The organism is Robertmurraya kyonggiensis (genome assembly GCF_005116465.1).
Lineage (GTDB): Bacteria > Bacillota > Bacilli > Bacillales > Cytobacillaceae > Robertmurraya > Robertmurraya kyonggiensis.
The window spans coordinates 115,343-346,028 of the sequence record NZ_SWBM01000002.1; the positions used below are offsets into that span (position 1 = coordinate 115,343).

At 40.2% G+C, this 230,686-nt stretch carries 233 protein-coding genes, 2 pseudogenes and 1 riboswitch (1 of these 236 only partly in view); of the genes and pseudogenes, 175 read left to right on the forward strand and 60 right to left on the reverse strand.

Going from position 1 to position 230,686, the window contains the following annotated elements; translation table 11 throughout:
• The 6 genes from FA727_RS11765 to FA727_RS11790 form a co-directional block, all read left to right on the forward strand.
• Positions 1-653, forward strand: the 3' portion of a protein-coding gene (locus FA727_RS11765) for a tyrosine-type recombinase/integrase (RefSeq protein ID WP_136831149.1). It extends 166 nt beyond the left edge of the window; 653 of the gene's 819 nt are visible here — the last part of the coding sequence; the start codon falls outside the window, past its left edge; it ends in the stop codon at positions 651-653.
• A gap of 94 nt (positions 654-747) precedes the next feature.
• Positions 748-1,635, forward strand: coding sequence for a glycine betaine ABC transporter substrate-binding protein (locus FA727_RS11770; protein ID WP_194138532.1), 888 nt, complete (start codon positions 748-750; stop codon positions 1,633-1,635).
• 84 nt (positions 1,636-1,719) lie between these two features.
• A complete protein-coding gene (locus FA727_RS11775; protein ID WP_136831151.1) occupies positions 1,720-2,853 on the forward strand; it encodes an ABC transporter ATP-binding protein in 1,134 nt (377 codons plus the stop codon).
• 1 nt (position 2,854) lies between these two features.
• Positions 2,855-3,490, forward strand: coding sequence for an ABC transporter permease (locus FA727_RS11780; protein WP_136831152.1), 636 nt, complete (start codon positions 2,855-2,857; stop codon positions 3,488-3,490).
• Between the two features lie 552 nt (positions 3,491-4,042).
• On the forward strand, positions 4,043-4,489 hold the full coding sequence (locus tag FA727_RS11785; RefSeq protein ID WP_136831153.1) for a hypothetical protein: 447 nt from the start codon (positions 4,043-4,045) through the stop codon (positions 4,487-4,489).
• Between the two features lie 18 nt (positions 4,490-4,507).
• Complete coding sequence (locus tag FA727_RS11790; RefSeq protein ID WP_136831718.1) at positions 4,508-4,996, forward strand: PTS sugar transporter subunit IIA; 489 nt, start codon at positions 4,508-4,510, stop codon at positions 4,994-4,996.
• 51 nt (positions 4,997-5,047) lie between these two features.
• On the opposite strand, the gene FA727_RS11795 is transcribed toward FA727_RS11790, so the two are convergent.
• The gene (locus FA727_RS11795) at positions 5,048-6,574 is read right to left on the reverse strand and encodes a glycine betaine uptake BCCT transporter (RefSeq protein WP_136831154.1); all 1,527 of its coding nucleotides are present in this window, start codon (positions 6,572-6,574) and stop codon (positions 5,048-5,050) included.
• Positions 6,575-6,607: 33 nt separating this feature from the next.
• On the reverse strand, positions 6,608-7,273 hold the full coding sequence (locus FA727_RS11800) for a hypothetical protein (protein ID WP_136831155.1): 666 nt from the start codon (positions 7,271-7,273) through the stop codon (positions 6,608-6,610).
• Positions 7,274-7,493: 220 nt separating this feature from the next.
• On the opposite strand from FA727_RS11800, the gene FA727_RS11805 reads away from it, so the two are divergent.
• The 4 genes from FA727_RS11805 to FA727_RS11820 all read left to right on the forward strand — a co-directional run bounded on the left by FA727_RS11805 (position 7,494) and on the right by FA727_RS11820 (position 11,732).
• Positions 7,494-9,218, forward strand: a complete 1,725-nt coding sequence (locus FA727_RS11805) for an L-lactate permease (RefSeq protein WP_136831156.1) — start codon at positions 7,494-7,496, stop codon at positions 9,216-9,218.
• 120 nt (positions 9,219-9,338) lie between these two features.
• The gene (locus FA727_RS11810) at positions 9,339-10,106 is read left to right on the forward strand and encodes a nucleotidyltransferase domain-containing protein (protein WP_136831157.1); all 768 of its coding nucleotides are present in this window, start codon (positions 9,339-9,341) and stop codon (positions 10,104-10,106) included.
• Between the two features lie 257 nt (positions 10,107-10,363).
• On the forward strand, positions 10,364-10,711 hold the full coding sequence (locus FA727_RS11815; protein WP_136831158.1) for a PadR family transcriptional regulator: 348 nt from the start codon (positions 10,364-10,366) through the stop codon (positions 10,709-10,711).
• Position 10,712: 1 nt separating this feature from the next.
• Positions 10,713-11,732 (forward strand): HAAS signaling domain-containing protein, encoded by a 1,020-nt coding sequence (locus FA727_RS11820; protein ID WP_136831159.1) that lies wholly within the window; start codon positions 10,713-10,715, stop codon positions 11,730-11,732.
• Between the two features lie 7 nt (positions 11,733-11,739).
• Here FA727_RS11820 and FA727_RS11825 read toward each other — a convergent pair whose 3' ends face one another.
• Entirely contained in the window at positions 11,740-12,600 is an 861-nt protein-coding gene (locus FA727_RS11825; protein WP_136831160.1) for a hypothetical protein, read from the reverse strand.
• Positions 12,601-12,869: 269 nt separating this feature from the next.
• Positions 12,870-13,913, reverse strand: a complete 1,044-nt coding sequence (locus FA727_RS11830; RefSeq protein ID WP_136831161.1) for a F0F1 ATP synthase subunit beta — start codon at positions 13,911-13,913, stop codon at positions 12,870-12,872.
• Positions 13,914-14,145: 232 nt separating this feature from the next.
• On the opposite strand from FA727_RS11830, the gene FA727_RS11835 reads away from it, so the two are divergent.
• The gene (locus tag FA727_RS11835) at positions 14,146-15,435 is read left to right on the forward strand and encodes an NCS2 family permease (RefSeq protein ID WP_136831162.1); all 1,290 of its coding nucleotides are present in this window, start codon (positions 14,146-14,148) and stop codon (positions 15,433-15,435) included.
• Positions 15,436-15,493: 58 nt separating this feature from the next.
• On the opposite strand, the gene gnd is transcribed toward FA727_RS11835, so the two are convergent.
• The 4 genes from gnd to FA727_RS11855 all read right to left on the reverse strand — a co-directional run bounded on the left by gnd (position 15,494) and on the right by FA727_RS11855 (position 20,842).
• Positions 15,494-16,897: a decarboxylating NADP(+)-dependent phosphogluconate dehydrogenase gene (gene gnd, locus FA727_RS11840; RefSeq protein WP_136831163.1), complete on the reverse strand. Its 1,404-nt coding sequence runs from the start codon at positions 16,895-16,897 to the stop codon at positions 15,494-15,496.
• A 317-nt stretch (positions 16,898-17,214) separates the two neighbouring features.
• Positions 17,215-18,561: a GntP family permease gene (locus tag FA727_RS11845; RefSeq protein WP_136831164.1), complete on the reverse strand. Its 1,347-nt coding sequence runs from the start codon at positions 18,559-18,561 to the stop codon at positions 17,215-17,217.
• 12 nt (positions 18,562-18,573) lie between these two features.
• Positions 18,574-20,118: a gluconokinase gene (gene gntK / locus FA727_RS11850; RefSeq protein ID WP_136831165.1), complete on the reverse strand. Its 1,545-nt coding sequence runs from the start codon at positions 20,116-20,118 to the stop codon at positions 18,574-18,576.
• On the reverse strand, positions 20,111-20,842 hold the full coding sequence (locus FA727_RS11855; protein ID WP_136831166.1) for a GntR family transcriptional regulator: 732 nt from the start codon (positions 20,840-20,842) through the stop codon (positions 20,111-20,113). The genes gntK and FA727_RS11855 overlap by 8 nt, the downstream gene beginning before the upstream one ends.
• 200 nt (positions 20,843-21,042) lie before the next feature.
• On the opposite strand from FA727_RS11855, the gene nagZ reads away from it, so the two are divergent.
• The 14 genes from nagZ to FA727_RS11925 all read left to right on the forward strand — a co-directional run bounded on the left by nagZ (position 21,043) and on the right by FA727_RS11925 (position 33,073).
• A complete protein-coding gene (nagZ, locus tag FA727_RS11860; RefSeq protein ID WP_136831167.1) occupies positions 21,043-22,707 on the forward strand; it encodes a beta-N-acetylhexosaminidase in 1,665 nt (554 codons plus the stop codon).
• A 180-nt stretch (positions 22,708-22,887) separates the two neighbouring features.
• Positions 22,888-23,217, forward strand: a complete 330-nt coding sequence (locus tag FA727_RS11865) for a PadR family transcriptional regulator (RefSeq protein WP_136831168.1) — start codon at positions 22,888-22,890, stop codon at positions 23,215-23,217.
• The gene (locus FA727_RS11870; RefSeq protein WP_136831169.1) at positions 23,214-23,615 is read left to right on the forward strand and encodes a permease prefix domain 1-containing protein; all 402 of its coding nucleotides are present in this window, start codon (positions 23,214-23,216) and stop codon (positions 23,613-23,615) included. The genes FA727_RS11865 and FA727_RS11870 overlap by 4 nt, the downstream gene beginning before the upstream one ends.
• 11 nt (positions 23,616-23,626) lie before the next feature.
• Positions 23,627-24,265, forward strand: a complete 639-nt coding sequence (locus tag FA727_RS11875) for a hypothetical protein (RefSeq protein ID WP_246041846.1) — start codon at positions 23,627-23,629, stop codon at positions 24,263-24,265.
• 87 nt (positions 24,266-24,352) lie between these two features.
• The gene (locus tag FA727_RS11880; RefSeq protein WP_246041847.1) at positions 24,353-24,934 is read left to right on the forward strand and encodes a hypothetical protein; all 582 of its coding nucleotides are present in this window, start codon (positions 24,353-24,355) and stop codon (positions 24,932-24,934) included.
• A gap of 372 nt (positions 24,935-25,306) precedes the next feature.
• Positions 25,307-25,642: an aminotransferase yhxA gene (locus FA727_RS11885; RefSeq protein WP_170209264.1), complete on the forward strand. Its 336-nt coding sequence runs from the start codon at positions 25,307-25,309 to the stop codon at positions 25,640-25,642.
• A gap of 32 nt (positions 25,643-25,674) precedes the next feature.
• Positions 25,675-26,073, forward strand: a complete 399-nt coding sequence (locus FA727_RS11890) for a DUF350 domain-containing protein (protein ID WP_136831171.1) — start codon at positions 25,675-25,677, stop codon at positions 26,071-26,073.
• Between the two features lie 16 nt (positions 26,074-26,089).
• On the forward strand, positions 26,090-26,551 hold the full coding sequence (locus FA727_RS11895; protein WP_136831172.1) for an RNA helicase: 462 nt from the start codon (positions 26,090-26,092) through the stop codon (positions 26,549-26,551).
• Positions 26,548-27,777 (forward strand): glutathionylspermidine synthase family protein, encoded by a 1,230-nt coding sequence (locus FA727_RS11900; RefSeq protein WP_136831173.1) that lies wholly within the window; start codon positions 26,548-26,550, stop codon positions 27,775-27,777. The genes FA727_RS11895 and FA727_RS11900 overlap by 4 nt, the downstream gene beginning before the upstream one ends.
• Positions 27,778-27,781: 4 nt before the next feature.
• Positions 27,782-28,810, forward strand: a complete 1,029-nt coding sequence (locus FA727_RS11905; RefSeq protein ID WP_136831174.1) for an ion channel — start codon at positions 27,782-27,784, stop codon at positions 28,808-28,810.
• Between the two features lie 594 nt (positions 28,811-29,404).
• Positions 29,405-29,971 (forward strand): bifunctional transcriptional activator/DNA repair enzyme AdaA, encoded by a 567-nt coding sequence (locus FA727_RS11910; protein ID WP_136831175.1) that lies wholly within the window; start codon positions 29,405-29,407, stop codon positions 29,969-29,971.
• 5 nt (positions 29,972-29,976) lie between these two features.
• On the forward strand, positions 29,977-30,894 hold the full coding sequence (locus FA727_RS11915) for a DNA-3-methyladenine glycosylase family protein (RefSeq protein ID WP_246041848.1): 918 nt from the start codon (positions 29,977-29,979) through the stop codon (positions 30,892-30,894).
• On the forward strand, positions 30,878-31,357 hold the full coding sequence (locus tag FA727_RS11920; protein WP_136831176.1) for a methylated-DNA--[protein]-cysteine S-methyltransferase: 480 nt from the start codon (positions 30,878-30,880) through the stop codon (positions 31,355-31,357). The genes FA727_RS11915 and FA727_RS11920 overlap by 17 nt, the downstream gene beginning before the upstream one ends.
• A 141-nt stretch (positions 31,358-31,498) precedes the next feature.
• Positions 31,499-33,073: a histidine kinase N-terminal 7TM domain-containing diguanylate cyclase gene (locus FA727_RS11925; RefSeq protein WP_136831177.1), complete on the forward strand. Its 1,575-nt coding sequence runs from the start codon at positions 31,499-31,501 to the stop codon at positions 33,071-33,073.
• Between the two features lie 72 nt (positions 33,074-33,145).
• Here the strand turns inward: FA727_RS11925 and FA727_RS11930 are convergent, their stop codons facing one another.
• From FA727_RS11930 to FA727_RS11940, 3 genes are all read right to left on the reverse strand, one after another.
• On the reverse strand, positions 33,146-34,096 hold the full coding sequence (locus FA727_RS11930) for a glycerophosphodiester phosphodiesterase family protein (protein ID WP_158318844.1): 951 nt from the start codon (positions 34,094-34,096) through the stop codon (positions 33,146-33,148).
• Positions 34,097-34,234: 138 nt separating this feature from the next.
• Complete coding sequence (locus tag FA727_RS11935; RefSeq protein WP_136831179.1) at positions 34,235-35,260, reverse strand: FecCD family ABC transporter permease; 1,026 nt, start codon at positions 35,258-35,260, stop codon at positions 34,235-34,237.
• Positions 35,260-36,294, reverse strand: a complete 1,035-nt coding sequence (locus FA727_RS11940) for a FecCD family ABC transporter permease (RefSeq protein ID WP_136831180.1) — start codon at positions 36,292-36,294, stop codon at positions 35,260-35,262. Before FA727_RS11940 ends, FA727_RS11935 begins: the two co-directional genes overlap by 1 nt.
• Positions 36,295-36,627: 333 nt before the next feature.
• Here FA727_RS11940 and FA727_RS11945 point away from each other — a divergent pair, with 333 nt between their 5' ends.
• Together FA727_RS11945 and FA727_RS11950 are read left to right on the forward strand one after the other, a co-directional pair.
• Complete coding sequence (locus FA727_RS11945; RefSeq protein WP_136831181.1) at positions 36,628-37,572, forward strand: iron-hydroxamate ABC transporter substrate-binding protein; 945 nt, start codon at positions 36,628-36,630, stop codon at positions 37,570-37,572.
• Between the two features lie 25 nt (positions 37,573-37,597).
• Positions 37,598-38,590 (forward strand): NAD(P)/FAD-dependent oxidoreductase, encoded by a 993-nt coding sequence (locus FA727_RS11950; RefSeq protein ID WP_158318845.1) that lies wholly within the window; start codon positions 37,598-37,600, stop codon positions 38,588-38,590.
• Between the two features lie 34 nt (positions 38,591-38,624).
• Here the strand turns inward: FA727_RS11950 and FA727_RS11955 are convergent, their stop codons facing one another.
• From FA727_RS11955 to FA727_RS11975, 5 genes are all read right to left on the reverse strand, one after another.
• Entirely contained in the window at positions 38,625-39,440 is an 816-nt protein-coding gene (locus tag FA727_RS11955; protein WP_136831183.1) for an alpha/beta hydrolase, read from the reverse strand.
• Between the two features lie 224 nt (positions 39,441-39,664).
• A complete protein-coding gene (locus tag FA727_RS11960; protein ID WP_136831184.1) occupies positions 39,665-40,348 on the reverse strand; it encodes a DUF4956 domain-containing protein in 684 nt (227 codons plus the stop codon).
• Positions 40,349-40,384: 36 nt separating this feature from the next.
• The gene (locus tag FA727_RS11965) at positions 40,385-41,083 is read right to left on the reverse strand and encodes a polyphosphate polymerase domain-containing protein (protein ID WP_136831185.1); all 699 of its coding nucleotides are present in this window, start codon (positions 41,081-41,083) and stop codon (positions 40,385-40,387) included.
• A gap of 113 nt (positions 41,084-41,196) precedes the next feature.
• On the reverse strand, positions 41,197-42,480 hold the full coding sequence (locus FA727_RS11970) for a sensor histidine kinase (protein ID WP_136831186.1): 1,284 nt from the start codon (positions 42,478-42,480) through the stop codon (positions 41,197-41,199).
• Positions 42,480-43,160 (reverse strand): response regulator transcription factor, encoded by a 681-nt coding sequence (locus FA727_RS11975; protein WP_136831187.1) that lies wholly within the window; start codon positions 43,158-43,160, stop codon positions 42,480-42,482. Before FA727_RS11975 ends, FA727_RS11970 begins: the two co-directional genes overlap by 1 nt.
• Positions 43,161-43,360: 200 nt before the next feature.
• Between FA727_RS11975 and FA727_RS11980 the strand changes: the two genes are divergently transcribed.
• Complete coding sequence (locus tag FA727_RS11980) at positions 43,361-45,511, forward strand: carbohydrate-binding domain-containing protein (protein WP_136831188.1); 2,151 nt, start codon at positions 43,361-43,363, stop codon at positions 45,509-45,511.
• Positions 45,512-45,994: 483 nt separating this feature from the next.
• On the opposite strand, the gene FA727_RS11985 is transcribed toward FA727_RS11980, so the two are convergent.
• Positions 45,995-47,134: a hypothetical protein gene (locus FA727_RS11985; RefSeq protein ID WP_136831189.1), complete on the reverse strand. Its 1,140-nt coding sequence runs from the start codon at positions 47,132-47,134 to the stop codon at positions 45,995-45,997.
• Between the two features lie 147 nt (positions 47,135-47,281).
• Here FA727_RS11985 and FA727_RS11990 point away from each other — a divergent pair, with 147 nt between their 5' ends.
• On the forward strand, positions 47,282-49,291 hold the full coding sequence (locus FA727_RS11990; RefSeq protein ID WP_136831190.1) for an outer membrane protein assembly factor BamB family protein: 2,010 nt from the start codon (positions 47,282-47,284) through the stop codon (positions 49,289-49,291).
• Positions 49,292-49,343: 52 nt separating this feature from the next.
• Here FA727_RS11990 and FA727_RS11995 read toward each other — a convergent pair whose 3' ends face one another.
• From FA727_RS11995 to FA727_RS12005, 3 genes are all read right to left on the reverse strand, one after another.
• Positions 49,344-49,763 (reverse strand): hypothetical protein, encoded by a 420-nt coding sequence (locus tag FA727_RS11995; protein WP_136831191.1) that lies wholly within the window; start codon positions 49,761-49,763, stop codon positions 49,344-49,346.
• 18 nt (positions 49,764-49,781) lie between these two features.
• Entirely contained in the window at positions 49,782-50,570 is a 789-nt protein-coding gene (locus FA727_RS12000) for a hypothetical protein (protein WP_246041849.1), read from the reverse strand.
• A 108-nt stretch (positions 50,571-50,678) separates the two neighbouring features.
• Positions 50,679-51,395 (reverse strand): 3-ketoacyl-ACP reductase, encoded by a 717-nt coding sequence (locus tag FA727_RS12005; protein ID WP_136831192.1) that lies wholly within the window; start codon positions 51,393-51,395, stop codon positions 50,679-50,681.
• 171 nt (positions 51,396-51,566) lie between these two features.
• Between FA727_RS12005 and FA727_RS12010 the strand changes: the two genes are divergently transcribed.
• From FA727_RS12010 to FA727_RS12025, 4 genes are all read left to right on the forward strand, one after another.
• Positions 51,567-52,568 carry an ATP-binding cassette domain-containing protein gene (locus tag FA727_RS12010; protein WP_136831193.1) on the forward strand — a complete coding sequence of 334 codons (1,002 nt, stop codon included), beginning with the start codon at positions 51,567-51,569 and terminating at the stop codon, positions 52,566-52,568.
• Positions 52,565-53,380 carry an ABC transporter permease gene (locus tag FA727_RS12015; protein ID WP_136831194.1) on the forward strand — a complete coding sequence of 272 codons (816 nt, stop codon included), beginning with the start codon at positions 52,565-52,567 and terminating at the stop codon, positions 53,378-53,380. The genes FA727_RS12010 and FA727_RS12015 overlap by 4 nt, the downstream gene beginning before the upstream one ends.
• Before the next feature lie 78 nt (positions 53,381-53,458).
• Positions 53,459-54,139: a response regulator transcription factor gene (locus tag FA727_RS12020; protein WP_136831195.1), complete on the forward strand. Its 681-nt coding sequence runs from the start codon at positions 53,459-53,461 to the stop codon at positions 54,137-54,139.
• A complete protein-coding gene (locus tag FA727_RS12025) occupies positions 54,136-55,218 on the forward strand; it encodes a sensor histidine kinase (RefSeq protein ID WP_136831196.1) in 1,083 nt (360 codons plus the stop codon). The genes FA727_RS12020 and FA727_RS12025 overlap by 4 nt, the downstream gene beginning before the upstream one ends.
• A gap of 26 nt (positions 55,219-55,244) precedes the next feature.
• On the opposite strand, the gene modB is transcribed toward FA727_RS12025, so the two are convergent.
• Both modB and modA read right to left on the reverse strand, forming a co-directional pair.
• Positions 55,245-55,901, reverse strand: coding sequence for a molybdate ABC transporter permease subunit (gene modB, locus FA727_RS12030; RefSeq protein ID WP_136831197.1), 657 nt, complete (start codon positions 55,899-55,901; stop codon positions 55,245-55,247).
• 4 nt (positions 55,902-55,905) lie between these two features.
• Positions 55,906-56,691 carry a molybdate ABC transporter substrate-binding protein gene (gene modA / locus FA727_RS12035; RefSeq protein ID WP_136831198.1) on the reverse strand — a complete coding sequence of 262 codons (786 nt, stop codon included), beginning with the start codon at positions 56,689-56,691 and terminating at the stop codon, positions 55,906-55,908.
• Between the two features lie 150 nt (positions 56,692-56,841).
• Here modA and FA727_RS12040 point away from each other — a divergent pair, with 150 nt between their 5' ends.
• Positions 56,842-57,771, forward strand: coding sequence for a helix-turn-helix transcriptional regulator (locus FA727_RS12040; protein WP_136831199.1), 930 nt, complete (start codon positions 56,842-56,844; stop codon positions 57,769-57,771).
• Positions 57,772-57,835: 64 nt separating this feature from the next.
• On the opposite strand, the gene FA727_RS12045 is transcribed toward FA727_RS12040, so the two are convergent.
• Positions 57,836-58,825 carry a S8 family peptidase gene (locus FA727_RS12045; protein ID WP_136831200.1) on the reverse strand — a complete coding sequence of 330 codons (990 nt, stop codon included), beginning with the start codon at positions 58,823-58,825 and terminating at the stop codon, positions 57,836-57,838.
• Between the two features lie 589 nt (positions 58,826-59,414).
• Here FA727_RS12045 and FA727_RS12050 point away from each other — a divergent pair.
• Positions 59,415-59,867, forward strand: a complete 453-nt coding sequence (locus FA727_RS12050) for a helix-turn-helix domain-containing protein (RefSeq protein WP_136831201.1) — start codon at positions 59,415-59,417, stop codon at positions 59,865-59,867.
• 39 nt (positions 59,868-59,906) lie between these two features.
• Here the strand turns inward: FA727_RS12050 and FA727_RS12055 are convergent, their stop codons facing one another.
• The 4 genes from FA727_RS12055 to FA727_RS12070 form a co-directional block, all read right to left on the reverse strand.
• Positions 59,907-61,115: an MFS transporter gene (locus FA727_RS12055; RefSeq protein WP_136831202.1), complete on the reverse strand. Its 1,209-nt coding sequence runs from the start codon at positions 61,113-61,115 to the stop codon at positions 59,907-59,909.
• Between the two features lie 16 nt (positions 61,116-61,131).
• Positions 61,132-61,560: a MarR family winged helix-turn-helix transcriptional regulator gene (locus tag FA727_RS12060; RefSeq protein ID WP_136831203.1), complete on the reverse strand. Its 429-nt coding sequence runs from the start codon at positions 61,558-61,560 to the stop codon at positions 61,132-61,134.
• A 100-nt stretch (positions 61,561-61,660) separates the two neighbouring features.
• A complete protein-coding gene (locus FA727_RS12065) occupies positions 61,661-62,059 on the reverse strand; it encodes a hypothetical protein (RefSeq protein WP_158318846.1) in 399 nt (132 codons plus the stop codon).
• 100 nt (positions 62,060-62,159) lie between these two features.
• Entirely contained in the window at positions 62,160-62,615 is a 456-nt protein-coding gene (locus FA727_RS12070; protein WP_136831205.1) for a hypothetical protein, read from the reverse strand.
• A 289-nt stretch (positions 62,616-62,904) separates the two neighbouring features.
• Between FA727_RS12070 and FA727_RS12075 the strand changes: the two genes are divergently transcribed.
• From FA727_RS12075 to FA727_RS12115, 9 genes are all read left to right on the forward strand, one after another.
• The gene (locus FA727_RS12075) at positions 62,905-64,272 is read left to right on the forward strand and encodes an acyclic terpene utilization AtuA family protein (protein WP_136831206.1); all 1,368 of its coding nucleotides are present in this window, start codon (positions 62,905-62,907) and stop codon (positions 64,270-64,272) included.
• Complete coding sequence (locus tag FA727_RS12080; RefSeq protein ID WP_136831207.1) at positions 64,265-64,582, forward strand: DUF4387 domain-containing protein; 318 nt, start codon at positions 64,265-64,267, stop codon at positions 64,580-64,582. The genes FA727_RS12075 and FA727_RS12080 overlap by 8 nt, the downstream gene beginning before the upstream one ends.
• Before the next feature lie 5 nt (positions 64,583-64,587).
• Positions 64,588-65,478: a ribokinase gene (gene rbsK / locus FA727_RS12085; RefSeq protein ID WP_136831208.1), complete on the forward strand. Its 891-nt coding sequence runs from the start codon at positions 64,588-64,590 to the stop codon at positions 65,476-65,478.
• 27 nt (positions 65,479-65,505) lie between these two features.
• Positions 65,506-66,378 (forward strand): ABC transporter permease, encoded by an 873-nt coding sequence (locus FA727_RS12090; protein WP_136831726.1) that lies wholly within the window; start codon positions 65,506-65,508, stop codon positions 66,376-66,378.
• Positions 66,379-66,390: 12 nt separating this feature from the next.
• On the forward strand, positions 66,391-67,266 hold the full coding sequence (locus tag FA727_RS12095) for a carbohydrate ABC transporter permease (RefSeq protein WP_136831209.1): 876 nt from the start codon (positions 66,391-66,393) through the stop codon (positions 67,264-67,266).
• 148 nt (positions 67,267-67,414) lie between these two features.
• The gene (locus FA727_RS12100) at positions 67,415-68,875 is read left to right on the forward strand and encodes an extracellular solute-binding protein (RefSeq protein ID WP_136831210.1); all 1,461 of its coding nucleotides are present in this window, start codon (positions 67,415-67,417) and stop codon (positions 68,873-68,875) included.
• Between the two features lie 11 nt (positions 68,876-68,886).
• Entirely contained in the window at positions 68,887-70,038 is a 1,152-nt protein-coding gene (locus FA727_RS12105; RefSeq protein WP_136831211.1) for an ADP-ribosylglycohydrolase family protein, read from the forward strand.
• 55 nt (positions 70,039-70,093) lie between these two features.
• Positions 70,094-72,202, forward strand: coding sequence for an ADP-ribosylglycohydrolase family protein (locus FA727_RS12110; RefSeq protein ID WP_136831212.1), 2,109 nt, complete (start codon positions 70,094-70,096; stop codon positions 72,200-72,202).
• A 54-nt stretch (positions 72,203-72,256) separates the two neighbouring features.
• On the forward strand, positions 72,257-73,258 hold the full coding sequence (locus FA727_RS12115) for a LacI family DNA-binding transcriptional regulator (RefSeq protein ID WP_136831213.1): 1,002 nt from the start codon (positions 72,257-72,259) through the stop codon (positions 73,256-73,258).
• A gap of 46 nt (positions 73,259-73,304) precedes the next feature.
• On the opposite strand, the pseudogene trxA reads toward FA727_RS12115, so the two are convergent.
• Positions 73,305-73,688 (reverse strand): annotated as a pseudogene (gene trxA, locus FA727_RS12120) (thioredoxin); the annotation flags it as partial.
• Positions 73,689-73,765: 77 nt separating this feature from the next.
• On the opposite strand from trxA, the gene FA727_RS12125 reads away from it, so the two are divergent.
• The 4 genes from FA727_RS12125 (at position 73,766) to FA727_RS12140 (ending at position 77,498) form a co-directional block, all read left to right on the forward strand.
• Positions 73,766-74,683, forward strand: coding sequence for a LysR family transcriptional regulator (locus FA727_RS12125; RefSeq protein ID WP_158318847.1), 918 nt, complete (start codon positions 73,766-73,768; stop codon positions 74,681-74,683).
• A 97-nt stretch (positions 74,684-74,780) separates the two neighbouring features.
• Positions 74,781-74,966: riboswitch (Lysine riboswitch) on the forward strand.
• Positions 74,967-75,076: 110 nt separating this feature from the next.
• Complete coding sequence (locus tag FA727_RS12130) at positions 75,077-75,916, forward strand: transporter substrate-binding domain-containing protein (RefSeq protein ID WP_136831216.1); 840 nt, start codon at positions 75,077-75,079, stop codon at positions 75,914-75,916.
• Between the two features lie 90 nt (positions 75,917-76,006).
• Entirely contained in the window at positions 76,007-76,747 is a 741-nt protein-coding gene (locus FA727_RS12135; protein ID WP_136831217.1) for an amino acid ABC transporter permease, read from the forward strand.
• Between the two features lie 16 nt (positions 76,748-76,763).
• Positions 76,764-77,498, forward strand: coding sequence for an amino acid ABC transporter ATP-binding protein (locus FA727_RS12140; RefSeq protein WP_136831218.1), 735 nt, complete (start codon positions 76,764-76,766; stop codon positions 77,496-77,498).
• A gap of 279 nt (positions 77,499-77,777) precedes the next feature.
• On the opposite strand, the gene FA727_RS12145 is transcribed toward FA727_RS12140, so the two are convergent.
• The 3 genes from FA727_RS12145 to FA727_RS12155 all read right to left on the reverse strand — a co-directional run bounded on the left by FA727_RS12145 (position 77,778) and on the right by FA727_RS12155 (position 80,622).
• Entirely contained in the window at positions 77,778-78,260 is a 483-nt protein-coding gene (locus FA727_RS12145) for a DUF2975 domain-containing protein (RefSeq protein ID WP_136831219.1), read from the reverse strand.
• Positions 78,261-78,598: 338 nt separating this feature from the next.
• The gene (gene pgoN, locus FA727_RS12150; protein ID WP_136831220.1) at positions 78,599-79,435 is read right to left on the reverse strand and encodes a glyoxal/methylglyoxal reductase; all 837 of its coding nucleotides are present in this window, start codon (positions 79,433-79,435) and stop codon (positions 78,599-78,601) included.
• Positions 79,432-80,622 (reverse strand): MFS transporter, encoded by a 1,191-nt coding sequence (locus FA727_RS12155; RefSeq protein ID WP_136831221.1) that lies wholly within the window; start codon positions 80,620-80,622, stop codon positions 79,432-79,434. The genes pgoN and FA727_RS12155 overlap by 4 nt, the downstream gene beginning before the upstream one ends.
• Positions 80,623-80,772: 150 nt before the next feature.
• Here FA727_RS12155 and FA727_RS12160 point away from each other — a divergent pair, with 150 nt between their 5' ends.
• Positions 80,773-81,141 carry a winged helix-turn-helix transcriptional regulator gene (locus FA727_RS12160; RefSeq protein ID WP_126408280.1) on the forward strand — a complete coding sequence of 123 codons (369 nt, stop codon included), beginning with the start codon at positions 80,773-80,775 and terminating at the stop codon, positions 81,139-81,141.
• 39 nt (positions 81,142-81,180) lie between these two features.
• Here FA727_RS12160 and FA727_RS12165 read toward each other — a convergent pair whose 3' ends face one another.
• The 8 genes from FA727_RS12165 to FA727_RS12200 form a co-directional block, all read right to left on the reverse strand.
• Entirely contained in the window at positions 81,181-82,287 is a 1,107-nt protein-coding gene (locus tag FA727_RS12165) for an ABC transporter ATP-binding protein (RefSeq protein ID WP_136831222.1), read from the reverse strand.
• Between the two features lie 113 nt (positions 82,288-82,400).
• Entirely contained in the window at positions 82,401-83,276 is an 876-nt protein-coding gene (locus FA727_RS12170) for a PucR family transcriptional regulator (RefSeq protein ID WP_136831223.1), read from the reverse strand.
• Between the two features lie 106 nt (positions 83,277-83,382).
• A complete protein-coding gene (gene lepB, locus FA727_RS12175; protein WP_136831224.1) occupies positions 83,383-83,925 on the reverse strand; it encodes a signal peptidase I in 543 nt (180 codons plus the stop codon).
• A 16-nt stretch (positions 83,926-83,941) separates the two neighbouring features.
• The gene (locus FA727_RS12180; protein WP_136831225.1) at positions 83,942-84,466 is read right to left on the reverse strand and encodes a hypothetical protein; all 525 of its coding nucleotides are present in this window, start codon (positions 84,464-84,466) and stop codon (positions 83,942-83,944) included.
• A 76-nt stretch (positions 84,467-84,542) separates the two neighbouring features.
• Positions 84,543-85,322, reverse strand: coding sequence for a hypothetical protein (locus FA727_RS12185; RefSeq protein ID WP_136831226.1), 780 nt, complete (start codon positions 85,320-85,322; stop codon positions 84,543-84,545).
• A 64-nt stretch (positions 85,323-85,386) separates the two neighbouring features.
• Entirely contained in the window at positions 85,387-85,812 is a 426-nt protein-coding gene (locus tag FA727_RS12190; protein ID WP_136831227.1) for a hypothetical protein, read from the reverse strand.
• Positions 85,813-86,076: 264 nt separating this feature from the next.
• Positions 86,077-86,811 (reverse strand): LytR/AlgR family response regulator transcription factor, encoded by a 735-nt coding sequence (locus FA727_RS12195; RefSeq protein ID WP_136831228.1) that lies wholly within the window; start codon positions 86,809-86,811, stop codon positions 86,077-86,079.
• The gene (locus FA727_RS12200) at positions 86,808-88,550 is read right to left on the reverse strand and encodes a LytS/YhcK type 5TM receptor domain-containing protein (protein ID WP_136831229.1); all 1,743 of its coding nucleotides are present in this window, start codon (positions 88,548-88,550) and stop codon (positions 86,808-86,810) included. Before FA727_RS12200 ends, FA727_RS12195 begins: the two co-directional genes overlap by 4 nt.
• A 199-nt stretch (positions 88,551-88,749) precedes the next feature.
• On the opposite strand from FA727_RS12200, the gene FA727_RS12205 reads away from it, so the two are divergent.
• Positions 88,750-90,465 (forward strand): methyl-accepting chemotaxis protein, encoded by a 1,716-nt coding sequence (locus tag FA727_RS12205; RefSeq protein ID WP_246041852.1) that lies wholly within the window; start codon positions 88,750-88,752, stop codon positions 90,463-90,465.
• A 383-nt stretch (positions 90,466-90,848) separates the two neighbouring features.
• On the opposite strand, the gene FA727_RS12210 is transcribed toward FA727_RS12205, so the two are convergent.
• Complete coding sequence (locus tag FA727_RS12210) at positions 90,849-91,769, reverse strand: proline dehydrogenase family protein (RefSeq protein ID WP_136831231.1); 921 nt, start codon at positions 91,767-91,769, stop codon at positions 90,849-90,851.
• A gap of 259 nt (positions 91,770-92,028) precedes the next feature.
• On the opposite strand from FA727_RS12210, the gene FA727_RS12215 reads away from it, so the two are divergent.
• Genes FA727_RS12215 through FA727_RS12230 form a run of 4 tightly spaced genes read left to right on the forward strand, consistent with a single transcriptional unit; the run spans position 92,029 to position 96,288 of the window.
• Positions 92,029-93,402, forward strand: a complete 1,374-nt coding sequence (locus FA727_RS12215) for a sigma-54 interaction domain-containing protein (protein ID WP_136831232.1) — start codon at positions 92,029-92,031, stop codon at positions 93,400-93,402.
• 5 nt (positions 93,403-93,407) lie between these two features.
• Positions 93,408-94,310: an aminoglycoside phosphotransferase family protein gene (locus tag FA727_RS12220; protein WP_136831233.1), complete on the forward strand. Its 903-nt coding sequence runs from the start codon at positions 93,408-93,410 to the stop codon at positions 94,308-94,310.
• Complete coding sequence (msrA, locus tag FA727_RS12225) at positions 94,307-95,254, forward strand: peptide-methionine (S)-S-oxide reductase MsrA (RefSeq protein WP_136831234.1); 948 nt, start codon at positions 94,307-94,309, stop codon at positions 95,252-95,254. The genes FA727_RS12220 and msrA overlap by 4 nt, the downstream gene beginning before the upstream one ends.
• 14 nt (positions 95,255-95,268) lie before the next feature.
• Positions 95,269-96,288, forward strand: a complete 1,020-nt coding sequence (locus FA727_RS12230) for a DUF2804 domain-containing protein (protein WP_136831235.1) — start codon at positions 95,269-95,271, stop codon at positions 96,286-96,288.
• Positions 96,289-96,308: 20 nt separating this feature from the next.
• On the opposite strand, the gene FA727_RS12235 is transcribed toward FA727_RS12230, so the two are convergent.
• From FA727_RS12235 to fbpA, 3 genes are all read right to left on the reverse strand, one after another.
• Positions 96,309-97,478, reverse strand: a complete 1,170-nt coding sequence (locus FA727_RS12235) for an MFS transporter (protein WP_136831236.1) — start codon at positions 97,476-97,478, stop codon at positions 96,309-96,311.
• Positions 97,479-97,581: 103 nt separating this feature from the next.
• Positions 97,582-97,731: a protein YkzB gene (ykzB, locus tag FA727_RS24410; RefSeq protein WP_170209265.1), complete on the reverse strand. Its 150-nt coding sequence runs from the start codon at positions 97,729-97,731 to the stop codon at positions 97,582-97,584.
• Positions 97,721-97,903 carry a Fur-regulated basic protein FbpA gene (gene fbpA / locus FA727_RS12240; protein ID WP_136831237.1) on the reverse strand — a complete coding sequence of 61 codons (183 nt, stop codon included), beginning with the start codon at positions 97,901-97,903 and terminating at the stop codon, positions 97,721-97,723. Before fbpA ends, ykzB begins: the two co-directional genes overlap by 11 nt.
• Before the next feature lie 180 nt (positions 97,904-98,083).
• Here fbpA and FA727_RS12245 point away from each other — a divergent pair, with 180 nt between their 5' ends.
• From FA727_RS12245 to FA727_RS12275, 7 genes are all read left to right on the forward strand, one after another.
• Entirely contained in the window at positions 98,084-98,416 is a 333-nt protein-coding gene (locus FA727_RS12245) for a MerR family transcriptional regulator (protein ID WP_136831238.1), read from the forward strand.
• 425 nt (positions 98,417-98,841) lie between these two features.
• Positions 98,842-100,425, forward strand: coding sequence for a TNT domain-containing protein (locus FA727_RS24765; RefSeq protein ID WP_136831239.1), 1,584 nt, complete (start codon positions 98,842-98,844; stop codon positions 100,423-100,425).
• Positions 100,426-100,428: 3 nt separating this feature from the next.
• Positions 100,429-100,671, forward strand: a complete 243-nt coding sequence (locus FA727_RS12255; RefSeq protein ID WP_136831240.1) for a hypothetical protein — start codon at positions 100,429-100,431, stop codon at positions 100,669-100,671.
• 14 nt (positions 100,672-100,685) lie between these two features.
• A complete protein-coding gene (locus FA727_RS12260; RefSeq protein WP_136831241.1) occupies positions 100,686-101,453 on the forward strand; it encodes a hypothetical protein in 768 nt (255 codons plus the stop codon).
• 28 nt (positions 101,454-101,481) lie between these two features.
• Positions 101,482-101,688 (forward strand): hypothetical protein, encoded by a 207-nt coding sequence (locus FA727_RS12265; protein WP_136831242.1) that lies wholly within the window; start codon positions 101,482-101,484, stop codon positions 101,686-101,688.
• Between the two features lie 160 nt (positions 101,689-101,848).
• Positions 101,849-103,642 carry an ABC transporter ATP-binding protein gene (locus FA727_RS12270; protein ID WP_306461671.1) on the forward strand — a complete coding sequence of 598 codons (1,794 nt, stop codon included), beginning with the start codon at positions 101,849-101,851 and terminating at the stop codon, positions 103,640-103,642.
• The gene (locus tag FA727_RS12275) at positions 103,596-105,389 is read left to right on the forward strand and encodes an ABC transporter ATP-binding protein (protein ID WP_136831244.1); all 1,794 of its coding nucleotides are present in this window, start codon (positions 103,596-103,598) and stop codon (positions 105,387-105,389) included. The genes FA727_RS12270 and FA727_RS12275 overlap by 47 nt, the downstream gene beginning before the upstream one ends.
• Before the next feature lie 239 nt (positions 105,390-105,628).
• Here the strand turns inward: FA727_RS12275 and FA727_RS12280 are convergent, their stop codons facing one another.
• Positions 105,629-105,985 (reverse strand): YrdB family protein, encoded by a 357-nt coding sequence (locus FA727_RS12280; protein WP_136831245.1) that lies wholly within the window; start codon positions 105,983-105,985, stop codon positions 105,629-105,631.
• 319 nt (positions 105,986-106,304) lie between these two features.
• Between FA727_RS12280 and FA727_RS12285 the strand changes: the two genes are divergently transcribed.
• The 12 genes from FA727_RS12285 to FA727_RS12340 all read left to right on the forward strand — a co-directional run bounded on the left by FA727_RS12285 (position 106,305) and on the right by FA727_RS12340 (position 115,971).
• Positions 106,305-107,201: an NAD(P)/FAD-dependent oxidoreductase gene (locus FA727_RS12285; RefSeq protein WP_136831246.1), complete on the forward strand. Its 897-nt coding sequence runs from the start codon at positions 106,305-106,307 to the stop codon at positions 107,199-107,201.
• 59 nt (positions 107,202-107,260) lie between these two features.
• Positions 107,261-107,737, forward strand: coding sequence for a Cys-tRNA(Pro) deacylase (gene ybaK, locus FA727_RS12290; RefSeq protein ID WP_136831247.1), 477 nt, complete (start codon positions 107,261-107,263; stop codon positions 107,735-107,737).
• A gap of 106 nt (positions 107,738-107,843) precedes the next feature.
• Positions 107,844-108,932: a PRK06851 family protein gene (locus tag FA727_RS12295; protein ID WP_136831248.1), complete on the forward strand. Its 1,089-nt coding sequence runs from the start codon at positions 107,844-107,846 to the stop codon at positions 108,930-108,932.
• A gap of 99 nt (positions 108,933-109,031) precedes the next feature.
• Entirely contained in the window at positions 109,032-109,835 is an 804-nt protein-coding gene (locus FA727_RS12300; protein ID WP_136831249.1) for an ABC transporter permease, read from the forward strand.
• A gap of 3 nt (positions 109,836-109,838) precedes the next feature.
• A complete protein-coding gene (locus FA727_RS12305; RefSeq protein ID WP_136831250.1) occupies positions 109,839-110,645 on the forward strand; it encodes an ABC transporter permease in 807 nt (268 codons plus the stop codon).
• A gap of 14 nt (positions 110,646-110,659) precedes the next feature.
• Complete coding sequence (locus tag FA727_RS12310) at positions 110,660-111,667, forward strand: ABC transporter ATP-binding protein (protein ID WP_136831251.1); 1,008 nt, start codon at positions 110,660-110,662, stop codon at positions 111,665-111,667.
• Between the two features lie 22 nt (positions 111,668-111,689).
• Entirely contained in the window at positions 111,690-112,346 is a 657-nt protein-coding gene (locus FA727_RS12315) for a DNA alkylation repair protein (RefSeq protein WP_136831252.1), read from the forward strand.
• Positions 112,347-112,365: 19 nt separating this feature from the next.
• Positions 112,366-113,217: a Cof-type HAD-IIB family hydrolase gene (locus tag FA727_RS12320; protein ID WP_136831253.1), complete on the forward strand. Its 852-nt coding sequence runs from the start codon at positions 112,366-112,368 to the stop codon at positions 113,215-113,217.
• Positions 113,218-113,228: 11 nt separating this feature from the next.
• Entirely contained in the window at positions 113,229-114,296 is a 1,068-nt protein-coding gene (locus FA727_RS12325) for a PQQ-dependent sugar dehydrogenase (RefSeq protein WP_136831254.1), read from the forward strand.
• Between the two features lie 188 nt (positions 114,297-114,484).
• A complete protein-coding gene (locus FA727_RS12330; RefSeq protein WP_136831255.1) occupies positions 114,485-114,748 on the forward strand; it encodes a CD3324 family protein in 264 nt (87 codons plus the stop codon).
• A 134-nt stretch (positions 114,749-114,882) separates the two neighbouring features.
• Positions 114,883-115,533 (forward strand): FusB/FusC family EF-G-binding protein, encoded by a 651-nt coding sequence (locus tag FA727_RS12335; RefSeq protein ID WP_136831728.1) that lies wholly within the window; start codon positions 114,883-114,885, stop codon positions 115,531-115,533.
• Positions 115,534-115,752: 219 nt separating this feature from the next.
• Positions 115,753-115,971: a hypothetical protein gene (locus FA727_RS12340; protein ID WP_136831256.1), complete on the forward strand. Its 219-nt coding sequence runs from the start codon at positions 115,753-115,755 to the stop codon at positions 115,969-115,971.
• A 106-nt stretch (positions 115,972-116,077) separates the two neighbouring features.
• Here the strand turns inward: FA727_RS12340 and FA727_RS12345 are convergent, their stop codons facing one another.
• The 3 genes from FA727_RS12345 to FA727_RS12355 are packed head-to-tail and all read right to left on the reverse strand — an operon-like array spanning position 116,078 to position 118,536.
• Complete coding sequence (locus FA727_RS12345; RefSeq protein ID WP_136831257.1) at positions 116,078-116,722, reverse strand: TetR/AcrR family transcriptional regulator; 645 nt, start codon at positions 116,720-116,722, stop codon at positions 116,078-116,080.
• A gap of 57 nt (positions 116,723-116,779) precedes the next feature.
• A complete protein-coding gene (locus FA727_RS12350) occupies positions 116,780-117,808 on the reverse strand; it encodes an ABC transporter permease (RefSeq protein WP_136831258.1) in 1,029 nt (342 codons plus the stop codon).
• Positions 117,805-118,536, reverse strand: a complete 732-nt coding sequence (locus FA727_RS12355; protein ID WP_136831259.1) for an ABC transporter ATP-binding protein — start codon at positions 118,534-118,536, stop codon at positions 117,805-117,807. Before FA727_RS12355 ends, FA727_RS12350 begins: the two co-directional genes overlap by 4 nt.
• Before the next feature lie 164 nt (positions 118,537-118,700).
• On the opposite strand from FA727_RS12355, the gene FA727_RS12360 reads away from it, so the two are divergent.
• Positions 118,701-119,408, forward strand: a complete 708-nt coding sequence (locus FA727_RS12360) for a Crp/Fnr family transcriptional regulator (RefSeq protein ID WP_136831260.1) — start codon at positions 118,701-118,703, stop codon at positions 119,406-119,408.
• Positions 119,409-119,492: 84 nt separating this feature from the next.
• The gene (locus tag FA727_RS12365; RefSeq protein WP_136831261.1) at positions 119,493-119,948 is read left to right on the forward strand and encodes an SRPBCC family protein; all 456 of its coding nucleotides are present in this window, start codon (positions 119,493-119,495) and stop codon (positions 119,946-119,948) included.
• Between the two features lie 160 nt (positions 119,949-120,108).
• Here FA727_RS12365 and bshB2 read toward each other — a convergent pair whose 3' ends face one another.
• The 3 genes from bshB2 to pdxK form a co-directional block, all read right to left on the reverse strand.
• Positions 120,109-120,780, reverse strand: a complete 672-nt coding sequence (gene bshB2, locus FA727_RS12370; protein ID WP_136831262.1) for a bacillithiol biosynthesis deacetylase BshB2 — start codon at positions 120,778-120,780, stop codon at positions 120,109-120,111.
• A gap of 22 nt (positions 120,781-120,802) precedes the next feature.
• Complete coding sequence (locus FA727_RS12375; protein WP_136831263.1) at positions 120,803-121,150, reverse strand: YojF family protein; 348 nt, start codon at positions 121,148-121,150, stop codon at positions 120,803-120,805.
• Between the two features lie 124 nt (positions 121,151-121,274).
• On the reverse strand, positions 121,275-122,093 hold the full coding sequence (pdxK, locus tag FA727_RS12380; protein WP_136831264.1) for a pyridoxine/pyridoxal/pyridoxamine kinase: 819 nt from the start codon (positions 122,091-122,093) through the stop codon (positions 121,275-121,277).
• A 345-nt stretch (positions 122,094-122,438) separates the two neighbouring features.
• Between pdxK and fdhD the strand changes: the two genes are divergently transcribed.
• From fdhD to FA727_RS12460, 17 genes and pseudogenes are all read left to right on the forward strand, one after another.
• Positions 122,439-123,203, forward strand: a complete 765-nt coding sequence (fdhD, locus tag FA727_RS12385; RefSeq protein ID WP_136831265.1) for a formate dehydrogenase accessory sulfurtransferase FdhD — start codon at positions 122,439-122,441, stop codon at positions 123,201-123,203.
• 77 nt (positions 123,204-123,280) lie between these two features.
• Positions 123,281-123,853, forward strand: a complete 573-nt coding sequence (locus tag FA727_RS25480; protein ID WP_206663838.1) for a twin-arginine translocation signal domain-containing protein — start codon at positions 123,281-123,283, stop codon at positions 123,851-123,853.
• A 12-nt stretch (positions 123,854-123,865) separates the two neighbouring features.
• A pseudogene (gene fdnG, locus FA727_RS12390) lies at positions 123,866-126,265 on the forward strand (formate dehydrogenase-N subunit alpha); the annotation flags it as partial.
• A gap of 2 nt (positions 126,266-126,267) precedes the next feature.
• Entirely contained in the window at positions 126,268-127,086 is an 819-nt protein-coding gene (locus tag FA727_RS12395; RefSeq protein ID WP_136831266.1) for a 4Fe-4S dicluster domain-containing protein, read from the forward strand.
• Positions 127,079-127,771: a formate dehydrogenase subunit gamma gene (locus FA727_RS12400; protein WP_136831267.1), complete on the forward strand. Its 693-nt coding sequence runs from the start codon at positions 127,079-127,081 to the stop codon at positions 127,769-127,771. Before FA727_RS12395 ends, FA727_RS12400 begins: the two co-directional genes overlap by 8 nt.
• 102 nt (positions 127,772-127,873) lie before the next feature.
• A complete protein-coding gene (locus FA727_RS12405) occupies positions 127,874-128,671 on the forward strand; it encodes a formate dehydrogenase accessory protein FdhE (RefSeq protein ID WP_136831268.1) in 798 nt (265 codons plus the stop codon).
• Positions 128,672-128,693: 22 nt separating this feature from the next.
• Complete coding sequence (gene mobA, locus FA727_RS12410) at positions 128,694-129,296, forward strand: molybdenum cofactor guanylyltransferase (protein WP_136831269.1); 603 nt, start codon at positions 128,694-128,696, stop codon at positions 129,294-129,296.
• A gap of 1 nt (position 129,297) precedes the next feature.
• Positions 129,298-130,524 (forward strand): molybdopterin molybdotransferase MoeA, encoded by a 1,227-nt coding sequence (locus FA727_RS12415; protein ID WP_136831270.1) that lies wholly within the window; start codon positions 129,298-129,300, stop codon positions 130,522-130,524.
• A 14-nt stretch (positions 130,525-130,538) separates the two neighbouring features.
• Positions 130,539-132,449 (forward strand): molybdopterin biosynthesis protein, encoded by a 1,911-nt coding sequence (locus FA727_RS12420; RefSeq protein WP_136831271.1) that lies wholly within the window; start codon positions 130,539-130,541, stop codon positions 132,447-132,449.
• 206 nt (positions 132,450-132,655) lie between these two features.
• Entirely contained in the window at positions 132,656-133,123 is a 468-nt protein-coding gene (locus FA727_RS12425) for a molybdenum cofactor biosynthesis protein MoaE (protein ID WP_136831272.1), read from the forward strand.
• Positions 133,116-133,349: a molybdopterin converting factor subunit 1 gene (moaD, locus tag FA727_RS12430; RefSeq protein ID WP_136831273.1), complete on the forward strand. Its 234-nt coding sequence runs from the start codon at positions 133,116-133,118 to the stop codon at positions 133,347-133,349. The genes FA727_RS12425 and moaD overlap by 8 nt, the downstream gene beginning before the upstream one ends.
• Positions 133,350-133,406: 57 nt before the next feature.
• Entirely contained in the window at positions 133,407-134,426 is a 1,020-nt protein-coding gene (locus FA727_RS12435; RefSeq protein WP_136831274.1) for a MoeB/ThiF family adenylyltransferase, read from the forward strand.
• A gap of 132 nt (positions 134,427-134,558) precedes the next feature.
• On the forward strand, positions 134,559-135,305 hold the full coding sequence (locus FA727_RS12440; protein WP_246041853.1) for a DUF4230 domain-containing protein: 747 nt from the start codon (positions 134,559-134,561) through the stop codon (positions 135,303-135,305).
• Positions 135,295-135,969 (forward strand): uracil-DNA glycosylase, encoded by a 675-nt coding sequence (locus tag FA727_RS12445; RefSeq protein ID WP_136831276.1) that lies wholly within the window; start codon positions 135,295-135,297, stop codon positions 135,967-135,969. The genes FA727_RS12440 and FA727_RS12445 overlap by 11 nt, the downstream gene beginning before the upstream one ends.
• On the forward strand, positions 135,966-136,133 hold the full coding sequence (locus FA727_RS12450) for a uracil-DNA glycosylase (protein ID WP_136831277.1): 168 nt from the start codon (positions 135,966-135,968) through the stop codon (positions 136,131-136,133). Before FA727_RS12445 ends, FA727_RS12450 begins: the two co-directional genes overlap by 4 nt.
• A 48-nt stretch (positions 136,134-136,181) precedes the next feature.
• Positions 136,182-136,454 carry a YwdI family protein gene (locus tag FA727_RS12455; RefSeq protein ID WP_136831278.1) on the forward strand — a complete coding sequence of 91 codons (273 nt, stop codon included), beginning with the start codon at positions 136,182-136,184 and terminating at the stop codon, positions 136,452-136,454.
• A 47-nt stretch (positions 136,455-136,501) separates the two neighbouring features.
• Complete coding sequence (locus FA727_RS12460) at positions 136,502-136,873, forward strand: DUF423 domain-containing protein (protein ID WP_136831279.1); 372 nt, start codon at positions 136,502-136,504, stop codon at positions 136,871-136,873.
• Positions 136,874-136,915: 42 nt separating this feature from the next.
• Here the strand turns inward: FA727_RS12460 and gerQ are convergent, their stop codons facing one another.
• Together gerQ and hemQ are read right to left on the reverse strand one after the other, a co-directional pair.
• The gene (gerQ, locus tag FA727_RS12465; protein ID WP_136831280.1) at positions 136,916-137,371 is read right to left on the reverse strand and encodes a spore coat protein GerQ; all 456 of its coding nucleotides are present in this window, start codon (positions 137,369-137,371) and stop codon (positions 136,916-136,918) included.
• A 172-nt stretch (positions 137,372-137,543) separates the two neighbouring features.
• Positions 137,544-138,287, reverse strand: a complete 744-nt coding sequence (gene hemQ, locus FA727_RS12470; RefSeq protein WP_136831281.1) for a hydrogen peroxide-dependent heme synthase — start codon at positions 138,285-138,287, stop codon at positions 137,544-137,546.
• 243 nt (positions 138,288-138,530) lie between these two features.
• Between hemQ and pta the strand changes: the two genes are divergently transcribed.
• Positions 138,531-139,505 (forward strand): phosphate acetyltransferase, encoded by a 975-nt coding sequence (gene pta / locus FA727_RS12475; protein ID WP_136831282.1) that lies wholly within the window; start codon positions 138,531-138,533, stop codon positions 139,503-139,505.
• 430 nt (positions 139,506-139,935) lie between these two features.
• Positions 139,936-140,781, forward strand: coding sequence for an octanoyl-[GcvH]:protein N-octanoyltransferase (gene lipL, locus FA727_RS12480; protein WP_136831283.1), 846 nt, complete (start codon positions 139,936-139,938; stop codon positions 140,779-140,781).
• Between the two features lie 83 nt (positions 140,782-140,864).
• Here lipL and FA727_RS12485 read toward each other — a convergent pair whose 3' ends face one another.
• Positions 140,865-141,587, reverse strand: a complete 723-nt coding sequence (locus FA727_RS12485) for an RsfA family transcriptional regulator (RefSeq protein ID WP_136831284.1) — start codon at positions 141,585-141,587, stop codon at positions 140,865-140,867.
• A gap of 381 nt (positions 141,588-141,968) precedes the next feature.
• Between FA727_RS12485 and FA727_RS12490 the strand changes: the two genes are divergently transcribed.
• The 4 genes from FA727_RS12490 to FA727_RS12505 all read left to right on the forward strand — a co-directional run bounded on the left by FA727_RS12490 (position 141,969) and on the right by FA727_RS12505 (position 144,930).
• On the forward strand, positions 141,969-142,196 hold the full coding sequence (locus FA727_RS12490; protein ID WP_126408220.1) for a YuzB family protein: 228 nt from the start codon (positions 141,969-141,971) through the stop codon (positions 142,194-142,196).
• 296 nt (positions 142,197-142,492) lie between these two features.
• Positions 142,493-143,797 carry an HD domain-containing protein gene (locus FA727_RS12495; protein ID WP_136831285.1) on the forward strand — a complete coding sequence of 435 codons (1,305 nt, stop codon included), beginning with the start codon at positions 142,493-142,495 and terminating at the stop codon, positions 143,795-143,797.
• 7 nt (positions 143,798-143,804) lie between these two features.
• Positions 143,805-144,314, forward strand: coding sequence for a YwgA family protein (locus tag FA727_RS12500; protein ID WP_136831286.1), 510 nt, complete (start codon positions 143,805-143,807; stop codon positions 144,312-144,314).
• Between the two features lie 112 nt (positions 144,315-144,426).
• Positions 144,427-144,930: a DoxX family protein gene (locus FA727_RS12505; protein ID WP_136831287.1), complete on the forward strand. Its 504-nt coding sequence runs from the start codon at positions 144,427-144,429 to the stop codon at positions 144,928-144,930.
• A gap of 50 nt (positions 144,931-144,980) precedes the next feature.
• On the opposite strand, the gene thmT is transcribed toward FA727_RS12505, so the two are convergent.
• Positions 144,981-145,190, reverse strand: a complete 210-nt coding sequence (gene thmT / locus FA727_RS12510) for a 2-hydroxymuconate tautomerase (RefSeq protein WP_136831288.1) — start codon at positions 145,188-145,190, stop codon at positions 144,981-144,983.
• 150 nt (positions 145,191-145,340) lie between these two features.
• Here thmT and FA727_RS12515 point away from each other — a divergent pair, with 150 nt between their 5' ends.
• Positions 145,341-146,006, forward strand: a complete 666-nt coding sequence (locus FA727_RS12515) for a site-2 protease family protein (protein WP_136831289.1) — start codon at positions 145,341-145,343, stop codon at positions 146,004-146,006.
• Between the two features lie 21 nt (positions 146,007-146,027).
• Positions 146,028-146,534 carry a YwhD family protein gene (locus tag FA727_RS12520; protein ID WP_136831290.1) on the forward strand — a complete coding sequence of 169 codons (507 nt, stop codon included), beginning with the start codon at positions 146,028-146,030 and terminating at the stop codon, positions 146,532-146,534.
• Positions 146,535-146,675: 141 nt separating this feature from the next.
• Here the strand turns inward: FA727_RS12520 and FA727_RS12525 are convergent, their stop codons facing one another.
• The gene (locus FA727_RS12525; RefSeq protein ID WP_136831291.1) at positions 146,676-148,748 is read right to left on the reverse strand and encodes a transglycosylase domain-containing protein; all 2,073 of its coding nucleotides are present in this window, start codon (positions 148,746-148,748) and stop codon (positions 146,676-146,678) included.
• Positions 148,749-148,940: 192 nt separating this feature from the next.
• Here FA727_RS12525 and speE point away from each other — a divergent pair, with 192 nt between their 5' ends.
• The 6 genes from speE to FA727_RS12555 all read left to right on the forward strand — a co-directional run bounded on the left by speE (position 148,941) and on the right by FA727_RS12555 (position 154,656).
• Entirely contained in the window at positions 148,941-149,768 is an 828-nt protein-coding gene (gene speE / locus FA727_RS12530) for a spermidine synthase (RefSeq protein ID WP_136831292.1), read from the forward strand.
• A gap of 198 nt (positions 149,769-149,966) precedes the next feature.
• On the forward strand, positions 149,967-150,839 hold the full coding sequence (gene speB, locus FA727_RS12535) for an agmatinase (RefSeq protein WP_136831293.1): 873 nt from the start codon (positions 149,967-149,969) through the stop codon (positions 150,837-150,839).
• 336 nt (positions 150,840-151,175) lie between these two features.
• Positions 151,176-151,622 (forward strand): YwiB family protein, encoded by a 447-nt coding sequence (locus tag FA727_RS12540; RefSeq protein WP_306461672.1) that lies wholly within the window; start codon positions 151,176-151,178, stop codon positions 151,620-151,622.
• Positions 151,619-153,289, forward strand: coding sequence for an arginine--tRNA ligase (argS, locus tag FA727_RS12545; RefSeq protein WP_136831295.1), 1,671 nt, complete (start codon positions 151,619-151,621; stop codon positions 153,287-153,289). The genes FA727_RS12540 and argS overlap by 4 nt, the downstream gene beginning before the upstream one ends.
• Before the next feature lie 63 nt (positions 153,290-153,352).
• A complete protein-coding gene (gene mnmH, locus FA727_RS12550; protein ID WP_136831296.1) occupies positions 153,353-154,417 on the forward strand; it encodes a tRNA 2-selenouridine(34) synthase MnmH in 1,065 nt (354 codons plus the stop codon).
• Positions 154,418-154,476: 59 nt separating this feature from the next.
• Positions 154,477-154,656: a DUF1427 family protein gene (locus FA727_RS12555; protein WP_136831297.1), complete on the forward strand. Its 180-nt coding sequence runs from the start codon at positions 154,477-154,479 to the stop codon at positions 154,654-154,656.
• Between the two features lie 723 nt (positions 154,657-155,379).
• Here the strand turns inward: FA727_RS12555 and cls are convergent.
• A complete protein-coding gene (cls, locus tag FA727_RS12560) occupies positions 155,380-156,561 on the reverse strand; it encodes a cardiolipin synthase (RefSeq protein WP_246041858.1) in 1,182 nt (393 codons plus the stop codon).
• Positions 156,562-156,773: 212 nt separating this feature from the next.
• Between cls and FA727_RS12565 the strand changes: the two genes are divergently transcribed.
• The 10 genes from FA727_RS12565 (at position 156,774) to FA727_RS12615 (ending at position 171,769) form a co-directional block, all read left to right on the forward strand.
• Positions 156,774-158,885 carry a (Fe-S)-binding protein gene (locus FA727_RS12565; protein ID WP_136831299.1) on the forward strand — a complete coding sequence of 704 codons (2,112 nt, stop codon included), beginning with the start codon at positions 156,774-156,776 and terminating at the stop codon, positions 158,883-158,885.
• Positions 158,886-159,629: 744 nt separating this feature from the next.
• Positions 159,630-160,817 (forward strand): acetyl-CoA C-acetyltransferase, encoded by a 1,188-nt coding sequence (locus tag FA727_RS12570; RefSeq protein ID WP_136831300.1) that lies wholly within the window; start codon positions 159,630-159,632, stop codon positions 160,815-160,817.
• 18 nt (positions 160,818-160,835) lie between these two features.
• Positions 160,836-161,687 (forward strand): 3-hydroxybutyryl-CoA dehydrogenase, encoded by an 852-nt coding sequence (locus FA727_RS12575; protein ID WP_136831301.1) that lies wholly within the window; start codon positions 160,836-160,838, stop codon positions 161,685-161,687.
• 73 nt (positions 161,688-161,760) lie between these two features.
• Positions 161,761-162,891, forward strand: a complete 1,131-nt coding sequence (locus tag FA727_RS12580) for an acyl-CoA dehydrogenase (protein WP_136831732.1) — start codon at positions 161,761-161,763, stop codon at positions 162,889-162,891.
• Positions 162,892-162,936: 45 nt separating this feature from the next.
• Positions 162,937-164,076 (forward strand): acyl-CoA dehydrogenase, encoded by a 1,140-nt coding sequence (locus tag FA727_RS12585; protein ID WP_136831302.1) that lies wholly within the window; start codon positions 162,937-162,939, stop codon positions 164,074-164,076.
• Positions 164,077-164,512: 436 nt separating this feature from the next.
• Positions 164,513-165,151, forward strand: a complete 639-nt coding sequence (locus tag FA727_RS12590) for a TetR/AcrR family transcriptional regulator (protein WP_136831303.1) — start codon at positions 164,513-164,515, stop codon at positions 165,149-165,151.
• Between the two features lie 18 nt (positions 165,152-165,169).
• On the forward strand, positions 165,170-168,418 hold the full coding sequence (icmF, locus tag FA727_RS12595) for a fused isobutyryl-CoA mutase/GTPase IcmF (RefSeq protein WP_136831304.1): 3,249 nt from the start codon (positions 165,170-165,172) through the stop codon (positions 168,416-168,418).
• A 514-nt stretch (positions 168,419-168,932) separates the two neighbouring features.
• Positions 168,933-169,478: a DNA-directed RNA polymerase subunit delta gene (gene rpoE, locus FA727_RS12605; protein WP_136831306.1), complete on the forward strand. Its 546-nt coding sequence runs from the start codon at positions 168,933-168,935 to the stop codon at positions 169,476-169,478.
• A gap of 442 nt (positions 169,479-169,920) precedes the next feature.
• The gene (gene pyrG / locus FA727_RS12610; protein ID WP_136831307.1) at positions 169,921-171,522 is read left to right on the forward strand and encodes a CTP synthase; all 1,602 of its coding nucleotides are present in this window, start codon (positions 169,921-169,923) and stop codon (positions 171,520-171,522) included.
• A 7-nt stretch (positions 171,523-171,529) separates the two neighbouring features.
• Positions 171,530-171,769 (forward strand): hypothetical protein, encoded by a 240-nt coding sequence (locus FA727_RS12615; protein ID WP_136831308.1) that lies wholly within the window; start codon positions 171,530-171,532, stop codon positions 171,767-171,769.
• 149 nt (positions 171,770-171,918) lie between these two features.
• On the opposite strand, the gene FA727_RS12620 is transcribed toward FA727_RS12615, so the two are convergent.
• Positions 171,919-172,440 (reverse strand): DUF2529 domain-containing protein, encoded by a 522-nt coding sequence (locus FA727_RS12620; RefSeq protein WP_136831309.1) that lies wholly within the window; start codon positions 172,438-172,440, stop codon positions 171,919-171,921.
• Positions 172,441-172,696: 256 nt separating this feature from the next.
• Here FA727_RS12620 and FA727_RS12625 point away from each other — a divergent pair, with 256 nt between their 5' ends.
• The 22 genes from FA727_RS12625 to wecB all read left to right on the forward strand — a co-directional run bounded on the left by FA727_RS12625 (position 172,697) and on the right by wecB (position 193,413).
• On the forward strand, positions 172,697-173,071 hold the full coding sequence (locus FA727_RS12625; protein WP_194138529.1) for a response regulator: 375 nt from the start codon (positions 172,697-172,699) through the stop codon (positions 173,069-173,071).
• A 219-nt stretch (positions 173,072-173,290) separates the two neighbouring features.
• Complete coding sequence (locus FA727_RS12630; protein ID WP_136831311.1) at positions 173,291-174,148, forward strand: class II fructose-bisphosphate aldolase; 858 nt, start codon at positions 173,291-173,293, stop codon at positions 174,146-174,148.
• A gap of 154 nt (positions 174,149-174,302) precedes the next feature.
• Positions 174,303-174,947, forward strand: coding sequence for a fructose-6-phosphate aldolase (gene fsa / locus FA727_RS12635; RefSeq protein ID WP_136831312.1), 645 nt, complete (start codon positions 174,303-174,305; stop codon positions 174,945-174,947).
• 200 nt (positions 174,948-175,147) lie between these two features.
• The gene (gene murA, locus FA727_RS12640) at positions 175,148-176,434 is read left to right on the forward strand and encodes a UDP-N-acetylglucosamine 1-carboxyvinyltransferase (protein ID WP_136831313.1); all 1,287 of its coding nucleotides are present in this window, start codon (positions 175,148-175,150) and stop codon (positions 176,432-176,434) included.
• 102 nt (positions 176,435-176,536) lie between these two features.
• On the forward strand, positions 176,537-177,499 hold the full coding sequence (gene glpX, locus FA727_RS12645) for a class II fructose-bisphosphatase (RefSeq protein ID WP_136831314.1): 963 nt from the start codon (positions 176,537-176,539) through the stop codon (positions 177,497-177,499).
• Positions 177,500-178,041: 542 nt separating this feature from the next.
• Positions 178,042-179,307 (forward strand): transcription termination factor Rho, encoded by a 1,266-nt coding sequence (gene rho, locus FA727_RS12650; RefSeq protein WP_136831315.1) that lies wholly within the window; start codon positions 178,042-178,044, stop codon positions 179,305-179,307.
• A gap of 170 nt (positions 179,308-179,477) precedes the next feature.
• The gene (gene rpmE / locus FA727_RS12655; RefSeq protein ID WP_136831316.1) at positions 179,478-179,693 is read left to right on the forward strand and encodes a 50S ribosomal protein L31; all 216 of its coding nucleotides are present in this window, start codon (positions 179,478-179,480) and stop codon (positions 179,691-179,693) included.
• 217 nt (positions 179,694-179,910) lie between these two features.
• Positions 179,911-180,528 (forward strand): thymidine kinase, encoded by a 618-nt coding sequence (locus FA727_RS12660; RefSeq protein WP_136831317.1) that lies wholly within the window; start codon positions 179,911-179,913, stop codon positions 180,526-180,528.
• 80 nt (positions 180,529-180,608) lie between these two features.
• Complete coding sequence (locus FA727_RS12665) at positions 180,609-181,013, forward strand: hypothetical protein (RefSeq protein ID WP_136831318.1); 405 nt, start codon at positions 180,609-180,611, stop codon at positions 181,011-181,013.
• Positions 181,014-181,304: 291 nt separating this feature from the next.
• Positions 181,305-182,378 carry a peptide chain release factor 1 gene (prfA, locus tag FA727_RS12670; RefSeq protein WP_136831319.1) on the forward strand — a complete coding sequence of 358 codons (1,074 nt, stop codon included), beginning with the start codon at positions 181,305-181,307 and terminating at the stop codon, positions 182,376-182,378.
• Positions 182,371-183,231 carry a peptide chain release factor N(5)-glutamine methyltransferase gene (prmC, locus tag FA727_RS12675; RefSeq protein ID WP_136831320.1) on the forward strand — a complete coding sequence of 287 codons (861 nt, stop codon included), beginning with the start codon at positions 182,371-182,373 and terminating at the stop codon, positions 183,229-183,231. Before prfA ends, prmC begins: the two co-directional genes overlap by 8 nt.
• Positions 183,232-183,613: 382 nt before the next feature.
• Positions 183,614-184,282, forward strand: a complete 669-nt coding sequence (gene spoIIR / locus FA727_RS12680) for a stage II sporulation protein R (RefSeq protein ID WP_246041861.1) — start codon at positions 183,614-183,616, stop codon at positions 184,280-184,282.
• Positions 184,283-184,394: 112 nt separating this feature from the next.
• On the forward strand, positions 184,395-184,841 hold the full coding sequence (locus tag FA727_RS12685) for a GNAT family N-acetyltransferase (RefSeq protein ID WP_136831321.1): 447 nt from the start codon (positions 184,395-184,397) through the stop codon (positions 184,839-184,841).
• 144 nt (positions 184,842-184,985) lie between these two features.
• Positions 184,986-186,032, forward strand: a complete 1,047-nt coding sequence (locus FA727_RS12690; protein WP_136831322.1) for an L-threonylcarbamoyladenylate synthase — start codon at positions 184,986-184,988, stop codon at positions 186,030-186,032.
• A gap of 78 nt (positions 186,033-186,110) precedes the next feature.
• Positions 186,111-186,662: a manganese efflux pump MntP gene (locus FA727_RS12695; RefSeq protein ID WP_136831323.1), complete on the forward strand. Its 552-nt coding sequence runs from the start codon at positions 186,111-186,113 to the stop codon at positions 186,660-186,662.
• 139 nt (positions 186,663-186,801) lie between these two features.
• Positions 186,802-187,242, forward strand: a complete 441-nt coding sequence (locus FA727_RS12700) for a low molecular weight protein arginine phosphatase (protein ID WP_136831324.1) — start codon at positions 186,802-186,804, stop codon at positions 187,240-187,242.
• A 23-nt stretch (positions 187,243-187,265) separates the two neighbouring features.
• Positions 187,266-188,561 carry a methyl-accepting chemotaxis protein gene (locus FA727_RS12705; protein WP_136831325.1) on the forward strand — a complete coding sequence of 432 codons (1,296 nt, stop codon included), beginning with the start codon at positions 187,266-187,268 and terminating at the stop codon, positions 188,559-188,561.
• A gap of 178 nt (positions 188,562-188,739) precedes the next feature.
• Complete coding sequence (gene rpiB / locus FA727_RS12710; protein ID WP_136831736.1) at positions 188,740-189,183, forward strand: ribose 5-phosphate isomerase B; 444 nt, start codon at positions 188,740-188,742, stop codon at positions 189,181-189,183.
• Between the two features lie 17 nt (positions 189,184-189,200).
• On the forward strand, positions 189,201-189,773 hold the full coding sequence (locus FA727_RS12715; RefSeq protein ID WP_136831326.1) for a TIGR01440 family protein: 573 nt from the start codon (positions 189,201-189,203) through the stop codon (positions 189,771-189,773).
• A gap of 431 nt (positions 189,774-190,204) precedes the next feature.
• Entirely contained in the window at positions 190,205-191,446 is a 1,242-nt protein-coding gene (gene glyA / locus FA727_RS12720) for a serine hydroxymethyltransferase (protein WP_136831327.1), read from the forward strand.
• Positions 191,447-191,604: 158 nt separating this feature from the next.
• Positions 191,605-192,234, forward strand: a complete 630-nt coding sequence (gene upp / locus FA727_RS12725; protein ID WP_126408162.1) for a uracil phosphoribosyltransferase — start codon at positions 191,605-191,607, stop codon at positions 192,232-192,234.
• 24 nt (positions 192,235-192,258) lie between these two features.
• Positions 192,259-193,413 (forward strand): non-hydrolyzing UDP-N-acetylglucosamine 2-epimerase, encoded by a 1,155-nt coding sequence (wecB, locus tag FA727_RS12730; protein WP_136831328.1) that lies wholly within the window; start codon positions 192,259-192,261, stop codon positions 193,411-193,413.
• 165 nt (positions 193,414-193,578) lie between these two features.
• On the opposite strand, the gene FA727_RS12735 is transcribed toward wecB, so the two are convergent.
• Positions 193,579-194,796, reverse strand: coding sequence for an IS110 family RNA-guided transposase (locus FA727_RS12735; protein WP_136831330.1), 1,218 nt, complete (start codon positions 194,794-194,796; stop codon positions 193,579-193,581).
• 379 nt (positions 194,797-195,175) lie between these two features.
• Between FA727_RS12735 and FA727_RS12740 the strand changes: the two genes are divergently transcribed.
• The 27 genes from FA727_RS12740 to FA727_RS24055 all read left to right on the forward strand — a co-directional run bounded on the left by FA727_RS12740 (position 195,176) and on the right by FA727_RS24055 (position 221,093).
• The gene (locus FA727_RS12740) at positions 195,176-197,425 is read left to right on the forward strand and encodes a S8 family serine peptidase (protein ID WP_136831332.1); all 2,250 of its coding nucleotides are present in this window, start codon (positions 195,176-195,178) and stop codon (positions 197,423-197,425) included.
• A gap of 226 nt (positions 197,426-197,651) precedes the next feature.
• The gene (locus tag FA727_RS12745) at positions 197,652-197,873 is read left to right on the forward strand and encodes an AtpZ/AtpI family protein (RefSeq protein ID WP_136831334.1); all 222 of its coding nucleotides are present in this window, start codon (positions 197,652-197,654) and stop codon (positions 197,871-197,873) included.
• Positions 197,874-197,879: 6 nt separating this feature from the next.
• Positions 197,880-198,254 carry an ATP synthase subunit I gene (locus tag FA727_RS12750; protein WP_136831336.1) on the forward strand — a complete coding sequence of 125 codons (375 nt, stop codon included), beginning with the start codon at positions 197,880-197,882 and terminating at the stop codon, positions 198,252-198,254.
• A gap of 22 nt (positions 198,255-198,276) precedes the next feature.
• Positions 198,277-199,002, forward strand: a complete 726-nt coding sequence (gene atpB / locus FA727_RS12755) for a F0F1 ATP synthase subunit A (protein WP_136831338.1) — start codon at positions 198,277-198,279, stop codon at positions 199,000-199,002.
• Between the two features lie 64 nt (positions 199,003-199,066).
• Positions 199,067-199,279, forward strand: coding sequence for a F0F1 ATP synthase subunit C (atpE, locus tag FA727_RS12760; protein WP_019153961.1), 213 nt, complete (start codon positions 199,067-199,069; stop codon positions 199,277-199,279).
• A gap of 118 nt (positions 199,280-199,397) precedes the next feature.
• Positions 199,398-199,919, forward strand: coding sequence for a F0F1 ATP synthase subunit B (gene atpF, locus FA727_RS12765; RefSeq protein WP_136831340.1), 522 nt, complete (start codon positions 199,398-199,400; stop codon positions 199,917-199,919).
• 2 nt (positions 199,920-199,921) lie between these two features.
• Positions 199,922-200,458 (forward strand): F0F1 ATP synthase subunit delta, encoded by a 537-nt coding sequence (locus FA727_RS12770; RefSeq protein ID WP_136831342.1) that lies wholly within the window; start codon positions 199,922-199,924, stop codon positions 200,456-200,458.
• 53 nt (positions 200,459-200,511) lie between these two features.
• On the forward strand, positions 200,512-202,020 hold the full coding sequence (gene atpA, locus FA727_RS12775) for a F0F1 ATP synthase subunit alpha (protein ID WP_136831344.1): 1,509 nt from the start codon (positions 200,512-200,514) through the stop codon (positions 202,018-202,020).
• 75 nt (positions 202,021-202,095) lie between these two features.
• Positions 202,096-202,953, forward strand: a complete 858-nt coding sequence (gene atpG / locus FA727_RS12780) for an ATP synthase F1 subunit gamma (RefSeq protein WP_136831346.1) — start codon at positions 202,096-202,098, stop codon at positions 202,951-202,953.
• Between the two features lie 329 nt (positions 202,954-203,282).
• The gene (gene atpD / locus FA727_RS12785; protein WP_136831348.1) at positions 203,283-204,704 is read left to right on the forward strand and encodes a F0F1 ATP synthase subunit beta; all 1,422 of its coding nucleotides are present in this window, start codon (positions 203,283-203,285) and stop codon (positions 204,702-204,704) included.
• A gap of 22 nt (positions 204,705-204,726) precedes the next feature.
• Positions 204,727-205,128 carry a F0F1 ATP synthase subunit epsilon gene (locus FA727_RS12790; protein ID WP_136831350.1) on the forward strand — a complete coding sequence of 134 codons (402 nt, stop codon included), beginning with the start codon at positions 204,727-204,729 and terminating at the stop codon, positions 205,126-205,128.
• A 467-nt stretch (positions 205,129-205,595) separates the two neighbouring features.
• The gene (locus tag FA727_RS12795; protein WP_136831352.1) at positions 205,596-205,970 is read left to right on the forward strand and encodes an NADH-quinone oxidoreductase subunit A; all 375 of its coding nucleotides are present in this window, start codon (positions 205,596-205,598) and stop codon (positions 205,968-205,970) included.
• A gap of 26 nt (positions 205,971-205,996) precedes the next feature.
• The gene (locus tag FA727_RS12800; protein WP_425456151.1) at positions 205,997-206,473 is read left to right on the forward strand and encodes a NuoB/complex I 20 kDa subunit family protein; all 477 of its coding nucleotides are present in this window, start codon (positions 205,997-205,999) and stop codon (positions 206,471-206,473) included.
• 3 nt (positions 206,474-206,476) lie between these two features.
• Positions 206,477-207,742 carry an NADH-quinone oxidoreductase subunit C gene (locus FA727_RS12805; protein ID WP_136831354.1) on the forward strand — a complete coding sequence of 422 codons (1,266 nt, stop codon included), beginning with the start codon at positions 206,477-206,479 and terminating at the stop codon, positions 207,740-207,742.
• 3 nt (positions 207,743-207,745) lie between these two features.
• Positions 207,746-208,846, forward strand: coding sequence for an NADH-quinone oxidoreductase subunit D (locus FA727_RS12810; RefSeq protein WP_136831356.1), 1,101 nt, complete (start codon positions 207,746-207,748; stop codon positions 208,844-208,846).
• Complete coding sequence (nuoH, locus tag FA727_RS12815) at positions 208,846-209,847, forward strand: NADH-quinone oxidoreductase subunit NuoH (protein ID WP_136831358.1); 1,002 nt, start codon at positions 208,846-208,848, stop codon at positions 209,845-209,847. Before FA727_RS12810 ends, nuoH begins: the two co-directional genes overlap by 1 nt.
• Before the next feature lie 43 nt (positions 209,848-209,890).
• Positions 209,891-210,316: an NADH-quinone oxidoreductase subunit NuoI gene (nuoI, locus tag FA727_RS12820; protein WP_136831360.1), complete on the forward strand. Its 426-nt coding sequence runs from the start codon at positions 209,891-209,893 to the stop codon at positions 210,314-210,316.
• Positions 210,313-210,834 carry an NADH-quinone oxidoreductase subunit J gene (locus FA727_RS12825; RefSeq protein WP_136831362.1) on the forward strand — a complete coding sequence of 174 codons (522 nt, stop codon included), beginning with the start codon at positions 210,313-210,315 and terminating at the stop codon, positions 210,832-210,834. Before nuoI ends, FA727_RS12825 begins: the two co-directional genes overlap by 4 nt.
• A complete protein-coding gene (gene nuoK, locus FA727_RS12830) occupies positions 210,831-211,145 on the forward strand; it encodes an NADH-quinone oxidoreductase subunit NuoK (protein WP_136831364.1) in 315 nt (104 codons plus the stop codon). Before FA727_RS12825 ends, nuoK begins: the two co-directional genes overlap by 4 nt.
• 81 nt (positions 211,146-211,226) lie before the next feature.
• Positions 211,227-213,095, forward strand: a complete 1,869-nt coding sequence (gene nuoL / locus FA727_RS12835) for an NADH-quinone oxidoreductase subunit L (protein WP_136831366.1) — start codon at positions 211,227-211,229, stop codon at positions 213,093-213,095.
• Positions 213,092-214,579: an NADH-quinone oxidoreductase subunit M gene (locus tag FA727_RS12840; RefSeq protein ID WP_136831368.1), complete on the forward strand. Its 1,488-nt coding sequence runs from the start codon at positions 213,092-213,094 to the stop codon at positions 214,577-214,579. The genes nuoL and FA727_RS12840 overlap by 4 nt, the downstream gene beginning before the upstream one ends.
• A 5-nt stretch (positions 214,580-214,584) precedes the next feature.
• Entirely contained in the window at positions 214,585-216,120 is a 1,536-nt protein-coding gene (gene nuoN / locus FA727_RS12845; RefSeq protein WP_136831370.1) for an NADH-quinone oxidoreductase subunit NuoN, read from the forward strand.
• Positions 216,121-216,561: 441 nt separating this feature from the next.
• A complete protein-coding gene (locus tag FA727_RS12850) occupies positions 216,562-216,798 on the forward strand; it encodes a DUF1146 family protein (RefSeq protein ID WP_136831372.1) in 237 nt (78 codons plus the stop codon).
• 347 nt (positions 216,799-217,145) lie between these two features.
• Positions 217,146-217,892, forward strand: a complete 747-nt coding sequence (locus tag FA727_RS12855; protein WP_136831374.1) for a YwmB family TATA-box binding protein — start codon at positions 217,146-217,148, stop codon at positions 217,890-217,892.
• A 32-nt stretch (positions 217,893-217,924) separates the two neighbouring features.
• Entirely contained in the window at positions 217,925-219,229 is a 1,305-nt protein-coding gene (murA, locus tag FA727_RS12860) for a UDP-N-acetylglucosamine 1-carboxyvinyltransferase (RefSeq protein WP_136831376.1), read from the forward strand.
• Positions 219,230-219,445: 216 nt separating this feature from the next.
• Positions 219,446-220,462 carry a stage II sporulation protein D gene (gene spoIID / locus FA727_RS12865; RefSeq protein ID WP_136831378.1) on the forward strand — a complete coding sequence of 339 codons (1,017 nt, stop codon included), beginning with the start codon at positions 219,446-219,448 and terminating at the stop codon, positions 220,460-220,462.
• Positions 220,463-220,712: 250 nt separating this feature from the next.
• A complete protein-coding gene (locus FA727_RS24055) occupies positions 220,713-221,093 on the forward strand; it encodes a hypothetical protein (RefSeq protein ID WP_158318848.1) in 381 nt (126 codons plus the stop codon).
• 9 nt (positions 221,094-221,102) lie between these two features.
• Here FA727_RS24055 and FA727_RS12875 read toward each other — a convergent pair whose 3' ends face one another.
• Entirely contained in the window at positions 221,103-221,483 is a 381-nt protein-coding gene (locus FA727_RS12875; protein WP_136831738.1) for a VanZ family protein, read from the reverse strand.
• Between the two features lie 154 nt (positions 221,484-221,637).
• Between FA727_RS12875 and spoIIQ the strand changes: the two genes are divergently transcribed.
• The 9 genes from spoIIQ (at position 221,638) to FA727_RS12920 (ending at position 229,559) form a co-directional block, all read left to right on the forward strand.
• Entirely contained in the window at positions 221,638-222,600 is a 963-nt protein-coding gene (spoIIQ, locus tag FA727_RS12880) for a stage II sporulation protein SpoIIQ (protein ID WP_136831382.1), read from the forward strand.
• Between the two features lie 680 nt (positions 222,601-223,280).
• The gene (spoIIID, locus tag FA727_RS12885) at positions 223,281-223,553 is read left to right on the forward strand and encodes a sporulation transcriptional regulator SpoIIID (protein ID WP_126408089.1); all 273 of its coding nucleotides are present in this window, start codon (positions 223,281-223,283) and stop codon (positions 223,551-223,553) included.
• Positions 223,554-223,824: 271 nt separating this feature from the next.
• Positions 223,825-224,826, forward strand: a complete 1,002-nt coding sequence (locus tag FA727_RS12890; RefSeq protein WP_136831384.1) for a rod shape-determining protein — start codon at positions 223,825-223,827, stop codon at positions 224,824-224,826.
• 203 nt (positions 224,827-225,029) lie between these two features.
• Positions 225,030-225,866 carry a flagellar hook-basal body protein gene (locus tag FA727_RS12895; protein ID WP_136831386.1) on the forward strand — a complete coding sequence of 279 codons (837 nt, stop codon included), beginning with the start codon at positions 225,030-225,032 and terminating at the stop codon, positions 225,864-225,866.
• Positions 225,867-226,116: 250 nt separating this feature from the next.
• The gene (locus FA727_RS12900; RefSeq protein ID WP_136831388.1) at positions 226,117-226,959 is read left to right on the forward strand and encodes a flagellar hook-basal body protein; all 843 of its coding nucleotides are present in this window, start codon (positions 226,117-226,119) and stop codon (positions 226,957-226,959) included.
• Positions 226,960-226,972: 13 nt separating this feature from the next.
• A complete protein-coding gene (locus tag FA727_RS12905; protein ID WP_136831390.1) occupies positions 226,973-227,257 on the forward strand; it encodes a DNA-directed RNA polymerase subunit beta in 285 nt (94 codons plus the stop codon).
• A 161-nt stretch (positions 227,258-227,418) separates the two neighbouring features.
• Entirely contained in the window at positions 227,419-228,561 is a 1,143-nt protein-coding gene (locus FA727_RS12910) for a M20 family metallopeptidase (RefSeq protein ID WP_136831393.1), read from the forward strand.
• Positions 228,562-228,654: 93 nt separating this feature from the next.
• On the forward strand, positions 228,655-229,089 hold the full coding sequence (gene fabZ, locus FA727_RS12915; protein ID WP_136831395.1) for a 3-hydroxyacyl-ACP dehydratase FabZ: 435 nt from the start codon (positions 228,655-228,657) through the stop codon (positions 229,087-229,089).
• 149 nt (positions 229,090-229,238) lie between these two features.
• Positions 229,239-229,559, forward strand: a complete 321-nt coding sequence (locus tag FA727_RS12920) for a hypothetical protein (protein ID WP_136831397.1) — start codon at positions 229,239-229,241, stop codon at positions 229,557-229,559.
• Positions 229,560-229,583: 24 nt separating this feature from the next.
• Here the strand turns inward: FA727_RS12920 and FA727_RS12925 are convergent, their stop codons facing one another.
• Positions 229,584-230,024: a YwpF-like family protein gene (locus tag FA727_RS12925; RefSeq protein WP_136831399.1), complete on the reverse strand. Its 441-nt coding sequence runs from the start codon at positions 230,022-230,024 to the stop codon at positions 229,584-229,586.
• Between the two features lie 274 nt (positions 230,025-230,298).
• On the opposite strand from FA727_RS12925, the gene ssb reads away from it, so the two are divergent.
• The gene (ssb, locus tag FA727_RS12930; protein ID WP_136831401.1) at positions 230,299-230,661 is read left to right on the forward strand and encodes a single-stranded DNA-binding protein; all 363 of its coding nucleotides are present in this window, start codon (positions 230,299-230,301) and stop codon (positions 230,659-230,661) included.
• The last annotated feature ends 25 nt before the right edge of the window (positions 230,662-230,686 follow it).

Genomic DNA, 230,686 nt, shown 5'->3' on the forward strand with positions numbered 1-230,686 from the left:
AGCAACTGCAAGAAAAAGGAATTAAAGTTTCCACTATAAACAAACTAATTTCCACATTACGCACATTTTTAGTATGGGCCACTCAAAACAACTTCGTTCAAATGAACACACCAGAAAATCTTCGCCTTCATGAATATAAAAGCAATCACGTTAAATGGCTTACCACCGATGAAGAATCCAGTCTCCTGAACCTTGTATCCTACGAGAAAAATCCTTACAAAAAGGCTCGCAATGAAGCGCTTATCTACGTGTTACTGTACACAGGGTTGCGAGTCGACGAAATGGCGCAACTGCATACAGAAGCTGTCACTGAAACAACGATTCAAGTCTATCATGATGGCAGTCTTTCCAGAGAAATCCCTTTAATTCATAAAGTTGTAGATAAATTGAATACTTGGATTGATATAAGAAAAAAGGTTTATCGCAATAGTCCATTTTTGTTTGTGACGGAACGATCGGGGAGGATGCAACCGAGATCCATTCAATTTGTCATAGAGGTGTATAGTGAAAAACTTGGTTTTCCAATTACTTCGCAAATACTCAGAAATACCTATTGTCGGAGATTAGTTGAGGCTGGTCATCCAGTGGAACAGGTGAAACAATATGCGGGGCATAAAACCATTGCTACGAGTTACAAATTTTTTAGGAATTGATTCATCATCGCGACCTATCCTTAGTAATTTCAAACTTCCTATAGAGCAAAAAAATAAAAAACGAGGGGGAAAAACATTGAAAAAGCTTATTTCAATGGTGGTAGCTGCGTTTTTACTTTTTGGACTTGCGGCTTGTGGAAATAATGGAGGAGAAGCTGAACCTGGAAAAATCGTTATCTCTGGGAAGGAATTTACTGAACAAGTCATTCTTACCCATATTTTGGCTGAGTACCTTAAAGCGAATACAGATTTAGAGGTGGAAGTGAAGGAATCATTAGGTGGAGTATTCGTATTACAAGAAGCGATGAAGCAGGGCGACATTGATATGTACGTAGAGTACACGGGAACTGGCTATTTAAATGTACTGAAGAATGAATATAAACCAAGTCAAAGTCCAGATGAGATCTATGAAAGTACGAAAAAAGGGTATGCAGAGGAATTTAATGTTGCTTGGTTAGAGCCGTTAGGATTCAACAATACGTATGCTCTTGGTTTAAGAGGAGAGCTTGCTAAAGAATTAGGATTAAAAACATATTCTGACCTTGCAGCACACGCTTCGGATTTATCTTTTGGAGCAGATCCAGAGTTCTTTGAAAGAGGAGACGGGTTTGATGCGTTAGCAGAAGCATATGGCTATAAATTTGCTGCAAAGAAAAATATCGATCCAGATTTACAATATACAGCGGCAAAGGATGGGGAAATTGATATCATTACGGCCTTCTCAACGGACGCACGAATCGATCAATATAATTTAACCATTTTAGAGGATGATAAAGAATTCTTCCCGCCTTATTACGCGGCGCCAATTGTTCGACAAGAAGTTTTAGATGCAAACGAAGGACTAGAGGAAACGATTAATAAGCTCGCTGGCATTTTATCGGATGAGAAAATGAGGGAGTTAAATGGCCAAGTAAACTTGGATAAGAAGCAACCTAAGGATATAGCCATTGAATTTTTACAATCAGAGGGATTAATAGAATAATAGCTTACTACTTAAGATAAAAATGCTGTGTTCCTGCAAGGTACACAGCGTCTTTTATAAAAAGAAAAATGAGAGGTGAAGGTATTGATTAAATTTGAAAATGTCACCAAACAATATGATGCGGGCTCTGTGGCGTTAAACAATATAGATTTAGAGATTAATAAGGGAGAGTTGGTCACTCTTATTGGCCCAAGTGGATGTGGAAAAACGACGACGATGAGAATGATTAACCGTTTGATCGAACCCACTTCCGGAAAAATCTACATCGATGGCGAGGATGTCTCGAAGATTGATCCCGTTGAATTGAGAAGGAATATTGGCTATGTCATTCAACAAATTGGCCTCTTCCCCCATATGACCATTGAGCAAAATATTGCCTTGGTTCCGAGACTGAAAAAATGGGATCCATCAACATATAAGAATCGAGTAGATGAACTACTAGAACTAGTTGGATTAGACCCTTCGACTTTCAAACACCGATATCCTTCAGAGTTAAGTGGCGGACAACAACAGAGGATAGGGGTCATTCGTGCTCTTGCTGCTGAGCCGGATATTATCCTCATGGATGAGCCATTTAGTGCCCTTGACCCCATCAGTAGGGAGCAGCTCCAGGACGATATCGTGAGTTTACAAGAAGAGATACACAAAACAATCGTATTTGTTACTCACGATATGGATGAAGCGATTAAGATCGCCAATCGAATTGTGATTATGAAGGATGGCGAGATTGTACAAATTGATACACCAGATAAGATCCTAAGACGGCCAGAGAATGATTTTGTTAGAGGATTTATTGGAGAAGAGCGATTAAATCAACGAGTTGCCAACCTGCCAACAGTAGTAGATTTGATGCATTCAAACGTTATCATGTCATCGCCAAAGCGTGGATTAGCCGAAGCCTTTCATCTCATGAAGGAGAAAAAAGTAGATAGTCTATTTATAACCGATAAAGCAAAGACATTCTTTGGAGCGGTTTCTCTTAAAATGGTAGATGAAAACTATACGGATGAAAGTCTAACATTAGCAGATATTATGAAGTCGGATATTAAAACATTAACGACGGATGCTGTTCTGTCAGATGTTGCAGAGCTTTTTCATGAAAATGATATCGGGACAATTCCAGTCTTAGAAGAGAATAAGCTGATTGGCATTGTGACGCGCTCAAGTATGATGCGTGGCTTGGCAGAGTGGAAACATAGAAGTGGGGGGCAAGATTAATATGGAATTACTCAATACATTTGTTGATCGTAAAACCGATATTTGGATTGCTTTTCAAGAGCATATTTTTTTAGCTGGGATTGCGATGATTATAGCGATTGTCATTGCCGTTCCACTAGGGATCATTTTGACCAGATATAAAAAATTTGCCGAGCCAATCATTGGTGTAACCGCAATTATTCAAACAGTACCTAGTCTAGCATTACTAGGGTTTATGCTTCCTATTTTCGGCATTGGTAAAGTACCGGCTGTCATCGCTTTAACCCTCTATGCACTTCTTCCCATTCTGCGTAATACGTATACAGGAATCCTTGGTGTTGATCCAGCTCTTGTCGATGCAGGTAGAGGGATGGGCATGACATCTAGACAAATACTCTTTATGGTCGAACTTCCGCTGACGTTACCTATTCTAATGGCGGGTATTCGAACAGCTACTGTACTGACAATTGGTGTCGCGGCTCTTGCCACTTTTATTGGTGCCGGCGGACTAGGTGATTTAATTACGAGAGGACTAAATGTGATGGATAAGAACCTCATTTTAGCTGGAGCAATCCCTGCAGCAATATTAGCGATTGTGTTTGATTTTGCTTTAAAGAAACTGGAGGATAAAGTAACTCCAAGAGGTTTGAAATCGTAGATAGTTTCCCTTCTTCTTCTAGAGGAAGGGAATTTCTTAATTTTCGACAGGTGTAGCCACTTACCGGAGAAATTCCGTTTATTTTGAAAGATTAATGGTTATTAGGTGAAATAGACGGAGATTTTCCGCTAATTGACCTAAAAAGCCTTAAAATCACTAAAAGTGTATAGCTTAAAAGGAAAAATTTCGCTTATTTATAGAGAAATAGGTGAATTTCTTGATTTAGCCGGAAATTTTTCGCTCATTTTTCAATCCAATAAAATCAACACCCACCTTTAAAAGAGCTTTTGTAAAAAGGTATTCAATGTATGGTGTATTAGTCTTCATTATATTGAAACGTTAATATATAGGCACAACAGAATATGATAATATAAGAGAAGTCCCAAAGGTAAGGTCGATCGAATAGAGAGTCTTGGTGCGAGTGCACCAATGGGACAAATTAAGTGTTCAAATTACATATAAGCTTTAAGTAGACCCTGAAAGAAACATCAGAAAGCCATGCTCTAAATAGGGGGTATCTGTATTTTGCGCTTTAAAAGGAGCAGGAACATCGTGACTACACAGCCAAGCAAGACAAATAAATGGTATACAACGATTCTAGTTTTAACGATTATGATTCCAATTGCTTATATTCTCTATTTGTTTCTAATGGTCCAAAATGGGAATCAAACGATAGAAGAATTAATGAATACTCAACCAATTTATGTTGTACTTTTACTTGTAAGTTTTATTAACCCAATATGGGGGCATTTTCTTAATCAAATTCCAAAAGAAGAACGCGTGAAAAAAGGGAGAGGGGATCGCTTCCTCAGTCTGATGCTGATTTCTCAAATTGTTGTGGGAAACCTCATTATGGCATTTCTCGTTTTTATCACAAAAAGAAATCTCCCTCAATCTTCAAATACGCAGCCGTTAACAGCATTTGAAAAAACAGTGGCGAGTATTTTACTTGTTTTATCCCTATTTTCGGGATTTGTTTTACTAAAATTAACTTTGTAGAAGGCGGTAGAATGAATGATGTTGTCAAAATTATTTGGAAAGAAAAACAATAAGGTTACGATTTTTTCACCTGTAGATGGAGAAATCGTTCTATTATCCGAAGTACCAGATCCGGTTTTTGCGGAAAAAATGATGGGAGACGGCGTGGCCATTAAGCCATCCAATGGTATAGTTGTTTCTCCGATTGAAGGAAAAGTAGTTCAAGTCTTCCCAACTAAGCATGCTGTAGGACTTGAAACAAAGTCTGGTGTTGAAATTTTAATCCATATTGGACTTGAAACTGTGGGTATGGAAGGCGAAGGCTTTGAGGCGCATGTTGAAGCAGGTGCTACTGTAAAACTCGGAGATAAGCTCATCACGTTTAATCAGGCTCTAGTGAACAAAAAGGCCAAAAGTGATGTCATTCCGGTTATCATTACGAACACAGATCAAATGAAGACGATCGAAAAAGTAGGTGCACAATCTGTTCGTGCAGGGCAGGATGAAGTGTTAAGTATTGAAGTTTGATCGTAGATATGAAAGAAGAAGGTGTCCATTATTTGGATACCTTCTTCTTCGTTATGAATGTTGAACACTTCTCTTTTTGCCTTTGTATATCTCTATTTCACTTTCGAGCCCTTTTTGTAAGGAAAAGCACATGAAAACCAAGATTATCGCAAAAGGGAGAGCGGCAGCGATAGAGGCGGTTTGTAATACGTCCAATCCGCCGGCAATAAGTAATACGGCTGCCACAGCAGATTGAATAACACCCCATGTCATCTTAATTTTGTTTGATGGATTCAGGGTTCCACCTTCACTTAACATCCCTAATACAAATGTTGCCGTATCTGCAACCGTAATATAATAAATGGCGATGACGGCAAATCCAATAATGCTTAAAAGGGAGCTCAATGGAAGCCGATCAAAGAATGTAAAGATCGAAAGGTTCACGTTTTCTGCAATCTGTTTGGCTAACTCATGGTTCCCAGCAGCTTGAACAATCTCAAGAGCAGATCCGCCAAAAACAGACATCCACAGACATGTTCCAAGCGTTGGGAAAATCAATACGCCCACAACAAATTCCTTAATCGTTCTCCCTTTGGAAACACGGGCAATGAACATGCCGACAAATGGAGCCCAAGCAATCCACCAAGCCCAATAAAATAAAGTCCATGAGGCAATCCATTCTCCGCCCCCAAAGGGATTTAACCGTAAACTCATATGTAGAAAATCACTAATATATAGACCTGTCGTATGGAAAAAGACTTTAATAACCGTCAAGGCTGGACCAACAAACAAAATCAACACCATGATCACAAGCGATAAAATGATCGCGGCATTGGATAGATATTTGATGCCTCTTTCCAATCCAGTGTTAATCGAAATGATAAAAAGTACTGTTCCAACAATAATGACTACCAGTTGTATCAACAGCGTATCTGGAATGCCAAAAATGGCATGCATTCCGGAAGTAATCTGCATAGCCCCAAGTCCCAAAGAGGTGGCGATTCCGAATACAGTCGCAAAAATGGAAAGGATATCAATGGTTTTTCCGATCGGTCCGTAAATTTTGTCGCCCAAAATAGGGTAGAAGGCAGAGCTAATAGAGGCTGGTAGCCTTTTATTATATTGAAAAAATGCAAGAGCAAGTCCGATAACCGTGTAGATGGCCCATGGGTGTAATCCCCAATGGAAAAAAGTGAATTTCATGGCGGTATCGGCCGCATCAACCGTAAAACCTTTCCCATAAGGAGGAGATGTATAATGGGTTACTGGTTCGGCGACGCTCCAGTAGACAATACCAATTCCCATACCTGCTCCAAATAACATAGCAAGCCATGAACCCGTACTGAAATCTGGTTCTTCATTTTTACGGCCAAGGCGAATATTTCCATACTTAGAGAACAATAAATAGATGGAAAAAATAACAAAGAATAAAGTAGAACCTAGATAAACCCATCCAAGATAATCAATGGAGCCGTTATAGACAGCGTTTGTGACGAAGGTAAGATTATCTGTAAAGAAAGCTCCCCAGACGATGAAAATGAGGGTGAGAAATAAAGAAAGAATAAATACACTATTTTCTTTGAATTTACTTATATTCATAGAGACCTCCATGGAAGAATGCTGTATATAAAGTTAGTTATTGAATGGATTATATTGAAATTCCCACATGTCACTATTCATCAACTCTTCATGTGGTATTTCTAATTCACCTCCAAGATAGACGGTGTGTCCTTTAATGGCGACGACCATAGCTTCTATCAGCACATCATTATCCTTCTTTTTGTATACGTCCCCTAATTGGACGGAAAGGTCGCTGTATGGATGGATGATTTGTGACTCCGTTTCGTCCAAGTTTTCATCAGCATTCACCATGTCTTTATAATCAATGGGATGGCTGTCAGGAGCACGCCCCGGTACCATCAGTAAGTACTCGGAATGCTTGATCCCGTTTAAATCACTCGTTATGACTCCTTTGCTATCAATCGTTTCAACCGTTTCGATTTCATTTAAGGAATAGTGATCTAACGTATCTGGCACTGGATTATTTATTAAAATCAGATCGCCTGCTACAGGCCTTTGGTTATTTCTAAGCGTGTAGACCTTATGGTTAAAAATAAAGCTGTCATTTTCTCTAGGGATATATCGTTCCACGCTCGCGGCATTGGTAATATGCTGTGATAAATCTCTTAGCTTAATCAGATGAATGGACAGTTTATACATTGGTTTGACCCCATATACCTTGTGTAGCTCATTGTTAAAGTATACAAACTGTCCTTTTCTTACTTGAAAAAGTTTCACCACTAAATCTCCCTTCGGTTGGATAGCTGATTTTCATTAATAGGATGTCTTATTTTTGGAAAATCATGACGTAAGTAGGATAAAGCTACCTGTCGCGCTGAGTAACATAACGAGGAAAGTTGGAAGAAGGACTAAGGCTCGTATAGAAATTGAATTTCAGTGTGCTAAAAAAAAGAGATGTCCCATATATTTGAATTACAAAAAGAAGGGAGGGAATAGTTTGGAATTTCATCAGCATTATGATCCAACGGGTAACGCATTTTTATCAACTCTTTTAGCAGCTGTTCCAATTTTAACTTTGTTATATCTATTGGCTTTGCATCCTCATAAGGATAAGCTAGGAAAAAGAATTTATGGAATTTCAGCACCAAAAGCTGCTTTGATAGCAGCGATCGTAACTGTATTTATGGCGATCTGGTTAGTAGATATGCCAGTCTCATCTGCGATAGCCGCCTTTGGTTACGGCTCATTCTTTGGCTTGATGCCAATTGGCTGGATTGTTGTCGCAGCGATGTTTTTGTATACGATTACATTGGTGAGCGGTCAATTTGACATCGTCAAATCTTCTGTTGTTCAGCTTTCTTCGGACAGACGTATTCAAACACTTCTCATTGCATTTTCTTTCGGGGCATTTATTGAAGGTGCGGCGGGCTTTGGTACTCCGGTCGCAATTGCCGGGGCACTGATGGCAGGACTTGGATTTCGTCCTTTGGCGGCAGCTGTACTATGCTTAATAGCCAACACTGCACCTGTTGCATTTGGGGCTGTTGGTACGCCGATTATTACGTTAGCCAATGTCACTGGTTTACCTGAAATGGCCCTGTCTGCGATGGCAGGTCGTCAACTTCCATTCTTCTCGATCCTTGTTCCATTTTGGTTAATTGCTACGATGGTCTTCATGCATAAAGGAAAGTGGAAGCAGGTTTGGGAAATTTGGCCAGCGATCCTTGTAACAGGTGTGAGCTTTGCCATCACCCAATTTGCAGTTTCAAACTATATTGGACCAATGCTAGTGGATATTGTTGCTGGACTTATCTCTTTATTAGCCCTAGTATTGCTCCTTAAAGTATGGCAACCGAAAAATAAATTTTATCTCCCTGGAGAAGAAGATGAAATCAAATCGTTGGAAAAGGAAAAATCATTATATACATCTGGTCAAGTAGCAAAGGCATGGGCTCCTTGGGCCATACTTACCATATTTGTATTCTTATGGGGTCTCCCGCAATGGAAAAATTTCTTGAACTCTATTAATCTTTTTGGCCTCAAATCCTTATATAACATTCCAGTACCGTTCTTGGATAAGCTTGTATTCCGTGGTCCACCACTAGTCACAGAAACCGTTCCTGAAGCGGCTGTGTATAGTTTTAACTGGCTTTCAGCAGCGGGAACAGGCGTATTCTTTGCTGCGTTGATAAGTGGTCTCTTCCTCCGTTTGAATAAAAATGGATGGAAACAATCAGTTGTGAGAACGGCCCAGCGGATGAAAACACCTTTAATTACAATTGCGCTGGTTCTAGGTTTGGGTTATACGACCCGATATTCAGGAATGGATGCCATTCTTGGGTTGGCTTTTACGAAAACCGGGGTATTATATCCATTCTTCGCAGCTATGCTCGGATGGCTTGGAGTGTTCCTAACGGGAAGTGATACCTCGTCCAATGCATTATTTGGAAGCATGCAGACGATTACCGCGAATCAGTTAGGACTCGATCCTGTTCTAATTGCAGCTTCCAACTCAAGTGGTGGAGTTATGGGGAAGATGATTGATGCACAAAGCATTGTCGTGGCAACCGCAGCCTGTTATGAGGATCGAACGGAAGGCGCGAATGCAGTCGGACCGATTTTCCGAGCAGTATTTTTCCATAGTATCGCCTTAGCTGCATTAATGGGAATACTCGTCATGCTGCAAGCCTATGTATTCCCATGGATGATACCTGATTACTAAAAATTAGAAACTGGCAAGTGGAGAAATTCCACTTGCTTTTTTAATGTGAAAATAAAAAAGGATTATAAGAGAAAATCTTGAATACATAGTAATAATTCTATTTTTAAAGAGGTTATTTTTATGAGTGATTGGAAGGTCGCATTGGAAGAGTTCTTAAAAGATTGGAAGGATCGAGATGATGTGGTAGGTGCGCTTGTATGTGGGAGTTATGTGACGGGAAACCCTTCAAAGCGTTCTGATATAGATGTGCATCTTATATTATCGGAGGATGCCGATTGGCGAGAGCGTGGGAACCAAGTTGTTCAGGGTTTTCTGATTGAATACTTTGTGAATCCACCAAGACAAATACGTGAGTATTTTGAAGATGATTTTTATAGTCGTAGAACGATGTCGATGGTTCAATTTATGACAGGGCAGACGTTATTCGATAAAACGGGTATTATACAAGAATTAAAAGACGAAGCTCAAGAGTGGATCAACAAGGAATACGGAGAACTTAATACAACCCTTTTAGAAATGAAAAAGTATGCCATTTGGGATGCGTTAGACAATCTAAAAGATTGTTTTGAACAAGAAAGACTAGATTTTCAGTTTGTGTATTATAATTCACTCGCAAAATTATTTTCGGAGTATAGCCAATTTCTAGGATTGGAAGCTATCTCTTTTTATCAAATCAATTCTTATCTGACAGATCCGACGTATTTAAAGAAGTACTTGAAAAAAGAATTTCCTGACGCTGAATTTAAGGTTGGTTATGTGAAAGCATTAGCTGAAATAGATAAGCAAAACATGATGAAAGCATACGGAGTGTTAGTGGAACATGTATTAGCAAAAATGGGTGGCTTTCAGATTGATGGTTGGAAATTACGAAGTTCAGTTGATGCTTGAAAAGTCGAGAAGGAAATTTAATACTTATTTACATGTTATTCAAAGGACTGATAAAACACCATTGGCAGTAAGGAATAATGAGAGAAACCTTAGAGAGCTAATTGAAAAATAATATCTAAAAGACCATTCCATCCGTATTGGAAGTGGTCTTTTGTTTGTATTAAGAAAAATATGTTTATAATATAATTAAAAAAATAATAATAAATCATTCACAATAGTGTGTGTTGTACAGTATAATAAAATCAGGAGTTGATGATATGAGCGATACAAACGAACATTTAGATAAATTAATGCAAGAATTACGACGCGGCACGCTTACCATCGGTGTACTAAGTCAGCTATTTGAGCCACAGTATGGATATTCTCTCGTTGCTTCTCTAGAGGAAAGGAATTTTCATGTGGAGCCAGGAACTTTATATCCTTTGCTTCGAAGATTAGAGAAGCAAGGTCTTTTAGAAAGTAAATGGGATACAAATGAAGCAAGACCTCGAAAGTACTATCTTTTGAGTGAAACAGGTAAAGAGGTATTTACGCAACTTGTAGATGAGTGGAAGAGCATGGTTGGTAGTTTGGAAAATTTGCTTCAAAACAAAGGAGGGTCATAAGATGGAGTTAATCGAACGGTATATTTACGCAGTCACCCACCGTTTACCCCAATCGCAGCGGGAGGATATTGCGAAAGAACTGCGTGGTCTGATTGAAGATATGCTTGAAGAACGAGGGCACGAAGGTCAAGTGACAGAAAAACAGGTCGAAGAAGTGTTGTTGGAGCTCGGTGATCCTCGAAAATTAGCTGATAAATATCGAGGAACGAAGCGCTATTTGATCGGACCAGAATTATTTGATCACTATTTGATGGTATTAAAAATTGCTTTAATTGCTACAGGTGTAGTGATAGGAGCTACGTTTGTCATTCAAGTTATGTTGGATCCATCTTCAATTTTAGAATCGTTCATATCTTTAATTGTCTCGACAGTCAACGGAATACCGATGGCCTTTGGATGGACGACGTTTGGATTTGCGGTGATTCAATTTGTAGGAGCGAAACAGCTTAATGTGAATCTGCAAGAAAAAAAGAGTTGGAACCCTTCAGATTTACCGGTAGTTCCTGATCCAAAAGGACGCGTGAAGCGGGGAGATGCCATCGCCGGAATCGTTTTTTATACGATTTTTATCGCGATTTTTGGTGTTTCCAATGAATACTTTGGTGTCTGGTTCTTTGAAGATGGAAAGTTTCATAATGTCATACCATTTTTCAATGAGGATTTGTATGGCTACTACTTCCTGTTTATCGTATTAATGTTTGGCTTTGGGATCATCAAAGAATGCCTGAAGCTGATTTATGGCAGATGGACGATGAAGCTAGTGATATTTACGTTAATCGTCAATGTCATTTCCGGTATTGGGTTACTATTTGTCATTGCTGAGCCAGCAATTTGGAATCCGAATTTTATGAGTCAGCTTGTAGAAAGTGGTCTAGTGGTTGCGCAAAGTGAGACTTATAATGTTATCAGTTTCATTTGGGGGAAAGTCACCTATTGGCTATTTATTCTATGGTTGTTCGCGTTAGTTTGGGATGTTATCGATGGGTATATTAGGGTTAGAAGAAGCAAGCGCAGTGAATGATTTCCATTCATTGCGCTTTTTCTATCTTATAGGACAACTCCCAGCGGTCATAGATCATAATAAGGGCAATTGAAGCTGCATAGCGTGATGCCGTCAAAAAATGATTCCAATCATGATAAATCAACCAACCTCTATGATAAGAAAACAGTGCAATTGCTATTCCGATGATCGTTACACAAGCGAAAACTAACGGTTTTAGTTTTGGTGAAATGACTGGGATAAAAATAGTAATCAATAAGCCTAAAATATCTCCTGTCACAAGCTCTCCCACGCGACAGTCGGTCATGAAATCCTGAAACCAACCAGGCCTGAATTGATACATTTTGAGTAGTGGCATGGCAAATATGGCGCTCGTCCACATGAGGATTGTATGTGAGAAACAGAATAGTCGGACACGGTAAGGTATTGGTGGAACGTAATTTGTGATTAGGGGTGCCAGAAATGCTCCAAATCGGAAACCAGCGAAAAAGAAAAAGGATGAATAGAGTATACTCCATTTTCTATATTCTAAATATCCTAACTTCAGGAAAATTAGTTCTAAGAAAATAAATGCAATGGCAAATGGAAGAATGACATTCCATGGATGTTTTGTTTTAGCGGCATAGTGAACAAAAATAATGAGTGTAAAGGGGAAAATTAAGAAATCTGAGAAAATAATTCCCAATTCATTTTCATAGATAGGGTTTGTACTTAAATGTGTTGGAAATTTATAAAGTTCCAGTATGAGATTGAACAATCCTTCGAAAATATCTGAACAAAGAACACCGATCACATATGCAGTTATTACAGAATGCCAGGAAAGCTGTTTTTTGCGAAGGAGCATAACCGTCCATATAAAAATAATGCCAAAGGTGAGCAGATATAACATCTTCATCCCCCCGTTCCAGTACTACTATTTTGTTATGAACATGAATTTTTATGCTTTTCTGAAGGAACTAGTCATGTATCTGGGAGTAGGAGAAGCGAGATAATTGATGAATTGGCAAAGGGATTTTTAATTAAAACGCTTACTTGAGTAAAAGTAAGCGCAGTGAATGATTTCCATTCATTGCGCTTTTTCTATGGGTTTTACATAAAGGTGGTGTTGTCGTATATGAGTAGTTGATAACACGACAGCAATCTATTTGATAACTAGGTTTAGAGACTTCCGATATAATTCAATGTTTTTAAGTCTTCCGAATCGACAGCTCCATCTAAAATTTTCCGAACATCATCTAAAGTGTCTTTGAGTTCAACGGAAACTCCTTTGATTCCGGTGTAGGGTTCAGCTACATAAAATGGTTGGGTGAGATAGGCTTCTAATCTTTCTCCTCTGTTAAATGTTTCAATTTCTGCTGTTGGAATCGAATTAGTGCCTTTCACGTTTACTAAAGAACGCAATTCACGATAACGACGTAAGAGTTTTTGGGCTCTTTGTTGAATAAATAAATGGTTTTGATCAAGATGTGCACCTTCTAATACGGAAGATGTTGAGTAGATTGGGTTTACGGCAGGAAATCGATGTCTTGCTGTGAGGTCTGCGTCAAAGTGCCATAATGTTTCAAGTGGCCCATAAGGGAGGTCTTCATCTACTACTTCTCCCTTTAAATCCAATAGGAATGTTGTTACTGATTGTACATTAACATTTTGGAACCGTTCTTGAAGTTCATATATTTCACCGGTTAGAACATGAGAACGATCAGCAGTAAAAATAACGTCATTTTTTGTTCCTAATTGGATGGTTTGTTCATAAGCTTTTTCGATGGAGTCTACAACGACATCGACATGCTCGAAGACATCATTTAACTCGGGATGATTACCTTCTGGCTTTAGTAAAATGATAGAATATCCTTCCTTTTTGAGCCTATAGAATAACTCACCAAGTAGAACAAGCTGACCCATTTTAGGCCTCGCGACTAATCCGATTGTCCCTCCTTTCGCAATAGGTGCAAACAAGTCTAACGTTTTGATTTTTGTTTCAATCATCTCAACCGACTCCCCTCTTAAAATTAACTCATCTAAACTGCATTGGGCTAATGATGCGAGAGCGACCAAAGTTCTTACTTCAGACCGGCCAATTGGAATTTTTCCGGTACATAGGTTTGACACTGTTGCAGGGCGTAAGCCGATTGATTTTGCTGCACTTGTCAGATTGGGCACTCTTCTACGAAGAAGTGATACATTTAATCTTAATTCATCCATTTGATTTCACCTCCTTACTTTAAAGAGTAATAATAATTACCTTTAAAAGCAATGTATTTTTACTCTAAAACGTAACTTTTTTTAGAATATTTAAAAAATGTTAATTAAAGGCTATCATTCTACGAATCTTGGCAGTTCGAGATATTTCTGTTAAAATATGTGTTTGTGGCTCACCTAATTTTTTAGGGAGAGCGGGTAGGGAGAGGGCTAATTGAATAGATAGGTATCAAATATGTTTAATCGATTTTTTCAGCTAGAAAAGAACGAGACAACGTTCAAACGAGAGATACTAGCAGGTGTGGTGAGCTTTTTTACAATCGTCTACATTATTGCGGTCAATTCACTTATTTTATCGGAAGCAGGAATTCCGCTTGAAGGAGCGATATTGGCAACGATTATTACCTCTTTTGTGGGCTGCTTGTTAATGGGATTTTGGGCAAATGCTCCGATTCTTCTCGTTCCAGGCATGGGTGTTAATGCGTTATTCTCTTACACGATTGTCCAATCTATGGGCATGTCATGGCAGGAAGCATTAGCAGTTGTCTTTGTTTCAGGCTTGATTTTCATGTTGGTTGCATTTTCGCGGTTTTCCAAAACCTTGAGTGAATCCATTCCGCAATCGTTAAAAGAAGCGATTACGATTGGACTTGGACTGTTCTTGATGCTCATTGGGCTTGAAAAGGGTGGAATCGTTGAAAAGGGGACAAACTCGATTATTGCGTTAGGAGAGCTAGGAGACCCTCAGGTGCTAGCGACTGTATTAACTTTTCTTATTGCAATCATCTTGTTTATGCGCAATGTACCTGGGAACTTTTTGATTACGGTAGTCGTGGGAACAGGCTTGGCTTGGGCATTTGGAATAATTGATTTTCAGCAGTCGGAAGCAGATGCTTTCTCCTTGTCTGATTATATGGGAGTTTTCGGTGCTTTTTCCTTTGATAATATCTTGTCATTAGGTTTTTGGATTGCGGTCTTTTCATTATCAATGGTACTCGTTTTTGAAAACATCGGATTGGTTCATGGGCATGTTTCTTTTATCGATCGTACGGATAAATTTAGTCGTGCTTTCCAGGCAAACTCAGTATCTGCTTTACTATCAGGCTTGTTTGGCTCAAGTCCAACGGTATCAACGGTAGAAAGCGCTGCGGGAATGGCTGCAGGTGGAAGAACCGGTCTTACGACTGTAACGACAGGTGTTCTATTTTTACTGTCGGCGTTTTTCATCCCAGTCATTAAACTAATTCCGAATAGTGCAATTGCACCCATCTTAATGATTATCGGCGGTTTGATGCTCCAAAACATTCGCAATTTAAATTTGAGCGACTTAAGTGAAAGCTTCCCAGCCATCTTTATTATTGCGATGATTCCTTTCACATATAGCATTGCAGACGGGATCGCGGTAGGTTTTATCCTTTATCCGATTCTAAAAATTGCAATCGGAAAAGCGAAAGAAGTCTCTTTCACTTTATATGTGATTGCTAGTTTATTTCTCTTTAATTTTGTTTTTCATGTAATCAGTTAGAATAGATAAATGTAAAAAGCTCTCCTCAAATTAGGGAGAGCTTTTTTCGTGTGTTAAATTACTGCCAATTCGTATGAAAAGCACCTTCTGCATCCGTACGCTCATACGTATGAGCCCCGAAATAATCACGTTGTGCCTGAAGGATGTTAGCGTTGGATCTTCCAGTACGGTAGCTATCGTAATACGAAAGGGAAGCACTTAAACATGGGAATGCAATCCCTGATTGAATGCCTTCACAAACGACTTTACGTAATCCATTTTGGTAGTCTTTAATTTGTTCTGCAAAATATGGAGAGATTAATAAATTCGCTAGATCAGCTTGTTCTTGATAAGCCTCACTAATAACATTCAAGAACTTCGCACGAATGATACAGCCGCCACGGAAAATAAGCGCAATATCTTTTAACGGTAAATTCCAGCCGTACAGATCGGACGATGTTTTATATTGGGTAAACCCTTGTGCATAGGAACAAACCTTGCCCATATATAAAGCTTGTCTTACATAATCGATCCAGACATTCTTGTCTAAACTAGCTTGTTCCTGTTCAGGACCTGATAGGATTGACTGTGCTGCAACGCGTTCATCTTTAATCGCAGAAATGTAGCGAGCAAATAAGGATTCAGTAATGATGGAAGTCGGGATTCCGTTATCAATCGCTTGAATGCTTGTCCATTTCCCCGTTCCTTTTTGACCAGCTTTATCTAAAATGACATCGATGAGTGGTAAGCCAGTTACGTCATCTTTCTTTCTTAAAATCTCTGCTGTAATTTCGATCAAATAACTTTGAAGCTCACCTTGATTCCACGTTTCAAAAATATCGGCAATTTCCTCAACAGGTAAATTCAATTTTTCTCGTAAAAACGTATACGCTTCAGCAATTAGTTGCATATCTGCATACTCAATTCCATTGTGAACCATTTTGACAAAATGACCGGCACCTTTAGGACCGATATACACACAGCAAGGATCGCCATCCACTTGAGCAGCAATTTTTGTTAAAATAGGAGCCACTTTTTCATAGACATCTTTATCGCCACCAGGCATAATCGAAGGTCCTGTTAAAGCTCCAACCTCACCACCGGAAACGCCTATTCCTAAATAGCCGATTCCTTTATCCTTCAGATCATCGTAGCGACGTTCTGTATCCTCATAAAAAGAGTTCCCGCCGTCCATGATGACATCGCCTTTGTCAAGGTGGGGGATAAGTGTTTTAATGACTGAATCAATCGCTGCACCAGCAGTCACCATTACAAAGATTTTTCTTGGTTTTTCTAAGGATTGTACAAAATCTTCTACCTCGTAATAGGGGGTAAGAGTTTGACCGTCGAGCTTTGCAATAAGTTTATCAGTTAAGTCCCGTGTGTAATTATAAACAGCTACCTGCTCACCGTTATTTGCCATATTTAAAGCGATATTACTGCCCATAACCCCTAAACCAATAACACCAATTGAATTTTTCATTTGACCTGCTCCTTTTACTACGCTGTTTTCGTATTGATTGTTGTTTTTTTCGTAAATGTCCTAATTTTTTTCTTCGAAAAAAATCTAAAGCCGACATTTACACCTCCTATGGGGAACTGCCACCTTCAGGTGGTTTAGTGCTACAAATGATTTTTGCACGGCACTTTTCGCTGTTTGTTCCTGTCTTCAAGATGTAATTTTCCTATTCATTTAATCAATTATTATCAAAAGCCAACAAACTTTGCGAAAAGAGCCTTTTACTAAGATGAATAGGCAGGAATCCCTAGTGGATAAGGGATTCTACTGCCTAATAAGGTTTATACGAATAAGCTTAGTAATAAAATGAATCCTAAACCAGCTACGGAAATAATTGTTTCAAGTAATGTCCATGTAGCAAAGGTTTCTTTCATGCTTAGTCCAAAATATTCTTTGAACATCCAGAACCCAGCATCGTTTACGTGTGAAGCAATCAAGCTTCCCGCACCAGTTGCCAGTACAACCAAAGCAAGGTTAACATCCGTTTGTCCTAACATTGGAATAACTAACCCAGCTGTTGTCAGCGCTGCCACAGTAGCGGAACCTAATGAAATACGTAAGATAGCTGCAATAATCCAAGCAAGGAGGATAGGAGACATAGACGTTCCTTTGAATAGTTCAGCTACGTAGTCACCAACACCGCCGTTAATTAACACTTGTTTGAAGGCACCGCCTCCACCAATGATTAAGAGCATCATCCCGATATGCGTGATCGCTGTTGTACAAGAATCCATTACGTTTTTGATTGGAATCTTTCTTGCTAATCCCATCGTATAGACCGCAACCAATAAAGAGATTAACATAGATGTTCCAGCTTCACCAATGAAGCGAATTAGAGCTAGTAAGCTATTATCCTCAAAACCTAGCGTTTTTTGTAGCAAAGTAATAATTGTCGCAATGGACATTAAAATAACAGGAAGTAAAGCCGTAAATACACTGATTCCAAAACCTGGTGTTTCTTCTAGCTTAAATCTTTTTTGTTCACCAAGAGATGCAATATTACCAGATTTTGTGAAAGATGCAGGTACCAGTTTTTTCGCTAATTTCGTAAATACAGGACCAGCTAAAATAACAGTTGGTATTGAAATAATGAACCCATAAAGTAAAACTTGACCAATGTCTGCACCAAATTCACCGGCAATTGTTGTTGGACCTGGGTGTGGCGGCAAGAAACCGTGTGTCACGGATAATGCAGCTGTCATTGGAATACCAAGATGTAGAATTGAAACCTTTAATTCTTTTGAAATCGCAAATACAATCGGAATTAATAATACTAGACCTACTTCAAAGAATAATGCGATACCGATAATGAATGAAGCGGCAACGACTGCCCACTGAATATTTTTTTCACCAAATTTATTAACAAGGGTCATCGCAATTCGTTGCGCACCGCCTGAATCGGCTATTAATTTACCTAGCATTGCGCCAAGTCCAAAGATTAACGCGATGTGACCAAGTGTTCCGCCAAGTCCAGCTTCAATTGTTTTAACAACTTCCTCAAGCGGCATTCCAAGTGCTAAAGCAACACCGAATGAGACAATGATTAATGAAATAAAAGTGTTTAATTTGAAGCCCATGATTAAAATTAATAATGCAATGATTCCAATACCGACAATAACTAATGGCATCGTAAATTCCTCCTAATGGTTTTGTTTGATTAAACTTCGTTGATAATTTGCAATCGATGTATATTCATCTTTTAACATTCTTGATAAGTTAATGAAGATTGGTAGCAATTGTCTGTATTCTTTTGTAGCCTCTTCATTTGGCGTATGTTTAAAAGTATCACCGACCATTTCAGAAACGACCTCAAAAGAATCGATTTTTCCTAATGCGTATAATCCTAAAATACATGCTCCTAGACAAGAACTTTCATAGCTTTCAGGTACGACTACTTCCGATTCAAAAATATCGGACATCATTTGTCGCCAAACTTCAGACCTTGCGAAGCCTCCTGTTGCTTGGATTCGTGTCACAGGACCGTCCATGCATTCGATTAATGCTAAAAATACGGTGTATAGGTTGTAAATTACACCTTCGAGTGCAGCTCGAATCATATGCTCTTTTTTATGTGACATGGTTAGTCCGAAGAACGATCCACGCACATCTGGATTCCATAAAGGAGCTCGTTCACCAGCCAGGTAAGGGTGGAACAATAATCCATCAGAACCTGGTCGCACTCGTTCGGCAATCTTTGTTAACACCTCGTAAGGGTCAATGCCTAATCTTTTTGCCGTTTCAATTTCGGAAGAGGCGAATTCATCGCGAATCCAGCGAAGAACCATTCCTCCGTTGTTGACTGGTCCACCAATCACCCAATGATTTTCCGTTAAGGCATAGCAGAATATTCTTCCTTTTTCGTCCGTTTGAGGCTTATCGATAATGGTACGGATCGCACCGCTTGTCCCAATCGTGACAGCAATTTCGCCCTTTCTAAAAGCGTTTACACCTAAATTCGAAAGAACACCATCACTTGCCCCGATAACAAAAGGGGTTTGTGGGTCAATTCCGATTTGTTTCGCCAATGCAGGGTTGCAGTTGCTAAACATTTTTGTCGTTGGCACAAGTTCTGAAAGCTGATCACGCGTGACGCCTGCAATCGTTAATGCTTCTTCATCCCAATCTAGAGATTTAAGATTCATCATGCCCATGCATGAAGCGAGTGAATGATCGACAACATATTGGTCAAAGAACTTCTTAAAGATATATTCTTTAATCCCGATATATTTTTTTGCTTTGTTAGCGATTTCAGGGCGCTCATGAACAATCCAAGCAATTTTACTTAGAGGGGACATCGGATGAATCGGCGTGCCAGTGCGTTTATACACTTCATGGCCATTCATTTCATCCTTGATTTTATGTGCCCATGCTTCACTACGATTGTCTGCCCACGTGATGAGTGGTGTAATAGGCTGGTCATGTTCGTCCATAGCTATGACACTGTGCATGGCACTGCTAAAAGAAATGAGAGATAGCCTCTTATTGGAATGCTGTTTCATTATATTTGTAATGGCTTTCAAAACAGCTTGAAAAATTTCTTCAGGATTTTGTTCAGCTGTTGAAATATCCGGTGTGTAAAGCGGGTACCCAATATTCTCTTGCCCGATCACTTGACCTTGTTCACTAAATAATACAGCTTTCGTACTGGTAGTACCGATATCAATCCCTAACATATAGCTAGTCATCTTGTTGTTCAGCTCCTTTTGATAGCATTTGTTGAGAGCTCCATAAATCTTCCACTTTCCCTTGGACATCGTCAAAGTTTTGGTGTAAAGACTTAATCATGAGGTTTCGATCCTTTGTTCTTATGGCATCAATATAAAGTTCATGGTTATTTATAATTCGTGTAAAATCTTCGTATTTTTCTTCAAAGCGCATGCGCATCGATAGGAGAATGAAGCTTTCCATCACGGGTTTTAAATTGTTCCAAATCATTAGAATGTAAGAGTGATCGACGTAACGGATGATGGTTTCGTGAAATAAGACGTCCTGATATGAAAATTCATCAGCATCTTGATATTTTATTGCAACCTTCATCATTTCTAGTATTTTACTAAGTTCTATTGCTAATTCTCTTGTGTCCATCCTTACTAGTCGTTCAAATACGAACGATTCGATCATGAGACGAACATCATAAATTTCTTCTATCTCTTTTTCTTTTAGCCCAATGACGACTGCGCCCATTCGTTCTAATCGAATTAAATTTTCAGATGCTAGTATTTTTAACGCTTCCCGAATGGGTGACCGGCTCACTTCAAAATCTGCAGCTAATTTATTTTCCGAGAGGATGGCACCGCTTTCAATCATGCCAGAAATAATGCGCATTCTTAGTTCGTAGGCTACGCGGTCTCCAGATGATGCCTTAGAAAGCCATTTTTCAGGATATAAGAAATCCTTCGCTCCAGTCATAAACTCACCCTTTAATAGAATTCAAGTATACTTGTATACAAGTATTATAATAGATTGAAAAAATATTGCAAGCGCTTTTATTTTTAGTTTGGATTTGCTTCGGTTATGGTAAAACTGATTTAAGACATGAAGAATGTAACCATTTTCACATTTTGCAGTCTAATTCTGTGGGAAGGAAATGTCATTTTAGGAGGAAAAAAGTGGTTAAAAAAATTTCCTTATTATTGTTGATACTTGCGATCTTGGGGAGTACTTATTATTTGTTTTTTCTAGAAAAAGATACTGAGCAATCGAAACAGCCACCGGTTATTCAGGACGAACCATCTACAACTGAGGAAGCATCAATGGTGGATGTGATTTATGCTCTTTCTAAAAAAGGAATGATTCCAGATGTTTCAGTTGTTGCAGGTGAAACCGCTTATGAAGAGGTTCCGAAAAAATTCGGAACCCCTGAAAAAATAGACGAAACAACAATTGGGGATTTTGCTGTTTACCCAGAACATCAATTAACAATTGGTTTTCAAAATTCAATAGCCTTTGATTTGCGTTCTTATGATAAAGAATTGCGGGAGGTTCACTATAAGGAAATAGTAGATGGATTGGGTGAGCCAAGCGACATTAAATATTATCAGGATGCGAACTATGATCAAATCATTTTGATTTATCAAGTCAGCACAGCGTATCAATTAAAGTGGATTCTCGATAAACCAACAAATAATGAACCAAACCCAGTAGTTGACCATATTTCTGTTGTAGCAATGGAAACATCGAAAAAATTAACCATTCCGGAAATCGTGGAAGGGATGAGTTTGGATGAAAAGATTGGCCAGATGATCTTTGCAGGCGTCGAAGGTACGAAAGCAAATGCAGACGCCAAACGTTTAGTTCGTGATTACAAGGTTGGGGGGATTATTTTAAACGGAGAAAACATTACAAGTCCTTCGAAAACGGTAGATTTTATTAATGATCTGAAAGCGAACAATAGCCTCAATCAGGTTCCGTTGTTCTTCGGGATTGATCAGGAAGGTGGAAGGATATCGAAACTGCCTGGAAATTTACAGGCCATTCCTACCAATCTGGAAATTGGAAAGATGAACAATCCTGCTTTTTCCTTTGAATTAGGGACTGTTCTTGGAAAGCTAGTCAAAGCTTATGGATTTAATATTAACTTTGCACCGGTTCTTGATGTGAATAGTAATCCGAATAATCCGGTGATCGGTGATCGTTCGTTTAGCGCTACTCCGGATGTTGTGAGTACGTTAGGAATTCGGACAATGAAAGGAATACAATCTGAGAACATCATCGCGACTATTAAACATTTTCCTGGCCATGGAGATACCTCTGTAGATTCTCATTTGGAGCTGCCGACAATGAATAAATCACTTGCAGAACTCGAAGAACTCGAATTAATTCCATTTAAACAGGCGATTGACGAAGGGGCAGAGATGGTCATGGTAGCACATATCTTACTTCCAAAAATAGATGATTATCCATCGTCGATGTCTAAGGTGATTATGACAGAGCTTTTAAGAAAACAGTTAGGGTTTAATGGTGTGATCATTACCGATGATATGACGATGGATGCGATTGCCGGGAATTTTGATATGGGGAGTGCGGCAATTAGGTCAGTCAAAGCAGGGAGCGACATCGTTATGGTAGCTCATGATTACGACAAAATGATTCATGTAATTGAAGAATTGAAAAAGGCTGTTGAACATGGCGAAATTTCAGAGGAACGAATTAATGAAAGTGTTACAAGGATTCTGCAGTTAAAAGAGAAATATGGAATCGAGGATACCCGTGTGGGGAAAGTAAATGTCGATTCGTTAAATCAAATGATTGAAACGGTACTTCCCAATTTGTGACGTATAACCGAGATTCAGAAATATGATTTTTCAATAGAGCAGTTTAAAGAAAGGAGTGCATTCTTTAACTGCTCTTTAAATTTGGCAAATAGAAGTATAAAAATTACTTTGACAGATAGAGTAATTTTCATTATTATTACTCTATGAGATAGAATAATTTAAATTCAGGGGAGTGCAGAATTGATTAGAAGTGATATTATTCGAGGACATTTGGATTCAATTGTTTTGCGATTGATTTTTGAAGAAGACAGATATGGTTATGAAATTTCAAAGGAAATCAGTTCGCGTACGGAGCATCGATTTCAAATTAAAGAAGCAACCTTATACGCCGTGTTTCAAAGACTTGAGAAGAAAGAGTTAATTGAATCTTACTATGGAAGTTTTTCAAATGGAGGTAAAAGAAAATATTATCGGATTACTTCGCTCGGAAAAGCCTTTCTAAAAGAAACGGCAGTGGAATGGAAAGAAACAAAAGAAATTATTGATCTATTTATGGAGGGTTTAGATTGAATAAGTTAAACAAACATGTAAACGAATTATTTAGAGGCGTTCCGGAAAGTGAGAAAAAAGAAAAAATCATTCAAGAGGTTCTGCAAAATCTCGAAGAAAAAGTAATGGATCTAATGGAGCAAGGGAAAAGCGAAGAGGATGCGATCAATAAGGCAATAGTCGATTTTGGTGATATTGAAGATTTGAAAGAAGAATTAGTTGAGCCACAATCAGTTCATAAGAAGGATATGACTAAAATTAATTTAGCTTATTCGATTTGGGGAAGCATTTTAATTATTGCATTATTTGTTTTTATTAATTTTTATTACACGCCTCATGTCATCTGGTTTGTATATCCAACTTTTGTTGTATTATGGTGGCCACTAACGCTGTATTTTAGATGGTTGAAGAGAAGATGAGGTGAGTAACATTGAAAAAATATGATGTTGGCTTTGTGATTGCAGGTAGTATCATGACGATTCTGTTTCTTACAGCTATTAATTTTTTAACAAGTACTGAACATTTGTGGTTTATATATCCTGGTTTTGTGCTATTGCTATTTCCAATTTGTTCAATCTGTTTACTTAAGAAACAGTATAAGCTTCTATCGATGGTAGGAAGTTTATGGATATTGATTTTTCTTATAGTTGTTAACTATTTGGATAAACCAGATCTTCCTTGGGTTTTGTATGTAATTGCGCCAGTGCTTATGTGGCCAATCTTAGTCATGCTAGATAAAAAAGCTAAAACCATGTTTGTGGCCGTAAGTGGATGTTTAGGGATTATTTTATATTATGTTTGTTTGAACGTATTCTTATCACCTCAATATCCGTGGGCTATATTCCCTGCTTTTGTAGTAATATGGTGGCCACTCATGCTCTATCATCTCACTAGAAGAACCTACTATCAGTTATCTGTACATGGAAGTGGTTTAATTAGTATTTTTTTCATTACCGTAAATGTGATTTCTACGCCAAATAATATTTGGGCAGTCTATCCGATATTTGCTGTGTTATGGTGGCCTTTAAGTATGTATTATTTTGGACAAAGTAGACGCTCAAAAGGATGAATAGGAATTATTAGTAAAAAGGTGTCTGGTTCATGTTCTTTATTGAGTTTAAAATTGTTCAATATTATAGATGAGGAAGTGATTTAATTGGAGATTTATATTGTGCTGACTGATACAGGGACTCTCTTTACTCGGTTCATCAAATTATTCACAAAAAAACCATTAAATCACGCTTCTATCTCCTTTACTAAAGAACTGGATTCAACATTTAGTTTCGGGCGAAAAAGACCTAACAATCCTTTTGTCGGAGGATTTGTAAAAGAAGATATGGCAGGGCGGTTATTTAAATATGCAGATTGTGCCATATATAAATGTTCTGTTTCAAAGTTACAATATGAACATATGCGGCACTTCGTCCGACAAATAGAACATAATCAGTATTGTTACAAATACAATTTCATTGGCCTATTTGGGGTTTTGTTCAATAAATCGATAGATGTGGAGAATGCATTTTTTTGTTCTCAATTTGTTTCCACTGTTCTAAATAGTGGTGCGATCCAAATAAATAGTAAGCCATCTAGTCTCGTCAAGCCAAGCGATTTCATGGAGTCCAAAAATCTTCAACTCGTATATGAAGGTAAGTTAAGTGAATTTCTTGAACAGCAAGGGGAAACTACAAATAGAAGATATCCAATCGGAATGGAAGATTATATTTGTATCCCTTCATGAAATATGGTGTGACAGTACAGCTTCAGAGTATGGATGAATATGTGAAAAAACGGGGCTAATTATAGTCCCATTTTTTATTTAAACCGAGCATTTTATGCACTGGAAAATATATTTTGAATCTTTTACCAAATATAAACGTAATCTTTTATGTGAAAGGCTCTTTTCTCCAACATTGTTGTTTCATGAAGATAAAATTAGAGAGTAGTTTGTTATTTCAAGCAAACTAGTTTTCAAAAAAGTTTGAGAAAAGTGCCCTGAACTTTCTATACGTGGTAATATGCCTAGTATGAAACGGAATGGTCGGAATTAGGACCATTCCAAGAAAACAAGCCGTGTGGAAAACTGCTATGTGAAAGGAAAGAGGTGAAGACATTGGGGAAAACGAAGAAGGTCATGATCGGAGTATCGTCAACTGCACTTACACTGAATCTTGCTGGATGTGGTGCGAATAGTGCTGACGTTCCGCCACCACCAGATGATCAAAGCTGTCAGGATTGGGAATGGGACAGCGATGATGGCGTCTGGGAATGTGATGACAACGATTCAAGCTATCATGGTTTTTATTATTTTGGTGGTCGATATTATAAAAGTAAAAGCTCACTTTTAAAAAGCAGTGACTATAAAAGCTACAAAAGTAGCGCTTCCTATCTGGGAGGCGGCAAGACGAGCTCAGGGTTCGGTAGTGGATCGAAAAGCTATGGGGGATAATGTTTCGATTAAATTAGAACGGGAGGATCATGATGAATTTATATCTTAATTTTGCAGCTTATTTAGGAGTTGCATTCGTACTCCTAATTGTGGGAGTGGTTTTATTTACAATCAGCACACCAAAGCTAAAAGAATTTCGCTTGATTGCTGAAAAAAATGTAACGGCTGCATTGTCTTTAGGAGGTAAGATCGTTGGTCTTGCTATTGTTTTAGGAGCAGCTGCTGAATATTCTGTATCCTTGCTTGATATGGCGTTATGGGGAGCGATCGGAATTCTTTCCCAAATTATTGTATTTTTCTTAGCGGAAATCATTACAATACGTTTTAGTATTCATAAAGCCATTGAAGAAGATAATAGAGCAGTCGGTACGATGTTATTATCCTTGTCGGTAGCAGTTGGCTGGATTGTAGCAAAATGTCTATCTTACTAGTTGGGCGGGAAGTGCATTGAAAGTATTAACCTACTATATTGATAAAGGAAGCGGCCAATATGAGCCATTCTATGAATATTCCATCCCGAATGTTGGCATAGACGAGGTATACGCTAGACAGCTTTGTACGTACTTTATTATGAGAGGGACCCAATACGAGCTTATTTCTACTGAGATGAATGGGGAAGAAGAGATATTGGTGCTTAAGGAATTAGGAAGAAATTTGTCAGGTGAAGATGAATTAAGCTTTCGCGGCAAAGGACTGCATGTTGAGTTTCGCAACCCAAATGAACGAGAAAACTTCCGCTTACTTTCGCGTGTTCCTTGTAGCACTCATTTTGATGCTATTCGCTTTCTATTAAAAGATGTGGTGGACGTTCCACATATCGGACAACAGCTTGTTACCTCTTCAGAGATTGATGAAGATCGCGGAGTTTATGTGCTATATGTGAAGGACTTAGGAGATGTAGTAGATTGAAAAGCCAAGCGAATTATCATAAGAAGAGAGAGCAGTTTTATGGAAATATCGAAGGATTTTGGGCTGATCTTTATGGAGAAGAATATGCTCTTTATGACATAAAGCTGTTGAACGAGAATGAGGTTGAACAAATACGACTAATAAGTGAGCGAATTGGTTCCATTTTTTTTAAAACGGCATCCTTGCTTCGAAAGGTGCCTGACGAGACTCTTCTTGAAATGGGATTCCCAAAGGAAACAATGGCATTTATTCGGTTAAAGACGCTCCCGGTTGAGAGCGTTATTTCTCGCCTTGATCTAATTCCATACGGTGATAGCTATAAATGCATTGAAATCAATGCTGATACTCCAACTTTTATTAAGGAGTTATTTTATATTAATGGAATGGTGTGTAAAGAATTTGGCGTGGAGAATCCAAATGAAGGCATGGAAGAGTTATTACGAAAAGCCGTTTTAGCCAGTGTATCTCACGGTACAAATAACCCGCATATTGTTTTTACTGCTCACGAAGATAATATCGAAGATCGCGAAACGGTGCTCTATTTACAGAGTAACGTGCCATCTAAATTTACGCCTCTTCATAAACTACAGATTCGTAGAGGTGTAGGTTTATTTGATGACGATGGGATTAAAATAGATATCCTCTATCGTCAAACATTCCCGATCGAAAGCTTGATAAAGGACGAAGATGAGGAAGGAAATCCGATTGGCTTATGGCTAATGGAGCTCATTGAGGAAGGGAAGCTTGTAGTGATTAATCCCCCTTCAGCGTTCTTATTACAAAATAAAGCGGTTCAAGCTATTATTTGGGGATTACATGAGGAGCACCACTCCTTTTTTACAGAAGAAGAGCATACTTGGATTGATAAATATTTCCTTCCGACATATCTTGAATCTGATTATTTTATCGAAAAAGGAGTTCCTTTTGTGAAAAAGCCTTCCTTTGGGAGGGAAGGAGACACGGTAGAAATATTTAATAAGGATGGCCAATTGCTCCATGCGGATGTACAAAGGTCCTATTCGGAATTCGTACCTGTTTATCAGCAATTTGTCGAGCATCCAACTGTCACGTTTCATAGCGATAAAGGTATTCAGGATGGCAAGCTTCTGATAGGAAGCTTTTTGCTCAATGGAAAATCAGCTGCATTCGGGCATAGAGTTGGAGGGACGATCACGAATAACCTTTCTTATTTCTTGCCCGTAGGACTCTTAAAAGAGAGGGGGTAGGGTTATGTGGATTTTACATAGAGTTTTCTCGAAATTGACGAAGATTAGACTTCGAGATGCTATTATTCTTGCAATTATCATGATTCTTATTAGCAGTATAACGATGAGATTCGTTGAGCCAGAGACCTTCCCACGCTTTATTGATGCGGTGTGGTGGACAATGACTACTCTTGTAACGGTTGGGTATGGAGACTTTTTTCCGAAAAGTGATATTGGAAGAATCTTTACCATGTTGCTTATCTATACAGTTGGAATAGGTGCAATGGGGGTTATCATCGGGAAGATATTTGAAGGCCTCAGTAGGTACCATAAGTTGAAGGAGGAAGGGCAATTGACTTATTCAGGAAAGGAGCATTATATCTTAATTGGTGCATCAAAAGAAAAATTAGAAAATGTTGTGGAAGAAATTCTGAATAGTAGCCAAAAGTGTGATGTAGTGATTGTTGATCATGCAGAACGGACCCCAATCGAACATGCTCGAGTACATTTTGTTAGTGGGAACCCCGCTGAGGAAGAGGTGCTGATGAAAGCGAATATTCTTGAAGCTAAATCAGTAGCGATCTTTTCAGATGATCGAAATGAATTTGCAGAATATGCAGATGGAAAAACGTTGTTAACTGCCTCCAGAGTGGAACATATCTCAAAGAAATATGAGAAAAATATATATACGATCGTAGAGATAAAGAAAGACAAACATATTGCATTATTTGAACATGCGAATGTCGATGAATTCATCCTGTCCAATGATTCTGTTTCCCGACTTATGGCGCATGCCTCCCTCTATCATGGTTCAAGTAAATTGTTCAATCAGATGTTAAGTAATACAGATGGCGAAAATCTTTATGAAATACAGGCAAAACCCCATTGGATTACGTACAGGGATGCAGCCATTGAACTATTTGATATGGGGGCTGTCCTTATTTCAGAGGGAAGTTCCCTCGACATTGCTCGTCGCCACAATGAAAAAATCCCTGAACAGTCAAGGTTGTTTATTATCTGTGATGAACCGACTTATAGCAAGATTGTCGGGTGATGGTACAATTATTATTGAACGTACATAGCCACCAATATTTCAATTGGTGGCTATACCTCTATCAACATTGCTCGGTAATTTTCCCTTCATACAAAATATAGGACTGTCCATAGTTAGGTAATAGCTGTACACTGTTCTTCGGTTTAAGTCTCTGATAGGTGAACCTTGTGGAAGTTCAGTCTTCCCATATAATCATCCATACTTGGGATAATCCCTAACTTCAAATAATCTCCTTTAACTCAAGCTTTTCAAACCGAAAACTCCTAAAAAAATGAATACGACAGATAACATGTCCACTCCATAGATAGTTTTCTAATGTACTGTAAAAATTCTGTAAAACTAAATATTCTTTTCTGTATTTATCACGTAAATTGTAGTTTTTATATAGCGGATTTAGTGGACAATAAAAAGCTTTCATTTGCGGGACCATAAGAGCAAGAATGAGGACGAAAATCACTTTGTTTCCTTGTTAAAATGGGACCAACATCCATCAAATGCCTTATCCTTACCTAGGATAACCAATTATAATAAGCTTAATGGATTGCGGATTAAACGCATTATATGAAAATTAATCAAAACAGGAGGGGAAGGAATTTGGGTACGAGTATTAATCTATCTTTTGATGAAATGTGGGAAAAAATCATCGCTTGTGATCGGAAATATGATGGACTCTTTTTTACAGCAGTGAAAACAACGAAAATTTACTGCCGTCCTTCCTGCCGCTCCAGAAAACCGAAAAAAGTAAATGTAGAGTTCTTTTATGATATCCATGAAGTTGAAAAGGCGGGTTATCGGGCATGTAAAAGATGCCAACCTGAAACGGATCACTCTCCACATACGGAATTGGTCAAAAATGTCGTGGAGTTTTTAGTCCAACATTATTATCAAAAGGTTGAGCTACAGGATATTTCCAATCATGTGGGGCTAAGTCCATATTATCTTGAACGTTTATTTAAACAGGAAACGACTGAAACGCCTCGGACTTATTTAGAAAAAATACGTATCGATAAAGCAGCTTATCTTTTATCAACAACGGATCGAACGAATCTGGAGATTTGTTATGAGGTCGGATTTCAAAGCCCATCCAATTTTTATAAAGTATTCCGTCGCTTGAAGAATTCTTCGCCAAGTGAATACCGAACGCTAATTAGTAAGGGATGATGAACGTGAAATGGAGTACTAAAGGCTTGTTGGTGGAGATTTATCCGCCACCTGAGTTCAATTTCAAGGAATGTTTGGTCTACCTTGGGAGATCTGAACAGGAAGTCATGCATCGAATAAAAGATGGTTATTTATATAAGCTCGTGAAACTGAATGGTGAAGTCGTTTTAATGAAAATTGGGAGTACGTCACTTACCATTCAAGTGGAATTTCCAATGGGGCAACCTTCTGTAGGTATCCATGAAAAAGTTGCCACCTTTATATGGGATTGGTTTGATTTTGATCAAGCTTTGGGGGATTTTTATGATGTAGCTAGAACAGATACGATTTTGAAGCGGATTGTTCCCAAGTATAATGGTTTACGGATCATGGGGATTCCAGATCTCTTTGAAGCGCTGGCATGGGCAATCATCGGCCAACAAATCAATCTAACATTTGCTTATACATTGAAGAAACGTTTCGTGGAGCAATACGGAGAGAGTTATGTAGTCGAAGGATGCACATACTGGCTATTTCCCGAACATACAAAAATTGCATCCCTAGAAGTAGACGAGCTAAGAAAATTGCAGTTCACTTCCCGGAAGGCTGAATATATCATCGGCATTGCAAAAGCGATGGCGAGTGGAGAGTTGTCAAAAGAAATCTTGCTTCAAAAACAAGATTTTAAACAAATCCAAAGGTTCTTAATAAGTTTTCGCGGAATCGGAGCATGGACAGCAGATTATGTAAGGATGAGATGCTTGCATGATCCATCTGCTTTTCCAATTGCGGATGTTGGTCTTCATCATGCATTAATGCATGAGTTAAGAATGGAGAGAAAGCCGACGATTGAAGAAATAGAAGAAATATCAACAAATTGGGCAGGATGGCAAGCCTATGCCACCTTTTACTTGTGGAGGTCCTTATATGCACAAACGCCATAAACTAGACTACCAATCTCCAATCGGGGTCATTGAAATTGAGGGGACAGAGGAAGGCATCTATTCCATTCTGTTCTCTGAAAAAGAAAAGCTAGAAAACGTACTAGTGGATGACTCTCCAGCAGTATTACAAGAGTGCTTTGATCAACTCGATCAATATTTTAAAGGAACTCGTCACGAATTTACTATCCCTTTTTTATTTGAGGGGACGGATTTTCAAAAAACAGTTTGGACTGCATTAACAAAAATTAATTATGCTCAGGCTGGATCCTATAAGGATATCGCTGTATCGATCGGGAATGAAAAAGCGGTTAGAGCTGTCGGTAGTGCAAACGGGAAAAATAAATTAAGTATTGTGGTTCCTTGTCATCGAATTATTGGTTCAAATGGAAAACTAACTGGCTATGCAGGTGGTTTATGGAGAAAAGAATGGCTACTTAAGCACGAAAGAGGGATGAAACCGTAATTTCAAACCGATAGCTGATTTATAGAAAACGAGTTTTTGTCCGATGTAATCGTTAAATAATTTTTAAAATTAATTAACCATATTTGTTTTCAGGTATGCTACATTAAAGTTAAAAACGTTAACTTGTAGAGGTAAAGGACCGTGAATTCGGAATTAACAGCTTATATCACTCTTATTTGTACATCGGGTGTACTCAATTTATACTTATGTTTTTACGTATTTTTAAAGCGTCATAACTATACGAAAATTGCACGATTTTTTATTTTCTATACTTCGTTTATCACGATCTACTGCTTTGCTTCTGCGTTTGGATTAATGTCCACAACGATTGAAGAAATAAAATTTTGGACAATCATTCAGTATGCTGGCATGCCGTTCTCACCTCCGTTAGGACTATTGTTTGTCATGCAGTATTTAGGATACAAACTATCAATCAAAAAGTATATTGCTCTACTTATCATCCCCATTATGAGCTTAATAATGGTTGCCACAAATGATCTACACCATCTTCATTATAGAATATTTGAAGTCGACCCGATCCTAGGAGCGCCCTATGTACACCAGGAGATTGGCGTATGGTATATGATTCATGGAGTCTATACTTTTGCTTGTATGTTTGTCGCTTTCTTATTAGTCTTATTCTCTTGGAAAGATACAGCTAAGTCTTACCGTGGGCAATTATTAGCGTTGCTTTGTGGTCAACTAGTTCCGATGGTCACTGCCTTTATTTATTTGATTGGATGTACACCTCCAGGAGTTGACCCCGTCCCTATGGTTTTATGGCTTACCTCTTTATTGTATTTGTGGGCTATTAGTACATCTCAAATGTTTCGAATTATGCCAATTGCTAAGGATTCCATATTCAATAGTATTAACGATGGTGTTATTGTGCTCGATGAATCCTATCGATTAATTGAATTCAACCGAGCGAGCAATGGCATGTTTCCACAATTGGAAAAATCAATGTTTGGAATGAATTTCCTTGATATTTGGAACTCTTTATCAGGTGAAGTATTTCCATTTGAATTAGAGTCTGTTACGAATAATGAAGAGTTAAAACTCATTGGTGCCGATCGTTTAGAACGTATTTATCAGGTACGAACTTCAGCATTACACCACATCAATAAAAGCCAAGGGCTGCTGATTATTTTTACCGATATTACGGAGTTAAAAGGATTACAGCTAGAATTAGAACATCAGGCATATTATGATGAGCTTACACAAATATATAATCGTCGAGCATTTTTTCAGATATGCAACGAAGCCTTTGCTGATGCTAAAAGTACTTCGTCTTCATTTACGGTTATTTTAATGGATGTTGATTTTTTCAAAAGAGTGAATGATACATATGGCCATTATATGGGGGACCTGTTGCTTGAACATGTTGCCAAGGTCTGTAAATCTCATTTGAAGGAGAATGCCCTTTTTGCTCGATATGGGGGAGAGGAGTTTGTTCTTGCCTTGAAGGGATATACAGCGTCGGAGGGGGAAGTATTATCTGAAGAACTGCGTAGTTTACTAGAGACGCAGCCATTGGTCACGTCAGAAGGAGATCTTTCTGTTACTTTAAGCTTTGGAGTTGCTGAAGCGACGGAAGGAACAGAAGAGACTGTATTCAAGCTTCTAAATAAAGCTGATAAAGCATTGTATTCAGCAAAACAAGAAGGGCGTAATAGAGTACATGTATATACGGAGAGGGAAGAAATTTTTCAATAGACTATAAATCTATACTTGATTACAAGGGGGAGCGTTCAGTCCATGAACGCTCCCTAAATTATTGTTCGATAACTATCTTAAGCCTTCTTCCTCCAACACTTGAATAAGCAATTCAGGACGGTCGGTCATGATGCCATCTACACCCATTTTGATAAGCTTACGCATTTCATCTTCATCATTAATCGTCCAATAATAAACAGCCATATTCCGTTTATGCGCATGTGAAAGAAGGGCGTCTGTTAACAAATTTAAATGGATCCCTTTGATGTTATAGCTAACGGGGATATGAAGCATTTCAAAAGAAACAAAGTTATTAAAGACAGGAAGTCCGAGTAAATAAAACGCGTAAAATGGATACATTTCACCTTCACTAGCGGAAGAGATTAGTTTGTCATCGGATAGTGCGCGAAGTTCTTTTAACGTTTCCTTGTCAAAGCAAGCGACAACAAGGTTGTCTTCCATCTCGTATTTCTGAACTAATTCCCAAAATACCTGTGCACTCTTTTTCCCATCAACGCCAGAATCTTTTAACTCGATGCCCATTTTATAATCGCCATATTTGGTGAAAATCTCTTCTAAATTCGGGATATAGGCGCCTTCTTCAATATATGGATTGCTAGAAACCTCTCGAATGGGTTGGCCGTTTTCATCCTCAAGGCCATATCCTGCATCAAGAGCTTTAATTTCTTCATACGTATGATCACGTACGTGTCCAGTGCCATTTGTCGTCCGGTCTAATGAAAGATCATGGATTGTAACAAGCTGATTGTCCTTCGTCAAAGCCACATCGAATTCAAGCACATCCGCTCCAATTTCTACGGCATGCTCAAAAGCTAAATTAGTAGAGGAAGGTCGTTCTTGATTTCCTGCTTGATGGGCAATGACAAGCGGTCCTTGGTCTTCTTTAGGGATCCATGATTGATCAAGAGTGGTTTGCGTTTTAGGAAATAGTAAGTTTAAAAAATATAAGACTAATATAATAGCTAGAATCCTGATCACTTTACTCTTTAGTAGCTTCTTCATTGTGTAAGGCGTTCCTCCTATTAAGCATTCTTTTTCCATATAATTATACAATCTTTATGGCAAAAATTTTTAAGAGAGATGAATTTTTACATGAAAAAGCATGCTTTCTCGTATTGAGAAAACATGCTTAGTATCGATTTATGACTTTGCACGGGCAAGTAGATATAGGAAATAAGGTGCCCCAATGACGGCCACGACAATTCCTGCAGGAATCTCCGAGGGAAGAAATAGTGAACGTCCTAGTGTATCAGCAATCAATAAGAGCAAGGCTCCAGCTAGTGCGGAGGCTGGCAACAGATACTTATGATTATGGCCAATTAGTTTTCTTGCCAAATGAGGTGCGATCAACCCGACAAATCCAATTCCGCCACTTACAGAAACGCAAGCTGCGGCAAGCATCGTTGCTGCTGCATAAAATACTAGGCGTTCCTTCTCGACATTAACCCCAAGTCCTGTTGCGATATTATCTCCAAAGGTCATCACATCCAAATTTCGGGAGCGATAAAATACAAACGCGAATAAAAGAATAATCCAGGGGAGAAGAGCTAGTACGTGATCCCAGGTCGTTCCGGTAATTCTACCAGCAAGCCAAACGGCAACATACTGGAATTTTGACGGATGCAATCTAAGTGTAAGTACATTGATTAATGCGATTAAACCAACGGATACGGATATTCCCGTAAGTAAAAATCGTGTTGGAAGTAGTCCTTCTTGTTTCTTATAAGCTAAAACATAAATAAGTGCAGCCGTTAACCCTCCTCCAACTAATGCGAGAAATGGAAGATAAAGTGATGGTGCATCTGCTGCGGTTGGAAAATAAGCAATAAATAAAACGACTAATAATCCAGCACCGGCAGTAATTCCGAGAATACCTGGGTCGGCCATATCGTTTCTTGATATTCCTTGCAGTATACAACCAGATACGGCAAGTCCAGCGCCTACAAGGATCGAAATAACGATCCGAGGTAGGCGGATTTTGTGTAAAATAAGGTCTTGTTTCGCTGTACCGTGACCAAATAGAGTATCCATAACCTCTGTTGGTGTTAAACGTGACAAACCAGTATTCATACTGATGAAAAATGTGATCACGATTAAAATAGAAAAGATTGTTATGACAGAGATTCTGCGTGTTTTTTTCTGCCGTTCAAAATTGGCTGAACTCATTAAAATGCCCTCCTCTCATTACGCGCTACATATAAAAAGAAGGGAACGCCTATTAAGGCAAAAATGAATCCAATTGGTGTTTCGTAAGGAGGGTTAATCATTCGTGCTCCAATATCAGCAATGGTCATAAATAACCCACCTAAAATAGCTGAACATGGAATGATGTATCGATAATCGACGCCCACTAAGTAACGAGTTAAGTGGGGAATGAGCAGTCCGACAAAACCAATTGGTCCAACAGCAGATACGGCCGATCCAGCTAAAATCAATACGACGAGAACGCTCGCTAATTTTACTAATTTCGTACGCTGTCCAAGCCCTGTTGCGATTTCTTCTCCAAGGCTCAACACCGTAATGGATGGTGATAAAACCATCGCGCCGATTAATCCAGCGATAATCCAAGGGAACATATATTTAATTTGTAGCCATTGGATACCTGCTACTCCACCAGCATACCAAAAGGCTAAATCTTGGCTTAAATTAAAGTAGATGGCGATGCCTTCGCTCAAAGCTGTCAGCATGGCACCCACGGCTGAGCCGGCTAAGACAAGCCTGACCGGCGTCAATCCATTTTTGGCTAGAGAACCAACCCCATAAATAAGTGCCAAGCTCAAACCAGCACCTATAAAGGAAAAAAGGATTAAGGTATTGTAAGAGATTCCAGGAAAGAATGCAAAGCACAGTGCTACCATAAAAATAGATCCAGCATTAATCCCTAAAAGGCCACTATCGGCAAGGGGATTTCGTGTCATTCCTTGCATAAGCGCACCAGCTACAGAAAAACAAGCTCCAACAAGCACACAAGCTAGTGAGCGGGGAAGACGTATATCTTGGATCACGGTGTGACCTGCTTTGTCCGGATTAAATTGAAATACTGCTTGCCAAACAGTCCGTAAGTCAATATCTGCAGCACCTACTGAAATCGAAAGTGCTAATCCGAAAACCAAGGCCACACATCCAGCAATTATAATAAAAAAGGCCGTAAATGGTTTTGAATAAATTTTTTCTGAATCGTTTATGTTTGTTTTGGTCATTATAAAACCTCAAATGTTTATTATACTGATAAGTATTATCAGTTCCGAGAATATTCTATCAATCAACAGGATAAGAGTCCATATAAAGATCAAAAGGTTTGGAACTATATTTCTTTAAAAATAGTTGAAATTTTTCTAAATCGGTTATATATTGATAATGATAATTATTTTCAATAAGATAGCGAGACTAATAAATTTATTCTATCAGAAACACACTCTTGAGTGTAATCGTTTACAGTAAAAACATGTTGAATATAACGATAAAGGACATCTAGCTGTTCTTTTTGATGCTATCATCAACATTTAAACTAATTAATAGAAAGAGGAATAAAGATGAAAAAATTTTCTAGTGTATTAGCAATTTTGGTATTGCTCATCTCTGTATTAGCAGCTTGTGGGAAAAGTGAATCAAAACCTGCAGACGACAATTCTGCTGCAAATGAGGAAAAGGAAACGATAACATATAAAAGCGATTTTGGTGATGTTGAGATTCCTGCCAACCCAGAAAGAGTGGTAGTCTTAGCACCAACATATGTCGGTTATTTACTTACGTTAGGGAATACACCAGTTGGAGTTCCACAACTAGCAATAGATAACCCTTATTATGAAGGAAAGCTAGAAGGGGCAACAAATCTTGGTGATGGAACATCTGCAGAAGCAGTTTTGGAGCTTCAACCGGACCTAATTATTGCGTACAATACAGATGAAAATATCGAGATACTAAAAGAAACTGCACCGACTGTTCAAATTGAATATGGAAAATTAGATTTCAAAGATCAGTTAAGAGAATTTGGTAAAATGTTAGGCAAAGAAGATCAGGCAGAAAAATGGATCACACAGTGGGATGAAAAGGTCGCACAAAACAAGCAAAAAGTAGTGGATGCTGTTGGTGATAAGACGGTTTCTCTATTACAACCTTATGCAAAAGGAATCTATGTATATGGTGATAGCTATGCACGTGGAGGAGAAATTATCTATACTGAATTTGGCTTAAAAGCCCCTCCTAAAGCACAAGAAGAAGCTGTAGATAATGGACCTGGATATGCTAGCGTTTCCTTAGAAGTACTTCCTGAATATGCAGGAGATTATATTTTCACAAGTAAGTGGGCAGGAGATACTGCTGAGAACAATGTAAGTGAAAGTACTATATGGAAAGAGCTTCCCGCTGTAAAAAATGGAACCGTATTTGAAGTGGATTCCGCAGGTTCATTCTTTAATGACCCACTTTCATTAGACCAGCAGTTTGATTTCATTGTGGAAAAATTAACGAATAATTAATGGTCTTAAAATTGGGGATGTTATTTTGAAAGACTTATATGATGTAACGATCATTGGTGGGGGGCCGACTGGCTTATTCACAGCTTTTTATAGTGAAATGCGCGGGTTAAGAACCAAGCTAATTGAACATTTACCCCAACTAGGTGGAAAGGTCTCATTTTTCTATCCTGAAAAATGGATTTATGATGTGGCCGGCCTACCTGGTGTAACAGGAACCCAACTGATTGAACAATTACAGAAACAAGCGGAAAGTTTAAATCCTACCTTCGTTTTAGGACAAAACGTGAAGCAAATAGAAAAAGATTCAGAAGGCTATTTCCATCTACATACTGATCAAGAGGAGCATATGACGAAAACAGTCATTATTGCTGCTGGAGCAGGTATTTTTAACATGCGAAAGTTCCCACTAGATGAGGCTGAGCAGTATGAAGGGAAAAACCTCCATTATAGTATCCGAAACATTGAGAAATTCAGTGGAAAAAGAGTAGCAGTTTCAGGTGGGGGAAGCGGAGCGGTCAATTGGGCGATGATGGTCGCAAAATTTGCGGACAAGGTGTGGCTTATCAATAAAAGTGATAAATTCCATGCAAGTGCAGAAGATCATGAAAAATTGCTCCAATCGAACGTAGAGTTGAAGATTCCTTACACGATCACAAATCTGATTGGAAATAACGATAAGATTGAGTCATTAGTTTTAAAGGATGAAAATGGTGCTGTGGAAGAGACGCTTTCCATCGATGATTTCATTGTTCATCACGGTGCCCAAATGGAATTGGGGCAACTAGCGGAATGGGATTTGGATTTTGATAACAATAAGATCCCCGTGGATGCTCAAATGGCTACGAATGTAGAAGGTGTATATGCGGCAGGAGATATTGTACAATATCCGAATAAGCGGACACTTATCGGCTCTGGCTTTTTTGAAGGGCAGACAGCCTTAAACAGTGTGAAGCTCTACTTAGAGCCATCTGCTCCAAGACAGGTCTATAGTACGGTGGTCCTTGGGAAGAGAAAATAAGCTAAAACAACACGGTCATTTTTGACCGTGTTGTTTATATTTTTAAAGAAAACCGAATCGCTCTACTAATTAAAACGGGTAATACAGATATATGATTTTCATTGGCGAATTCTTCGTACACTACGTCAATATGGTTCGATAACCTCTTGGCTAGTTCCTCAGCTTTTTCATTTACCTTGCTTTCATGGCTTCTTTCTAGTTCTCCCGCTGATAAAAAGAGATGTTTTTCCTGCTTAATAAGGTCAAATTTCGGATAAAATCCTTTTTCCTCTTCAAGTAACAAACGCTCATTCCAAGCAATAGACGGACTTCCAGCAATATACGTTTGGAAAGACTCAGGTTTTGTAAAAAGGGTATGTAAGGTGAAAAGCCCTCCTAAAGAATGACCAAATAGAATTTGACGTTCTTTGTTCACCGGATACTGTTGTTCAATATAAGGTTTTAGCTCTTCTTCAATAAATGACAAAAAGAGATCTGCTCCTCCCTGATCAGGCCAACCTTTTCCATCAAAGCTAGGGGGCAATTCGGAAGCTGCAACAGGTAACGTATAATCGTAATGGCGATTTAAGTGGAATGGAGCATCTGTCTCATAGCCGATTCCTACGACCATTGCTGGACCAATTCCGGTTCTAGCGGGAATACGTGACTGTAATCGCACAGATTCTACCATCGTACCAAAAACAGAATTTCCATCTAGTAAATAAATAATCGGAAATCCCTGAGGAGGTGGCTCCTCTGAAGGAAAGGCGACAGAGATTTGATAGTCTCTACTTGAACCTTTTGAACTCATGACCCAACGATGAGAATTGGGTAGTGAAGCCATGGGAAGGGGTGAAGGATTAGCTTTCATATTTTGAACGTCTCCTTTTTGAAAATAATTGAGAATCGTTATCAATAATTATATGGTTAAACCTCATTTTAAACAATGACATTTATAAAAAAGGAGAAAATCCTCAATCATTAAGGTCTGACCCATATTCGAGCCAGACCCTAAAAATCATTCAGTTATATTCTATTTTAATTTTCTATGTTAGACCAATCTCCATGATTACGTTTTATGTTAAATATAAGATTTTAAGCGGTAAAATTCCCGTCGTAACTTAACATAATTGCTGATTTGACCCCCTCAATAGATGAAATATTATTGATGAAGCTCATATCATTTTCTTTGACCCTGATTTCATAAGTCACCTCGAACTCATTACCAGGCATAACAGATTTAGATTTAAGGGAATGCTTTTTAGCATGCTTGGAAATGACATGCTCTAAAGAGTTTTCAATCGAATTTTCATTGTATCTTATAACAAGAAGGTACGGATTTTCAATTTTAATCTTATTTACAAAGATGAGTAAAACAGTTCCTATTAGAATAGAGCCAGTGATAGCAAGTCCAATGAATCCTGCTCCACATAGAATACCGACAACGATTGCCCAGAATATATAAACGATATCCATCGGGTCTTTAATTGGGGTTCTAAAGCGTACAATCGATAATGCACCGACCATACCTAATGACAAGAGAACATTGGACGAAATACCAATAATAATAAGAGCAGTTGCCATTGTCATAATGATGAGCGAAATATTAAATGTGTGAGAGTAAATAACGCCTGTAAAAGTCTTCTTATAAATCAAGTAAATAAATAAACCTAAAGCGAATGCCACTAACAAACCAATTATGGCATCCACAATCGAAATACTACTAGATTTTTCTAATATGCTAGATTTAAAAATATCTTTAAAGTTTAAAGTTTCCACATTCTTTTCCTCCAAAATTCATGTATTTCTTAATGTTTATCCAAACATTCTACTAATTTGATATTTTGAATAAGTCCCACGGCTTCTATCACCTAACTGAAGTAAATACTTGATCGTATCCGGCAGAAATTCATCATATTTGACTTCAAGAATGACAATATCGGGATTGGTCTCAACCATTGGTATGTTCGAATTTAAAAGATTATTGTTACGGAAGCTTGTCTTAATGGAACTGTCAAAAGTTACTCGGACATTTCCATATTCATAAATAAATACTTCTCTTTCGTAATCAACCACAGTGACTGGTCTTAACTGAAATAAATTCATTTGGATAAACAAATCCTGGATTAGCAATCTTGGATCGTTTTCCATCCACGCAATATTCCCATTCCTAATCTGTTCATATTCATCGGCTGTAATCTCGCACTTTTGCTTATAAGTCATGTTATTGCGTTTACTCTTTTTTTCTAGATTAATCAATTGAGTATTATGATCGTAAAGTCTGACCCGAAATTTATCCCTCTCCATAAAACCTTCCTTCTTTTGATTTAAGATTTTATTTTCGAAGTTATCAAAATAAACACTGCGGATTAAATATTTTCCGTCATTTTTAGCATGAGGGTCGGGCTGCATCACATGCATTAAACGATTTCTCAGTAGATAGCAATCCATTTTAGAAATCTCATGCTTTAATTCGTATCGGCCTCTTGTACCATTCAGGCTCATACTCTTCATGTCTATCATTCTCCTCTATGTGTTGTTCCATGGTTGTTATTATGAAAAATGAACCTTAAACAAACCTTAAAAAATGAAAAAAGGCATAAAAAAAAGATCACTAGTGTGATCTCCTACTTAGGAATCTTAACCTTAAAAGTGGTTCCTTTTAATTGATTTGGAATGGCTCTGATAGACCCGCCGTGTTGCTCTACAATCCATTGCGCAATTGATAAGCCTAAGCCGACGCCGCCAGATTCGCGCGAGCGGGCTTTATCTTCACGGTAAAATCGGTCAAAAATAAGCTTGCTGTTTTCTTCTTTAACTCCGATCCCTGTATCACTAATCTCTAAAACTACCTTTTGATCCTCCGAATATGTTTTTACTCCGATACTGTCATGCTCATTCGTATATTTCAATGCATTATCAAGTAAAATGACGAGAAGTTGATGCAGTCTAACTTCATCTGCATCTATTTGAACATCACAATTTAAGCTTAGCCAGAAATGCTTGTCTTGAGACTCTGCTATTTCTTTATATGGTGTGCAGACATTACGAATAAAAGAATCCACATGAATCGTTTGTTTTACTAGCTGTGTTTCTGCTGAATCCGCACGAGCTAATGTTAGTAGATCAGAAGTTAGCTTTGATAAACGTCGAGTCTCTGACAGGCTAAGTGCAATATTTTCAAATTTACTCGCGATTTTCTCTTGGGGTGACGTAAGTAAGAGCTCCAATTTATTTTGGATAATGGTTAGTGGCGTTCTCAGTTCATGTGAAGCATTTTCCACAAATTCAGATTGTTTTTTCCATGAATGAATGATTGGCTGCATCATTTTTTTGGACAAAACATAGCTTGCCGATATTGATAAAATAATGAAAATCACGGAACAAATGATGATTAACTTACTAAAGTTATTCAAGATGGTCTGTTCAGCATCTACATTGACGAGAAGCTGTGTGTAGGCAATGTTATCATTGGTATTCGTATCCTTAAAAAGAATATATCGAAAATTAAAGTCATCATTAATTTGGATCATTGTAATCTTATCTAAGTTCGTCTTATCAAGTCTATAATTCTGAAAGTATGTCTCATAGAAAAGTGTCCCGATTTCGTCTATATTGAGGATCTGACCGTATTCATCCCACTCAATTACCATAATCCGCGGATTTGAATTTTTCGGACGGTCATTTGGAGGACCTTCTGGACTTAACTCTTTATTCTGGATATTATCCAAATGATGATTAGCGGACATTTCTTTAAATGACGTAAGTTCCTCATCTGTTTTTTTGAATAATGTACTTTGGACTTGGCTGAAAATGATCACACCGAATATCGTAAAAATAACAGTGAAAGCAAGTAAATTAAGAATCATGAACTTTAACTGCTGCTGCCTGAAAATCTTCTTTTTGAACATTAACTATCACCATCTTCCGATAGCATGTAACCAAGACCACGGAATGTTTTGATATACTGATCATAGCCATACTTCTTCAAGTTTTTTCGCAAATTGCTGGCGTACACCTCTACTACTGTCGTCGAGGTGTCAGACTCGAAACCCCAAATTCGGTCAAAAATCTGTTCTTTTGTTAGGATGCTATTCTTATTGTTGATCAAATACTCGAGCAGATCGAACTGCTTGCCGTTTATCTTTATTAGTTCTCCTTTGAGCTCTGCAGTTTTATTTTTTAGGTTAAGATTCAGCTCTTTAAAAGAAAGAATGTTTTCCTTGAATTGCCCTCCGGCTCTTCTAACCATAGCCTCTAACCGTAAAAGCAATTCCTCTCGATGGAAGGGCTTTACCATATAATCGTCGGCACCGACTTTAAATCCTTGGATCTTATCATCGATTCCATCTTTCGCTGTTAGCATAATCACAGGAGTATCAATATTGTTTTTCCGTAATGCGCTTAAAACTTCATAACCATTCATACCGGGCATCATGATGTCTAATAGGATGACATCAAATATATTTTGTTCCGCCAAAAAAAGCCCTTCCTCACCATCAAATGCCTGCACAGTTTCGAACAATCCTTCCGTCGTTTCGCGAATTGTTTCCGAAAGCTGCTTATCATCTTCAATTATTAAAAGCTTCATACGCCGGTGCTCCTTTTCTCTAAGTAAGTCCGTTTATCAATCGTTTGATATGTTAGATTATAGGGACAATCCAAAAAAATGCAAATTAATTTTGGCGAAGTTGGTTTTAAGGTTTGTTTAAGGTTTGTCTTTAATAATGTGATTCATAGGTTAATGAAATCTCTCAAGTACAAGACAAACTTTATAAAGGAGCTAACAAAATGAAAAATAAATCGAAATATACAAAATGGGCAGTTCCGGTTTTATGCACGGCGTTATTATTTGGGTGTAGCAATAATGGCAGTGACGCGAATAGTTCTAACAATAGTAGCATAGCGCAGATAGACGCAGAAAGCTTAAGTACAATTGGTGATAAAAAAATTTCAGACGTAATAAGCGAGGCTGTGACCTATGAAAAGGATGATCTATACAGCGACTGGAAAAATGAAGATTATACTTCCATTCAATTAAATGGTACAGGAGCTTCCGTTGAAGGTACTGGTGGAGCAATAGTAGACGGAAATATGATCACGATCAAAACTTCCGGAATATACGTTATCAGTGGAACGCTGAATGATGGACAGATTATCGTAGATGCCGAGGATAAAGCGACTGTTAGAATCGTACTAAATGGAGTGGAAATCAATTCTTCTACCAATTCACCTATCTATATAAAGAAGGCAGAAAAAACGGTCATTTCCTTAGAGGAAGGGACGGAAAATTATATCTCAGATGGAAATGCATACAATCTGGAGGATTCCGAAGATGAACCCAATGCAGCTATTTTTAGCAAAGATAACTTAACTATTAATGGAACAGGGAAATTGGTTGTGAAAGGCAATTACAATAATGGAATTACTAGTAAAGATGAATTAAAGATAACAAGTGGGAAAATTGAAATTGACTCTGTTGATGATGGCTTAATGGGTCGTGATTTATTGGCTGTGAAAGATGGGGAGATTTCCATTAAAGCGGGTGGAGACGCGGTTAAATCAACAAATGATAAAGATGCATCAAAAGGTATTATTGCCATTGAGGGTGGAACATTTAATCTAACTGCTGAAAATGATGGGATCCAAGCAGTAACCTCTCTATTGATTGCAGATGGTGATTTTTCTATCACTACTGGTGGCGGAAGCCCTGAGACAGTTGCTGTCAAGGAAGGGATGGAACGGATTCCAGGACAAACGAACAACACAACAACGACTGAAACAGAGTCTGACAGTGCCAAAGGCTTGAAAGCTGGCACCGAGGTGGCAATTGGTGGAGGAACGTTTGAAATCGATACTTTAGACGATGCAGTCCATAGCAATAACAGCGTAACAATTACTGGTGGTGAGTTAGCGATTGCTACAGGTGATGACGGGATTCATGGGGATTCTGCAGTTCTAACGAAAGGAGGAAATATCACGATTAGCAAAAGTTATGAAGGAATTGAAAGTATGGTCATTACCATTGCAGATGGTGACATTAAAGTGAACGCAAGTGATGATGGCATTAATATTGGTGGGGGCAATGATGGCTCGAATCCAGACATGCAATCATCCTCATCTGAAAACAATCTCCTTTCTATTAAAGGTGGTAACGTCTATGTGAATGCACAGGGGGATGGCTTGGATTCAAATGGTTCCATTTCCATGACAGGAGGCACAGTGATCGTCGATGGTCCATCTAATGCTGGGAACGGGGCACTTGATTATGACCAAATTTTTGATATGAGTGGAGGATACCTTATTGCAACAGGAAGCTCTGGAATGGCACAGGCGGTGTCAGATAGCTCACAACAGAATTCTATTTTGATGACATACCCAGAAATGCAGGAAGCAGGAACGATTCTTCATTTGGAGGACAGCAAAGGAAATACTGTTGCAACGTTTGCTCCAGAAAAAGATTACCAAATGGTAGTAATTAGTTCTCCAAAACTAGAAAAGGGTAGCACCTATACACTTTATTCTGGAGGCTCTGCCACTGGAAATGAAGAAAACGGGTATTATACGGATGGAGAATATTCAGGTGGAACGCAAGTAGTTGAATTTACAATTGAAGATTCTGTCACATGGCTGAATGAATCTGGGATTACAACAGCTGTCAGCAACGGTCCAGGAGCAGGCGGTCAAAGAGGAGGTTTTGGTGAGCTAGGTGGGAGCCAGGGTAGTCCAACTGGTGATGGCCAAGCCCAAACTAATGGTGGTCAAACTCCACCGGATGGAGGAAATCGCGGTGAAATGTTCTCGGATCTTGATGATGAAACGAGAGCAAAGGTCCAGGAGATTATGGAACAAGAACGAGCTGGAACACTAACTCGTGAAGAGGCACAAGCGAAATTGTCCGAACTAGGTGTTGAATTTTCTGGTTCTGGGGAAATGAATTAAAAATAGGCATGAGTCTAAGAAGGGTGAAGTAGAGAAAAGAGTAAAAGAGGACGTATTCGTACTAGGATACAAAGCAATTCACCAGATGCATTAATCAATATGCTACGGATTAGAATTGTACTAGTTTAGCGACGCCATTCCCCTTGAAAATCACTTGGGGTTTGTAGTTGTTAAAATAACTAAATGGAAGTAAATTTGAGTTCGAGTCATAACTATTCCAAAAAAACTCAGCTAGGGTGAGCCTTAGTTGAGTTTTTTTGTGTATGGGTCAAAACATCGTCTTCTTGATAGACCTTAAGAGAAAGAATGGAGACGAAAAACATATGGCTTAGTTGTTAAAATGGGTCCAACAACTATTAGGAGACACAAAATTAACGGGCTATGCAGGCGGTTTATGGTGGAAAGAATGGTCTTCTTAAACATGAGAATACATTTCAAGAACAATAGCCAGGAGAATGCGTCGCCTGGCAGAAAAAGAATGTATTATTTCTTAGCGACAATATTATCAGGCTCATCTTTTTCCGGAAGCGGAAGGAAATCAGACGGTAAGTTATCTCCTAAATCCAGTGGTTCTTTTGAGAAGCCACGATAGTTAATTTGGTAAAAGCTTGGGTTCGTTTCCCAAACATCTTTCGGTACAGTGAGAACAAAGGAACCTTCCCGGTCTGGAACTGTAATCGTATAGTCCTCCGTTGTATTTAGACCAATTAACACTCCTTTGTAAAGAGCTCCTTCTGCATTCGTGGCTACTAGAGTAGGAGGTTCATCTCGAATGATGGTTCCTTCCTCAGGTAAAACAATATCAAGGGTGATACCGAAATCATCAGGGAATAGAAATCCTTTTCCCGGTGGTAGCGTATAGGTCACATGCTGACTTGGTACATAGACATTTAGATAATGATTCTCGTCATCTTCCGGGATATAGTACATGGAGTATTCTCCATCTTCATTCGTAGGGTTTGACATCGTGAATCCTTCAACACCATCACGGCGAAGGTTCACGGTCGCTCCTTGGACTGGCTTTCCATCGACATCTTTCACCGTTCCAATAATCGGGAATTTCTCTACTCCGAACTTTGGAAACTCTTCTTTTTCATGTAAGGCGGCGTGGGCATAGACTTTCAATTTGCTAGGATCCTCTGCTATTTCTTCCGTTTTATCTACTTCAATCGGGTAATAGACGACTAATTCTTCCTCTAAAGCAAGTAAATCCTTTTTCAATGCTTCAGGTATAGCTTGACCTTCAAGCGTTGCATAATCCAGTGAGGAAACATGAATAATATCTTTCTCTATGATGTTTGCATCTACAATTACGGAAAATTCTCCATTTGAATCGGTAGTCGTTTTTCTTTTATTAGACATTTGAATTTCCGCACCCGCAACTGGTTTATCATTCACTAGTAATTTCCCTTTTACAAGCTTATGATGACTACTATCCATCTTCCAATTTTCATAAGAGAAGTGGTTTTGGTCCAATTTGAGTGAAATATTGTAGCTTTGTACCTCTCCTTGTGTTTCGTTTTCCTCTGTCGTTTTCGTAATCTCTTTTACTTCTTCTTTCTGGCAGGCTACTAGACTTGCAACAAAAGCGATAATTAATAGAAAATAGAATTTCTTTTTCATGACACCCTCCTTTTGTAAGCGTTTTTATATTTTTATACAGTCAGTCAAGAAAAAAGTACGGTACCCGAAAAATAATCATGAATAAAAATTGAAAGCGCTTAATATAAACTTACTAGTAATAAGCTTTGCATTTTAAGGGGGGTTACAATGAGAACAAAGGTTAAATGGATTTCCGCTGTGTTGGTCGTTTCCACGTTTATGTTGGTTGCCTGTCAAAATGAGCCTGAAGAAGTAGAGGAGCCAGAGAAAGTAGAAGAACCTGAAAAAGTAGAGGAGCCTGTAGTAGAAGCGGAAAATGGTGACTTCCCGACTTTCGGTTATGACCTAGGATTAACTCGTCATGTTCCATATGAAGAAATCACAAAAGAGAATGTAGGGGAAGTAGGGCTCGTGTGGAGCAAAAAGTTTAAAGACATCAATCCAGATATTCCTGCTGGAAACCAAAGCTTCCCTGTAGTAGTTGATGGGGTTGCGTATGTGACGACAGCAATGAACTATGTGTATGCTTTTGATGCACTAACTGGCGATGTAGTTTGGGAATGGATTCCACCAGCAGAAATCAAGGAAAATGCAGAGCGAACAGGATTACCAAGCTCAAATCGTGGCGTGGCTGTTGGTGAAGGAAAAGTGTTTATGATTACAAACAATGTTGGGGTCGTTTCGATTGATCAAAAAACAGGGGAAACTGTGAATTATGTAAAAATTAGTGAATTCTATCCAGATGTAACGCCTGAAAATGGTTATTATGAAACAACTGCTCCAACCTATTATGATGGGAAAATTTTCGTAGGGTCATCTGGTGGAGATAACGGGGTACGCGGATTTGAAATGGCCTTCAATGCTAGCGATTTAACGCCAGCGTGGGATGAACCATTCTGGACAGTGCCACCAAAAGGAGAAGATTGGTTAGCGGAAGGTCTGTTTGGTGGTGGAGGTGCCGTTTGGATGCCACCAAGTGTCGATGAAGAAACCAATACATTATTCTTCTCAGCAGGAAATCCAGCACCAGATTTTTATGGAGAAAAACGACCTGGTGCGAATCCACATACGAACTCTGTTATTGCAGTCGATCTAGATACAGGACAATTAAAATGGGCGCAACAACAAGTATCCCATGACCTATGGGACTATGATACAGCTGATAGTCCAACGGTTTACACAGCAACGATTAATGGCGAAGAGCAACGTGTTGTAGCAGTTGGAACAAAAGGTGGCGAATGGTTTGTTTATGATGTAGAAACGGGCGAACCTTACTATAAAAACGTACCGTTTGCGAAAATCGATCATCCAGAACCTACGCCAGAAGGAGTACTCGTCTATCCAGGTATTTTAGGCGGACAGAACTATGCACCGAATACGTATGATCCAAAACTGAATTTCGATCTAATTCCATCTATGGAACAAGGGGGAATTATTAAAACAGCTAAGAATGAAGAAGAAGGCGGCCAAAATACTGGTGGTGGTAAAGGGGGAGCACAAGCTTTCGGTACATCCTATGCACCTCCAGCAGATGAAGAAGCATACGGCACGATTACTGCATTTGATTTAAACACAGGGAAAGAAGCGTGGAAAATTGAAACAAAGGATCCTCAGCGCGCGGGCTTAACAAGTACTGCTACAGGTCTCACATTTTATGGTGACTATAGTGGGAAGGTTAATGCATTGGATACCGCAACTGGTGAGATTCTTTGGTCTTATCAAACAACGGGTCTAACGATTTCAGCATCTCCATCCATTTTCGTTGTGGATGGAAAGCAATATATTATGATTACTTCTGCAGGGAACGACCCGCAAGTATTCGTCTTTGCACTAGGCGGAGAGAAATCTCAAGCAGAGGCTGGGGAGGCTGAAGGAACAACCGATCCTCATGCTGGAGCAGAAGCCACTGGTGAGGTTGTCGAAGTCAACCTGACTGCGAAAAACTTTGAGTTCAGTCCTACAGAAGTGAAAGCAAAGGTAGGAGACACCGTTCGATTTACAATGAAAAATGATTCTGGACTGCATGGTATTGCTCTAGATGAATTCGGCATGAATATTAAAGAAGGGGAGACATTTGAAGTGGTCGTGACAGAAGAGGGAGAATTCCGATTCTATTGTGCGATTCCTTGTGGTCAAGGACATGACACGATGTCAGGTCTGTTGGTTGTATCGAAGTAATTATGTGATAGAAACCCAATTGTTAGAGAAACCTTCTAGCAATTGGGTTTTCTTATTGATGCTCCCCGATTGAAAGTGCCCCATACTCCCAGAACAGCTCGCGTACATGAAGAAATTGCTCCTTGCTGCATTGGACGATAACCGTTACTTCATGCAGGAACGGGGAGGCTTTTTTTCGTATATGTACTAAAAAATGAATACCTGCCCCAACCCAATACCCGATAATTAACCCAATTAATCCCCATATAATCGGTCCCAACGTCATCGCGAATCCACATGTTGCACCGATTACAGCACCTGCTGTCCCAAAACACATTCCGATCTCAAAAGGGTGAACCCGATGTTCTTGCTCCTTATTTTTCTTATCCATGAATGTAACAAGGACATGTTCTTTGGGAATCATTTTATTTTCCAATTCAGCAAGTGCTTGCTCTAGTTCGATCGATTGTTTAAATAACCCAATAACTAACATGAAAAAGCACCTGCCTGCTTAAGGGAAAATTTGAAGTTTAGCGTGTTGATATTTTTTAGTCAGATACCGACGTTGTTCTATCCGAAAAAGATGATTGTGTTCAACGGACGTTCGGTATGCATGATAGACCGCACCACCCAATACAGATGGCATAAATAAGAGCCAATGAGGATGGAGTAATGTAGTTGATTCGTGAAGATGTCCGTGAACAAGGACCAAAAAAGCGTGATGGACTTTAGACAAGGACATGTAAACCCACCACCAAAACATGCCATAGAAGGCAAGCCCAAATCGATGATTATATAATTGCCCTAATCCCGGAAAGAAAAAAGAATAAAGTGCACCAACAATGGGACTTTTTCTCTCAATATATTGAATTTCACTTGGGAAAATTTCCATTCTAGGAGTCTTTTTATGCTCGAGAATAGCTAGATGATACAGTTTATTTTGGTATATGGCCGAACGGAAACTATCTGCAATTGCTACAAGGTAAATCGTTAAGTAACCTAATGCCCATCTTGGTTCTAACACAAGTGTCGCGCGGTCAAAGTGTCCGCAAAAAGAATAGATCATAGCTTCATTGATATGGGCCAATGTGTTGAGGAATACTTCCCCTAATGTTAAGAAGGTCGCCCGAGTGTATTGGTTGAGCAAATAATGCCCAAACCCAGGGAAAACAGCTGACCACCAAGCCACCATATAGGGGTTTTGTTGCTTTAATTGAGTGATTCCGAATGTACTTATCTTAACCAAAGGATGCCGAACTTGAATGTCCATATATTCATTACCTTCCACATCAGTTTTCAACCTTAGTATGAGGTAAAAATGTATTTTCCATTCATAACCAATTACTTAATAAACCTTGAAATAAAAAGAAGCAGGAAAATTCCTGCTTCTCTTAAATATCATTTAAAATTAAGGATTCGTTGACCACAATCCAGCTGTCTTTAACACAACTCTTGGGTGAAGCTTCAGACCAGCAACAAGAAGATCTGCAAGATCCTCTGGGTGCATCACATTTTCTGGATTTCCAGAAATGAGGTTTGTTTCAATTGCTAAATCAGTAACGACAGTGCTCGGTGTTAATGCTGTCACACGAATATTATGCTTTCTTACCTCTAACATAAGCGATTCGGTTAAACCTAGTACAGCGAACTTTGAAGCGCTGTATGCACTAGTTACAGGTGCGCCTTTTTGGCCGGCAGTGGAAGAAATGTTTACGATATCTCCTGCTTTTCTTTCAATCATCTCTGGTAAAACAGCTCTAGTTACGTTGTAAACACCCATCACGTTAACGCGAATAATGTTTTCCCACTCTTCAGGAGTTAATTCAAGAAAACCTCCGAATTTACCAGTTCCTGCGTTGTTTACAAGAATATCGATTGGTCCTAAATCTAACTTGATATGTTCCACTGCGTGCTGTACTGCTTCAAGATCTGATACATCTGCTGTTGCAGCAGAAATATTAATATCATATTGCTCTAGTTCAGTAGTTACTTTTTCTAGATTGGACATCGTTAACCCAATTAATCCTAGATTTACGCCTTCTTTCGCTAAGGCGATCGCTACTGCCCGTCCGATTCCTCTACCTGCCCCGGTAATTAACGCCGTCTTTCCTTTTAATGAAATCATGGTGTCATTCCTTTCAAAAAATGATTTGAAACTCTATATGTAATTTAAAACGAAGCCAACTGAAAATGCAAAATATTGACTCGGCCTGCAGAAATTTTTGTAGTTCATATTCAGTTCATAAAAGTGATTTATACTTCCTAAGAAATTACGGGAAGAACAAGGAGGATCACAATGAGCAATGAATATAGAAAAATAGTAGAAAAAGCGGATTGGGCAGTTGAAGCGAGCGGACTTGTGAAAACGTTCGGTGATAATCATGCAGTTGATGGTGTTGATTTGCAGGTGCCGACAGGTTCTATTTATGGAGTACTAGGTCCGAATGGTGCAGGAAAGACAACTACAATCAGAATGTTAGCTACTTTACTCCGACCAGATGCAGGTTCTGCAAAGATTTTTGGATATGATGTGGCAAAGGATCCACAGATTGTCCGACAATTAATCGGGGTAACAGGGCAGTACGCTTCTGTCGATGAGGCACTCAGTGCTACAGAGAACTTGGTTATTTTCTCGCGATTGCTGGGATTGAGCCGTCAAGAGTCCAAGCGTAAGGCAGAAGAATTACTTGAGGAATTTGGCTTAACAGAAGCGGCAAAACGTCCGTTGAAAAATTTCTCAGGGGGAATGCGCCGAAGACTGGACCTGGCTGCCAGCCTGATTGCCCAGCCACCTCTTATTTTCTTAGATGAGCCAACCACAGGGCTTGATCCACGAACACGAAATCAAATGTGGGACACAATTCGACGTCTAGTGAAATCAGGCTCTACAGTGTTGTTGACAACTCAGTATTTACAAGAGGCAGATGAACTAGCAGACCGAATCGCAGTCATCGACCACGGACGAGTGGTTGCGGAAGGGACAGTAGATGAATTGAAGGGATCAATTGGCACATCATCCTTACACTTAAGCATCCAACATACACAAGATATGCAAGATGCCCGTAGAATTGTGGAGCAAGTGCTAAAGGTTCAGTCAGCCGCGTCTCCAGAGGGAGGAAAGATAACGGCACCGATGGCGCATGCCGATCGAGTTACGGACTTACTGATTGCTCTTCGAGAACAAGGGATTCAGCTTGCCGAACTTAGTGTACAGAAGCCAACATTAGATGAAGTCTTTCTGACAATCACTGGCGAAGGTGTAAAAGAAGACAAACAAGAAAAGGAGGGAATCGCATGAAAAACCAACCGATCATGCAGGCAACTGAAAGACATTTAAAAAACCACTCAGGCATCGGCCAGGTAATCCGAAATACATTAACCATGGCCTACCGAGGTTTACTTAAGATTAAGCGGACTCCTGAGCAATTGTTTGACGTGACGCTCCAGCCAATCATTTTTACCTTAATGTTTACTTATATCTTTGGTGGAGCTATTTCTGGAAATGTGCAAAATTATTTACCCGTCATTATTCCAGGTATTCTTGTACAGACTGTTATCACAACATCCATTGTGACCGGCGTTCAACTGAGGGAAGACATGGATAAGGGAGTGTTTGACCGTTTTAAATCGTTACCAATTGCACGGATTGCCCCGTTGGCTGGGGCGTTATTAGCTGATACGATCCGATACACGATTGCATCGACTCTCACTTTTACCATGGGTTATATTATGGGGTATCGTCCAGAGGGTGGACTTGGGAATGTCATTCTGGCCGGGCTTATCGTGATTGCTTGTGCATGGGCAATTAGCTGGATTTTTGCTTTCTTTGGAGTCATCTCACGTAATGCAACAAGTGTACAAGGGATATCGATGATTGTCCTGTTTCCGCTAACGTTTCTTTCAAATGCATTTGTGCCAGCGGATACGTTGCCTAAGGTACTTCAGTGGTTTGTTAAATTCAATCCGATCTCACATCTTGTTACAGCTGTCAGAGAATTGACGAACGCAGGTACGGTAGGTTGGGATCTGATTATTTCTCTAGTAGGAGCTGCTGTGATTGTGGCGATATTTGCACCTATCACGGTACGTGCTTATATGCGCCGGACATAAAGATGTAAAATAAGATAATGACTATTAGGAATCGCAGGAAGCATGGCGATTCCTATTTTAAAAAAAGGAATGATCCATATGGCCAAAATATTAATCGTAGATGATGATCCACATATCCGAGAATTAATTCATGTCATTTTATCTAAAGAAGGCTTTGTCATAATTGAATCCACTGATGGTGAAGCTGCACTTTTTCTACTAGAAAAAGAAAAAGTAGATTTGATTATTCTTGATATCATGATGCCGAATATGGATGGCTGGACTTTTTGCCAAGAAGTACGAAGCTATTATTCAGATACTCTTCCTATATTAATGTTAACAGCAAAAGGAGAAACATCTCAAAAAGTAAGAGGCTTTGACCTCGGAGCAGATGATTATTTGGTCAAACCTTTCGACGTAGCTGAATTAGTGGCGCGGGTCAAAGTGCTCCTTAAACGTTATCAAATTACTGTCTCCAATCGAATTGAAATCGGTAATGTTGTGATCGATCGTGCGTCCTACACGGTTACGATAGGGAATGAGCGTATGACGTTACCGTTAAAAGAGTTTGAATTATTATTTAAGCTTGCGACGCATCAGCAGAAAACCTTTTCAAGGGAACAATTAATCGAAGATATTTGGGGTTTTGATTATGAAGGAGATGAGCGGACGGTTGACGTTCATATTAAACGGTTACGTCAACGATTTTCACAAGAAGATTGTCCTTTTAAAATCACAACGATTCGCGGACTTGGTTATCGTTTGGAGGTGACAACGTGAGGTTGGGTCAGTTTATCAAACGATTGCTAGGGATTCTAGCTATTTCACTCTTATTGCTTTTGGCGTGGTCCTGTGCCTATTGGGTATCAACTTGGTTCTATGAAGTGATAGAGTATACACCTCATGAGATTGTCCGATTGTTAGTCAGTTCATTTTTAGGCTTCTGTTTGTTCGGCTGCTGTGTCTTTATTATTACGAAAAATCCTTGGGTTAGATCTCGACAGGAGCAGTTTCTACATCCAATCATTCATGCCATGAAAATGATGGCAGAAGGAAATTTCAATATTGATCTGTCTTATTATCGCAATCAATTTCGCGAGAGGGATAACCATCCTTATTCACAGATTATCGAAAACATTAACCATATGGCGACCAAATTAGGGGAAATGGAAGAATTGCGGCAGGAATTCATCTCAAATGTTTCCCATGAAATCCAGTCTCCGCTGACGTCCATTAGAGGGTTTGCCCATGCGCTTAAAAATGAAGACCTTAGTCATGAGGAACGCAAGCACTACCTTGAAATCATTGAGAAAGAGAGCAATAGACTATCCAAATTAAGTGAAAATCTATTAAAACTCACATCTTTAGAGTCTGAACATTTATCTCTTGAGCGAAAAAGTTACCGTTTGGATCACCAATTACGCCGTATTATTCTAGCCAATGAGCCACAATGGTTAGAAAAAGAAATCAATATGGATATTTCCCTTAAAAACTTGTTGATCACGGCAGATGAAGCACTGATGGACCAAGTATGGATTAACTTAATTCATAATAGTATAAAATTCACCCCCGAAGGTGGAACGATTGTAGTGGAGGCATCGGAAGGGGACAATCAAATCTTTGTGAAGATTAAGGATACAGGAATTGGTATGGATGAAGATACCTTGATGCATGTCTTTGAACGTTTTTACAAAGCAGATAAATCGAGAAACCGCAATGCTGGAGGGAACGGTCTAGGCCTGTCTATAGTGAAAAAAATAATCGATTTACACAAAGGAGAAATCCAAGTTCGAAGCGAGGTTGGAAAAGGGACAGAGATAATGGTCCTATTAAATCAAAATTCGAATAAAAGAGGCTGACGATATTAGTCAGCCTTTAGCAAGTATTATTTTTTTGAAAAGCTAACCAACAGTAGCATGATAAAGGAAATCACAATCATACTTACAACCCAAAGCCAGGCCATCTGCATATTACCAGAATCAATAGCTATATAGATTGCGGTAGGGGTCGTTTGTGTTTTTCCAGGAATATTCCCTGCAAACATTAGCGTTGCCCCGAACTCGCCTAAAGCCCTTGCAAAACTCAAGATTCCACCAGATAGTAAGGCTCTAAAGGCTAAAGGAATAGAGACATGTGTAAATAATCTCCATTCGCTTGCCCCATCTACTCTTGCAGCATTTTCGATATCCTGATCTATGGCTTCAAATCCAGTTTTTGCGGATTGGTACATAAGTGGAAAAGCTACGATAGCAGAAGCAATAAGAGCAGCCCACCATGTAAACATAATAGGTTGATCAAAGATCCACTCAACCAATTGTCCGACTGGACTATTTTTTCCAAAAACAATAATTAAGATAAAACCGACTACAGTCGGAGGTAAAACTAGTGGTAATAGGAATACTGTCTCAATTAAGGCTTTTCCTCTGAAGCTTTTCTTGGACATTACCTTTCCTAGTATGATTCCCAATATAAATACGATGACAGTAGATAAAGAGGCTATCTCAAGAGAGAGCCGAATAGGTGACCAAAAATTCGTTGCCATATTTCTATTTTAATCCACTGAAACCAAATTTATTAAAAGTATTCATTGCTTCTTCAGATTGGAGGTATTCATAAAAAAGCTCAGCCTCTTGCAAATGATCGCTATTTTTAATGATCCCAACTGGGTAAATAATCGGGCCATGCGTGTTAGAGTCTGCTGTCGAAACAATTTTTACCTTTGAAGAGATCAGCGCATCTGTTTTGTACACAATTCCTGCATCCACATTGCCAGTTTCTACATATGTAAGTACTTGGCGAACATCTTTCGCATAGACAATTTTTCCTTCAAAGTCATTCCATAGATTTGAGTTCGTTAATGTTTCTTGTGCGTACTTTCCAGCTGGCACAGATTCTGGAGTACCAATTGAAATTTTATCTGCATTCACTAAATCCTCAAATGCGTTAATTTCTTGATTGCTATCTTCTGGCACGATGAGAACAATTTCGTTTCCAACTAGATCAATACTCTGATCTGTTTTGATTAAGCCTTCATCTACTACTTTATAGAACTTATCCTCTGCTGCAGAAAAGAAAAGATCAACAGGTGCCCCTTGAGAAATTTGTTGTTGAAGTGCTCCTGAAGCTCCAAAGTTATAATTGATTTTTATATCAGGATATTTTTTATTAAAGTTTGTAGTAATTTCGGTTAAAGCATCTTGCAGGCTAGCTGCAGCCGAAATGGTTAATTCCACTGCTTCTTTTTTGGCATTACTTTGACCATTATTAGAACAAGCGGTCATTATGAATGCTAAGACCAAAACGGTCATGAATAGAGAAACTATTCTTTTCACACTTCTCCCTCCTTGTGTATATCTAGTTATATCTAATTATAATTAATTATAACTAGATATAACAGTATTAGGATGTAAAAATAGTCACAGATAAATTTAAATGTTTTATTTTTTGCAATGAGATAAAATTGAAAGTGGAGGGATGTAAGGATGAATAACGAACTTTCGTACACGATTGAAGAAGTGGCACAACTGTTAAAGGTTTCAAAATTAACCATATATGATTTAGTTAAAAAAGGTGAGTTACCAGTATTTCGGGTAGGCAGACAAATGAGAATGCATGCAAAAGACTTAGAAGACTATATCACTCAAAAAAAATCTACGATATCTCACCCTCCAGTAGTGTTTGCAGAAAAAGCTACTTCGACTAAGGAATCATCCCAAATTGTCATCAGTGGACAAGATATGGTTTTGGATATTCTTGGAAGACATTTAGAGAAGGCGACTACTAAAAAAATATTGAGATCGCATGCAGGGAGTCTAAATGGATTAATTTCTATGTATAAAGGCGAATGCGATATTGTGAGTGTACATATGTATGATGGGGATACTGGAGAGTATAACCTTCCTTATATAAAAAAAATATTGACTGGATTTCCTTATGTTTTAGTAAATCTTCTATGTCGAAAAGCGGGTTTCTACGTACAAGCAGGGAATCCGCTAAATGTTCAATCATGGGAAGATCTCAAACGAAAAGATATTACCATCATGAACCGAGAGAAAGGCTCGGGAGCAAGAATTTTACTAGATGAGCATTTGAGATTGTGCAATATTTCAACACGTGAAGTTGCGGGGTATGAGAACGAGGAAAGTAATCATCTAAGTGTTGCTTCTGCCGTTTCTACAGGAGCGGTAGATATAGGCATAGGAATGGAGAAAGCTGCAAAGTTAGTGGGAGTAGATTTTATTCCACTAATTAGAGAACGGTATGATCTGGTTCTATTAAAAACTAATGAAAATGCTCATTTTGTTAATGAGGTAATGAATATACTCACATCTAAATCATTTCAATCAGAAATCAATGCTATTGGGGATTATGATACTTCCCAGACAGGTAGCATCATGTATGAAACATTTTAAATTTGATATCAAGAATGAAAAAGGCTATCGATAAAATTGAATCGATAGCCTTTTAGCATATATCTTAAACAAAAACTTCCCCAATATAGCTGACAAGTCTTCTTACTTTCTCTGAATAGTTGAGTTTGATTAGCCCATGTCCTTCAGCTGTAGCCTCATTGCCTAGGGAAACGGTACGTTTCACGAGCAGGGCATAGATTTCTGCTTCAGTTAATGTACGTTTGAAGGAACGTTCGCCAATTGTTATCAAAAGGGCAACAGCGCCTACCACATGTGGAGTTGCCATCGATGTCCCGCTTAATTTCGCATATTGACCATCAACCCAGGTGGAAACGATGTCTACTCCTGGCGCTAGTACGTCAATTTCATTGTTGCTATTTGAAAATGGTGCTACTTCGTTCGTCAAAGTGGAAGCAGCTACCTCAATCACTTCATTGTAGCTTCCAGGATAGGAGTACTCGAATGTGTTCTCGCGGTCGTCTCCTTCATTCCCTGCAGCAACGATGACAGGAATCTCGGAATCTACTAATCTCTTAACTGCTTCATGAAGTTCTGGAACATCTTCGGGCCCACCTAAGGACATGTTAACAGCACGAACTTTTTCTCCATTCGGTCCTCGCCAATCGGCAGCGTAATTCATGGCTTGAATAATAGATTCATAGGAACCTGATCCTTGTGAATCGAGAACCTTTAAAATGAGTAACTTCGCTTTTGGGGCTACTCCAACTAAGCCATATCCTTCACGTCTTGCAGCAATTGTGCCGGCAACGTGTGTCCCATGTCCATTGCCATCCATAACATCATCTTCTGCACCCTCGTCGGTGAAGTTCTTCACCTCAATGACAGCATCTTTTAAATCTGGATGGTTGTAGTCGATTCCGGTATCGAGAATGGCAACGACGATCCCGTCTCCTTCGTTTGCTTCTGCCCAAATCTGCGGCGCTTCGATAATTTCTACCCCAGCGGGCACCGTGTCTACTGCCTCTTGAATACTTTTAACTTTATACGGTATTAAACGAACAACTCTGTTTGTAATTAAAGCTTCACCCTTCATAAAAGGAACCTCCTTTAATATTAGCTTGTCCAAGCATTTTTTAATCCTTGTCTTATTGCTAATTCTTACAGGTTTTTCGCATGATCATCACTTGAAAATGCTCCAATTAGGACTTCCTTCTTTCAAGGTATAGGCATCTAATTCTCCTTTCTGTTCGACTAATTTTAAGTACCAAGTTGAACCATGTGAACTTGGTGGAAAGGGTCTAGAGATGCTTTTGGAAAACTTGTTGTATTTTTAAAATATTACAAAAATTAACTATTCACAATAGAGCGAATGCACCCTTTTTAGACAAGTCTCTGTCCAAAATGAGTGTCAATTCTTCCATTTTGGACATAAATTCGCACGTACAAAGTAATACAAAATAGATTATACGTTCCCCTTTTTGGGGTTTGGTAGGTTGTTAATCCCAAGAAATGTTAAAAATGATTGTGTAGGAATTTGAAGTATTTTTTTGGTTATATTGTGTAAAAACGCTGACGTATCCATGGGTAACCACAGGTTGCGGAGCGTTGCAACTATAGCTATCTTTACTTTTGCAGTTGCATTCACAATAATGGGGGTAGACAGGAGAAAGGTGTTTGATGAAATGGTTTTTGGAGAAAAGCTGAAGAAGGAACGAATGGATAAAGGATGGTCTCAGGAAGAATTAGCTGAAAAGCTTTTTGTGAGTCGTCAGTCCGTTTCGAAGTGGGAGAATGGTCAAAATTATCCCAGCATCGAAACGATTATAAAGGTAAGTGACCTTTTTGGTGTTACGATTGATGAATTATTAAGGAGTGATGAGGAGTTGACGGAAAAGGTGATTAAAGATAGTAAGCAATTGGCACATCCAAAATTAAAATTCATGTTTGATGTGTTATTTTTAATCGGAGCAGCCGTGTTGGTCATCAAGATTGGGGTTCTTCTTCTAAATAAATTTACAGCATTAGAGATTACATTTGTGAGTGGTTCGTTTTTCTGGAAATTCACGCCGCTAATCTTAATGGTCGGTGCGGGTATTGCCTCGGATGCAGTGAAGAAAAAATACAAAGAGGATTAATGAAAAAGAGGTGTCCACAAATGGAACACCTCTTTTTCATTACGCAGAAGTCGAATTATAAACAACCGGTATTTTTTCTTTTTTGCCGTGTAAGAAAAAGTACAGGATTGTTGTTAAAAGAGCAAGTGCTCCAAGAATGATATATAAGGTATTGTATCCGGTTAGAGGGATGACAAATCCTAATAGGTAGGGCCCAAAACCAAGTCCAGCATCTAAAAAGATGAAGAATGTGGAAGTAGCGAGTCCCATCCGATGTACAGGAGTTAATTTTACCGCAATAGCCTGTGTACAAGACTGCATATTTCCGAACCCAAGTCCAATGAGGACACCAGATACTAAAAGTGTAAAACTACTATTTGCTTGACTTAAAAGCAATAATCCGGCGGCAAGAAGAATAAAGGCTGGATACATAACATAGTTGGCACCTTTAACATCCATTAAGCGTCCTGTGAATGGACGAGAAACTAATACAGCTGCTGCATAGACGATAAAGAAGAAGCTTGCTGCTTCCACCAAATCAATTTCCATCGCATAAAAATTAATAAAAGATAGAACGCTAGAATAGCAGAATGCAACGGCCAGTGTAATAAAGGCAATGGGCAATGCTTTCGGTTCAATAAAATCGGAAATCTTGAAGCCTTTTGACACAGAAGAAGTGGGAGACTTCAGTTCCAATTTTGGAACATAAACGAAAAACGCTGTGATTAAGCAGATGATACCTAATGCCAAACAAAAACTAAAAATCATTTCAAATGATGTATGTTGACTCATATAAAGACCAATAAAGGGACCTATAGCTGTGGCAAGCGTTGCACTCATGCTAAAGTAGCCGATGCCTTCACCTTTTCTAGTGTTCGGTATAATTTGCGCAACAATCGTACCAGAAGCTGTACTTGCCATTCCTAACATTACGCCATGGAGAAAACGAGTAAAAAGTAAAAAGCCGATTCCTAAGTGAACGAAATAGAGAGCGGTCGTTAATATGAAAAGAATAAGTCCGATGACTAATGTTTTCTTGCGACCAATAACGTCGATAAATCGCCCGATGAACAGGCGACCGATTAGGGTACCGATAATGAAAATTCCTGTGACAAGTCCTGCTTGGCTCGTGGAAGCATGGTATTCATCCACCGCGTAAACCGCGATTGTTACCATCAATAGATAAAAAACCAAAGTTAATAAAAAATTGACGGAAGAGACAACGATGAAATCCTTCGTCCATAATTTATTCGTAGCTGATTGATTCATGTTTTTCCCCCTGGTTTTAAAATGATTTACCAATAAGATTGTTGCGGATCTCAGACATAACACGGATCGCTTCGAGCTGTTCCGCTTCTGAAATCCCTTCTAAAATGTTTTCTTCAAATTGATCGAGTGTAACGCGTACCTCTTTGTATACCTTCCGCCCAAGATCTGAAAGCTGGATTCTTTTCTCCCGTTTGTCTTGACTAGGGACTTGTTCGATATAGCCAAGCTCTTTTAATTGATGTACAGTCCTTGTGATCGTTGGCTTTTCCACTCCTTGATAACTGGATAATTCCACAAGTGTGGCGGTGTCAAAGTTGAACAAGTAATATAAAATCGACATTTGTGCTCGTTGAATATTATGTTTGCTCAGTAACAATACAAGTCGATTTTCAAACGGCCGATACAGCATTAATAATTGATGGAAAAATCTTTGCGATGTTTTCATAATTATCCACCTTTTAAAAAAAATAGTTATCATAGGTAACTAATTCACTATACCAAAATCTGATGTGAATGTCTAGGTTGTGGAAGAAATAGGAAAATGACTACGCAAGGTTTTCCTTTCTCCAACAATATGAGAATAATTTAGTCACGAGTGTACTTAGTGAAAAAATAAATAAATAGACAATGAGTGAATGCTCCGTATCCCAGCCATGGTAAGTGAAGACGTTAAATTGAACAGAAAGCCATTCTAGAGATGCTGTTAGTCCACTCCATAAAACAATAAGGAATGATAAACTGAGCAGACTCATTTTCCATTTACTGATAATGTACGAAAAAAATAGGCCATAAATCGGATAATTGATAACATAGGCAATTACATCAAATAGCTCCAAATATGGAGTATCTGTAATGGTATATAAGTCAACAGGGTAATCTGCTGCGATGAGGACATCAGCTGTTAGTCCAATAACTGCATAGAAGAGAAATATAGAAATTCTCATATTCAGTGGGAAAATTTTATGGAGTTTGATAAAACATACAATCAAACAAAATAAGGAAACGAGAATAAACCATTCGTTTTCATCAAATCTTGAAGGTAATTTAAAGATGATCGCCACCTCTTTCCAACAAATGCTCAAATATGAGGCTAAGAATAATGAATGAAAACCACATAAGTGCAGAGTATTCGATGTTCCAGTCCACATATTTAATGATTCCGATTTGCTCTACGATTCTTTCACCCGTCATAAAAATGACTGTTCCTAAAATGAGCCATCCCCATTTTAGCGGGACTTTTAGGGAATGGTAAATATTTATTGAAAGGATTGCTCCTATAGGGGAGATCAGCTTGTGAAGAACATGGTATGTTACATAACGATCAGCAGTCATTGGCTTATCGATGTACCCCAAGTTGGTAAAAATAGAATTAAAAGTCAGTCCGGATATAAGGACGATAAAAAGCCATAGCGGTATGATTTTAGTGACTGGAAGTCGATTTATTCGATAAAATCCAATCAGTAAAACGCAAAATAGTAATGCGAATGAAAATGTTAACAATTTCCCACCATACTTCCCCAAAAATGTTGAATATTTTTCAGAGGTAGTATGTGCAAATGGGAAGGTTTTTATCGAAAAAGGTTTGATGAAGTGAAGAACGGAATTTTCGGAAAAATATAATATTGACTTTATAAAGTAGGTGGTTTATCCTATATGTAACCGATTACATTGATAGTTGGTTCTTATTTTAAGACAGTGTGTAACCGGTTACACACGTAACTGTTTTTTAAGAAGAAATATGAAACCGGTTACTTAATAGATTAATAGAATGCAATTGGGGGAGACATATATGAAATCTGCTGTAAGAATTGTTTCACCTTGTGGAATGTTAGGATATGGTTTTCCGAAAGAATCTTTTAATCATGCTTTCGACCAAGAGATTCACGGAATTGTCGTTGATGCTGGTTCAACAGATGCTGGGCCACATAAATTGGGTGAGGGCGTTTCGATTGTGAGCAAACGAGCAGTGAAAAAAGACTTGCAAATTATGTTGGCAAAAGGAATTCCAAACAAAATTCCCGTTATTGTTGGTTCTGCAGGAGGTGCAGGTGCGAGGCCACATGTGGAAAGTACGTTAAGTATCTTAAATGAAATTATCGAAGAAGAAGGATACCATGCCAAAATAGCCGTGATTTGGGCAGATTTTGACCAGGACTATATCCTTCAAATGCAACAGGATGGAAAAATTAAACCGTTAACAGAGAATATCCCCGTTTTGACGGAGGAAGTGATTCGGGAAACTACCTCTATTGTAGCGCAAATGGGGCACGAGCCAATTTTAAATGCTCTCCATGAAGGAGCAGATATTATAGTCTGCGGAAGGGCTTATGACCCATCACCTTTTGCAGCAGTTGGTATTTTTCACGGCATGGATGAGGGGCTTTCCTACCATCTAGGAAAGATCTTGGAATGTGGGGCATTGTGTGCAGAGCCTGGGACCACAAAGGATAGCATTTTAGGAACAATCTACCCCGATTCCTTTACGGTTCAATCGCTAAATCCAAAAAGGACGTGCACGACGACAAGTGTGGCAGCTCACACCTTTTATGAAAAAGAGCACCCATACTTCTTACACGGTCCAGGATTTATGCTCGATTTATCTGAGTGCACGTTTACAGAAGTATCTACTGGTGTGATTAAAGTAGAGAACAGTAAATATGTACCAAGCATGACTCAGTCGATAAAGCTAGAAGGGGCTAGAAAAACGGCCTATCGCACATTTGTGATTGCAGGCATTCGGGATCCCCTTCTTCTTGCCAATATTGAAGAGGTAGAGAAAGAAGTACTAGAACAAGTTCGAAACTATTATCCGGAAATTCCAAAGGAAGATTACAGCATTAATTTCTATCATTATGGAAAAAATGCGGTTCTTGGGCATAATGAGCCCGAGCCTTTCCGTGGACATGAAATTGGTGTGTTATTTGAGGTGTTAGCAGGTAGTCAAGAATTGGCTAACTCCCTTTGTGCCAATCTTCGGTCTACCTATCTACATTATGGATATGAAGGGAGAAAATCAACGGCTGGGAATCTAGCATTTCCATTCGCGCCGAGCGATATATCCTTCGGTCCAGTCTATGAATTTTCTATTTATCATTTGATGGAGGTAGAAGAAAATCCATTTGCCATTGATTTTTTGGAGGTAGGGAAGAATGACTAAATTATACGAGCTTGCCAAAGTGTTAAGAAGTAAAAATTCGGGCCCCTTTGAAGTAACAATGGATGTTTTGTTTGATCAGAAGGCAGTGTATGAACGGGTCAAACGATCTAATGCGGTCACGAAAGAAAGTGTGGCAAAAGCATATAATATCAACCTTTCAGATATCCATCATTTTGTATTTTTTGATCCAGCATTAGGGATCAAAATTACGATGGCAAGAGAAATCTCTTCTGGAACCGCAGGGGACAGAGATGTGTACGGGGCACAACAGCATGCTCCTTTAATGAATATTGACGTTGATGGGGAGTAGATCAGATGAAGAAAATAGCTGTAATTGGGAGCATAAATATCGACTTTTTTGTGGAGAGTTCAATCGTGCCAAAATTTGGTGAAACGGTAAAAGGTGAAAGCTTTTTCCAAGATTTTGGAGGTAAAGGAGCGAACCAGGCAGTTGCAGCCGCTCGCTTAGGTGGGGATGTTACCCTATTTGGTTCAATTGGGAATGATGAGCAAAAAAACGTGTTGCTCAACCATTTTAAAAATGAAAACGTGAACATTGAACATCTCAATATTGTGGAGGATATTTCTACAGGTGCGGCTTTTATCGAGCTTCATAACAGTGAAAACCGCATTATTATTGTCGATGGAGCCAATAAATACACGGATATTGCTTACGTGGAACAAAACTTAGATGGGCTTTTAGAATACGATGTCTTTTTATTTCAACTGGAAATTCCAGTAGAGACAATTGAGTATTTAATTCCATATTTACACAAGCATCATAAAACGATCATTCTCGATCCAGCTCCAGCACAACCGTTATCAGCGGAACTGCTCGAACAGATTACGTATTTAACACCGAATGAACATGAATTTTCAACAGTCACAAAGGATGAGCGGGACATAACAGATGTGCTGAAGGATTATCCGAATAAACTTATCATTACCCGTGGAGAAAAAGGCGTCTCTTTTTACAACGGGAAGGAAATTGTGATGATTCCAGCTAGAACAACGATGGCGGTTGACACAACAGGCGCAGGGGATACATTTACGGGGGCCTTTACTGTTGGCATTGCAGAAGGCAAGCCTTTGGAGGAATGTATCCGACTTGGAACCCTAGCCGCGAGTGTAGCTGTTACAAAGAAAGGTGCACAGTCTGGAATGCCGTTTAAAGGGGATATAGAGAACTTAGTGAGTGAGGGGTGATTTCTTGTGAAAAAAGCACTGAAAAAAATGCGTGAGGATTGGATTCTGTATGTCATGCTTTTTCCTGGAATACTCTACTTCGTCATTTTTCACGTGGTTCCGATTATAGGGATGAAATTGGCTTTTCAAGACTATCGCATTATCGGTGAGAATACATGGGTGGGACTCAAGCACTTTCAAATTTTGTTTAGTTCGCCTGCCTTTATCGATGTCTTAAAGAATACGGTCATTATTAGTACGATGAAAATGATCTTTATTTTCCCAATTCCTATTATTCTAGCATTACTAATCAATGAAGTACGATCTGGTCCATACCGTAAATATGTTCAATCCGTTTCCTATTTGCCCCATTTTCTATCTTGGGTCGTCATTGCGGGAATATGGATCAGCTTTCTAAACCCAGATGGTGGCATTAACATTGTCAGAAACTTTTTCCACCTTCCATCCCTCGACTTCATGACAAGCAAGGATCATATTCGTTGGGTACTCGTGTTTTCTGAAATGTGGCGCAGTGCGGGGTGGGATAGCATTCTTTATATTGCAGCCATCATGAAAATAAGCCCGACTCTATATGAGGCAGCAAAACTTGATGGTGCAAGTACATTACAGCAAATGCGCTATATCACGTTACCAGCACTAGCGAGTACAGTAGTCACTGTGTTTATTCTAAACCTAGGGTTCTTTATGAATGCTGGTTTTGACCAAGTATTTAACCTTATGAATGATTCAGTCATTAGCAAGGTGGATATCTTGGATACGTATGTTTACCGAATCGGTCTTTTGAATGGCCAATACGCGTACGCTACGGCAGCGAGCTTATTTAAAGGGGTCATCGGGCTTGTTCTTATTTTAGGTACGCATTTCTTATCGAAGAGATTTACTGGAAAAGGTGTCTGGTAAGGGGGGATAAAGTTGAGAAGATTTAACTGGTCACGAAGTATTATCTATACCATTTTATTTATCATTACCTTGGCGATCTTAATTCCTGTCTTAAATTTAGTAGCCATGTCATTATCAGACCCTACGAGAGTAAAAGAGTTATCCGGATTAGATGTGATTCCGAAAGGCTTTTCTTTTATCAATTATGAAATTATCCTATCGAATCCTCTCATTCTAAAAAGTATTGGAAACTCTGTTTTTATTACTCTAGTTGGAACCTTTATTAATTTATTTTTTACCGCCTTATCAGCATACGTGCTGGCACGAACAAATTTCGTCGGAAAAAAGGTTGTTCTCGTTTTCTTAATTGCCATCATGGTGTTTGAACCATCGATGATTACCGAATATCTGTTAATGAAAGATTTGAATTTGCTTAATACGTATGCATCTTTGATTTTGTATAAGGCAATCAATGTGTATTATCTCTTTATCTTAATGCGATTCTTCCAGGAAATACCTGAGAGTTTAATAGAAGCAGCAAGAATTGATGGGGCAGGACATTTTCGCATCTTCACAAGCATTGTCCTTCCTTTGTCGAAACCAGCTCTTGCCACTCTTACCCTGTTTTACGGAGTTTACCATTGGAATGAATACTTCAGAGCTACTATTTATCTAACGGATCAAAATAAGTGGCCGTTGCAAGTGGTTTTACGTCAATTTGTTGTGACACAGGATAATACAACAATGCTGGCGGGACTTGATTTATCGCCAGAAATGCTAGCGATCTTAGATTTTGCTTCCTTGCAAGCAAGCACGATTATTATTGCGGTTATTCCGTTATTGCTGCTCTATCCACTCATTCTCAAATATTTCACTAAGGGAACGATGGATGGCGGTGTGAAGGATTAATAAAGCTTTAAACGTGAATCGATATTTCACAATGTACATCAGAGCTTTGAAAATCTAAAAAATCGTAACAAACAATTATTAGTTCTTAACCTAATGTGAGTCATTGTGAAGTAGATTCAAATATTAAAAAAAATGGAGGGTCAAAGGTATGAAGAAATTTGGTCTATGGTTTATGGTGCTACTCATCATTGGATTTTTAGCAGCATGTAGTGGTGGGAAAGATGATGTGGCGGAAAAGGAAACAACAAAGGATGGAAAAACGGTTATAAAGGTCGCTTATAAGGATGAGGGTCCATCGAATCCAGTTGCAGTCCAATATTATGAGAAATTAGCAGAAAAATTAAAAGAAGAAAAAGACCTTGATGTAGAATTTGAGTTAGTGGAAGTGGCACAGGGAGATTATGCTGAAAAGTTAAGCTTATTATTAAACAGTGGTGAAATCCCTGACCTTATCTATTTCCAAGGTGGCGATCAACAAATTGCAAACCAAGATTTACTAGAGGATTTAACACCATATATTGAGAAGTCAGAGTATCTAAAAGATATCTTACAGCCTCACAATGCTTCAAGATTAGAAAACTATCCATACTTACTATGGGTAAAGTCAATTGACTATAAAGTTCCTGTTGTCAGAAAAGATTTGTTAGAGGGATTGAGCACAGCAGACGCATTGTTAGCTGATCCAACACCTGAAAACTACAAAGCATTTTTCAAAGAATTAGTGGAAAGTGGCAAAGTTGATTATGCAACAACAGTTGCAGGAGACATCAGTGAATTAAACTATATTTTTGATATGGCCTTTGGAATTAACAAAACATGGTTAGAGTCAGACAATGGTTATGTATTTAAAAAGATTTCTGAGCAAGAAAAAGCGAAGCTTGCCTTCTATCATGAGCTATACGAAGAGGGTCTACTAGATTCACAATATTTAACAAAGCAATGGGATACAAAAGAAGATGCATTTTATAACGGTCAAGCTGGTGTGATTGTAGGAACAAATGGGAAAGTTGTTGATTTCTATAATAGCAGAGCGAAGGAAGTAAACGGGGATCAAGCAGAATTAGCAATTCTTCCTCCTGCAAAAGGCGAATATCAAGGATTTGGAGCATCAGATATTACAAAAGAATCTCGTGGTCTTGCAATCTCTGCCGTATCTCCTAATAAAGAGCTTGTTTTTGAGATATTAGATTACTTAGCAAGTCCAGCTGGACAACAATTTGATCGTCTTGGCTTTGAAGGAGAGCACTACAATGTAGTGGATGGAAAAGCGGAATTAACAGATAAATATTATGCAGAATGGTACGCGCGTTATTGGGAGCCAGTTGAAACAAGTTTTGATACACCAGTTAGTGAAAAGACTCCAATGTTAAGCGCACCAGCGATTGAATCACAGGAATTAGCAAGCAGTTTCTTTGCAGAGGACAATGCTTTTATCATTCCGGAAGAATACGTCGCTCAGTGGGACGCAATGGAAAATTTATATAAAGAATACTCAGCGGATATCATTACAGGGAAATTGCCTCTTGATGCATTCGATGAATTTGTTCAAAAGTGGAACGAAGCTGGCGGAGAAGATTTAACGAAGTTAGCAAACGAAACAATTAAATAGGGAGTTTTGTCATGATGGAATTCAAAGAGCGTGTGAAAGGGGTATTGATAGGGACAGCACTAGGCGATGCGCTTGGTGCCCCTATTGAAAAATTAACCTATCAAGAAATAAAGGAAAAATACGGCCGTGTCGAAACATTGAAAACGAAATGGTATAAGGAAGACTTAGGCTATGACGTGAATAAAGGCAAAAAGCGAGGAAACGGGATTGTCACTGATGATACATTAATGACCATCGCCCTTTGCAATGTCTATAATATTGAAAAAAGACATTTGGATGCTTATGACATGGCCAATGAATTTGTCAAAGAGATTGCCTTTCGTAAAAGATACATCCCAGAATTTGATCGGGAAGACATGATCATTGAGCGGTTATTTTACCCTGAAAAGCATATTTTTCTTCGTCATACACTCGCGAATTGTGAGCCAAGAGAAGGCGGACATGGAAACATGATTAACTGTGGGGCAGCGATGTACATTGCTCCAGTAGGAATTGTGAATGCTGGAAATCCAAAAGCTGCCTATGATGAAGCGATCCTCTTTGCGATGGGCCATCAAACAAGCTATGGTCTTGAAGCTGCTGGCGTTTTAGCCGCATGTGTGGCAAAAGCCTTTGAACCAAATGTAACGGTGGATTCCATTGTAGATACAGCGATTGAGCTTGCGAAGGATGGCACGAAAGAAGCCATTATTGCTGTCACAAATGTGGCGAAAAAACTGAGAACGAAAAATGCTTCGATGGATGAGGTAGTGGCTGCCCTTCATGATGCAATTAAGCCGTTTTCTCCAATGGGAGATGATGTTTCTAGGAAAATAGAAAAAGTCGGCATTCCTTCGAACCATTACGCTCCAAGTAGAACTGGTTCAATTGAAGAACTTCCTTTAGCATTAGGCTTTATTGTCTACAACAACGGAGCCTATTTCAAATCGATTTACGATGGAATCAATTCTGGAAGAGATACAGATTCGATTGGAGTTATGATCGGGGTTATTTTAGGCGCGATGTATGGCACGTCACTGATTGAATCTGAAGACATTCAACTACTTGAGTCTGCCAATCAATTAAACTTTGATGATGTAACCGAAACATTTGCTGAAAGTGCCCGATTCATTATTGAAAAAGACTTAGAAGCAATCGCGAAGGTAAAGCAAATTCTTTTATAGGAACTTTTTGATGTTGCAATAGAACATAACGTTTATAAAATGTGGGAGGTATGACATGGCGATACCAAACGTTTATTTACAAAAAGTATATGCCGGATTTCTAGGGATGAACGCTGGTATCCGATTAGGTGCTCCCGTCGAACCAACGGAATGGACACCCGAGATGATTCACGAAGTGTATGGGGAAGTTAATGGATATTTAAAGGATAACAAAATATTCTCAGCAGATGATGATGCAAACGGCCCTGTATTTTTCTTGCGTGCCCTACTTGATGATGCAGTTAATCGTGACCTAGAACCTCAAGATGTGGCGAAGGCTTGGTTGAATTACTCGAGAGAAGGCATCGGTATGTTTTGGTGGGGTGGAGACGGAATTAGCACCGAACACACTGCTTATTTGAATCTACTAAGAGGTATTCCTGCTCCTCAATCGGGTTCAGCTGAAACGAATGGTTTAATCATGGCAGAGCAAATCGGTGGGCAAATCTTTATCGATACATGGGGCTGGCTGTGGCCGGATGATCCGACCAAGGCGGCTGATTATGCAGAAATCGCAGCTAGTGTTTCTCATGATAAAAATGGCTTGTATGGTGCCCGTTTTATCGCAGCCTGTATTGCGAGTGCTTTTAGTACAGATAATATTTCAGACATCATTGAAAGAGGTCTAGCCGAAATTCCTGCTGATTCTACGTACGCCAAAGTGGTTCGTGCAGTACAAAAAGTATACGAAAAGCATCCAGATGATTTTTGGAAATGTCGAGACTATCTTGAAAAAGAATGGGGTTATGATAAATACCCTGGAGTATGTCATATCATTCCAAATGCCGGTGTTTGTGTTCTAGCCCTTTATTATGGTAAAGGCGATCTGGCACGGACTATTGAAATTGCAACCGCTTGCGGATGGGATACGGATTGTAATGCAGGAAATGTCGGTTCAATTGTGGGCACCATGGTAGGTATTGAAGGGATTCCGGAAAAATACCGCGAGCCCATCAACGATACAATTGTGACTTCAAGTGTCTCGGGCTATTTGAATATTTTAGATATCCCAACCTTTGTTAAATCCTTGGCACTGTTAGGCTATCGCTTGGCTGAAGAAGTGGCACCTGAGTGGCTTACGAACAGCTATAAAGAAGAAGACGTTTATTTTGATTTTATTCTTCCAGGGTCGACCCATGGATTCCAAACGAGTCTCCCCTTTAAGAACATTTTGAAGGCTAATGACGAGTTGGGCTTCCAAACGCCAGGGAAACTTGAAATCTTCATTGATCGGATGTATGAAGGAGATAAAAGCAGAGTTTATTATCAAACATTTTATCGAAGAGAAGAATTTAACGATGAAAAATATAAACCAACGTTTGCTCCGAAGGCGTACAGCGGTCAAACCGTATCTATGAAACTATTTTTGGAGAAATATCAAGGGAGTGAAGTGTATGTCACCCCTTATATCCGTAATACTTTCACAAAGGAAATCGTTGAAGTTCAAGAATATCAACTGGAGCTAAAGGAGCAAGAATGGCAAACGCTTGAATTTGTCATTCCTGATACAAATGGTTCTTTTGCCGATGAAGTTGGATTTGTCATTGAGAGTCCGTCTACCTTAACCGAACGATTATTTGGAAAGCTTTTTGTAGACGAATTTCACATCTATGGATCAGCGACCTATGATATTGATTTTTCTAAACAAGCCGTCGAGTTTTTGAGTGTGACACCTTTTGCTCATCACCGTGGGAAATGGAATCTTGAAAATGGCAAAATGGTTGCAGAATGCGATAAGGACTGTGCATCCTTCACTGGGCATTACTATATGAGGGACGGAGTGATTCGAGCTGCACTTACGCCAACGCAAGGAACGCATCATGCTCTTGTATTCCGTGCTCAAGGAACCCAGCGGTATTATCAAGCTGGATTCAGTGGAGTTGGGAATGTATCGCTCGAGCTACGAGACTTCGGTTTAAAACCCTTAATAACGGTTGAATACGAATGGGAACTTGGAAGAAATTATGAATTTGAGGTAGAGGTTCGTGGTCCAAAAATCGTCTTCTCAATAAATGGGGAAAAAGTTTTCACGCATGTCGATGAAACATGGAAATCAGGTATGTTCGGATTTGCTTTAGCTGAATCTGGAGCTTGTACATTTGAAAAAGTAGAGGTTCGGTCATAACGTTTTTGGCGTATGGTAATATATTGGTAAATATATTTTTATAGGAGATCTATTGTGAGCAGAAAAAAAGTAACGATTAGAGATATAGCTAGAGAATCGGGTGTTTCGGTCGCGACGGTGTCTCGATATCTCAACAAAAATAGTTACACAAGTCCAGAAACGGAGAAAAAGATTCAAAAGGTGATGGAGCGTTTTCAATATACCCCAAATGCGATCGCAAGAGGGCTGGCAAAACAAAAATCAAATACTATCGCTTTCGTCACTCCAGATATCACAAATCCCTTTTTCCCTGAGTTGGTCAATTCGATTGAGAAGGTAGCGAAGGCAAAAGGCTATAGCTTACTGCTCATCAACACGAACGAACAGGAATTACAAAATCTCGACTTCTGGAACCATTTCCAAAGCAAGTATATTGACGGCTTTATCATGGCGGAGTCTGAATTAAATGAAAAGGCTCGTAGATACTTGGATGAAATGGAAATTCCATTTGTGAGAATTGACAGGGCTGTTCACCCAGAACATTCTAATTCAGTACACGTGGACAATTTTGAGGGTGCTCGTTTAGCGGTTCGTCACCTCCTTGAGATTGGCTGCAAAAAGGTGGCCCATATCAGTGGTCCGAATTCTCTTTATCCAGCACAGGAACGCCTGATGGGGTATCAAAATGTCATCTCTAATACAAAAATGACATCGATAGTGTTAGAAGGGGATTTCACTTTGGAAAGTGGTACAGCACAGACCGAGAAACTCCTGCAAGAGCATCCAGATGTTGACGGAATCTTCTATGCGAACGATCTCATGGCGATCGGTGCATTAAAAGCTTTTAGAGCCCATCAAAAATCTGTTCCAGAGGATATAGCGATCATGGGGTTTGACGGTATACGACTTACGGAAATTGTTCATCCGGAAATCAGTACAATCAAACAACCAATTGATAAAATTGGTGAAACAGCAACCAATCAGTTAATCCATTTCATTGAAAACCCAGATGAGGTTTGTGGTGAAAATGTATTATTAAAAGTAGAGTTGGTAGAACGAGAATCTACTAGAAGGTAAAATTTATAAGACGTTTTCCCGTAAAACGGAAGACGTCTTATTCATTTCACAAGTCACACGTAATAAATCCTAATTCTGTTAATACTTCAACCAGAACTGCTTTTGGCTGAAAACCAGTTACTCTCTTTACTAGCTGATTGTCCTGAAAGAGCAATAATGTGGGTAAACCTAGCACTTCGTATTCGTTAATAAAATCCTCATTCTCATCTGCATTCACTTTTACAATCTTTAATCCATATTCTTGATTTAGTTCTTCTAAAATAGGTGCAATCCTTTTACATGGAGGACACCATGGTGCCCAGCAATCAACTAAAACGAAATGACTGCTTTGAATTTCTTTATGAATTTCTTCTCCAACTGCATTTGGAACATAGTTCAATTTTTTCACGTATCCTTTCTTTATATTCCTTGATTTGTTAGTAGTATATGACGGTTTATGATATAAGTAAAATTAATATATTTAATCAGATTCATAAGTGATTACTAATGGATGGAGGAAAGAAATGCATGACTTTATTTCAATTTGAAGTATTCTTAAAGGTTGTTGATGCTGGGAGTTTTACACGTGCAGGGGAGCAAATCGGGCTATCGCAATCTGCTGTGAGTCAAGCGGTGGCAGCGCTAGAATCAGAGTTAAATGTAAAGTTGTTGAATCGCAATCGAAATGGTGTGAGCTTAACAGAAGTAGGGGAACGCATCGCAGGTCTAATTCGAGACATGCTCGCCATAAAAACAAGAATTTATCATGAGGCCGCCGGCATCACAGAAATCGAGACAGGAAGTGTTCGTGTGGGTAGCGTTTCCAGTATGGCATCGAAGCTACTACCAGGAATCATTGCTACATTTAAAAAACGATTTCCAGGCGTGGACGTAGTTCTTTACGAAGGGAGTTATGGAGAGGTTCGGAATTGGCTTCAACTATCTGTTGTAGACGTTGGTCTTGTGATGGAGGAGAAGGCTGAATTCGAATTTGAGCCACTTCTTCAAGATAAGATGGTTGTCTTCGTACCGGAGTCTCACCCATTGAGTAATCAGTCGCAAATTAATCTAAAAGACATTGCCCATGAACCGTTCATTATGCTAAAGGAATGTAGCGATATTATTCGTCGAATTTTTGTCAATGAAGAGATTTCTCCATCTATTCAATTTGAGGTCCGTGATATTGCGACGATCCTCGCAATGGTTCAAGAGGGGGTTGGTAATACTATACTTCCGGAGATGGCGATTCCGACTACACTCACAAAAGTCAATGCGGCTTACTTGAGCCCGCAAATTTATCAAAATTTAGGATTAGAGCTTCGTACAAGTAATTATATCAGCCCTGTACTTGCCGCTTTTATTCATGAATCCCAAGAATATTCCAAAAATCTATCGCTAAAATTGTTTAATAGCTACCATTCAGAAATCGTCAAAAAGAGAAATTGATAATATATGGAAATAATTATTTATTATTCAAAGGTTGACAGAATCCGACAGTAAATGTAACCTAAATATAGAATTTAATAGTGAACCTCACTTTGAACAGTGAGGTAGAGGCGCGGTGTTTAACAGTCTTTAGAGGAGCTTTGAGAAGCAATGATCCTAAGGAGAAGGAAATATCGCCGAAGTGAGTAATATTTCTCAAGTATTACTTGCTGGGTCTGCAGTTAAGAGCTGCAGGACTGTCTCAGTGGACTCCCCAAGTTTACTGAGTTGTGCTATCTCAACTAGGGAAAAGAGAGGACTTTAGGGCAACTATACATATTGCGACCTGAGTATATCTCAGGTCGTTTTTTGTTGTATAAATGCCTATGCAGATATAGGAGGAGAAAGAGGAGAATGAAAAAGCAAGCATCATTATTATTGGTATTATTATTCTCGGCTATTATTCTATTAGCTGGTTGTGGATCAAGTGAGAGTGCAAATAAATCTGGTTCAGCAGATGAAGATACATTTAAAGTGGGTCTAGAAGCAGGATATGCTCCGTTTAACTGGACACAAAATGACGATTCTAATGGAGCAGTAAAAATTGAAGGTACTGGGGAATATGCAGGCGGTTATGATGTAGAAATCGCGAAAAAAATCGCTGATGGTTTAGGGAGAAAGCTTGTGATTGTGAAAACAGAATGGGATGGACTTGTGCCGTCGTTGACTTCAGGAAAAATTGATGCGATTGTTGCGGGGATGTCTCCAACTGCAGAACGTAAAAAGACAATCGACTTCTCAGATAACTACTATAGCTCACAGTTAGTAATGGTTGTGAAAAAAGGTAGCAAATTCGAAGGAGCAACTTCAATTGCAGATTTTAAAGGCGCAAAAATCACAGCTCAATTGAACACATTCCATTATTCAGTGATTGACCAAATTAATGGTGTGTCAAAACAAACAGCAATGGATAACTTCCCAGCAATGCGTGTAGCGCTTGAATCAGGCATTATCGATGGATACGTTTCTGAACGTCCTGAAGGAATCAGTGCTTCTAGTGCAAATGAACATTTTGTCATGGTTGAATTTGAAGATGGTTTCAAAACGTCTCCAGAAGATACAAACACAGCTGTTGGACTTGAAAAAGGCAGTGAGTTAACGGAAAAAATTAATGAAGTTTTATCAGGGATTTCTGATGAAGAGCGTACAGAGTTGATGGATGCAGCCATTCAAAATCAACCGGCTGCACAATAAAAATTAACATTTCCGGCTGTGTCACTACGATGCAGTCGGTTTTATGTGAAGTATTAGACTTGAAAAAGAAACATCAAATGGGGGAGAAACATGAGCTTTGAATGGATCGTAAAGATCGTCTCGGAAAACTGGCCAATGTTCCTTCGTGGGGCAGGGATGACGCTCTATATCGCATTGATTGGTACGATCATAGGTGCCATCATAGGATTATTTGCCGGCGTAGTTCGTACTATTCCTGTACCAGAACGGGGAATGAAAAAGGTACTTTTAAAAATTGTTAATGTGGTTTTATCAATATATATCGAATTTTTCCGCGGAACACCAATGATTGTCCAAGCAATGGTCATTTATTATGGATCAGCACTTGCGTTCAATATCGACATGAACGTAATGGTAGCGGCGGTTATTGTTGTTTCGATAAATACGGGAGCTTATATGGCTGAAATCGTCCGTGGCGGAATTGTTTCTGTTGATAAAGGGCAATTTGAAGCGGCACAAGCGATCGGGATGAATCATTTTCAAACGATGATGAATGTTGTCTTGCCGCAGGTGATCCGCAATATTTTACCGGCAACAGGAAACCAATTTGTTATTAATATTAAAGATACTTCTGTCTTGAACGTTATTTCCGTTTCAGAACTGTATTTCTTAACGAAATCAGTGGCTGGAAACAACTTTAGATATTTTGAGTCATTCTTTGTGGCTTGTATGATCTATTTTGTTATGACGTTTATTGTGACAAGAATATTATTGTATTTTGAAAGAAAACTAGATGGACCGGACAATTACACAATGCTTAAAGAAGAAATAGACGTAAATCAAAAAATGTAAGGAGGGAGGAGAGCGAATGGAAAAAGTCATTGAAGTGCAGCATTTAAATAAATCCTACGGAACACATGAGGTATTAAAGGATATTGATTTTTCTGTGAACAAAGGAGAAGTTGTTAGTATTATCGGTTCTTCGGGTTCTGGAAAATCAACACTTCTTCGTTGTATCAATCTCTTAGAAAAGCCGAGCGGCGGGCAAATTATTTTTCATGGAGAAAATATTCTAGATGATAAGCACGATATTTTTGCTTATCGAAAGAACCTCGGCATGGTCTTCCAACAATTTAACCTTTTTAATAATCATAACGTCTTAAATAACTGTGTGGTTGGACAAATTAAGGTGCTAAAGCGTTCAAGGGAAGAAGCGGAAAAGGTTGCGATGAAGTATCTAAAAGTGGTTGGCATGGATAAGTATATTAATGCAAAACCGAAGCAATTATCCGGTGGACAAAAGCAGCGTGTAGCAATTGCTAGAGCGTTATCAATGGAGCCGGATGTAATGCTTTTTGATGAGCCAACATCAGCACTTGATCCAGAAATGGTCGGAGAAGTATTAAAGGTTATTAAGGAACTAGCTGGAACAGGCTTAACGATGTTAATTGTAACGCACGAAATGGAATTCGCAAAGGAAGTTTCGGATCGCGTCGTGTTTATGGATAAAGGGGTTATAGCAGAGGAAGGAAGTCCTGAGCAAATCTTCAACAATCCAACACATGAGAGAACACGAGAGTTCTTGAAGCGTACGTTAAAATAATGATTTGAAAAAGAGCCCCCAATATTTGATTAAGCCGTTCTCTTTGAAGTACCCACGTAGGAAAAAACATATATAAAAACAATGATAAAAGCAGTGGATTTCACACCCGAAATCGCACTGCTTTTAAAACGGTTTGCATGGTAAAATTAGTAAATAATCTTATTGCACTAACTGGAAGGTTATTGAAACACCGTCAAATCATTTTCTGATTTTATGTTAATAGCTTCCTGCAAAAGCTCTTTTGGAGAAAAGCAGCAAAAACTGCGATTTTTCAAAATGTTAATTGTTTTTTGGCTGCGAATCCAAGATATTCTTTATTGGTTTTTGAAGCACGTCCACAATGGCTGCGATGATACTTGCTGCTAAAATGCCCATTAGACCTAGAGATATTGGACCTGCTGCATCATCACCTGTGAATTGAGCATGAACCCTTAAATAAACTATTGCTAACAAAATGAAGAAAATGACAGCAAAAGTGCATTTTTTTAGTACCCTGAGAGATTGAAGAGATGACTCAGAGAAAGCATTATTCTTTTCGATATAGGTTAAAAGTTTAAATCCTTGATACAACGCCACAGAAAACGTAATACATATTCCATATGCACATACCAAAAGTGGATATAGCGAATAATCACCTGGGCGCTCTATCGCGTCTCTTCTGGCTGCTTCAGGCAAAAAATATATACAACTGGCAAGCACTGCAATTCCAACTAGAAAAATAATGACCTTTAAGAAAGTGGTAGAACCTCGTTTAACATTCATTTAAAACACCTCACTTATTTAATGACAATACGAATTTAACATATATTTTATTGTTTTACAATAAATTAATATCGTTTATTGTCATATTATCATTGTTATTGAAATATCCATTTATTTTTAACAAAAATAAAAAGCATTTCTCATTAAAAAGAAATGCTCTTACGTTTTTTGTATGTGAATGTGTTGCATGAAGACAACTATAGTGGGAAACCTGTGAATAGTGTCCGCATGAACGCGTCATGAAGACAACTATTGAGAGAATCATATGGATAGTGTCCACATGAGAACTGCACACAGGTAATCTTTAATAATCAGATATTCACAGCTCAATTTCCTTTTTAAAAATCAAAGTTGTCTGGATCTGGTCCAACACGGAGGTTTTGATTTAACTCATTTATAAGATCCATCTCTTCTGCAGAAAGTTCAAAATCAAACACGGATGCGTTCTCGATAATACGATGCTCTTTTGTTGATTTCGGAATTGTGATAACACCATTTTGTAAATCCCAACGAATGATGATTTGAGCAACGGATTTTCCGTATTTCTGAGCAATTTCTTGAATTACCTGGTTATCTAATAATTGTCCCTGCATTAAAGGAGACCATGCTTCTAATTGAATTCCGTTATCCTGGCAAAAAGCTTGAAGCTCTTTTTGTGTTATACGAGGGTGATACTCGACTTGATTGATCATTGGTTTAATTTCTGCATCCTTTATTAGTTCCTCAAGATGATGAATTTGGAAGTTACTTACACCAATTGCCTTGATTTTCCCTGCCTTATAAAGAGTTTCTAGTGCGCGCCAAGCATCTTTGAACTTTCCTTCTACTGGCCAATGGATTAAATATAGATCTAAATAATCAAGACCAAGCTTCGCCAAGCTAGTTTCATAAGCAGCAATCGTAGCTTCGTAGCCTAAATCAGCATTCCAAACCTTTGATGTAACGAATAGCTCTTCGCGAGAAAATCCTGCTTCAGCAAGTCCTTCGCGGATCGCTTGGCCGACACCTTCTTCATTTTCATAGATCGCTGCAGTATCAACACTGCGATAACCGTTTTTAATGGCAAACTTTACTGCATTTACTAATTCTGGACCTTCTTCTACCTTGAATACCCCGATACCAAGCCAAGGCATTTTTACTCCGTTAGATAAAGTTGTTGTAGATTGTAAATTCATGATTGATGTACCTCCGCTTTTTCTAGTGTTTTACTCCATAATGATAAAATTGCTGCTATTAATACCATCAACGCTCCGATCCATGAAGTATGAATGAGACCAATTGAGTCTGTAATCATACCACCTAAGTAGGAGCCAATGGCGATTCCAGCGTTAAAGGCCGCGATATTAATGGCGGATGCTACGTCAACTGCCGACGGTACAAACCGCTCTGCGAGGATGACGACATATACTTGTAAGCCAGGGACGTTCATAAATGCCATGAGTCCCATTAAGAAAATTGTGATTAAGCCTGCTAATTTAAATGGAACTGTGAAATATAAAATGAATAGTACGATAGCTTGTACTAAAAACATATAAAATAATGCTTTAATCGGATTGTGATTGGCTAAACGTCCACCTATCGTATTGCCAATCGCAATTGCCACTCCGTATACCAGCAAAATAATGGCAACCGTTTCTGCATGAAATCCTGTGATACTCTGAAGCATTGGTGATAAATACGTAAAGACAACAAAGGTACCGCCATAGCCTAATGCTGTAATTAAAAAGACAAGTAGAAGGCGACCATTGGTAACCAATTTGATCTGCTCTCTAAAAGTAGTCTGTTTTCCTTTTTGTAAATCAGAGGGAACAAGGATACTATTAGAAATAAAGGCCGCAATGCCTACAGCGACAATGACAAGAAAGGCCATTCTCCAACCAAAATGTTGCCCAATAAAGGTTCCAAAAGGGACTCCTGTGACGGTCGCGATTGTAAGTCCTGTGAACATAATTGAAATCGCACTTGCACGGCGATTTTCTGGAACGAGGTCGGCCGCGATAGTAGACCCAATTGACATGAAAACGCCATGGGAAAAAGCAGAAATCACACGCGCTACAAGTAAAATGCTAATTGTTGTTGCGCTCGCTGCAAGGGTGTTCCCAATAATGAAAACAACCATAATCCAAAGTAATAAGGTTTTTCGAGACATCCTCGAAGTTAGAGATGTCAATATTGGTGCACCGAACGTCACGCCCAATGCATATAGGGAAACCGTCAACCCAGCGGTTGTAACGGATATGTGTAAGTCTTCAGCGATAAGAGGCAGTAACCCAACGCTGATAAATTCTGTAGTACCAATAGCAAATGCACTTACGGCCAATGCTAGTAATGCCAAGGTACTTCTTTTCTTATCTAAAGACATGATCTCCTCCTAAAAATATTTGTATTTGAGCCGGCAAATGCTATTATGGAACATATGTGTTCGAAAGAAAAGTACGTACTTTAAAGTAATATAGGTACTAAAAAGTGTTATAGGTACTTTTAGGTTCCTATAGAAAAAGGAGGAAGAACATTGAAAAAGAAATATAATATTTCTGTTGAGGCCACTTTGGAAGTGATCGGTGGAAAGTGGAAATGCGTGATTCTTTGTCATTTGACCCATGGGAAGAAACGGACAAGTGAATTAAAACGTCTTATGCCAGATATCACGCAGAAAATGCTGACACAGCAGCTCCGTGAGTTAGAGGCAGATGGGGTAATTAATCGCATTACGTATAATCAAATCCCACCAAAAGTGGAATATGAGTTAAGTGAATATGGAAAAAGCTTAGAGACGATTTTGAATGCCTTGTGTACATGGGGAGAACACCATATTGAAAAAGTGTACGGGGATAAATTTTCTGTGCTAGAGGAAAGTGTATTAAACGAGCACCTAAAGTAAAAAACAGACAAGTCACGAAGACTTGCCTGTTTTTTATTTTTAATTCGTTGGACGAACTCTTAATTCAGTTTCTTTATCAAAGAAATGCACTTTGTTCATATCAAGGGCAAGCTCAAGGTTCTCACCAGCAGCAATATTGCTACGAGAGTCAATACGTGCGATGAAATCTTGACCTTCGATAGAAGAATACACCATTGTTTCTGCTCCCGTTAGCTCAGATACGTCAACAGTAACTTTCACCACTGAACCTTGAGAAGCATCGATGAATACTTGTTCTTCATGAATGTCTTCCGGTCTTACGCCAAGAACGATTTCTTTTCCTACGTAACCTTGGTCACGAAGCATTTTCATTTTTGCTCCAGGAATAGCAAGCTTTGTATTACCGATTACAAAGCTTCCTTCTTCAATTTTCCCGTTGAAGAAGTTCATAGCAGGTGAGCCGATAAAGCCTGCAACAAAAATATTTTCAGGAGATTCGTAAACATCTTTTGGTGCTCCTACTTGTTGAACAATACCATCCTTCATAACAACAAGGCGAGTTGCCATTGTCATCGCTTCAGTTTGGTCATGGGTTACATAGATTGTTGTTGTTTCTAAACGACGGTGAAGCTTAACGATCTCAGCACGCATCTGTACGCGAAGCTTCGCATCTAGATTGGATAAAGGCTCGTCCATTAAGAATACTTTTGCATCACGGACAATCGCACGCCCTAACGCAACACGCTGACGCTGTCCACCAGAAAGAGCTTTTGGCTTACGCTTTAAATATTCTTCAAGTCCCAAAATTTTAGCAGCTTCTTTTACGCGCTTATCAATTTCATCTTTTGAGAATTTACGAAGCTTTAATCCAAATGCCATATTATCATATACAGTCATATGAGGATAAAGAGCATAGTTTTGGAATACCATTGCGATATCGCGATCCTTAGGAGGAACATCGTTAACACGTTTTTGGTCAATATAAAGGTCACCTTTAGAGATTTCCTCTAGTCCCGCTATCATTCGTAATGTTGTTGATTTACCGCATCCAGAAGGACCAACGAATACAACAAATTCTTTATCTTGGATATCTAGGTTGAAGTCACTTACAGCTGTTACTTTGTTGTCGTAAATTTTAAATATATGATCTAATTTTAACTCTGCCATTAGTATTGCCTCCTTTGTGTATGAAAAGGTTTACATTCCTAGTTTACAGGGGCTGATAAATTTAAACAATGGCAGCTTGCACAAGAATGTATGCGCTTTTTTATGCAAGTTGGCTATTTTTTGGCAAGTAGGCAGGCGAGATACACAGTAAACGCATTTTGAAAGCTTTTTAAACTAATCCCTGTTTTGTCAGTAAACTTGTCGAGCCGGTACTGTAACGTATTGCGGTGAACGTACAGCTTTTTTGCAGCAAGGGAAGCATTGAAATTATATTCTAGGAATACCTCGAGTGACTGAAGTAGCTCAGGATCCTCTTGCAGAGTTTTGCTTACATCTTGTTCCAAAAGGGTAAGCGTATCTCCTGGAAGATCGTTAGCGAGTGTAACAGGAAAAAGCTTTTCAAAAGAATACACTTTTTCTTGTGTTAAAAGGGTTCTTCCTTTTCCAAAGAGTTGGTGCTCAAGCTTGAAAGCTTCTTTGAGCAATGTTGGTTCTTGTCGGAACTTTCCAATGTAAAATTTCGGTTTAATATAAAAATCATTTTCTAATGTAGTAGAAATGGACTCTAATTCTTCTTCATGGAAGGAAACATCCGCCTTTTCTTCTATAATGATGGCATTCGAATCATCTAACCAAACAAAAGAGAGGGCGTCATGAAAGAATTCCTGAATCGCGTCTTCCACGCCTTGTTCTTTTTGATTGATCAGTAACTGAATGAAACGTACCGGTTTAGAGATAGAGGGTAAGGTACCTTCTTGAAATAAGAAGGAGTGCCATGCCTTTGCTGAGCCAGTCAGTTGAACTTGATTAGGACGGACCAGTTCAAATAAGGTTGTCAATACGGCTAGTTGTTCCTCGCTAATATCCGACTTTGGAATGCCAAGAAAGAAATTCTCTTCTTGAAACCAATAAAGCCCCTGTTCAGAAACGAAAAGGGGGTTATCTGTTGAAATAGCAGTTGGAAATAGAGACTTCAGATTGTTTAACATATGAAAAAATCCTCTTATTGGTTAGTGTGTGTATTAACCATATCAAATGTTCCATAGATAAATCTACTATTCTTGGGTTCAAATATTTAATTTTTGGGACAATTAGTTAAAGTGGTTTAATTGAGAAAACGGAAATAAAGGCTTCTCCCTTAATATTGTTTTGTGAAATGAGTCCAACCTCGCTACTTCTACTATCTAAGCTCTCTCCTGGAGTTCGATTATCCCCCATGACAAAATAGGTACCTTCTTGGACGAGAACCTCAGCCATATCATTAGAAACACCAACTGTTTGTACCTCTTCTAACGGTTGCCCATTAATGAGGACAATCCCATTTTTAATCTCAACAGTTTCGTTCGGCAATGCAATCACGCGCTTCACAATATCATAACCATCGTTCGTATTTATGATAATGACATCATTTCTTTCAGGCTGAAAAAAGATATTGCTCGTTAAAATGACATCATGATTTTTTAAGGTTGGGTTCATCGAGTTTCCATCGACGATAATGATTCCTAAAGCAAAGCGGAAGATGAAGAAGAGAACAAATAATATTGCAATAAACTTGACCCAACTTAGGACTTCAGACCAAGGGTTTTTCGTTGCCTTTGTTTCTTCCTCATGTAGGAAAGTTCCTCCGATTGCACGCATGTCACATCATCCTTTATCATTTGTTTATTTCAGTAGATGGGGCTTCTTCTTCAATTGGAGCTCCCGTTTCTGTAGTGTCTTCAATGCTAGCAGATGGTTGCACAGTATTCATCTCATTTTTAGCGGCCGTTAAAATGGCATCAAATTGGCTTGCGATTTGTTGTTTTTCTTCAGTGTTATCAATATCCATATTGGCAATTAATTGATCGGCGTAATCCTGGATAGCTTGGACCCGCGCTAATTTTTCAGCTTCGGTAAAAGTGTTTAATTGTTGCTCCGCATCGGCCATTTCTGTTTGTAAGGCTTCTTTTAAACGTTGTAATTGAATTTCTTTTTCAGAAGATATGGCAGTCTCGATCGATTCAATGGATTTTGTACCTTGGCGATCGAACCAGCTGAGGATTGTTGAATTAATATCCAAATCGGCAAAAGCAATAGAAAAACTTCCACCTATTCCAAAACATAAAATTAGGCTAGCAAGCAGGAATCGAATTGGACGAGAAGTTTTCTTCTTTTTGAATCTTTCAAATCTACTTTCCATCAGAGTTCCTCCTAATAAAGGAATAGGGTCTCAAATGGTATGAGACCCCTTGATATTTTTGAAGAGATTAAATTTATTAGTTTTGGAAACCAGTTGCTACAGCAGAATCCAATTCTGTTTCAGCAGCAGCTTCTAGATCAGCAGCTTTTTGTTGGATTAGTGTTTGTTGAGCTGAAACATACCCAGCAAGTTTTCCTTCAAGAACGGATTTAACTTCAGCAATTTTCGCATCAACTGCAGCTTTTAATTCACCGACAGTAAGGTTTTTCTGGTTTTCAAGTTCACCAAGTAATTCAGTTTTTGCTTTTGCGATTTCCGCATTTAATTCACCGACAGCGTCATTCTTAACATTAGTTAAATGGTCATTAACGTCGTTTACAGCAGCAGTTCCAGTTGAATTAGTAACACCCTTTAGGTAGTTATCAGCTTGTCTTTCACCTTCTGCTGCAAGTTGATCTAATAGGGTCAGTGCATAACCTTTGATACTGTCAAACTGATCATCGATTCCATCAAAGATGATCCCCTTTTTCTCAACTAATGCATCAATGCGTTCATCAGCAGAATTGCTAATAGTAGCTTCAGAATCAGCTTTTTCTGTATCTCTAGTTCCGTTAATAGCACCTTTTGCACCATTAACCATCTTAGTACCCTCGCTGTAAATGTATCCAGCTTTACTTGCCACATAATCTGTAAGAGGTTTTTCCATAGATGCTGCAGATGAAGTAAATTTCCCATTGTACCAACTTTGTAATTGAGCTCCGATATCTGTGCTTGCGAAAGCAGCTCCAACTCCTGAAACTAATCCAACTGTTACGACTCCTGCGACGATTTTACCTTTAACTGTGTTTAATTTCATTTTTCTTACTTCCTCTCATGTTTTAAATTTTTTTATTAGAAATTTACTGAGTAAATCTCATAACCTAGTGACCAAATACCTCTGAAATCATGGATTCAATGTCCTTATCAAGCTCTGAGTCTAGTTGGACCTTTTTCGTTTCTGTATACTCTTTAAAGTAGGTTTCTGTATCAATGCTTTCTGCTGTTTCAAGTAATTGAGTTTGATAGTTTCTGTGGTAGTTTTCGATACTTTGTTTCATATCTGCATTTTTTTCTAAGGAGAGTGATGAGAGAGTGGATGCAGCTTGTTCTTTCAATTCCGCTGTTTGCTTGGCTGTGGAAATCACGATGTCTAAAATATTGTCTGCTATGCTGGAAAAGAGTGCGTTATTGCTATTCGTCTGTTCATTCTTGTACCAGCTTGATAGAAGCTCACTTACATTCGAACTTGCATAAGCAGTTCCAACCAACAATGAACATGTAAATAGAAAAATTACTAGCTTTTTCATATCACCTGTCCTTTCTCTTAAGTCATGATATGTTCGTTGGTTTGTTCTTTTTAACGAACTTACCTGTACAGTATATGACAATTATCCTAGAAATGAAAAACCTCAAATTCGCTCATATTTTCTAAATAACGAACAAAAATAGTACTTTATTACGTATTTTCTTTAAAATTCTTACAATTTCTCAATATTTCGTTAATTATAAAGAACGTTTTGTGCCTATAAAACAAAAGTCACGTATGATTCATCACACGTGACATGAAAAAATTATTTGATTTCTAATCGTTGTCTTAATGCTTTCACATAGTTTCTGCTAACAGATAAAAGTTCTTTTCGACCAATCAATTGTAATTGGTAGGCACCGTTAAACCATGGGGTTAAACGGGTAACATATTCTAAATTAACTAAGAAGCTTTTATGTATTCGAAAGAATCCATAGCTAAGCAACTTACTTTCTAGGTCTTTCAAAGAGGATTTTGTTTCAAATTCATTCGTTTTAGTAATCAGTTTCGTTAATTTATCATCTTTGATGATGTAGAGGATCTCTTTAGGTTCTAAATAAAGAATTTCCCCTTCTGCTTCAACGGCTAATTTTCCGGTAAAGCTCTCGATCTCAGATTCTTTTTCGTGATAAAAGATTTTCTCGATGCGGTCAACCGTTTCTTCTAGCTGTTCATCATCATATGGCTTCAATAAATAATCCACTGCATTCAAGCGGAACGCTTCTGCTGCAAATTGCGGATAGGCTGTGGCAAACACAATGATAGGTACTTTCTTTAGTCCCATCAAAGCTTTTGCTGCAGTTGTTCCTGAAGTCTTTGGCATTTCGACATCTAAAAAAACAACATCTGGAGCAAGTTCGATCGTTTTCATGATCGCAGCTTCCCCAGATTCCGCTTCCCCGACAATTTGGAAAAAAGGATAACTGCTCAATAAATGCTTCAATTCTTCGCGACTATACAATTCATCATCGACAATAAGGGTCTTGATCGTCCGTGTCATATTAGGCTCACCTCGCCAATAGGGACAGCGAAACTGACTGCTGTTCCCGAATTCACACTACTTTCTATTTTTAAAGAAGAAATCTCACCAAATGTAATGGTCAGTCTTCGGTTTACATTATAAAGGGCAAGTCCGTTTCCTTTTTGAGAATCAATGGGAGCAATACTAATCAGTTCAGCTCGTTCTTGGCTCATACCGCACCCATTGTCTTCGATATGGACATGAATCATGGCTTCCTGAATTTGAATTCGAATCGTCAAAATAAAATCCTTCTCTTTGTTCATCATTCCGTGTTTAATCGCATTCTCAACAATCGGCTGCAATGTGAGAGGAGGGATTTCCTGATAGAGTGCAGCTTCATCAACGTCATAAATAATTTTTAACTTATTGACAAAACGAGCTTCCTCGATCGCAAGATAGGCCTCTACATGTTTTAGTTCTTGTTCAAGTGTGGTAGCGCTTTCGGTTGTGAGTTGCAAATTTTGTCGTAAGAATTTAGAAAGGAACACTAATAGTTTCCTAGCCTTCATCGGTTCAATACGGATAAGAGATAGAATGGTATTCAAAGAATTAAAAAGAAAATGTGGGCTTATTTGTGCCTGCAGGACTTTAATTTCTGCTTCTTTTGCGAGCTGATAGGCTTTGTCCACCTCGGCAATTTCAAGTTGGTTGCTCAATAAGGAGCTAATTCCTGAAATGAGCTCCATAATTACTGGGTTAATTTCTTTTTCCGAATGGAAGTAAAGTTTTAGAGTGCCAATTGTGGTATTTCTCTGTTTTAATGGGGCAATCACTACCACATCTAATGGACAACCCTTTGTTCGACATTGAATCAATTCACGATTTGCAACAGTAATTTCCCCTTTTTGAATCGCATCCAATGTAATTTGAGTCTGAATCGGACTATCTGCACGGTGATGGTCCTGACCTTGCCCGATATGGGCCAAAATATCAGTCAAACTTGTGATAGCCACTGCACTTGTATGAAATTCCTTATGTAAAATTCGACAAACTTCATTAGCAGTTTTCAAGGTAAGACCGTTTCTTAAATGAGCAAGGGTTTTTTCTGCAATTCTTAATGTTTTTTGGGCTAGGAGAGCACCAGCTTTTTCTTCTTCGTTGATCACATTTTTTATAATAAGGAGAAACAGAGCGCATCCCAAACCATTCGCCAATATCATCGGAATACCTATAATCTCAACCAACGCCATTGCTTTTTCAAATGGGCGTGAGAGAAAAAGAATAATCAGCATTTGGACAGATTCTGACAAGAACCCAATTAAAAAAGCCGTTCTTAATTTCACATGCTTATTCTTTTTGTGAAACATGCCTGATATGATACCTGAAACGATGGCAGCAAGTCCGCAGGCGACGGCCGTAAAGCCACCAAGGGTAAACCGGTGGAGTCCAGCAATTAATCCTGCCCCAATTCCTACCTTATAGCCACCTAATAGTCCGGCAATAACCACGCCAATAACACGGGAGTTGGCAATTGCTTCGTTTGAGTGAAGGTCTGTTGTCCAAAGATCAAACTGAAGGCTATCCGTACTCAGTGTAAGTCCAGAATAAGTACCGATGATCCCGAACGCTCCGAAAAAAATAATAGCAGTAAATTGTTGCTTTCGATTAAGCTCTTCTTGGTAAATCATATCTCGAAAAAAACGAAATCTCGTAAAGATGAATGCAATCATTACAAGGATTCCGAGGCGCTCGACCATAGTAATTAAAAGCACTAGCATAGAAAAACCCCCTTTTTATAAAGGTACGTCTATCCTATTATAACAGCATTTGCTTGATTATTTACACAATTTAGAAGAATGAAAGATGGACAAACTTTACACTGTCTTAACGTAACATCCGCATTCTTTACATTATATTTACATACCAAATGTATAATTTTTCATATAGTCTGATCGTAGGATGATGGAGGGTGACAGCTTGAAGATAACTAGGTCAAAATCATTAGCGAGATTAAGAGATTCTTTTCTACAGAAGCTTACATTAGGGAAAAGATTGTTCATTTTATTCGTATCATTACTTGTCCTAGCTGTTGTGGGAGTGGGGGCCAGTGCCTATGTGATCTCTAAAGATACAACAATGGAGACAATTGAAAAAAGATTGATCCGAGAAACGGAAATCATGAGTAGCACAGCTGAAAATTTAAAATTTGTTTATGTCAGTGACGAGGCATATTTTAAGCAACAGCTTGAGTCAAGTGTTCGCTCCCAACAGGAGCTTTTGAAAAAAGATGGAGTTTCCTCAGAGATGCTGTATATAACGGATGGGAAAGTTACTCCGTTTAAGGTCAGTCAAAAAAAAGTTCCTACTCTTTCAAAAGGTTTGATCACGAAGCTTACGTCTTCTAAAAACGGGTTAATTCATGAAAAAGTAGGAAACCAGGATTATACGATTACGTACCGTGAAATAAAGGAGCTTAACGGAACGTATGTGATGCTGATTCCAACGAGTTCCTATATGGGACCAGTTAATCAGATGGTGTATTTTATTCTAGCGGGGATTGGCCTGAGCATCTTGATTGCGACGGTGATTGTTCTTCTTTTGGTCAGAACGGTAACGAAGCCTCTGAATACCCTGCAAGAGACGATGAGAGCAGTTCGTGATGGTAAGCTACAAGCGGCTAGTGAGATGAAGACAACAGTACCAGAAATCACATCCCTTCATAAGAGCTATCAATCAATGATTTCGCATATGAGTCAAATTTTACAAGAATTGAAGGGGACGACGAAGGAGCTAGAGGATACTAGGGAAGAACTGATGCAGTCTTCTCAAAATACCCTCGATTTTAGTCACCATTTGGTTTCTGCCATTAATGTCGTGAAGATGGGTGCCGAACAAACGGCAAGTAGCTCGGGTGAAAATGCGGAGAGTTTTAAAGATATGAAGAGATTGATCGAAGAAATGATGCTGAAAATGGAGTCTGTTTTTACTAGCTCTCAAAAAATGAATCTTACTGCTAAGCATGGGGAAACGCATATTCGCGAGTTAATTACGAGCAATTTTCAGTTCGAGGAAGACTTTGGACATTTAACGCAAACGATTAATGAAGTAAGAGAGTTCTCTAGTTCGATTACCAAGCTTGTTGGCTTAGTAAGTGGGATTTCTGAACAAACGAAGCTGCTTGCATTGAATGCGTCGATTGAAGCGGTTCGGGCAGGGGAAGCTGGAAAAGGGTTTGCTGTTGTTGCGCAAGAAGTTCGAAAGCTAGCTGAGCAATCGGGTAAAGCGACGGTGGAAATGTCTTTAGCCATTGGGAACATGGAAAAAATCGCGATTGATGCGACTGAGGAATTTGCTAATATGCACGGGAAAATAAAGACGAATTTAACGATGGCAAATGAATCGAGATCATCTTTTGATGAATTAATGGCTGAAATAAAAGAAGAAAGTAGTCGTCTCAAAGGAATCCAAGAGGAATTAGGGCAGTTGGCGACGATTTTACCAACGCTAGAACAAGTAACCGTTAACTTTGCCTCGATCTCCCAGGAGACATTGGCAAGCTCGGAAGAAATGTTATCGTTAAGCGAAAATCAAATCGAACAAATGGAGGGCACCAATCAGATTGGCATGAAGCTAAATCAATTGTCCCAATCTCTTTCGGAGCTATCTGACCGATTTGAATTTGAGAATAAATAATGCGGTGCCTACAAGAAGGTATGCAAATTTAATGCCCCTATTTTCATGCGGACATTGTTCATGGAGTTACAGCGAATAGTGTCTTCATGGAAGGCTCATGCGGACATTGTTCATGGAGTTACAGCGAATAGTGTCTTCATGGAAGGTTCATGCGGACATTGTTCATGGATTTTCTGCAAATAGTGTCTTTATGACGTGTTCATGCGGACATTGTTCATGGAGTTTCGGCCATTAGTGTCTTTATGAACGATTCATGCGGACAAGATTGAAGAGATTCAAGCAAAAGTAGTCTTCATGCGAGGCAATTCTACAAGAAACCATAAAAAACTCACCAAAAAACAGCGAAGCTATCCCCAAGCATATGGAGGATAGCTTCTTCGTTATTATTTCGAGAAAAACCCTTTTACCGCAAACGAAACGTTTTGTGGTCTTTCCGCTAGGCGGCGCATGAAATAGCCGAACCAATCGTCACCGAATGGGACATAGACGCGCATTTTGTAGCCTTCTTTTACTAAATTCTGCTGTAATTCTGTGCGAAAACCATATAGCATTTGAAACTCAAATTGGTCATTCGGAATATTGTTCTTTTTAACAAAATCCTTAACTTTGGCAATGATCTCATGATCGTGGGAAGCGATTGCTGTATTGCTTCCACTCAATAAATGCTCTTCAATCAGCCTCATATAGTTCTTATCAATAACCGGCTTATCTTGATAGGCAACGGATGGATCCTCTTTATAAGCTCCTTTTACTAAGCGAAGCGGAATGCCTTTTAAGTCTTTTACATCATCAAGAGAACGATGTAAATAGGCTTGAATCACGGTACCGACATTATCAAAACCATAAACCTCACGAAGCTCTCTTAAAATATCAAGTGTCACCTGGCAATGGGAGTAATCCTCCATATCGATGCGAACGAAATTATTCGTTCTCTTAGCAGCATCAAGAATTTGGCACATGTTTTTAATGCAAAAATCCTTATCAATATCGAGCCCAAGCTGCGTCATTTTCACGGATAAATTACTATTCACACCTGTTTTGCCGATGGCTTCTAAAGTTCGTACATTGTATTCGGTTGCTTGGATTGCTTCCTCTCTACTAGATACAAACTCTCCTAAATGGTCCAGCGTACATACGATTCCATTTTCGTTCAGATCCTTAACTGTTTGCATCGCATGTTCAATCGTGACCCCAGCGACAACCTGTGCAGCACCAAACTTCAATCCCCATTTTTTAGCGGCCTGGTTTAAGCCTTTATTTTGAGAAAGATAGAGAAAAAAATTCTTGGATACAGTTGCGATCATCTTAATTCCCCCATAAATCTTTATTTTCCAATCAAGCAATCGCTTACTATTAGAGTATGTCTAAGCGTAATTAATGGTCTTCTTGGTTTAAATATAATTGCAAAAACCGTGCCAAAAGTTCAAAAACATGAAAATGTTAGGTAATTTGTAACTTTCTAAAAAATAGTCTTTACTTCCTATATATAAAATTGTATGGTTTTATCAACAAAAGTGTTTAATAGTGTATAGTTTTTATACAATTCACAGGTTGGTGATATACATGGATCATGAGTTTGCGCTTCAAACTTTAAAAGCTGTTTTATCCTCTTCGGAAGAAGCCATTTCTGTTGTGAATACAAAAGGAGAGCTTGTTTATTGGAATGAAGCAGCGGAAAGCACGTACCAGATTAAGAAAGAAGAGATACTCGGGAAAAATATTAGAGAATTCTTCGTGCAAGAGGATGTGATGCATCTGAGGGTATTGGAAACGGGAATCGCCGTGCGAGATGTCTACCATATTCCACGACCTGATAAGCACGTCCTCATTAGTACAAGTCTAATCTACAATGAACATAATGAAGTGATCGGGAGTCTTTCATTGGAAAAAGATATCTCATCGACCATTCAATTAAATGAGAGACTTACTTCAGCCTCAGAGGAATTACAACAGCTTAGGCAACATATGAAGCTTCAGCATGATGACCCTTTTTCAAAAATCAAAGGGATCAATACAATCATTCAACAAATCATTCACCAGGCAAAAAAAATGGCCAAAACCGATGCAACGATCTTAATTACTGGCGAAAGTGGCGTTGGGAAAGAATTATTTGCCCATGCCATTCATGAGAAAAGCTTGCGAAATGGCAAACCGTTTATCCCCATTAACTGTGGGGCCATCCCAAATGCGCTCTTTGAAAGTGAGCTCTTTGGATATGAAGGGGGAGCTTATACAGGTGCGACCAAAGGAGGAAAGCCAGGAAAGCTGGAGTTGGCGAGTGGCGGAACATTATTCCTAGATGAGGTCGGAGAGCTTCCGCTCGAAATGCAGGTGAAGCTTTTAAGAGCGCTTCAAGACAAGGAAATGTACCGGATTGGTGGGTTAGCTCCGAAAAAAATCGATGTGCGTATTGTTGCAGCGACTAATCGGCAGCTTGACAAAATGGTTGCTGAAGGAACTTTTCGTTCAGATTTGTATTATCGCTTAAATGTTTTTTCAATTGATATTCCATCACTACGAGAAAGAAGAGATGACATTCCGTATCTTATTTATGATTTTTTAGAAGAATTCACGTACAAGTATCAAAAACAAGATTACGCCATTGAGCCACATGCATTATCTTTGCTTTGTAAGTACGATTGGCCAGGGAACATCCGAGAACTCCGTAACATGATCGAAAGGCTAGTTGTTTTAAGTGACAATGGACAGATTATGGAAGTAGATGTTTCATCGCTCTTTCATTTTGGCGCAAGGACAACAGAGGTAAAATCAGTTTCCCTTACCGCTGAAAAAGCACAACTTGAAAAGGAACGAATTATCGAAGCGCTTCAAAGTACCTATGGAAATAAGAGCATCACTGCGAAAAAGCTCGGCATGTCTCGTGCCACGTTGTATGCAAAAATGAGGAAGTATGGGATTACTTTTGAGAAGGAGTGAATCAAATGGAAATTCCGAGTACGTTTCGGGCCAAAATAACAGGGGCTTTTCGTGAAGAAGGTTCTAACTGGTTAGCTGGGCTTGAACAACTTGTTGCCACATATTTAGATAAATGGGGGCTGACTTCTCTAGGGCCTGTTTCAAACTTATCCTATAATTATGTCCTGAAGGTGGTTAATGAGGACGGTAATCCTCGCATTTTAAAGTTTGGACTCGCTGGTCGAGATTTCTCGAATGAGGTTCGTGCGATTGAAGCGTATTGTGGGAACGGTTGTGCGAGGGTATTGAAGACGGATATCGACAATGGTGTCATGCTTCTTGAACAATTGATTCCAGGGACGATGCTTTCTCAGCTAGAGGATGAGGAACAGATTATTGAAGAATATATAAAAGTGTGGAAGGCTATTCGCCGACCAAGGCCAAGTGATGGTGAATTTCCTTCTTTGCAACATTGGATGACAGGTCTTTCTCGCTATCAAAATAGCAAGGCTCAACTTGAGGGCTTAATTTCAGAAGAGCTAGTGTTAATGGCTCAGAAATATTTTGCAGAAAGTTCTGCGGAGAATGAAGAGCTTTTACATGGGGATTTGCATCATGAAAATATTTTATATTCGGATGTCCATGGCTGGTTCGCGATTGATCCAAAGGGTGTGATTGGTAACCCTTATTTTGACTTGGTCTCGTTTTTAACGAATCAGCTTAAGGATAATCCTCAAGAAAGATTGGAACTTCGCATCAACAGGCTGTGCGACGGATTAAGATTAGAACGATTGAAGCTATTGAAAACGGCTTTGGCTTTGTCGATACTATACGCCTTCTGGGCGGTAGAAGACGGAGACCCAGACTGGATTCGTCCGTATCAATGTGCCGTATGGTTTCAAAAGTGGATCGAGGAGGATGAAGAATGACGGATCAATTTGAAAAAGCAACCTTTGCTGGAGGTTGTTTTTGGTGCATGGTTTCACCATTTGACGAGCAACCAGGGATTAAAGAAGTGATCTCAGGCTATACAGGCGGTCACACGGAAAATCCGACCTATGAAGAAGTATGCTCGGACACAACAGGTCATTATGAAGCGGTTGAGATTACCTTTGAACCAGCTGTATTTCCGTATGAAAAGCTGCTTGAATTGTATTGGCAGCAGGTTGACCCGACGGATGCAGGAGGACAATTTAATGATCGGGGTTCCTCCTATCGAACGGCAATTTTTTATCATAACGAGGGGCAACGTCTAGCAGCGGAAGCTTCGAAAATAGCTATTGTGAGTCGTTTTCAAAATCCGATTGTGACCGAAATTCTGCCTACTGGCCCATTTTACAAAGCAGAAGAAAAGCATCAGGATTATTATAAAAAGAATCCCTTTCACTACAACTTGTACAAGCAAGGATCGGGGCGAGCGAAGTTTATTCGGGAGACTTGGAGCAAAGTCAAAAGTGATGAAGAGCTTCGAGAAATATTGACGCCACTTCAATATGAGGTGACGAGAAATAATGCAACTGAACCGCCTTTTCAAAACGAGTATTGGGATACAGACGAGGATGGGATATATGTTGATATTATTTCTGGCGAGCCGTTATTTAGCTCATTGGACAAATACGACGCAGGTTGTGGATGGCCAAGCTTTACAAAGCCCATTCGACGTACAGAATTAGAAGAGAAATTTGATACATCCCATGGCATGAGAAGAATTGAAGTACGAGCAAAGACTTCAGATTCTCACCTTGGTCATATCTTTGATGATGGTCCAGGTCCAGACCGCGCACGTTATTGTATTAATTCAGCGGCTTTACGTTTTATACCGAAAGACAAGCTTTTAGAAGAGGGATATGGGCAGTATTTGAAATTATTTTAAAAGGGGAAAGAAAAATGATTATGAAAGAAATTACAGGCCCGACCAATTTGTGCAATAAAACAGGGCAACTATCACTTGCAAGCGTTGGATGGGGTAGACATCCGTACATAAGATCCAATCTTTCTGGAAGCTTCTTGAGAAAGAAAAAATGGAACTATTGGTGTGTCACGAGTCCTGACATGCTTTTTTCTGCGACCATCTCACATCTGGATTATGCAGCTGTACTCTTTGTTTATGTACTGGATTTAGAAACGTTAAAATTCCATGAGAAAACAAGCTTAATTCCGCTTGGGATAGGTTGTAAGATGCCGGAAGAGGTTGCTGCGACTGTCCGAATCGATACGAAGGAAATGAAGATCTACTTTGACGAAGAAGGGGATTCTACGCTCATCAAAGTCGATTGTTCAAATTTTAGCGGAGAAAATCAACCTCTTTCAGCAGAAATAAGGGTTCATCGACCAAAAGAACATGAGTCCTTGAATGTGGTTGTTCCGTGGAGCAAATCTCGCTTTCAATATACGTCAAAGCAATCAGCATTACCTGCAGATGGTGTTGTGAAATGGGACGGTGGCGAGTACAAATTAGAATCACATGAAACCTTTGGTTGCTTGGATTATGGTCGTGGAATTTGGCCATATCGGTCTACTTGGAACTGGGCTGCTGCATCTGGGGTAGTTGCGGGAAAAACGGTTGGTCTTAATTTTGGAGGACAATGGACGGATGGAACAGGTCAAACAGAAAATGGACTTATTGTAGATGGAAAACTAAGTAAAATCAATGAAAAAATTCAATGGGAATACGATTCAATCGATTATATGAAACCTTGGAGATTGACAACAGAGGAGTCGAATCAAGTTTCCTTAACTTTTATTCCGTTGTTTGAGAGAGTTGCGACAACTAAAGCTGTTATTATTGAGTCTGAAGTTCATCAGATGATTGGAACCTTTAGTGGCACGATTCGGACAGACGATGGAGAAGAAATCATGATCGAAAATCTCCTTGGTTGGGCAGAGGATCATGCGGCTAAATGGTAAAAAGGAGGCAGTGTTGCCTCCTAGTTTTTTTCGAACTCCATTTTACGTGCACGACTTGAATACGATTGGAAAAAGATAATCGCAACAGCTGATAAAATAATTCCTGAGATATAGGGAAGGCCGAGCGAAACAGAGAAGAGCCAACCACCTAATGGAGGGCCAATAATTCTGCCAAGTGAATCAAAAGAGGACAACAATCCAGTTGTACTTCCGTGTCCTGCGGTTGATTTTTTCGTCAATAACGAGGAGACACCTGGGCGAATAAGTCCATTTCCAATTCCAAAGACCGTTAAATAGATCGCAGCTGTGACGAAATTATTGGTTAGTAAAATTAACCCAAAGCCTACAGCTGAAATCACGATCCCCATTTGGATAACCGTACCCTCTCCCCATTTCTTTGTTAGCTTGCCGATTAATCCACCTTGAACATACGCTTGTGCCAAGCCCATAATCATAAAGATATAGCCGAGCTTAATAGCATCCAGATTTGCTTTTTCAGCAGCAAAATAAGCAAAGGTCGCCTCTAAGCCAGCTAATGAAATCGAGACAAAGAATTGTAGAAAAAATAAGAACGAAGTAGGTTCGTTCAAAGCTTGTTTGAATGGGTTTTTACGTTCAGAGCGTTTACGGTTCTCTGGTGCCAATGATTCTTTTAACACAATCATGACGATAAAAAAGGTGACAAATGATGTTCCGCCAGCAATGTAAAATGGTAATCCTAGAGCTGTTTCTGAAAAGACACCACCGATGGCTGGTCCAAAAATAAAGCCTAGACCAGTTGCAGCACCAATTACACCCATTCCTTTTCCTCGGTTTTCCTCAGATGTGATATCCGCAACATACGCCATTACAGTCGGCATGTTGGCAGAAGAAAGAAATCCACCAAGGATCCGTGCGAGAAATAACATCCATAGCTGAGTTGAAATGGCCATGAGGAAAAAGGATAAAGATAGTCCTAGAATTCCAATCATAATGACCGGTTTACGCCCGAGGCGATCAGAAATACGTCCCCACATCGGAGCAAAAATGAGCTGCATAAATGAGTAAATGGCCATCAGCAAGCCAAGTTCGGTAGGAGATGCCCCGATTTCCTCCGCATAAAAGGGAAGTACGGGAATAATGATGCCGAATCCGACCATCACGAGAAACATGATGGCGAACAAAATAGGCAAAGACTTTTTAGATTCCAAATTGTCCACTCCAAGCAAATAATATCAAGGAAATTATATCACTGTTCTGGTGAAAAATAGAAATCTGCATAAAAAAAGTGCCTCATCTGAGACACTTCAGTTCTTATACCACTCTTTGGCTGTTTTGAACTTTTCTAAGTAATTCATCCGCGCGTTCTCCGGCTGCCTCCGCGAAGTTTTCGTAAATTTGATCCCGCAATAGATCGAGCTCTACAATTTTTTTTGCTAAATCGATAACTTCTTTATTTGCCATGATCGAGAACTCCTTTCTTTCCTTTGCTGGTCTTTGTTACTTTTTTATATTCAACTTCAAGCTCGGAGAGGGTTAATGATTGAATATCTTCTCGCTTAAAAGTGCCTGACTTGACTAAAAATGTGATGACCTGATCCCGCCTTTTCTCCACAGCATTTCTTAGGTATGGCATGCGTTCTCACCCTTTGTTTTTGACTATACAGACATTGTATGGAGAAATACCATTAAATTCACTTGTTTTGTAAGGAAATATTACCCTCTTTTTATTTTTATGTAAGATAATCTGACAAAATGCTAATGCTTCCATGGAAATTCATTATATAATTGAAAAAACAACTCGAGGGGTGACGAGATGAAAGAGGACCCTTTATATAAGAATCGAAAGGTAATTACAATAGGTGTCGTTAGTGAATTAACTGGCCTTTCTGAAAGGCAAATCAGGTATTACGAGGAAAGAAAGCTTATTTTTCCAGAACGCACAGAGAGAGGAAACAGAAAGTACTCCTTTTCCGATGTAGAACGACTTATTGATATTGCGAACAAACGGGATGAAGGGGTCCGCACCTACGAGATTAGACAGGAAATGTTAAAAGACAAAAAGCGAGAGGATGATGCAAAAATTCGTAATCAAATGCTGCGTGGGCAACTGAACGCACGCTTTGGTATTCCGAAGGGGAAGAACTAAATGTTATGAAAGAAACCAGATCTCACAATAGATCTGGTTTTTTAGTAATCTCACAATCTATTTGTCAAAATTTTTAAAAAAGGTTAAAAAGAACTAATGATCTTTATATTTGTAACGCTGTTCGAAAGATACAGTTGATAACTGGTATAAAATTCATATTTTTTCTATTTTGTTGTGTGTCTATTAACCTAGAAAAAATTTAGATTTGTCTTTTGGATAGGAATATTTTTACATAAAAAATACCAAAGTGTGATAAAGGCAAGATTTGATCTAATGGTAAAATATAGTAATAATTAGAGAGATAATTAGAGTTCCGTTCATATTAAAACATAAACGATACGACAGCGATGAGATTTGCCTTCCGTCGCTTTTTTCTTGCAGTTTTCTTCGCCAGTTTACGATATTGAACTTTCAAGGAGGTAAAAATGAATCGTTTCAGGAAAGTAGGGCTCTTTAGTTTTGTTACTATGATATTGATTAGCTTCCTTTTTACGTTATCTACTCCTGTATGGGCAGATGTGGACGATGTAGAATCACAAAACCAAAGGATCACCAAGATAGAAGTGACTGATCCTAAGGATGATCCGAGTGACAATGACGACTCGGTTTTGGATCGATTGACGGATTGGGGAAAGAAGCTCATTGCTGACATCAAAGTTAAACTGATCGATGTGAAAGACCTGATAGTAGATGAATGGAACGAGTTCACTGACTGGGCAGGAGATAAATGGAAAGATTTCAAGGACTGGTCTGAAGATGCCTGGGATGATCTCAAAGAATTTTTCTCGCAAGAGTGGGTACAGACAGTATTAAAGGTCATTGGTGCAATAGTGGTTATCGCAGGAATTATTCTTGTTGGTGCGTGGGTATTGGCTGCTGTCGGTATAGCCTTGTCAGTGGGAGTTGTAGTAGGGGCCATTGCCTTTGGTGCAATCGGGGTATTATCGACAGCAATTGGCGGGGATACAAGTTTCAAGGGGATGCTTGCAGGTGGACTTTCTTCAGGGATTGCATCATTGGCGGGACTTGGAATTTTACGTGCATTAAGCATATTCAAATTTTTACCGGCGTCCGGTTTTTTAAGAGTAGTAACATTAGGATTGTTTGGCGGTTCGGGTGCAGTTGGTTTTACGATCTTACATGGCGCTTTGCATTATCTCTTCACAGGTGACAGTAGCTTTTGGAAGGAAGCCTTCACCCTAAACAGTCTACTTTTTAATTTTACAATAGGCGGGGTAATGGGACCTGTGGCGGCAAAGCTTTTTAGTAGTGTAGGGACCCAAACGATAAGGGGCCCAGGAAAATGGGTTGCAGGAATTTTAACGAAATATACAAAAAAACCAGCAACGAAAATCGCCAGTTCCATTAATCGGGGATGGGGAGCGTTTAAGGCAAGTTCGGTTTACAGTGGATTAAATGGAGCCACCACGACTGTATTTGATGGCATTACGCAGTGGAAAGAAAACGGAACAATTGATTGGAAAAAGGCAGGAAAGCGAGCAGCTATTACTATCGCAACCACCATGGTTCTGGTCGGAGCCGGTACGTATTTTGCTCCAAAATTCGTCATACATAGCTGTGCGTGTGATGACCCAGCAATAACGAAGATTAGTCAGAAGGCAAAGAGTGCTGGCGATAGTGCTGCGGGTAAGGGCACTGTTAAAACTAACAATTGGTTCGATGAGTCAGGAAATATAATATGGCCGAAGCAAGATGGTTTTGAAGGAGCCCCTCAACCAGTAACGCTTCAGATAGGTACAAGAATTGACAGGTACGGATTAGAAACCGGTAGATTTGTATCTCCTGCAGGTACACCATACGGTCAACGCTCCTTAGCGCCGGGAACTGAGTCTAAGCCGTATAATGTTTATGAAATAGTTAAACCAATTGAAGTACAAGGCGGTAAAATTGCTCCTTGGTTTGACGAACCAGGTGGTGGTATCCAATATAAATTTGATAAGTCGGTAAAAGAACTTATTGATGGTGGTTATCTTAGAAGGGTGGAGTGATAAATGAATTTCAAAGAATTAGAGTTAAGGTTAATTTCGGAAAGAATTAGACGTGATGTGTATTCTCTGGAAGGGGGATTACCAAACGAGGCTTACTGTATTTCTCAGACAAATGGAATATGGGAAGTTTATTATAGTGAGCGAGGAAGTAAATCTGGCTTAAAGGTATTCCGAAAAGAGGAAGAGGCATGTCAACATTTTTACGATTCGTTAATTAAAACTCTTAGAGATATGGGACTTTATTAAACTCAATACCTTGATTGGCAAAGTGCCTGTCAAGGTTTTTTAATAATGGGATCATACATAATACTCTATTAAAATATACAAAGAAACCTGCAACGAAAATCGCCAGTTCCATCAATCGGGGATGGGGAGCGTTTAAGGATAGTTCGATTTATAGCGGATTAAATGGAGCTACCACGACTGTATTTGATGGCGTTACGCAGTGGAAAGAAAACGGAACAATTGATTGGAAAAAGGCAGGAAAGCGAGCAGCCATTACCATTGCAACCACCATGGTTCTGGTCGGAGCCGGTACGTATTTTGCTCCAAAATTCGTCATACATAGCTGTGCATGTGATGACCCAGCAATTACGAAGATTAGTCAGAAGGCAAATGGTGCTGAGGATAGTGTTGCGGATAAGGGTAAGGCTGATTTTTATGTAACTCCATCTGGAGATGCAGTTCCGTCAACTGGATACAGGTATATGTCCAAGGATGCACCTTATATTGATCAATTAAGTAAAACAAAGGTAATTCCTGTGAATTCAAACGGTACTTACTTTAGTTTTAATAAGTTTGATTCACCTGCACCGGGGAAATTACAAGTTCCACATGATGCATCTATTCGAGGCTCTTTTGATACTTTACAAATTATTGATGATATTAGAATACCTAATGGTAATTGGGGAAAAGCAAATTACTTAGAACCTCTAACAAAGGATTTCCCTGAATATGGTCCAGGAGGAGCAACACAGGCAATCACAAAATTACAAATAAAGTTAGAGCGTATAAATAAATTACCTTAATTCAAAACATGAAAAAGGGGAGATAATTGTGTATAAAGCTTCAAAAAAAGACATAGAACTCACGAAAAAAATAATTAAGGAAGAAATGGAAAAGAATAATGTTGATATGACTAATATTGACATTGAAGATGTTGCAATAAAAGTATTGGACATTTCCTATTCAATTGGAGGAGGGTATGGAGAGAATACAATTAGAAAAGTCACAGATTCAATGATGAAAAGAAATATATATTAAATCTTTTTGTTGGCTGCAAAAAATTAATTATTATAAAAGAAACCTTGATTGGCTATATGCCTTTCAAGGTTTTTTAAGTTGGTGAGGCTACCCCTTTCATCGGAACTAAATTTCAGATAATCAAAAGGGTATCGAAGAGATTGAATTTTTGGTAAAATTGATGATTATCTACGGAATTATTTTGGGTTGCGAAATAACGGAACGTGGAGAACAGCATGGGGGAAAGATGATGAAACTATTACTAAAGTTCGCTAAACCGTATAAGCTAGCCATGTGGATTGCCGTATTTTTTACGATTTTAGAGCTGGCGGTGGAATTATATCAGCCCGTTATTATGTCGATTATCATTGATGAGGGGATTGTCAAAGGGAATCTTTCCGTCGTCTATACGTGGGGAGGAATATTGTTAGGACTTTCATTTATCGCTTTCGCTGGTGGAATTATCAATTCCTTTTATGCAGCAAGAGCAGGCCAGGGAATGGGAGCTGATATTCGAAGCAGCTTGTTTCATAAGATCCAAGAATTTGCTATTTCTCAGTTTCAAAAATATCCTACTTCCTCATTGATCACAAGATTGACCAATGATATTACGCAAATTCAAAACTTTATTTTTATGATTCTCAGGATTGCATTAAGGTCACCTTTATTTATCATTTTCGGGATTGTTATGGCCTATACGATCCATGTGAGGCTTGCTCATATTCTACTAATCTCCGTTCCGGTTCTATTACTTATCACCATTTGGATTTTAAAAAAAGGTGTATTTCTATTCCAGCAAGTGCAAAGAAAATTGGATGGAGTGAATCGTGTTATTCGCGAAAATTTATTAGGCATGCGTCTTGTTAAAGCCTATGCACGTGAACCATTTGAAGAGGAACGTTTCGTCAAAGTAAATACGACTTTAATGGATGATAATAAAAAAGCATTAAGGTTAATGGAACTTTCCATGCCGATTTTGATGCTAGGCATGAATGTGGCGATCATTATCATCCTGTGGTTTGGTCATATTGAGTTAAGCATAGGAGGAGCAAAGCCTGGAGAAGTTGTCGCAGTCCTCAACTATGCATCACGGATCATGTTTGCCTTTTCTATCTTTTCTTTCTTCATGATGAATTTCTCGAGAGCAAAAGCCTCCTCTGAGAGAATCTCCGAGGTTCTGGACGAGCACACAGCTGAATTGCCAGAAAAAGAAACGGTGAGTAAAACGTTCAAGGGGAATATTGATTTCTCCCATGTGTCCTTTCGTTATCTGGAGGATGAGGTTCTGGACGATATTCATTTTTCGATCAAGGCTGGAGAATCCATTGGCATTCTTGGTGAAACAGGCTCGGGAAAATCAACGCTATTCCAATTGATTCCTCGTCTGTACGAAGCAAGTGAAGGTGAGATTTTTATCGATGGTGAAAATATCGCCGCGATGGATGTGCAAAGCTTACGTAGTCAGATTGGATTGGTACCACAGGAGGCGCATCTTTTTTCTGGAACCATTAAAGAAAATCTTCATTGGGGTAAAGATAATGCGACTATAGAGGAAATTATGGAAGCGGCGAAGCAAGCGGAAATCCATGATTTTATCATGAAATTACCTGAGGGCTATGATACGCATATTGGGCAAAGAGGAGTCAATTTTTCCGGTGGGCAAAAACAACGTCTGTCCATTGCGCGAGCCCTTGTCCGCAAGCCTAGCATTCTATTATTAGACGATAGCACGAGTGCACTTGACGCGCGCACAGAGGCGAATATTCTTGAAACACTGAAAGAACAAGCGTGTACAATTTTGTTGATTGCGCAAAAAATTAGTTCGGTGAAGGAAGCGGACCGGATTCTCTTGCTTCATAACGGTAAAATTGTCGCGTTTGGTAATCATGCCACGCTTTTAAAAGAAAGCAGCTACTATCAAAGAATTTATGCATCACAGGCTGAAGGAAGGGAGGCGGGCAAAATTGTCTACTAAAAAAGCAAAAGATATGAAAGGGACCATGCGACGAATCTGGCAGTATATGGCGAAGGAAAAGGGGCTATTTTTCCTCGTGATGGTCATGATTTTGATCAGTTCAGCTCTTGCATTAATTGGACCGTATCTATTAGGTGTGGCAGTAGATGGAGTGATCTCGGGCTGGGGTGGAGAACAGCTCTTTCCGATGCTCGCGTGGCTCGTTCTCATTTTCGTCCTCCAGTCTGGGGCAATCTTTTTCCAAAACTACTGGATGATTGGGATTGCGCAAAACGTCGTCTTTTTTATGAGAAATCATTTATTCTCACATCTACAAAAACTGCCAGTGGCCTTTTTTCAAAAAAGACAACACGGTGAGTTAATGAGCCGTTTAACGAATGATATGGAAAATGTCAGTAGAACGTTAAATGCCGCAGTAATTCAAGTGATCACGAGTACACTGACGCTGGTTGGGACCATTATCGTGATGCTGTTTCTTAGTCCCTTGTTAACTTTCTTAACATTGTTAATCGTTCCAGTCTTGTTCGCGGGAATGAAATGGATTACGAATCGTACTGGAGCTTATTTTAAAGAACAGCAAAGAGAATTGGGCGACATGAATGGTTACATAGAAGAAACCATTTCCGGTCAAAAAATCATCAAAATGTATTCGCAAGAGAGTCGTGTGATCGAAGAGTTTGAGGAGAAAAATGAGGCGCTAAGAGTGTCGAGCTATTGGGCGCAAACGTATTCTGGTTTTATCCCGAAATTGATGAATATGCTGAACAATGTTAGCTTCACCATCATTGTTGGGGTTGGCGGAATTTTAGCTGTAAAAGGGGTCGTTTCAATTGGGGTAATTGTCACCTTCACGACGTATTCTCGTCAATTTACTCGCCCATTGAATGACTTAGCGAACCAGTTCAACATGATCTTGTCCGCCATTGCGGGAGCAGAGCGTGTATTTCAAATCATGGATGAGGAAAAGGAAGCCGTAGATGAAACGGAGGCTGTTGATATTTCCTCATTGGATGGAGAGATTGTCTTTGAACACGTTTCTTTCTCCTATGAAGAAGACGTCGCAACTTTGAAAAATGTGAGTTTCCGTGCTGCTCCAGGTCAAACCATCGCACTTGTTGGACCAACAGGCGCTGGAAAAACAACGGTGATTTCGTTATTGTCTCGTTTTTACGATGCGGATGAAGGAACGATTTACGTGGACGGTGAGGATATTAAAAACATTACGCGACGGAGCTTGCGAAAACAGACAGCCTTTGTTTTACAGGATTCAGTCCTTTTTAGAACGACGGTAAGAGAAAATATTCGCTATGGAAACTTGGTTGCTACAGATGAAGAAGTCGTGGAAGCGGCGAAGAAAGCAAATGCACATGAGTTCATCATTAAGCTTCCAGACGGTTATGATACGGTCTTGAGCTCAGAAGGAAGCGATTTAAGCCATGGACAGCGCCAGCTCCTTTCGATTGCTCGTGCGATGCTGGCAGACCCGTCACTGCTGATCTTAGATGAAGCGACGAGCAGTATTGATACGATTACGGAAATGAAGATAACAGATGCTTTGACCAAGTTGATGGAAGGCAGAACCTCGTTCGTCATCGCTCACCGTTTGAATACGATTCAAAATGCGGATTTGATTATCGTTTTGAAAGATGGGCAGGTAATTGAGCAAGGAACGGACCGAACGTTGCTTGAAAAGAACGGATTTTATGCTGATTTGGTACGATCTCAGCGGCAAAAAGGAATTGGTTAATCTATACTTTCATTAAGCCACGCCCTTTTGGAGTATACCTATAAGTATAAAAACAATAAGATAGCAAAGATTCTGCTATCTTATTGTTTTTAGAAGGTTTATGACAATCCTAAATTAGCAGGAACAAAATATATTATGCTCCTGCTAATTGCAGTGAGGAACACGGTGGTCATTAAAAAGCGTTAGTGCACTAGCTTCAACAAAAAATGCGTTAATCCTTCTTTGATTAAGTCCCCGATTCACATTTTAACTTCATGCAGATTCAAGATGAAAACTGTCATCACGATAAGAACGGATATTATTAGAAAAGTAACCCCGAGTCCACTTTTCCCAGTTGCGTATAATGCTACCGAAGCAAAAACAAATACAACTAGCTTAAGTGTTGTTCGTAGAGGGAAGGGAAAGATAGGCAGCGACGCTTTTGGGGAGAGAAAAACTCCCCATATAGTTGCAATAACGAGCGGTGCAATTATCGCTAATATGATCTTGACGGCGGTCCCTGTGTAGAGGTGATATGCCCAGTAGCTGAACGAAGCAATTGCACCTAGCTCTAGTAGGAAAAATGCTGTGAGAATGAAAAAATTTATCGATTTCATTTCGAACCAGTACTCCTTTCGTTCAATTCTTTAAATGGACTACACTTTTAATAGTAAATCAAAGTAATGTAACACTCGTAATAAATATTTCTTCCTAAACATTGTTAATACCTTCTTAGAGTAACTTTCTCCGTTCGTCCAATTAAATATTTCGAGTGTGAAATCCTCTGTATTAATTCTTAGTTTATATATGCTTTTTCTGCAAGAATTTCACTAAACTTAGTTAGAATTACGCATCCAACATAAATTTCTAAAATGAGTAACAATATACTCCCTCGGGGAAATTAAAAGGTAACCATTTTTGAAGGGAGTCCTTTTCATGAATTACGATTGCATCATTATTGGCGGTGGGATTGCTGGATTGCAGGCGGCGATTCAGTTAGGAAGATACATGCATAAGGTTCTCGTTATTGATGCAGGGGACGGCCGCTCAACGATATGCCAAAGTTACCACAACATCTTAGGGTATCCAGATGGGGTAAGTGGGGAGCATTTGCGAACTGCTGGTCAAAGCCAGGCAGAGAAATTAGGGGTACAATTTTTACTCGAAAAAGTCGAGAAAATCGAGCAGGCAGAAACGTTTGTTGTGACCGTCCATAATGGTACCAGGTACCACGGGAAACGAATATTAATCGCGACAGGAGTGATGGACCGTTTGCCGGAATTTCCGGAACTATTCCCATGCCTAGGGCAAAGTGTATACGTCTGTCCAGATTGTGATGGCTATGAAATCAAAGACAAGCCCACCATTGTGCTCGGTTCTGGGAATGTGGGAGCAAGTATGGCCCTAACGCTTACCTATTGGACGGACAACCTCATTTACATAAATCATGAACTTCAAAAAGTAGATGCTGATCTCCTACAACGTTTAAATGAAAAACAAATCACTTATTATGAGATGCCAATTCAGTCCGTACTCGCCGAAGGACATCACTTTCAAGGAGTCATTCTCGAAAATGGAGAAAAGCTTGAAGCGCGCCATGGTTTTGTTGCCTTTGGCTCGAATGAAGTGAAGTCCCAATTAGCTAATCAATTAGGCGCTGAACTTCTAGAAAACAAGCATATTATCGTGGATCCACGGACGAAAATGACGAGTGTTAAAAATGTTTGGGCAGCAGGGGATATTGTGGCCCATTCCGAGCAGGTGACAATCGCTATGGGGGACGGGGCACAAGCGGCAATTTGGATTCATAAATCACTCATGGAAAACGAATAATTGGAAGCTCTTTCCACTTCTTGATAAGATGGAGGAAAAAGAAAAAGAGGGTATGAGTCATGAAGGTCAGTAAGACAAATGCCATGCGAATATTGGATGCGAAAAAAATTTCTTATAAACTTTATTCCTATGAAAATAAAGATGGAAAAATTGATGGCGTTTCCGTCGCAGGAAAAATTAATAAGGATCCGAAAATCGTTTTTAAAACATTGGTTGCCCAAGGGACAAGCAAAAATCTCTATGTGTTCATTGTTCCAGTAGAAGATGAGCTTGATTTGAAAAAGGCGGCAAAAGCGGCTAATGAAAAAAAGATTGAAATGATTCCCGTCAAGGATATTCAGAAATGGACGGGCTATATAAGGGGTGGCTGTTCGCCCATTGGGATGAAGAAGTCGTATCCGACTTTTATTCATGAAGGTGCACAGAACTCGGAAACGATCGTTGTCAGTGGAGGGAAAATTGGTCTTCAAATGGAACTTAAGGTAATGGACTTACAATCAGCCAGCGATGCAAAGTTAGTTGACCTCATCAAATAGAACGATTTGTCATGATTTTTGACAAAAGGTTGTTAGGTCATTAACCCAGCCGCCCATTTTTGCATATGAATAAAAGGAAGAAAATCCTTTAAAGGATGTGTTAATTTTGGCTGGGAAGATTATAAATTATTACGCAGGTGGAAATACGGCTCGAGGATTTTACAGTTTATACGAGGAATGTCTCGAAGGACTTGACCGAGTATTTATTTTAAAAGGTGGTCCTGGTACAGGGAAATCTACTTTAATGAAAGATATAGGCACAAAATGGGTGGAAAAAGGATTCGATATTGAGTTTTTACATTGCTCTTCCGATAATAATTCCATTGACGGAGTCATCATTCCAAACTTAAAAGTAGGAGTGGTAGATGGAACGGCACCGCATGTGATTGAACCGAAAGCTCCAGGTGCTGTGGAGGAATACGTGAATTTAGGAGAGGCTTTGGATTCAGAAAAACTAGCTTTGCAGAAAGATAGAATCATCGACTTAACGAAACAAATCAGCACAGCGTTTAACGCTGCTTACAGTACTTTTGAAGAAGCTTTGAAAATACATGATGACTGGGAAAAAATCTATATTGATAGCATGGACTTCAATGAAGCCAATAAACTAACCGAGAAATTGATAGAATCCTTTTTTGAAAGCATGTCTTTAAACAAAAAATCTGCTATTAAGCACCGTTTTTTAGGAGCAGCGACTCCAAAAGGAGCAATCGACTTTGTTCCAAACTTAACGGAGGATATTCCGAAACGCTTTTTTCTAAAAGGAAGGCCAGGTTCAGGTAAATCAACTATGCTGAAAAAAATCGCCAAAGAGGGAGAAGAACGGGGATTTGATGTAGAGATTTATCATTGTGGTTTCGACCCTTATAGTTTAGATATGTTGATTTTTAGAGAATTAGGAATTGCTATTTTTGATAGTACCGCTCCCCATGAATACTTCCCATCTCGTCAAGGGGATGAAATTATCGATTTGTATGGAACCGTTATTAAAGCCGGAACAGATGAAATCTTTGCTGACAAAATAGAAGTTTGTTCTAAAAAGTACAAAGAGAAAATGAGTGAAGCCATTTCTCATCTTACCGAAGCCAAGGGATTAAGAGATGAACTTGAAAGCATCTATATCGATGCTATGGATTTCTCTGTTGTGACTTCACTTAAAGAAAAAATTATTGAAGAAATTGAAAAACTCTCCTAGGTATCAAAGGGCTGTCCGGAACTGGATAGCCTTTTCTCATCACCCTATGTTAGAATATGGAATAGTCTTAATAATCTAAATTTGTACAAGAGGTGCAAAATGGGTCAATTGAATATGTATTGGACATTTACGAAAAAAGCATTTTTGCGCTCGGCTGTTTACCGTTTTGAGGTATGGTCAAGGACAGGGTCCAATTTAATTTTTTTGGTCATGTGGGGGTCCATCTGGACAGCTCTTTATGCCGGAAGGGAAGAAGCAGCAGGGGTATCCTTCACGGCCATGCTTACGTACATAGTAGTGAGCAAATTTTTAGATGGCGTAAATGAGGCAGGGACGCCTTTATGGGATATTCAGGAGAAGGTCCGGACAGGCGACATTTCTCTTGAATTAATGCGCCCTTTTGATGTCCCATTGAGGTATTTATTTGCCGACTTCGGTAGTGTCGCTTTTTATATGCTGACAGCCTTGTTGCCGATTTACTTTCTCCTTTTTTTATTTATGGACTTAACTCTACCTACAGATGGATTCACTTGGATCTATTTCATTCTTTCTGCCTTCCTCGGATTTCTCATTCGTTACTGTGTGGAAATGACGTTTGGATTACTTACCTTTTTCTTAGTTGAAACGGGTGGAATAGAGGATATTTTTTATTTTGCCATGTCCTTATTATCCGGTTCAGTCATCCCCCTTTGGTTTTTCCCAGGGTGGCTAGAAACAATCGCGATGTACCTACCTTTTCAAAGCATTTTCTTTCTACCAATTTCGATCTTTATCGGTCAAATAAGCGGAAGCCAAATCTACATGGCCTTAGGAATTCAGTTGTTCTGGCTTGTGGTTTGCTATTTAATTTTGCGACTTGTTTGGAACCGAGCGTCACATAAAGTGGTCGTTCAAGGGGGATAAAAAATGGCTATCGTGAAATACATAAATTTATATTTCAAACTTATTGGTGCAGGTGTTAGAGCTCAGCTCCAATACCGTTTTGCTTTTATCATGCGGATTATTGGCATGCTGACTGCTTATACGGGGACTGCTGTGACGATGTGGGTAATGCTCTATCAGTTTCAAACTTTAGGAGATTGGAATTTTTACGAAATGCTCTTTCTCTTAGCCCTTTCGATTGTTTCGTGGGGATTTTGCATTATTTTATTTTTCCATTTTCGCAGTCTAGATACATATATACTTAACGGGACATTTGACCGTTTTCTTGTTCGGCCAATCAATCCTTTTTTTCATTTTATGGCGATGAAATTTGAAGTTTCATCCTTTGGTCAGTTTATCTTCAGTGTTGTCGTACTTACATGGGTCAGCTTCGAACTGCAGATCGATTGGACAATCGGAAAGGCCATATTTTTACTTGGTGTGATCGTAGGAGGAGTTTTGATTCAAGGGGGACTTCTCGTGATTATTTCTGCCCTGGCTTTTTGGACAACGAAGTCCGAGCAATTCTACTGGGTGGCGATGTATCCTGCGAGAAATCTGACGTACTATCCTCTGATGATTTACCCGAAAATCCTCCAATGGGTGACGGCTTTTGTGATTCCGTTTGGGTTTGTGAATTATTTTCCGTCGACCGTCATTTTGGAAAAAGAAACACCGTTTTTTCCCGATGCAATCGGGTATTTTTCACCATTAGTTGGAATTTTGTTTTTCATGCTTTCTTATTTTATCTGGATGCAAGGATTGAAACGATATAAAAGTACAGGCTCATAGAAGGATGTGTGGACATGTCAATCATTGAAGTGAATGGGTTGCAGAAAGAGTTTTTCATCGCGAAGCGTGAGACAGGAGTCATGGGGGCGGTAAAGAGTCTTTTTAAGCGAGAGTTTACGAAAAAAGAAGCGGTGAAAGACATTAGTTTTTCGATTGAAAAAGGGGAGATGGTCGGTTATATCGGGCCAAATGGAGCGGGGAAGTCGACGACGATCAAGATGCTTACAGGAATTTTAGTGCCTTCTAGCGGAGACGTCAGAGTAAATGGCATCGTACCCTATGAAAATCGTCAGGAAAACGCGAAAAATATAGGCGTCGTATTCGGCCAGCGAACTCAGCTTTGGTGGGACTTGCCCACGATTGAATCATTTGAGCTTTTAAAAGCGATCTACCGCGTTCCAGACAAGCGTTATAAAGAGAACATGGACATTTTTCAAGAGATTCTCGGACTCAATGAATTTATTAATACGCCAGTGCGGCAGCTCTCTCTTGGGCAACGGATGCGTGCTGATATCGCAGCATCCTTACTTCATGATCCAGCGATTCTATTTTTGGATGAACCAACGATTGGTTTGGATGTCGTCGCAAAAGAAAAAATGAGAACCTTTATTCAAGAGATTAATCGTGAAAAACAGGTGACCGTTATTTTAACGACTCATGACATGGAGGATATTGAGAAGCTATGTCAGCGCATGGTACTGATCGATCACGGGCAGAAGGTGTATGATGGAGAGATACTAGCGGTAAAAGAGCGCTTCGGAAAAATGAGAACCCTTGTCGTGGACTTGGAGGATACGTCCAAGCAACGATTTGTTACTGGTGGTGAACTGGTGAAGCAGGAAGGAAACAGGTATTGGATTCGTTTTAATCGCGATGAAATTTCCGCGTCTGACTTGATTACACAAATCTCCCAAACGCATAATATTAAAGACCTAACGGTAGAAGAGCCTGACATTGAATCGATCATCAGTCGCATTTACCAAGAAGGTTTTACGGAACAACAAGAGACCGTACAAATTTGAGAACGTTTCGAAGGAGAGAAAAATGTTAAATGAACTAGTGTCATTATTTGAAGCAAACCGAAATGAAGCAAATGCGAGTCCGATGAAAAAATATTTGCGGGATCAATTTGAGTTTCTTGGGATTAAGACTCCCGAAAGAAGAGAACTACTTAAGCAATTTTATCAAGAAAGTGGAATCTTAAAAGCCCCATTTCAACCCGACTTTGTCCTTGCTCTTTGGGAAAAGGAAGAAAGAGAGTATCAATATGCGGCCTTGAGCTATTTAGAGAAGTTGGTGAAGAAGCTAAATAAGGATGATATGCCTCTTTTAGAACAGCTCATTACGACGAAATCCTGGTGGGATACGGTGGATACGATTGCACCTAAGCTGGTTGGTCAAATCGCAGCCACATATCCAGATGTGATATCATCTAAGATAGATGGCTGGGCAGTGAGTGACAACATCTGGTTAAGAAGGGCAGCCATTTTGTTTCAGTTAAAATATAAGAAGAACACGGATGAAGCGCTTCTTTTTCGTTATATCAAAGAGAACGCGTATGAAAAGGAATTTTTTATCGAAAAAGCGATTGGCTGGGCTCTGAGGGAATATTCAAAAACAAATCCTCAATCGGTCAAACAGTTCATCGAACAGCAACCTTTAGCGAGCTTAAGTATTCGTGAAGGTAGTAAATACATATGAATGGAAGGTGTGTGCAACAATGATTAAATGCATCGCGATCGATATGGATGGAACCTTGCTCACAAAGGAGCATGTGATTACAGAGGAAAATAAAAACGCGATTAAAAAGGCTCAAGAACAAGGCGTTGAAGTCGTCATTGCGACAGGACGCTCTTATCCTGAGGCGATTTACATCTTGAAGGAAGCGGGCATCACTTGTCCGATGATTTGTGTCAACGGAGCTGAAGTGAGAACGCCTAACGGAGAGATTACAGATTTCAGTCCGCTTGATAAAGAAGTTGCTAAACAAATCGTTCAGAAGCTTGAAGACAACGATGTGTATGTGGAGTTCTTTACGAGCAAGGGCATCTTTACGATGGATATGGAAAAAGGAATCTCCATTCTCAAAAATTTCGTTGAGACAACGCATAGTGATGCAGATGCGGAGAAAGTGGAAGCAATTTTACAAGAACGAGTGGAATTTATTACAGAGATCGAGAGCAGCGACTTTATCTTTGCGGATAAAGACCATCATATTTACAAGCTCTTAACTTTTTCCTTCGACAGTGACGTGTTAGGGAAGGTTCGCCAAGAATTAAACGAGGTAGATGGCATTGCGATTAGTTCTTCAGGAAAAGAAAATCTTGAAATTAATGGCATTCATGCGCAAAAAGGGCTAGCTCTCGAAGCGTTTACTGCAGAACGAGGGATCTCACTTATGGAGACAATGGCCATTGGCGATAATTATAATGATATTTCCATGTTTCAACGCGTAGGTCGTGCTGTTGCGATGGGAAATGCTGATGATGCCGTGAAATCACAATGCCACTTTGTTACTGCGACCAATGAAGAGAGCGGTGTAGGCAAAGCGATTTTGGAGGCAATTAAATAAGGGGGTATTAGATGAAAAAATGGGTGCTTGTTTCTCTTCTTCTTTTGACTGCTTGTACATCAAGTCCCGAAAACGAAGACATGAATCAAGAAATACAGGAAGTGAATGTTCCAAATTTAACACCCACTGTGATGGCAGAAAATCTAAATATTCCTTGGTCCATTAACAAACTGGACAATACTTTTTATATAAGCGAGCGAAGCGGTAGTGTCATGAAAATTGAAGGGGACTCCCAGTTGCGTCAAAAAGTGGTACTAGAGAAGCCGCTAGCAACAGCTGCCGAGGCAGGGTTGCTTGGATTTGTGTTGGCGCTGGATTTTAATGAATCGGGTAGGGCGTATGGCTATTATACCTATCAGGATGAGTCTGGTCAGTTTAATCGGATTGTGACGTTTAAACTAGAGGATGACGTGTGGCAAGAAGAGGAGTTATTGGTCGATCATATCCCAAGTGGGCAGTATCACCACGGTGGACGCTTGAAAATTGGTCCAGATGGTAAATTGTACGCGACAACTGGAGATGGCGCTACAGACCCTGAAACGGCACAGGATGTGACATCGCTCGGTGGAAAGATTTTACGAATGAATTTGGACGGCTCGATTCCAGACGACAACCCTTTTGGCGACTCCTACGTTTATAGCTATGGGCATAGGAATCCTCAAGGGCTCGCCTGGGCCGAAGATGGTACGTTGTATGAAAGTGAACACGGCCCATCTGCTCATGACGAAATCAATTTGATTAAGCCTGAAGCTAATTATGGCTGGCCCAATGTCGTTGGCGAAGAAACGAAGCTTGGGGTGGAATCACCGCTCTTTCAATCAGGTACCGATACGTGGGCACCATCTGGAATGGCGTATTATGAAGGAAAACTGTATGTAGCCACATTAAGAGGCAATGCTGTTCGTGAGTTCGATTTGAAAACGAAGGAAACGCGCGAGCTCATTACCGGACTCGGTCGAATCCGTGACGTTTTGATTGAAAACGGAACCCTATATTTTGTCTCGAACAATACCGATGGCCGCGGGACGCCTGATGAGAAGGATGATCGACTCTATACAATTGATTTAAAAGGATTGTAAGAACTTGAGGGAGGTGTATACACGATGGAGAATCTCTTAAGATTGTCTGGGACTTCAACCACTCATGCAAAGCCTATTATTGGAAAGGCGATACTTTGCATGGGGCGAAATCGTTAATTTTTATCGCTAACTAATAGATTGGCTTTGCACCTTATTTGATAGAACTCAAGAATAAGGAGCGAGCACAAATGAAGTATACGAATGCAACCAAAGTTTTACCAGAGGAATTACTTGAAGAAATACAAAAGTATGTTCAGGGAGAAACTCTTTATATTCCGAAGCAAGAGTACCAAAAATGGGGTACTTCAAGTGGCGGGAGACGGATGCTAGATCGTCGAAATACGAGCATCAGAAATTCTTTTAGGACGGGTATTAGCATTCAGCAACTAGCGAAGGACTACCATCTTTCGACTGAAACGATTAAGAAAATTGTTTACTCGCATAATAAATAGATGAATGACACTGGTGAAAATTTGTCACCAGTGTTTCTTTATGTAAAGAACGTTTCTAACTTATTTTCTCCATTTTAAAAGGGCATCGTATCACTTAGAATAATGGTTAAGCAATAAGATAGGAGAATTACATGATGACCGAACAATTTATTAAAAATGAACAGTTAAATTTTATAAAACGGCAGATTGCGATCATTAAGGATAGTATTAAAAAGAATGTAAGTTCAAATGTGTTGAGGGCAACGATTGACTTAGCCAATGCCAAAATCATAGAACTTTTTCCAACAGCCTCTGTCGAACAACAAGAGATGCTCGATCTTTCTAAACTGAAGAAGGATGATGAGTATGAGCAATATATCAAACATCTAACATCCTTTGTGTTTCCATTTCCTGAAATCACAGAGCAACAGCTGAAAAAAATGTTTCCGAAGAACAAAAAATTGAAGCTACCTGACCTTTCGTTAATTGACCATAATCACTTAACCTATTTAAGCTGGAACGATTTAGGAACTAACAAAAAATACATTGTATATGAGTTGGATGGTGAAATGGTTGGAATCGAATGTAGACTGACCCCAATCAGTAAGAAAAATATGTGCTCCATCTGTAATAGTTTTAGTGAGGTTTCTTATTTTTCTACCGTCACAAAAGCGAAAAAAGCAAAAAATCCGGACTACTATAAATCGATCGGCAATATTATTTGTGTGGATAGCGCGGAGTGCAATAAGAAAATCACTGATGTTGAATATTTAGAGGCGTTCTTGACTGATTCACTTGGAAAATAGAATCTGTTTTCACAAAAGAACAGGCTCAGGGTTCACGTTATTACCACATCTAGGATCGAGAGGGTACGCATTTATGGATAAGAGGAATGGGGTTAAGGACCGAGCTGATAAATAGCAGGAAAAATTCCGCTAAATTAGTTGTTATTATTAAAAACAGCTTATATAGACGGAGTAATTCCGCCTATTGACTCGAAAAATGTGAAAATAGGGGGTTTTTCTTTGCATAATCGGAAAAACTTCCCTTATATATCCCAAAACGCGCTTCATTCTGCATCTAAACGGAAAAACTCCGCTTATATTCCTCTTACAGATTACAAGACATCATATTTAGAAGAGAATGAGTCAAGAGAAATAAATCCAGTAAATATAAATTTAAAAAATGAGCCGCAATTGAGCCGGATAAAAAAGAAAGAACCTCATATTGATTTATTACGTTGAAACGTACCACAAGTAATCAGGATTTTTGTATTTCTAATAAAGAAACTCGCCATATTTTTCGCTGGCGAGTTTTCCTTTTTTAATGCTCAAATTGGAACCGTGGGCTCTACTTCTTAATTCCATGCAAAATAAATTGAATCGTACGCTCCATTTCCACTTCATCGTCCCAATCAAGCTCAGGTAAAAGCAAGTTTCTTGTGACAATAAAGCCGAAAATACTAGAAGCAATTCCTCTGATGATGGTGGCAGGAGGGAGGTCGACAAGCTGCCCCTTCTCCTGATAGTGTTGAATGATAAGAGTCGCCTTTTCAATGACCTTCATTCCAATATGCTTTTTAAACAATTCCTTCAACTCAGGCTGAAAAGGAATTTCTTGAATAAGAATTTTAAATAAAAGCTTATTTTTGCTGACGAACGCAATTCGATTTTTCAGCATCGCTCTCAAAAAATCATCAATCGATTCATGATCTTGATTTAACACTTTTTCCATATCTCGAATGACGAATGGAGCGATAAATTTCTGCACCATCGGACCCACTATGGAAATAAGCAAATCCTTCTTCGTTTTATAATGGCGAAAAATGGTTCCCTCTGCTACACCAGCATTTTTAGCGATTTCGCTTGTAGAAGTAGAAGCATACCCTTTTTCAGCAAAGGCCTCGATAGCGGCAATAATGATTTTCCTTTGCTTAGCCGTAAGCTCGTCATCATATTCATATAAATCTCCAATAAGATTGTCTAGCTCGTTCATGTAAAAGCTCCTTTGAAACAATAATAACCTTATTGTAATTGAAAATGAGTCAAAATGTTAAATCTTACGGTATTTTCGTAGTGCGAGTATGTTTAGGATTACAAAGAAAACTGAAAAGCCGATCAGAACGAGCAAATTCAGGTAAATTTCATCCCAACCAGCTCCCCTCACCATCACATTGCGAAGTGCATCTGCCGCATAATAGAGTGGAGTAAATGGTCCAATCCAGTTTAACCACTCAGAAATCGTCTCTAAATTAAAGAGTCCAGAGAAAAAGATCTGAGGGACAATGACGATCGGAATGAATTGAATCATCTGTAGCTCGTTATTGGCGAATGCTGACAGCAAAGTTCCCAAGGTCAGAGCTGTGAATGAGAGTGCGAGTGTGATCAAGAGAACGTAAATAAAAGCCCCTTCCATCAACATTCCTAATACATAAATGGCAAAGGAGACGATGATGGTTGATTGAATCACCGTAAAAATCCCAAAGCCGACAATATAGCCGACAACGATTTCCCATTTTCGTAATGGGCTCGATAATAGTCGTTCGAGCGTTCCGGTCGTTCTTTCTCTTAAAAAAGATACGCCGGCAATCAAAAAGACAAAGAAGAATATGAAAAATCCTAGTAACACGGGTCCGAAATAATCAAACTGCCCCATTTCATCTGAGCCATGAACGTACTCGATATCTAAGTCACTTGCAGTACCAGCTGGCTGCAGTGGTTTAAAGGCTTCTTGAATCCATCTCATTGTGGCTCCATTTACGTTTGGATCGCTGCCCTCTAAGACGATGGATGGAACATTTTTATCAAAAACAATATAGCCATCTATTGTTTTTTCCTCTATATCGGTCTTAGCAGTGCCCTCATCTGTGTATTTCGTGATGTCTGCATCGTCTAAATGAAGTTGTTCTTCAAGTGCTTCTGGAATATCAACCAACCCAACCTTAGGAACGTAGTCATCCCCATTAAAAACGAGATGAAGCATCGTTAAGATTAAAATCGGTGCAAAAATAAGTAGGGCCATTGTTCGTTTATCACGAATAATTTGCCTTAAAATCCGGATAAATAATGCTTTTACTCTCATGCGTTCACACCTCCGTACACTAAGAAAGCTTCTTCGATAGAAGAGGAGTTGGTGTTTTCTTTAAGTTCATCTGGTGTACCAACAGCAATCAATCCTCCGTCCCGAAGGAGTGCAAGTCGGTGACATTTTTCCGCTTCTCCCATGACATGAGTAGTGACGATGATGGTCGTTCCCTTTGCATTCAATTCGTAAAAAGCATCCCAAATGCTTTTTCGTAAAACGGGATCTATTCCAACGGTTGGTTCGTCGAGAATTAATAATTCTGGCTCGTGGAGCAAAGCAATCGCAAGGGATAATCGGCGCTTCATTCCACCTGAATAATTGTGAACCGCTTTATTCAAATGCTCCGTGAGTTGCACGATTTCCATTACTTCATGGATTCTAGCTTGTAGACCTTTTCCTTTTAACCCAAAAAGTGAACCGAAAAATTCAAGATTTTCTTTGGCAGTCAGCTCACCGTATAATGCATCGGATTGAGCCATATAGCCAACGCGCTCAATTAGCTTTAGAGAAGGCATTTTTTCATGAAAAAGAAAATTTTCTCCCCTATTCGGAATCTCTAAACCTATAAGCATTTTTACTAGAGTTGTTTTTCCAGCCCCAGAGGGACCGAGGAGACCAAAGATTTCTCCTTTGTTAATGTCTAAAGAAATGTCTTTTAATACTTCTTGTTTACCGAACGCTTTCGAAACGTTCCGAATCGAGATGATGGATTCATGTGAACTCATGTTATCACTCCTATTTTAAAAGTGAGTAATCACTCACTATCATCATAAACTCACATTTTGGATTTGTAAATGATTTTTAGAGATGGACATCAAGAAACGTGATTTACCGCACATTGCTTTTAGAATCACTCCGTTAAACTAGGAATTAATAAGGAGGTGGAGCAATGGAATGTAAGGGTAATATTCATGAGTTTTTAAGCAAAATAGAAGTCTTTAAAGAATTGCCTGTACAGTCTTTGCAGCTTATTGACAAGCGAATTAGAAAGGTCCCTTTTAATAAGGGAGAAAAAATAATGTCTGAGTTTGAAATCGCTCGGGGCGTATTCTTTGTTCATTCAGGAATAGTGAAGCTGACAAAACAAGATGATCAAGGAAATGAACTAATCGTTTGTATGAAAAATAAGGGAGATATTTTTGCTGAGGCCTGTTTGTTCAATTACGGAGAATCCACCTACCCTGCAACAGGAACGATGGTAAAGGAAGGCGAAGTGTATTTTCTAAAAACGGATGATTTGGAACAAGAGATTTCATTAAATCCCGAATTGGCTGTTCAAATGATCCGTTATATGAGTACATCCCTTCGTGATATGACGACGATTATGAGGGATATTGCCCTCCTAGATGTCTATACGAAAACGGTGAGAACGATTGAGAGATTAGCAGAAAAGTTTGGGGCCAATCACTGCAATCAAATGTATATTGAGATTCCGTTAACTGTACATGAATTTTCTACCTTAATCGGCACCACAAGAGAAAGCGTAAGCCGTGTATTTTCCAAGCTTCGCAAGGATGGCCTAATCGATATTAAAGGAAAGCAGATCATTATTACCGACTGGTGCAAATTTTGCTCGGTCTATCAGAAGAAAATCTAGTGAAAATACCTCGTTTATGTCTTGACTTGAGGAGCGGATCTTTGAGACGATTTCCTTATATTCTAGTTGAGATGAGGTACGTGCATGGCAGACTTTCAATCAAGCATTATCATTCATAAGCCTGTAAAAGAGGTATTTGACTATCTATTAACCTTAGAAAATATCCCAGAGATTATGCCGAATGTGGTGAGATTAGAGAAATTGTCAGAAGGATCGATTGGCAAAGGAACGAAGCTACTCGAAACAAGAAGCATCCGTGGCAGAGAAGCGAAAGCAGAAATTGAAATTACGGAATTTGAGCCTAATCGAAATTATACTACGAAAAGTGTTGCAGGTAACATTACGATTATCTATAAATACTTTTTGGATGAAATTGAAGAAGGAACGCAGGTACGATTTGAAGCGAATGTGGTGATCAAAGGATTGTTTAGCTTCTTCTCAAGACGTGCGCTCGTGAAAATTCTCGAGCAAGAAGACGGCTATTTGCTGCAATATTTGAAGGAAGAGCTTGAAAAGAGAGAGACAGTTACCCAAATTTGATTGTTTGGGTAACTGCCTCTTGTTTTGCTTTGCTGGTGCGCTTATGAAGACACTAATTCTTGTAATCGCGTAAACAATGTCCGCATGAACGCGTCATGAAGACACTACCCCCCGAAATCCTACAAACTTGTCTTCACAAATCCCCTACCCTATCTCTTTCTTAATTCTCTATCTCATAACTCCAAAAACGTTCATTCTCTAGCCAAGCGAGCATGTCTGGATCCTTTTGCTTCAGCTTTTCTTCTACATTAGCAACCATTAGCTGAGTTTGGGATTTGTGTGCTTTCAGCGCTGCAATTTTTTGCGGCATAACTGCGCTGATATTATGGACAATATCCGGCTCCCCTAGTTCATCTATACAATTTTTCGCAAAAGCGACTAGGTTTAACTTCGGTCTTTCCTGCTTCGGCATTCGCTTCACAGCTTCAACCACTGCAGCTCCTGTTGCATCATGGTCCGGATGGACTGAATAGCCTGGATAAAAACTGATAATAAGGGATGGCTTTACTTCCTCAATAATCGCTCCCATATGCTGAATTAATTTTTCCGGATCCTCAAACTCAACCGTTTTATCACGGTATCCTAACATTCTTAAGTCCTGAATCCCGATTGCATTTGCAGCATCCTGGAGCTCCTGTTTACGAATTTTAGGAAGACTTTCGCGGTTACAGAAAGGAGGATTTCCCATGTTTCGTCCCATTTCCCCTAATGTCAGACATGCATATGTAACAGGAGTCCCATTTTTGACATGGCTGGCAATCGTCCCAGATACACCAAATGCTTCATCATCAGGATGGGGGAAAACTACTAATAATTGACGTTCTTTTTCCATCTGTATTCTTCTCCTTCCTTTCTTACTCAAACGGGGTTGTGCCAATTTCTAAGGCTACTGCGAGTTTTCCTTGAAAATCATGTCCTGCTAAAAGCAGTCTCCCCTTCTCATCAACTTCATAATGGGTAATTCCTTCTGCGTATACCCAGCCGATATCCATTTTTAGCCCTACGCGAAAAGGATTCGGGCCAGTAATTTTCCCATGTTCATATTGAATTTTGGCATTACGAATATAGGCACCCGATGAAAAAAACGATTCATCATTGTGCGTTGCGTATGCTCCATTTGTTGTCTCAAGATGAATAAATACGTCTTGTTTCGCTAGTCGATCTAGCTCTTTTTGTACGGACTCAATCTTTGCGGGTTCCAATGTAGAATGCCTCCTTTTAAAACGTTCTTTAGTAGTTTCATTCTACTAAAGTTAAGATGAAAAATGAAATAGTTGGCTCCATAAATGAAAAAAACAGAGCCTATATGGGCTCTGTCTCACAATATTACTTCACTTTCGCACCAAATCTACGATAAGCTCCGTGCATTGTTGGACCTACATATTCATTCAGCTTGAAGCCATGGCGGATGGCTGCAGTGATAAAATCTTTCGCTACTTCAATAGCTTCTAGAACAGTCTTCCTTTTCGCAAGCTCTGCAGTGATCGCTGCAGAATAAGAGCAACCTGCCCCATGAATATAAGGAGTATCAATTTTTTCGCTCTCATAAAGCTTGTACTCTTGACCATCAAATAATAAATCAACAGCTTTTTCATAATCAAGCTTGGAGCCACCTTTAATAAGAACGTATTTTGCTCCAAGGGCATGAATTTTCGCAGCTGCTTCCTTCATATCGTCGATCGTTTTGATAGGAGCTGTTCCAGCAAGCTGAGAAGCTTCAAATAAGTTAGGTGTCACAATTAATGCTCTTGGGACTAAAACATCGCGTAAGGCATTTGCGTTTTCAGGGTTCAGTACTTCGTCTTCCCCTTTACATACCATAACCGGATCAATAACGACATTTTTAACTTGATACTCATCAATATATTTTGCAATTCTATCGATTACTTCTACAGTCGCAAGCATCCCTGTTTTCAATGCATCTATATTCACAGAAAAAACTGTTTCTAATTGTGCTTCAAAAGATTCAATGGAAAGTGGAAAAACGCTGTGACGCCAGTTGTTTTTCGGATCCATAGTAGCAATGACATTGATTGCTGACATCCCAAATACATCAAGCTCTTGAAAAGTTTTAAGATCAGCTTGAATTCCAGCGCCTCCGCTTGTATCAGAACCTGCAATCGTTAATGCTTTTTTCAATGACATAATCGTTGTCCCCTTATTGATGAATTTTCTTTCCATTTTAGCGTAAAAAAGCTTGATAGTAAAATAGCAGTTCTTAAATTGGAGCCCTTCACTCTTCCGTCAATTTCGAACATTTTGTGAAGACGCAGCTTTGTCACATCTCAATAGTAAAAAAGGACCGATCGTGGATTAAGATTTGGATGTAGGGATGTTTCCACTATGTTTGTGTGACAAAAGTTACAGATACATAGCGAGATAAACTTTATGATTTTGAAGTAAAACCTCCTAGAGGTTTGCAAATGTGACATTTATCGCAGAATTTAGATCATCTATTTTTTTAAAATAAAACAAGTGGGTGAACAACTTATGAACAAAAAAGGCTGCCCAGAAGAATATCCGATCACGCTTATCGTAAACGATTTTGAGGTAGCGGTTTTTCAATTAACGAAGCATGACTTAGAGGATTGGGTCTACGGATACCTCTACTCAGAAGGCATGATTGAAAAAGCTACTGATATTGAAGCCGTTCGCATAAATAACGAGTCCGGAATCATCGATGTGACATTATCGAGTGCATTCGACACGGAATTAATGTTTTCAAAAAAGAAGCATTACACTGCTGGCTGTGGTAGAGGCGTTACCTTCTTCTCGATGACAGACGTGAAAACGTTTAACAAGGTTGAAGCAGGGAAAACCTATCAGCTTAGTTATCTATTAAAAATGCGTAGGGAGTTTGCCAAAAACTCAGTTCTATACCTGGAAACAGGCGGAATGCATGGAGCTTGCATTGTGACAGAAGACGGAGAAATCACGGTTCGAGAAGATATCGGGCGCCATAACGCAGTGGATAAGGTAATTGGTCATTGTGTTCGAAATGAGTTAGATTCTACGACACTTCTCCTACTGACAACAGGAAGAGTATCTTATGAAATGCTTTCAAAAGCCGCGAAGTTTGGCTTCGCTGTTATTGGTTCGCGAACTGCGGCCACAAAACAAGCCATCCAACTTGCCAAATATTTAAATATTGAAGTGGTTGGTTATTTAAGAGGGAAAATGGCTATTCAATACACGTCGTTTGGCAGAGTTCATAACGACCTCGAAGAAAGAGTTCTGGGGGCAAATCTTTCTTAAGCAGGGGGCTTAGGGAGGATTTTCTATAAATTATTTCTATTCATCAAAAAAATAAAAACAACGGAGGGGGAAGAGCTATGGAAATGAATGTTACAAGAAGACAGTTTCTGAAATTGTCTGGTGCAGTGGCAGCTACTTTAGCGATTGTCGAACTTGGCTTCGATGATAAGTCTGCAAAAGCAAAGTCAGGCGAATTCAAGATTGCTACGCTTAAACCGACACCAACGATCTGTCCTTATTGTTCAGTAGGATGTGGAATCCTCGTATATGCAAACGAGAATGATGTTGTTTATACAGAGGGTGATCCGGATCATCCAATCAATGAAGGAACATTATGTAGTAAAGGAACAACAGTACGTCAGGTATATACATCAGAGAAACGTATAACAAAACCAATGTACCGTGCCCCAGGAAGCAGTAAGTGGGAAGAAGTAGATTGGGATTTCGCATTTGAAAAAGTTGTGAAAAATATTAAAGAAACACGCGACAAATCCTTCATTCATCAGGAAGGTGGAGTGACAGTCAATCGTACAGACGCTATCGCTTACTTAGGTGGAGCTGCACTAGATAATGAAGAATGTCACTTAAATCACAAGTTATTCCGTGCTGGACTAGGGTTATCTTATATCGAGCACCAGGCCCGAATATGACACAGTTCAACGGTTGCCGGTCTGGCACCTTCATTCGGTCGTGGAGCAATGACAAATCACTGGAACGATCTTCAGTATGCTGATGCCTTAATGGTTATTGGGGCAAACCCAGCTGAAAATCATCCAATCAGCTTTAGATGGATTTCAAAAGCAATTGAAAAGGGTGGAAAATTAATTTCGGTTGACCCTCGTTATACAAGAACATCACAAATGGCTAATATGTACGCTCAGCTTCGCTCTGGGACAGATATTGCCTTTATTGGTGGAATGATCAATTACGCATTAGAAAATAATCAGTATCACAATGAGTATGTTGCGAACTACACAAATGCTTCATGGATTGTGGAAGATTCCTATTCCTTTGAAGATGGAATGTTCAGTGGCTACGATGAAAAAACAAGAACTTATGATAAGAAAAAATGGGCATTCAAAGCAGATGCAGAAGGAAATACCCTTAAGGATCCTACTTTACAGCATCCAAATTGCGTCTTCCAACTAATGAAGAAGCACTATTCTCGTTATGATGCAGATACGGTTTGTGGTGTGACAGGAACCGATAAAAAAATGTATATCGAAATCTGTAAAACATTTGGTGCAACTGGTCAAACAGGCAAAGCGGGTACGATTTTATATGCAATGGGTGGAACACAGCATACAGTCGGTACGCAAAATATCCGTGCCTATGCAATCCTACAGCTCATTCTTGGAAATATCGGAATCGCTGGTGGTGGGGTTAACGCCCTACGTGGAGAGTCCAACGTTCAAGGTTCAACTGACTTTGGTCTTCTATATCACAACGTTCCAGGATACATGGATGTTCCAACGACAGCCGAAGGCGATTTAACTTACGAAGGTTTCTTAACGAGAATTACACCAAAAGCTGGTTATAAGATCAATCATCCGAAGTTTTTCACAAGCATGTTGAAATCTTTCTATGGTGATAATGCGACAAAGGATAATGAATTTGGCTATCATTACATGCCAAAAATTCAAGCCGGCAAAAACTATTCCTTCATGCGAATCTTTGATGCCATGTATCGTAAGGAAATTGAAGGTATGATCTTGTACGGTTCAAATCCAGTTGTTGGAGGACCGAACAGCTTTAAAGAGCAAGCAGCGATGGGCAATCTGAAGTGGATGGTAGCTATCGATCTATTTGAAACAGAAACTTCAACCTTCTGGCAAAGAGAAGCTGGTGCCGATCCGGCATCGATTCAAACAGAAGTTATCTTCTTACCAGCATGTGGTTCATTTGAGAAGGAAGGTACTGTGACAAACTCTGGACGCTGGATGCAATATCGTTGGCAGGCAATTAAGCCAAAAGGCGAATCCCGTGCAGACTTAGAAATTACCCATATGCTAGCGCGGCGTTTGCAAGAGCTTTATAAAAATGAATCATCTCCTGCTGCAAAGCAAATGCAGGCTCTCTATTGGAACTACGGCGAACACGATCACCCAGATATTGATTTGGTTAGCCGTGATATTAACGGATATGATTGGAAGACAAAAAAGCAGGTTAAATCTTTTGGTGACCTCAAAGATGATGGTTCAACAACAGCTGGCTGCTGGATCTATACTGGATTCTATCCAGAGAATGATAATCTATCAAAACGCCGTGACAATAAAGATACCGGCATGAGTAATTTCTTGAATTGGTCTTTTGCTTGGCCAGCTAACCGCCGTGTTCTTTACAATCGTGCAAGTGCTGACTTAAATGGTAAGGCATGGAGTAAAGAACGCGTAGGAATTGAGTGGGATGGCTTAAAAGGTCAATGGGTAGGAAATGACGTTCCTGACTTTGTGAAGGATAAAGGACCACAGGACCCAACGTTTGCAGATCCATTTATCATGCAAGTTGGCGGTAAAGGATATTTATTCTCATCAGGGTTAAACGAAGGACCATTCCCAGAACATTATGAGCCTTACGAAAACCCAATGAGCAATTCCTTCTCAAGTGTTCAATTTAACCCTGCTGTTCAATTCGGTGAGAAAGAAATGAACGCGAAGGGTGAATCGGATAAGTATCCAATCGTGGCAACGACATATCGTCTGTCAGAGCATTGGCAGTCTGGGGTCATGACGAGAAACGTTCCATGGCTAGCAGAGCTTGTGAATAACATGTTCATTGAAATCAGTGAAGAATTGGCAAAAGAAAAAGGCATTAAGGAAAAGGATAAAGTGGTCGTTTCAACCGCACGTGGAGAAATCGAAGCCTATGCCATGATTACGAAGCGCTTTAAGCCATATAAGTTAAAAGATAAAACGGTTCATCACATCGGTATGCCGTGGCATTTCGGATATAAAGGAATTGCGACAGGTGCTACAGCGAACCGCTTAACACCACATATCGGTGATGCTAATTCAACAATACCAGAATATAAAGCATTCCTATGCGACGTAAGGAGGGCGTAAAGATGGCAGATTATATTAAATTTGTAGACGTAACGAAATGTGATGGCTGTCGTGCCTGTATGGTCGCATGTAAAAACTGGAATGACCTTCCGACGGCAACGGAAGAATACTCTGGTTCCATCCAGTCTCATGCGAAGGTGAATGCACATACTTGGAATGTCATTACCTATAATGAGCATGAAACGACAAGTGGAAATTTCGAGTGGTTATTTAGACATCAATCTTGTTTGCACTGTGTAGAGGCTGCTTGTGAAAAGGCTTGTCCAGAAGATGCAATCAGTCATACAAAGTTTGGCTCTGTTGTTATCGATGCTGACAAATGTGTGGGCTGCGGCTACTGTGCACAAAACTGTACGTTTGATGTAGTAGAACTAGCAACTTACAAAGATAAGCACGGTAAGGAATACCGCAAGGCGCAAAAATGTACCCTTTGTACAGACCGTCTTGAGGAAGGCTTACAGCCAGCTTGCGTTACAGCTTGTCATACAGAGTGCTTAGTATATGACGAAAAGAATAAAGTTTTAGCAGAAGCGGAAGTACGTTTAGCAAAAATCAAAGAACGCTTCCCGAATGCGAATATCTATAACCCACAGGGAATCAAGGGTACAGCAACTGTTTACCTTCTTGCAGAAAAGCCATCCGTTTATGGGCTTCCTGAAAATCCTAAGGTTCCTCTATCTCAAGTGGTGTGGAAGGATTATGCTCAACCACTTGGAAAAGCCATGTTCGGTGTTACGACGATGGCAGTAGTAGGTTCGGTTATCGCTCATGCAATCAATAAGGATAAAGGGAACCATGAAGGGGGCCAGGATCATGAGTAATCATAGGGAGAAAAATCAGGGGAATCAAAAAATGGTCAAACGTTTTAATCTCGGTTTTATCATTTCCCACTGGGTAAATGCTGGTGCATTCTTTGTCCTATATATCTCTGCTTTACCAATGTATACAGAGTTTTTTGATTGGCTCTATGTGATTTTTGGAGGACCAGCAGGTGCACGCTTAGTGCATCGCGTGGCAGCAGTTTTCTTCATGCTCCCACTACCAATCTTAGTTCTGTTTGACCGCCAAGGATTAAGAACATGGACCAAGAACATTTTTTCTTGGAAGATACATGATATTAAATTTTTTCCAGAGTTTGCAAAAGAGTTTTTCGGTCTTAAAGCAAAGACACCTAAGCAGGATTTCTTTAATGCAGGTGAAAAAATTAACTCGTGGCTCATGATTGTCACTGCCATCATGTTGATTTGTTCGGGTATTGTAATGTGGCTTCCACAATTCTTCCCACATGGTTTGATTATGTGGGCATATCCGATTCATAACATTGGACTGGGACTCTCTGCAGCCGTAGCGATAGCTCATATCTATATGTCTATCAAGCTTGCAGCTCCATCTCTACACGGAATTTTCAAAGGAGATGTGACGGAAGAATATGCAGAAGACCATCATGGTCGCTGGTACGATGAGTTAAAAGAAGAAGAAAAGAAGAATCCTAAAAAACACGCCTAATTCTTTATAAATTGAAAACTATTATAGAAAGTGCTACCCAAGCTTATTTTGGGTAGCCTTTCCTCTAAAGTCGGGTTACTCATAATCTACGAGGTGATAAAAATGAACGTGACGAATAAAGAATACCAGCTTTTAGAAGAAAAGATTCAAACACTCAGTGAGCAATGGACAAATCTCCTTGAACAGGAAACGGTAACGATTCTAGAACAAAGATCCACACTGAAAGCTTTTCCAGCATTTTCACAATTACAGCTTCAAATTGATATTGAGCAATACCGAAGCTTTATTTTGGAACTGTTTTCCTTACTTAAGGAGTACCAGTCAGACTTAGATGAGGCTTTAGAGCGTTTAGAAATGGAAATAACGGATGAAGTTTTGGTACAGTGGATAAAAGAAGCAATTGCAGTGAATGATGTGTATTTTGAAAGCTTCGCTGAAAAACATCGTGTGGCAGAATGGATTCCTTTCTTTGTTGCGGAACATCCGTTAAGACCGTTTTTACAAAAGGCTGCTGCAGAAATGACAGAGGAGTTGCACAAAGCGGAAGCACAAGGCTGTTGTCCTGCATGTGGCGAAGCACCTAGAGTTGCGATCATCAACAAAAAAGGCAAGAAAGAAATCACATGTCCTCGCTGTCATTATGCATGGGAAGTGAAGAAAATCTCTTGTGCTCATTGTGGTTCTGAGGAAGCTGGAAAAATCGAAATCTTGCGTGTTGAAAAGGATGATAGTTCCGAAATTCATGTTTGCCATGATTGCCAAGGCTACACGAAGGTCATTGATGTTCGCAAATTTATTCAAGTAGAAGCCATTTCAATGCTTGATCTGAAAACGATTCATTTAGACATTATTGCTCAAGAAAATGGATTTGGATTAGTTGAGGTCAAAGAAGTACATTAACACGTCATCTGGTGGTGAAGACATGGAAGCAACCGGTATTATTTTAGCAGGTGGAAAATCGAGTCGGATGGGCGTAAACAAAGCCCTTCTGGAAATCAACGGGAAAACGGTGATTGAAACGATCTGTGATGAACTCGATTCGATAGTTAACAACATAATTATTGTTACTAACTCATTTGAAGACTATCAATTTTTAGGTCGTAAAATGGTGAAGGATGAGTGGAAAGAAATGGGACCACTTGCTGGAATCCATGCAGGACTAAGCGCATCTGAAACAGAACGAAACTTAATCGTTGCTTGTGATATGCCGTTTATCTCTGTAGAGCTAGGGAACATTTTACTTGAACAATTATCGGCCTATGATGCCGTTGTCCCAGAAATTTCAGGTCAGCTTCATCCTCTTTTTGCCGCCTATCAAAAAGACGTGAAAAAAGAAGTTGAGAATGCGCTCGAACAGAACAAATTAAGGATCAGAGGGATATTCCAAAATCTTCATGTTAAGAGGTTGAATGAGGCAGAACTAAAGAATTTAGATTACAACATCGATGAAGCTGATATTTTTAATATGAATCATCCCAATGAATACGAGCAGGCAAAAGCAATAAAAAGTAAAGGTCGCGATTGATATGAAATTTTTTCAGGTTAAATCAGTAGAGGAAACATTTCAATTGATTCAAGAAATGGTCACGCCGATCAAGGAGACCATGACCTTGCCTTTATTTGATGCACTTCATTTCGTTTTAGCTGAAGATATTATCGTACGAGAAAACGTACCGAATTTTCGTCGTTCGTCCGTTGATGGGTATGCTGTGAATGCAAAGGACACATTCGGTTCCTCTGAAACGATGCCAGGATTCCTGACCGTTACTGGGGAAGTCAAAATGGGCAAGGAGCCACCGAAAGCAGTTGGAAGTGGAGAAGCTATGTATGTGCCGACAGGTGGCATGTTACCGGCTGGCAGTGATGCGATGATTATGATTGAGCACTGCGAAGATATTAGCGGACTCTTGAATGTCTATCGTCAGACTGCACCTGGAGAAAATGTCATCTCGATCGGGGAGGACATGCAGGAAGGAACAGTTTTGCTAACGAAGGGAACGAAGCTTCGTTCGCAGGAAATTGGTGCTCTAGCATCCCAAGGGATTCTCGAGGTACTCGTATGGAAGAAGCCTATCATTGGCTATCTATCCTCTGGCGATGAGATTGTTCCAATGGAATCGAAGGACTTACAGATTGGTGAGGTCCGCGATATTAATGCGGCTACAATCGGCAGTTTGGTGAAGCAATGGGGCTTCGAGTTCATCTATGGTGGCATCGTTAAGGACAGCCGTGAAGAGCTTGAGCGCAGAACCAAGGAGATGCTGGAAAAGACAGATTGCTTAATCCTTTCGGGAGGCAGCTCCGTTGGGACAAAGGATTATTCCGTTGAAGTGATCGAATCTCTTGGAGAACCAGGCGTTTATGTTCACGGAGTCTCGATTAAACCAGGAAAGCCAACGATTTTAGCTCAGGCGAAGAATAAACCGGTTATTGGCTTGCCAGGTCATCCAGCGTCAGCAATGATTATTTTTCATTTATTCGGCAAAGCGGTCGTTGATCGATTGCAAGGTATGACTGCAAACCACGCCAAGCTGACATTTGCCAAGGTAACGAAAAATATTCCTTCAGCTCCTGGACGAACAGACTATATTCGGGTACGACTTTTTGAAGAAAATCATGAATGGTATGCAGAGCCTATTTTAGGGAAATCGGGTCTGATCTCCACTCTTGTAAAAAGTGAAGGCATGATCGAAATTTCTTATGAAAGTGAAGGCGTTCATAAGGGAGAACAAGTGCCTGTTACATTATTGTAGGTGAGGTGTGAGCGATGAAAAAATATAAACGTAAAATATACCTACAGGATAAGCCTCGAAAAGTGGCCGTAGAGGAGATTCTTTCCCATTTTAACCCGAAAAGGGAAGTCGAATGGATGGATAGTCATGAGACACTAGGAAGAATCACAGCAGAACCGATATTTGCTGTCAATTCCATGCCCCATTATCATGCATCCGCTATGGACGGGATTGCCGTGAGAGCAGAGGATACGTATTTAGCTCACGAACAAAATCCTATTCAGCTAAAACGAAATGAAGATTTTATATATGTAGACACGGGAAATGCGATTCCTTCCCCTTTTAATGCTGTGATCATGATTGAAAATGTCGATGAGATCTCGGATGATGTCGTCGAGATCATTGAACCGACTTCACCGTGGGCACATATTCGCCCCATTGGAGAGGACATTGTTCAGGAGGAAATGCTTTTTCCACAAGAACATAAAATCAGACCTGTTGATATTGGTGTGCTGCTTGCTTCTCAAACAACAAAAGTTCCGGTGTGGAAAAAACCATTGGTAACGGTCATTCCTACAGGAAATGAATTAGTTTTACCAAATGAGCCAGCAGCTTCAGGAAAGCTGATTGAATTTAACGGAACCGTTATTTCCAATTTCATCACGAAATGGGGCGGAAAACCACTGCTACATTCGATTGTGAGGGACAACCCTGAGGAAATTAAGTTGGCATTGTTGGAAGCGGTAGCGACTTCTGATATAGTCGTGATAAATGCTGGTTCTTCTGCTGGCTCAAAGGATTACACGGTTCATTTAATTGGTGAACTTGGCGAGGTGTTCACCCATGGTGTCGCCACAAGGCCAGGAAAACCGGTCGTTTTAGGAAAAATAAACGACACCATCGTTGTTGGAATTCCAGGTTACCCAGTTTCAGCGTATTTAGCGTTAGAATGGTTTGTGAGACCGCTCGTTTGTGCATATTTAGGTATATCTGAACCGAAAAGACAGACATTAACGGTAAAGCTTGGACGTCGCATTGTATCGACGATGGGGGCAGAGGACTATGTCCGCATGACAATCGGTCGTGTGGATGGTGAATATGTTGCCAATCCATTAACAAGGGCAGCTGGTGTAACGATGTCTTTGGTGAAGGCAGACGGAATGTTAATCGTTCCTCCTGACCAGCTGGGCTATGAGCAGGGCGAAGAAGTTCAAATCGAATTGCTAAGGCCAGTTGAAGAGATTAATACAGCGATTGTTTTTAACGGCAGCCACGATTTAACGATCGATATTTTATCGTCTCATCTAAGAGCGGAGTCTACAAATGCTAAAATAATTTCTTCTCATGTCGGCAGCATGGCAGGCATAATGGCGATTCGAAAAGGCGAAGCGCATATTGCAGGCATTCATCTATTGGATCCTGAAACAAAGGAGTATAATCGATCCTATGTAGAGCGATTTTTAGCCGATCAGGAAGTAGTTCTTTTTCCATTTTTAAAAAGAAAGCAAGGCTGGCTGTTGCCAAAAGGGAACCCAATGGACATTCAAGGCGTCGTTGATATCGTGGAAAAAGGTGCCATGTACGTAAATCGGCAAAAAGGTGCAGGAACAAGAATCTTATTTGATTTATTATTAAAAGAGAATGGAATTGAATTTGAGCAAGTCATTGGCTACGATCGCGAGATGTTTTCCCATTTAAGTGTCGCAGCAGAGGTAAAAGGAAGTCCGAAAGCGGTTGGGTTAGGTATTTTTCCCGCAGCGAGAGCGATGGGACTTGATTTTCTACCTGTTTCCGATGAGGAATATGACTTGTTGATGACAAAATCCTTCTATGACAGTGAGGCTGGGCAGCAACTGATTCAGATTATCCAGTCAGATGCCTTCCGTACAAGGGTGGAAGCCATTGGTGGCTATGCTGTTGTAGCGGGAGAACCGATCTTTTTTTAAAAGAGCGCTTTTCGCAAACAGTGTTCCATTTGGATAATAATTGGGTGAACTGACACCTATATTTTCCTGTCAAAACAATAAAGTTGTAGCGAAAAGTGCCGCTCAAATAATGTATACTTGTAAACCTCGAAGTAAGGGTAAATGTCGGCTTTTGGACATTTACGAAAAAATGTATAGAAAATAGCCTTTAAAAAGGTGGCGAGTAAATGAATTACTATGAAATTTCCAAGGAACCAATTGATATTCAAGCAATAATCGATAAAGTCGTTCAGCGAGATGCTGGAGCCATTACGACGTTTATTGGAACTGTTCGTGAATTAACAAAAGGGAAAAAGACGCTCTTTTTAATATATGAAGCTTACGAATCAATGGCGGTAAAGAAGCTGGCACAAATCGGTCAGGAAATCGAAGAAAAGTGGCCAAATTCGAAGGTTGCGATTACGCATCGTGTAGGCAAGCTAGATATTACTGATGTCGCGGTTGTGATTGCAGTTTCGACGCCTCACCGTGCCGATGCTTATGAGGCAAACCGTTATGCAATTGAGCGCATCAAGGAAATCGTCCCAATTTGGAAGAAAGAGCATTGGGAAGATGGAGAAGAGTGGATTGGTGACCAGCTTGAAAAGGTTTCATATCCAACTGGAAAACCAGAGGGGGCAGATTTGCATGAATAAAATTTTATTTTTTGCCCATTTGAAGGATGCGGTTGGGGAAGAATCTATTCGTATCGATGTTTCAGGCAAAACCGTTGCAGAAGTCAAAGAATTTCTTGCTAAGGAATACGAGCTTCAGAAGCTGGATACGGCGATGACAGCTGTGAATGAAGAGTTTGCTGGTGATGAAGAGGTCATCGAGCAGGGTGATGAAATTGCTTTTATCCCACCGGTTAGTGGTGGTTGAAGTTTGAGTGCTGTCCATTTTCAGATGGGCAGTTTTTTGTAGGAAGGGGTTTGCAGGATGGATGAGCGCTATTCAAGACAAATGCTATTTGCGCCGATTGGAGAACAAGGTCAAGCGAAAATCTGCACGAAGCATGTGTTAATGATAGGGGCTGGGGCACTTGGCTCGAGCAATGGTGAAGTATTGACGCGTGCAGGAATAGGGAAATTGACGATTGTTGATCGTGATTATGTGGAAGCGAGCAACCTTCAAAGGCAACAACTTTATACCGAAGAGGATGTGGAGCAGAAGTTGCCAAAAGCAGTAGCGGCAAAACGACGGCTGAAGGCGATTAATTCGAATGTGGAGATTCGTGCTGTGGTAGGAGATGCAACGCCTGAAATGTTGGCGGAGCTTGTGGGTGATGTTGATCTAATCCTTGATGCCACCGACAATTTTGAAACGCGCATGGCGATTAATGATATTTCGCAAAAATTTAAGATTCCATGGATTTACGGAGCCTGTGTAGGTAGCTTCGGAATGAGTTTTACGATTCTCCCAGGGCAAACTCCTTGCTTGAACTGTTTGTTAAAAACGCTCCCTGTTCAAGGAATGACCTGTGATACAGTTGGGATTATCGCGCCGACGGTACAAATGGTGGTGGCCCATCAAACGGCAGAGGCTTTGAAGGTTTTGGTGGAGGATTACGAAGCGATTCGGAGCTCATTCGTAAGCTTTGACTTATGGAGAAATCAGTATAGCAGCATAAAGATGTCGAAGGCGAAAGACAAAGGCTGTTTATCGTGCGGAGAAGCTCCTACGTACCCGTATTTGGAACAAGAGAACCTGATGAGGTCAGAAGTGTTGTGTGGTCGTGATACTGTGCAAATACGCCCTCCTAAGCACGGAGACGTGGATTTGGATGAATTGTCTACGCATCTTAGTGCTCTTCGTTATGAAGTGAAAGGAAATCCATATTTGCTTTCGGTTGAAATGGATGGAAATCGTATGGTCATATTTAAGGATGGTCGAGCACTCATTCATGGTACGAAGGACATTGCTCAAGCACGGTCGATATATCAAAGATTACTAGGTTAAAATGGAGTAGACTCTTTTTGCATATGCTGCGAAAAGGGTCTTTATTAATATCTGGGAAATCTGTTAAAAGTCCCACTGGTTATGGATTTTCCCTTATAATAGGAGACAAGTGCTATAGGGGAGGTTACAGTTTTGACAAAAAGAGATGATGAAATCCTAGCGCAGCTGGAAGCGATTAGGAATGAATTAAAAGAAGGCAATCAGCAAACGGCTAGTACGGTTGCGGTTGAAACATATAGAAAAACGCCAAGCCTCAAATTGGGTATGAAGAAGTGGCAATTGAAAATCATTCTACTGATTTTACTGTTCATGATTGTTGGAACTTTTATAGGGATTGGTTCCTATAAACTTTTTGCCGGTGCTGAGCCGAAGGTGGAAAAAGGAAGTTTCATAGAGAAAATGAAGGAACTTTCTTCCCTTGCTTCCTCTCAAGCCTTTGTCAAAGCAGTGATTGAAAAAGAGGATAACCAAATTTTCGGCAAGGAAATTACGACCAATATTCCTGGGACAAAAAGAAAAATTTTACTTGTGGTACCTGGTACCGTCACAGCAGGAGTTGATTTGGACGGTATCGATGGGGAACATGTTAGCATAAACGAAGAGGAAAAAACGCTCGAGATTACTTTGCCACATGCTAAAATCATTCAGGAACCATCGTTAGAATTTGAACAGGTGCAAACCTACTCTGTTGAAGGAATTTTTCGAGCGGAAGTAGATTGGGAGGAAGCTTACGAGCTTGCTGCTGAAGCAAAAACGCTCGTGAAGGAAGAAGCGATCGCTCAGGGGATATTGCAAATGGCTGAAACCAATGCAGAAAAAACCTTAAAGGAATTCTATTCCCAATTGGGTTATGAAGTGAGTGTTCAGTATGAAGATTAATGTACAAAATGATTGGTATGAACAAATTGATTCTGAGTTTGAGAAGCCGTATTTTCAAGAGCTTCTTCGCTTTTTAGAAGAGGAATATAAGCATGAAGTCATCTATCCGGAAAAGGATGATGTGTTCAATGCGTTGGCTTATACTCCTTACCATGATGTGAAAGTTGTCATTCTTGGACAAGATCCATACCATGGGCCAAATCAGGCTCATGGTTTAAGCTTTTCAGTCAAGAAGGGTGTGCCACTTCCTCCGTCTTTGAAAAATATTTACAAGGAGCTCGAAACGGACGTCGGGTGTGCAGTACCTGCCCACGGAGATTTAACTAAATGGGCTAGGCAAGGTGTATTGCTGTTAAATACAGTTCTCTCTGTACGTCAGGGAGCGGCTCATTCGCACAAAGGAAAAGGGTGGGAAGCCTTTACGGACCATGTGATTGCGCGCCTGAATGAGAGAGAAACCCCAGTTATTTTTGTTCTTTGGGGACTCCCAGCGCAAAAAAAGAAAAAACTGATCGATCAGAACAAACACTTTATTATCGAATCGGTTCATCCGAGTCCACTTTCTGTTTATCGTGGCTTCTTTGGGAGCAAGCCTTTTTCCAAAATTAATCAGTATTTGCGTGAATGGAAGCAGGAAGAGATTGATTGGGAGATTGAAGGATGAAAGAAGAGCGAATTAATTGTTTTACATGCCGCCATTTTTATGTGACGTGGGACCCGAATTTTCCGAAGGGCTGCAAAGCGTTTCAGTTTAAAACACGACGTCTACCTGCACATGAGGTCATGAAAGCTTCTGGACAGCCGTGTTTAAAATATGAAAAGAAATGAATTTTGGTATAGTATAGGGATAGAACAAATTACTTTGAGGTGGTCGGATTGAACATTTCCGTGCAGAAACTGCTTGGGAAAATTGAAGAAGAGCTTAGACAAGCGAAATCAAGTGATTCTGAAGCTCGAATGAGAGAAAAGATATATGCAGTGAAAACATTGTGCGAATTAGTCCTTGAAGAACAATCTAGTTCCTCTAATACACTGCAGTCTTTTTCCACACCTGCTCCGATTCAAACGCAACGGATGAATCCTTATGGGCAAGTGCCAAAAATGAAAATTGATGAAGAATCGAATGGGGACTCGTTGTTTGATTTTTAAGAGTTTCCTTACATAGGAATTTTTCAAGAACATAAGGGGGAAACAAAATGAAGACTTTCATTATTTTAGGGGCAATTAATGCTTTTCTATCCGTTGCTTTAGGGGCCTTTGGAGCACATGGATTGGAAGGGAAGCTCGAGCCGAAGTATCTTGATATTTGGGAAAAAGCTGTGAAATATCAAATGTTTCATGCAACAGGATTATTTATTGTAGGGATTTTACTTGGAAAATACCCTGCAAGTGCCCTATTATCTTGGTCTGGTTGGCTTTTATTTATCGGGATTATTTTATTTGCGGGAAGCCTTTATGTGTTAGCTGTCACGCAAATCTCTGTTTTAGGAGCGATTACGCCATTAGGTGGCTTGTCATTTTTAGCAGCCTGGATATTAATCATCATTGCTGCTGCAAAACTTATGTAATAAGAAACGGGAACCTTCATTAGTCGAGGTTCCCGTTTTTCGTTATCTTGGTGGATAAGTAGTCGCTGGAGCAGCTGCGTACGGATATTCATATTCCAGCTCTTCATCAAAAGTAGCGTAGCCAAAGTAAACCATCGGGATCAGGTAACGTCTGCCAGACTCAGGGTCACTTAAGATCAAGTGATCGCGCCCTGCTGCTTCAATAATGCCTCTGAAAACTTGGGTCGACGGACCTTCAGCCGAAACCGTATCAAACATCGCATAAACAGTGGCAAGTTTTCCTCTGTTTAACCTTAAGATATTTTCAATATAGGACTGCTCTAATGGGAGCTGCCCTGGTACCTGCTGTGCGACTCCTCCTTGTGTAGCACCAGCTGTCGGAAATGTTCCTGTTGCCACAGGTGGAGTTGTCGCCTGTCCTTGAACCGCAGGCTGTGCATACCCATTTCCCTGATACCCGTATGCTCCTCTAGGGTAGTAATATGGATTATACGTCAAATTGATTCCCCTCCTAAATTAGAAAAAATTGAAAAATCACGTGGACAAAATCGCATTATCATTAATATTCACTATTGCATTGTTATGATTTTTTGAATTCGTTTATGACTAAAAAGGAGGGGAGATGGAAAAAAATGCCCTCAGTATAAACTGAGAGCATTTCAGAATTTAATTACACGTTTAAGAAGGATTGTACACGGTTTTCTTCAAGGATATTTCCTACAAAGAATGAACCGAATTCGCCGTAGCGAGCACTTACTTCATCAAAACGCATTTCATATACAAGTTTCTTGAATTGAAGGACATCATCTGAGAATAATGTTACGCCCCATTCATAGTCATCAAAACCAACAGAACCAGTAATGATTTGCTTAACTTTCCCCGCATAGCCGCGTCCAATCATACCGTGGCTGCGCATTAGGCTACGTCTATCTTCCATTGGAAGCATGTACCAGTTATCTTCACCTTGGCGACGCTTGTCCATTGGATAGAAGCAAACATATTTTGATTTTGGTAGAGTTGGATACAGGCGTTCCAACACAGCTGGATTTTGATAAGGGTCTTCGTCAGAAGGTAAATAATTGCTTAACTCAACAACTGACACATAAGAATGCATTGGGATTGTATACTCAGCTAATTTTGATTTGTTGAATTCTGTTTCAATCTCATTTAGCTCTTCCATTGTTGGACGCAAAAGCATCATCATGAAATCCGCTTTTTGACCAACAATTGTATATAATGCATGGCTACCTTTTTTATCTGCTTGTGCTGTGTTCCATTTATCAACAAGCCCTAGAAATTCATCTATAGCCGCCTGTCTTTCTTCACTAGAAATCATTTTCCAAGTAGTCCAATCAACGGCACGGAAATCATGCAGACAATACCAGCCATCGAGTGTTTTTGCTGCTTCACTCATTACCTATCACTCCTACTTATGTACTGAATTTTACCAAGATTACTATAACATAGTTTGTACAGTAAACATATGAATAAACCTTGAACTTTCCATGAATTTCCTTTGTGGCGAAACGCCAAAATTAGAGAATTTTAGGAAAATAAGAACTTTTACCAAGAAAGCGATCTCATTCGTAAGAATTCTTGAATTTTTATCTAGGAGGGGTATGCTAATTGAAGACAAGGATAAAAGGAGGATGTTCACATGAGTGATTTATTCCTAGGTTTAAAAGAAAAAGTTAGCAGCCAAAACGTTAAAATTGTTTTTCCAGAAGGATTAGACGAAAGAATTATTAAAGCTGCAGCAAGATTAGCAGAAGAAAAGGTACTTACACCAATTTTAGTTGGAAACGTTCAAGAAATCGAAGCAAAAGCGAAAGACTTGAATGTATCTGTTGTAGGAATGGAAATTTATGATCCGAAAAGCTATGCTCAGTTTGATGAGCTTGTTGCTTCATTTGTAGAAAGAAGAAAAGGCAAAGCTACAGAAGAAGACGCACGCAAAATTCTTTTAGATGAAAACTATTTCGGTACTATGCTTGTACATACGAACAAAGCGGATGGACTTGTAAGTGGAGCGGCACATTCTACTGCAGATACAGTACGTCCAGCCCTACAAATTATTAAAACAAAGCAAGGTGTGAAAAAGACATCTGGCGTGTTCATCATGGTTCGTGGCGATGAGAAGTATGTCTTCGCTGACTGTGCGATCAATATTGCTCCAGACAGCCAAGATTTAGCTGAAATCGCGATTGAAAGTGCAAGAACAGCAGATATGTTCGACATTAACCCTCGCGTGGCAATGTTAAGTTTCTCTACAAAAGGTTCTGCAAAATCTCCAGAAACGGAAAAAGTAGCAGATGCTGTGAAAATTGCACAAGAAATGAGCCCAGAGCTTGTGCTAGATGGAGAATTCCAATTTGACGCTGCTTTCGTACCATCTGTAGCTGAAAAGAAAGCTCCAGATTCATCAATTAAAGGGGACGCGAACGTATTTGTATTCCCAAGTCTAGAAGCTGGTAATATCGGCTACAAGATTGCTCAACGTCTTGGTAACTTTGAAGCAGTTGGACCAATCCTTCAAGGCTTAAACCGTCCAGTGAACGATTTATCAAGAGGCTGTAACGAAGAGGATGTTTACAAACTTTCTCTAATCACAGCTGCTCAAGCGATTAACTAATAAAATCTCCATTTTTAGGTGCTTTCATAATAAGACATAAGAATTGACGTATGAATTGGCATACGTCTTTTTCTTTTTTAGGTAATTATCGCTGTTGGGGAATAAGTTAAGTACCCTCGCAGATATATAAGTAGAAAATTTTCCCTTAATCAGTAAATTTTATTAAAAAAGCAAAAATAGACGGAGGAATTCCGCCTATTGACTTGAAAAATACGATAATGGGGGATATTTCTTTGCTTAATCGGAAAATCTCCGCTTATCTACCTCTAAAACTAGCCAATTCACCATATAACAGAAAAATTTCCGCTTATTTTGCGTATGCTGGGAACTTATTATGAGCTATACCAAAGCGGGATACCATTCTACTATGGACTAACATCTTTTCATGCTAAAATAGAGCAAGATCAGAAGAATAAAGGAGTACCACATTATGAACGTCGGCCAAAATCTATTAGTTCAAAAAGTATGGAGAGTCATCGATCAGTCAGTTGTTGGCTTGCATGTGAGTGCACTGCAATCATTTGGAACGGATGATAGTTTATGTGCATCTGTTGGGGCAGGGCTGTCTCCTGCTACGGCCCGCTCATGGGTTCATCAGAAAACGATTGTACTTGGGATTCAAGATACGAGGCTAACACATTTACAGGACGGTTTGAACTATTTAAAAGAACAAGGCTATCAATATATAGTACGAAATTCGGGTGGACTTGCTGTTGTCCTTGATGAAGGTGTGCTCAATATTTCGCTCATTTTTCCGGATACAGATAAAGGAATTGATATCAACCGCGGCTATGATGCGATGCTCGCTTTAATTGAAGAGATGTTTGCGGATGCTGACGGAAAAATAGAAGCAATGGAAATTGTGGGTTCCTATTGTCCGGGAAGCTATGATTTAAGTATCAATGGGAAAAAGTTTGCGGGCATCTCCCAGCGCAGATTGCGCCATGGAGTAGCGGTCCAAATCTATTTATGTGTCAATGGAAGCGGTAGCGAACGGGCCGAGTTAATTAAACACTTTTATACACTTGGAAAAAAGAATGTAGAAACGAAATTTGCTTACCCTGAAATTGAACCAGATGTGATGGCGTCGCTGTCCGAACTTCTTCAAAAGGAGCTTACTGTGCAGGATGTAATGCTGCGCTTTTTACAAGTACTTCACAGCAAAAGTGAACAACTCTATTCGGGGACACTGACAGAAGAAGAGTTTGCTCTTTTTGAAGGCTACAACCAGCGCGTAATCGAGCGTAATGAAAAAGTCTTTTCCGATATAAAATGATAAAAAGCCGTAAACAATTCTTTCTTGTTTACGGCTTTTTTTATGAGACGTTGTTGCCAATCTTCTCCATTTTACTAGAAAATCTATTCTGCTACTTTTTCTAGGTTACCATTACGGTCCATTTTAAAAGTGGAGGCCGGACGCTCTTCCTCTTCAAACAGCACAAGCTTTCTTGCTCGATTCATAATCTTCATTAATGTCTCGTAATCTTCTTGAATTGTGACTGCATTTTGTTCTAACTGCTCAATTTTCTTTTCGAGTTCTTGATTACTTCTACGGATCTCTGCATTTTCACGCTTTAATCTTTCATTCTCGCTTTTAAAAATATCAACCTGAAAATTAGAACTACCTAGATTCTGTAAATACGAGATCACCATATCGAGATTCATGGCCCCACCAGTGACTACGCTTTTAGCGGACATTACTGGCATTGGTGGTGCTTCCAATTCTACTTCCATTTCATGGACGAGGCCCATATCATTTTCGATTGGCTGAGATATATAGCTAATCTCATCAATGGATGGGACAGGCGGTGAGTATAATAGCTTTTTCTTTCCACCTTGCTCTTTTCCTAGCATTCTTTGTCGTTGCTTACGTTGTTTCTTAGCAAGTTGTAACGCCTTTTCATAACGGTGGCGTACGACTGCGTTCCAGCGAAAGCCACATGCAGCAGAAGTTCGATTCAACTTATCTCCCACTTCTTCAAAAGCATTTAGCTGCGTACTTCCTTCCCGTACATGACGTAGTACCGTTTCAGCTAGCAATAAATCATTTTCATCTGTCCATGCATCTTGACGTACTTTCATATTCTTCAACCCCTTAAACAATAATAAACATGTTTGATTTCACCTGCTTACTCACAGGATGACCAGATTTACAAAGGTTTATACCAAATTGTTTAAAAGGATAGTAGATTTTTTGAAATTTTTGTCAATTAAGTCTTTCAAAAATGTACTGAAAATGCCATATTTAAACAGGTGAATGGGCAGAATCTCATAAGTCTACTAGACATGCGGCAAGACAACATAGATTCACTTAAAATATCGAATTGGTGGATTTTCCCCCAACTTGCATTACCTCACCATACGCGGTAAAATGTCCAATAGACTAATTAGGTACCTGGTACCGTTCGTGGACAGTGTTCGCCTGAGACGGACAGGTGATAGATAGAAAGGGTTGTAATTGAGATGGCAAACGAATTTCGGGTTTGCGATGATTGTCAGGCTGTAAATTTAAAGACGTTGATTCCAAAATTAAAGGATATCGACCCAGATGCAAAGATTGAAATTGGCTGTCAATCTTATTGTGGCCCAGGACGTAAAAAAACATTTGCATTCGTAAATAATCGCCCATTAGCGGCTTTAACAGAAGAAGAATTAATGGACAAAGTGAACGCTAAATTAAATAAAGCTTAAGTCTAGGCTAGAAAAATCACCTTCATTTCCTGCGAAAAATAGAAGGTGATTTTTTCTTCGCAAAAATCTAGAAAATCGAACTAGGGATAGAGACCTATGTCCGATTATTTTTGTCGAAACTCAAAAGTTTTTTTCTAAATTTGTAATGAATTGTAAATCGAACAAGGATATAATGAATAACAAGTTGAGATTTACATAGTCGATTACAAAATTTTAGAGTTAGCGAATGGTCCAGTTTTTTCAAAAAAGCTGCTGACCAAGGCACTTGCGCTGTTCTGCCAGGAAAGGGGTAAAAGATGCATTACTCTGAACAAAAACTAACAGAAGAAAAAGTTTTTAAAGATCCTGTTCATCGCTATGTACATGTACGTGATCAAGTTATTTGGGATTTAATCGGCACGAAAGAATTTCAAAGACTTAGAAGAATTAAACAGCTCGGAACGACATTTTTGACCTTTCATGGGGCAGAGCATAGCCGTTTTAACCATTCATTAGGTGTATATGAGATCATCCGTAGAATTGTTGATGACGTTTTTGATGATCGACCGAAGTGGAACAAAGAGGACAGGCTTCTATCTCTTTGTGCAGGCTTACTTCATGACCTAGGACACGGCCCTTTTTCCCACTCCTTTGAAAAAGTATTTGACCTCGATCATGAGCATTTTACACAAGAAATCATTTTGGGAAATACGGAAGTGAATGACGTTTTAACAAAGGTGGAACCTGATTTTCCAAAAAGAGTCGCAGAAGTGATCGGGAAGACTTCAGCGAACAAAATCGTCATTAGCTTAATCTCCAGTCAAATTGATGCGGACAGGATGGATTACCTGCAAAGAGATGCCTATTTTACCGGAGTAAGCTATGGTCAATTTGATATGGAAAGAATCTTGCGTGTCATGCGTCCACATGAGGATCAAGTTGTGATCAAGCAGACGGGAATGCATGCGGTTGAAGATTACATCATGAGCCGTTATCAAATGTATTGGCAAGTGTATTTTCACCCGGTCACACGCAGTGCAGAAGTGATTTTGACGAAGATTCTCCATAGAGTGAAGGAATTGTACCAAAAGGGTTACCAATTTAAACAAGAGCCAACCCATTTTACGGCGTTTTTTGAAAATACTCTTACTTTAGAAGACTACTTAAAGCTCGATGAGTCGATTCTCTTTTATTATTTTCAAGTGTGGCAGGATGAAGCGGATGAGATTTTAAGTGATTTATGTCTTCGATTTGTTAATCGTAATCTTTTTAAATATGTGGAGTTTGACCCAGCGAAAGAGTATAAGAAGCTAGCTGAGCTATCTACTCTTTTTGAAAAAGCGGGCATTAATCCTGACTATTATTTAGTGGTCGATTCTTCATCTGACTTGCCATATGATTTTTACCGCCCAGGGGAAGAGGAAGAAAGACTACCGATTCATTTGTTGATGAAGAGCGGGGAAATTCGTGAGTTATCTAGAGAATCAGAAATTGTTGATGCTATTTCGGGGAAAAGAAGAACGGATCACAAGCTTTATTTTCCAGAGGACATGTTAAAGGACGATAAGACAAAGAAAAATATAAAGAAACAGATTCGAATGCTGTTAGATATGAGGAGTTGAGCTTTTCGTGTTAAAGGATCATGCTAAGTTGATGCAGGCCATTGCTGCTTCAGGGGAAATTATTGGTCGTAAAAAGCTGCAGAAAATGATTTATATTGCTAAAAAAGTTACTTTCCCGTTCCAAGAGAGATTTCAATTCCATTTTTACGGACCGTACTCAGAGGAGCTCACTTTACGTGTGGAAGAGCTTTGCAATATGGGCTTTCTTGATGAGGTCAAGGAAAAAAAGGGTGGCTATTATCAGTATCGCTACACATTAACGGACAATGGAAAAGAATTCTTGAGTTTAAATGAAGTCGAGATGCCTTATTTAGAAGATTGTCTAACTGATATGAACGGACAGAATGCTAGATTTCTTGAACTTGTTTCGACGGTTTTGTATTTTGATAACTTAGAGAAGGACGAGGTTATTGAAAAGGTATTTACGTTGAAAAAGAAACAAAATTATACGATGGATGAAATCATTCAAGCGTACCAGTATATTGAAGAGCTACAAACAAAAGTTAAGCAGAATTAATGTAGCAAGATGGACGTGTGCACAGGCATACGTCCATTTTTGTATAGTTTTAGGTTTTTCAAAGAAACTAATATAAGAGACATAAAAAACCTAAAAAAGGAGACGGACTTATATGATTGTTCGATTTTTAAGAGAGAGTACAATTGCTTCTTGGTTATTATTAATTCTGAGATTGTATTGGGGATACAGTTGGCTCATCGCTGGTTGGGGGAAATTAACCGGTGGCTTCGATGCCAGTGGCTTTCTAAAAGGGGCAGTTGCCAATCCAGTATCAGGAACGAATGGTGTGGTGTACGGTTGGTGGGTATCATTCCTCGAAAGATTTGCGCTACCAAATTCGGGCCTGTTTAATATGATGATCCCTTGGGGCGAATTTCTGGTTGGATTAGGGTTAATTTTGGGATGCTTAACAACAATTGCTGCATTCTTCGGTATTCTCATGAATTTTAGCTTCTTATTATCAGGAACCATCTCTCACAATCCAACCGATATTTTGATGGGAGTGATCATCCTGGTGTCCGGATACAACGCTGGTCGAATCGGTTTAGATTACTTTTTAGGGCGATTTTTTAAAAGAGATACATCCTTGGAACGAAGACCAATTGGTGAACGTTAATAGTAAAAATGGCGTGTTGACCGAATTGGTTTACACGCCATTTTTTAATCTTATTGGTCACTTAGACGTTTTCCGCCTACCGCATAATGATTTTTGGACATTTCTTCGATAAAGACTACGATCGCTTCTTCCTTCGCACCTGTTGTTTCTTTAACTGCTTCAGTGACTTTTTCTACGAGCTCCTTCTTTTGCTCTTCTGTACGACCTTCTAGCATTTTCACAGTAACGTATGGCATGAATGAAACCTCCTTATGTGTCATATAAGTGATCGTTCCATATTTTTAAAAGAGATGCAAGTACAAGCTAGCCTCCTTTTTCACTTTGAGGAGAGAATCATGTATACTTTAGACAGATACGAATGCCTTGTAGAGAAAAAATACATATAAAAATATAGAAGAGGAGTTTTGCGGTTGGAGAATCTTGAAAGATTTTTAGCGTTCCCGTTGGAACAGCTTCCTTACGTAATCATAACTTTGATCATTGCATTTACTGTGCATGAATTTGCCCATGCTTATGTGGCTTACAGATTTGGTGACTCAACGGCAAAAAAGCAAGGTAGATTAACGCTAAATCCGATTCAGCATTTGGATCCACTCGGAACGATTCTACTCTTTATTGCTGGATTTGGATGGGCAAGACCAGTCCCTGTTAATCGCTTTTTCTTTAAGAACCCACGTTTAGCAGGAGTTCTAGTCTCTGTTGCTGGTCCTATTAGCAATCTGCTCATGGCATGTTTAGGCTTTATCATTTGGTACGGATTAGTCGGAACAGGACTAGCTGAAGGAATGCCAGAGTATGTGCCTAATTTCTTTGATACTTTCATTTACTTGAACATGCTCTTATTTGTGTTCAATTTATTGCCTTTCCCACCGTTAGACGGATACCGCATCATTGAAGACTTAGTTCCGGGGAATATACGTCCAAAGATGACACAATTTGAACAGTATGGTTCATTAATATTTCTCATACTCGTCATAACGCCATTGGATCAATTTACGATCCACCCAATTTTAAATATAGTGATTCCATTTTTTATGGAAGGGCTGAATAGTTATTTCTACAATTTGTTAACTTAGCAAAAAAGGAGTGAAAATCCAATGACTGAGAAGAAAAAAAGCATTGGTTTCAATATTATTAAAAGCGATCCAACGGATGGCCATAAAGGCTACGGAATTGGAGCATTAAGTTTAGACAACGTTTCCCCCGTTATCATTGATGTAGAAGAAGGGGAAGCGGTCGTTGACATTGGCGCGATGCATGCAAGAAGTGTAGTTGAAAAAGGCATCAAATTTTTAAAAACGAAAGAGGAAGTCCCAAATGGAAAGCCGTATTGGCTAGTTTGGGTGACAATTGATAGAAAAGAAGAGGGACCTTACTATGCTGGTGTGACAGCGTGTGAGATGACGGTGGATCGTTCAATTCGTCGAGGTTATAAATCCCTTCCTGAGCACGTAAATCGTATGGATAAGTCGTTGAAGAGACATATTATCGTAGAACATATGGATGATAAATCAAAGGGCATTTTAACAGAATTTCTGAAAAAGCATGACCCAGGAATGTGGGAAAGATCCTCGCAACAATTGAAGGATGATCTAGCTGTTTAAAAGGGACTTTTCGTAAATTCTTACGTAGACAAACTTAGTAAAAAAATGTAAACTACGGACAGCGAAACACGCTGTAGTACTAGGACATGAAAAGCCTCAAGGGTTGAATCCCTTGAGGCTTTTCACTTTCATTATTTACGATTAACTCCAATTAAGCAATTTCTTATACCATGGAACCTTTTCTTTTTTCTTCTTCGTTGGTTCCTCTTTAAGCGGTGCTTCTTCATCGGTAATATGCTCGGTACAATATTCAGTTGGTTCAGTCCCTGCAACATAATAGGTGAGCCTTTGAATCGGGCAATCTTCCGTGGCGAGCTTGCCGCTTTCTGGATTAATATAGACACCGACCGTTTCTTTCGGCGCTTTAAATGATTTGATTGGTTCGCCCTCTAACGCATCCTCCATAAAATGAACCCAGATTTTTTTCGCATAGGATTTTTCGGCAACGGACTCTATCGGATGCCCTTGGTCATATCCTGTCCAAACGGCTGTAACAAGCTGAGGTGTAAAGCCGATCATCCAGTTATCTGTATTGGTGGACCCTGATTTACCTGCGTAAATGCGGGTAATATCATTGATCACCGTATTTCCAGTAACACTTGTATAGCCGTTTAATTTTCGATCAAACATTCCTGTCATCATATGAGTCGTCACAAATGCGGCTTCTGGTCGTAATACTTGTTCACTCTCAGACCTGTATTCGTAAATGACGTCTCCGCGATGATCCTCAACTCGAGTAATCAACACAGGTGTGACCTTCTTGCCTCCGTTGGCAAAATGACTGTAGGCGTTGGCCATTTCGAGTACACGAACACCAGATGTTCCTAACGCAAGAGAAGGGACCTTTTGTAAATCGGTTGAAATACCTAATTTTTTCGCTGTCTCCACAAGCGTCTCTTCACCGAGGAATAAATGTGTTTTAACAGCAAAAACGTTATCGGATAAGGCAATGGCCTGCGCCATCGTAATTTCATCATTCGCATACAGATTATTGTAATTATGTGGCGTGTATTCGGGCTGATTGTTATCAAGTCGGAACGTTGTCAGCTCGCTCCGCATTGTAGTCGATGGCGTAAAGCCTTGTTCAATGGCTGCATAATATAAGAACGGTTTCATGGTTGAACCAGGTTGGCGAACCGCTTGTGTCGCCCGATTAAATGGGCTCTCCTGATAATTTCTTCCGCCGACCATTGCTTTCACATAGCCATTTTTGGGATTCATCGCAACAAAGCCCACCTGAATAGCAGAATCCTTGTCGACCAATTGCTCAATATTTTTTTCGGCAGCCTCCTGCTGCTTCGTATCTAAAGTAGTATAGACACGTAAACCGCCAAGCTCAATCGTGCGCTCGTCCAAATGTAGAACATTTTTTAAGGCACTTTTGACTGCATCCTGAAAATATGGGGCAATTTTTTCAACAGAATGGGTATGCTCACCTGTAATCGATAGCTTCTGGTTGGAGGCAGTTTTTGCTTCCTCTTCCGTAATCCACTTTTCTTTTTTCATCGTTTTTAAAATTAACTGCTGACGATTCGTCGCTTTTTCCAATGAAGTAAGTGGTGAGTAATACGTTGGTCCTTTTGGAATTCCCGCAAGCATAGCAGCTTCCGCCAAAGAAAGATCGGAAGCATGTTTTCCAAAATAAAATTGGCTGGCGGCCTCTGCTCCGTATGCTCCTTCACCGTAATAGATCGTATTTAAATAGCCTTCTAAAATCTCGTCTTTTGAATAGTTCATTTCAATCCGCAAAGTATAGAAAGCCTCGAGTATCTTTCTTTTCCATGTTTTTTCGTGCTCAAGGAATAGATTTCGGGCATATTGCTGACTGATGGTGCTTGCTCCTTGTACCTTATCCAGAGCTTTCAGATCGGCAAGTGCGGCACCGGCAATTCTTTTTAAATCAAAGCCATGGTGATTATAAAAGCTTCGATCCTCAATTGCTAATGTTGCTTCCACAAGCTCAGGTGCAATTTCATCAAGGGCAACCCAATAACGCTTTTGTCCATTATGGCTTTCTCCAATTAATGTCCCATCATCTGAATAATAAAGGGAGGATTGAGGTACAGAAAGCGGTGGTGGGCCAAGAATTTTTGCGTAGATCAGGATACCTGCATATAAAATCAAAACGAGCGCTACTCCGATTGACCCTACAATGAGCAACGCTCGTAAATATTTAATTGTTCTTCGAAACCGCTGGTCCGTCATCAGTTCCATCGTGCCACCCCCATTTCTCCAAAAGTCTTTTATTACTCAGTATGAAAAAATTGGTAGAGTTTTAAACGTGTGGAGGGAAATTAAATTTCTTTCTTTTAAAATTGGCTAGATTCAACTATAATTTTGTCATGTTTGCAAAAATGTTAGGGAATACTAGCCCGGAATAATCCTTTTAGGAAAGGGCTGAAGAAAATGAGTATTTGGTTTACGGAGAAACAAACTGAGAACTTTGGCATCACGATGAAAGTGAAGCAAACCTTACATACCGAACAAACGGAATTTCAAAAGCTTGATATGATTGAGACAGAAGAGTGGGGCAATATGCTGCTCCTTGATGATATGGTTATGACATCCATTCGGGACGAATTTGTCTATCATGAAATGGTTGCGCATATTCCGTTGTTCACCCATCCAAATCCCGAGCAGGTCTTGGTAGTTGGCGGGGGAGATGGTGGCGTCATCCGTGAAGTACTGAAGCACCCAAGTGTGAAAAAAGCGACGCTTGTGGATATCGATGGCAAGGTCATTGAATACTCGAAGAAGTTTTTGCCGGAGATTGCTGGAAAGCTCGATGACCCACGTGTGGAAGTGAAGGTCGATGATGGCTTTATGCATATTGCAAAAAGTGAAAACGAATTTGATGTGATCATGGTCGACTCGACTGAGCCAGTCGGACCAGCAGTCAATCTTTTTACAAAAGGCTTCTACGCAGGGATCTCAAAAGCCCTAAAGGAAGACGGAATATTTGTCGCTCAATCAGACAATCCGTGGTTTAAAGCAGACCTTATTCGCAGCGTCCAAAAGGATGTAAAGGAGATTTTTCCGATTACCCGATTGTATATCGCGAACATTCCGACCTACCCAAGTGGGATGTGGGCTTTTACCATCGGTTCGAAAAAATATGATCCCCTTGAGGTAAGCGATGATCGCTTTCACGAGATTGAAACAAAGTACTATACGAAGGAATTACATAAGGCTGCCTTTGTCCTTCCCAAGTTCGTAAAAGATTTAGTAGAATGAGAAAAGCGCAAGGCGTCCGCCTAACGGCGTGAAGGTTGTTCTTTAACCTTCTCGACGGATTGGTTTATGACCAAGGAAAAAGCGTACTATCTTTTTCACTCGAGCCGTTGGCGCCTGGAGCTAGACAATTCTCAAAGTCGAAATTTATACTTATCTATTTTATAAAGAAGAATTTTTGCATGTATGGAGGAAATTTTGATGCGTTTTGATGAAGCTTATTCTGGAAATGTGTTTATTAAGAGTCACCCAAGTTTTGAAGAAAGCCAAGCTGTTCTTTACGGAATGCCGATGGACTGGACTGTTAGCTATCGTCCTGGATCTCGTTTTGGCCCTACTCGTATTCGCGAGGTATCGATTGGACTTGAGGAATACAGTGCTTATCTAGACCGCGAGTTAGAAGATGTAAAATACTTTGACGCTGGAGATATTCCACTACCTTTCGGAAATCCGCAAAAGAGTCTTGATTTAATCGAAGAATACATTGATCAATTATTGACAGAAGGGAAGTTTCCTCTAGGAATGGGTGGAGAACATCTCGTTTCTTGGCCAGTCATTAAAGCAATGTATAAAAAATATCCTGATTTAGCAATTATCCATATGGATGCTCATACAGACTTGCGTACTGATTATGAAGGAGAGCCTCTTTCTCACTCAACGCCAATCCGCAAAGCAGCTGAGCTTATTGGTCCTAGCAATGTGTATTCTTTCGGAATTCGTTCAGGAATGAAAGAAGAATTTGAGTGGGCTAAAGAAGTGGGTATGCATATTTACAAATTCGATGTGCACCAGCCGTTAATGGAAGTTCTTCCGAAGCTTGCAGGTCGTCCAGTTTATGTAACGATTGACATTGATGTATTAGACCCAGCTCACGCTCCTGGAACAGGAACAGTCGATGCAGGTGGAATCACTTCAAGAGAGCTTCTTGCATCCATTCATGAAATTGCTCGTTCAAACGTGAAAGTGGTTGGAGCCGATTTAGTAGAGGTTGCCCCAATTTATGATCCATCTGAACAAACAGCAAACACAGCAAGCAAGCTTATCCGCGAAATGATTTTAGGCTTTGTAAAATAAGTGGTACAATGATACAATCGGCGCTTTTGTTGCCGGTTGTATTTTTTCGTCAACAAAGGTTCATATAATTTTAAAAATTTTTGGGCCATGAGGACAACTTTTTAGAGAATCTAAAGGATAGTGTCCACATGAAGACAACTATTGGAAGAAATCCGAGAAACCTGTCTTCATGAAATTTGGCGCGTATCTTTAATCATACTCCGCAACGTGGGTACCAGATACCAAAAGAAGAGCAAAAAGTGTACATTCCACAAGATGTGCGGAAGGTACCACATCAAAAGGAATAATGATATAGTATTTCTATAGTTTGAAAAAAGAGCATAATGGAAGAAGGTAGTGTGTCTGTTGTCAGGAACTGCTGTTGAACATAAGCCCATAAAAATTAAAGTGACAACAACGATTTGGGATGGTGACCAGAAAGAAACTTTTGAATTGACCACTTTTGGACGATACTATGAGAAAAGTGGCTCGACTTACCTTCAATATGAGGAAGTTATGGAGGAAGGAAACGTCAAATCGATCGTAAAGGTTTCGAAGGATGAAACCTTGATTTTAAGAAGTGGTGCCATTACCATGAGAATGGTATTTGAAATGAACAAAAAGCACCTTGGGCGGTATGAAACGCCATTTGGTACAATGGGGATTAGCACACGAACGAAAAGGCTTGCGCATAGTTTTGGGGCGCATAATGGAGCCATTGATATATTATACGAATTGCATATGCAAGGAGCCCTTGCAGGTACATATCATCTTGAAATAAGTTATGAGGAGGAGAACAAATGAACATCGTTCAAGAAGTACAAAACAAATTAAAGGACGAAATCAAAGCGGCTGTGATCAAAGCTGGATTAGCGGCTGAAGCTGAGATTCCAAGTGTCATTTTAGAAATGCCAAAGGATAAAACAAACGGGGATTACTCTACGAATATGGCGATGCAGTTGGCAAGAGTTGCGAAAAAGGCACCGCGTATGATCGCTGAAGAGTTAATTCAGAGTTTTGATAAAACAAAAGCTTCTATTGAAAAAATTGAAATTGCTGGACCTGGTTTTATCAATTTTTATATGGACAATAGCTATTTAACAAACTTAATCCCAACTATTTTAACAGCCGGAGATAAGTACGGAGAAACAACGGTTGGTAACAAACAAAAAGTTCAGGTTGAGTTTGTTTCAGCAAACCCTACAGGAGATCTTCATTTAGGACATGCTCGTGGAGCAGCGGTTGGGGATACCCTTTGCAACATCCTTGCTAAAGCAGGCTACGATGTATCTCGTGAGTATTATATTAACGATGCTGGTAACCAAATTAACAATCTTGCTTTATCAGTAGAAGCTCGTTATTTCCAAGCCCTTGGCATCGATAAGCCAATGCCTGAAGATGGTTACCACGGCGAAGACATTATCGGTATCGGGAAGAAGCTAGCTGAAGAGTTTGGCGACAAATATGTTCATATCGATGAAAAAGAACGCTTTGACCTATTCCGTGAGTACGGATTGAAATACGAAATGGCCAAGCTGAAGAAGGACTTAGAGGATTTCCGTGTATCCTTTGATGTTTGGTATTCAGAGACTTCACTTTATAACAATGGAAAAATTGATACAGCTTTACAAGCTTTGAGAGATAACGGCCATATTTATGAAGAAGATGGGGCAACTTGGTTCAGATCCACTGAATTAGGAGACGATAAGGACAGAGTTCTAATCAAACAGGATGGTTCTTATACGTACCTAACGCCAGATATTGCTTACCATAAGGACAAGCTTGAGCGTGGCTTTGAAAAGCTAATCAATATTTGGGGCGCTGACCACCATGGTTATATCCCTCGTATGAAAGCAGCGATTCAAGCGCTTGGTTACGACAAGGAGGCTCTTGAAGTAGAAATCATTCAGCTTGTCCATTTATATAAAAATGGCGAGAAAATGAAAATGAGTAAGCGTACAGGAAAAGCTGTAACGATGCGTGATCTTGTGGAAGAAGTAGGATTAGACGGAGTACGTTACTTCTTCGCGATGAGAAGTGCCGATACACATATGGACTTTGACTTGGATTTAGCGGTTTCTCAATCTAATGAAAATCCAGTGTACTATGCTCAATACGCACATGCGCGTATTTCAAGCATTCTTCGTCAAGGAGTAGAGCAGAATATTGAATTTGATGCTAACATCGATTTAGCGCAAATCTCGGCTGAAAAAGAATTCGAGGTTTTGAAAAAGCTTGGTGAATTCCCACTTGCAGTTGCTGAAGCAGCCCAGAAACGTATGCCACACCGCATTACGAACTATATTTTTGAATTAGCATCTTCCTTCCACAGCTTCTACAACGCTGAGAAGGTATTAGATCCTGAAAATATTGAACGGACAAAGGCTCGTCTTGCTTTAATCAAATCTGTACAGGTAACACTGAAGAATGCTTTATCATTAATTGGAGTATCAGCACCAGAGAAAATGTAACAAGAAGAAAGGGTCTCTTTGTGGACCCTTTTTCATGTAAAGCTAGTTGGAGGCAAGAAAGAAATGAACTATGATCGATCTGTCGAAGAGTATCTCAATCATCAAGAAATATACACCCCTGTTGATGTCCGATCCCCAGGTGAATTCCGGGAAAATCGCATTCCGAATGCAGTGAATATCCCTCTTTTTACGGATGAAGAACGAGCAGAAATTGGTACGTTGTACAAGAGGGAAGGCCAAAAGGTAGCGAAGTGGCGGGCAATGGAAATTGTTTCTCCGAAGCTACCTAACCTTTTAGCGGAGATTCGTAAAGTGGAGGAAACCAATAAGAAGCCTCTTCTTTATTGCTGGCGCGGAGGCATGCGCAGTCAGTCAATTGCTCACTTTGCGATGATGTCGGGCCTGCATATTCAACGGTTAGATGGCGGTTATCGGTCATATCGTGAATATGTTGTCCAGCATATTGCTGAGCTTCTTCCAGAACAGGCTGTCGTCATTTATGGGTTAACTGGAACAGGAAAGACGGATATTCTTCATGAACTAGCGAAAATGGGTTACCCTGTCCTTGATTTAGAAGGATATGCGAATCATAAAGGGTCAGTTTTTGGTGCCCTAAGCGGTCAAGCACCGCATAATCAAAAAATGTTTGATGCCTTACTGTATGAGGACTTACAGAAGATCGCGGGAAGCAGCTATTTCTTTATGGAAGGGGAAAGCAAGCGAATCGGTCATGCGGTTCAGCCTCCAGAGCTTTATGAGAAAAAAGAGAACGGCATTCATATTCGAGTGAATTCTAGTCTGGAAAAAAGAGTGGAAAGAATTTACGAGCAATATGTAGAAGCAACAGATGCGTTTCACGAACGAGTGGAATTTGCTTTGGGCAGAATAATGAAAAGAGTGAAGCCTCAGGAGATTCAAACTGAACTTCAGTTTTGTCTAGAGCAAAGAGATTATAAGGAAATGATCCGACTGCTCATCGTTTATTACTATGATCCAAGGTATGATAACAAAATCAGTGAAACCATTCATACTGAGCTTGAAGTGAATAGTGACTCGATAGAAAAAGCAACGAAACAAATCGCTGCCTATATCGATGAAAAAATGCATACAAAGCAAATACAGTCATGATTTCTATTAATACGGACAAAATAACTTAAAGTCGTTTTAATGATTTTAAGGAGGACATCATGAAACTTGCATTGCTAGCGCTCGCCTCAGGATTTCTAGTCGGTTTTATTTTTTCGCTACTCAGGCTTCCGATTCCAGCTCCCCCTGCACTACCAGGTGTAGCAGGAGTTGTCGGAGTTTACCTGGGTTTTAAAGTATTTGAACAAGTCTCCCCGTGGATACAGAGTATACTTAAGTAAGGCTCTTTTCTCAAACTTTGTTGCTATTGGAGCAAAAAATCAATGAAAATATCTTTGTTTTCAATGATAGCTGGTCGTAAATTAATGAGAAAAAAACATGCGAACTAGTCACGATGTACGAACAGGCTATTTCTACGTTAAAATCGGCCACTGGCCAAAGGCATTAGGATTTTAACAACTCTTTACGAAAACGACCTTAAGTGATATATAAAATCGAGTATCGAACCGCGACGGTTCTATACTCGATTTTTTGTTTTTGGGGTTTAGTGGCATCGCGGAGTTCATGAAGACACTAATGCGAGTTGAGAAGTAGATAGAGTCCGCATGAAAGGTTTATAAAGACACTAATTCAAGTGGACCCGTAGATAGAGTCCGCATGAAAGGCCCATAAAGACACTAATTCAAGCTGAGAAGCAGATAGAGTCCGCATGAAAGGTTCATAAAGACACTAATTCGAATTGGGAAGCAGATAGAGTTCGCATGAAAGGTTCATGAAGACACTAATTCGACCTGGGAAGCAGATAGAGTTCGCATGAAAGGTTCATGAAGACACTAATTCGAGCTGAGAAGCAGATAGAGTCCGCATGAAGGGTTCATGAAGACACTAATGCGAGTTGAAAAGCAGATAGAGTCCGCATAAAGGGTTCATGAAGACACTAGTCCGAATTGACCTTCAAATAGTGTTCTTAAAAAAGGCGGAGCCCGCTCCTTGCTCCCTAAAGATTATAGAAAATAAGCAATCCTCCTCGCCAGCCACTCCTTCACACCTGACATAATCCCCATTGACTCTAAATCACCCGAAGAAAGCTTGGTCGAATCCTTCAAATCCTTCTCGAGAATTCGCTTTGTCTCTTCGATTTTAACTGGGTCATAAATATAACAATTAATTTCATGATTCAAGAAAAAACTGCGATTATCAAAGTTGGCTGTCCCTAAATCACATACTTCATCATCAATTAGCAACACTTTCGCGTGATAAAACCCATTTTTAAATTGATAGACGTTTCCGCCCTTTGCTAAAATTGGTCGCAAATAACGATAGGAGGCCTCCTTGACCAATAGATGATCAGCCGTATAAGGAACAATAATAGTCAGCGTAACACCTCTATCTAAAGCATTCAGCAAATCCTTGAAGATTGTTTTACTCGGAATAAAATAAGGCGAACCAATCGTAATCGATTTTTTCGCGCCTCTAATTAAAGTGGAAAAAGTTTTTTCAAGCAAGAACCCTTCTGTTGAAATCACTTTATGGCGCACTGACCCTTTGCTCAGTGGTGGAAAATAAATCTCATTCTGCAGTAGATTCGTTTTAGATGCTTCCTGCCAGTCGAGGAGGAACTGCACTTGTAGGTCCTGAACACCTTCTCCTGTAAGTTTAAGATGATAATCTCGCCAAGGGTTAAGCTTCGTGTCCTTGTCGATATATTCTTTCCCCACATTGTACCCGCCTAAATACCCGATCTTCCCGTCAATTACGGTGATTTTTCGATGATTTCGAGCTTGTGAGGTAAAAAAGAAAAACGGAGCACGGGGTATATTGGAAAAGAAAAAATGAATTCCTGCACTTTTTAACTCTTTGATTTGTTTCTTCTTAATCTTCATACTCCCAGCCCAATCGACCAAGAGGCGAACTTCAACGCCTTCCTCAGATTTGTTCTTTAAAATTGCAAAGAAATCTTGGCTAAACTGATCATCTTTACAAATATAAAAGAGAATATGGATATGCTTTTGGGCATTTTTTATCTCTTCGAACATATCATTAAATAAGTCCGTCCCATGAGTGAAAATTTTTATATCGCTATCACGGAACGGAAACACATTGCTTTTAATCTTAGAGAGAAAATTTTTTCTACCTAACTTAAAATCGACAGTTAAATAAGCGTAGATGACGAAGATAGCAATCAAAATGAAGATAAGTACTTTCAGTGCTATCCGCTCCTTTGTGAATGATTGATTTCTATTGTGCCCTTAACGTTTTTTCCTTACCCCTGAAAAAGTTTAAAAAAATATTGACTGAATGCTCATTCATTATATAATGAAGGTAGATAAATTCAGAAAATTTTATTGTTTTTAAAATTTTCTCTGAAAAATAATGGAGGAAGGAGTGTTACATTCATATGAACGGTTTATTATGGATCAACCTCATTGCAACCATTCTTGTAATCGCTTACGCGGTGAGTTTGTTCGTGTACGTCGTGAAAACAAGAATAACGTTTATAAAGCTCGGTAAGAAAGAAGAGTTCGACAACAATGTAAAAGAGCGTATGAAAAAAATCTGGGTAATGGTCTTCGGACAGAAGAAGCTCATGAAGGATAAGAAGAGTGGTGCAATCCACGTCATGTTCTTCTATGGCTTTATTTTGGTCCAATTTGGTGCGATTGATTTTATCATCAAAGGGATTAAACCTGGAGCTCATTTACCGCTAGGACCGTTATACGCTGGCTTCACATTTTTCCAAGAGATTGTCACACTTGTTATTTTAGTGGCGGTCGTATGGGCATTCTATCGTCGTTATATTGAGAAGCTTGTTCGTCTAAAGAGAGGCTTCAAATCAGGACTAGTCTTAATTTTTATCGGCGGATTGATGCTTTCAGTCTTAGTCGGTAACGGAATGAGCATGATTTGGCACGGACACGAAGCAACCTGGACTGAACCAGTTGCCTCCTTAATCGGAACGGCTCTATCAGGAATTGGTGAAACGGCTTCGATTGTTGTGTTCTATATTGCATGGTGGATTCATCTCATTTTCTTATTATCATTCCTTGTTTACGTTCCACAAGGAAAGCATGCCCACTTAATTGCTGGACCTGCAAACGTCTATTTAAATCGCCTTGAAAAACCGGGCAAACTAAAGAAAATTAATTTTGAAGATGAGACACAGGAATCTTTTGGTGTTGGTAAAATTGAAGACTTCACACAGCTTCAATTAGTCGATTTATATGCTTGTGTGGAATGTGGACGATGTACCAATATGTGTCCAGCAACAGGCACAGGAAAAATGCTTTCACCAATGGATTTAATCTTAAAGCTTCGCGATCATTTAACCAATCATGGGGCAGCGATTACATCAAAACAGCCATGGGTGCCGACCTTTGCATTTGCGAATACGCAAGGCAATCAAATAGCATTAGCATCTGCTGGAAAAGGGGTAGAAGAAAGTGCGGCTGCACTTGCTTACAGCCCAAACTTGATTGGCGAAGTCATTACCGAAGAAGAAATCTGGGCGTGTACGACTTGCCGTAACTGTGAGGACCAATGTCCAGTTATGAACGAACACGTTGAAAAAATCATCGACCTTCGTCGTTACCTTGTTTTAACAGAAGGAAAAATGGATGCAGATGCCCAACGTGCGATGCAAAACATTGAGCGTCAAGGAAATCCTTGGGGATTGAACCGCAAAGAGCGTGAAAACTGGCGTGAAGCACGTGAAGATGTGGAAGTAAAAACGGTTAAAGAAATGAAAAAAGCAGGCGAAGAGTTCGAATACTTATTCTGGGTTGGATCTATGGGATCCTATGATAATCGCAGCCAAAAGATCGCTTTATCCTTCGCAAAATTATTGAATGAAGCTGGCGTGAAGTTCGCGATTCTTGGAAATAAAGAAAAGAACTCTGGAGATACAGCTCGTCGCCTTGGAAACGAATTTGTATTCCAAGAGCTGGCTACAAACAACATTGACGAATTTGAAAAAAATGATGTGAAGAAGATTGTCACAATCGACCCACATGCATATAACATTTTCAAAAATGAATACCCTGATTTTGGCCTAACAGCTGAAGTGTACCACCATACAGAAGTTCTGTATGAGCTTGTAAAAGAAGGCAGATTAAAGCCGAGATATGAGGTCAATGAAACAATTACGTTCCATGATTCTTGTTACTTAGGTCGTTACAATGAAGTGTACGATCCGCCACGTGAAATCTTAAAGTCCATTGCTGGCGTGAAGCTTGTGGAAATGGAAAGAAACCGCGACACAGGCATGTGCTGTGGAGCTGGTGGAGGTCTCATGTGGATGGAAGAAGAAACAGGACATCGTATTAACGTTGCCCGTACTGAGCAGGCTCTAGAGGTTAACCCTACAGTCATCAGCTCCGGTTGTCCATACTGCTTAACGATGCTAACAGATGGTACAAAAGCAAAAGAAGTAGAAGACAAAGTATCCACTTACGATGTAGCAGAGCTTCTTGAAAAAGCAGTCTGCGGAGAAGTGCAAGAATTAGCTTCGTAATGTTTTCGGTACAAATATTAACCAGCGGGGCAACTCGCTGGTTAATTTTTAAGTTCCGTTATTGTTAATTTTCGACAGATATACCCACTTAACTGGAGAAATTCCGTTTATTATGAACAATAAATGGATATTAGGTGAAATAGCCGGAGATTTTCCGCTAAATGGCCTAAAAATCTTCAAAATCATGAAAAATGTATAGCTTAACTGGAAAAATTCCGCTTATATAGAGAGAATTAAATGAATTTCTTGAAATAGCCGGAATTTTTTCTCCTATTTTTCAATGAAAAAAGTCAACACCCACCTTTAACAGTTTTAAGTAAGTTTTTCAACGAACTTAAATAGTTATTTTTAAATTTCTGTTAAAAATTTTGAAAAATCATTTAATTTTTACCTCTTATGCAGTAAAATGAAGATGTAATTAAAGCGCTTTCAAAAACCACTTCGCTTTAGGAACAATACTGTTCCTTTTTCTTCAGGACGAACTTCGAGCGAGCGTTCAGTCAATTTTTCTACTCCACATCAGATCAGTCAGAAATCACTTAAGAGAAAAATAGAAAGGCACTTTTCGCAAACGGTATTAGTTTTAGTAAAAATGATTAAATAAATACCAAAAATCTTGGGGAGCGAAAAGTGCCGAACAAAAACCATCTGTACTACTAACACAATAAGTAAACGTAAATGTCGGTTTCTAGACATTTACAAAAAAATCAGAATGAAAAAATCGATAGAAATGGAGAGAGATAGATGGGGAAAACCGTCATTCTTAGCGGAGCGAGAACTCCTTTTGGAAAATCAGGTGGGGCATTAAGTAGCCTCGCTGCTTCAGACTTAGGAGCAATTGCGATTATAGGGGCTCTTCAACGTGCAGGTATAAATGGGGAAGAGGTGCAAGAAGTCATTTTAGGCAATGTTCTTCAAGGCGGACAAGGGCAAATTCCATCCCGTCAAGCAGCTCAAAAAGCTGGACTTCCTTGGCAGGTGAAAACAGAAACGATTAACAAGGTATGTGCGTCTGGCATGCGCAGTGTGACGTTGGCCGATCAAATCATTCGGGCAGGCGATGAAGAAGTGATCGTCGCTGGTGGAATGGAATCGATGAGCAATGCTCCATACTTTTTACCGAATGTACGATTTGGACTTAGAATGGGTGATTCTGCTGTAAAAGATTTAATGGTTCATGATGGGCTTACTTGTAGTTTTACAGGTGTTCACATGGGCACTTACGGAAATGAAGTGGCAGAAGAATTGAATATTAGCCGTGAAGAGCAGGACGAATGGGCTTTCCGAAGTCATGAGTTGGCGGTGGCGGCGATCGATTCTGGAAAGCTGGCAGAAGAGATTGTGCCAGTGGAGATTCCGCAACGTAAAGGTGAGCCTGTACTTGTTACGAAAGATGAGGCACCGAGAAGGGATACGTCTTTGGAACAGCTGGCGAAGTTACGGTCAGCTTTTAGTACAACAGGAACCATTACTGCTGGAAATGCCCCTGGCGTAAATGATGGTGCGGCCGCCCTCGTGTTAATGAGTGAGGAACGGGCTCAAAAAGAAGGAAGAATTCCAGAAGCGTACATCATTGGTCAGGCAGCGATTGCGGTTAAAGCAAAGGATTTTCCGAAAACACCAGGTCTCGTCATTAATGAAATTTTAAAGAAAACAGGGAAAAACCTTGAGGATATTGATTTATTTGAGATTAATGAGGCATTCGCGGCGGTTGCCCTTACGAGTGAAAAGCTAGCCCACTTAGATGCAGAAAAAGTTAATGTGAATGGCGGTGCGGTCGCTCTTGGTCATCCGATTGGCGCGAGCGGGGCAAGAATCATTTTAACATTAATTCATGAATTGAAACGACGTGGTGGTGGCATCGGGGTTGCTGCAATTTGTTCGGGTGGCGGTCAAGGTGATGCGGTCATGATTGAGGTTCCGAAACAATAATGAATGGGGGTATAGGGTATGAATGTAGATAAAATCATGGTTATTGGTGCAGGGCAAATGGGTTCTGGGATTGCGCAAGTATGTGCGCAAGCTAGTTTCACCGTTGTGTTAAACGATCTGAAACCAGAATTTGTTGAGCGAGGGCTTGTAGGGATTGAAAAGAACCTAGCAAGACAAGTATCGAAGGAACGAATCACGGAGGATGAAAAAGCTGCCATTTTAGCCAATATTACGGCTTCAACGAACCTTGTTGATGCAGGGACAGTGGACCTTGTGATTGAAGCAGCCGTTGAAAATATGGCAATCAAAGCAAGTATCTTCAAGGAATTGGATGAGATTGCTCCAGCACATGCCATTTTGGCAAGCAACACTTCTTCCTTACCAATTACGGAAATCGCAGCCGCCACAACAAGGCCGGAAAAAGTTATCGGGATGCATTTCATGAATCCAGTTCCAGTCATGAAGCTTGTGGAGATTATTCGCGGGTTGGCAACCGCTGATGAAGTATATAAAACGATTGAGGATATTACGAAAAAATTAAATAAGGTACCGGTTGAAGTGAATGATTTCCCGGGCTTTGTGGCTAATCGTATTCTGATGCCGATGATAAATGAAGCCATTTACACCCTATATGAAGGCGTGGCCACAAAAGAAGCGATTGATGATGTGATGAAGCTAGGGATGAATCACCCGATGGGGCCGCTGACGCTGGCTGATTTTATCGGACTCGATACATGCCTGTATATTATGGAAACCCTCCATGAAGGCTTTGGAGATGATAAATATCGTCCATGTCCATTACTCCGCAAATACGTGAAGGCAGGATGGCTCGGGAAAAAATCTGGTCGGGGGTTTTATGAGTATGCCTAATGCTGGATTTCTGGAATTAAAACCAGTTTTTCCGGAATTATCGTTTCAAGGAGAAACGAAAGGGGACATTCGCATGGACTTACGTTTTACGGAAGTACAAGAAATGATGCGGAAAATGGTCCAAGATTTTGCACAGAAAGAGATTGCCCCGAATATCGAAAAAATGGAGCAAGGAGAGTTTCCGAAAGAAATCCTGAAGAAAATGGGAGAACTCGGCTTAATGGGCATTCCGATCCCGGTTGAATATGGTGGCTCTGGTATGGACTTCACCTCTTACATCATCGCCATTCAGGAGCTTTCAAAGGTCAGTGCTACGATTGGAGTTATTCTTTCGGTCCACACATCTGTTGGCACGAATCCAATCCTTTATTTTGGCACAGAGGCTCAGAAGCAAAAGTACGTTCAAAAGCTAGCGGCAGGTGAATATTTAGGTGCCTTTTGTTTAACCGAGCCAAGCTCAGGTTCAGATGCAGTTAGTTTGAAGTCTAAGGCCGTTTTGGATGGAGAGCATTATGTGATCAATGGGTCGAAGGTGTTCATTACAAATGGTGGGGAAGCAGATGTATACATTGTTTTTGCCAAGACCAATCCTGCTGCAGAAGCCAAAGGGATCACGGCTTTTATTGTGGAAAAAGGGACACCGGGTCTCGTGATTGGCAAGGATGAACATAAAATGGGGCTTCACGGTTCAAGGACGGTACAACTCACATTTGAGGATATGAGAGTCCCGAAGGAAAATCGTCTTGGTGAAGAAGGAGAAGGCTTTAAAATTGCTATGGCCAACTTAGATGTCGGAAGGATTGGGATTGCTGCCCAAGCACTTGGGATTGCAGAAGCGGCGTATGAAGCAGCTGTCCAATATGCACAAGCGCGTCAACAATTTGGGCTCCCAATCGCAACGCACCAAGGTGTTGGCTTTAAGCTAGCGGACATGGCCACAAATATTGAGGCTGCAAAGCTATTAATCTATCAGGCTGCGGATTTACGAGTGAAAGGATTAAATGCAGGAAAAGAAGCAGCAATGGCTAAGCTTTTTGCCTCGAAAACTGCAGTAGAAGTGACGACGGAAGCGATTCAGGTATTCGGTGGTTACGGTTATACGAAGGACTACCCTGTTGAGCGCTACTTCCGCGATGCCAAAGTGACCGAAATTTATGAAGGAACAAGCGAAATTCAGCGAATGGTTATAAGTAAAAGGTTATAGCAGTGTTTGATTCTTAATACATACCAATGAAAGAGGGAATATAAAATGAGATTTCAATTGTCTGAAGAGCATGAAATGATTCGAAAAATGGTTCGTGATTTTGCCCGAAATGAAGTAGCACCAACAGCAGCAGAGCGTGACGAAGAAGAGCGCTTCGACCAAGAGATTTTCGATAAAATGGCTGAGCTTGGCTTAACCGGGATTCCTTGGCCAGAAGAATATGGCGGTATTGGCAGCGATTATCTAGCATACTGTATTGCGGTTGAAGAATTATCCCGCGTGGATGCATCGATTGGGGTTACCCTTTCAGCACACACTTCCTTAGCTGGATGGCCAATTTACAAGTTCGGGAATGAAGAACAAAAACAAAAATACTTACGCCCTATGGCTCAAGGGGAAAAAATCGGTGCTTACGGGTTAACAGAGCCAGGTAGTGGTTCTGATGCCGGTGGAATGCGAACAACGGCTCGTCTTGAAGGCGATCATTTTGTCCTGAACGGAAGCAAGATTTTTATCACAAACGGCGGAATAGCCGACATTTATGTCGTCTTTGCCTTAACGGATCCGGAACAAAAAACACGTGGAACGACTGCTTTTATCGTAGAAAAAGATTTCGCAGGCTTCTCTGTTGGGAAAAAGGAGAAAAAGCTTGGCATTCGTTCGTCTCCAACAACAGAAATTATTTTTGAAGATTGTAAGGTTCCCGTCGAAAATGTGTTGGGTGAAATGGGAGAAGGTTTCAAGGTTGCGATGATGACACTTGATGGAGGCAGAAATGGAATTGCGGCCCAAGCAGTTGGGATTGCCCAAGGTGCATTAGACGCAGCGACTGATTACGCGAAAGAGCGTCATCAATTTGGGAAACCAATAGCGGCAAATCAAGGAATTGGCTTTAAGCTAGCAGATATGGCTACAGGCGTGGAAGCAGCAAGACTCTTAACCTATCAAGCAGCATGGCTGGAATCAGAAGGCCTTCCATACGGAAAAGAGTCAGCGATGTCGAAGCTATTTGCCGGAGATACAGCGATGAAGGTCACAACGGAAGCGGTTCAAGTATTCGGTGGCTATGGCTATACAAAGGACTATCCAGTCGAAAGATTTATGCGCGACGCAAAAATCACGCAAATCTACGAAGGCACGCAAGAAATTCAAAAACTCGTTATTTCTAGAATGATTACGAAATAGTAAGTCGGTAAAAAAGGAGGCAGAGAGTAGTTGGAGCTGCCTTCTCGTTTGTGGTTGACAAGGGAGAGACCTCATGAGGACATAGTTTCTATAGATCCGGAAAATAGTGTCCGCATGGGTAGCCCATGCAGACACTAATCAGAGGAACCTGGCTAATAGTGTCCGCATAGAAAGCTCATTGAAGACAACTATTGTGAGAATCCGGCGAAAGCTGTCCGCATGGAGAGCTCATGAAGACACTAATCAGAGGAACCCGACTAAAAGTGTCCGCATGAAGAGCCCATGAAGACACTAATCAGAGGAACCCGGCAAATAGTGTCCGCATGCTAGGCTCATGAAGACAAAGAGCAGAAGTATCGTACAATTAGTGTTCTTATGAAGAGACCGATACCACTAAAAATAACAAACTTTGGTTTTAAAAAGGAGGGTGGCATACATGAAAAAGCGTGAGGTTCATGCTTCTGTTAAGGATGAGCGCCTGGTCATCAAGCGGCGCAATCAAATGATCAAAGGGGCAGTAACACTTTTTAAGGAAAAAGGATTTCATCGTACAACGACACGGGAAATTGCCAAAGCGGCAGGCTTTAGCATTGGTACCTTATACGAATACATTCGCACAAAAGAAGATGTGCTGTATCTAGTTTGTGACAGTATTTATGACGAAGTGCATAACCGACTTCAACGGGATATCGATACAAAGCGTGGAACGATTGAGGGCTTAAAGGTTGGCATCGGAAACTATTTTCGCGTAATGGACGAATTGCAGGATGAGGTACTCGTCATGTACCAGGAGGCCAAATCCCTTTCCAAGGATGCCCTCCCGTACGTACTGCAAAAAGAAATTGCGATGGCACTCTTGATTGAAGATATCATTCAAGGATGTGTAGATAATGGAGAGCTTTCTTTATCAGCCGATCAGATTAAGATCCTCTCTCATAACATCGTCGTTCAAGGGCAAATGTGGGGATTTCGCCGTTGGGCCATTCAAAAAATGTATACATTGGATGAATATATTGCGATTCAGGTGGGATTAATTTTTGACGGGATTCATCAAAAGGCTAGCTTAGTAGACTAGCGAACGAGGGGGAGAAGAATGAGTACACAAACCGTTTATAAGCCGAAAAATCATATTCGCTTTGTTACCGCTTCAAGTTTGTTTGATGGTCATGATGCTTCTATCAATATAATGCGCCGTATTCTCCAGTCGAGTGGAGCAGAGGTCATTCATTTAGGCCATAACCGTTCCGTTGAGGAGATTGTCAATGCGGCGATCCAAGAGGATGTCCAAGGCATTGCCATTTCTTCCTACCAAGGGGGACATGTAGAGTTTTTCAAGTATATGTACGATTTATTAAAAGAAAAAGGGGCTCAGCATATCCGCATCTATGGCGGTGGTGGTGGGGTCATCATCCCAAGAGAAATTAAAGTGCTACATGATTATGGAATCGCTCGCATTTTTTCACCAGAAGACGGAAGGAAAAATGGTCTCCAAGGCATGATTAATATGATGCTTGAAGAATGTGATCTGCCAACGATTCAAGCCAATCTTGAGGAGTATACAAATAGGCTCGTTGAAGGGGATACGATTGCCACTGCAAAGCTTATTACTCTAGCTGAGCATCAAACAAATGAAGCGGCAACTGCTGTGGAATCGGTTATTGAAAAAATTAAGTCTGCTCCAAAACAAGCACCTGTTTTAGGAATCACGGGAACAGGCGGCGCAGGAAAAAGCTCATTAACGGATGAACTAGTGCGCCGTTTTATCAACGAAATTCCTGAAAAAAGGGTCGCCATTTTATCAGTCGATCCAACCAAGCAAAAGACGGGTGGCGCGTTACTCGGAGACAGGATCCGCATGAATGCGATATTTTCACCGCGTGTGTATATGCGAAGTCTTGCTACTCGAAATTCGAAATCAGAGCTTTCTCTTGCGATTCGCGATGCTATTGCGGTTGTGAAGGCAGCAGGCTATGACTTAATCATTGTCGAGACAAGTGGTATTGGGCAAGGGGATGCCGGCATTACGGAGATTTGCGATGTTTCCATGTATGTAATGACGAGCGAATTTGGTGCGCCTTCTCAGTTGGAAAAAATCGATATGATTGATTATGCCGATTTGATTGTGATCAATAAGTTTGAGCGTAAAGGTTCAGAGGATGCGTTGAGTCAGGTGCAGAAGCAATACCAGCGGAGCCATATGCTTTTTGAAAAAGAATTAGATGATATGCCGATTTACGGAACCATTGCGAGTCAGTTCAATGACCCAGGCACGAACGCTCTTTTTGCTGCCTTACTTGAGATACTCAATGAAAAAGCGGGTACGGATTGGACGACATCTTTTTCGAAAAATGCACAAGTTGAGAAGCAGAACATCATTATCCCGAATGATCGCCGCTATTACCTGAGAGAAATCTCTGAGACGGTACGTAAATATCATAAATCAGCCGAAGAGCAGGCTGATCTAGCAAGGAAGCTGTTCCAAATTGAAGGAACAATGGAGATTGTTCAAGGAAATGAAGAGGTCCAGGCATCATTAAGAGCATTAAAAGAAGAAGTCGAAGAGAAATTGACACCAGAATCGAAGAAAATTTTAGCAACCTGGGAAGAAACAAAGGAGAAATACGCAGGCTCACAATTTGTGACGCGTATTCGCGACAAGGAAATAATCACCTTGTTAACAACAAAAAGTCTTTCAGGCTTGGATATTCCGAAGGTTGCTTTGCCAAAGTATAAGGATTACGGCGAAATCATTCGTTGGGTGTACAAGGAAAATGTTCCGGGAAGCTTTCCTTATACTGCTGGGGTGTTTCCGTTTAAGCGCGAAGGGGAGGACCCGAAGCGTCAGTTTGCTGGGGAAGGAACACCGGAACGGACGAATCGTCGTTTCCACTATTTATCAAAAGATGACCCAGCGAAACGCCTAAGTACGGCATTCGATTCGGTCACATTATACGGTGAAGACCCAGATTATCGCCCGGACATTTACGGGAAAGTTGGCGAGAGCGGAGTCAGTGTTTGTACGCTCGACGATATGAAAAAACTCTACAAAGGCTTTGATTTATGCCATCCTTCTACCTCTGTATCAATGACCATAAATGGACCAGCGCCAATTATTTTGGCGATGTTTATGAATACGGCGATCGAGCAGCAGATTGAAAAGAAAGAAGAAGAGCTTGGTAGAACGCTAACTTTTGCTGAATGGGAAGAAGTGAGAGAGAGAACGTTGCAAACTGTACGCGGTACTGTGCAGGCTGATATTTTAAAAGAAGACCAAGGGCAAAATACATGTATTTTTTCAACTGAATTTGCCTTACGGATGATGGGCGATATTCAGCAATACTTCATTGATCATAAAGTGCGCAATTACTACTCTGTGTCGATTTCGGGCTATCATATTGCGGAGGCTGGAGCGAATCCGATTTCTCAGCTCGCGTTTACGTTGGCTAATGGGTTGACGTATGTGGAGTACTATTTGAGTAGAGGGATGCATATAGATGACTTTGCACCGAACTTATCGTTCTTTTTCTCGAATGGCTTGGACCCAGAATATACGGTGATTGGCAGAGTGGCCCGCCGTATTTGGGCCACGGTCATGAGAAATAAGTATGGAGCCAACGAACGCAGCCAAAAGCTGAAGTACCATATTCAAACGTCAGGCCGTTCTTTGCATGCCCAGGAGATCGATTTTAACGATATTCGTACGACCTTACAGGCACTGATGGCGCTTCATGATAATTGTAATTCTTTGCATACGAATGCGTATGATGAGGCGATTACGACGCCAACGGAGGAATCCGTAAGAAGAGCGATGGCGATTCAAATGATTATTACGAAAGAGCATGGCTTAACGAAAAACGAAAATCCATTGCAGGGAGCTTTTATTATTGAAGAACTTACCGATTTAGTGGAAGAAGCGGTGCTGCAGGAGTTTGAGCGGATTAATGATCGCGGTGGTGTCTTAGGGGCGATGGAAACGCAGTATCAACGTGGCAAGATTCAAGAAGAGTCGATGTACTATGAGATGAAGAAGCATTCGGGAGAGCTTCCGATTATTGGTGTGAACACGTATCTGAATCCGAATCCGCCTTTAGAAGAAGACGTAGATAATATGGAGCTTGCGCGTGCATCGAAAGAGGAAAAAGAACTTCAAATAAATAATTTACGTGATTTCCAACAACGAAATGAAGACAAAGTAGAAGTGGCGTTATTGAAATTAAAGGAAACAGCGATGAATGGAGAAAATATTTTTGCCGAATTGATGGAAACGGTCAAAGTGGCAAGCCTCGGTCAAATTACCCGAGCGTTATACGATGTTGGTGGGCAGTATCGGAGAAATATGTAGATGTGAGAAGACGAAAACATTGTATCTACTAGGGTTAGGGGATAAATCACTATATTTTTACAAAATATTATTGTAACATTTCTCACATGACGAAAGATTTATTTTATAATTAGTGTAGAAAAGCATTTCGGGATGTGAGACTTTGAAGCGGCGAATTATACTTTTTTTGATTTTGATCGGTATTTTGATCACTTTGTATTTCCTTTATCGACGACAGTTAGGAGCTATTTCCTTCTATTTGTTGTCCATCTTCTTTTTCACGTTGGCTGCAAATCAGTTGTCGGATCCACTGAAGAAAAAGAGAAAGAAAAAGCAAAGTGAGCGATAATTTTACTTTTTTTCACCGAATGGCGACCTAGATCTAGCATAAAGGCTTTAAATTTGTTTATAATGAAGAATATGTGTCCACATAAGGGCTTGTTACTAGATAGATGATACATATTCTTCTTAAGATTTCAAACGACTCTATGAAACAAAGCCACAAGTGTTGAGATGGTGAAAGGAAGTGCGAATATTGAGTCTTAAACAATTCACACAAGAACAGTTGCAAGAAATGTCATTGATCGAAATGGCTTACGAAATGCTGAAAAATCAAAAGCAGCCTGCTTCATTCAAAGAAATTATGGATGAGATTACAGCTACTATTGGCTTATCAGAGGAAGAAGTTCGTGCCAAGATCGCTCAGTTTTATACAGATTTAAATATTGATGGCCGTTTTCTTTCTTTAGGAGAAAATCGCTGGGGATTAAGAGTTTGGTACCCAGTTGAACAATCCGAGGAAGAAGTTATCACACCAACAAAGCCGAAGAAGAAAAAGGCGAAGAAGGTTGTGGATGAGGACGACGATCTTGAACTCGACTATGATGATGAAGATGATATCGATTACGATGACATTCTCGATGAGGACGACGAGGATGATGATGATCTCCTAGATCTTGATGATGAAGATCTTGACGAAGATGAAGATTTTGAAGATGAAGACGAAGATCTTCTTGAAGATGACGATGAGTTCGAGGAATTGGACGAAGATTTAGATTCTGATGACGAGGAAGATTTGTAATCAGAACGAACTTCCGTTGTTGACTTTTTGAAGAGGGGCTTGTAGAATACTTTTTGGGCTCCTTAAAAAAGGAACGAGTTGAAATTATATTATTAGCGCTCCCCTTACATTTATTGTAAGTGGGGCGTTTTTTATTTTTGTCAGGGCCGGAAAAGCCTTCTCTTTATTCAAAGTGTGAAGATTTTTGTCAGAAAAACCGATAAGAATTTCGCTGATTGTAAAAGCTAATTTGGTAGGCTTCTGAAAAGCTTTGAATCATATGAGAACGACTTTGGTAGAAACACGTTTCACCCCTAACACATCTTTTTCTGTTATTAACTTTTCACAATAGGTTTTCTTTTTGAAAAAACGGGCATTACATAAAAAATATTGGTCGTTTAGAAAGGGAACTCCAACTTGTGAAACTATCTAGTAAAAACATAATTTAGAGGGGGAAATAGTAATGACAAAATACATTTTTGTTACCGGTGGAGTAGTTTCTTCACTTGGAAAAGGGATTACTGCTGCATCATTAGGAAGACTTTTAAAGAACAGAGGTCTAAGTGTTACGATTCAAAAATTTGACCCGTACATCAACGTTGACCCAGGAACGATGAGTCCGTATCAGCACGGGGAAGTATTCGTTACAGATGATGGTGCTGAGACAGATCTTGACTTAGGTCACTATGAGCGCTTTGTTGATATTAACGTAACTAAATTCAGCAACGTAACAACGGGTAAAATCTATTCCACAGTCCTACAAAAAGAGCGTCGTGGTGATTACTTAGGTGGTACGGTGCAGGTTATTCCTCATATCACCAATGAAATTAAAGAAAAAGTATTCCGCGCTGGACAAGAAACAAATGTTGATGTGGTTATTACGGAGATCGGTGGAACAGTTGGGGACATCGAATCATTGCCATTCTTAGAGGCGATTCGCCAAATTAAGGGTGATGTTGGTCGTGACAATGTCATGTACATTCACTGTACGCTAGTTCCTTACATCAAAGCAGCTGGTGAAATGAAAACTAAGCCAACACAGCATAGTGTAAAAGAATTACGTAGCTTAGGAATCCAGCCAAACATTATCGTTGTCCGTACGGAAATGCCAATGGCGGATGATATGAAGGATAAAATTGCGTTATTCTGTGACATCGACCCGAAAGCGGTTATTGAATGTCCGGATGCGGATACTTTATATTCAATCCCACTTACTCTACAAGAGCAAAACATGGATCAAATCGTTCTTGACCACTTAAAGATTCAAGCTCCAGATGCGGACATGACTGAGTGGATTGAGCTAGTAAATAGAGTTCAAAACCTAGCGAAGACAACGAAAATTGCTCTTGTTGGGAAGTATGTTGAACTTCAAGATGCGTATATTTCCGTTGTGGAAGCACTTAAGCATGCTGGTTACCAATTTGATTCAGATATCGATATTAAATGGATTAACGCTGAGCATGTAACGGCAGAAAATGTGAAGGAACTTCTTTCAGGTGTGGACGGCGTTCTTGTGCCTGGTGGTTTTGGAGACCGAGGCATCGAAGGGAAAATTCTTGCGACTCAATTTGCGAGAGAGAACAAGATTCCATTCCTAGGAATTTGCTTAGGAATGCAGCTTGCATCGATTGAATATGCGCGAAATGTATTAGGATACCAAGAAGCTCATACAGCAGAAATTAATCCAACTACGGTTCATCCAATTATCGATTTACTTCCAGAACAAAAAGATATAGAAGATTTAGGCGGAACATTACGCCTTGGTCTATATCCATGTAAGTTGATTGAGGGCTCAAAAGCGTATGAAGCTTATCAAGATGAGGTTATCTATGAGCGTCATCGTCATCGTTATGAGTTTAACAATCAGTATCGTCAAGAAATGGAGAAGGCTGGATTTATTTTCTCTGGAACAAGCCCAGATGGCCGTCTAGTAGAAATCATCGAATTAGGCGATCATCCTTGGTTCGTTGCGTGTCAATTCCACCCAGAATTCACGTCTAGACCAACAAGACCACAGCCATTATTCAGAGACTTCGTTGAAGCATCTTTGAAGAATAGTAAATAATAGATAGATGAAAAGGTTGATTTCCTGTTTTGGAGAACGGGAATCAACCTTTTTTTGTTTTGGATATTGTGAGATTGTCGGCCAAGATCAGCTAGAATTGTCTGGAGGTGACCGACAAAATGAACTTGCCCGCCAAGATCTGTGGGAAAAGGTCAAAGCTGACCGACAAATAGAAATTGCTCGCCAGGATTTCTTGAATAGGGCTGAACTTGACCGACAAAAGCAATTTGTACGTCAAGAATCCTAGACAATAGCCAGAGTTGACCGGCAAATATTATTTGCACGTCAAGATCCACTAGAAAAAGCAAAGATTGACCGGCAAAAAAAATTGCCAGACAGGATCCTCTAATCAAGAGGACAACCTGTCTGACAAACTCTCCAGACCAATATAACCTATTACAGATCCTCTAGAATCTCTTGTACAGTAAATTTCAGTCCATAATACACATACAGAGCTGCCATGGAAGCAGGGTAGCCGAAGCGATTACCGGACTCATCTGGAAGTAGAGCCTTTTTTAATAGTAAGTCAATATGTACGTCCGCAAGCTGTACTAGATTTTCCTTCTCGTCTGACAGATGAGTAGATACAGAAACAAAAGGAATGTAATGATCTCGCAACCATTTTGCGGCTGCAACGGCTGTTTCATCATCGGAATAGCGTGAGAAAATCACAACTCGATCCGCTATTGTAATAGATTCGTCTTTTCCGTTCCAACGCTTCACGTTTTTCATGGGCTCTTCACTATCAAATGCTTCTGCTAGAACAGCTTCCATTTCTTTTTCGCCAAAAAAATAAATGCTTCCGTCTCCGACAGCAGCTTGTGCTAAGAGTCGTGCCCCGTCCTCGAAAACAAATTCGTCTTTTTCATGAATACGTTTAAAAAGTCCCGTTAATTGGGTAGTAAACATTTTTAGCATGGTTAACCCCCCTCGGTGCTATTATAATCAAGCGAACTCGAAAGGTAAAATGACAGCATTCGTCTTGATTTTTATACGAAAAAAATCATAATCAAGAATAAAAGTAAAAAAATAGTTCTTTCTTCGAAAAAATGGCAGGAATATTTGTCGACAAAATCGAATTAAATCAAGTGGGAATCAATATCAAGCACTTTTACATAAGCCATTTTTAAAAAGTTAGCATCAAGGGTTATATCTATATCAAGAAAGAGGTGGTTTGATGAAGGGAAAAGTATTAATCGTAGATGATCAGTTTGGCATCCGGATTCTCCTAAACGAAGTGTTGCAAAAAGAAGGTTACGAGACACATCAAGCTGCGAATGGCATACAGGCATTAGACATCGTGGAAAAAAATTGCCCTGACTTAGTATTACTTGATATGAAAATTCCAGGAATGGACGGCATTGAAATTTTGAAGCGAATGAAGCTCATTAAGGATGACATTCGCGTCATCATTATGACGGCATATGGGGAATTGGACATGATCCAGGAAGCGAAAAATCTAGGTGCACTAGCTCACTTTGCGAAGCCGTTCGACATTGATGATATTCGCGAAGCCGTCAAAACATATATTGCTGTTAAAACAAGCTAAGGTCTATGAAATCGATTACAGTATATGGAAAAATCTGAATTGAAAGACTTACAATTCATTGGGCAACCCTATTAGCAATTCTTTTTCTAATTTGGTAGAATGTCCTTAGAGATCAAAATCACGGAAAGTCCATTGATTTTCATACATATTCACTTTTTATAAAGGGAACACTTAAATCGGTGCTTACGATGATGAGATCATGTCAAAGGAGGAAAAAGAATGCCTTTAGTTTCAATGAAAGAAATGCTAATTAAAGCAAAAGACGGCGGCTATGCAGTTGGTCAATTCAACATCAATAACCTTGAATTTACTCAAGCGATTTTACTAGCAGCTGAAGAAGAAAAATCACCAGTTATTCTTGGTGTTTCTGAAGGTGCAGCTCGTTATATGGGTGGCTTCAAAACAATTGTAAAAATGGTTGAAGGCCTTCTAGAAGATTATAAGGTTACAGTTCCTGTAGCGATCCATTTAGACCATGGTTCAAGCTATGATAAATGTAAAGAAGCAATCGACGCAGGCTTTACTTCTGTTATGATTGACGCTTCTCATCATCCGTTTGAAGAAAACGTTGAAACAACTAAGAAAGTTGTTGATTACGCTCATTCTAAGGGTGTTTCCGTTGAAGCTGAATTAGGTACTGTCGGTGGACAAGAAGACGATGTTGTTGCTGAGGGCGTTATTTACGCTGATCCAGCAGAATGTGTTGAGCTTGTTAACCGTACTGGTATCGACTGCTTAGCTCCTGCATTAGGTTCAGTTCACGGACCTTACAAAGGTGAACCAAACCTTGGTTTCAAGGAAATGGAAGAAATCGGTAAAGCTACTGGACTTCCACTAGTTCTTCACGGAGGAACTGGAATTCCTACAAAAGATATTCAGAAGTCAGTTTCTTTAGGAACTGCCAAAATCAACGTTAACACTGAAAACCAAATTGCTTCTGCTAAAGTAGTACGTGAAGTATTAGCTGCAAAGCCAAACGAATACGATCCACGTAAATACTTAGGACCAGCTCGCGATGCGATTAAAGAAACAGTAATCGGCAAAATGCGTGAATTTGGTTCTGCAGGTAAAGCTTAAGTTAAATGCATATAGTAGGTTTAGCATCTGAAAAAAGCTAGCTCCTACCCAGATATGAAAAACCGCCTTGAAATAAGAGGCGGTTTTTCGTTCATTTTGGTTGTAATTATAGAGAGAGCACGCTAAAATTTGGTAAAAGAGGAGGATGAGATGCATGAAATTTTTTATTGATACAGCTAATATGGAAGAAATCAGAGAAGCGTATTCTTTAGGGATTATTGCGGGTGTAACGACGAATCCAACGTTAGTTGCAAAAGAAAAAAATGTATCGTTTGAAGACCGTCTTCGTGAAATTACCGCGCTCGTACCTGGTTCTGTCAGTGCTGAAGTCATTGCCCTTGATGCAGAAGGAATGATTCGTGAAGGAAGAGTGCTCGCAAAAATTGCTCCAAACATCACCATTAAAGTTCCAATGACTCCAGATGGGCTAAAAGCTGTTTCAGTTTTTTCAAAAGAGGGTATAAAGACAAATGTCACCTTAATTTTCAGTGCGAATCAAGCGCTATTAGCTGCACGAGCTGGTGCCTCTTATGTTTCACCATTTTTGGGTAGACTAGATGATATCGGTCATAACGGTCTAGAATTAATTTCCACAATAGCAGACATCTTCAGAGTACATAACATCGAAAGTGAAATTATTGCTGCATCTATCAGACATCCTCAACACGTAACCGAGGCTGCTTTAAGAGGGGCCCATATCGGAACAATGCCTTATAAGGTAATCCTGCAACTATTTAATCATCCGTTAACAGACAAGGGAATAGAAGCATTTTTAGCAGATTGGAATAACCGCGGATAATCGATAATCTACTAAGACTTTTGTCTTAAATTCAACTTTTTTTAAAACGCATACATGGAATTTGTTTTTTCGTGTAAACTAGATAATAGAGAAACTATGTCGAAAAATTGTATGGAAGTTTTTTTTGCGAGGGTTTTTCTCCAATAGAACAGCAATTGCTACAGATGCAGTTGACATCAAGGTAGAGAAGGGAGTCAGAGATGGAAAAGCTTAAAATCGCAGGGGGTTACCCTTTGAAGGGCACGGTTCGCATCAGTGGAGCGAAGAATAGTGCTGTTGCGCTTATTCCCGCGACCATTTTGGCTGATTCACCAGTCACGATTGAAGGTTTACCGGAAATTTCTGATGTTGAAATCTTAAAGGATCTTCTTGAGGAAATTGGAGGAACAGTCCAATTTTCCAATAATGAAATGACCGTTGATCCGTCGTCGATGATTTCGATGCCGTTGCCAAACGGAAAGGTTAAGAAGCTTCGTGCTTCCTATTATTTAATGGGAGCAATGCTGGGTCGTTTTAAGAAAGCGGTCATCGGCTTACCTGGTGGATGCCATTTAGGACCTAGACCGATTGACCAGCATATTAAAGGCTTTGAAGCCTTGGGTGCAAGTGTGACGAACGAGCAAGGCGCAATCTATTTGCGTGCAAATGAGCTTGTGGGTGCAAGAATTTATTTGGACGTTGTTAGTGTGGGCGCGACAATTAATATTATGCTTGCTGCCGTACGAGCAAAAGGTCGTACAATTATAGAAAATGCCGCGAAAGAGCCAGAAATCATTGACGTGGCAACACTTTTAACCAATATGGGAGCGAAAATTAAAGGTGCCGGAACCGATGTTATTCGGATTGATGGGGTGGACGAGCTTCATGGCTGCAGACATACCATTATTCCTGATCGAATCGAAGCAGGTACATATTTAATTTTAGGAGCGGCTGCCGGAGAGGGAATCCTCATCGACAATATCATTCCACAGCATTTAGAATCCTTAATTGCGAAGCTTCGTGAAATGGGCGTTCCGATTGATGCCAAGGATGACCAAGTGTTTGTTGGCAAAGCAGAGTCATTTAAACCGGTGGATATCAAAACGCTTGTGTATCCTGGTTTCCCAACGGATCTACAACAGCCTTTTACCTCCTTATTAACGAGGGCAAAAGGGACGAGCGTGGTCACAGATACCATTTATAGCGCGCGCTTTAAGCATATTGATGAATTAAGACGGATGAATGCCAATATTAAGGTAGAAGGTCGTTCAGCGATCATCAGCGGTCCAGTTCAGCTACAAGGAGCAAAAGTGAAGGCGAGTGATCTCCGAGCAGGAGCAGCTCTCGTCATCGCAGGGCTTATGGCTGAAGGGATTACCGAAATAACTGGCGTAGAGCATATTTATCGGGGATATAGTCATATCGTAGAGAAATTAGAAGGACTTGGCGCAACGATTTGGAAAGAAGACCTTTCCAAGGAGGAAATGGAGCAAATGAATCAAGCATAATTTTCTCGTTTCCTATGTTTCGTACACCTAAGAATCTTACACAAAAGTTTTGATAGAGTAGAAAAAACGGAAATAGGGTTTTCTTATGGGGGAGGAACACCGATGGAAAGAAGTTTATCAATGGAGCTAGTCCGCGTCACTGAAGGTGCGGCATTAGCTTCTGCGCGTTGGATGGGTAGAGGGAAAAAGGATGAAGCAGATGATGCTGCGACATCAGCTATGCGAGATGTGTTTGACACGGTTCCGATGAAAGGAACGGTAGTTATTGGTGAAGGTGAAATGGACGAAGCACCAATGCTGTATATTGGAGAAAAACTTGGGACAGGCTATGGTCCGCGTGTGGATGTTGCGGTAGACCCACTCGAAGGAACGAATATTGTGGCATCTGGCGGTTGGAATGCGCTAGCTGTCATTGCTGTTGCCGATCACGGAAATTTACTTCATGCACCAGATATGTATATGGAAAAAATTGCGGTTGGCCCAGAAGCGGTTGGGAAAATTGATATCAATGCTTCTGTTACAGACAATTTAAGAGCAGTTGCGAAAGCAAAAAACAAGGACATTGAAGATGTAGTGGCTACTGTTTTAAACAGAGAACGCCATGAACATATAATTGCTGAGCTTCGTGAAGCAGGTGCTCGTATTAAGCTCATTAATGATGGTGATGTAGCCGGAGCGATTAATACGGCGTTTGATCATACTGGCGTGGATATCCTTTTTGGTTCAGGTGGAGCACCTGAAGGAGTTCTGGCTGCTGTTGCTTTAAAATGTCTCGGTGGAGAAATTCAAGGAAAGCTTATTCCACAAAGTGAAGAAGAGCTCGAACGTTGTATCCGTATGGGCTTAGATGTAAATAAGATTTTGCGCATGGAAGACCTTGTTAAAGGGGACGACGCTATTTTCGCAGCAACAGGTGTTACCGACGGAGAATTGTTACGAGGCGTCCAGTTTAAAGGATCCTATGGTTCGACTCATTCCTTAGTTATGCGCGCAAAATCAGGCACGGTCCGCTTTATCGAAGGACGACACAGCTTGAAAAAGAAACCTCATTTAGTCATAAAATAATAAAGCGGAAACACCTTGAACAGCCCCGACAGCTGCTTGCAGGGCAGGGGATGAAGTCTGAACTTTGACTTCAATCACTGACCTGAAGCGACCAATGAAAAATGGTTTGTATTTTTCAATCGAGGCGCTAGGCGTTGGAGCTAGTAAGTAGTCTAAATAAAAAGACTAGACTTCCTTAAACTAAAAATAAAGTTGAGGTCTGCACGAACAGACCTCAACATTCCTTCCTTCTAAAATGATTCCAGAAAAAATTATATTGATTAATTTTCAGCAAAAGGGGTAAAATAGAGGTTGTTTTTTATCTATTCATAGAATAAACTCTAGTTACTTGAAACGATTTCATAATGTTTAAAAAAGGGTTCGTTTTTCAACATGAAACGGATTGCTTCATCATTCATTTTTTCTCTTCCTATGCTTCCATCAGCCTCAAAAAGTATTCTTTCCTTTATCCTGTCACAAATCATATCAAAAGAATGAATCTCTTCGAGGTAGCTTAAAGAATAGAATGAAATGAAACCTATTATATAAAGAGTGGTGTAATCATGGATTTAACAATATCTGGATTAGAAAATATGAAACTAAAGGAACTTTACGAGCTTGCAAAGACGTATCGAGTTTCTTATTACAGCAAATTAACGAAAAAAGAATTAATTTTTGCCATCTTAAAAGCAAGAGCGGAACAAGAAGGGTACTTCTTCATGGAAGGTGTACTCGAAATTATCCAATCAGAGGGCTTTGGCTTCCTTCGACCGATTAACTACTCACCAAGCTCGGAAGACATCTATATTTCCGCATCACAAATTAGAAGATTTGATTTGCGTAATGGTGATAAAGTTTCTGGTAAGGTTCGACCGCCAAAGGAAAATGAACGCTATTTTGGACTTTTACATGTAGAAGCAGTGAACGGAGACGACCCAGAATCTGCGAAAGAGCGGGTTCACTTCCCTGCCTTAACTCCCCTATATCCTGACCGTCAAATGAAGCTTGAAACAACTCCAAAGCATATGTCTACAAGAATTATGGACTTAATTGCACCCGTTGGATTTGGTCAACGTGGCTTAATCGTAGCCCCACCTAAAGCTGGTAAAACGGTTCTATTAAAACAAATTGCCAATAGCATCACGACAAATCATCCTGAAGCCGAATTAATCGTCCTTCTTATCGATGAGCGTCCAGAAGAAGTAACGGACATTGAACGTTCTGTTGCTGGTGATGTAGTTAGCTCAACTTTTGATGAGGTTCCAGAAAACCATATCAAGGTTGCTGAGCTTGTCTTAGAAAGAGCCATGAGACTCGTTGAGCATAAGCGTGATGTTATCATTTTAATGGACAGCATTACACGTCTTGCTCGTGCATATAACCTAGTGATTCCGCCAAGTGGACGAACACTTTCTGGTGGTATTGACCCTGCGGCATTTCATAGACCGAAGCGTTTCTTCGGGGCTGCTCGTAACATTGAAGAGGGAGGTAGCTTAACCATTTTGGCTACTGCACTTGTTGATACAGGATCACGTATGGACGATGTTATCTATGAAGAATTCAAAGGTACTGGTAATCTTGAGCTTCACTTAGATCGTGCGCTTGCAGAAAGAAGAATCTTCCCAGCGATTGATATTCGTCGTTCAGGAACTCGTAAAGAAGAGCTTATTATTCCGAAGGATCACTTGGATAAGCTATGGGCAATCCGCAAGTCTATGACAGACAGTCCTGAATTTGTTGAGAAGTTTTTACGCAAGTTGAAAACTACTAAATCAAATGAAGAATTTTTTGCTAAGCTAGACGAGGAAATGAAAGCGAAGAGATCTTAAGAATTGGTTCTTTGCGCAAAAGTAGCTTAAAAATTTTCCCATATTGCAAAACAAATATCACGCTGTTATAATAGATTTTGTGCGTTTATGATTTTTTACAGCATGGGAATACTATGCTGCATATATAACTCTGTTTCGAAAGATTCAGGGCGAAAAGGAGCTGAAAAGGAATGAAAGCAGGAATTCATCCAAATTATAAAAAAGCAATGGTGAAATGTGCTTGCGGTAACGAGTTCGAAACTGGTTCTGTTCAAGAAGAAATCCGTGTAGAAACTTGTTCTGAATGCCACCCATTCTATACTGGTCGTCAAAAATTCGCTGAAGCTGGCGGACGTGTTGATCGATTCAATAAGAAATACGGCCTTAAGTCACAAGAACAAGAATAATAACCAACCAAAACAGGCAGAACCTTTGCCTGTTTTTTCTTTCTAATATTCGGGATTGTTTTTACAATAAATGTGAAAATTAATTATCTGTGATTCTATATATATTAGGTAAAAAGAACGTTGTTTTTTAATATGCAATAAGCCATTATTATTACATTAAATTATTCAACAAGTGTTTACATAGATCGTATGTATCCATGGAAGGAGAGACCTGTACATGTATGTAGTTAACCATCACGGCTGGGTAGAAGTAGTTTGCGGAAGCATGTTTTCTGGTAAATCGGAGGAGTTAATTCGTCGCGTTCGAAGAGCCCAATATGCTAAACAAAAAATTGCTGTGTTTAAGCCGAAAATTGATAATCGCTATAGTGATGAAGCTGTTGTCTCTCATAATGGTACATCCGTTAACGCAATTCCAATTGCTCAATCTACAGATATTTTTAAGTATATTGAGTCTGATGAAGATGTTATTGCTATCGATGAAGTGCAATTTTTCGATGACGAGATCATCAAGGTTATTCAACATTTAGCTGATAGTGGCCATCGTGTGATTACAGCTGGTCTTGACCAGGATTTCCGTGGCGAGCCATTTGGCCAAATGCCTGCAATTATGGCGATCGCTGAGTCAGTGACGAAGCTTCAAGCTGTATGTACAGTTTGTGGGAACCCTGCAAGCAGAACGCAACGCTTGATTAATGGGCAGCCAGCTTCTTATGATGACCCAATCATTTTAGTAGGTGCTTCTGAATCGTATGAAGCGCGTTGTCGTCATCATCATGAAGTCCCAAAGTCCCCAAACGTGATTGAAAGACCTGTTATATCTGAATCCATCTAGCCTGCTGTCATAGTAGGCTTTTTTTTGTGAATTTCGTTCGAAATCGCGGGACATCCTATAAGAAAAAGGATGTGTCATGCGTGAAAAAGTTATTGTTATTTCTCACTCTTTTTATCATAACGGGCTGTGATGGAAATCTTCAGGATGAGCTAACGGAAAATAATGATACAAAGGGAACGAATGTGATTCACACAGGTGATGAGCTTCCAGGCCGTACAATGTCCGATCAAAATCCGAATTTGCTCAATACAGGCTCAGAACGGAATAATGAAAGGGACACAGAGCATGCTCGCAAGGTAATTGAAGATACAGGTGAGTTCACACCTGACTCTATTTGGATTAATGGAGATGATTTATGGGTCACGGCCCATACGGACGCAGATTTGACTTCAAAAGAGAAAATGGATGCCCAAGCTCGTCTTCATAAAATCTTGATGAAGGCTCTTCCGGATTATGATATTGAGGTTAAGGTGAATGAGGATTAACTTCTTGTTGGCAAACGCTCGCTTTCTTCGTTGCTTCGCCTTGTCCGGTGCTCATTACCTACTATGGTAACTCCGCTCCACCCAAGGCTTCGCTCTTAGATGCGACAAACGTTTTCAATCAGCCTGAAGGGTACACCTTTTTATTCTAAACAATTTAAACATGCTCGATTTGGGCATGTTTTTTTTCGGATTGGTTTTGACGCGGTATATTCCCTATACTATAATTAGACTGTTATAGACTTTTTTTGAAATATGTACGGAAACCTTTTTAATAAACCTTGAGGTGAAAATATGTTTGATCGATTACAAGCGGTAGAAGATCGCTATGAAAAATTAAACGAGCTTTTGAGCGATCCGGATATTGTCAATGATCCGAAAAAGCTACGTGAATATTCTAAGGAACAATCAGATATTCAACAAACGGTAGAAGTTTACCGTGAATATAAAGAAGTAAAAGAACAACTCCAGGATGCGAAGGCGATGCTCGAGGAAAAACTCGATGCGGATATGCGCGAAATGGTAAAAGAAGAATTGGGTGAGCTTGAGGAGCAAATCGAAGATCTTCAGGCGAGATTAAAGATCTTATTGATTCCAAAGGACCCAAATGATGATAAGAACGTAATCATGGAGATTCGTGGTGCTGCTGGTGGAGATGAAGCTGCTCTATTTGCTGGTGACTTATACCGCATGTACAGCCGTTTTGCTGAATCTCAAGGCTGGAGAACAGAGGTTATTGAATCAAGCTCTACAGGCGTAGGTGGATTCAAGGAGATCATTTTCATGATTAATGGAAATGGCGCTTATTCCAAGCTGAAGTTTGAAAATGGGGCACACCGTGTACAACGTGTACCAGAAACTGAGTCTGGCGGTCGTATCCATACGTCTACGGCAACAGTTGTAGTTTTACCAGAAGCAGAAGAAGTTGAAGTAGAAATCCATGACAAAGATATTCGTTTTGATACGTACGCTTCATCTGGAGCAGGTGGGCAAAGTGTTAACACGACGATGTCTGCTGTACGTTTAACACATATCCCTACAGGCATCGTTGTTACATGTCAGGATGAAAAATCTCAGCATAAAAACAGAGACAAGGCAATGAAAGTATTGCGCGCGCGTGTATATGATAAATTCCAACAAGAAGCGCAAGCGGAGTATGATCAAAACAGAAAATCAGCTGTTGGTACTGGGGACCGTTCTGAACGTATCCGTACTTACAACTTCCCACAAAACCGTGTTACTGACCACCGCATAGGCTTAACGATTCAAAAGCTTGATCAAATCCTTCAAGGAAAAATGGATGAGATCATCGATGCGTTAATTCTTGAAGACCAATCTGCGAGATTGGAAAGAGCTTCTAATGAGTAAAAAAGTGTATGAAGCCCTCAAATGGGCTTCTTCTTTTTTAATGGAGAAGGGGCGCGACGAAAATGCGGGAGAGCTATTGCTGTGCCACTTCTTAGGGGTGAATCGTGCTACGTTGTTGGCGAATTTTCGTGAAGAGCTTTCTGCAGATGTTTGGGTAGAGTTTGAGCGTGCTGTTCTTCTGCATGGTGAAGGCGAGCCAATTCAATATATGATGGGCTATGAAGAGTTTTACGGTCGTCGATTTGCGGTCAATCGGGAAGTGCTGATTCCACGCCCTGAGACAGAAGAGCTTGTGTATGGGGCGTTGGAACGGATTAAGCGGCTGTTTGGGGCTGCTGAGGGCTTGAGGTTTCTTGATATTGGGACCGGGAGCGGAGCAATTGCGGTGACGATGAAGCTGGAGCGACCGAGCTTGCATGTGACAGCGTCGGATATTGCGAAGGAGTCACTAGAGGTTGCTGAAGGGAATGCTAAGGAGCTTGGTGCTGAAGTTGAGTTTGTTTTGGGAGATTTGTTGGCGCCATTTTTGAGTGCTGGAGATAAGTTTGATGTGATTCTCTCAAATCCACCATACATCCCAACTGGTGATATTGAGACGATGTCGGTTGTAGTGACCGAGCATGAGCCTCATCGCGCACTATTTGCAGGTGAGGATGGACTTGATATTTACCGCCGTTTGATGAAGCAGCTACCTTCCGTGATTGGGAAGCGAGCGCTGATTGGATTCGAAGTTGGTGCTGGTCAAAGTGAAGCTGTTTCAGGGTTATTGGCTGAGACTTTTGCAGATGCCAAAGTGGATGTCGTTTATGATATTAATGGCAAGGACCGAATGGTGTTTGCAGAGATCGGATAGTTGTTTTGGTGGACCTTCCTCGAGATTGAGGGAGGTTTTTTCGTGTGATCGCCGATATATCGTGATTTTCGCCGATAAAATTTGAAAAACGCCGATATAATTAAATTTTCGCCGATATCAACCTCAAGCTACCTCATCTAGTCATGGGGTTTGACCGAAAAAAGGTAAATCAGAACTTGTTGAACTGATATCCGTATGCTCAATTACCATTTTTAGTAGTTTATGCGCGAGAATCAAGGGTTCTCACGCATAAATCAGCCTCGAACGCGCATTTCTGCATACCTGGCCCAAACCAGTCCAACCATCTATCAAAAATTTTTCATTTTAATAGTTTAAGATTCTTAACTCCTGTCCACAATGAGTGGTGAAGGGGTGGAGAAACTTGAAAACAAACAAAATGGCACTTATTTATATATTAATCTTATCGATTGGCACCTTGTGTAGCTTATATATTCCAAAAAATGAAGTGACAGCAAACGAACTGCAGGTCATTCCAAGTGAAGCGATTCGACTTCGGATTCTAGCAAATAGTGATTCAGAAGAAGACCAAGCTATCAAACGTAAAGTGCGTGATGCAATTAATCTAGAAATAACAAAATGGGTGGAAGATTTAACGTCCGTCGAAGAAGCAAGACGGATTATCCAAGAAGGAATGCCTGAAATTCAAAAAATCGCTGAAAAAGTTTTACTAGAGAATAACGTGAAGCAAGATGTTCATGCTGAATTCAAATATAATGTTGATTTCCCTACAAAGCTATATGGGGAGTTTCTATATCCAGCCGGGGAGTATGAAGCAATTTTGGTAACGCTAGGAGAAGGAGCAGGAGCCAATTGGTGGTGTGTCCTTTTTCCACCACTATGTTTCTTGGACTTTTCAAATGGGGTCGCAGTAAGTGAACAGGAAGACAAAGAGACGAAAATAGAAGAGAAAGAAGTAGAAAAAGAAGTAGCCGAAAAAGAAAAAGAGGAACCTCTTGTGGTGGATGACGAAGAGGAACCCGTTAAAGTGAAGTTCTTTCTAGTAGAAATCTTTGAAAAGATTTTTGGATAAGTCTTGCGCCAGCAAGGCTTTTTTAATACGAAAAAATAATCTAGTAAAAGTTCTATATGAAAATCTACTTCATATTAATAGTAATAGAAAATTGATGAAGGGATGTTGGAGAATGGCAATGATGGTACGTTATGCACAGAATGGGGATACAAAGAAGCTAATTTCATTTTTACAAGGAGCTAATCTGGGGACAGAGGGAATCGAGAACCTAGTTGACTATTTCTTAATCATGGAAGACGAAAAAGGTTGGGTTCAAGCTACATTGGGAATTGAACCTTTAGGTAAAATTGGACTGCTGCGCTCTTTTGCGACAACCACGCAAATTGGTGAAAATGAGCTCCTCTTTATTTTTGAACAAATGCTAAAACTAGCAAAAGAGAAAGGAATCGAAAAGCTGTATCTTGCAACAAACCGGTCGTCTAGTTTATCTTTTTTCACATTACTAGGATTTCAACGTGAAGAAAAAGAGAATCTTCCACAGGAATTAATAGAGTCAGACCACGTCAATCACATCCGAACTGTGGATAACTCCGTTTTTATGGTGTTAAACCTTCAATAATGTGGATATATTCAAAAAGTTATCCACTTTTTTAACGTTTTTATACACAATTTGTGGATAAAGCATATGTTCCCTTCACTTTTTTTCTCCTTTCAAACGTGATAGAGTATGGTAGTAGCAAAGAGAAAATGAAGGTGGATAATCATGAAGACAGAGTTACTAATAGTGGATAAAAATGTGGATAATCTCGATACCTATCCACAAATTGCACAGGCCGCTACTTTTTTAAAAGAAAATGAGGTTGTCGCTTTTCCAACAGAAACCGTGTATGGACTCGGTGGGAACGCGAAATCCGATGAAGCGGTACTGAAAATTTTCGAAGCAAAAGGCAGACCGAGCGATAATCCGCTCATTATTCATATAAGCAAAAAAGAACTACTAAACGAATTTGTGAAGGAAATCCCGGAAACGGCGTCTCTTTTAATGGAAAAATTCTGGCCAGGCCCACTGACGATTATTTTTCAAAAAAAAGATGGGGTCTTATCTGATGTGGCAACGGCTGGTCTCGAGACAGTGGCGGTGCGCATGCCTGAGCATCCATTAGCCTTAGCGCTCATCGATGTAGCGGGCTTACCAATCGCAGCGCCAAGTGCAAACCGTTCAGGCAGACCGAGTCCGACGACAGCAATGCATGTATGGGAGGATTTGAACGGACGCGTGTCGGCTGTTGTGGACGGTGGACCAACAGGCATCGGCGTGGAATCGACAGTGCTAGATTGCACAGCTGAAATTCCACAAATTCTAAGACCCGGTGGCGTCACAAAGGAACAAATCGAAGCCGTTATTGGCGAAGTCAAGGTCGACCCAGCACTTACCAACTTGAAGGCGTCGCCAAAATCACCGGGCATGAAATATACCCACTATGCGCCAGACGCTCCGCTTTTTTTAGTAAAAGGTTCGCGGGACTTCATTCAGCAACTAATTGCAGAAAAAAAGCACGAGGGATTGAAAGTAGGCGTGCTGACAACGGAAGAAAACGGCGATTTTTATGAGGCAGATGCCGTGCAAGTTTGTGGACAACGGACTCAATTAGAAACAGTCGCGACTGCGTTGTATGATAGTTTAAGAAGCTTTAACAAATCCGACGTGGATATTATTTATGGCGAAATGTTCCCGAACGAGGGTGTGGGTCATGCGATTATGAACCGTCTCATGAAGGCTGCTGGCCATAAAATTGTAGAAGAGAGCTAAAAAATTTTTTCGTTTTTGTACTTGTCCCCTTATGCTTTTGCATATGCTAAGACTAGCAGGTCCAAGGGAGGCACAAGAATGTCTGAATTTATCGGAGAAATGATTACACTAAACATAATGGCATTTGCTCTTGGGATGGATGCCTTTTCTGTCGGTCTGGGCATAGGGATGGTACGTATACGACTGAGACAAATTTTTAAAATCGGCATTATGATCGGTTTGTTCCATGTGCTCATGCCGATGATGGGGATGCTAGCTGGTCGCTTTCTTTCTGATCGTTTTGGCGACATCGCGGCCTTTCTTGGCGGAGGCTTATTGTTGCTCTTAGGTATGCAAATGATTTGGTCAAGCTTCAAGGATGATGAACGAAAATTAATGGCGCCAGTTGGATTTGGTCTTTTACTCTTCTCCATTAGCGTCAGTCTTGATAGCTTTTCGGTCGGCTTGTCTCTTGGGATTTATGGAGCGAAAACGGCATTGGTACTCATTTGCTTTGGAGTATGTGCCTGTGTTTTAACGTGGCTCGGCTTACTACTGGGACGAAAAGTGCAAGGATGGATTGGAACCTATAGTGAAGCGCTTGGCGGAGGGATTCTCATGGCGTTTGGGATAAAATTATTGCTCCTATAAAGATTTAATTGCTCCTGAAATGGAGCTTTTTTTAATTTGATAAAGTCAAAAAATTTACAGAAAAGTCGACATTTTTTACTATACTTACTGTTGAAGCTGGTAAAAATGTCATATAATGTAGAAAGAAGGAGGACCCAAAGTGAATAACATACTTTTTGTTTGCACGGGTAATACGTGTCGGAGTCCAATGGCAGCAGCTATTTTGAAAAGTAAAAATATTCCTGGGGTCGAGGTGCGCTCTGCCGGAGTGTATGCGGCGGACGGATATCCAGCCTCCCAACATGCACAACACGTGCTACAGGAGGAGAACATTGACCATCAGCATCAATCCGCGATGCTAACAAAGGATTTAATCAATTGGGCAACCTATATTTTTACTATGACGGAGAGTCATAAAGAGTCGATCATCTACATGTTTCCAGAGGGAAAAGAAAAAACATTTACGTTGAAAGAATTTGCTGGTCATGAATTTGACTGGGATATTATCGATCCGTTTGGTGGTTCGTTAGAAATGTATCGAAAGACCTACAAAGACATTCGTGAAAATATCGATAAAATAATAGAGAGATTACAGAACTAGGGATCGGAATTAGGAGGAGCAGCATGGAGGCAAAAAAGAAATATAAGTTTAGTTTAAGAAAGAAACTTGCTTTATTCATTACCATTTTAGCCATCATTACGTATACGACGAGTGGGTTTTTTATTTACTTTTTATACCCAATGGTAAAAGACAGCCTACCGTTTAGTGAACTAACATTCACGGTACTAACCTTGGCCCTTGGAATTGTATGGTCCGGAATTTTAGCAGCTCTGGCCGCTGGCTTCATTATTAAGCCATTGCAAAAGCTAGAAAAGGTTGCATTAAAAGCAGCTCATGGAGATATTTCCACAGAGGCAGAGCTTTCAAAATCGGATGATGAAATCCGTTCACTTGGAATTGCTTTTAACCACATGCTTCTAAATTTAAAAGACATGGTACAAAGAATAGACGAAAACTTCCGTGAAACGAATCAAAAGGTGATTGCGATTTCTAGTGAATCATCTATGGCAGCAGAACAGGCCGAACAAATTGCTAGAACAATTGGGGAAATCTCTGCTGGAGCAGATAACTCTGCAGTTTCCATTCAAGCAACAGCTGAATCTGTTGAAGATGTTATTTGCATTGCTGAAGAGGTTCAAAAAACAGCAAACGAATCTGGAAGAGTTTCAAAGGAATTAGTGACAGACCTACAACAATCAAAAGAGGTTATCAATTCATTAGTTTCCGGTATTCAAAGACTTGCACATGAAAACGAAGGTTCTTTGCAAACTGTTAAGAGATTAGAAGAGAATGCTTCAAAGGTTGAGCAAATTATCCAGCTTGTTGGGGATATTGCAGCTCAAACAAACCTACTTGCCTTGAATGCTTCAATTGAAGCGGCTCGTGCAGGTGAGCATGGAAAAGGTTTTGCGGTTGTAGCTGAAGAGGTCCGCACACTAGCTGATGAAAGTGCGAAGGCGGTTCAAGGAATTTCTGAGCTTATAAAAAATATTCAAGAAGAAGTTCAAAATGTCGTGAAGCAAATCACTGATCAGGTGCAAGTAGCAAATCAAGAAGCACAAAAAGGTAGTAAAACAAATGAAGTCATTGAATCGATGACGGAAACTGTGAATGAAATGGCTGAATCTGTTTCAAAAATTACGACTTTAGTAGATAAACAGATGGAAAGCATTCATCATACATCCACACAATCACAAGAGGTTGCGGCCATTGCTGAAGAAACGTCTGCAGGTGCACAAGAAGTGACAGCGGCAACGAGCAATCAAGCACAAGTGATTGAAAATGTGGAAAAGCACGCATTCGAATTAAAAGAACAAGCTGAAGAATTGAAGAATACAATTTCAAGATTCAAGCTGTAAAAGGGACAAGGGGACAGGTTCCTTGTCCCCAGCAGAAAACAGGCTCTCTGGATAGGGAGTCTGTTTTAATGTTTTCAGCTTTATATTTTTGGTGCGATATGTCAAAATGAAATCGTGAACAAGTTTGTAATTAATATTGAATTATGCGGGAAATGTATCATTAGAGGAGGCAAAACAAATGAAAGTTGCAATTGCGTCAGATCATGGTGGTATTAATATTCGTGAAGAAATTAAATCGTTAATGGACGAGTTAGGCATTCAATATGAGGATTTTGGTTGTGAGTGTGAAGGTTCTGTTGATTACCCTGATTATGCATTGCCAGTAGCAGAAAAAGTGGCGGCTGGAGAATTCGATCGCGGCATTCTGATTTGTGGAACTGGAATTGGCATGAGCATTGCGGCTAACAAGGTGAAAGGCATTCGTTGTGCCCTTGTGCATGACGTGTTCAGTGCGAAGGCGACACGTCAACATAATGATACCAATATGCTGGCAATGGGAGAGCGCGTAATCGGCCCTGGTCTTGCACGTGAAATTGCGACTACTTGGCTTTCAACAGAGTACGAAGGTGGACGTCACGCAAATCGTGTTGGCAAAATCACTGACTACGAAAGCAAGCACTAAACATCGGAGGGATTGGCATGTCTGCTGATTTGCAAAGCTGGAAGCAGCAATTCGAAACGATTTTAGATGAATTTCAGCAACAAGTCACCTTGAAAAAGAATCAGGTCTTTGTCATCGGTTGCAGTACGAGTGAAGTAATTGGCCAAAAAATTGGAACAGCAGGCTCGTTGGACGTAGCTGGGATGATTTTTACACAACTACAGGAACTTCAAAAGAAAACAGGAATTCAGCTTGCTTTTCAATGTTGTGAACATCTGAATCGAGCGATTGTTGTTGAAAGAGAAACAGCGGAGCAGCGGGGGCTCGATGAGGTAACAGTAGTGCCAGTTCGTAAGGCAGGTGGGGCGATGGCCACTTTCGCCTATCAGCATTTGCACGATCCAGTCGTGGTTGAGCATATTCGAGCCGAAGCGGGCATCGACATAGGTGATACATTGATTGGTATGCATTTAAAACATGTTGCCGTTCCTGTAAGGGTTTCGCTGAAAGCCCTTGGGAATGCGCATATCAATTTAGCAACGACACGACCAAAATTAATTGGCGGCGTGCGGGCTGTTTATGAAAAAAAACCTGAAAATGAATCTTGCTAATGGAGTTTCTGTCTTGTGACAGGAGCTCTGTTTTTCTGTTTTAAACACCTGATTCGATAATAAAAGGAAAAAATCCGCTTATTAAGTAATTATTATTAAAAAAGGCTTAAATAAACGGAGTAATTTCCCCTATAGGCTCGAAAAACCTGAAAATGAGGTATTTTGCTTTGCATAGTCGGAAAAAATCCGCTTATTAACCCCGAAACGAGCTCGACTTTACATTTAACCGGAAAATTTCCGCTTATGTTGCAGGTTACTCGATTCAGGAAAAGCTCCAAGTGACAGGAACTCTCTAAAAAAACGAACAATTATTTCGAAATAGCGTCATATTATTCGGAATTTATTATTTTTGATCCTTGCGAATTTCGGATATACAGATTAAAATTGAAAACATGTTAATACATATTTCGGAATACGAGGGGGATTATACGATGAAGCATTTAGCACAGCAGGATGAACAAGTTTTTCAAGCGATCCAAAAAGAATTGGGACGTCAGCGTGGGAAAATTGAGTTAATTGCATCTGAAAACTTCGTTAGTGAAGCAGTAATGGAAGCACAGGGATCTGTTTTAACAAATAAGTATGCTGAGGGCTACCCAGGTAGACGTTACTATGGTGGCTGTGAATATGTCGATGTGGTGGAAGATCTAGCTCGCGACCGTGCAAAGGAAATCTTCGGTGCCGAGCATGTCAATGTTCAGCCTCATTCTGGTGCTCAAGCGAACATGGCCGTATATTTCACGATTCTCGAGCATGGTGATACGGTTTTAGGGATGAATCTTTCTCATGGTGGACACTTAACACATGGAAGTCCTGTTAACTTCTCGGGTGTTCAATACAATTTCGTTGAGTACGGAGTGGACGAAGTATCTCACACAATCAATTATGACGATGTGTTGGAAAAAGCACGTACTCATAAGCCAAAGTTGATTGTTGCCGGTGCTAGTGCGTACCCTCGTGTGATCGATTTCAAGCGTTTCAGAGAAATCGCTGATGAAGTAGGCGCATATTTGATGGTGGATATGGCTCATATCGCTGGCCTTGTCGCTGCTGGCCTTCATCCAAACCCAGTACCATATGCAGATTTTGTGACAACAACTACGCATAAAACACTTCGCGGTCCACGTGGAGGAATGATTTTATGCAAAGAAGAATTCGCGAAGAAAATTGATAAATCGATTTTCCCTGGAATTCAAGGTGGTCCGTTAATGCACGTAATCGCGGCAAAGGCCGTTTCCTTTGGTGAAGCTTTACAAGATAGCTTTAAGGACTATGCTGCTGCCATTATGACGAATGCAAAGCATTTAGCTGAAGAGCTACAAAAAGAAGGTCTAACAATTGTATCAGGTGGAACTGACAACCATCTATTATTAGTAGATGTGCGTTCCCTTGGAATTACAGGAAAAGTAGCGGAGCATGTCCTTGATGAAGTGGGCATTACCGTTAATAAAAATACAATCCCTTACGATCCAGAAAGTCCATTTGTTACAAGTGGAGTTCGTATCGGAACGGCTGCTGTAACATCTCGTGGATTTGGTGCCGCAGAAATGGAAGAGATCGCTTCAATTATCAGCTTTACATTGAAAAATCATGACAATGAGGCGAAGCTTGATGAAGCCAAGCAACGTGTTGAAGCTTTAACAAGCAAATTCCCGCTCTATCAAGACAGATAATGATTCAAAAAGGTGAGATTCCATTGCGGAGTTTCACCTTTTTCGTGTCATTTCGCTAACATTTTCAAGTATGAGTTGCTCTTAAAAAACTTTTTCTGTAAAATTAGACGAAGTGTGTATTGAACAATAGTTAATCGATAAAAAAAGGAGAGAAAGCAATGGCAAAAGTATACGTTTTTGATCACCCATTAATCCAACACAAACTTACATACATTCGTGAAAAAGGGACTGGAACGAAGGAGTTCCGCGAGCTAGTGGACGAAGTTGCAACATTAATGGCTTTTGAAATTACTCGTGATATGCCCCTTGAGGAAATCGAAATTGAAACACCAGTAAGTAAGACAACGTCTAAAGTTCTTTCTGGTAAAAAACTTGGAATCATTCCAATTCTGCGTGCAGGAATCGGAATGGTGGATGGAATCCTAAAGCTTATCCCAGCTGCTAAGGTTGGCCATATCGGACTTTACCGTGATCCAAAAACACTAAAGCCTGTTGAATACTATGTAAAATTACCAAGCGATGTTGAAGAAAGAGATTTCATCGTCGTTGACCCAATGCTTGCAACAGGTGGCTCTGCTATTGAAGCGATTCACTCCTTGAAAAATCGTGGTGCAAAACATATCAAATTTATGTGCTTAATCGCTGCTCCAGAAGGTGTTGAAGCAGTTAAAGAAGCTCACCCAGATGTTGATATTTATATCGCTGCATTAGATGAAAAATTAAACGAAAAAGGCTATATCGTTCCTGGTCTAGGAGACGCAGGAGATCGCCTATTTGGTACGAAGTAAAAGTAAAGAAAGTTGGTGTTCAACATGAACAAGCCGATTAAAGTCATGACTATTTTTGGGACAAGACCTGAAGCAATCAAAATGGCACCGCTCGTTCTTGAGCTTCAAAAGTACCCAGAGAGATTCGAATCGATTGTAACGGTAACGGCTCAGCATCGCCAAATGCTGGACCAAGTGCTAAATATTTTTGGCATTACACCTGATTATGATTTAAATATTATGAAGGACCGCCAAACCCTTGTTGATGTCACAACTCGTGGTCTAGAAGGTCTAGATAAAGTTATGAAAGAAGTTAAGCCTGATATTGTCCTCGTACATGGTGACACGACAACTACTTTTATCGCGAGCTTAGCTGCATTTTATAATCAAATTGTTGTTGGACACGTGGAAGCGGGTCTACGTACTTGGAATAAGTACTCGCCATTCCCAGAGGAAATGAACCGCCAGTTAACAGGGGTTATGGCTGACCTACATTTTTCGCCTACGACGATGTCTGCGGAAAATTTACGCCGTGAAAACAAGAAGGAAGAGAGTATCTTTGTTACGGGGAATACGGCAATTGACGCGTTAACAACAACGGTAAAAGAAGAGTATCATCATGAAGTTTTAGATAGCCTTGGTGACGATCGTTTAATCCTTTTAACCGCTCACCGTCGTGAAAACCTTGGAGAGCCAATGCGCAATATGTTCCGTGCGGTTAAACGCATTGTGGACGAGCAAAGGGATGTACAAGTTATTTACCCAGTTCATTTAAACCCAGTCGTGCGTGAAATTGCAGACGAAATTCTAGGCAATGACCCACGTATTCGTTTAATCGAGCCGCTTGATGTGATCGATTTCCATAACTTTGCATCAAGAGCACATCTGATTTTAACAGACTCAGGCGGCGTGCAAGAGGAAGCACCTTCACTTGGAGTGCCAGTTCTTGTGTTGCGCGATACGACTGAGCGTCCAGAGGGAATTGAAGCTGGTACATTAAAGTTAGCGGGTGTAGATGAGGATACTATCTATAATCTTGCTACTGAACTGTTAACAGATGACGCAGCTTATGAAAAGATGGCGAAAGCAGTGAATCCGTACGGTGATGGTGAAGCATCTCGACGCATTTGCGATGCGATTAGCTACTACTTCAAGCAATCATCAGAAAGACCGAACCCATATAATCCATTGAAAAACTGACCTTTTGGGGTCAGTTTTTCTTACGTCTAGTCAAGTATTTTTAGAATATTTCTTCTTGATGAGTTCATTGCTTTGTTAGGGGACAAAAGGAAGAGACGACAAATAAGCCTGGTCCATAATCATTTTTTGAATAGGCTTAAGTATGTGTTAGAATGTGAGGTATAACTATGATGAGGTGGCTAGCCGGTAGTCATAGCTTATACCGTGTGTGATTAAATGAAAGATGCTCTTTAGTAGTTTATTCACACAAGCGATGGACGCAACTTTATGACATTTGTTATAGGGTTGCGTTTTTAATTTGTCGTAATAATCAACAATGTGGTTATTCCCATTTCGGCGTAGCCTGATCATATTTTGAATGATAATAAACAGTAGCTTACGTAAGTGCTTATTTCCACGTTTGTTAATCTTGTCTTTATAGAAGGACTTCCCAGATTGAAAACGTCTGATATCAATACCTGCGAATGCATTGAGTTGTTTATTATTACTAAATCTGAATATATCTCCAATCTCAGCCATTAGCCTTACAGCTGTATTGGGGCCTATACCTGGAAAACTTAGAAGGAGCTCATATTCTACTCGTTGATCAGCTAGTTTAATCATTTTCCCGATACATTGGTCTTTTTCATTTAGAAGTTCTTGAAAACGTTTGGAGTAGATTCTTACTTGTTCACAAAGGACATCATCTGGTGAAACAGCTGGATAGGATTGTTCGGCAGCTAGTAGTAGTTCCTGTGCTTTCTTTTCAGCCCTGTTCTTAGAAATATTTTTATTGGTATTCGCTATAATTTTGTTACGAATAACTGTTTTTGAGTGCCCAATTAAAAAGTCGGGGTGAGGGAATAGTTGGGCAATGTTTAAAAACAAATTCGACTTTCTTGTGAAAATGTTCTCGAGTTCTGGAAAGGTCTCCTGCATAACCTTATGTAGTCGATTGCGAATAACCCCTAATTCGTCGTCCAGCTCACTGTAGAATCGCGAAAGTGATTTCAGTTGATCAAAGACTGAATCAGACACCGTTTTTTCTTTTCTATCCATCGAAAAATGAGTTAAGGCTAATTTATGTGCATCACTTCGATCGGTTTTATGAATTCGTAAGGAATCACATTGGATTTTTGCCTCTAAAGGATTCAATAAGCAATAAGGGTAGTGGTTCTCTTTCATAAAACGTTCTAAAGCCTTTGAGTAGACCCCTGTAGATTCAAACACGATTTCAGGGGATATTCCATAGCTATTAATTATTTGATTAATCCTTAATTTGACTTCATTAAAGCCTAGTTTAGTGTGAGTAAATTCCCCTTCGTATAAACACTCTTTATACGAGTTGTATATAACCATGTAACTTTTTCCCATACTTACATCAAATGAAATAACATGTTTCACGTTCCCTTCACCTCTCCCTAGTACGATTGAAGACTTCATTTTACACTTATCGATTCCCATTTCTTATACACGATCTCAAGGATCCAACATACTTAAACCTGATTCAAATAAGGTAAATGAAGAAGGCCAGTTTTTATGACGGATTCTAGATCCTAAAACTGACACGGCCTATTCTTCATTTCTACTATATAAAAAAATAGTAGCGCTAACCAATGCCTTGGTCTGCACTACTAATCTTAGTATGTTTTTGTGAGATTCTATCGCCGTCAGTTCACGAACGTAATTAAATCCACCCACCATCCCACCAAAATTACAAACTAACCTCACGCATACTCTCATCGAAACTAGAACATTCTATGGAAAAAGAGGATGTTTTACCATGAAAAAATTTCTCATCACAGTCATACTGCTAGCCATCACACAAACTACATACGCACGCCAGCTTGAACATCCTCCAATCCCTGAGGAATCACCACAAACCGAAAAAATCGCTATCGTCACCTCGCAAAATCCACTAACCGAAACAGCAATCAAAAATATTCTCAACGACTATCCTGATCTCAAATTAAGATACACTTTTCAGCATGCCCTCAATGGTTTTTCCGTAAAAGGTAGCCTGGCATCGCTCACAAAGCTTGAAGAATCTAACAGAGTTGAGCTCGTCTCTCAGGTGCAAACCTACAAAACTCAAATGGAAGACAATATTGAAATTATCGGCAGCGATGAAGCAAGAGGACTGTTTGACCAAGGCGATCATCGTCTAACGGGCAAAGGAGTCAAAGTCGGAATTATTGATACGGGCATCGACTACAACCACCCTGACCTAAGAAGAAGTTATAAAGGCGGGCATGATTTGGTTGATGGGGACAAGGATCCGATGGAATCAGAAGCACTTCAAACTCCAATTACCCTTCATGGCACACATGTTGCCGGAGTCATCGCAGCGAACGGACGAATTAATGGAGTGGCTCCAGAAGCGGAGGTCATTGCTTACCGTGCACTTGGTCCTGGTGGAGCAGGAACAACCGAGCAAGTACTTGCGGCCATTGAACAAGCAATCAAGGACAAGGTCGATGTCCTCAATTTGTCCCTTGGGAACAACGTTAATGGGCCAGACCTCCCGATTAGTCTAGCGCTTAATAAAGCAGCTGAAAAAGGCATTGTCCCAGTGACCTCGTCTGGAAATTCAGGACCGAATATGTGGACGGTCGGATCACCTGGGACTGCGACGAAAGCCATATCTGTCGGAGCTTCAACACCCACACTAAAAGTTCCGTATTTAACCATCGATGGACTAACTGAACCAGTTCGACTCGAACCGATGCAAGGAGCGCAAAGTTGGAAGCTTGATCGTTCCTATCCGATCGTGTTTGGGAGATTAGGGAAGCCGAATGAATTAACGAATGCGAGAGGGAAAATTGTCCTCCTTGAAAGGGGCGAACTTACTTTTACCGAAAAAGCGAATAACTCTAAACGAGCGGGAGCGGTAGCAGTCGTGATCTACAACAATGTAAATGGAAGTTTCATTGGGAATCTAGAGGCTGAGATTGATATTCCGGTAACGACTATTTCAAAAAAAGATGGCAAACGACTCAAAGCACAAATCACGGACAATGCCTATGCCCGCACAAATATAATAGAAGAAAAGGATCTCCTTGCAGACTTTAGTTCGCGCGGACCAGTTACCTCTACATGGGAGGTTAAGCCAGATGTGGTTGCACCGGGGGTTGCTATCACTAGCACGGTTCCCGGTGGCTACCTCGCACTGCAAGGAACTAGTATGGCAGCTCCTCATGTGGCAGGGGCGAGTGCCCTCATCAAGCAGGCACATCCAGATTGGTCGCCTGAAGAAATCAAAGCTTCCCTAATGAATACGGCTAAACCACTAAACGATCAAAAAGGTCATAGTTATCGTACCTATGAACAAGGGGCGGGCCGAATTCAAGTAGAGGATGCGATTAAAACAAATTCGCTCGTTCTGCCGTCCTCTCTTCAATTTGGGAAATTTAAGCTAGCAGAAGAACCACATACTCATAGACAATATGTCACAATCGAAAATGTGAGCGACGAGCAGCAATCCTATTCGTTTACAATTCCGAAATATGAACAGGGAATCAGTTGGGAAATGCCGATGTTTTTTACCCTAAAGCCGAAGGAGAAAAAGAAAGTTGCCATCAAGATGACGGTTAATCCAAAAGAATTAAAGAAAAAAATCCATGATGGTTATATTGAACTGCAGGCTGGTTCGCAAAATATTCGCTTGCCCTATTTGTATGTGTTAGAAGAGCCGAACTATCCACGCGTAATGGGCTTTGACTTTGGGCTAGGTGATAAGCCAGGAACCTATCGATATGAGGTGTATTTGCCAGGTGGGGCAGATGAGTTTGGGATTGCGCTCTTTAATCCGGATACGTATCAATTTGTTGGATTTTTAGACGCAAAAAGAAAAGTTGGAAAAGGACAATTAAAAGAAGAAATATCGTTCAAGGATTTGCCGGAGGATGGATTGTATTTGGCGAAAATTTTTGCGAGAAAACATGGGAAGGAGGATATGATCGAAACTACAATTTTTATTGTGAAAGAGATTGTGGAACAAGAAAAAAATATTATGCAATATGTTAACGAATGAAAATTTGAAAATTTTGTGAACATGTATAAAATTGGCTGTTATTCCTGTGATCTTTTTCACTATAAACGCATTGACATTGATTTGTCCCTATTGTATGCTTACAAAGGGTATAAATGGTAAGGTTTTCACAACCGTTATATAACAAAGCGTTTATACTTTTTTGCAATAATATGAAGTCACCAATAACAGCCTTCTTACCATTCTCTTAAAGAGAGGATGCGTTACAATGAAACAGAATAATCGCCACCCATTCCAAGCGATGGCGTTAATGTCCGCGATTCTTTCTCAATTAGTCGGATCCGTGCTGATTGGCATCTTCCTTGGGAGATGGCTCGATCGCGAAATTGGAACCGAACCACTTTTCTTAATTATTGGATTATTAATCGGTTTAGCAGCGGGTGTATACGCAATGCTACGATTAGTCCAACATTTCTTTTCAGGAGAATAATCAACGATGCCGGATGTACAAACAATCTACCGACAACAGCAGAAATACATACTTTTTTTGTTATCCATCTATGTTCTAGGCTGGGGCTTCACAACATATAAAACTATCTTTTTAGGTTTAATTCTTGGAACTGCTTTTGGCCTCTTTAATATGTGGCTACTTGCAAAACGGATGGACAAGTTCGGTAAGGCGGTCGTTAGTGGAGGGAGAGTTCGCTCTCTTGGGATGATTTCTAGAATGGCAACAGCTATTTTAGCAGTCATGCTCTCGGTTAAGTATCCTGATGTAATCCATTTGTACAGCGTGATTTTGGGTTTGATGACACCATATTTTGTCATTATGATAGAATTTTTTAAGCAAGCGATTCATCCGCATAATTAACTAAAGAAGAGAGGTGAATACTGTGCATCATGGAGCTCCATTATATCATTTAGATTTTTTTGGTATCACAACGATTACCTTTAATTTAGCAAATGTGCTCATGATTACGATTGCCAGTGCCATTGTATTTTTAATCGCTGTGCTTTCGACCAGAAGGCTGGTCATGAAACCGACGGGAATGCAAAACTTTTTCGAATGGGTCATGGATTTTGTGAAAAACATCATCAACAGCACGATGGATTGGAAAGACGGTGGACGGTTCCACATATTAGGAATCACAATTATCATGTATATTTTTGTATCCAATATGTTAGGACTACCATTCTCGATTACCCATGATGGTGTATTATGGTGGAAATCACCAACAGCTGACCCAGTAGTAACATTAACGTTAGCAACATTGGTAGTGGTACTTTCCCATTACTACGGCGTCAAGCTAAAAGGGTTCTCATCCTACGGGAAAGAGTTCTTCAAACCATTTTGGTTTATGTTCCCGATTAAGATCATTGAGGAATTTGCGAACACTTTAACTCTTGGTCTTCGTCTTTACGGAAACATCTATGCAGGGGAAATCCTTTTATCATTACTAGCAGGAAGCCTTGCAACAGGAATAGGCGGCCACTTGGCTGCAATTGTACCAATGTTAGCTTGGCAAGGATTCTCAGTCTTTGTCGGCGCAATCCAAGCATTCATTTTCTGTATGTTAACAATGGTTTACCTCTCACACAAAGTGAGTTCAGACCATTAATATAAACCTTGTTCAATCATTGGACAAATAAACTATTTTTATACATTTAAGGAGGAAATTTATAATGGGTCTTATAGCAGCAGCAATCGCAATCGGTTTAGCAGCACTAGGTGCTGGTATTGGTAACGGTCTTATCGTATCTCGTACAGTTGAGGGTATCGCTCGTCAACCAGAAGCACGTGGTATGCTTCAAACTACAATGTTCATCGGGGTTGCATTAGTTGAGGCGATTCCTATCATCGCGGTTGTTATCGCGTTCATGGTAATCGGTGGTTAATCATTAATTAATATGTTAAAAATGGCGAAGATCTTTTATGAGTAGCTTCGCCATTCCTTTATGTCAATAATCATTCTTTTATTGAAGTGAACGACTCTTGAAGGGAGTGAACCTGAGGGTGTTAACAAATAGTCTAGTTTTAGGTGCTGCAGAAGCACATAGTGGTTTTAACAGTGGAGATATTGCATTCCAGTTAATCGCGTTCTTAATTTTGATGGCTTTACTTAAAAAGTTTGCATGGGGACCATTAATGGGCATCATGAAACAACGTGAAGACCACATTGCAAATGAAATAAATTCTGCTGAGCAAAGTCGTACTGAAGCTCACCAATTAGTAGAAGAACAGCGCAATCTTTTAAAAGAAGCGCGTACAGAAGCACAAGGCTTAATTGAAAACGCGAAAAAGCAAGGTGACCTCCAACGTGAGGAAATTATCGCATTAGCGCGTACAGAAGCTGAACGCTTAAAAGAATCTGCAAAGCTTGAGATTGATCAGCAAAAAGAAAAGGCTGTCGCAGCTATTCGCGAGCAAGTCGCTTCTCTATCTGTTCTAATCGCTTCTAAAGTTATTGAAAAAGAGCTATCTGTTGAAGATCAAGAAAAGCTAATTAACGAATACATTCAAGAAGGCGGGAGATAACGATGAGTAGCTCAGGTGTAGCAAAACGCTATGCATCGGCTCTTTTCCAGCTCTCGAAAGAACATAACCTTCTTGACCAGATGGAAGCAGAGCTTCGTGTAGTAAAAGAGGTATTGGTAGATAATGCTGAATTAAATGCTGTCTTAAAATCTCCAAAGCTTCCAATTGAAAAGAAGAAAGAGATTTTGAAGAATGCATTTTTACAAGTAAATACATATGTGTTAAATACACTTATGTTATTAATCGACCGCCATCGTGTGGATGAAATGGCAGCTGTTGCTGATGAATTTATCCAATTGGCAAATGAAGATAGAGGAATTGCTGAAGCACAAGTATACACGATTCGTCCTTTAACAGACGAAGAACGTGAGGCTTTATCTTCAACTTTTGCGAAAAAGGTTGGCAAAACTTCTCTTCGTATCAAAAATATCGTGGATTCTAACTTGCTCGGTGGCGTAAAGGTTCGCATCGGAAATCGTATTTTCGACGGCTCTTTAAGTGGAAAACTAGAGCGTTTAGAAAGAACACTTTTAAGTTAAGAACAGTACTTGCGTCGTTGAACGCATTCTATTCGTAGATAGGGGTGAAACTCATGAGCATCAATTCTGAAGAAATTAGTGCGCTGATAAAAAAGCAGATTGAAAACTATCAGTCGGAAATTCAAGTGAGTGATGTAGGTACGGTTATCACAGTCGGTGACGGTATCGCTCGTGCTCATGGCCTCGACAATGTCATGGCTGGAGAGCTTCTTGAATTTTCAAATGGCGTTATGGGTATGGCACAAAACCTTGAAGAAAATAACGTCGGTATCATTATTTTAGGACCTTTCACAGAAATCCGTGAAGGTGACGAAGTTCGTCGTACAGGCCGTATCATGGAGGTTCCTGTAGGTGAAGAACTAATTGGTCGTGTCGTGAATTCACTAGGACAACCAGTGGATGGCATGGGTCCAGTTAATACAACAAAAACTCGCCCAATTGAAAGTCCAGCTTTCGGTGTTATGGATCGTAAATCCGTACACGAGCCACTTCAAACTGGAATTAAAGCGATTGACGCACTTGTGCCAATCGGACGCGGACAACGTGAGTTAATCATCGGTGACCGTCAAACTGGTAAAACATCTGTTGCAATCGATACAATCTTGAACCAAAAGGGTCAAGACATGATCTGTATCTATGTGGCAATCGGACAAAAAGAATCAACAGTTCGTGGACTTGTTGAAACTTTACGTAAAAATGGTGCAATGGAGTATTCAATCGTTGTTACTGCATCTGCATCTCAACCAGCTCCATTGCTATACCTAGCTCCTTATGCTGGTGTATCAATGGCTGAAGAGTTCATGTTACAAGGAAAACACGTGTTAGTCGTTTATGATGACTTAACAAAACAAGCATCTGCTTATCGTGAACTTTCCCTATTATTACGTCGTCCTCCAGGTCGTGAAGCATATCCAGGGGATGTATTCTACTTACACAGCCGTTTGTTAGAGCGCGCTGCGAAGTTAAGTGATGCAAAGGGTGCTGGTTCAATCACAGCTCTTCCATTCATCGAAACACAAGCAGGTGACGTTTCTGCATATATCCCAACAAACGTTATTTCTATTACAGATGGACAAATTTTCTTACAATCTGACCTATTCTTCTCTGGTGTACGTCCAGCGATCAATGCCGGTCTTTCCGTATCTCGTGTAGGAGGATCTGCGCAAATTAAAGCGATGAAGCAAGTAGCTGGTACATTACGTCTTGACCTTGCTTCATACCGTGAGCTTGAGGCATTTGCTCAATTCGGTTCTGACCTCGATAAAGCAACTAAAGCGAAATTAGAGCGTGGTGCTCGTACAGTAGAGGTATTAAAACAAGATCTGAACAAGCCATTAAAAGTAGAAAAGCAAGTTGCGATTCTATATGCGTTAACACGTGGCTTCTTAGATGATATTCCGTTACAGGATATTCGTCGTTTCGAATCTGAATTCCTTTCATGGTTAGACCACAATCACAAGAATGTGTTAGACCATATTGCTACTACGAAAGTGCTTCCAACTGATGATGAAATGGCAGCAGCAATTAACGAATTCAAAAAATCTTTCGCAGTATCTGAGTAATACTGGCCTAATATAGCAGGTGTGGGTTTCTTATACCCCCCTGCTCGACAATCTTGAAAAGGTGGTGAGAATTAAGTGGCATCATTACGCGATATAAAAAATAAAATCACGTCTACTAAGAAAATGAGTCAAATAACCAAAGCAATGGAAATGGTTTCAGCATCCAACTTTAGCCGTGCTGAAGGGAATGCGAAGGCATTTGTCCCTTATATGGAGAAAATCCAAGAAGTGACTGCATCTGTAGCACTTGGTAGTAGCGGTGTAGCCCATCCAATGTTAGTAAATCGTCCAGTAAAGAAAACGGCTTACTTAGTCATTACGGCTGAACGTGGACTTGCGGGAGCTTTTAATAGTAACGTATTGCGTGCAGCAATGCAGGCTATTCAGAAGAACCATACATCAAAGGATGAGTATGTTATCATTTCTCTTGGAAAAGTAGGACGTGAATTCTTTAGGAAGCGCGATATGAATATTGCCCTTGATTTAACAGCAATCGCTAATCAACCGACTTTTGCCGAGGTAAAAGATACGGTAAATAAAACGATTGGTATGTTTATCGACGGAGCGTTTGATGAATTGTATATGTACTATAATCATTTTGTCAATCCGATTCAAAATGACGTTGTAGAGAAAAAAATTCTACCTCTCACCGATATTGCTACTTCTAAAAAGCCTATGAGCTACGAATTCGAGCCTTCAGCAGAAGAGATTTTAGAAGTATTACTTCCTCAATATGCAGAGAGCTTAATTTTCGGAGCCCTTTTAGATAGTAAAGCGGGAGAGCATGCAGCCCGAATGAATGCGATGAAAAGTGCAACCGATAATGCGAAAGACCTTATCGATTCATACAGCCTCTTGTTCAACCGTGCAAGACAGGCTGCCATCACGCAAGAAATCACCGAAATCGTCGGTGGAGCTGCAGCGTTGGAATAAAGAAAAAATAATCAAATTGAACATATAAGCTAGAACTGTCTAGCTGCGACGCCTACCTCTCGAGTGAAAAAAGGAAACCTTTTTTCCTTGGTTATAAGCCCATCCGTCAAGGAGGTTAAAGAACAACCTCCATGCCGGCTAGTCTTATATTTGTCGGAGGTGAACGAGGCGTCTCCGCATTTTCATAATTGTCTAGCTACAGGCGCTATCGGCTCGAGGTCACAAGCCAATCCGTCAAGGAGGTTAAAGAACAACCTCCATGCCAGCTTGTCTTGTGCTTGTCGCCGATAAACGAGCGCCTTACGCATTTCTGATTAGGAGGGAATAAGATGAATAAAGGACGCGTTGTTCAAGTTATGGGTCCGGTTGTTGACGTGAAATTCGAAAGCGGCCAACTACCTGCAATCTATAACGCATTAACAATTTTTAACGAAGCGCGTAACGAATCTGAAGTTGCTATCAACTTAACTCTTGAAGTTGCCCTTCATTTAGGTGATGATACGGTTCGTACTATTGCAATGGCTTCAACTGACGGATTAACTCGTGGAGCTGAAGCTGTTGACTCAGGTGGACCAATCTCTGTTCCTGTTGGGGACGTTACATTAGGACGCGTATTCAACGTACTTGGTGACAACATCGACCTTGATGCACCAATTCCTGCTGGTGTTCGTCGTGATGCTATCCACAGAGAAGCGCCTAAATTTGAACAACTTTCAACTGAAGTTGAAATTCTTGAAACTGGAATTAAAGTAGTAGACCTTCTTGCTCCATATATCAAAGGTGGAAAAATCGGTCTATTCGGTGGTGCCGGTGTAGGTAAAACCGTTTTAATCCAGGAGTTAATCAACAACATCGCACAAGAACACGGAGGTATCTCTGTATTCGCTGGTGTTGGTGAGCGTACCCGTGAAGGGAACGACCTTTACCACGAAATGACGGATTCAGGCGTTATCAAGAAAACTGCCATGGTATTCGGACAAATGAACGAGCCACCTGGAGCACGTATGCGTGTTGCTCTTACAGGATTAACTATGGCTGAATATTTCCGTGATGAGCAAGGACAAGACGTTCTATTCTTCATGGATAACATCTTCCGTTTCACGCAAGCAGGTTCGGAAGTTTCAGCCCTTTTAGGACGTATGCCATCAGCCGTAGGTTACCAGCCAACTCTTGCAACTGAAATGGGTAAATTACAAGAACGTATCACATCTACTAACGTAGGTTCTGTTACATCTATCCAAGCGATTTATGTACCTGCCGATGACTATACGGATCCGGCTCCAGCTACAACTTTCGCTCACTTAGATGCAACGACTAACCTTGAGCGTAAGCTTTCTGAGATGGGTATCTACCCTGCGGTGGATCCTCTTGCTTCAACTTCTCGTGCATTGTCACCAGATATCGTTGGAGAAGAGCACTACGCGGTAGCTCGTGAAGTTCAGTCTACTCTACAAAAATACAAAGAATTACAAGATATTATCGCAATGCTAGGTATGGATGAGCTTTCTGACGAGGATAAGCTTGTTGTACAACGTGCACGCCGTATTCAAGTATTCTTATCTCAGAACTTCCACGTTGCTGAACAGTTTACTGGACAGCCAGGTTCATACGTACCTGTAAAAGAAACTGTTAAAGGTTTCAAGGAAATTCTTGAAGGCAAATGGGACCACCTTCCAGAAGATGCATTCCGTCTTGTTGGACGTATCGAAGACGTCATCGAGAATGCAAAGAAAATGGGCGTAGAGGTCTAATCTAGGACCAGGAGGGTAAAAAATGAAGACGATTAAAGTCAGTGTTGTTACTCCCGATGGCCCGGTGTATGAATCAGATGTGGAAATGGTCAGCACAAAAGCTCTAAGCGGTGAGCTTGGGATTTTACCTGGGCACATTCCGATGGTTGCACCGTTACAAATAGGAGCCGTTCGCTTAATTTCGGGCGGAAATACAGAATATATCGCAGTGAGTGGTGGCTTACTTGAGGTTCGACCTGAACAAGTAACGATCCTGGCTCAAGCTGCTGAAGTATCATATGAAATCGATGTCGATCGTGCATTGAAAGCAAAGGAACGCGCAGAGAATCTTTTACACCAGCAAAAGCAGGAAAATGTTGATTTCAAACGCGCAGAACTAGCTCTAAAAAGAGCGATCAACCGCTTAGACGTTGCGGGCAAATAATCGATAAAACCACACCTTCCAGTGTATTGCTGGGAGGTGTTTTTTGATTGTATGGGAAAGTTGTCTGTTTTAGAGGGTTCGTTCTCTTCATAGTATTCCTCACAAACCCAAAATAGGTAATTTCATCCACATCCTCACAAATTGCAAGACATTCTCATATTCTCCAAACCAATCCAATAATTATATAAGACGAGGTCATTTATCTCTCTCTTTAAAAATTTCTGCAAAATTGAACAAAATTTGACAAAACTCACAGACAAACGAAGAAAACTACCATTAAATTGTAATTAGAAAGAAAGGAGGAAAGGCACCGAAAAAAGCAATCCTTTTTTCAAAAAAATAGATTAGCAGATCTGTTGTTAAAAGTCTCCAGGCTTTGTCGACACCAGTTTCTAACAATGTTATAATGAATTCGGTTACAAATTGTAAAGTTTTGAAAAGTTTTACGACTTTGGAGGGGAAGGGGTATGGAACTTTTTAACTTATATCAGAATAACTATCTGATTGTAGTAGTGTTTCTGTGTCTCGGGGTAATTTTACCTGTGGTGGCGCTGTTTTTAGCCAAGCTGTTACGTCCGCACGTACCGTCGGAAGCGAAATATACCACATATGAAAGCGGTAACGATCCATTTAATGATTCACTAGTTCAATTTAATGTTCGTTACTATATTTTTGCCCTGTTATTCGTCATTTTTGATGTGGAAACAGTCTTTTTGTATCCATGGGCTGTTGCCTATGAAAAATTAGGCATCTTTGCGCTCATAGAAATGCTAATTTTCGTATTCATGCTACTAATCGGACTTGTCTATGCGTGGAAGAAGAAGGTGCTAAAATGGATTTAAAATTAGAGAATATTTCACCAGAAGAAATGGAAGAAGTACAGCGTTCCGTACTAATGGCTTCATTAGAACAAATAAAAGGTTGGGCTCGGAGTAATTCATTGTGGCCAATGACATTCGGGCTTGCTTGTTGTGCCATCGAAATGATGGCTTCTAGTAGTGCCCATTACGATTTAGACCGTTATGGCACATTTTATCGTAACTCACCTCGTCAATCTGATGTCATGATCGTATCAGGTACTGTGACGAAGAAAATGGCGCCAATCTTAAGACGTTTATACGATCAAATGGCAGAACCAAAATGGGTAATTGCGATGGGCTCTTGTGCTACTGCAGGTGGACCGTATGTCAAATCCTATTCTGTGGTAAAAGGTGTGGATCAAATCGTGCCAGTGGATGTGTATATTCCTGGTTGCCCACCCAATCCAGCTGCCCTAATCTATGGAATTAATAAACTTAAAGAAAAGATCCGTTACGAGGCGAAAACCGGGAAGAGGGTGATCTAATCGATGAGCGGGGAAAAAGATTTAGAACAACTAAAAAGAGAAGCTGCAGAAAAAGCGAAAGCTGCTGCTCTAGCAAAAAGAAAAGCGATGGAGCAAAAGGAAGCTGCAGCTGAAACGCCAGTAGAATCTCCAGCAGAAGATGAAGAAGACATGGCGAAGAAAAAGGCTGCCGCAGCGGCAAAAGCAAAAGCCGTAGCCTTAGCGAAAAAGAAAGCAATGGAGCAAGCGGAAGCTGCAACTGAAGCACCAGCCGAAGCTGAACCAGAATCTCCAGCAGAAGATGAAGATATGGCGAAGAAAAAGGCTGCTGCAGCAGCGAAGGCAAAAGCCGCAGCCCTAGCGAAAAAGAAAGCAATGGAGCAAGCGGAAGCCTCAACTGAAGCGCCAGCCGAATCCGTAACTTCTGAAGACGATAAGGACCTCGCGAAGAAAAAAGCAGCCGCTGCAGCAAAAGCAAAAGCCGCAGCCGCCGCAGCCGCGAAAGCGAAAGCTGCACGCATGGCAAAAGAAGAAGGCACCGAATCAACTGAATCAGCTCCAGCAAGCGATGATGAAAAGGCGAAAGCGATTGCCGCTGCCAAAGCAAAAGCAGCCGCAGCCGCGAAGGCAAAAGCGGCAGCCAAGGCGAAACAGGAAGGTGCCGAATCAGATCCAGCGGCGGAGTCAGCGGGCGACGACGAAAAAGCGAAAGCCATCGCAGCGGCAAAAGCAAAAGCCGCCGCGGCCGCAAAAGCAAGAGCCGCAGCAGCAGGAAAGACAGCCGAGGCACCTGCAGAAGAGCAGAGGCCTTCAGCCAATCAGCCTTATCTTGATAAATTCGTGAAAGTCATTGAGGAGCACTTAGGCAAGGAAGTTCTAGAAGAATCCTATATTAATAGACTCTCCAAAGACGTTCCGACACTCGTGGCGAAGCGTGAATTCTATTTTAAAATCGCTCAATTCTTGAAATACAACGAGCAACTCGGCTTTGATTATCTTTCTGAGCTACATGGGGTTGACTATGAAACACATATGGAAGTGTATGTGCACTTATATTCCTACATAAACAGTCAATCTGTTGCGTTAAAAGTGAAACTAGATCGTGATGAACCAGCTATTGAATCATTGTGTAACCTTTGGGCAGGTGCAAACTGGCCTGAGTGTGAGGCTTATGATTTACTAGGAATTCAATTCCATAATCATCCGAATTTACACCGGATCATGCTTGGGGAAGAATGGGTTGGTCATCCGCTTAGAAAAGACTATGAACCGTATGATGTGGAGGTGTAAAGCGTGTTACGAACAGAAGAAATGCTTTTGAACGTAGGACCTCAGCATCCGAGTACGCACGGTGTTTTTCGACTCATTTTAAAAATCGACGGGGAAACGATTAAGGAAGCAAAGCCAGTCATCGGCTACCTTCACCGTGGAACAGAGAAGCTGGCGGAAGACCTTCAATACACACAAATCATTCCCTACACCGACCGGATGGACTATGTCTCTGCAATGACCAACAATTATGTGATCTGTCACGCTGTTGAAACGATGATGGGAATCGAAGTACCAGAACGCGCAGAATTTTTACGCGTAATGGCGATGGAACTTGGACGTGTATCAAGCCATCTGTTGTGGTGGGGCACATTCGTCCTTGACCTTGGGGCGACAAGTCCGCTACTCTATGCTTTCCGTGAAAGAGAAATGATTCTTAATTTATTAAATGAACTTTCTGGGGCTCGTTTAACCTTCAACTATATGCGTGTTGGTGGCGTTAAATGGGATGCGCCAGAGGGTTGGGTTGATAAGGTACGAGAATTCATTCCTCATATGCGCGAGCAAATCAAGGGCTATCACGACCTTGTAACGGGCAATGAAATTTTCTTGAATCGTGTAAAAGGAATCGGAAAATACACCAAAGAGGATGCTTTGAATTATTCTCTAAGTGGACCGAATCTTCGCTGTACTGGCGTCAAGTGGGATCTTCGTAAAAATGAGCCATACTCCATTTACGACCGCTTCAATTTTGATGTACCGGTTCGCGAAGAAGGAGATGTCCTCTCTCGTTACCATGTGCGTTTTGCCGAGATAGAGGAAGCTTTGAAAATATTAGAACAATGTGTAGAGCAGTTTCCAGAAGAAGGTCCAATCCTTGCGAAAGTACCAAAAATCATTAAAGCACCAAAAGGAGAAGCCTTTGTACGAATCGAATCTCCTCGTGGAGAAATCGGCTGCTACATTGCAAGTGATGGTAAAAAGGAGCCGTATCGTCTAAAATTTAGAAGGCCATCATTTTATAATCTGCAAATCCTCCCGAAATTACTAGAGGGAGAAAGCATTTCAAACTTAATTGCCATTCTAGGAGCAGTAGATATCATCCTAGGGGAGGTGGACGGCTAATGATAGAGGGTTTATTACATGATCAAGCAAGTCTATTAAACTTTGTAATTTTCTTTGTCCTCGCTGCCGTTTTACTATTAGTGATACTCGGTTTTGTTACATATGCGATTTTAGCAGAGCGAAAGGTAATGGGATTTATGCAGATGCGCTACGGACCGAATCAGGTTGGGGGTCCGTGGGGATTACTGCAAACTGTTGCAGACGTTCTGAAGCTTTTATTAAAAGAAGATACGATTCCGAAATTAGCGGATAAACCGTTATTTATTCTGGCTCCCGTAATCGCGTTTGCGCCATCCTTCATGGTTGTGGCGACAATCCCGTTTACCGACAAGCTACAGTTTGCTGATATCGGTGTTGGACTTCTCTATTACATTGCCGTTTCGGGGCTAACAACCATTGGGGTTGTGATGGCAGGTTGGTCATCCAATAACAAATTCGCGTTGCTTGGAGGTATGCGTGCGGCGGCACAGATGATTTCGTATGAAATTCCGCTTGTCATGTCTGTTCTCGGGGTCATTCTTTTAACAGGAAGCTTGAACCTTAACGAAATCGTCGCAGCACAGGAGAATGTCTGGTATATCCTCCTTCAGCCGATTGGCTTTATCGTCTTTTTCATCGCTTCAGTGGCCGAATTGAACCGGATTCCATTTGACCTTCCAGAAGCAGAAAACGAGCTAATTGCTGGATACTTTGTTGAATACTCCGGATTCCGTTGGGCCTTCTTTATGCTCTCTGAATACGTGTATATGTTTGCAATGGCGTCTTTAACAACAGTCCTATTCTTAGGTGGTTGGCTGCCATTATTCTCATTCCTAGACTTCATCCCAGGTGCCGTTTGGTTCGCACTGAAATTTAGTCTAGTGATATTTATTTTATTATGGTTCCGAAGCACGTTCCCGCGTATTAAGGCGGACCAACTAATGGAATTCGGCTGGAAAGTATTATTACCAGTCGCACTCGCCAATATCTTCCTCACTGCAATCATCAAAGAACTACTATAATCATGGGAGAATAATCACTTTATGGTAAAAAGGGGTGAAGAACATGCTTGGGTTTGGATTAGCAAAAGGTTTAAAGTATACCCTGAAAAACTTAACGAAGGAAAAACCAACATACGATTATCCAAATAAACCAATTCCATTACCCGATCGTTTTCGAGGCATCCAGAAGTTTTACCCGGAAAAATGTATTGTCTGCAATCAATGCGCTAATATTTGTCCGACGGATTGCATTCAATTGACGGGGAAAAAGCATCCGGATCCGACGAAAAAAGGGAAAGTCATCGATACGTATGACATCAACTTTGAAATTTGTATCCTTTGTGATTTATGTACAGAGGTTTGTCCGACAGAAGCCATTGTCATGACAAATAATTTTGAGCTTGCTGAATACAGTCGCGATGAGTTATTTAAAAATCTAGAATGGCTCGATGAAAATGACGAGAATGTTCGGAAGGTGAATAAAGCATGACCTTTTCTGGTGAATTATTAGCGTTTCTTTGTCTCGCTTTAGTCGCAGTCATCGGTGGTGTGCTTTTACTGAATTTGACGAAAGTCGTGCATATGGTCGTCGCACTTGTGTTCACGTTTATCAGCCTTGCTGGTATCTACGTACTTCTATCTGCAGAATTCGTAGCTGTTGTTCAAGTGCTGATTTATTCAGGAGCCATCACGATCATCATGCTATTTGGAATCATGCTGACTCGACATAACGATACGAGCGAGCCCAAAGGAGGAGCCCTAAAGAAAATCTTTCTTTTCTTAGGTGTTCTAGGATTTGGTGTTGCCGTCTATATTGGCATTTATAATTTAGACTTCAACCCACAAGCAACTACTTTACATGAAAATAATACAGAGCAAATCGGGATGGCGCTCTATTCCAAATACATCATTCCATTTGAGTTAACCTCTGTTCTGCTATTAGTCGCATTGATCGGCGCGATTATTTTAGCGAAAAATGACAATAAAAAGGAGGCGGATAAGGAATGAGTAGTGTTCCCGTTGCAGCCTACCTAACCCTTGCTTTAATCTTGTTTTGCATCGGTTTATACGGTGCTTTGACAAAAAGAAATACGGTTATCGTATTAATTTCAATAGAATTAATGTTGAATGCCGTCAATATTAATCTAGTAGCTTTTAGCAAGTTCGGCATGATTCCGTCTATTACAGGTCAGGTCTTTGCCTTATTTGCGATTGCGGTTGCTGCAGCAGAAGCGGCAGTCGGACTAGCGATCTTAATCGCTCTTTACCGCAACAAGAAAACCGTTAATATTGATGAAATGAATGACCTTAAATCTTAAACTTTTCTATGACCCGCATCAAACGCGGGCCCAATCAAACGCGCGTGGGTAATAAGCGCGTTCTAAAAGGGGATTGTGATATTGATGGAGAATGCATGGATCATACCGCTTTTCCCGCTTATCTCATTTTTGTTCCTTCTTCTATTTGGGAGGAGATTAAAGGAAAACAGTGGCTACGTTGGAATGGCGCTGACATTTCTCTCTTTAATCTACTCATTGGTGGTGTTGTTTGATCGCTTCAACCACCCGACGTATAAAGCCGAAGCAACATGGCTTGCAATAGGGGATGTGCAATTAACAGCGGGTTTTGAAGTCAATCAATTAAATGCGTTAATGCTCGTCATCGTATCGCTTGTTAGCTTTCTCGTTCATACGTATTCAAAAGGCTACATGCATGGTGATGACCGTTTTCACATTTTCTATGCGTACTTAGGATTATTTACATTTGCAATGTTAGGACTCGTCGTTTCTCCTAATCTACTGCAAACCTATATTTTCTGGGAGCTCGTTGGGGTCGGTTCTTTCCTCTTAATTGGATTCTATTTTTATAAGGAAGAAGCGAAGGCAGCAGCGAAAAAAGCTTTCATTATGACCCGTATCGGGGATGTTGGACTCCTGATCGGAATGATTCTCTTATTCTGGCAGGTTGGTAGCTTCGAATATGATGCTATTTTTCTAGCAGTTGAAGAAGGTGCTATTTCAGCAGGAATCATTACGCTGACAGCGATTCTGATTTTTATCGGAGCCGTCGGAAAATCCGGTCAGTTTCCGTTACATACATGGTTGCCTGATGCGATGGAAGGTCCGACACCAGTATCGGCTTTAATCCATGCAGCAACAATGGTTGCAGCTGGTGTGTACTTGGTTGCGGCGCTATTCCCGCTCTTTACAGCGAGCGAAACAGCACTCATGACCGTAGCTGTAATCGGTGCGTTCACAGCCATTTTTGCGGCAAGCATCGGGTTGGTTCAAACGGATATTAAAAGAGTACTCGCTTATTCGACCGTTTCCCAGCTTGGCTATATGATGTTGGCTCTTGGATCTGCAGGCTATGTGGCAGGTGTGTTCCACTTAATGACACACGCGTTCTTCAAAGCCTTATTGTTCTTGGCAGCTGGTAGTGTCATCCACGCGGTGCACACACAAAACATCGAAGAGATGGGTGGCTTATGGAAGAAGCTTCGCCTAACTGGCCCGTTGTTCTTAATTGGAACACTTGCCATTAGTGGAGTTCCATTATTCTCAGGATTCTTTAGTAAAGACGAAATTCTCATTGCGGCTTGGACAAATGGAAACCCAGTCTTGTTCTGGCTTGCTGTGATTGCCGCGTTCTTTACAGCATTCTATATGTTCCGCTTGTTCTTCATGGTGTTCACAGGGCAATCTCGCAGTGAGATGAAAAACGTTCATGAATCACCAAAAGTAATGACGGTGCCAATGATTGTATTAGGAGTACTTGCTGTTGTTGCAGGTTACTTCAATACACCGTGGTTTGGAACATTCCTTGGTGACTGGCTTGTAGAAGGAAATGAAGCATTGGGCCATGGTCATACAGAAGGTCCGGCATGGATCATGATCGTTGCAACGCTTGTATCCTTACTCGGGATTTTCCTAGCGTGGCTCATGTACGGAAAAAAATCTCTGCAAAGAGATTGGCTATCATCGCGGATGCCAATAACGTACAACATGCTTTATAACAAATATTATCTGGATGAGTTTTACGCATTATCCGTTGTGAAAACAACAAAAGGTTTATCGGTTCTTCTAAGTTATATCGAAGCTTTTGTGGTCGAAGGGATCGTTAAAGGCGTGGCAGGTATTGTTCATGGGCTTGGGAAAACAGGCTCAAAAATTCAAAGCGGTCAGGTTCAAGCTTACGGAACAGTGGCTTTTGTTGGCTTAGCAGTCCTAGTTGTCGTTTACGTCTTAGCAGGGGGGTACTTAAAATGAGCTTTTTATCAATTCTAGTGTTCTCCCCGCTACTTGGCATTTTAGTATTGGCGTTATTACCAAAAACGCAGGAATCCCTAATTAAACTAGTCGGATTCTTGGCGACTTTGCCAGCACTCGTCCTGGCACTTGTTGCTTTTGGAACAAAGGATTTAACGAAATACGATGTGGTGAAGGAATGGATTCATTTCGGATCAGATCCGAGCTTATTTTCTATCGACTATGAATTAGGCTTAAATGGATTCTCGCTCATCTTAGTCGTATTAACGGCCGTTGTTTCCACACTCGCTGCGATTGCTTCTATTCATATTAAAAAAGAATGGAAAGGCTACTTCATGCTGTTTCTATTATTGGAGATTGGCATGCTTGGAGTGTTTGCGGCACAAAATCTCGTGCTCTTCTTCATCTTTTTCGAGATTACGATGATCCCGATGTTCTTCCTAATTGGAAAGTGGGGCTATTTTGAAAAAGAAAAAGCGGCATATAGCTATTTAATCTACAACGGGTTAGGATCCGCTATTCTTTTGATTGTCATTATGGTGTTGTTTGCAAGAACGGGTACGGCGAACATTAACGACCTGATGCAATTAATGGCAGTCGAGGGTGCTAATACTCCTTCACCAATTTCTGAGTCGTTGAAAATGGGATTAGCCATTGCGCTTCTTATCGCCTTTGGCGTGAAGTTGCCAATCTTCCCATTGCATACATGGATGCTGCGCGTTCACGTACAAGCACCGCCTTCAGTCGTTATGATTCACTCAGGGATTTTATTAAAAATTGGGGCATTCGGTTTGATTCGCTTTGGCTTTGGAATTTTCCCAGAGCAATTCAAAACATTAGCAATATTACTCGCTATCTTAGGTGTCGTGAACCTTTTATACGGAGCGTTCTTAGCTTTCATTCAAACAGATTTCAAAATGGTCCTTGCTTACTCATCGATTTCTCATATGGGAATTGTCTTGATTGGACTCGGGGCATTAAATGAAGCTGGCATCCAAGGAGCGATTTTCCAAGTTGTCTCTCACGGATTGATTTCGGCATTGCTCTTCTTTTTGGTCGGCGTCTTCTACGAACGATTCCAGACCTCGACGATTGCGAATCTCGGTGGAATGGCAAAAGGAATGCCGCTTGCATCAGGCTTCTTATTAGCAGGCGCACTGGCTTCTCTAGGATTGCCAGGTATGTCAGGCTTTGTCAGCGAATTTATGGCTTTCCTCGGATTGTTTGAGGCGCATCCAGTTGTTGCTGCAATCGGTTGTATCGGCATCATTATGACGGCTGTTTACCTATTGCGAGCTGTCCTTGGCATGACTTACGGAAAAGCGGGGCGTGAATTTTTAGGAATCACTGATATCAAGTCCGTTGAATTTGTGCCAGTACTCGTATTGCTCGCACTTATTGTGTTAATCGGTGTTTACCCAAGTGTACTAAGCGAACCGCTACAAGCCACACTTGAGACTATCATGCTTGGGTTAGGGGGTTGATTTGAATGGATTTAGATACTTTATTATCGTTTGAGTGGGGCGCGATGGCACCGGAATTCATCATTCTTGGAGTCGCGACCATTCTATCCATTGTCGACCTTTTTGCTCCAAAGCATTTGGATCGAAAAATATTTGGCTGGATCGGTTTCGCTGGCATTTTGCTAGCGCTAGCGTCTTTAATCAATTTGGTAGGTCTTGGACCTGTCTCGATACTTTACGACACATTTAGATTAGATGGGTTTGCAAAAGCATTTAAGATTCTACTGTTAATCGGAGCGGCACTTGTCATGCTTCTCGCGCTAAGCTACAAGCCGAAAGAAGGAATGGAAGAATACAAAGGGGAATTCTACTACCTTCTTTTAGCAGGGTTGTTAGGTGCGATGATGATGGCATCCAGTGGCGATTTGATCACATTGTTCGTTGGATTGGAGCTTTTATCTCTATCCTCTTACATTTTGGCAGGGATTCGGAAAAAACATCTGCCATCCAATGAATCTGCGATGAAATACGTGGTGAACGGTGGAATTGCAACTGCGTTTACATTGTTCGGCATGAGTTATGTGTATGGGTTAACAGGTACAACGAACTTAATCGAAATGACAAACGTCTTGCCAAATCTGGCAAATGCGCAGTACATCTACATTTTAGGTATTGCCTTCTTCATGATTTTTGTGGGATTATCGTTCAAGTTGGCAACTGCTCCATTCCATATGTGGGCACCAGACGTGTATCAAGGGGCACCAACTCCAGTTACGGCGTTTTTGAGCGTCGTTTCAAAAACGGCTGGATTTGTGATCTTGATTCGAATTTTGCTCACGGTATTTGGAAATGCATTTGCAGGGAATTCTGGTGTAGCAGCCATGACCAATTTCTTGGTTGGCATGCAGGACTACATCGCGTTTCTTGCAGCGGCAACGATGATTATCGGAAACGTCGTTGCTCTAAGACAGCGAAACATTAAGCGAGTATTTGCTTACTCGAGTATCGCGCATGCAGGGTATTTGTTAGTAGCCGTAACAGCAATGTCCTCATTCATGTTTGATGCATTATGGTTCTATTTAGGAGCCTATCTGTTTATGAATGTGGGAGCATTTGCAGTAATTCAGCTGCTAACGCAGCATACAGACAACGAAGATATCGGAGTCTTTGCTGGATTGTATAAGCGGGCTCCATGGCTTGCGGTGGCAATGGGTGTGTTTATTCTGTCGTTGGCAGGTATCCCAGGTACAGCTGGGTTTATTGGTAAGCTGAACATTTTTATCGGGGCTTTAGCGTCTGAGCCGGCACATTACGTTCTCGCATCTGTCATGATTGCGACTACGGTTATCTCTTATTTCTATTACTTCGGAGTTCTTACGCAGATGTTCTTTAGACCAGCTGCAGAGGATGAAGGTGAAGGTGGGAAAATTAGAGTGCCGGTCGGGCTCAGTATAGCACTTGTCATTTGTGTGGTAGCCACGATTGTATTTGGTTTATTTCCAAATATCGCACTGGATTTCTTCCACACAAACTTTGAAGGGTTTGCAGATTTCTTGCAATAAGGATGGGAGTCAAACAAGGGGATTGTATATAGGATTACCGAAAAAGAAGGGGAAAAGGGGCCCCTTCTTTTTGTTTTGGGGTTTTAGGGACTGCTGGTTGATTGGGAGGAGGTCCATGAAGACACTACCATGTGCTGAACCGCTGTTAGTGTCCGCATGCCGCGTTCATGAAGAACTAATCAAAGGACCCCAGCAAATAGTGTCCTCATGCCAACCCCCTAATTATCTTTTTCAGAAAAACCAACAAACTACATCCAAACATCCATTCAAAAAACCAGCAAAATTACGCAAACCAACCAATCAACCCCAAAACAACTATCCTTCCCAAAAACTTCCTCCCCCACCTGAAACCTTTTCCCGATTTCTACGTCCAATAAGAAGGGATTCCTTACGAATGGTATAATAGAAGGCAGTGTGTATAATTAAGGAGGCGTTTTGTTTATGATTTCAGGTTTTGGAGACCAGGCACTCATTAGCATTATTTCACATCTTGTCTTTATTGCGTTGGCTTGGTGGGCATTACAAAGCATCAACTACGAAAAATTCATTCGCGGAAGCCATGTGTTCCAGGCACGTTTGCTATTCATATTGTTATCCATTGTCATTGGCGCTAGCGTAAGCAATTTTTTCCTAGATTATTTGCTTTGGTCCCAACAACTGCCATTGATGTTTCAATAAATAACTTATCGCGTTATCTACGACATTTTTCCCTAATAATTGTCCCAAAACTGTAATGTACGTGAATTATTGAGCAAAAAGAATCGAAAAACCATATTTATCAACGATTTTTCGCGAAGGGTTAGTGCTTTAAGCTTGTGTAAAATAGGGTAAAGAAACTAACAAAGATAGCCCTTTATACCTTTCCTAATTGGATTTTTTTTATGTACAATTCAGTTTGTGTGAATCTGCACAACCTAGGTGAATTTTTTAAGTGCTTAGCATAAATGTCAAAAAGTGACGACAACTCTCGAGTATGCTAATCCCCGACTTGGTAACAATGGTATTAAGGGGAGGAGAGACGAGAGATGAAGAGAAAAATCATGGCAATTTTGGCATTACTGGCAGTTATAGGAACATCACTTTTTTTCGCAGGAGATAGATTTGTAAAGGCAAAGGGACAAGAGGACCTTCTGACACTAGTGACAGTTTTACAAAGTGAGAATATAGATATCAGTGGATGGTCTCTACATGCAAGAGAAAAAATCGAAACAAGTAAGTTAGAGGACGTACAAAAATATGTCCAAACTCTTAAAACGAAATTTCCAGACTGGACATGGCAGGTCACCTCGACTTCAGATAAATGGGAAGCAATCGCTACAAAGGCGTCTTCTCAAGGTTTTCAGGAGAACATTCAAATTTTATCTACCCTCACAATGGATAATCCACAAACTTACATGATCTATGAGGTACAAGGTAAGAATTTTACGGAAAAAACAGAGCAATTTATAAAAGAGGACCTACAACAAACGTTTTCTGACATTTTTCGGGAAAATACCACAATTTTCTCTTGTATAATAGGCGAATTCAATGATAAGATGAATACAAATTTGCCTTTTACGGTAAATCGAATTCTTGATTTATTCGAGGCGAAAGAGATGGAATCCATCCAAGAAGAAAACTTTGTTGCCACGTCGGCTTATTCGCCATTATTCGCAGATGGGTTAACAACCAAAGATAAAGAAATGAATTTACAGCTAGGAATTCGAACTGAAAGGTTGGGCGCACAGACTACCCTTGTAGTTGGCACACCAATCATTACGATTGAATATTAATATAGAGAAATTGGACGCGGAGGGGAATACATTTGGAAAAAATCATCGTCCGCGGCGGTAGAAGGCTAAGCGGTTCTGTAAAAGTAGAAGGAGCAAAGAATGCAGTTTTGCCAGTTATTGCCGCAACACTATTAGCAAGTGACGGAAAAAGCGTAATTCGTGATGTGCCAACTCTCTCCGATGTATACACGATCAATGAGGTATTACGCTATTTAAACGCCGATGTGACGTTTAAAAATAACGAAGTCACTGTCGATGCATCTAGAGAGTTAAAAGTTGAAGCACCTTTTGAATATGTTCGTAAAATGCGTGCTTCCGTTTTAGTAATGGGATCACTTCTTGCAAGACTAGGCCGTGCACGTGTAGCATTGCCAGGTGGTTGTGCAATTGGTTCAAGACCGATTGACCAACATTTAAAAGGCTTTGAAGCAATGGGAGCAACGGTAAAGGTTGGTAACGGATTTATCGAAGCAGAAGTAGAAGGTCGCCTACAAGGTGCCAAGATTTACTTAGACTTCCCAAGTGTTGGGGCAACTGAAAACATTATGATGGCTGCTACGTTGGCACAAGGAACAACAATCATCGAGAACGTGGCAAAAGAGCCAGAAATCGTTGATCTCGCAAACTTCTTGAATAAAATGGGTGCGAAGGTACGTGGTGCTGGAACAGGAACGATCCGAATTGAAGGAGTAGACGTTCTGTTTGGTGCTGACCATAACATTATACCTGATCGTATTGAAGCTGGAACTTTTATGGTTGCTGCTGCAATTACAGGCGGGAACGTGTTGGTTAGAGGAGCGGTTCCAGAACATTTAACTTCCCTCATTGCTAAGATGGAAGAAATGGGCGTTATGTTTGAGGAAGAAGAAGATGGTCTACGTGTAATCGGTCCAGATAAGTTAAAGGCAGTGGATATTAAAACAATGCCACACCCTGGATTCCCAACTGACATGCAGTCGCAAATGATGGCGTTGTTGTTGCATGCTCAAGGTACTAGTATGATCACTGAAACCGTTTTTGAAAATCGATTCATGCATGTGGAAGAATTCCGTCGCATGAACGCAGATATTAAAATTGAAGGTCGCTCAGTTATTTTAAATGGCCCTTCAAAATTACAAGGTGCAGAAGTAGCTGCAACCGATTTACGTGCAGCTGCCGCATTAGTTTTAACAGGCTTAGTAGCTGATGGAACGACTCGCGTTACTGAATTAAAGCATCTTGACCGTGGATATGTTGACTTCCACAACAAGCTTGCTGCACTAGGAGCTGACATTGAGCGCTATTCTGAGGTAGAAGAAGCAGAAGTAGTCTCAGCAGCTTACGATTTAAACGCGTAATATAGAATTAGCCGAAAAACCGTGAAATGGATCTCCATTTTTACGGTTTTTTTGTTTAGAAAAATCATCCAATCATATTTGTCTAACATAAGATATTGTGGTTTAGGAGAGAAAAACTTATGCATGTAAGATGATTAATTTTTTGTGACATATTTGCAAGACAGGCGCCATATGTATAGAAGTAGGTTTGACCAAATTACATATGGAGGCTCTAACATGATAAAAATGAAACCATTCGCACTAATAGCTGCAGTACTATTTGTTGTCACCATCATGATTCCGACATTACTTGTCCTCCCCTTTATGGAAAAAACATCGGGTAACGAAGCAGAAGCGGCTCCCGAAGTCGAGGTAGAAACTACCCAGCCAGCTGTAGAAGTCGCTGTCTATCGTTCCGGTCTGGAAAAAGTTGAAAAGCTTCCTCTTGAAGAATATCTTGTAGGTGTTGTTGCAGCAGAAATGCCAGCAGACTTTGAATTAGAAGCGCTAAAGGCACAGGCCTTATCGGCGAGAACGTATACCGTGGATTGGTTAATGTCAGGAGCTAAAGCAGAAGTACCTGAAGGAATAGATGCGGATATATCGGATACTGAAAACAATCAAGTATATAAAAATGATGAAGAGCTACGGAAGCAATGGGGCAAAGATTATTCTTGGAAAATAAGTAAGATAAAAGAAGCGGTTGCCGCTACGAGTGGGCAAATTCTAACCTTTGAGGGTGCTCCGATCTATGCTGCTTTCTTTTCGACGAGTAATGGATATACCGAGAATTCAGAGGATTATTTTCAAGAACCACTTCCCTATTTAAAAAGTGTGGAAAGTCCCTGGGATGTAAATACGGAGAAATTCCATGGACAGCTGGTGATTAAGGTCAAAGACTTTGAGAAAAAACTAGGTGTTAAGTTGGGGGATAGTGCAGAGGTCGGAAAAATCGTTGAGAGAACGAAAGGGAACCGAGTTGCTAAGGTTGATATCAATGGTAAGGCATTGACTGGAAAAGAAGTGCGAGAAGGGCTTGGACTGAAGTCTTCGGACTTCACATGGGAACGAAAAGGTGACAACGTCGTCATTAATACAAAAGGAAACGGCCATGGAGTCGGCATGAGTCAATTCGGCGCAAACGGCATGGCACAAGAAGGAAAGAAGTACGATGAGATTGTACAGTACTACTACAATGGGGCGACGATTGATACAACCAAAACGTTACTGACAAAGATTACAGCAAGTCGTTAGTTGTGGAGCGGACATTTGGGGGAATGTTCGCTAAGTAAGAGTAGAGACAAAAAGGAAGCTGTTCCCGGAAGGTTTTAGTTACAACCTTTTGGTGAACAGCTTTGCTTTGTTTTGATTGCCAACTTTAGGAAAAAGCATTTAAAAATAGGTAATCAAATGATTTGTCGGTCAGGATGGGCGGTATCCAATTCAACTTGGCGTACAAAATAGATTTGTCGGTCAGGTCAAGCAGAAATCTTCACAACTTGGCGTGCAAAGTGGATTTGTCGGTCAGGAAGAGCGGAATCCCCCTCAACTTGGCGTGCAAAGTGGATTTGTCGGTCAGGATGAGCAGAATTTCCTCAATCTTGGCGTGCAAAGTGGATTTGTCGGTCAGGATGAGCAGAATTCCTTCAATCTTGGCGTGCAAAGTGGATTTGTCGGTCAGGATGAGCAGAATTTCCTCAATCTTGGTGTGCAAAGTGGATTTGTCGGTCAGGATGAGCAGAATTCCTTCAATCTTGGCGTGCAAACTGGATTTATCGGTCAGGATGAGCAGAATTCCTTCAATCTTGGCGTGCAAACTGGATTTATCGGTCAGGTCGGGCATAATCCTCCGCATCCTGGCGTGCCAACAAGAGCCAACCCCTAACGAATCCCCTTACCCCCGAAAATACCCCATAATGCGCTCAAAACCATGCTTCCTATACGCACGCATTACAAAGTAACTCGCCACCAAAACTCCGGTAACATCCTTTACGAAGTCAATGATTGTTGCAGAGCGCGCAGGAACAAACGACTGGTGAATCTCATCCAGTAAGCCATACCCACAAGCAATTAATCCACAAATCAAACTCGCTCGAAAAGAGAATTTACCTGTTGTGAGCAAAGCCCCCACTAACAGCAAATACAAAATCGCAAACTCTACAAGATGAAGGGATTCTTTTACAAAGCTATCCACAGTAGAATCTGGAAGCTCCACGACGGCATTGTCGGGCATGCTGGATAGAGTCCAAATCAAAATCATATACGCGAACGGCATCAGCCGCAGAAACCATTTTACAAAGAATTTCAAAAAAATTTCCCCCTACATGAATAATTTCAAAGTCGTTGTCGAAAAATAAGACAAAAAAATTTTTTTAGAAATGTATATATTTATCGTGATCTGTTCAGAATGATTGCTGAGGTGATGATAAATGAGAGAGGAAGAAAAGAAACGATCTTCTCAAGATTCAAAGTTGAAGCGCTTCATGAAAAAGCGTTGGGTATACCCAGCAATTTATCTTGCAAGTGCTGCAATCATTCTAACCGCGGTTCTTTGGTACCAAAATAGCAACAATGCAACTGATGACCAAGTCGATTACGAAGCTACTGATCTTTCAGGCAAAAAATACGATGAGCCTGCACTCGAAGTAAACAGATCAATGGAAAACTTTTCTATGCCTGTGAAGGATCCAGATTCAGTCGTCATTCAAAAGCAATTCTATGAATACGATGGCACTGATGAAGAGCAAGAAGCAGCATTAGTTTTCTACAACAACACGTATCATCCGAATACTGGGATTGATATTACTCAGGAAAGCGGAGAAACGTTTGATGTATTAGCTGCGTTAAGTGGAACAGTAACGAATGTAGCAGATGATTCTTTACTCGGAAACGTAATCGAGATTGAGCATGATAAGGGTATTGTAACACAATATCAATCAGTTACAGACATTGATGTGAAGGTTGGAGACCAAGTAGAACAAGGTCAGGCTCTTGCAAAAGCAGGAAAAAGCTTATTGAATGAAGAAGCTGGTACCCATCTACATTTTGAAATTCGCAAAGATGGTGTTGCAGTTAATCCACTTGATTACTTCAACAAGCCATTAAGTTCTTTACAAGAAGCTAAGGTCACAAGTACTGAAGAAGAAGATGTGGATGATAGCGGCAAAGCTGATGATTCATCTACAGTAGCCCCTGATGAAGACAAAGCAGCTTCAGATGAAGATGCAACGACTTCAGACGAGGACAAATCAGCTACAGATGAGGACGCAACAACTTCAGATGAAGACAGTTCTCAAGATGAAGATAAAGCAGAAGAAGAGGACACAGATGCAAACAAGACAGATGATGAGTCTACAACGAATGAAACTGACTCTGAATCTGCTGGTGCATAATCATAATATGTAACATAAAACCCGCATCCTTGTGATTGCGGGTTTTTTTCTTTTTACACTGTTAAAGGTGGGTGTTGATTTTACATGATGTGAAAAATAGGCGGAAAATTTCTGACTGATCAAGAAATTAACCTATTTCCCCTAATTTTAACTGCTTGACCTTGAAATGGTTTAGTATCTTCATGAGCTCTTCATAAGGACTCTATTTGCAGCACATCTCCGATTAGTGGCTTTATGAGTCGCCCATGAGGATATTAATTTTTATCAGTGTCTTCATGAAGAGGCACTGTTATAGAAAAAGCGCGAGCCCCACCAAAAAAGTATCCATAATAGCGAAAAAACCTGGAATCCCGGCAAAACCATACCGCTGTATACCGCCTTTTCATTTTCCCTAACCAATAATTCGTCTTATTTTTCAAAAAATTTACCTTATACCTTGTCCCTATTAAGCTTTTCGTGCATATTCCGTTATCCAAGCTAATAAACTGTTACAAACCTTACAAAGAGAGTGTTTGAGGTGAGGAATCGTTTGATGACGAGAATGTATATTCAATAGGAGACATGATTATGACTTGAAATCCCTGCACAATTTATAACGTGTGGAACAACAGTACTTGATGAAGCGAAAGAGCGAGTCTCATTTCACACTTCTCACATCCAATTTAGGGAGGGCGAGTGGTGTGCACGATTACATCAAAGAGAGAACTATCAAGATTGGAAAGTATATCGTGGAGACGAGAAAAACAGTTCGCGTAATTGCGAAGGAGTTTGGCGTATCCAAAAGTACAGTCCATAAAGATTTAACAGAGAGGCTTCCTGAAATAAACCCAGAACTTGCTAATGAAGTAAAGGAAATCTTAGATTATCATAAATCAATTCGCCATTTACGAGGTGGAGAAGCAACAAAGATGAAGTATAAGAAGGAAGAACTAGAAGGCGAACCGATTCAGTAAGGAATTTGTGAATATGGTAATATATCGAAATCCCTAGCGAGAGTTCTAACCAATCTGACAAATTTTACGAAAAAATACCACAATTTTTGACAAATTGCTACGTTCTTGATTTGAAATGTGATAGAATAGACAATTAGGATAGAGTGTGTAATTTCGCACATAACGAATACAATAACTTATAAAATTCGACATCAAGTAACGAACAATGAAAGAGTACGAATTCCGTGCTTTTAGATTAGATTGGGACCATTTTCAAGGAGGATTTATTAGAATGCTTGCTAGGGATATTGGAATTGATTTAGGAACTGCTAACGTATTGATCCACGTAAAAGGAAAAGGAATTGTTTTAAACGAGCCATCTGTTGTGGCGATTGATAAGAACACGAATAAAGTTCTTGCAGTTGGTGAAGAAGCAAGACGCATGGTAGGACGTACACCTGGCAACATCGTGGCGATTCGTCCATTAAAAGACGGCGTTATCGCTGACTTTGATGTAACAGAAGCAATGTTAAGGCATTTCATCAACAAGTTAAATGTAAAAGGCTTTTTATCAAAGCCTCGTATCTTAATTTGTTGCCCAACAAACATTACAAGTGTTGAGCAAAAAGCGATCAAAGAAGCTGCTGAAAAAAGCGGCGGGAAGAAAGTGTATTTAGAGGAAGAACCAAAGGTTGCGGCAATTGGAGCAGGTATGGATATTTTCCAACCAAGCGGAAATATGGTTGTTGATATCGGTGGTGGAACAACGGATATCGCTGTATTATCAATGGGTGATATCGTAACTTCATCTTCCATCAAAATGGCTGGAGACAAGTTCGATAGTGAAATTCTTCAATACATTAAGCGCGAATATAAGCTGTTAATCGGTGAACGTACAGCTGAAAATATTAAAATCCAAATCGGAACAGTTTTCCCAGGCTCTCGCAATGAGACGATGGAAATTCGTGGCCGTGATATGGTATCAGGATTACCAAGAACGATTTCTGTTAGCTCTGAAGAAATTGAGCAGGCATTACGTGAATCAGTTTCCGTTATCGTTCAGGCAGCAAAAGGCGTCCTAGAACGCACACCGCCTGAATTATCAGCGGATATTATTGACCGCGGTGTTATTATCACAGGTGGGGGAGCCCTTTTACACGGATTTGACCTTCTTTTAGCAGAAGAGTTAAAGGTACCAGTACTTGTGGCAGAAAACCCAATGGATTGCGTAGCAATCGGAACAGGCATTATGCTTGATAATATTGACAAAATCAAAGGCTATAAATTTGCCTAAATAGTATGGGGAAATGGTGAACGGAACCGGTGGTAATACTGGTACTTTTCACCATTTCTATGTTTTTTGCCCTTTTTCTACAAAAATATAATGTTTATTCGTCAATTTTTTCTTATAATAGAAGATAAGTATGATTTTGGATATGTAAACTGTTGATATAGATGACGATATATAGAAGAGAGTAGTTATAAAGGGGTGAGCCTATGTTTAAAGGGTTTTACACGGTAGCATCAGGGATGCTTGCACAGCAACGCAAAACAGAAATGTTAACGAATAATATGGCCAATGCCAATACACCAGGTTTTAAAGCGGAGCAATCTTCAATGAGAGCTTTCCCAGAAATGCTTTTAAAAAGCTACGAAACGAAGCAAATTCCAACGGAAAAAGGCTTGAATCTATCATCAGGTCAAGTCGTTGGTTCCATAAATACAGGTGTCTACATGCAAGAAGCGATGCCGAATTTTATCCAAGGAGCCCTTCAGGATACGGGTCAAAAAACGGATCTAGCTTTGATTGATTCGTTAATGCCAACAAATGAAGATGGTATCAAAGGAACAGTCTTTTTCACCGTGCAAAATGCTGCAGGGGAGACTCGCTATACACGTAATGGTGATTTCACTCTAGATGGACAAGGCTACCTGACAACAGGAAGTGGTTATTATGTCCTTGACCGAGAAGGAGATCGAATTCAGCTTTCAAGCGATCAGTTTGCGGTTGATGGAGAAGGATACCTACAGGGAGCTGCGGGAGAGAATGCGAATCTTGGGATTGCATTTTCTGCGAATCCTTATCAAATGGTCAAAGAAGGTGATGGCCTTTACCGTACAGCAGATGGTGCTGAACTTGGCGATGCGAGAGCAGCAGCAGGTGTAGATTTTAACCTACAGCAAGGATTTTTAGAAGGTTCGAATGTGGATACAGGTCGAACAATGACGGACATGCTTACCGCATACCGTGCATTTGAAGCAAACCAAAAAGTCTTGCAGGCTTACGATAAAAGTATGGAAAAAGCGGCCAACGAGGTTGGACGTATCGGCTAATTATAAGGCTCTTTTCTCAAACTTTGTTGTTTTTGGAAGATAAAATTAAAAACCAAATTGTTATTTCAAGCAGACGTATTATCGAAAAGTTTGAGAAAAGTGCCGTGGACTTTCTATGCGTAGCACAATGCTTAGTATAAAGCGGAATGGTCGGCATTAGGACCATTCCATAACTACAAGTATTTTTTCGAAGAAAAAAAAACAATCCGTGCGAAGACAGCCGGTAATAGAAAGGGAAGGAGGTTAACAGATGAACCGCACAATGATTACGGCAACGAACACGTTAGCCCAGTTGCAAAAGCAAATGGACATGATCGCCAACAATATGGCAAACATTGATACGAATGGGTATAAAAAAAGAGATGCGACCTTTACTGAGTTGATGTATCAGCAATTCGATAATCAACGTCGAGATGAGGCAGAAGTGGGGCGTCTTACACCGAATGGCGTTCGACAAGGTACTGGGGCGCGAATCGGACAAACACAGCTTGATATGACACAAGGAAATGTGAAACAAGCAGACCGCCCATTGGATACGGCTTTTACAAAAGAAGGTCAATTATACAAGGTACTCGTTCAGACGGGTGTAGGCAACGAAATTCAATATACGCGTAACGGGGCGATGTATTTATCTCCAGTTGGAGAAAATGAGGTAGCTCTTGTGAATGCGGATGGCCATTCGATTGTTGATGCGAATAATAATCCGATTTACATCAACGGCGAAGCGAAAGAATACAACATTGATAGTTCAGGACAATTGTCTGTGACGATGACCAATGGAACGGTTCAGACCTTCGAATTAGGTGTTGTTCAAGTGAACAAGCCGCAATTTTTAGTGTCTAAAGGGAATAATCTGTTTGGACTTCCTGAGAATTTTGCTGAACTGAATGTAGGTGTAGAAGAGATTCTCACTGATATGGTTGGACCACTACGTGGGGAAATCGGCATTCAAAGTCATGCACTTGAGTCGTCAAATGTTGATATGGCAAAAGAAATGACAGCTCTTATGAACGCACAGCGCGCTTATCAATTCCAATCCAGAGCCGTTTCGATGGCAGATCAAATGATGGGACTAGTGAACGGAATTCGTTAAAAGGGGATAAAACATGTCGTTAGATAACAGTAACCAAAAAGTAGCAGAAACACGCGAACAGGTAAAACAGGCAAAAAAAGAAATGATGGCTGAGAGAGAAAGTGGCGAGAAGCGAAAGAGAATTCGCATTCGTCTTATTCCCCTATGGCTTCGACTTCTCATTATTGCGGTATTAATCGTGTTATGCGTCATTCTGGGTGCGATGTTTGGTTATAGTGTCATGGGGAATGGCAAAGCAACAGATGTCTTTGACAAATCCACGTGGACACATATTATCGATTTAATAAAAAGTGAGTAGAAATTTCGCGGAATCGGTTCTAAGTACCGATTCTGTTTTTTTGGATTAAATAGACATAATATTCAAGTATTTGTGCAAAGTTACTTTGAAATACATATAAATAAGTAAGAGGAAATGGCCGATATAAGCAAAAATAACAACATTATAGGGGATGCAGACATATGCAAAAGTTTTTACAGGAGAAAAAAGGGGAAATGTTAGAGTTGCTTGAGCAGCTCGTCAATATCGATAGCGGTTCGTATGTGAAGGAAGGCGTCGATCATGTTGGAACCATTTTAAAAGAAAAATATGAGGAACTCGGATTTATTGTAGATGTAAAAAAGGAAGAGGAATACGGGAATAACTTGGTGATTCAGCATCGGGAAGCAAAGGATCCGAAAATTATTCTCGTAGCCCATATGGATACAGTTTTTCCAGAGGGAACGGTTGCAGAACGACCATTTCGTATTGAGGGCACGCGGGCGTATGGACCAGGTGTGGTTGATATGAAAGCGAGCCAAGTTGAGCTTCTGTACGCGATGAAGACGCTTGTAGAATTTGGACTACCAGGATATGAAAATGTTCAAATCGTGCTCAATAGTGATGAGGAAATTGGATCGATTACGTCTCGTCCTTTAATTGAGAAGCATGCGAAAGGAAAACGGTTTGCGTTAGTCGTAGAGCCTGCACGAAAGGATGGCTCTCTTGTGACAGCAAGACGTGGGGGAGGAACGTATACGCTGATCGTCAAAGGGAAATCAGCACATTCAGGGATTGAACCGGAAAACGGACGAAGCGCGATTGAAGAATTAGCATATAAAATCATCCAGCTGCACCATTTGAGTGACCATGAAAGAGGCATTAGCGTTAATGTGGGTTTAATTGAAGGTGGTACGGCAGTTAATATCGTCTCCCCAAATGCTGTGGCTCATATTGATATTCGTATATCCGAATTAGAACAAATGGAATACTTGGAACAACGCATCAAGGAAATTTGCGCAACAACTGAGGTACCTGGTACCGAAATTGAGCTTGAAGGGGACATTAGTCGTCCGCCAATGGTAAATAATGAAAAGACGCAAGCGTTGCTGGGTGTTATTCGCGAAGTCGGTAAGGAAATTGGCATCGAAGTTCATGATACCTCTACTGGTGGTGGGGGCGATGCTTCTTTTACCTCAGCAAGAGGAGTTCCTACCATCGATGGGCTAGGACCTGTTGGCGGGAATGTGCATAGTGAAGAAGAGTATTTGGAGATTGATACATTGCCGGAGCGGACACTACTGTTGGTGAAGACGATTGAGCGGTTGTCAAAGCGGACAAGATAAAATAGGCAAGACTAACTTGCAACCCTCCTACTATATCCGCTACAATAGGAGTATGTGTATGAAACCTAGTATTAGTAGGAGGTACTAATTATTATGTTAGATATTAATGAAATTAAGAAAATTATTCCCCATCGTTATCCATTTTTACTTGTAGATAAAATTGTGGAAATTGAAGAAGGAAAAAGAGCTGTCGGCATTAAGAATGTGACAGCGAATGAAGAATTTTTCAATGGCCATTTTCCTGATTATCCAGTAATGCCAGGCGTGTTAATCGTTGAGGCGCTTGCGCAAGTGGGCGCAGTTGCTGTGTTAAAAAAGGAAGAAAATAAAGGTCGACTAGCCTTTTTTACGGGAATTGATAACTGCCGCATTAAGCGCCAGGTGAAACCAGGTGACCAGCTTCGTCTAGAGGTTGAAATGACACGCGTACGTGGTTCTTTCGGAAAAGGAAAAGCAACGGCGACTGTGGACGGTGAGCTTGCTGTTGAGGCTGAAATTAGCTTTGCCCTTGGGGAAAAGCAGGAATAGTTAGTTTGAGAAATGCTCTATTTCGGTAGAGTATTTTTTTATGGGAATTTTTACCCTAAATCGATGCAAGTAATTTATCTTTTTGGGCATCCTAACATCAGACCGAGGTATGAGGTCGAATATGAATACATGTGAAAGGAGCTTTTACTATGCAGAAAAAGCTTTTAGCGTTACTTGGTTGCTCTCTGTTATCGGTAATGGTGTTTGCGGGATGTGCGAATAATGATGATCAGGATCCTCCTCCAGAGGACGATGTGAATGTGGAAGATCCAGTATTAGATAATGATGATACGAACAATGATATCATTGATGACAATAATGGAGACAACGATATCATTGACAACAACGATAACAATGATGATACCAACACCGATAATGACGGGGACGCTGTGACGGACGATAACGACCCAGGCGAAGACATCATTGAAGATAACAATGATGCAACTGATAATGACAATAAAGATGAATAGCAGAAACGTAAAAAACTCCCTTTGTTAGGGAGTTTTTTGTTCTTTCGCTGTTAACTTCGGTCTAGTGACCATTTTTGATTTGAACTCATCTAGCAGATCATCCCCAGTGAGACCTTTTTCAAGTAAGTCCCCTAAGAGTAACTCAGCATAATGATTTTTTGCTCTCTTTAATGTACCCTCAAGTAGCACACTAATGTGATTATCAAAAGTTTGTAGGGAACGAGCCTTCACTTTGAATGGAGCAGGATCATTTTCTTTCTTAGTGATGACCGCCTGTACGAGCAATTCTTTTTCTTGGTCAATACACTCATAAAATAAATCATAAAAGGATTTATCGGTGTAGCATTCCATCAGCCACGTATTGTTTTCATCCTCTTTATTGATGATTAATCCGTCCTCTAACGGAACGTCCAGCCATTCGTCCTGTTTGACAATTTGTAGGGAGATTAACTTAAATGTTTTCATTCGTACCTCCTGCAAAATTCCGATTTGATGAAATTATAACACATATATGTCTAAAGGCTGAACCTCAACAAGTAATGTCGGAATATGTCGAACGAAAGCTGTCGAATAAAGAAAAATAATTATTTACTCCGAATTTGCAGGCGAAAACCACCCATTTCAGCTGGGAAACTCTTGTTTTGCCCCGAATTTGACGCCGAAAATGGAAACTTGAGCGTTTTACTAGAAGGAATAAATTGGTTATGATGGCGGCATCACGGTGAAAGGAGATGAAGTAATGATTAATCAAGTAACGTTGGTTGGTCGGTTAACGAAGGACCCTGAGTTAAAAGTAACTCCGGATGGAAATTCAGTTGTGAATGTGACGCTGGCGGTGAACAGAAATTTTAAGAACCAGAAAGGGGAAATAGAGGCTGATTTTGTGCAGCTGACCGTTTGGCGAAAAAATGCCGAAAACTTATCCCTTTATTGTAAAAAGGGAGCGTTGATCGGCGTAACGGGTCGAATTCAAACGAGAACCTACGATGATCAGGATGGGAAAAGAAAATATGTGACAGAGGTCATTGCAGAATCTGTCCGGTTTTTGGACACCAGAAGGGATCATGTAGCCAATATTGAAAAAGAGGTGTCGATGACGTGAAGGAAATAAGCAAGGACAAAAGCTT

Coding starts and splice junctions, on each gene's coding strand:
- FA727_RS12920 (WP_136831397.1), top strand. CDS start 229,239: ATGCAGAAAAAGCTTTTAGCGTTACTTGGTTGCTCTCTGTTATCGGTA.
- FA727_RS11990 (WP_136831190.1), top strand. CDS start 47,282: ATGAGAACAAAGGTTAAATGGATTTCCGCTGTGTTGGTCGTTTCCACG.
- bshB2 (WP_136831262.1), bottom strand. CDS start 120,780: ATGGAAAAAGAACGTCAATTATTAGTAGTTTTCCCCCATCCTGATGAT.
- pta (WP_136831282.1), top strand. CDS start 138,531: ATGAGTGATTTATTCCTAGGTTTAAAAGAAAAAGTTAGCAGCCAAAAC.
- lepB (WP_136831224.1), bottom strand. CDS start 83,925: ATGCGTGCAATCGGAGGAACTTTCCTACATGAGGAAGAAACAAAGGCA.
- FA727_RS12695 (WP_136831323.1), top strand. CDS start 186,111: ATGTCTGAATTTATCGGAGAAATGATTACACTAAACATAATGGCATTT.
- upp (WP_126408162.1), top strand. CDS start 191,605: ATGGCAAAAGTATACGTTTTTGATCACCCATTAATCCAACACAAACTT.
- FA727_RS12740 (WP_136831332.1), top strand. CDS start 195,176: ATGAAAAAATTTCTCATCACAGTCATACTGCTAGCCATCACACAAACT.
- FA727_RS12355 (WP_136831259.1), bottom strand. CDS start 118,536: ATGAGTTCACATGAATCCATCATCTCGATTCGGAACGTTTCGAAAGCG.
- FA727_RS12350 (WP_136831258.1), bottom strand. CDS start 117,808: ATGAGAGTAAAAGCATTATTTATCCGGATTTTAAGGCAAATTATTCGT.
- ykzB (WP_170209265.1), bottom strand. CDS start 97,731: ATGGCAAATAAAGAAGTTATCGATTTAGCAAAAAAAATTGTAGAGCTC.
- FA727_RS11920 (WP_136831176.1), top strand. CDS start 30,878: ATGCACAAACGCCATAAACTAGACTACCAATCTCCAATCGGGGTCATT.
- FA727_RS12345 (WP_136831257.1), bottom strand. CDS start 116,722: ATGAACGAGCTAGACAATCTTATTGGAGATTTATATGAATATGATGAC.
- FA727_RS11975 (WP_136831187.1), bottom strand. CDS start 43,160: ATGAAGCTTTTAATAATTGAAGATGATAAGCAGCTTTCGGAAACAATT.
- murA (WP_136831313.1), top strand. CDS start 175,148: ATGGAAAAGCTTAAAATCGCAGGGGGTTACCCTTTGAAGGGCACGGTT.
- FA727_RS12055 (WP_136831202.1), bottom strand. CDS start 61,115: ATGAATCAATCAGCTACGAATAAATTATGGACGAAGGATTTCATCGTT.
- FA727_RS11930 (WP_158318844.1), bottom strand. CDS start 34,096: ATGAAGAAGCTACTAAAGAGTAAAGTGATCAGGATTCTAGCTATTATA.
- FA727_RS12495 (WP_136831285.1), top strand. CDS start 142,493: ATGCATTACTCTGAACAAAAACTAACAGAAGAAAAAGTTTTTAAAGAT.
- glpX (WP_136831314.1), top strand. CDS start 176,537: ATGGAAAGAAGTTTATCAATGGAGCTAGTCCGCGTCACTGAAGGTGCG.
- lipL (WP_136831283.1), top strand. CDS start 139,936: ATGAACGTCGGCCAAAATCTATTAGTTCAAAAAGTATGGAGAGTCATC.
- FA727_RS12015 (WP_136831194.1), top strand. CDS start 52,565: ATGAAAAACCAACCGATCATGCAGGCAACTGAAAGACATTTAAAAAAC.
- FA727_RS11815 (WP_136831158.1), top strand. CDS start 10,364: ATGAGCGATACAAACGAACATTTAGATAAATTAATGCAAGAATTACGA.
- FA727_RS11825 (WP_136831160.1), bottom strand. CDS start 12,600: ATGTTATATCTGCTCACCTTTGGCATTATTTTTATATGGACGGTTATG.
- FA727_RS12020 (WP_136831195.1), top strand. CDS start 53,459: ATGGCCAAAATATTAATCGTAGATGATGATCCACATATCCGAGAATTA.
- FA727_RS12875 (WP_136831738.1), bottom strand. CDS start 221,483: ATGCCGTTCGCGTATATGATTTTGATTTGGACTCTATCCAGCATGCCC.
- argS (WP_136831295.1), top strand. CDS start 151,619: ATGAACATCGTTCAAGAAGTACAAAACAAATTAAAGGACGAAATCAAA.
- prmC (WP_136831320.1), top strand. CDS start 182,371: ATGAGTAAAAAAGTGTATGAAGCCCTCAAATGGGCTTCTTCTTTTTTA.
- hemQ (WP_136831281.1), bottom strand. CDS start 138,287: ATGAGTGAAGCAGCAAAAACACTCGATGGCTGGTATTGTCTGCATGAT.
- FA727_RS11940 (WP_136831180.1), bottom strand. CDS start 36,294: ATGACCAAAACAAACATAAACGATTCAGAAAAAATTTATTCAAAACCA.
- FA727_RS12905 (WP_136831390.1), top strand. CDS start 226,973: ATGTCGTTAGATAACAGTAACCAAAAAGTAGCAGAAACACGCGAACAG.
- FA727_RS12080 (WP_136831207.1), top strand. CDS start 64,265: ATGACTAAATTATACGAGCTTGCCAAAGTGTTAAGAAGTAAAAATTCG.
- FA727_RS11965 (WP_136831185.1), bottom strand. CDS start 41,083: ATGAAGAGTATGAGCCTGAATGGTACAAGAGGCCGATACGAATTAAAG.
- FA727_RS12255 (WP_136831240.1), top strand. CDS start 100,429: ATGAATTTCAAAGAATTAGAGTTAAGGTTAATTTCGGAAAGAATTAGA.
- FA727_RS12285 (WP_136831246.1), top strand. CDS start 106,305: ATGAATTACGATTGCATCATTATTGGCGGTGGGATTGCTGGATTGCAG.
- FA727_RS12195 (WP_136831228.1), bottom strand. CDS start 86,811: ATGACACGGACGATCAAGACCCTTATTGTCGATGATGAATTGTATAGT.
- FA727_RS12890 (WP_136831384.1), top strand. CDS start 223,825: ATGCTTGCTAGGGATATTGGAATTGATTTAGGAACTGCTAACGTATTG.
- FA727_RS12565 (WP_136831299.1), top strand. CDS start 156,774: ATGAACGGTTTATTATGGATCAACCTCATTGCAACCATTCTTGTAATC.
- FA727_RS12310 (WP_136831251.1), top strand. CDS start 110,660: ATGTCAATCATTGAAGTGAATGGGTTGCAGAAAGAGTTTTTCATCGCG.
- FA727_RS12405 (WP_136831268.1), top strand. CDS start 127,874: ATGAACGTGACGAATAAAGAATACCAGCTTTTAGAAGAAAAGATTCAA.
- FA727_RS11810 (WP_136831157.1), top strand. CDS start 9,339: ATGAGTGATTGGAAGGTCGCATTGGAAGAGTTCTTAAAAGATTGGAAG.
- FA727_RS12850 (WP_136831372.1), top strand. CDS start 216,562: ATGATTTCAGGTTTTGGAGACCAGGCACTCATTAGCATTATTTCACAT.
- FA727_RS24765 (WP_136831239.1), top strand. CDS start 98,842: ATGAATCGTTTCAGGAAAGTAGGGCTCTTTAGTTTTGTTACTATGATA.
- FA727_RS12170 (WP_136831223.1), bottom strand. CDS start 83,276: ATGTTAAACAATCTGAAGTCTCTATTTCCAACTGCTATTTCAACAGAT.
- FA727_RS12330 (WP_136831255.1), top strand. CDS start 114,485: ATGAAGTATACGAATGCAACCAAAGTTTTACCAGAGGAATTACTTGAA.
- mnmH (WP_136831296.1), top strand. CDS start 153,353: ATGAACTATGATCGATCTGTCGAAGAGTATCTCAATCATCAAGAAATA.
- FA727_RS12305 (WP_136831250.1), top strand. CDS start 109,839: ATGGCTATCGTGAAATACATAAATTTATATTTCAAACTTATTGGTGCA.
- FA727_RS11970 (WP_136831186.1), bottom strand. CDS start 42,480: ATGTTCAAAAAGAAGATTTTCAGGCAGCAGCAGTTAAAGTTCATGATT.
- fsa (WP_136831312.1), top strand. CDS start 174,303: ATGAAATTTTTTATTGATACAGCTAATATGGAAGAAATCAGAGAAGCG.
- pdxK (WP_136831264.1), bottom strand. CDS start 122,093: ATGTCATTGAAAAAAGCATTAACGATTGCAGGTTCTGATACAAGCGGA.
- FA727_RS11845 (WP_136831164.1), bottom strand. CDS start 18,561: ATGCCATTAGTTATTGTCGGTATTGGAATCATTGCATTATTAATTTTA.
- FA727_RS12165 (WP_136831222.1), bottom strand. CDS start 82,287: ATGGCAGAGTTAAAATTAGATCATATATTTAAAATTTACGACAACAAA.
- FA727_RS11890 (WP_136831171.1), top strand. CDS start 25,675: ATGAATTTATATCTTAATTTTGCAGCTTATTTAGGAGTTGCATTCGTA.
- atpD (WP_136831348.1), top strand. CDS start 203,283: ATGAATAAAGGACGCGTTGTTCAAGTTATGGGTCCGGTTGTTGACGTG.
- FA727_RS12620 (WP_136831309.1), bottom strand. CDS start 172,440: ATGCTAAAAATGTTTACTACCCAATTAACGGGACTTTTTAAACGTATT.
- FA727_RS11835 (WP_136831162.1), top strand. CDS start 14,146: ATGTTTAATCGATTTTTTCAGCTAGAAAAGAACGAGACAACGTTCAAA.
- FA727_RS12325 (WP_136831254.1), top strand. CDS start 113,229: ATGAAAAAATGGGTGCTTGTTTCTCTTCTTCTTTTGACTGCTTGTACA.
- FA727_RS12005 (WP_136831192.1), bottom strand. CDS start 51,395: ATGATTTCATTAAAAGGAAAGACGGCGTTAATTACCGGGGCAGGTAGA.
- FA727_RS12190 (WP_136831227.1), bottom strand. CDS start 85,812: ATGAAAAAGCTAGTAATTTTTCTATTTACATGTTCATTGTTGGTTGGA.
- FA727_RS12105 (WP_136831211.1), top strand. CDS start 68,887: ATGATGGAATTCAAAGAGCGTGTGAAAGGGGTATTGATAGGGACAGCA.
- FA727_RS12040 (WP_136831199.1), top strand. CDS start 56,842: ATGAATAACGAACTTTCGTACACGATTGAAGAAGTGGCACAACTGTTA.
- FA727_RS12435 (WP_136831274.1), top strand. CDS start 133,407: ATGGATGAGCGCTATTCAAGACAAATGCTATTTGCGCCGATTGGAGAA.
- rho (WP_136831315.1), top strand. CDS start 178,042: ATGGATTTAACAATATCTGGATTAGAAAATATGAAACTAAAGGAACTT.
- FA727_RS12910 (WP_136831393.1), top strand. CDS start 227,419: ATGCAAAAGTTTTTACAGGAGAAAAAAGGGGAAATGTTAGAGTTGCTT.
- FA727_RS12365 (WP_136831261.1), top strand. CDS start 119,493: ATGGCAGACTTTCAATCAAGCATTATCATTCATAAGCCTGTAAAAGAG.
- FA727_RS12855 (WP_136831374.1), top strand. CDS start 217,146: ATGAAGAGAAAAATCATGGCAATTTTGGCATTACTGGCAGTTATAGGA.
- FA727_RS12400 (WP_136831267.1), top strand. CDS start 127,079: ATGAGTAATCATAGGGAGAAAAATCAGGGGAATCAAAAAATGGTCAAA.
- FA727_RS12275 (WP_136831244.1), top strand. CDS start 103,596: ATGCATCACAGGCTGAAGGAAGGGAGGCGGGCAAAATTGTCTACTAAA.
- FA727_RS12180 (WP_136831225.1), bottom strand. CDS start 84,466: ATGGAAAGTAGATTTGAAAGATTCAAAAAGAAGAAAACTTCTCGTCCA.
- FA727_RS12630 (WP_136831311.1), top strand. CDS start 173,291: ATGCCTTTAGTTTCAATGAAAGAAATGCTAATTAAAGCAAAAGACGGC.
- FA727_RS12445 (WP_136831276.1), top strand. CDS start 135,295: ATGAAGATTAATGTACAAAATGATTGGTATGAACAAATTGATTCTGAG.
- FA727_RS12590 (WP_136831303.1), top strand. CDS start 164,513: ATGAAAAAGCGTGAGGTTCATGCTTCTGTTAAGGATGAGCGCCTGGTC.
- FA727_RS12900 (WP_136831388.1), top strand. CDS start 226,117: ATGAACCGCACAATGATTACGGCAACGAACACGTTAGCCCAGTTGCAA.
- FA727_RS11820 (WP_136831159.1), top strand. CDS start 10,713: ATGGAGTTAATCGAACGGTATATTTACGCAGTCACCCACCGTTTACCC.
- FA727_RS12570 (WP_136831300.1), top strand. CDS start 159,630: ATGGGGAAAACCGTCATTCTTAGCGGAGCGAGAACTCCTTTTGGAAAA.
- nuoH (WP_136831358.1), top strand. CDS start 208,846: ATGATAGAGGGTTTATTACATGATCAAGCAAGTCTATTAAACTTTGTA.
- thmT (WP_136831288.1), bottom strand. CDS start 145,190: ATGACACATAAGGAGGTTTCATTCATGCCATACGTTACTGTGAAAATG.
- FA727_RS12010 (WP_136831193.1), top strand. CDS start 51,567: ATGAGCAATGAATATAGAAAAATAGTAGAAAAAGCGGATTGGGCAGTT.
- FA727_RS12715 (WP_136831326.1), top strand. CDS start 189,201: ATGTCTGCTGATTTGCAAAGCTGGAAGCAGCAATTCGAAACGATTTTA.
- FA727_RS12580 (WP_136831732.1), top strand. CDS start 161,761: ATGGACTTACGTTTTACGGAAGTACAAGAAATGATGCGGAAAATGGTC.
- FA727_RS12100 (WP_136831210.1), top strand. CDS start 67,415: ATGAAGAAATTTGGTCTATGGTTTATGGTGCTACTCATCATTGGATTT.
- FA727_RS12485 (WP_136831284.1), bottom strand. CDS start 141,587: ATGAAAGTACGTCAAGATGCATGGACAGATGAAAATGATTTATTGCTA.
- rpmE (WP_136831316.1), top strand. CDS start 179,478: ATGAAAGCAGGAATTCATCCAAATTATAAAAAAGCAATGGTGAAATGT.
- FA727_RS12685 (WP_136831321.1), top strand. CDS start 184,395: ATGGCAATGATGGTACGTTATGCACAGAATGGGGATACAAAGAAGCTA.
- FA727_RS12185 (WP_136831226.1), bottom strand. CDS start 85,322: ATGAAATTAAACACAGTTAAAGGTAAAATCGTCGCAGGAGTCGTAACA.
- gnd (WP_136831163.1), bottom strand. CDS start 16,897: ATGAAAAATTCAATTGGTGTTATTGGTTTAGGGGTTATGGGCAGTAAT.
- msrA (WP_136831234.1), top strand. CDS start 94,307: ATGACGGATCAATTTGAAAAAGCAACCTTTGCTGGAGGTTGTTTTTGG.
- FA727_RS12750 (WP_136831336.1), top strand. CDS start 197,880: ATGCCGGATGTACAAACAATCTACCGACAACAGCAGAAATACATACTT.
- FA727_RS12215 (WP_136831232.1), top strand. CDS start 92,029: ATGGATCATGAGTTTGCGCTTCAAACTTTAAAAGCTGTTTTATCCTCT.
- FA727_RS12110 (WP_136831212.1), top strand. CDS start 70,094: ATGGCGATACCAAACGTTTATTTACAAAAAGTATATGCCGGATTTCTA.
- FA727_RS12335 (WP_136831728.1), top strand. CDS start 114,883: ATGACCGAACAATTTATTAAAAATGAACAGTTAAATTTTATAAAACGG.
- FA727_RS12800 (WP_425456151.1), top strand. CDS start 205,997: ATGGAAGAAGTACAGCGTTCCGTACTAATGGCTTCATTAGAACAAATA.
- rbsK (WP_136831208.1), top strand. CDS start 64,588: ATGAAGAAAATAGCTGTAATTGGGAGCATAAATATCGACTTTTTTGTG.
- FA727_RS12770 (WP_136831342.1), top strand. CDS start 199,922: ATGAGTAGCTCAGGTGTAGCAAAACGCTATGCATCGGCTCTTTTCCAG.
- moaD (WP_136831273.1), top strand. CDS start 133,116: ATGAATAAAATTTTATTTTTTGCCCATTTGAAGGATGCGGTTGGGGAA.
- FA727_RS12315 (WP_136831252.1), top strand. CDS start 111,690: ATGTTAAATGAACTAGTGTCATTATTTGAAGCAAACCGAAATGAAGCA.
- FA727_RS12090 (WP_136831726.1), top strand. CDS start 65,506: ATGCGTGAGGATTGGATTCTGTATGTCATGCTTTTTCCTGGAATACTC.
- FA727_RS12505 (WP_136831287.1), top strand. CDS start 144,427: ATGATTGTTCGATTTTTAAGAGAGAGTACAATTGCTTCTTGGTTATTA.
- FA727_RS12140 (WP_136831218.1), top strand. CDS start 76,764: ATGGAAAAAGTCATTGAAGTGCAGCATTTAAATAAATCCTACGGAACA.
- pgoN (WP_136831220.1), bottom strand. CDS start 79,435: ATGAATTTACAATCTACAACAACTTTATCTAACGGAGTAAAAATGCCT.
- FA727_RS12060 (WP_136831203.1), bottom strand. CDS start 61,560: ATGAAAACATCGCAAAGATTTTTCCATCAATTATTAATGCTGTATCGG.
- FA727_RS25480 (WP_206663838.1), top strand. CDS start 123,281: ATGGAAATGAATGTTACAAGAAGACAGTTTCTGAAATTGTCTGGTGCA.
- FA727_RS12575 (WP_136831301.1), top strand. CDS start 160,836: ATGAATGTAGATAAAATCATGGTTATTGGTGCAGGGCAAATGGGTTCT.
- gntK (WP_136831165.1), bottom strand. CDS start 20,118: ATGACTAGCTATATGTTAGGGATTGATATCGGTACTACCAGTACGAAA.
- FA727_RS12450 (WP_136831277.1), top strand. CDS start 135,966: ATGAAAGAAGAGCGAATTAATTGTTTTACATGCCGCCATTTTTATGTG.
- FA727_RS11790 (WP_136831718.1), top strand. CDS start 4,508: ATGTTGTCAAAATTATTTGGAAAGAAAAACAATAAGGTTACGATTTTT.
- FA727_RS12520 (WP_136831290.1), top strand. CDS start 146,028: ATGACTGAGAAGAAAAAAAGCATTGGTTTCAATATTATTAAAAGCGAT.
- FA727_RS11780 (WP_136831152.1), top strand. CDS start 2,855: ATGGAATTACTCAATACATTTGTTGATCGTAAAACCGATATTTGGATT.
- ssb (WP_136831401.1), top strand. CDS start 230,299: ATGATTAATCAAGTAACGTTGGTTGGTCGGTTAACGAAGGACCCTGAG.
- FA727_RS12705 (WP_136831325.1), top strand. CDS start 187,266: ATGGAGGCAAAAAAGAAATATAAGTTTAGTTTAAGAAAGAAACTTGCT.
- FA727_RS12745 (WP_136831334.1), top strand. CDS start 197,652: ATGAAACAGAATAATCGCCACCCATTCCAAGCGATGGCGTTAATGTCC.
- FA727_RS12270 (WP_306461671.1), top strand. CDS start 101,849: ATGATTATCTACGGAATTATTTTGGGTTGCGAAATAACGGAACGTGGA.
- FA727_RS12525 (WP_136831291.1), bottom strand. CDS start 148,748: ATGGAACTGATGACGGACCAGCGGTTTCGAAGAACAATTAAATATTTA.
- FA727_RS11770 (WP_194138532.1), top strand. CDS start 748: ATGGTGGTAGCTGCGTTTTTACTTTTTGGACTTGCGGCTTGTGGAAAT.
- FA727_RS12220 (WP_136831233.1), top strand. CDS start 93,408: ATGGAAATTCCGAGTACGTTTCGGGCCAAAATAACAGGGGCTTTTCGT.
- pyrG (WP_136831307.1), top strand. CDS start 169,921: ATGACAAAATACATTTTTGTTACCGGTGGAGTAGTTTCTTCACTTGGA.
- FA727_RS11995 (WP_136831191.1), bottom strand. CDS start 49,763: ATGTTAGTTATTGGGTTATTTAAACAATCGATCGAACTAGAGCAAGCA.
- FA727_RS12805 (WP_136831354.1), top strand. CDS start 206,477: ATGAGCGGGGAAAAAGATTTAGAACAACTAAAAAGAGAAGCTGCAGAA.
- FA727_RS12660 (WP_136831317.1), top strand. CDS start 179,911: ATGTATGTAGTTAACCATCACGGCTGGGTAGAAGTAGTTTGCGGAAGC.
- glyA (WP_136831327.1), top strand. CDS start 190,205: ATGAAGCATTTAGCACAGCAGGATGAACAAGTTTTTCAAGCGATCCAA.
- FA727_RS12585 (WP_136831302.1), top strand. CDS start 162,937: ATGAGATTTCAATTGTCTGAAGAGCATGAAATGATTCGAAAAATGGTT.
- FA727_RS12490 (WP_126408220.1), top strand. CDS start 141,969: ATGGCAAACGAATTTCGGGTTTGCGATGATTGTCAGGCTGTAAATTTA.
- FA727_RS11795 (WP_136831154.1), bottom strand. CDS start 6,574: ATGAATATAAGTAAATTCAAAGAAAATAGTGTATTTATTCTTTCTTTA.
- FA727_RS11905 (WP_136831174.1), top strand. CDS start 27,782: ATGTGGATTTTACATAGAGTTTTCTCGAAATTGACGAAGATTAGACTT.
- spoIIQ (WP_136831382.1), top strand. CDS start 221,638: ATGAGAGAGGAAGAAAAGAAACGATCTTCTCAAGATTCAAAGTTGAAG.
- spoIID (WP_136831378.1), top strand. CDS start 219,446: ATGATAAAAATGAAACCATTCGCACTAATAGCTGCAGTACTATTTGTT.
- FA727_RS12425 (WP_136831272.1), top strand. CDS start 132,656: ATGAATTACTATGAAATTTCCAAGGAACCAATTGATATTCAAGCAATA.
- ybaK (WP_136831247.1), top strand. CDS start 107,261: ATGAAGGTCAGTAAGACAAATGCCATGCGAATATTGGATGCGAAAAAA.
- FA727_RS12615 (WP_136831308.1), top strand. CDS start 171,530: ATGAAAAGGTTGATTTCCTGTTTTGGAGAACGGGAATCAACCTTTTTT.
- FA727_RS12135 (WP_136831217.1), top strand. CDS start 76,007: ATGAGCTTTGAATGGATCGTAAAGATCGTCTCGGAAAACTGGCCAATG.
- FA727_RS11945 (WP_136831181.1), top strand. CDS start 36,628: ATGAAAAAATTTTCTAGTGTATTAGCAATTTTGGTATTGCTCATCTCT.
- atpA (WP_136831344.1), top strand. CDS start 200,512: ATGAGCATCAATTCTGAAGAAATTAGTGCGCTGATAAAAAAGCAGATT.
- FA727_RS12840 (WP_136831368.1), top strand. CDS start 213,092: ATGAGCTTTTTATCAATTCTAGTGTTCTCCCCGCTACTTGGCATTTTA.
- FA727_RS12125 (WP_158318847.1), top strand. CDS start 73,766: ATGACTTTATTTCAATTTGAAGTATTCTTAAAGGTTGTTGATGCTGGG.
- FA727_RS12895 (WP_136831386.1), top strand. CDS start 225,030: ATGTTTAAAGGGTTTTACACGGTAGCATCAGGGATGCTTGCACAGCAA.
- FA727_RS12825 (WP_136831362.1), top strand. CDS start 210,313: ATGACCTTTTCTGGTGAATTATTAGCGTTTCTTTGTCTCGCTTTAGTC.
- FA727_RS11955 (WP_136831183.1), bottom strand. CDS start 39,440: ATGAAAGCTAATCCTTCACCCCTTCCCATGGCTTCACTACCCAATTCT.
- FA727_RS12925 (WP_136831399.1), bottom strand. CDS start 230,024: ATGAAAACATTTAAGTTAATCTCCCTACAAATTGTCAAACAGGACGAA.
- FA727_RS12050 (WP_136831201.1), top strand. CDS start 59,415: ATGGTTTTTGGAGAAAAGCTGAAGAAGGAACGAATGGATAAAGGATGG.
- FA727_RS12230 (WP_136831235.1), top strand. CDS start 95,269: ATGATTATGAAAGAAATTACAGGCCCGACCAATTTGTGCAATAAAACA.
- modB (WP_136831197.1), bottom strand. CDS start 55,901: ATGGCAACGAATTTTTGGTCACCTATTCGGCTCTCTCTTGAGATAGCC.
- FA727_RS11980 (WP_136831188.1), top strand. CDS start 43,361: ATGAAAAATAAATCGAAATATACAAAATGGGCAGTTCCGGTTTTATGC.
- FA727_RS12460 (WP_136831279.1), top strand. CDS start 136,502: ATGAAGACTTTCATTATTTTAGGGGCAATTAATGCTTTTCTATCCGTT.
- nuoK (WP_136831364.1), top strand. CDS start 210,831: ATGAGTAGTGTTCCCGTTGCAGCCTACCTAACCCTTGCTTTAATCTTG.
- FA727_RS12155 (WP_136831221.1), bottom strand. CDS start 80,622: ATGTCTTTAGATAAGAAAAGAAGTACCTTGGCATTACTAGCATTGGCC.
- fdhD (WP_136831265.1), top strand. CDS start 122,439: ATGAACAAAAAAGGCTGCCCAGAAGAATATCCGATCACGCTTATCGTA.
- FA727_RS12300 (WP_136831249.1), top strand. CDS start 109,032: ATGGGTCAATTGAATATGTATTGGACATTTACGAAAAAAGCATTTTTG.
- FA727_RS12795 (WP_136831352.1), top strand. CDS start 205,596: ATGGAACTTTTTAACTTATATCAGAATAACTATCTGATTGTAGTAGTG.
- prfA (WP_136831319.1), top strand. CDS start 181,305: ATGTTTGATCGATTACAAGCGGTAGAAGATCGCTATGAAAAATTAAAC.
- FA727_RS12320 (WP_136831253.1), top strand. CDS start 112,366: ATGATTAAATGCATCGCGATCGATATGGATGGAACCTTGCTCACAAAG.
- FA727_RS12145 (WP_136831219.1), bottom strand. CDS start 78,260: ATGAATGTTAAACGAGGTTCTACCACTTTCTTAAAGGTCATTATTTTT.
- FA727_RS12415 (WP_136831270.1), top strand. CDS start 129,298: ATGAAATTTTTTCAGGTTAAATCAGTAGAGGAAACATTTCAATTGATT.
- mobA (WP_136831269.1), top strand. CDS start 128,694: ATGGAAGCAACCGGTATTATTTTAGCAGGTGGAAAATCGAGTCGGATG.
- FA727_RS12200 (WP_136831229.1), bottom strand. CDS start 88,550: ATGCTAGTGCTTTTAATTACTATGGTCGAGCGCCTCGGAATCCTTGTA.
- FA727_RS12790 (WP_136831350.1), top strand. CDS start 204,727: ATGAAGACGATTAAAGTCAGTGTTGTTACTCCCGATGGCCCGGTGTAT.
- atpE (WP_019153961.1), top strand. CDS start 199,067: ATGGGTCTTATAGCAGCAGCAATCGCAATCGGTTTAGCAGCACTAGGT.
- FA727_RS11985 (WP_136831189.1), bottom strand. CDS start 47,134: ATGAAAAAGAAATTCTATTTTCTATTAATTATCGCTTTTGTTGCAAGT.
- FA727_RS11935 (WP_136831179.1), bottom strand. CDS start 35,260: ATGAGTTCAGCCAATTTTGAACGGCAGAAAAAAACACGCAGAATCTCT.
- FA727_RS12690 (WP_136831322.1), top strand. CDS start 184,986: ATGAAGACAGAGTTACTAATAGTGGATAAAAATGTGGATAATCTCGAT.
- FA727_RS12045 (WP_136831200.1), bottom strand. CDS start 58,825: ATGAAGGGTGAAGCTTTAATTACAAACAGAGTTGTTCGTTTAATACCG.
- fbpA (WP_136831237.1), bottom strand. CDS start 97,903: ATGCCATACCTAAGAAATGCTGTGGAGAAAAGGCGGGATCAGGTCATC.
- wecB (WP_136831328.1), top strand. CDS start 192,259: ATGAACAAGCCGATTAAAGTCATGACTATTTTTGGGACAAGACCTGAA.
- rpiB (WP_136831736.1), top strand. CDS start 188,740: ATGAAAGTTGCAATTGCGTCAGATCATGGTGGTATTAATATTCGTGAA.
- FA727_RS12130 (WP_136831216.1), top strand. CDS start 75,077: ATGAAAAAGCAAGCATCATTATTATTGGTATTATTATTCTCGGCTATT.
- FA727_RS12395 (WP_136831266.1), top strand. CDS start 126,268: ATGGCAGATTATATTAAATTTGTAGACGTAACGAAATGTGATGGCTGT.
- FA727_RS12075 (WP_136831206.1), top strand. CDS start 62,905: ATGAAATCTGCTGTAAGAATTGTTTCACCTTGTGGAATGTTAGGATAT.
- nuoN (WP_136831370.1), top strand. CDS start 214,585: ATGGATTTAGATACTTTATTATCGTTTGAGTGGGGCGCGATGGCACCG.
- FA727_RS11830 (WP_136831161.1), bottom strand. CDS start 13,913: ATGGATGAATTAAGATTAAATGTATCACTTCTTCGTAGAAGAGTGCCC.
- FA727_RS11855 (WP_136831166.1), bottom strand. CDS start 20,842: ATGACTGGAGCGAAGGATTTCTTATATCCTGAAAAATGGCTTTCTAAG.
- icmF (WP_136831304.1), top strand. CDS start 165,170: ATGAGTACACAAACCGTTTATAAGCCGAAAAATCATATTCGCTTTGTT.
- FA727_RS12280 (WP_136831245.1), bottom strand. CDS start 105,985: ATGAAATCGATAAATTTTTTCATTCTCACAGCATTTTTCCTACTAGAG.
- FA727_RS12360 (WP_136831260.1), top strand. CDS start 118,701: ATGGAATGTAAGGGTAATATTCATGAGTTTTTAAGCAAAATAGAAGTC.
- speE (WP_136831292.1), top strand. CDS start 148,941: ATGAGTATTTGGTTTACGGAGAAACAAACTGAGAACTTTGGCATCACG.
- FA727_RS12555 (WP_136831297.1), top strand. CDS start 154,477: ATGAAACTTGCATTGCTAGCGCTCGCCTCAGGATTTCTAGTCGGTTTT.
- nuoI (WP_136831360.1), top strand. CDS start 209,891: ATGCTTGGGTTTGGATTAGCAAAAGGTTTAAAGTATACCCTGAAAAAC.
- FA727_RS12245 (WP_136831238.1), top strand. CDS start 98,084: ATGAAAGAGGACCCTTTATATAAGAATCGAAAGGTAATTACAATAGGT.
- FA727_RS12210 (WP_136831231.1), bottom strand. CDS start 91,769: ATGATCGCAACTGTATCCAAGAATTTTTTTCTCTATCTTTCTCAAAAT.
- fabZ (WP_136831395.1), top strand. CDS start 228,655: ATGTTAGATATTAATGAAATTAAGAAAATTATTCCCCATCGTTATCCA.
- FA727_RS12065 (WP_158318846.1), bottom strand. CDS start 62,059: ATGAGAATTTCTATATTTCTCTTCTATGCAGTTATTGGACTAACAGCT.
- speB (WP_136831293.1), top strand. CDS start 149,967: ATGCGTTTTGATGAAGCTTATTCTGGAAATGTGTTTATTAAGAGTCAC.
- FA727_RS12420 (WP_136831271.1), top strand. CDS start 130,539: ATGAAAAAATATAAACGTAAAATATACCTACAGGATAAGCCTCGAAAA.